At 70.1% G+C, this 230,686-nt stretch carries 206 protein-coding genes and 1 riboswitch (2 of these 207 running past the window's edge); of the genes, 53 read left to right on the plus strand and 153 right to left on the minus strand.

Going from position 1 to position 230,686, the window contains the following annotated elements:
• Window positions 1-304 carry the 3' end of an RNA polymerase sigma factor gene (locus tag BA895_RS09465; RefSeq protein ID WP_083283164.1) on the plus strand. It extends 356 nt beyond the left edge of the window, so the window shows 304 of its 660 coding nt (coding positions 357-660); the start codon falls outside the window, past its left edge; its stop codon occupies window positions 302-304.
• Entirely contained in the window at window positions 301-1,533 is a 1,233-nt protein-coding gene (locus BA895_RS09470) for a Gmad2 immunoglobulin-like domain-containing protein (RefSeq protein ID WP_070191651.1), read from the plus strand. Before BA895_RS09465 ends, BA895_RS09470 begins: the two co-directional genes overlap by 4 nt.
• Window positions 1,534-1,566: 33 nt before the next feature.
• On the opposite strand, the gene BA895_RS09475 is transcribed toward BA895_RS09470, so the two are convergent.
• The 3 genes from BA895_RS09475 to hrcA all read right to left on the minus strand — a co-directional run bounded on the left by BA895_RS09475 (window position 1,567) and on the right by hrcA (window position 4,656).
• The gene (locus tag BA895_RS09475) at window positions 1,567-2,310 is read right to left on the minus strand and encodes a 16S rRNA (uracil(1498)-N(3))-methyltransferase (protein ID WP_070191652.1); all 744 of its coding nucleotides are present in this window, start codon (window positions 2,308-2,310) and stop codon (window positions 1,567-1,569) included.
• 37 nt (window positions 2,311-2,347) lie between these two features.
• Window positions 2,348-3,475, minus strand: coding sequence for a molecular chaperone DnaJ (gene dnaJ / locus BA895_RS09480; RefSeq protein ID WP_070191653.1), 1,128 nt, complete (start codon window positions 3,473-3,475; stop codon window positions 2,348-2,350).
• Between the two features lie 137 nt (window positions 3,476-3,612).
• Window positions 3,613-4,656 carry a heat-inducible transcriptional repressor HrcA gene (gene hrcA / locus BA895_RS09485; protein ID WP_070191654.1) on the minus strand — a complete coding sequence of 348 codons (1,044 nt, stop codon included), beginning with the start codon at window positions 4,654-4,656 and terminating at the stop codon, window positions 3,613-3,615.
• 304 nt (window positions 4,657-4,960) lie between these two features.
• Here hrcA and BA895_RS09490 point away from each other — a divergent pair, with 304 nt between their 5' ends.
• Window positions 4,961-5,860: a DUF3097 domain-containing protein gene (locus BA895_RS09490; RefSeq protein WP_254666404.1), complete on the plus strand. Its 900-nt coding sequence runs from the start codon at window positions 4,961-4,963 to the stop codon at window positions 5,858-5,860.
• Window positions 5,861-5,869: 9 nt separating this feature from the next.
• Here BA895_RS09490 and BA895_RS24800 read toward each other — a convergent pair whose 3' ends face one another.
• The 4 genes from BA895_RS24800 to arsB form a co-directional block, all read right to left on the minus strand.
• Window positions 5,870-7,660: a CHAP domain-containing protein gene (locus tag BA895_RS24800; RefSeq protein WP_070191655.1), complete on the minus strand. Its 1,791-nt coding sequence runs from the start codon at window positions 7,658-7,660 to the stop codon at window positions 5,870-5,872.
• Between the two features lie 162 nt (window positions 7,661-7,822).
• A complete protein-coding gene (locus BA895_RS09500) occupies window positions 7,823-9,280 on the minus strand; it encodes an aldehyde dehydrogenase family protein (protein WP_083283231.1) in 1,458 nt (485 codons plus the stop codon).
• A gap of 13 nt (window positions 9,281-9,293) precedes the next feature.
• Window positions 9,294-10,538, minus strand: coding sequence for a radical SAM family heme chaperone HemW (gene hemW / locus BA895_RS09505; protein ID WP_070191974.1), 1,245 nt, complete (start codon window positions 10,536-10,538; stop codon window positions 9,294-9,296).
• Between the two features lie 30 nt (window positions 10,539-10,568).
• A complete protein-coding gene (gene arsB, locus BA895_RS09510; RefSeq protein WP_070191656.1) occupies window positions 10,569-11,663 on the minus strand; it encodes an ACR3 family arsenite efflux transporter in 1,095 nt (364 codons plus the stop codon).
• Between the two features lie 149 nt (window positions 11,664-11,812).
• Here arsB and BA895_RS09515 point away from each other — a divergent pair, with 149 nt between their 5' ends.
• Entirely contained in the window at window positions 11,813-12,229 is a 417-nt protein-coding gene (locus tag BA895_RS09515; RefSeq protein ID WP_083283165.1) for a helix-turn-helix transcriptional regulator, read from the plus strand.
• A gap of 66 nt (window positions 12,230-12,295) precedes the next feature.
• Entirely contained in the window at window positions 12,296-13,129 is an 834-nt protein-coding gene (locus BA895_RS09520; protein ID WP_070191657.1) for a tyrosine-protein phosphatase, read from the plus strand.
• A 581-nt stretch (window positions 13,130-13,710) separates the two neighbouring features.
• Here BA895_RS09520 and BA895_RS09530 read toward each other — a convergent pair.
• On the minus strand, window positions 13,711-14,514 hold the full coding sequence (locus BA895_RS09530) for an AraC family transcriptional regulator (protein ID WP_070191658.1): 804 nt from the start codon (window positions 14,512-14,514) through the stop codon (window positions 13,711-13,713).
• A gap of 38 nt (window positions 14,515-14,552) precedes the next feature.
• Window positions 14,553-16,406, minus strand: coding sequence for a translation elongation factor 4 (lepA, locus tag BA895_RS09535; protein ID WP_070191976.1), 1,854 nt, complete (start codon window positions 16,404-16,406; stop codon window positions 14,553-14,555).
• Between the two features lie 229 nt (window positions 16,407-16,635).
• On the opposite strand from lepA, the gene BA895_RS09540 reads away from it, so the two are divergent.
• The gene (locus tag BA895_RS09540; RefSeq protein ID WP_083283166.1) at window positions 16,636-17,772 is read left to right on the plus strand and encodes a M48 family metallopeptidase; all 1,137 of its coding nucleotides are present in this window, start codon (window positions 16,636-16,638) and stop codon (window positions 17,770-17,772) included.
• A gap of 219 nt (window positions 17,773-17,991) precedes the next feature.
• On the opposite strand, the gene BA895_RS09545 is transcribed toward BA895_RS09540, so the two are convergent.
• The gene (locus tag BA895_RS09545) at window positions 17,992-19,212 is read right to left on the minus strand and encodes an MFS transporter (RefSeq protein WP_070191659.1); all 1,221 of its coding nucleotides are present in this window, start codon (window positions 19,210-19,212) and stop codon (window positions 17,992-17,994) included.
• Window positions 19,213-19,315: 103 nt separating this feature from the next.
• Between BA895_RS09545 and BA895_RS09550 the strand changes: the two genes are divergently transcribed.
• Window positions 19,316-19,855, plus strand: coding sequence for a type II toxin-antitoxin system PemK/MazF family toxin (locus tag BA895_RS09550; protein WP_070191660.1), 540 nt, complete (start codon window positions 19,316-19,318; stop codon window positions 19,853-19,855).
• A 109-nt stretch (window positions 19,856-19,964) separates the two neighbouring features.
• On the opposite strand, the gene rpsT is transcribed toward BA895_RS09550, so the two are convergent.
• The gene (gene rpsT / locus BA895_RS09555) at window positions 19,965-20,225 is read right to left on the minus strand and encodes a 30S ribosomal protein S20 (RefSeq protein ID WP_070191661.1); all 261 of its coding nucleotides are present in this window, start codon (window positions 20,223-20,225) and stop codon (window positions 19,965-19,967) included.
• 344 nt (window positions 20,226-20,569) lie between these two features.
• Entirely contained in the window at window positions 20,570-21,529 is a 960-nt protein-coding gene (gene holA / locus BA895_RS09560) for a DNA polymerase III subunit delta (protein WP_070191977.1), read from the minus strand.
• A 134-nt stretch (window positions 21,530-21,663) separates the two neighbouring features.
• On the opposite strand from holA, the gene BA895_RS09565 reads away from it, so the two are divergent.
• Window positions 21,664-22,686: a prohibitin family protein gene (locus BA895_RS09565; RefSeq protein WP_070191662.1), complete on the plus strand. Its 1,023-nt coding sequence runs from the start codon at window positions 21,664-21,666 to the stop codon at window positions 22,684-22,686.
• A gap of 183 nt (window positions 22,687-22,869) precedes the next feature.
• On the opposite strand, the gene BA895_RS09570 is transcribed toward BA895_RS09565, so the two are convergent.
• On the minus strand, window positions 22,870-25,134 hold the full coding sequence (locus BA895_RS09570; RefSeq protein ID WP_070191663.1) for an ATP-dependent DNA helicase: 2,265 nt from the start codon (window positions 25,132-25,134) through the stop codon (window positions 22,870-22,872).
• A gap of 125 nt (window positions 25,135-25,259) precedes the next feature.
• On the opposite strand from BA895_RS09570, the gene BA895_RS09575 reads away from it, so the two are divergent.
• Window positions 25,260-26,963, plus strand: a complete 1,704-nt coding sequence (locus BA895_RS09575; protein WP_070191664.1) for a formate--tetrahydrofolate ligase — start codon at window positions 25,260-25,262, stop codon at window positions 26,961-26,963.
• Window positions 26,964-26,972: 9 nt separating this feature from the next.
• Here the strand turns inward: BA895_RS09575 and BA895_RS23075 are convergent, their stop codons facing one another.
• From BA895_RS23075 to hflX, 3 genes are all read right to left on the minus strand, one after another.
• Window positions 26,973-28,094 (minus strand): GNAT family N-acetyltransferase, encoded by a 1,122-nt coding sequence (locus BA895_RS23075; protein ID WP_083283167.1) that lies wholly within the window; start codon window positions 28,092-28,094, stop codon window positions 26,973-26,975.
• Window positions 28,087-30,798: a glucosidase gene (locus tag BA895_RS09585; RefSeq protein WP_070191665.1), complete on the minus strand. Its 2,712-nt coding sequence runs from the start codon at window positions 30,796-30,798 to the stop codon at window positions 28,087-28,089. The genes BA895_RS23075 and BA895_RS09585 overlap by 8 nt, the downstream gene beginning before the upstream one ends.
• Before the next feature lie 101 nt (window positions 30,799-30,899).
• Window positions 30,900-32,393: a GTPase HflX gene (hflX, locus tag BA895_RS09590; RefSeq protein ID WP_070191666.1), complete on the minus strand. Its 1,494-nt coding sequence runs from the start codon at window positions 32,391-32,393 to the stop codon at window positions 30,900-30,902.
• A gap of 230 nt (window positions 32,394-32,623) precedes the next feature.
• Between hflX and BA895_RS09595 the strand changes: the two genes are divergently transcribed.
• Window positions 32,624-33,232, plus strand: a complete 609-nt coding sequence (locus tag BA895_RS09595) for a class I SAM-dependent methyltransferase (RefSeq protein WP_070191667.1) — start codon at window positions 32,624-32,626, stop codon at window positions 33,230-33,232.
• Between the two features lie 268 nt (window positions 33,233-33,500).
• Here the strand turns inward: BA895_RS09595 and dapF are convergent, their stop codons facing one another.
• The 6 genes from dapF to miaB form a co-directional block, all read right to left on the minus strand.
• On the minus strand, window positions 33,501-34,352 hold the full coding sequence (dapF, locus tag BA895_RS09600) for a diaminopimelate epimerase (protein ID WP_070191668.1): 852 nt from the start codon (window positions 34,350-34,352) through the stop codon (window positions 33,501-33,503).
• 16 nt (window positions 34,353-34,368) lie between these two features.
• A complete protein-coding gene (locus BA895_RS09605) occupies window positions 34,369-36,195 on the minus strand; it encodes a SulP family inorganic anion transporter (protein ID WP_070191669.1) in 1,827 nt (608 codons plus the stop codon).
• On the minus strand, window positions 36,192-36,527 hold the full coding sequence (locus BA895_RS09610; RefSeq protein ID WP_070191670.1) for a helix-turn-helix transcriptional regulator: 336 nt from the start codon (window positions 36,525-36,527) through the stop codon (window positions 36,192-36,194). The genes BA895_RS09605 and BA895_RS09610 overlap by 4 nt, the downstream gene beginning before the upstream one ends.
• Window positions 36,528-36,645: 118 nt before the next feature.
• Window positions 36,646-37,578 carry a tRNA (adenosine(37)-N6)-dimethylallyltransferase MiaA gene (gene miaA, locus BA895_RS09615; protein ID WP_070191671.1) on the minus strand — a complete coding sequence of 311 codons (933 nt, stop codon included), beginning with the start codon at window positions 37,576-37,578 and terminating at the stop codon, window positions 36,646-36,648.
• On the minus strand, window positions 37,575-38,210 hold the full coding sequence (gene def / locus BA895_RS09620; RefSeq protein WP_070191672.1) for a peptide deformylase: 636 nt from the start codon (window positions 38,208-38,210) through the stop codon (window positions 37,575-37,577). Before def ends, miaA begins: the two co-directional genes overlap by 4 nt.
• Window positions 38,211-38,338: 128 nt before the next feature.
• Window positions 38,339-39,901 carry a tRNA (N6-isopentenyl adenosine(37)-C2)-methylthiotransferase MiaB gene (miaB, locus tag BA895_RS09625; RefSeq protein ID WP_083283168.1) on the minus strand — a complete coding sequence of 521 codons (1,563 nt, stop codon included), beginning with the start codon at window positions 39,899-39,901 and terminating at the stop codon, window positions 38,339-38,341.
• Between the two features lie 152 nt (window positions 39,902-40,053).
• Here miaB and BA895_RS09630 point away from each other — a divergent pair, with 152 nt between their 5' ends.
• The gene (locus BA895_RS09630; protein ID WP_070191673.1) at window positions 40,054-40,656 is read left to right on the plus strand and encodes a YceI family protein; all 603 of its coding nucleotides are present in this window, start codon (window positions 40,054-40,056) and stop codon (window positions 40,654-40,656) included.
• Window positions 40,657-40,749: 93 nt separating this feature from the next.
• Here BA895_RS09630 and BA895_RS24435 read toward each other — a convergent pair whose 3' ends face one another.
• From BA895_RS24435 to BA895_RS09650, 4 genes are all read right to left on the minus strand, one after another.
• Complete coding sequence (locus BA895_RS24435) at window positions 40,750-41,478, minus strand: regulatory protein RecX (RefSeq protein ID WP_254666405.1); 729 nt, start codon at window positions 41,476-41,478, stop codon at window positions 40,750-40,752.
• A 2-nt stretch (window positions 41,479-41,480) separates the two neighbouring features.
• The gene (gene recA, locus BA895_RS09640; RefSeq protein WP_070191981.1) at window positions 41,481-42,521 is read right to left on the minus strand and encodes a recombinase RecA; all 1,041 of its coding nucleotides are present in this window, start codon (window positions 42,519-42,521) and stop codon (window positions 41,481-41,483) included.
• A 203-nt stretch (window positions 42,522-42,724) separates the two neighbouring features.
• Window positions 42,725-43,285 carry an O-acetyl-ADP-ribose deacetylase gene (locus BA895_RS09645; RefSeq protein ID WP_070191674.1) on the minus strand — a complete coding sequence of 187 codons (561 nt, stop codon included), beginning with the start codon at window positions 43,283-43,285 and terminating at the stop codon, window positions 42,725-42,727.
• Window positions 43,286-43,291: 6 nt separating this feature from the next.
• Complete coding sequence (locus BA895_RS09650; RefSeq protein ID WP_083283169.1) at window positions 43,292-43,591, minus strand: DUF3046 domain-containing protein; 300 nt, start codon at window positions 43,589-43,591, stop codon at window positions 43,292-43,294.
• 162 nt (window positions 43,592-43,753) lie between these two features.
• On the opposite strand from BA895_RS09650, the gene BA895_RS09655 reads away from it, so the two are divergent.
• Window positions 43,754-45,460 (plus strand): DUF3352 domain-containing protein, encoded by a 1,707-nt coding sequence (locus BA895_RS09655; RefSeq protein ID WP_070191675.1) that lies wholly within the window; start codon window positions 43,754-43,756, stop codon window positions 45,458-45,460.
• A 113-nt stretch (window positions 45,461-45,573) separates the two neighbouring features.
• Here BA895_RS09655 and BA895_RS09660 read toward each other — a convergent pair whose 3' ends face one another.
• Genes BA895_RS09660 through rimO form a run of 6 tightly spaced genes read right to left on the minus strand, consistent with a single transcriptional unit; the run spans window position 45,574 to window position 50,732 of the window.
• On the minus strand, window positions 45,574-46,689 hold the full coding sequence (locus BA895_RS09660) for a mandelate racemase/muconate lactonizing enzyme family protein (RefSeq protein ID WP_070191676.1): 1,116 nt from the start codon (window positions 46,687-46,689) through the stop codon (window positions 45,574-45,576).
• Window positions 46,686-47,606: a serine hydrolase gene (locus BA895_RS09665; RefSeq protein WP_070191677.1), complete on the minus strand. Its 921-nt coding sequence runs from the start codon at window positions 47,604-47,606 to the stop codon at window positions 46,686-46,688. The genes BA895_RS09660 and BA895_RS09665 overlap by 4 nt, the downstream gene beginning before the upstream one ends.
• A 10-nt stretch (window positions 47,607-47,616) precedes the next feature.
• The gene (locus BA895_RS09670) at window positions 47,617-47,910 is read right to left on the minus strand and encodes a helix-turn-helix domain-containing protein (RefSeq protein WP_070191678.1); all 294 of its coding nucleotides are present in this window, start codon (window positions 47,908-47,910) and stop codon (window positions 47,617-47,619) included.
• Window positions 47,888-48,526, minus strand: a complete 639-nt coding sequence (locus BA895_RS09675; RefSeq protein WP_070191679.1) for a CinA family protein — start codon at window positions 48,524-48,526, stop codon at window positions 47,888-47,890. Before BA895_RS09675 ends, BA895_RS09670 begins: the two co-directional genes overlap by 23 nt.
• 14 nt (window positions 48,527-48,540) lie before the next feature.
• A complete protein-coding gene (gene pgsA / locus BA895_RS09680; protein ID WP_070191680.1) occupies window positions 48,541-49,185 on the minus strand; it encodes a CDP-diacylglycerol--glycerol-3-phosphate 3-phosphatidyltransferase in 645 nt (214 codons plus the stop codon).
• Window positions 49,182-50,732, minus strand: coding sequence for a 30S ribosomal protein S12 methylthiotransferase RimO (gene rimO, locus BA895_RS09685; protein ID WP_070191681.1), 1,551 nt, complete (start codon window positions 50,730-50,732; stop codon window positions 49,182-49,184). Before rimO ends, pgsA begins: the two co-directional genes overlap by 4 nt.
• Before the next feature lie 37 nt (window positions 50,733-50,769).
• Here rimO and BA895_RS09690 point away from each other — a divergent pair, with 37 nt between their 5' ends.
• Window positions 50,770-51,987, plus strand: a complete 1,218-nt coding sequence (locus tag BA895_RS09690; RefSeq protein ID WP_070191983.1) for a dipeptidase — start codon at window positions 50,770-50,772, stop codon at window positions 51,985-51,987.
• A 29-nt stretch (window positions 51,988-52,016) separates the two neighbouring features.
• On the opposite strand, the gene BA895_RS09695 is transcribed toward BA895_RS09690, so the two are convergent.
• Complete coding sequence (locus BA895_RS09695; protein ID WP_083283170.1) at window positions 52,017-52,775, minus strand: ion channel; 759 nt, start codon at window positions 52,773-52,775, stop codon at window positions 52,017-52,019.
• A gap of 101 nt (window positions 52,776-52,876) precedes the next feature.
• Here BA895_RS09695 and kdpF point away from each other — a divergent pair, with 101 nt between their 5' ends.
• From kdpF to BA895_RS09725, 6 genes are read left to right on the plus strand one after another with little or no spacing between them, the layout of a single operon-like run.
• Window positions 52,877-52,963 (plus strand): K(+)-transporting ATPase subunit F, encoded by an 87-nt coding sequence (kdpF, locus tag BA895_RS24900; RefSeq protein WP_070191683.1) that lies wholly within the window; start codon window positions 52,877-52,879, stop codon window positions 52,961-52,963.
• A complete protein-coding gene (gene kdpA / locus BA895_RS09705) occupies window positions 52,963-54,609 on the plus strand; it encodes a potassium-transporting ATPase subunit KdpA (protein WP_070191684.1) in 1,647 nt (548 codons plus the stop codon). Before kdpF ends, kdpA begins: the two co-directional genes overlap by 1 nt.
• Entirely contained in the window at window positions 54,606-56,687 is a 2,082-nt protein-coding gene (kdpB, locus tag BA895_RS09710) for a potassium-transporting ATPase subunit KdpB (RefSeq protein ID WP_083283171.1), read from the plus strand. Before kdpA ends, kdpB begins: the two co-directional genes overlap by 4 nt.
• Window positions 56,687-57,265, plus strand: a complete 579-nt coding sequence (gene kdpC, locus BA895_RS09715) for a potassium-transporting ATPase subunit KdpC (RefSeq protein WP_371327709.1) — start codon at window positions 56,687-56,689, stop codon at window positions 57,263-57,265. Before kdpB ends, kdpC begins: the two co-directional genes overlap by 1 nt.
• A gap of 19 nt (window positions 57,266-57,284) precedes the next feature.
• Entirely contained in the window at window positions 57,285-59,795 is a 2,511-nt protein-coding gene (locus BA895_RS09720) for a DUF4118 domain-containing protein (protein ID WP_070191685.1), read from the plus strand.
• Window positions 59,792-60,469 (plus strand): response regulator, encoded by a 678-nt coding sequence (locus BA895_RS09725; RefSeq protein ID WP_070191686.1) that lies wholly within the window; start codon window positions 59,792-59,794, stop codon window positions 60,467-60,469. The genes BA895_RS09720 and BA895_RS09725 overlap by 4 nt, the downstream gene beginning before the upstream one ends.
• 12 nt (window positions 60,470-60,481) lie before the next feature.
• Here BA895_RS09725 and BA895_RS09730 read toward each other — a convergent pair whose 3' ends face one another.
• Window positions 60,482-66,955, minus strand: a complete 6,474-nt coding sequence (locus BA895_RS09730) for a DUF5979 domain-containing protein (protein WP_139142593.1) — start codon at window positions 66,953-66,955, stop codon at window positions 60,482-60,484.
• A 155-nt stretch (window positions 66,956-67,110) separates the two neighbouring features.
• Complete coding sequence (locus BA895_RS09735) at window positions 67,111-70,161, minus strand: DNA translocase FtsK (RefSeq protein WP_070191688.1); 3,051 nt, start codon at window positions 70,159-70,161, stop codon at window positions 67,111-67,113.
• Between the two features lie 190 nt (window positions 70,162-70,351).
• A riboswitch (SAM riboswitch) is annotated at window positions 70,352-70,475 on the plus strand.
• A 37-nt stretch (window positions 70,476-70,512) separates the two neighbouring features.
• On the opposite strand from BA895_RS09735, the gene BA895_RS09740 reads away from it, so the two are divergent.
• Window positions 70,513-71,919: an aminotransferase class V-fold PLP-dependent enzyme gene (locus BA895_RS09740; RefSeq protein ID WP_083283173.1), complete on the plus strand. Its 1,407-nt coding sequence runs from the start codon at window positions 70,513-70,515 to the stop codon at window positions 71,917-71,919.
• A gap of 19 nt (window positions 71,920-71,938) precedes the next feature.
• On the opposite strand, the gene BA895_RS09745 is transcribed toward BA895_RS09740, so the two are convergent.
• The 11 genes from BA895_RS09745 to paaA form a co-directional block, all read right to left on the minus strand.
• Window positions 71,939-72,916 (minus strand): endonuclease/exonuclease/phosphatase family protein, encoded by a 978-nt coding sequence (locus tag BA895_RS09745; RefSeq protein ID WP_070191689.1) that lies wholly within the window; start codon window positions 72,914-72,916, stop codon window positions 71,939-71,941.
• A 7-nt stretch (window positions 72,917-72,923) separates the two neighbouring features.
• Window positions 72,924-74,609 (minus strand): ribonuclease J, encoded by a 1,686-nt coding sequence (locus tag BA895_RS09750; RefSeq protein WP_070191690.1) that lies wholly within the window; start codon window positions 74,607-74,609, stop codon window positions 72,924-72,926.
• A 99-nt stretch (window positions 74,610-74,708) separates the two neighbouring features.
• Entirely contained in the window at window positions 74,709-75,596 is an 888-nt protein-coding gene (dapA, locus tag BA895_RS09755; RefSeq protein ID WP_070191691.1) for a 4-hydroxy-tetrahydrodipicolinate synthase, read from the minus strand.
• Between the two features lie 261 nt (window positions 75,597-75,857).
• A complete protein-coding gene (locus BA895_RS09760) occupies window positions 75,858-76,331 on the minus strand; it encodes a dihydrofolate reductase (protein WP_070191692.1) in 474 nt (157 codons plus the stop codon).
• 17 nt (window positions 76,332-76,348) lie between these two features.
• Window positions 76,349-77,164: a thymidylate synthase gene (locus tag BA895_RS09765; protein WP_070191693.1), complete on the minus strand. Its 816-nt coding sequence runs from the start codon at window positions 77,162-77,164 to the stop codon at window positions 76,349-76,351.
• 129 nt (window positions 77,165-77,293) lie between these two features.
• Window positions 77,294-78,253, minus strand: a complete 960-nt coding sequence (locus BA895_RS09770; protein WP_070191694.1) for a type IV toxin-antitoxin system AbiEi family antitoxin domain-containing protein — start codon at window positions 78,251-78,253, stop codon at window positions 77,294-77,296.
• A 148-nt stretch (window positions 78,254-78,401) separates the two neighbouring features.
• Window positions 78,402-79,529: a 1,2-phenylacetyl-CoA epoxidase subunit PaaE gene (paaE, locus tag BA895_RS09775; RefSeq protein WP_070191695.1), complete on the minus strand. Its 1,128-nt coding sequence runs from the start codon at window positions 79,527-79,529 to the stop codon at window positions 78,402-78,404.
• Window positions 79,530-79,544: 15 nt separating this feature from the next.
• On the minus strand, window positions 79,545-80,042 hold the full coding sequence (gene paaD / locus BA895_RS09780) for a 1,2-phenylacetyl-CoA epoxidase subunit PaaD (RefSeq protein ID WP_371327704.1): 498 nt from the start codon (window positions 80,040-80,042) through the stop codon (window positions 79,545-79,547).
• A gap of 5 nt (window positions 80,043-80,047) precedes the next feature.
• On the minus strand, window positions 80,048-80,803 hold the full coding sequence (gene paaC, locus BA895_RS09785) for a 1,2-phenylacetyl-CoA epoxidase subunit PaaC (protein ID WP_070191697.1): 756 nt from the start codon (window positions 80,801-80,803) through the stop codon (window positions 80,048-80,050).
• Window positions 80,803-81,120, minus strand: a complete 318-nt coding sequence (paaB, locus tag BA895_RS09790; protein ID WP_070191988.1) for a 1,2-phenylacetyl-CoA epoxidase subunit PaaB — start codon at window positions 81,118-81,120, stop codon at window positions 80,803-80,805. The genes paaC and paaB overlap by 1 nt, the downstream gene beginning before the upstream one ends.
• 17 nt (window positions 81,121-81,137) lie before the next feature.
• Window positions 81,138-82,220: a 1,2-phenylacetyl-CoA epoxidase subunit PaaA gene (gene paaA / locus BA895_RS09795; protein ID WP_083283175.1), complete on the minus strand. Its 1,083-nt coding sequence runs from the start codon at window positions 82,218-82,220 to the stop codon at window positions 81,138-81,140.
• Between the two features lie 96 nt (window positions 82,221-82,316).
• Between paaA and BA895_RS09800 the strand changes: the two genes are divergently transcribed.
• The 3 genes from BA895_RS09800 (at window position 82,317) to BA895_RS09810 (ending at window position 84,009) form a co-directional block, all read left to right on the plus strand.
• Entirely contained in the window at window positions 82,317-82,955 is a 639-nt protein-coding gene (locus tag BA895_RS09800) for a GNAT family N-acetyltransferase (RefSeq protein ID WP_083283176.1), read from the plus strand.
• Window positions 82,956-83,020: 65 nt separating this feature from the next.
• Window positions 83,021-83,698: an AzlC family ABC transporter permease gene (locus tag BA895_RS09805; RefSeq protein WP_254666406.1), complete on the plus strand. Its 678-nt coding sequence runs from the start codon at window positions 83,021-83,023 to the stop codon at window positions 83,696-83,698.
• Window positions 83,695-84,009 (plus strand): AzlD domain-containing protein, encoded by a 315-nt coding sequence (locus tag BA895_RS09810; RefSeq protein WP_070191699.1) that lies wholly within the window; start codon window positions 83,695-83,697, stop codon window positions 84,007-84,009. The genes BA895_RS09805 and BA895_RS09810 overlap by 4 nt, the downstream gene beginning before the upstream one ends.
• Window positions 84,010-84,065: 56 nt before the next feature.
• On the opposite strand, the gene BA895_RS09815 is transcribed toward BA895_RS09810, so the two are convergent.
• From BA895_RS09815 to BA895_RS23905, 7 genes are all read right to left on the minus strand, one after another.
• Window positions 84,066-85,337, minus strand: coding sequence for an ROK family protein (locus tag BA895_RS09815; RefSeq protein ID WP_070191700.1), 1,272 nt, complete (start codon window positions 85,335-85,337; stop codon window positions 84,066-84,068).
• A 100-nt stretch (window positions 85,338-85,437) separates the two neighbouring features.
• Complete coding sequence (locus tag BA895_RS09820; protein ID WP_070191701.1) at window positions 85,438-86,706, minus strand: sugar ABC transporter permease; 1,269 nt, start codon at window positions 86,704-86,706, stop codon at window positions 85,438-85,440.
• Window positions 86,703-87,545, minus strand: coding sequence for an ATP-binding cassette domain-containing protein (locus BA895_RS09825; protein WP_070191702.1), 843 nt, complete (start codon window positions 87,543-87,545; stop codon window positions 86,703-86,705). Before BA895_RS09825 ends, BA895_RS09820 begins: the two co-directional genes overlap by 4 nt.
• A 122-nt stretch (window positions 87,546-87,667) precedes the next feature.
• Complete coding sequence (locus BA895_RS09830; protein ID WP_217493872.1) at window positions 87,668-88,780, minus strand: sugar ABC transporter substrate-binding protein; 1,113 nt, start codon at window positions 88,778-88,780, stop codon at window positions 87,668-87,670.
• 436 nt (window positions 88,781-89,216) lie between these two features.
• Window positions 89,217-89,357 carry a hypothetical protein gene (locus BA895_RS23900; RefSeq protein ID WP_175442288.1) on the minus strand — a complete coding sequence of 47 codons (141 nt, stop codon included), beginning with the start codon at window positions 89,355-89,357 and terminating at the stop codon, window positions 89,217-89,219.
• Between the two features lie 77 nt (window positions 89,358-89,434).
• Window positions 89,435-90,241, minus strand: coding sequence for a 4-hydroxy-tetrahydrodipicolinate reductase (gene dapB, locus BA895_RS09835; RefSeq protein WP_083283177.1), 807 nt, complete (start codon window positions 90,239-90,241; stop codon window positions 89,435-89,437).
• Between the two features lie 13 nt (window positions 90,242-90,254).
• Window positions 90,255-90,569 carry a hypothetical protein gene (locus BA895_RS23905; RefSeq protein ID WP_175442289.1) on the minus strand — a complete coding sequence of 105 codons (315 nt, stop codon included), beginning with the start codon at window positions 90,567-90,569 and terminating at the stop codon, window positions 90,255-90,257.
• Between the two features lie 81 nt (window positions 90,570-90,650).
• On the opposite strand from BA895_RS23905, the gene BA895_RS09845 reads away from it, so the two are divergent.
• Window positions 90,651-91,625: a cytochrome c oxidase assembly protein gene (locus tag BA895_RS09845; protein WP_175442290.1), complete on the plus strand. Its 975-nt coding sequence runs from the start codon at window positions 90,651-90,653 to the stop codon at window positions 91,623-91,625.
• A gap of 141 nt (window positions 91,626-91,766) precedes the next feature.
• Complete coding sequence (locus BA895_RS09850; protein ID WP_070191992.1) at window positions 91,767-92,108, plus strand: HPF/RaiA family ribosome-associated protein; 342 nt, start codon at window positions 91,767-91,769, stop codon at window positions 92,106-92,108.
• Between the two features lie 148 nt (window positions 92,109-92,256).
• Here the strand turns inward: BA895_RS09850 and BA895_RS09855 are convergent, their stop codons facing one another.
• A complete protein-coding gene (locus BA895_RS09855; RefSeq protein WP_070191705.1) occupies window positions 92,257-94,497 on the minus strand; it encodes a polyribonucleotide nucleotidyltransferase in 2,241 nt (746 codons plus the stop codon).
• Between the two features lie 172 nt (window positions 94,498-94,669).
• Entirely contained in the window at window positions 94,670-94,939 is a 270-nt protein-coding gene (gene rpsO / locus BA895_RS09860) for a 30S ribosomal protein S15 (protein ID WP_070191706.1), read from the minus strand.
• 267 nt (window positions 94,940-95,206) lie between these two features.
• Between rpsO and BA895_RS23910 the strand changes: the two genes are divergently transcribed.
• Complete coding sequence (locus BA895_RS23910) at window positions 95,207-95,362, plus strand: DUF6131 family protein (RefSeq protein WP_175442291.1); 156 nt, start codon at window positions 95,207-95,209, stop codon at window positions 95,360-95,362.
• Window positions 95,363-95,491: 129 nt separating this feature from the next.
• Here the strand turns inward: BA895_RS23910 and BA895_RS09865 are convergent, their stop codons facing one another.
• From BA895_RS09865 to lpdA, 4 genes are all read right to left on the minus strand, one after another.
• Window positions 95,492-96,313, minus strand: a complete 822-nt coding sequence (locus BA895_RS09865; RefSeq protein WP_070191707.1) for a hypothetical protein — start codon at window positions 96,311-96,313, stop codon at window positions 95,492-95,494.
• A 13-nt stretch (window positions 96,314-96,326) separates the two neighbouring features.
• Window positions 96,327-96,785: an MOSC domain-containing protein gene (locus BA895_RS09870; RefSeq protein ID WP_254666407.1), complete on the minus strand. Its 459-nt coding sequence runs from the start codon at window positions 96,783-96,785 to the stop codon at window positions 96,327-96,329.
• A complete protein-coding gene (locus BA895_RS09875; protein WP_070191708.1) occupies window positions 96,782-97,405 on the minus strand; it encodes a hypothetical protein in 624 nt (207 codons plus the stop codon). The genes BA895_RS09870 and BA895_RS09875 overlap by 4 nt, the downstream gene beginning before the upstream one ends.
• 285 nt (window positions 97,406-97,690) lie before the next feature.
• Window positions 97,691-99,088 (minus strand): dihydrolipoyl dehydrogenase, encoded by a 1,398-nt coding sequence (gene lpdA / locus BA895_RS09880; protein WP_070191709.1) that lies wholly within the window; start codon window positions 99,086-99,088, stop codon window positions 97,691-97,693.
• 237 nt (window positions 99,089-99,325) lie between these two features.
• On the opposite strand from lpdA, the gene BA895_RS09885 reads away from it, so the two are divergent.
• Both BA895_RS09885 and mctP read left to right on the plus strand, forming a co-directional pair.
• Window positions 99,326-99,652 carry a DUF3311 domain-containing protein gene (locus BA895_RS09885; RefSeq protein WP_070191710.1) on the plus strand — a complete coding sequence of 109 codons (327 nt, stop codon included), beginning with the start codon at window positions 99,326-99,328 and terminating at the stop codon, window positions 99,650-99,652.
• Window positions 99,649-101,322 carry a monocarboxylate uptake permease MctP gene (gene mctP / locus BA895_RS09890; protein ID WP_070191711.1) on the plus strand — a complete coding sequence of 558 codons (1,674 nt, stop codon included), beginning with the start codon at window positions 99,649-99,651 and terminating at the stop codon, window positions 101,320-101,322. The genes BA895_RS09885 and mctP overlap by 4 nt, the downstream gene beginning before the upstream one ends.
• A gap of 64 nt (window positions 101,323-101,386) precedes the next feature.
• Here the strand turns inward: mctP and BA895_RS09895 are convergent, their stop codons facing one another.
• The 7 genes from BA895_RS09895 to BA895_RS09925 all read right to left on the minus strand — a co-directional run bounded on the left by BA895_RS09895 (window position 101,387) and on the right by BA895_RS09925 (window position 109,188).
• Window positions 101,387-102,520 carry an aromatic acid exporter family protein gene (locus BA895_RS09895; protein ID WP_070191712.1) on the minus strand — a complete coding sequence of 378 codons (1,134 nt, stop codon included), beginning with the start codon at window positions 102,518-102,520 and terminating at the stop codon, window positions 101,387-101,389.
• Between the two features lie 89 nt (window positions 102,521-102,609).
• Complete coding sequence (gene mrdA / locus BA895_RS09900) at window positions 102,610-104,577, minus strand: penicillin-binding protein 2 (RefSeq protein WP_070191713.1); 1,968 nt, start codon at window positions 104,575-104,577, stop codon at window positions 102,610-102,612.
• 112 nt (window positions 104,578-104,689) lie between these two features.
• Window positions 104,690-105,190 (minus strand): rod shape-determining protein MreD, encoded by a 501-nt coding sequence (gene mreD / locus BA895_RS09905; protein ID WP_070191714.1) that lies wholly within the window; start codon window positions 105,188-105,190, stop codon window positions 104,690-104,692.
• The gene (mreC, locus tag BA895_RS09910) at window positions 105,187-106,056 is read right to left on the minus strand and encodes a rod shape-determining protein MreC (RefSeq protein ID WP_175442292.1); all 870 of its coding nucleotides are present in this window, start codon (window positions 106,054-106,056) and stop codon (window positions 105,187-105,189) included. The genes mreD and mreC overlap by 4 nt, the downstream gene beginning before the upstream one ends.
• A gap of 7 nt (window positions 106,057-106,063) precedes the next feature.
• On the minus strand, window positions 106,064-107,089 hold the full coding sequence (locus BA895_RS09915; RefSeq protein WP_070191716.1) for a rod shape-determining protein: 1,026 nt from the start codon (window positions 107,087-107,089) through the stop codon (window positions 106,064-106,066).
• Window positions 107,090-107,254: 165 nt separating this feature from the next.
• Window positions 107,255-107,893 carry a response regulator transcription factor gene (locus BA895_RS09920; protein ID WP_254666408.1) on the minus strand — a complete coding sequence of 213 codons (639 nt, stop codon included), beginning with the start codon at window positions 107,891-107,893 and terminating at the stop codon, window positions 107,255-107,257.
• A gap of 11 nt (window positions 107,894-107,904) precedes the next feature.
• Entirely contained in the window at window positions 107,905-109,188 is a 1,284-nt protein-coding gene (locus BA895_RS09925; protein WP_139142594.1) for a sensor histidine kinase, read from the minus strand.
• Between the two features lie 163 nt (window positions 109,189-109,351).
• Here BA895_RS09925 and BA895_RS09930 point away from each other — a divergent pair, with 163 nt between their 5' ends.
• Window positions 109,352-110,269: a CPBP family intramembrane glutamic endopeptidase gene (locus BA895_RS09930; RefSeq protein WP_175442293.1), complete on the plus strand. Its 918-nt coding sequence runs from the start codon at window positions 109,352-109,354 to the stop codon at window positions 110,267-110,269.
• 53 nt (window positions 110,270-110,322) lie between these two features.
• On the opposite strand, the gene BA895_RS09935 is transcribed toward BA895_RS09930, so the two are convergent.
• From BA895_RS09935 to ileS, 9 genes are all read right to left on the minus strand, one after another.
• The gene (locus tag BA895_RS09935; RefSeq protein WP_070191720.1) at window positions 110,323-110,547 is read right to left on the minus strand and encodes a hypothetical protein; all 225 of its coding nucleotides are present in this window, start codon (window positions 110,545-110,547) and stop codon (window positions 110,323-110,325) included.
• A 122-nt stretch (window positions 110,548-110,669) separates the two neighbouring features.
• On the minus strand, window positions 110,670-111,017 hold the full coding sequence (locus BA895_RS24905; RefSeq protein WP_371327710.1) for a nucleotidyltransferase domain-containing protein: 348 nt from the start codon (window positions 111,015-111,017) through the stop codon (window positions 110,670-110,672).
• A gap of 1,282 nt (window positions 111,018-112,299) precedes the next feature.
• Window positions 112,300-113,844 carry a kelch repeat-containing protein gene (locus tag BA895_RS09950; RefSeq protein ID WP_083283182.1) on the minus strand — a complete coding sequence of 515 codons (1,545 nt, stop codon included), beginning with the start codon at window positions 113,842-113,844 and terminating at the stop codon, window positions 112,300-112,302.
• A gap of 187 nt (window positions 113,845-114,031) precedes the next feature.
• Window positions 114,032-114,460 (minus strand): nucleoside-diphosphate kinase, encoded by a 429-nt coding sequence (gene ndk, locus BA895_RS09955; protein ID WP_070191724.1) that lies wholly within the window; start codon window positions 114,458-114,460, stop codon window positions 114,032-114,034.
• A gap of 4 nt (window positions 114,461-114,464) precedes the next feature.
• Entirely contained in the window at window positions 114,465-114,911 is a 447-nt protein-coding gene (locus BA895_RS09960; RefSeq protein ID WP_070191725.1) for a DUF4233 domain-containing protein, read from the minus strand.
• A 12-nt stretch (window positions 114,912-114,923) separates the two neighbouring features.
• Window positions 114,924-115,370 carry a hypothetical protein gene (locus BA895_RS09965; protein WP_070191726.1) on the minus strand — a complete coding sequence of 149 codons (447 nt, stop codon included), beginning with the start codon at window positions 115,368-115,370 and terminating at the stop codon, window positions 114,924-114,926.
• Window positions 115,371-115,385: 15 nt separating this feature from the next.
• Window positions 115,386-116,774: a folylpolyglutamate synthase/dihydrofolate synthase family protein gene (locus BA895_RS09970; protein ID WP_070191727.1), complete on the minus strand. Its 1,389-nt coding sequence runs from the start codon at window positions 116,772-116,774 to the stop codon at window positions 115,386-115,388.
• Window positions 116,771-117,301 (minus strand): GNAT family N-acetyltransferase, encoded by a 531-nt coding sequence (locus BA895_RS09975; protein ID WP_070191728.1) that lies wholly within the window; start codon window positions 117,299-117,301, stop codon window positions 116,771-116,773. The genes BA895_RS09970 and BA895_RS09975 overlap by 4 nt, the downstream gene beginning before the upstream one ends.
• The gene (gene ileS / locus BA895_RS09980) at window positions 117,298-120,627 is read right to left on the minus strand and encodes an isoleucine--tRNA ligase (protein ID WP_070191729.1); all 3,330 of its coding nucleotides are present in this window, start codon (window positions 120,625-120,627) and stop codon (window positions 117,298-117,300) included. Before ileS ends, BA895_RS09975 begins: the two co-directional genes overlap by 4 nt.
• 248 nt (window positions 120,628-120,875) lie before the next feature.
• Here ileS and BA895_RS09985 point away from each other — a divergent pair, with 248 nt between their 5' ends.
• Window positions 120,876-122,264: an FAD-binding oxidoreductase gene (locus tag BA895_RS09985; RefSeq protein ID WP_070191730.1), complete on the plus strand. Its 1,389-nt coding sequence runs from the start codon at window positions 120,876-120,878 to the stop codon at window positions 122,262-122,264.
• A 2-nt stretch (window positions 122,265-122,266) separates the two neighbouring features.
• On the opposite strand, the gene BA895_RS09990 is transcribed toward BA895_RS09985, so the two are convergent.
• The 3 genes from BA895_RS09990 to BA895_RS10000 are packed head-to-tail and all read right to left on the minus strand — an operon-like array spanning window position 122,267 to window position 123,485.
• A complete protein-coding gene (locus BA895_RS09990) occupies window positions 122,267-122,707 on the minus strand; it encodes a PRC-barrel domain-containing protein (RefSeq protein ID WP_070191731.1) in 441 nt (146 codons plus the stop codon).
• Window positions 122,707-123,297: a PRC-barrel domain-containing protein gene (locus BA895_RS09995; RefSeq protein ID WP_070191732.1), complete on the minus strand. Its 591-nt coding sequence runs from the start codon at window positions 123,295-123,297 to the stop codon at window positions 122,707-122,709. The genes BA895_RS09990 and BA895_RS09995 overlap by 1 nt, the downstream gene beginning before the upstream one ends.
• A complete protein-coding gene (locus tag BA895_RS10000; protein WP_070191733.1) occupies window positions 123,294-123,485 on the minus strand; it encodes a hypothetical protein in 192 nt (63 codons plus the stop codon). The genes BA895_RS09995 and BA895_RS10000 overlap by 4 nt, the downstream gene beginning before the upstream one ends.
• A 126-nt stretch (window positions 123,486-123,611) precedes the next feature.
• On the opposite strand from BA895_RS10000, the gene BA895_RS10005 reads away from it, so the two are divergent.
• Window positions 123,612-124,145, plus strand: coding sequence for an NUDIX hydrolase family protein (locus tag BA895_RS10005; RefSeq protein WP_070191734.1), 534 nt, complete (start codon window positions 123,612-123,614; stop codon window positions 124,143-124,145).
• 136 nt (window positions 124,146-124,281) lie between these two features.
• Here the strand turns inward: BA895_RS10005 and BA895_RS10010 are convergent, their stop codons facing one another.
• Complete coding sequence (locus BA895_RS10010; protein WP_070191735.1) at window positions 124,282-126,270, minus strand: TIGR03960 family B12-binding radical SAM protein; 1,989 nt, start codon at window positions 126,268-126,270, stop codon at window positions 124,282-124,284.
• Between the two features lie 68 nt (window positions 126,271-126,338).
• Between BA895_RS10010 and BA895_RS10015 the strand changes: the two genes are divergently transcribed.
• Together BA895_RS10015 and BA895_RS23915 are read left to right on the plus strand one after the other, a co-directional pair.
• Window positions 126,339-126,500 carry a ribbon-helix-helix domain-containing protein gene (locus BA895_RS10015; RefSeq protein WP_070191736.1) on the plus strand — a complete coding sequence of 54 codons (162 nt, stop codon included), beginning with the start codon at window positions 126,339-126,341 and terminating at the stop codon, window positions 126,498-126,500.
• On the plus strand, window positions 126,497-126,661 hold the full coding sequence (locus tag BA895_RS23915; RefSeq protein ID WP_175442294.1) for a hypothetical protein: 165 nt from the start codon (window positions 126,497-126,499) through the stop codon (window positions 126,659-126,661). The genes BA895_RS10015 and BA895_RS23915 overlap by 4 nt, the downstream gene beginning before the upstream one ends.
• Before the next feature lie 51 nt (window positions 126,662-126,712).
• Here the strand turns inward: BA895_RS23915 and BA895_RS10020 are convergent, their stop codons facing one another.
• From BA895_RS10020 to rimP, 10 genes are all read right to left on the minus strand, one after another.
• A complete protein-coding gene (locus BA895_RS10020; protein ID WP_070191737.1) occupies window positions 126,713-128,572 on the minus strand; it encodes a long-chain fatty acid--CoA ligase in 1,860 nt (619 codons plus the stop codon).
• A gap of 134 nt (window positions 128,573-128,706) precedes the next feature.
• Window positions 128,707-129,957 (minus strand): FtsW/RodA/SpoVE family cell cycle protein, encoded by a 1,251-nt coding sequence (locus BA895_RS10025; protein WP_083283183.1) that lies wholly within the window; start codon window positions 129,955-129,957, stop codon window positions 128,707-128,709.
• Window positions 129,921-130,907 carry a bifunctional riboflavin kinase/FAD synthetase gene (locus tag BA895_RS10030; RefSeq protein ID WP_070191994.1) on the minus strand — a complete coding sequence of 329 codons (987 nt, stop codon included), beginning with the start codon at window positions 130,905-130,907 and terminating at the stop codon, window positions 129,921-129,923. The genes BA895_RS10025 and BA895_RS10030 overlap by 37 nt, the downstream gene beginning before the upstream one ends.
• 43 nt (window positions 130,908-130,950) lie before the next feature.
• Window positions 130,951-131,934, minus strand: a complete 984-nt coding sequence (gene truB, locus BA895_RS10035) for a tRNA pseudouridine(55) synthase TruB (RefSeq protein WP_070191738.1) — start codon at window positions 131,932-131,934, stop codon at window positions 130,951-130,953.
• Entirely contained in the window at window positions 131,931-132,431 is a 501-nt protein-coding gene (gene rbfA / locus BA895_RS10040; protein WP_070191739.1) for a 30S ribosome-binding factor RbfA, read from the minus strand. The genes truB and rbfA overlap by 4 nt, the downstream gene beginning before the upstream one ends.
• 78 nt (window positions 132,432-132,509) lie before the next feature.
• A complete protein-coding gene (locus BA895_RS10045; RefSeq protein ID WP_070191740.1) occupies window positions 132,510-133,775 on the minus strand; it encodes an Nramp family divalent metal transporter in 1,266 nt (421 codons plus the stop codon).
• A gap of 165 nt (window positions 133,776-133,940) precedes the next feature.
• Complete coding sequence (gene infB / locus BA895_RS10050) at window positions 133,941-136,913, minus strand: translation initiation factor IF-2 (RefSeq protein WP_070191741.1); 2,973 nt, start codon at window positions 136,911-136,913, stop codon at window positions 133,941-133,943.
• Window positions 136,914-137,105: 192 nt separating this feature from the next.
• Window positions 137,106-137,432 carry a YlxR family protein gene (locus tag BA895_RS23080; RefSeq protein ID WP_083283184.1) on the minus strand — a complete coding sequence of 109 codons (327 nt, stop codon included), beginning with the start codon at window positions 137,430-137,432 and terminating at the stop codon, window positions 137,106-137,108.
• A 105-nt stretch (window positions 137,433-137,537) separates the two neighbouring features.
• Window positions 137,538-138,560 carry a transcription termination factor NusA gene (nusA, locus tag BA895_RS10055; RefSeq protein ID WP_070191742.1) on the minus strand — a complete coding sequence of 341 codons (1,023 nt, stop codon included), beginning with the start codon at window positions 138,558-138,560 and terminating at the stop codon, window positions 137,538-137,540.
• The gene (rimP, locus tag BA895_RS10060; protein ID WP_070191743.1) at window positions 138,560-139,129 is read right to left on the minus strand and encodes a ribosome maturation factor RimP; all 570 of its coding nucleotides are present in this window, start codon (window positions 139,127-139,129) and stop codon (window positions 138,560-138,562) included. Before rimP ends, nusA begins: the two co-directional genes overlap by 1 nt.
• Before the next feature lie 162 nt (window positions 139,130-139,291).
• Here rimP and BA895_RS10065 point away from each other — a divergent pair, with 162 nt between their 5' ends.
• Genes BA895_RS10065 through BA895_RS10075 form a run of 3 tightly spaced genes read left to right on the plus strand, consistent with a single transcriptional unit; the run spans window position 139,292 to window position 143,294 of the window.
• A complete protein-coding gene (locus tag BA895_RS10065; RefSeq protein WP_139142596.1) occupies window positions 139,292-140,302 on the plus strand; it encodes a DUF4439 domain-containing protein in 1,011 nt (336 codons plus the stop codon).
• Window positions 140,303-140,309: 7 nt separating this feature from the next.
• A complete protein-coding gene (locus BA895_RS10070) occupies window positions 140,310-141,266 on the plus strand; it encodes an aminoglycoside phosphotransferase family protein (RefSeq protein WP_070191745.1) in 957 nt (318 codons plus the stop codon).
• A gap of 48 nt (window positions 141,267-141,314) precedes the next feature.
• Window positions 141,315-143,294 (plus strand): thioredoxin domain-containing protein, encoded by a 1,980-nt coding sequence (locus BA895_RS10075; protein ID WP_070191746.1) that lies wholly within the window; start codon window positions 141,315-141,317, stop codon window positions 143,292-143,294.
• 54 nt (window positions 143,295-143,348) lie between these two features.
• Here BA895_RS10075 and BA895_RS10080 read toward each other — a convergent pair whose 3' ends face one another.
• The 4 genes from BA895_RS10080 to BA895_RS10095 are packed head-to-tail and all read right to left on the minus strand — an operon-like array spanning window position 143,349 to window position 146,908.
• Window positions 143,349-144,179: a class I SAM-dependent methyltransferase gene (locus BA895_RS10080; RefSeq protein WP_070191747.1), complete on the minus strand. Its 831-nt coding sequence runs from the start codon at window positions 144,177-144,179 to the stop codon at window positions 143,349-143,351.
• Window positions 144,180-144,223: 44 nt separating this feature from the next.
• Window positions 144,224-145,021, minus strand: coding sequence for an FAD:protein FMN transferase (locus BA895_RS10085; protein WP_083283185.1), 798 nt, complete (start codon window positions 145,019-145,021; stop codon window positions 144,224-144,226).
• Window positions 145,022-145,030: 9 nt separating this feature from the next.
• Window positions 145,031-145,477, minus strand: a complete 447-nt coding sequence (locus BA895_RS10090; RefSeq protein ID WP_070191749.1) for an FMN-binding protein — start codon at window positions 145,475-145,477, stop codon at window positions 145,031-145,033.
• Window positions 145,478-145,504: 27 nt separating this feature from the next.
• Window positions 145,505-146,908: a ferric reductase-like transmembrane domain-containing protein gene (locus BA895_RS10095; protein ID WP_070191750.1), complete on the minus strand. Its 1,404-nt coding sequence runs from the start codon at window positions 146,906-146,908 to the stop codon at window positions 145,505-145,507.
• Window positions 146,909-146,992: 84 nt separating this feature from the next.
• Here BA895_RS10095 and BA895_RS10100 point away from each other — a divergent pair, with 84 nt between their 5' ends.
• Window positions 146,993-148,276, plus strand: coding sequence for an alpha-amylase family glycosyl hydrolase (locus BA895_RS10100; RefSeq protein WP_070191751.1), 1,284 nt, complete (start codon window positions 146,993-146,995; stop codon window positions 148,274-148,276).
• A gap of 33 nt (window positions 148,277-148,309) precedes the next feature.
• Here BA895_RS10100 and BA895_RS10105 read toward each other — a convergent pair whose 3' ends face one another.
• From BA895_RS10105 to BA895_RS10120, 4 genes are read right to left on the minus strand one after another with little or no spacing between them, the layout of a single operon-like run.
• Window positions 148,310-149,092: a TSUP family transporter gene (locus BA895_RS10105; RefSeq protein WP_070191752.1), complete on the minus strand. Its 783-nt coding sequence runs from the start codon at window positions 149,090-149,092 to the stop codon at window positions 148,310-148,312.
• Window positions 149,089-149,847 (minus strand): HAD family hydrolase, encoded by a 759-nt coding sequence (locus BA895_RS10110; protein ID WP_070191753.1) that lies wholly within the window; start codon window positions 149,845-149,847, stop codon window positions 149,089-149,091. Before BA895_RS10110 ends, BA895_RS10105 begins: the two co-directional genes overlap by 4 nt.
• Window positions 149,847-151,613, minus strand: a complete 1,767-nt coding sequence (locus BA895_RS10115; RefSeq protein ID WP_070191754.1) for a proline--tRNA ligase — start codon at window positions 151,611-151,613, stop codon at window positions 149,847-149,849. The genes BA895_RS10110 and BA895_RS10115 overlap by 1 nt, the downstream gene beginning before the upstream one ends.
• 22 nt (window positions 151,614-151,635) lie before the next feature.
• Window positions 151,636-152,400: a DUF4184 family protein gene (locus tag BA895_RS10120; RefSeq protein WP_070191755.1), complete on the minus strand. Its 765-nt coding sequence runs from the start codon at window positions 152,398-152,400 to the stop codon at window positions 151,636-151,638.
• A gap of 67 nt (window positions 152,401-152,467) precedes the next feature.
• Between BA895_RS10120 and BA895_RS10125 the strand changes: the two genes are divergently transcribed.
• A complete protein-coding gene (locus BA895_RS10125; protein ID WP_070191756.1) occupies window positions 152,468-153,343 on the plus strand; it encodes a GNAT family N-acetyltransferase in 876 nt (291 codons plus the stop codon).
• A gap of 3 nt (window positions 153,344-153,346) precedes the next feature.
• On the opposite strand, the gene BA895_RS10130 is transcribed toward BA895_RS10125, so the two are convergent.
• Both BA895_RS10130 and BA895_RS10135 read right to left on the minus strand, forming a co-directional pair.
• Complete coding sequence (locus BA895_RS10130; RefSeq protein ID WP_083283186.1) at window positions 153,347-153,766, minus strand: MauE/DoxX family redox-associated membrane protein; 420 nt, start codon at window positions 153,764-153,766, stop codon at window positions 153,347-153,349.
• Window positions 153,767-153,790: 24 nt separating this feature from the next.
• A complete protein-coding gene (locus BA895_RS10135; RefSeq protein ID WP_070191757.1) occupies window positions 153,791-154,636 on the minus strand; it encodes a GNAT family N-acetyltransferase in 846 nt (281 codons plus the stop codon).
• 29 nt (window positions 154,637-154,665) lie between these two features.
• Here BA895_RS10135 and BA895_RS10140 point away from each other — a divergent pair, with 29 nt between their 5' ends.
• On the plus strand, window positions 154,666-155,358 hold the full coding sequence (locus tag BA895_RS10140) for a 4'-phosphopantetheinyl transferase superfamily protein (protein WP_175442295.1): 693 nt from the start codon (window positions 154,666-154,668) through the stop codon (window positions 155,356-155,358).
• A 3-nt stretch (window positions 155,359-155,361) separates the two neighbouring features.
• Here the strand turns inward: BA895_RS10140 and BA895_RS10145 are convergent, their stop codons facing one another.
• Window positions 155,362-156,672 carry a M1 family metallopeptidase gene (locus BA895_RS10145; RefSeq protein ID WP_070191759.1) on the minus strand — a complete coding sequence of 437 codons (1,311 nt, stop codon included), beginning with the start codon at window positions 156,670-156,672 and terminating at the stop codon, window positions 155,362-155,364.
• Between the two features lie 23 nt (window positions 156,673-156,695).
• Complete coding sequence (locus tag BA895_RS10150; protein ID WP_083283189.1) at window positions 156,696-160,625, minus strand: Pls/PosA family non-ribosomal peptide synthetase; 3,930 nt, start codon at window positions 160,623-160,625, stop codon at window positions 156,696-156,698.
• 175 nt (window positions 160,626-160,800) lie between these two features.
• Between BA895_RS10150 and BA895_RS10155 the strand changes: the two genes are divergently transcribed.
• Window positions 160,801-161,094, plus strand: coding sequence for a putative quinol monooxygenase (locus tag BA895_RS10155; protein ID WP_070191760.1), 294 nt, complete (start codon window positions 160,801-160,803; stop codon window positions 161,092-161,094).
• On the opposite strand, the gene BA895_RS10160 is transcribed toward BA895_RS10155, so the two are convergent.
• The 6 genes from BA895_RS10160 to BA895_RS10185 form a co-directional block, all read right to left on the minus strand.
• The gene (locus BA895_RS10160) at window positions 161,078-161,761 is read right to left on the minus strand and encodes a uridine kinase (protein WP_070191761.1); all 684 of its coding nucleotides are present in this window, start codon (window positions 161,759-161,761) and stop codon (window positions 161,078-161,080) included. The two genes, BA895_RS10155 and BA895_RS10160, sit on opposite strands and share 17 nt — an antisense overlap.
• 1 nt (window position 161,762) lies before the next feature.
• On the minus strand, window positions 161,763-162,923 hold the full coding sequence (ispG, locus tag BA895_RS10165; RefSeq protein ID WP_070191762.1) for a flavodoxin-dependent (E)-4-hydroxy-3-methylbut-2-enyl-diphosphate synthase: 1,161 nt from the start codon (window positions 162,921-162,923) through the stop codon (window positions 161,763-161,765).
• 78 nt (window positions 162,924-163,001) lie between these two features.
• On the minus strand, window positions 163,002-164,348 hold the full coding sequence (locus BA895_RS10170) for an RIP metalloprotease (RefSeq protein ID WP_070191763.1): 1,347 nt from the start codon (window positions 164,346-164,348) through the stop codon (window positions 163,002-163,004).
• A gap of 63 nt (window positions 164,349-164,411) precedes the next feature.
• Complete coding sequence (dxr, locus tag BA895_RS10175; protein WP_371327705.1) at window positions 164,412-165,635, minus strand: 1-deoxy-D-xylulose-5-phosphate reductoisomerase; 1,224 nt, start codon at window positions 165,633-165,635, stop codon at window positions 164,412-164,414.
• 35 nt (window positions 165,636-165,670) lie between these two features.
• Window positions 165,671-167,485, minus strand: a complete 1,815-nt coding sequence (locus tag BA895_RS24440; protein WP_139142597.1) for an HNH endonuclease — start codon at window positions 167,483-167,485, stop codon at window positions 165,671-165,673.
• 133 nt (window positions 167,486-167,618) lie between these two features.
• Window positions 167,619-168,140, minus strand: a complete 522-nt coding sequence (locus BA895_RS10185) for a pyridoxamine 5'-phosphate oxidase family protein (RefSeq protein ID WP_070191766.1) — start codon at window positions 168,138-168,140, stop codon at window positions 167,619-167,621.
• 35 nt (window positions 168,141-168,175) lie between these two features.
• Here BA895_RS10185 and BA895_RS10190 point away from each other — a divergent pair, with 35 nt between their 5' ends.
• The gene (locus tag BA895_RS10190) at window positions 168,176-168,649 is read left to right on the plus strand and encodes a ribonuclease domain-containing protein (protein ID WP_070191767.1); all 474 of its coding nucleotides are present in this window, start codon (window positions 168,176-168,178) and stop codon (window positions 168,647-168,649) included.
• Window positions 168,646-168,993, plus strand: coding sequence for a barstar family protein (locus BA895_RS10195; RefSeq protein WP_070191768.1), 348 nt, complete (start codon window positions 168,646-168,648; stop codon window positions 168,991-168,993). Before BA895_RS10190 ends, BA895_RS10195 begins: the two co-directional genes overlap by 4 nt.
• A gap of 55 nt (window positions 168,994-169,048) precedes the next feature.
• Here BA895_RS10195 and BA895_RS10200 read toward each other — a convergent pair whose 3' ends face one another.
• Genes BA895_RS10200 through BA895_RS10225 form a run of 6 tightly spaced genes read right to left on the minus strand, consistent with a single transcriptional unit; the run spans window position 169,049 to window position 176,165 of the window.
• On the minus strand, window positions 169,049-170,512 hold the full coding sequence (locus BA895_RS10200) for an NAD-dependent succinate-semialdehyde dehydrogenase (RefSeq protein WP_070191769.1): 1,464 nt from the start codon (window positions 170,510-170,512) through the stop codon (window positions 169,049-169,051).
• A gap of 28 nt (window positions 170,513-170,540) precedes the next feature.
• A complete protein-coding gene (locus BA895_RS10205) occupies window positions 170,541-171,335 on the minus strand; it encodes an ABC transporter permease (RefSeq protein WP_070191770.1) in 795 nt (264 codons plus the stop codon).
• 1 nt (window position 171,336) lies between these two features.
• Complete coding sequence (locus BA895_RS10210; RefSeq protein ID WP_070191771.1) at window positions 171,337-172,296, minus strand: ABC transporter permease; 960 nt, start codon at window positions 172,294-172,296, stop codon at window positions 171,337-171,339.
• A 1-nt stretch (window position 172,297) separates the two neighbouring features.
• A complete protein-coding gene (locus BA895_RS10215) occupies window positions 172,298-173,428 on the minus strand; it encodes an ABC transporter ATP-binding protein (protein ID WP_070191772.1) in 1,131 nt (376 codons plus the stop codon).
• Window positions 173,428-174,681 (minus strand): spermidine/putrescine ABC transporter substrate-binding protein, encoded by a 1,254-nt coding sequence (locus BA895_RS10220; RefSeq protein WP_070191773.1) that lies wholly within the window; start codon window positions 174,679-174,681, stop codon window positions 173,428-173,430. The genes BA895_RS10215 and BA895_RS10220 overlap by 1 nt, the downstream gene beginning before the upstream one ends.
• 35 nt (window positions 174,682-174,716) lie before the next feature.
• Window positions 174,717-176,165, minus strand: a complete 1,449-nt coding sequence (locus BA895_RS10225; protein WP_070191774.1) for a gamma-aminobutyraldehyde dehydrogenase — start codon at window positions 176,163-176,165, stop codon at window positions 174,717-174,719.
• A 120-nt stretch (window positions 176,166-176,285) separates the two neighbouring features.
• On the opposite strand from BA895_RS10225, the gene BA895_RS10230 reads away from it, so the two are divergent.
• The 3 genes from BA895_RS10230 (at window position 176,286) to BA895_RS10240 (ending at window position 179,483) form a co-directional block, all read left to right on the plus strand.
• Window positions 176,286-176,783 (plus strand): Lrp/AsnC family transcriptional regulator, encoded by a 498-nt coding sequence (locus tag BA895_RS10230; RefSeq protein WP_254666434.1) that lies wholly within the window; start codon window positions 176,286-176,288, stop codon window positions 176,781-176,783.
• Window positions 176,780-178,222 (plus strand): aspartate aminotransferase family protein, encoded by a 1,443-nt coding sequence (locus BA895_RS10235; RefSeq protein WP_070191775.1) that lies wholly within the window; start codon window positions 176,780-176,782, stop codon window positions 178,220-178,222. The genes BA895_RS10230 and BA895_RS10235 overlap by 4 nt, the downstream gene beginning before the upstream one ends.
• Window positions 178,223-178,367: 145 nt before the next feature.
• Window positions 178,368-179,483, plus strand: coding sequence for an LOG family protein (locus BA895_RS10240; protein ID WP_070191776.1), 1,116 nt, complete (start codon window positions 178,368-178,370; stop codon window positions 179,481-179,483).
• On the opposite strand, the gene BA895_RS10245 is transcribed toward BA895_RS10240, so the two are convergent.
• The 7 genes from BA895_RS10245 to BA895_RS10275 form a co-directional block, all read right to left on the minus strand.
• Window positions 179,464-181,377 carry an AMP-binding protein gene (locus tag BA895_RS10245; RefSeq protein WP_070191777.1) on the minus strand — a complete coding sequence of 638 codons (1,914 nt, stop codon included), beginning with the start codon at window positions 181,375-181,377 and terminating at the stop codon, window positions 179,464-179,466. The two genes, BA895_RS10240 and BA895_RS10245, sit on opposite strands and share 20 nt — an antisense overlap.
• A 45-nt stretch (window positions 181,378-181,422) precedes the next feature.
• Window positions 181,423-182,703 (minus strand): 23S rRNA (adenine(2503)-C(2))-methyltransferase RlmN, encoded by a 1,281-nt coding sequence (rlmN, locus tag BA895_RS10250; protein ID WP_083283191.1) that lies wholly within the window; start codon window positions 182,701-182,703, stop codon window positions 181,423-181,425.
• Between the two features lie 57 nt (window positions 182,704-182,760).
• Window positions 182,761-183,768, minus strand: a complete 1,008-nt coding sequence (locus tag BA895_RS10255) for a phosphatidate cytidylyltransferase (protein ID WP_083283192.1) — start codon at window positions 183,766-183,768, stop codon at window positions 182,761-182,763.
• Between the two features lie 22 nt (window positions 183,769-183,790).
• Window positions 183,791-184,348 carry a ribosome recycling factor gene (gene frr, locus BA895_RS10260; protein WP_070191779.1) on the minus strand — a complete coding sequence of 186 codons (558 nt, stop codon included), beginning with the start codon at window positions 184,346-184,348 and terminating at the stop codon, window positions 183,791-183,793.
• 85 nt (window positions 184,349-184,433) lie between these two features.
• Window positions 184,434-185,162: a UMP kinase gene (pyrH, locus tag BA895_RS10265; protein WP_070191780.1), complete on the minus strand. Its 729-nt coding sequence runs from the start codon at window positions 185,160-185,162 to the stop codon at window positions 184,434-184,436.
• Between the two features lie 132 nt (window positions 185,163-185,294).
• A complete protein-coding gene (locus BA895_RS10270) occupies window positions 185,295-187,922 on the minus strand; it encodes a DUF4153 domain-containing protein (protein WP_254666410.1) in 2,628 nt (875 codons plus the stop codon).
• Window positions 187,919-188,656, minus strand: a complete 738-nt coding sequence (locus BA895_RS10275; RefSeq protein WP_070191782.1) for a response regulator transcription factor — start codon at window positions 188,654-188,656, stop codon at window positions 187,919-187,921. The genes BA895_RS10270 and BA895_RS10275 overlap by 4 nt, the downstream gene beginning before the upstream one ends.
• A 118-nt stretch (window positions 188,657-188,774) precedes the next feature.
• Between BA895_RS10275 and BA895_RS10280 the strand changes: the two genes are divergently transcribed.
• Complete coding sequence (locus tag BA895_RS10280; RefSeq protein WP_070191783.1) at window positions 188,775-189,281, plus strand: DUF1648 domain-containing protein; 507 nt, start codon at window positions 188,775-188,777, stop codon at window positions 189,279-189,281.
• A gap of 132 nt (window positions 189,282-189,413) precedes the next feature.
• Here the strand turns inward: BA895_RS10280 and tsf are convergent, their stop codons facing one another.
• Together tsf and rpsB are read right to left on the minus strand one after the other, a co-directional pair.
• The gene (gene tsf / locus BA895_RS10285) at window positions 189,414-190,241 is read right to left on the minus strand and encodes a translation elongation factor Ts (protein ID WP_070191784.1); all 828 of its coding nucleotides are present in this window, start codon (window positions 190,239-190,241) and stop codon (window positions 189,414-189,416) included.
• A gap of 40 nt (window positions 190,242-190,281) precedes the next feature.
• Window positions 190,282-191,298, minus strand: a complete 1,017-nt coding sequence (rpsB, locus tag BA895_RS10290) for a 30S ribosomal protein S2 (protein ID WP_070191785.1) — start codon at window positions 191,296-191,298, stop codon at window positions 190,282-190,284.
• Between the two features lie 279 nt (window positions 191,299-191,577).
• On the opposite strand from rpsB, the gene BA895_RS10295 reads away from it, so the two are divergent.
• Together BA895_RS10295 and BA895_RS10300 are read left to right on the plus strand one after the other, a co-directional pair.
• The gene (locus BA895_RS10295; RefSeq protein ID WP_070191999.1) at window positions 191,578-193,521 is read left to right on the plus strand and encodes a DUF6541 family protein; all 1,944 of its coding nucleotides are present in this window, start codon (window positions 191,578-191,580) and stop codon (window positions 193,519-193,521) included.
• A 34-nt stretch (window positions 193,522-193,555) separates the two neighbouring features.
• A complete protein-coding gene (locus BA895_RS10300; protein ID WP_070191786.1) occupies window positions 193,556-194,725 on the plus strand; it encodes a pyridoxal phosphate-dependent aminotransferase in 1,170 nt (389 codons plus the stop codon).
• A gap of 56 nt (window positions 194,726-194,781) precedes the next feature.
• Here the strand turns inward: BA895_RS10300 and BA895_RS10305 are convergent, their stop codons facing one another.
• The 11 genes from BA895_RS10305 to rplS form a co-directional block, all read right to left on the minus strand.
• Window positions 194,782-195,312 (minus strand): M23 family metallopeptidase, encoded by a 531-nt coding sequence (locus BA895_RS10305; protein ID WP_070191787.1) that lies wholly within the window; start codon window positions 195,310-195,312, stop codon window positions 194,782-194,784.
• A 124-nt stretch (window positions 195,313-195,436) separates the two neighbouring features.
• Entirely contained in the window at window positions 195,437-196,399 is a 963-nt protein-coding gene (locus BA895_RS10310) for a tyrosine recombinase XerC (RefSeq protein ID WP_083283193.1), read from the minus strand.
• 99 nt (window positions 196,400-196,498) lie between these two features.
• Window positions 196,499-197,593, minus strand: coding sequence for a DNA-processing protein DprA (dprA, locus tag BA895_RS10315; RefSeq protein ID WP_070191788.1), 1,095 nt, complete (start codon window positions 197,591-197,593; stop codon window positions 196,499-196,501).
• On the minus strand, window positions 197,590-199,143 hold the full coding sequence (locus tag BA895_RS10320; RefSeq protein ID WP_070191789.1) for a YifB family Mg chelatase-like AAA ATPase: 1,554 nt from the start codon (window positions 199,141-199,143) through the stop codon (window positions 197,590-197,592). The genes dprA and BA895_RS10320 overlap by 4 nt, the downstream gene beginning before the upstream one ends.
• On the minus strand, window positions 199,140-199,529 hold the full coding sequence (locus BA895_RS10325) for a YraN family protein (protein WP_070192001.1): 390 nt from the start codon (window positions 199,527-199,529) through the stop codon (window positions 199,140-199,142). Before BA895_RS10325 ends, BA895_RS10320 begins: the two co-directional genes overlap by 4 nt.
• Window positions 199,530-199,631: 102 nt before the next feature.
• Window positions 199,632-200,624 (minus strand): endonuclease/exonuclease/phosphatase family protein, encoded by a 993-nt coding sequence (locus BA895_RS10330; RefSeq protein ID WP_083283195.1) that lies wholly within the window; start codon window positions 200,622-200,624, stop codon window positions 199,632-199,634.
• A 61-nt stretch (window positions 200,625-200,685) separates the two neighbouring features.
• Complete coding sequence (locus tag BA895_RS10335) at window positions 200,686-201,006, minus strand: DUF2469 domain-containing protein (RefSeq protein ID WP_070191790.1); 321 nt, start codon at window positions 201,004-201,006, stop codon at window positions 200,686-200,688.
• Window positions 201,003-201,812 carry a ribonuclease HII gene (locus BA895_RS10340; protein WP_070191791.1) on the minus strand — a complete coding sequence of 270 codons (810 nt, stop codon included), beginning with the start codon at window positions 201,810-201,812 and terminating at the stop codon, window positions 201,003-201,005. Before BA895_RS10340 ends, BA895_RS10335 begins: the two co-directional genes overlap by 4 nt.
• A 31-nt stretch (window positions 201,813-201,843) precedes the next feature.
• Window positions 201,844-202,815: a signal peptidase I gene (lepB, locus tag BA895_RS10345; protein WP_083283196.1), complete on the minus strand. Its 972-nt coding sequence runs from the start codon at window positions 202,813-202,815 to the stop codon at window positions 201,844-201,846.
• Window positions 202,816-202,857: 42 nt separating this feature from the next.
• Complete coding sequence (gene lepB / locus BA895_RS10350; protein ID WP_070191792.1) at window positions 202,858-203,556, minus strand: signal peptidase I; 699 nt, start codon at window positions 203,554-203,556, stop codon at window positions 202,858-202,860.
• Window positions 203,557-203,624: 68 nt separating this feature from the next.
• Window positions 203,625-204,002, minus strand: a complete 378-nt coding sequence (gene rplS, locus BA895_RS10355; protein WP_070191793.1) for a 50S ribosomal protein L19 — start codon at window positions 204,000-204,002, stop codon at window positions 203,625-203,627.
• Between the two features lie 243 nt (window positions 204,003-204,245).
• On the opposite strand from rplS, the gene BA895_RS10360 reads away from it, so the two are divergent.
• Entirely contained in the window at window positions 204,246-205,004 is a 759-nt protein-coding gene (locus tag BA895_RS10360) for an ABC transporter permease (RefSeq protein WP_070191794.1), read from the plus strand.
• 30 nt (window positions 205,005-205,034) lie between these two features.
• On the opposite strand, the gene BA895_RS10365 is transcribed toward BA895_RS10360, so the two are convergent.
• The 17 genes from BA895_RS10365 to BA895_RS10445 all read right to left on the minus strand — a co-directional run bounded on the left by BA895_RS10365 (window position 205,035) and on the right by BA895_RS10445 (window position 223,364).
• On the minus strand, window positions 205,035-205,220 hold the full coding sequence (locus BA895_RS10365) for a DUF1660 family phage protein (RefSeq protein ID WP_070191795.1): 186 nt from the start codon (window positions 205,218-205,220) through the stop codon (window positions 205,035-205,037).
• A gap of 112 nt (window positions 205,221-205,332) precedes the next feature.
• The gene (gene trmD / locus BA895_RS10370; protein ID WP_070191796.1) at window positions 205,333-206,502 is read right to left on the minus strand and encodes a tRNA (guanosine(37)-N1)-methyltransferase TrmD; all 1,170 of its coding nucleotides are present in this window, start codon (window positions 206,500-206,502) and stop codon (window positions 205,333-205,335) included.
• Entirely contained in the window at window positions 206,499-207,044 is a 546-nt protein-coding gene (gene rimM / locus BA895_RS10375; protein WP_070191797.1) for a ribosome maturation factor RimM, read from the minus strand. Before rimM ends, trmD begins: the two co-directional genes overlap by 4 nt.
• 136 nt (window positions 207,045-207,180) lie before the next feature.
• Window positions 207,181-207,423: an RNA-binding protein gene (locus tag BA895_RS10380; protein ID WP_070191798.1), complete on the minus strand. Its 243-nt coding sequence runs from the start codon at window positions 207,421-207,423 to the stop codon at window positions 207,181-207,183.
• A 2-nt stretch (window positions 207,424-207,425) separates the two neighbouring features.
• Window positions 207,426-207,875, minus strand: a complete 450-nt coding sequence (gene rpsP, locus BA895_RS10385; RefSeq protein ID WP_070191799.1) for a 30S ribosomal protein S16 — start codon at window positions 207,873-207,875, stop codon at window positions 207,426-207,428.
• Between the two features lie 178 nt (window positions 207,876-208,053).
• Window positions 208,054-208,965 carry a GNAT family N-acetyltransferase gene (locus BA895_RS10390; RefSeq protein ID WP_070191800.1) on the minus strand — a complete coding sequence of 304 codons (912 nt, stop codon included), beginning with the start codon at window positions 208,963-208,965 and terminating at the stop codon, window positions 208,054-208,056.
• A 31-nt stretch (window positions 208,966-208,996) separates the two neighbouring features.
• On the minus strand, window positions 208,997-210,088 hold the full coding sequence (locus tag BA895_RS10395) for an amidohydrolase family protein (protein ID WP_070191801.1): 1,092 nt from the start codon (window positions 210,086-210,088) through the stop codon (window positions 208,997-208,999).
• A 79-nt stretch (window positions 210,089-210,167) separates the two neighbouring features.
• Window positions 210,168-210,962: a hypothetical protein gene (locus BA895_RS10400; RefSeq protein ID WP_139142598.1), complete on the minus strand. Its 795-nt coding sequence runs from the start codon at window positions 210,960-210,962 to the stop codon at window positions 210,168-210,170.
• Window positions 210,963-211,153: 191 nt separating this feature from the next.
• Window positions 211,154-212,800, minus strand: coding sequence for a signal recognition particle protein (ffh, locus tag BA895_RS10405; RefSeq protein ID WP_070191803.1), 1,647 nt, complete (start codon window positions 212,798-212,800; stop codon window positions 211,154-211,156).
• 127 nt (window positions 212,801-212,927) lie between these two features.
• Window positions 212,928-215,297 carry a [protein-PII] uridylyltransferase gene (locus BA895_RS10410; protein WP_070191804.1) on the minus strand — a complete coding sequence of 790 codons (2,370 nt, stop codon included), beginning with the start codon at window positions 215,295-215,297 and terminating at the stop codon, window positions 212,928-212,930.
• A gap of 1 nt (window position 215,298) precedes the next feature.
• The gene (locus BA895_RS10415; protein WP_070191805.1) at window positions 215,299-215,637 is read right to left on the minus strand and encodes a P-II family nitrogen regulator; all 339 of its coding nucleotides are present in this window, start codon (window positions 215,635-215,637) and stop codon (window positions 215,299-215,301) included.
• Window positions 215,634-217,118 (minus strand): ammonium transporter, encoded by a 1,485-nt coding sequence (locus BA895_RS10420; RefSeq protein ID WP_083283197.1) that lies wholly within the window; start codon window positions 217,116-217,118, stop codon window positions 215,634-215,636. The genes BA895_RS10415 and BA895_RS10420 overlap by 4 nt, the downstream gene beginning before the upstream one ends.
• Window positions 217,119-217,367: 249 nt before the next feature.
• Window positions 217,368-218,576 carry a signal recognition particle-docking protein FtsY gene (gene ftsY / locus BA895_RS10425; RefSeq protein WP_254666411.1) on the minus strand — a complete coding sequence of 403 codons (1,209 nt, stop codon included), beginning with the start codon at window positions 218,574-218,576 and terminating at the stop codon, window positions 217,368-217,370.
• 66 nt (window positions 218,577-218,642) lie between these two features.
• The gene (locus BA895_RS10430; RefSeq protein ID WP_070191808.1) at window positions 218,643-218,828 is read right to left on the minus strand and encodes a hypothetical protein; all 186 of its coding nucleotides are present in this window, start codon (window positions 218,826-218,828) and stop codon (window positions 218,643-218,645) included.
• 133 nt (window positions 218,829-218,961) lie between these two features.
• Window positions 218,962-222,543, minus strand: coding sequence for a chromosome segregation protein SMC (gene smc / locus BA895_RS10435; protein WP_070191809.1), 3,582 nt, complete (start codon window positions 222,541-222,543; stop codon window positions 218,962-218,964).
• Window positions 222,544-222,668: 125 nt separating this feature from the next.
• Window positions 222,669-222,995, minus strand: coding sequence for a chorismate mutase (locus BA895_RS10440; RefSeq protein WP_070191810.1), 327 nt, complete (start codon window positions 222,993-222,995; stop codon window positions 222,669-222,671).
• Window positions 222,996-223,013: 18 nt separating this feature from the next.
• Entirely contained in the window at window positions 223,014-223,364 is a 351-nt protein-coding gene (locus BA895_RS10445) for an acylphosphatase (protein WP_083283198.1), read from the minus strand.
• A gap of 161 nt (window positions 223,365-223,525) precedes the next feature.
• Here BA895_RS10445 and BA895_RS10450 point away from each other — a divergent pair, with 161 nt between their 5' ends.
• Together BA895_RS10450 and BA895_RS10455 are read left to right on the plus strand one after the other, a co-directional pair.
• Complete coding sequence (locus tag BA895_RS10450) at window positions 223,526-225,601, plus strand: acyltransferase family protein (RefSeq protein WP_070192004.1); 2,076 nt, start codon at window positions 223,526-223,528, stop codon at window positions 225,599-225,601.
• A complete protein-coding gene (locus BA895_RS10455) occupies window positions 225,598-226,491 on the plus strand; it encodes an NAD(P)-dependent oxidoreductase (RefSeq protein WP_217493873.1) in 894 nt (297 codons plus the stop codon). The genes BA895_RS10450 and BA895_RS10455 overlap by 4 nt, the downstream gene beginning before the upstream one ends.
• 3 nt (window positions 226,492-226,494) lie before the next feature.
• Here BA895_RS10455 and BA895_RS10460 read toward each other — a convergent pair whose 3' ends face one another.
• Both BA895_RS10460 and BA895_RS10465 read right to left on the minus strand, forming a co-directional pair.
• Complete coding sequence (locus BA895_RS10460; RefSeq protein ID WP_070191811.1) at window positions 226,495-227,319, minus strand: MOSC domain-containing protein; 825 nt, start codon at window positions 227,317-227,319, stop codon at window positions 226,495-226,497.
• A gap of 5 nt (window positions 227,320-227,324) precedes the next feature.
• The gene (locus BA895_RS10465; RefSeq protein WP_254666412.1) at window positions 227,325-229,277 is read right to left on the minus strand and encodes a M3 family metallopeptidase; all 1,953 of its coding nucleotides are present in this window, start codon (window positions 229,275-229,277) and stop codon (window positions 227,325-227,327) included.
• A gap of 228 nt (window positions 229,278-229,505) precedes the next feature.
• On the opposite strand from BA895_RS10465, the gene BA895_RS23920 reads away from it, so the two are divergent.
• Window positions 229,506-229,763 (plus strand): hypothetical protein, encoded by a 258-nt coding sequence (locus tag BA895_RS23920; protein WP_175442285.1) that lies wholly within the window; start codon window positions 229,506-229,508, stop codon window positions 229,761-229,763.
• Between the two features lie 86 nt (window positions 229,764-229,849).
• Entirely contained in the window at window positions 229,850-230,668 is an 819-nt protein-coding gene (gene yidC, locus BA895_RS10475) for a membrane protein insertase YidC (RefSeq protein WP_070191813.1), read from the plus strand.
• Window positions 230,669-230,674: 6 nt separating this feature from the next.
• On the opposite strand, the gene BA895_RS10480 is transcribed toward yidC, so the two are convergent.
• A protein-coding gene (locus BA895_RS10480) for a sulfite exporter TauE/SafE family protein (RefSeq protein WP_070191814.1) crosses the window boundary here: on the minus strand, window positions 230,675-230,686 show its 3' portion. 819 nt of this gene lie beyond the right edge of the window; only the last 12 of its 831 coding nucleotides appear in the window; the start codon falls outside the window, past its right edge — the gene reads right to left on this strand; the stop codon is at window positions 230,675-230,677.

Here is a 230,686-nt window from a genome sequence, read left to right on the forward strand (position 1 = left end):
CGCGGCCGATGCGCCCGGCCGGGCCAGCCTCGACAGCGCCGAGGCCAAGGTCATGGATGCCGTCGAGCGCGAGGCCATGATCGATGCCCTGGGCACCCTCCCGACCCGCCAGCGCGAGGTGCTCGTGCTGCGCTACTACGCCGACCTCAGCGAGGCCCAGATCGCCGCCGCCCTCGACATCTCAGCAGGCACCGTCAAGGCGCACGCCCATCGTGGGCTCAGCACGCTCCGACGCTCGATGACCGACCACACCCCTCACGCCCAGCCTTCTGAGCGCTCGAACGACCCCACGGAGCAGTCATGAACCCCGACGAGCAGGTCCCCCACGAGCGCGCCGGGAGGGCGCCCCGCCACCCGGCATCCGTTGACCCGGTCATGATCGGCTCAGAGCTGCGCGACGTCGAGATCGGTCTGCGCACCGCTCTGCACGACGAGGCCGAGCGCATCACCCCAAGCAACCGCCTCGACGCCATTCTTGCCGCCGGTCGGGTGGAGGCGAGCACCGCCCGCGGCCACCGCCGCTGGCTGCTGCCCGTCGCAGCTGCCGCCGCCGCCGTCGTCGTCGTCGGGGGCGCCCTGGTGGTGGGCAGCCGGCAGACCTCCCCACCTCCGGTGGTCGGCGGGCCGACGGGCTCGGTCAGCACCTCGTCGTCCGGGCCGGTCACGCCCTCCACACAACCCACTGCCACCGGCCCCTCGACCGTGCCCACCCAGACGGCCTCCCAGCCGGTCGTGGTCCCACCCGTCTCACCGCCTCCGGCCACCACCTCGCCCACGACGTCCGTGCCCCCGGCGGTGGTACCCACCTCGGTGCCCGTCTACTACGTCGGCACGCGCCTGGGCAACGACGTGCTGTTCCGGGAGTTCGTCGTGGCCGCTGTGGCGAAGCCGGTCTCGCCGACCACCAAGGTCGAGGCCGCCGTACGCACCGCCATGGGCGGGGTACCTGACGGCTCCGGCTACCAGCCCCGGTGGCAGGGCGTCGACCTGGTCGGCTCCGAGGTGAAGGCTGACGGCATCCGTCTCACGCTCTCGCGCGGCCTCAGCGGGTTGTCGAGCACCCGTGCCTCGGTCGTCGTGCAGCAGCTCGTCTGGACCGCTCAGGCGGCCGCGGCCCAAGGGCTGCTACCGGTCACGTTCGCCTTGGCCGACGGTGGCGACACCGTGGCACCGGGTCAGCCGGTGGGTCGCACGTACAACCGCCCCACCGACCCGGCAGCCGTGTACTCACTTCTCTCACCGCTGTGGATCGACAGCCCGGCCCGCGGTCAGGTCATCAAGGCGGGCACCGCGGTCAAGGTGACCGGCGTCGCGAGCACGAACGAGGCGAGCGTGACGTGGCAGCTGCTTCAGGGCACGAAGGTCGTCGCCAAGGGCGCGGTCCAGGCTGACAAGACGGCCCCGGCGCGGGGCGGTTTCTCGGTCCCGCTGGGCAGGATCGACGCCGGCGAATACAGCATCAGGGTCTACGAGGAGAGCGCGAAGGACGGGTCGGTCAGCGCCCAGCAGCAGCTGCCCTTCACCGTCAAGTAGGGCAAGGCCGGTTGACGGGTGGGCCGTGCGGGTTCACCGCCAGCGGTGCCGGGCGCTGAGCACGGCCAAGGCGGCCGGGCCGGCCGACGACGCCCGCAGGATGGTGCGACCCAGTCGCACCGGCCTCGCCCCGGCGGCCACGAGGGCCTCGAGCTCACGCTCGCTGATGCCACCTTCGGGGCCCACCACGACGAGCACCTCGCCCGCGTCGGGCAGCGGAACGCTCGACAGCGCAGGAGCGGCATCCTCGTGCAGCACCAGCGTGAGGCTGCTGCGGGTGACCCGCTCGACGAGGCCGGCCAGGTCGACGGGGGCGGCTGTGAGCGGCATCCGGGATCGGCGCGACTGCTTGGTCGCTCGAGTCACCACCGCCTCCCACCGCGCCAGCGACCGCGCCACCCGGTCGGGGCGCCACACGACGACGCTGCGCTCCGCCTGCCAGGGCACCACCTCGTCGACGCCCAGCTCGGTGGCCGCCTCGACGGCCTGCTCGTCACGGTCACCTTTGGCCAGGGCCTGCACGAGCACGAAAGCCGGCGATGCCGCAGGTTCGTCGCTCACCTCGACCACGACGCCATTGACGACCGAACGCTCGACGGATGCCGCCTCCACGAGCACCCGACGGCCGTGACCGTCAGAGACGTAGAACTGTTGACCCGCGCGCACCCGGACCACCGTCGCCGCGTGGCGGCCCTCGGCGCCGTCCAGAACGATCGGCTCCCCCACCACGGCAGCCCGCACCACCGCCGGATCCCCCAGGAAGAGCAGGTGGGTCACGGGTGTCGGCTTCGGCGGGTCAGGCGGGTCAGCGGCCTCACTTGTCCTTGAGCGCGTCGCGGATCTTGCCGAACAGCCCCTTGTTCGGCTGCAGCCGACCCTCAGGGCGTTCTTCTCCCCGAAGGGTCGCGAACTGCCTCAGCAGCTCGGCCTGCTCGTCAGTGACCTTGGTGGGCGTGAGCACGTTGGCGTGCACATGCAGGTCGCCGCGGCCGCCATGACGCAGGTGGGTCACGCCCAGACCGCGCAGGGTCATCACCTCGCCGGTCTGGGTGCCGGCACGAATCTCGAGGTCCTGCATACCGTCGAAGGTCGTCAGCTTCATCGACGTGCCGAGGGCCGCCGCCGCCATCGGCAGCGGCACGGTTGCGTGCAGGTCGTCGCCGCGCCGGGTGTAGGTGTCGTGGTTCGCCACCTTGATCTCGACGTAGACGTCACCGGCCGGACCGTTGCCCGGGCCCACCTCACCCTCGCCGGTGAGCTGGATGCGGGTGCCGGTGTCGACGCCCGCCGGCACCTTGAGCTTCAGGGTGCGACGCATCCGCACCCGGCCGTCGCCCGAGCACTCGTGGCAGGGGTCGGTGAGGGTGGAGCCGAACCCCTGGCAGTTGACGCACGGACGGGAGGTCATGACCTGCCCGAGGAAGCTGCGCTGCACCTGCTGCACCTCGCCGCGTCCCTGACAGATCGGGCACGTCTGGCGGCCGGTGCCCGGCTGAGCACCGTCGCCACCACAGGTGGAGCACCCGGTCGCCGTGTCGATGACCAGCTCCTCCTCGGAGCCGAACACCGCCTTCGACAGGTCGAGGTCGAGGCGCACGAGGGCGTCCTGTCCTCGCTGGACGCGGGCGCGCGGGCCGCGCCCGCCCGCGGTGGCGCCGGCGCCGAAGAACGCGTCCATCACGTCGCTGAACGAGAAGCCCTGGCCGGCGCCGCCTGCACCTGCGCCGGTGGCGAACGGGTCGGCGCCCATGTCGAACGACTGGCGCTTCTCGGGGTCGGAGAGCACCTCGTAGGCCTGCGACACGCCCTTGAACTCCTCCTCCGCGTCAGCGCCGGGGTTGACGTCGGGGTGCAGCTTTCGGGCCTGGCGGCGGTAGGCCTTCTTGATCTCCTCCTGGCTGGCGTTGCGGGAGACACCGAGCACGGCGTAGTAGTCGTTCAAGCGGGTAGTCCTGTCAGTGCGGTTGGTGCGGTCGGTTCGGCTGGTTCGGGTCAGATCATGGGGACGAGGAGGTGTGGGGACTCAGGTCTGGGCGTGGTGGCCGGGCGCGGTGGGCGCCGGGTCGGTCACAAGGGGCCTCACGTCGACGAGTTCTGGTCGAGGATCTCGGAGACATAGCGGGCCACCGCTCGCACCGAGGCCATCGTGGTCGGGTAGTCCATGCGGGTCGGCCCGAGCACGCCGAGGCTGGCCACCCGCTCGACGCCCGAGCCGTAGCCCATGGAGACGAGCGAGGTCGACTGCAACCCGCTGACGGGGTTCTCGGCGCCGATGCGCACGGAGACGAGGTCTGGTTCGTCGGTCAGCTGCCCGAGCAGGCGCAGCAGTACGACGTGCTCCTCGAGGGCCTCGAGGATCGGGCCGATCGAGCGGGGGAAGTCGGAGCCGGCGCGCGCGAGGTTGGACTGGCCGGCCAGCACGACGCGCTCCTCCCGCTCCTCGACCAGGGCGTCGGCGAGCGCCGAGACGACGGTGCGCAGAACGGGGCGGTCGGCTTCGTCGGCGGTGTCGACCAGCGCTCGGAGGCGGGTGGCCGCCGCCATGAACGGAACTCCGGAGGCGACCTCGTTGATCGAGGAGCGCAGCCTCGAGACGACCGCGTCGCCCTCGGCGACCGACAGCGCCGGTTCGATCTCGATGACGCGCTGTTCGACGCGTCCGGTGTTGACGATGAGCACGACCATGAGGTGGCGAGGACCCAGTGGCACGAGCTCGATGTGGCGAACGGTCGAGCGGGTCAGCGACGGATACTGCACCACGGCCACCTGACGGGTGAGGCTCGCGAGCAGCCGCACCGTGCGGTCGACGACGTCGTCGAGGTCGACGGCGCCCTCGAGGAACTGGCTGATCGCACGCTTCTCGCCCTGGCTGAGCGGTTTGATGGCGCTCAGCCGGTCGACGAACACCCGGTAACCGGCGTCGGTGGGAACCCGCCCGGCCGAGGTGTGCGGCGCGTGGATGAGGCCCTCCTCCTCGAGCAGGGCCATATCGTTGCGTACGGTCGCGGCGCTCACCCCGAGGTGGTGACGTTCGACGAGGGCCCTGCTGCCCACCGGCTCGGAGGTGTGGACGTAGTCCTGCACGATCGCGCGCAGCACCATCAGTCTGCGTTCGTCGCTCATCTCACCCTCCTCCCGTTCTGGCACTCTCTCGATTCGAGTGCCAAGTCTACGACGCTGCGGCGTCAGTTCCGATTTCACCACGGTATGCCGCCCTCCCGTCGATCTGAGTGCAGCATTCGTTCTCGACAACCGCGCTGGAACACCGAGTTCGAGAACGAACGCCGCGTTCAGATGCCGGGTGGGGTGGGAGGCGGCGTGGGGTGGGGCGGCGCGGGTAGGGCGGCGCGGGTAGGGCGGCGTGGTTGGGGCGGGTGTCCGCGTGGCGCAGACACCTGGGCGTGACGACGGCCTACGCTCACTGATCGTGTCGCTGCCACCACCCCGTCCGACCGATCGCTACGGCGCCAACGTGCTCTCCGGTGACTGGAAGGCGCCCAAACAGGGCCGGTCGACCCCGGTGGCCGCCGAGCGCGACCTCGTCGTCGAGGATGTCGAGACCGGCTGGGTCGGCGCTGTCGTGCGGGTCGAGAAGGCCGGTGGGCTGCATGTCGTGCACCTCGAGGACCGCCGCGGGCGCACCAAGGGCTTCCCGCTCGGTCCGGGTTTTCTCATCGACGGGCGACCTGTCACGCTCACGGCGCCGAGAGCGGCATCCACGGCGGCGCTGGATGCCGCTCGGCAGGAGCAGGCCCGTACGGCCAGTGGGTCGGTGGCCGTGCACGGAGCCCGGGCCCGGGTCGCGAGCGGCTCGCGCCTCTACGTCGAGGGCCGCCACGACGCCGAGCTCGTCGAGAAGGTCTGGGGCGACGACCTGCGCGTCGAGGGAGTCGTCGTCGAGCTGATGGACGGCGTCGACGACCTCGCCGGCATCATCTCCGAGTTCGGACCCGGACGAGGGCGACGGATGGGGGTGCTCGTCGACCACCTCGTGCCCGGCACCAAGGAGGCGCGCATCGTGCAACAGGCCCGTGCGCTGCCGGGAATCGCGAACGACGTGCTCGTGCTCGGCCACCCCTACGTCGACGTGTGGCAGTCAGTTCGACCCGAGCGACTCGGCTGGGAGCGCTGGCCGGTCATTCCCAGGGGAACCTCGTGGAAGCACGGCATCTGCGCCGCCCTGGGCTGGCCGCACGACACCCAAGCCGACATCGCCCGGGCCTGGAAACGCATTCTCGGCACCGTGCGCACCTACTCCGACCTCGAGCCCACCCTGCTCGCCAGCGTGGAGGAGCTCATCGACTTCGTCACCGCGCCGAGCACGTGACCGGCCCGGTCACTGCTTGACGTAGCCCTGCACGTCGGCGATCAGGTGCGACCCCTTCGAGGTGAAGAGCCGGACCGTCCCGTCGGAGCCGACCTTGGCCAGCACCGAGTTCGCCACTGCGCGCCCGGTCGTGTAGTTGAGGTTGGAGGCCACCGGCCGGGTGGCACCGGACGGGTAGGCCGTCTCGTACCCTTCGCCCTGAGGGGAGTCGACCGTCAGCGTCAGCATGACCGCCTTGACGCCGGTGGAGGGCACCCCACCCACCCCGGTCACCTTCAGGCTCACCGTCCCCCCTGCCGACACCGCGCCGGCCCGAGAGGTTCCGGCGCCCGTGCGGGTGTCGAGAACGCGCGCGGGCGTTCCGGCCACGACGTCGGACGTACTGGGGACCCAGCCGAGCACGTCGGCGAGCAGGTGTGACCCGGCCGACGTGCCGACGCTCACCTTGCCCCCTGCCCCCACCTTCGCGACGACCAGCCCGGCCACCACGTCGCCGGCGGAGTAGTTGAGGTTCGAGGTCGAAGGCTGGCTGGTACCGGCCGGCCAGACCGTGGCGTAGCCCGCCTTCGACGGTGTGACGGCTGTGACGTTGAGCACCACCGCTGCCGCGTTGCTGGGCACCCCGCCGCGACCGGCCACGGTGAGGTCGACCCGGGAGCCCGCCGCCACCGGCCCGGTGCCTGCGCCCAGGCCCAGTCTCGTGTCGAGCAGTCGTGTCGGGCTGAGCGTCGACATCATCTGGGTCGAGGCGTAGTAGCCGGCCACGTCGACCACGACATCGGAGTCGGCTGAGCTGTAGACGCGCACCTTGCCGTCGTAGCCGACCTTGGCGATGACCTGGTTGGCGATGGTGCGACCCTTGGTGTAGTTGAGGTTCGACGAGGTGGGTCGTGAGCCGCTGTCGGGCCGGACGGTCAGGTAGCCGGCCCACTGGGGGGCGACGGCCGTCACGTTGAGCACCACCGACTGCACGCCTGCGCTCGGCAGCCCGGCTCGACCTGCCACCTGCACGGCGATCTCGGTGCGGCCGGTCACCTGGCCCCGGCTCGCCCCCAGGCCCACCCGGGTGTCGACGAGCCGCGCCGGCGTGATCGCCTGGTAGGGCGCCGGCCCAGGGGCAGGAGGCGCGACGTCCTTGAGGTGGATGAAGCCCTGCGGCCACCGTCCGCCGGTGCGGGTGATCTTGCGCCACCGGAAGTCGCCACCCCAGTTGTCCTCGGAGACGTAGATCTCCGAGGAGGACACGACCCGCTCGACGTAGGCCACGTGGCCCGACGACGAGAACGAGCTGTCCCACCAGGCTACGGAGCCGACCGTCGGCGAGTCGTTCGTCTGGCTGGCGAGGGCCACCCCCCAGTTGAGGGCGTTGCCACGAATTGCGGCAGGCCTGGTGCTCGACATGCCGTTGCGGATCATCCGGTAGGCCACGTAGTTGGTGCAGTTGTGGCCGCTGTACTGCGACCAGTAGCTCGTCTGGTAGACGGCGTCGTACCCGTCGTTGCCGTAGCCGGCGGCCTTGCACGGCGAGAAGCTGGTGCAGAGCACGATCCACTCCGACGAGGTCGCGTTCTGCACCGGGTCGACCATCGGAGCGGGCTCGGGGCCCTGAACCGACTGCGGGCTCTCCTGTTCACTCGTCACGGAGTGGTCGCCCGCCCCGACGTGGTCGTCGGCGACGGCCGAGGTGGCCGGGCCGACCCCCGCCACGAGGGCCAGAACGGTGCTGACGACGAGCAGGCCGACGCTGCTGCGCCGCCTTCTCGGTCGGCGCGGGGCGGGGCGTACGTCAAGATCAGTCACGACATCTCCAGAAGTTGGGTGCTCCCGGGACAAGGTAGTCAAGTCAACACGCCGTGTGTGTCTTGAGTCGCAACAATCTTTCTGTGAATCCTGAGTCGTAGCGTGACGGATGTGGTAGCCCCTCAAAGACCGGCGTACCGGACATGACGGACCTTGCCGACGTCAGCGCTTCCGACGGGGTGCCATCAGCGTCTCGACCAGGCGTCGTTTCAGCCCCGCGAACGGGGGATAGATCAGGGCTGTCGTGTCGACTCGGGTGGGATGGGTCAGCACCCCCTTGGCGTGCGTGAACGTCTCGATCGAGGCCCTGCCGTGATACGCCCCCATGCCACTTGGCCCCACGCCACCGAACGGCAGATCGGGCACCATCAGATGGGCAAGTGGGATGTTGACCCCCAGAGCACCGGAGGAGGTCTCACGCTCGAAGCGCCGCCGGGTGGACGAGTCCGCCGTGAACAGATAGAGGGCCAGGGGCCGGTCCCGGTCGTTGATGAAGTCGATGGCCCCGTCGATGCCGGCCACCTCCACCAGTGGCAGCACCGGGCCGAAGATCTCCTCCTGCATCACGCCGTGCTCACGCGTGACGCCATCGAGCACCGTCGGCTCGATGTAGCGGTGACGGGCGTCGGTGCCGCCTCCCGAGACGACGAGCGACGGCTCGATGAGGCCGCACAACCGGTCGAAGTGACGCCCGTCGATGATGCGGCCGTAGTCGGGCGAGGATGCCGGGTCGTCACCGAAGAAGTCACCGATCGCCTTCGACAACAGCGGCTTCAGACGATCGAGCACCTCGCGGGTGGCGAGCACGTAGTCGGGCGCCACACAGGTCTGGCCGGCGTTGGTGAACTTGCCCAGCACGATCCGGCGGGCCGCCACCTCGAGGTCGGCGCTGTCGTCGACGTAAGTCGGTGATTTGCCGCCCAGCTCGAGGGTCACCGGGGTCAGGTGCTTCGCCGCGGCCTCGAGGACGATGCGCCCGACCGTGCCGTTGCCGGTGTAGAAGATGTGGTCGAAGCGTTCGGCGAGCAGCGCCGTGGTCTCGGGCACCCCACCCTCGACCACCTGCACGGCGTTCGGGTCGAGATGCTCTCGGAGCAGCCGGGCCAGCGCGTGCGAGGTCGCGGCGGCCACCTCGCTGGGCTTGACGACGACGGCGTTGCCCCCTGCGATGGCGCCGGCCAGCGGCGCGAGCGCAAGCTGCACGGGGTAGTTCCACGGGGCGATGACCAGCACGACCCCCAACGGCTCTCGAACGACGCGGGCCCTGGCGAAGGGCAACGTGACCGGAACGGACACGCGCTCGGGCCGCAACCACGACCGCAGGTGCTTCAGGAGGTGGTCGATCTCGTTCACGGTGAACCCGATCTCGGTGATCATCGCCTCGGTGCGGCTCTTGCCGAGGTCAGCCGCCAAGGCGTCGCAGAGCACGTCGGCGCCATCGACCAGCAGCCTCCGCAGCGAGCGCAGCTGACGTTCGCGCCACTCGAGCGGTTTGGTGGCGCCGCCGACGTAGGCGTTGCGGGCGCGGGCGACGGCGGCGGCGGCGGCGGCGGCGGCGGCAGCATCCATTCCCCTCAGGTCGGGCGAGGTGCGGTCGGTCTCGAGCGTGGTGTCGGTCATCAGGTCCTTCTCGTCACGGAGCCAGCAGTCGGTGGACAACGGTGTCGGCGAGCAGGCGCCCCCGTCGGGTGAGCACCACCCGACCGCTGGAGAGCGCCGACGTGCCGTCGACGAGCCCGTCGGCGATGAGGCCGGCCACGGCCGTGCGACCAGGGCCCCGCACCTCCTCCAGCGGCAGACCCGAGACCAGCCTCGACCCGAGCAGCATGCGCTCGTCGTGACGTTGCTCGGCGGTCAGCGTCTCGCGGGCGTGAGCGGGCGATACCGCGTCGGCCAGTCGCGCGGCGTAGGCACTGGGATGTTTGACGTTCCACCAGCGCACCCCGCCCACGTGACTGTGTGCGCCGGGCCCGATGCCCCACCAGTTGGTGCCCGACCAGTAGGCGATGTTGTGCCGGCACCGGGTGGCCGGTGACCGCGCCCAGTTGCTGACCTCGTACCAGCCCAGGCCGGCGGCGGTGAGCAGCTCGTCGGCCAGCTCGTACTTGTCGGCCTCGTCGTCGTCGTCGGGCATCGCGACCTCCCCACGGCGCACCTGGGCGGCCATCTTGGTGCCGGCCTCGACGACGAGGGCGTAGGCCGAGACGTGGTCGGGCGCCAGCGCCACGACGGCGTCGAGGCTGCGCCGCCAGTCGCTCAGCGACTCCCCCGGCGTTCCGTAGATGAGGTCGAGACTCACTTGTAGCCCCGCGTCGCGGGCGGCCGACACGGCCCGAGCCACGTTGTCGGGGTCGTGGGTGCGTTCGAGGGTGGCCAGCACGTGCGGCACGGCCGACTGCATCCCGATCGAGACCCGGGTGAACCCTCCCTCCGAGAGCTCTCGAAGCGAGTCGGGGGTGACCGAGTCGGGGTTGGCCTCGGTGGTGACCTCGACGTCGGACGCGAGGCCGAAGCGCTGCCGGATGCCGTCGAGCACCCTGACAAGGTCAGCCGAGGGCAGCATGGTCGGCGTTCCTCCACCAACGAAAACCGTTGACACGGTTGGTGACTGGTCACCCAGCACCGTGCGCGCGAGGTCGACTTCTCGGAGAGCGACGTCGGCGTACGTGTCGACCCCCACCGCCGCACCGTGCGGCCCTCGACCGCCGAGCTCGGTCACCGTGTAGGTGTTGAAGTCGCAGTAGCCACAGCGCACCGTGCAGAACGGCACGTGCACGTAGATACCGAGGTCGATGTCGGCCAGCCCCTCGAGCGCGCTTGCCGGGAGACGTCCCGACGCGGGCGCAGGATCACCGTCGGGCAGGGCTGAAGGCGACATGGTCACCATTGTCTCAGGACCATCGACCGGTCAGAGCCGCTCGGTCGCCTGGCCCCCGTCACTGAGCCCTCGGGTGCCGAGGGCGCGCCGAAGGGCGAGGCTGACGTAGACGAGCCCGACGAGAGCAGGCACCTCGATCAGCGGCCCGACGACCCCTGCGAGGGCCTGGCCGGAGGTGGCGCCGTAGGTGGCGATCGCGACGGCGATGGCCAGCTCGAAGTTGTTGCCCGCGGCGGTGAACGCCAGTGTCGTGGTGCGGGCGTAGCCGAGGCGCAGGCCGGCGCCGAGGGCGAACCCGCCCCCCCACATCAGCGCGAAGTAGACCAGCAGCGGTAGCGCGATCCGCGCCACGTCGGAGGGCCGGGAGGCGATGGCCTCCCCTTGGAGCGCGAAGAGAGTCACGACGGTGAACAGCAGCCCGTAGAGGGCCCACGGGCCGATCCGGGGCAGGAATGTTGCTTCGTACCAGTCGCGCCCGCGGGCTCGTTCGCCGAGCCGTCGGGTCAGGTAACCGGCCGCCAGGGGCACGCCGAGGAACACCAGCACCGACCGGGCGATGGCCCACGTGGAGGTGTCGAGCCCGGCCTGCTGGAGGCCGAGCCAGCCCGGCAGGACCGAGAGGTAGAACCAGCCGAGGGCCGCGAACGCGACGACCTGGAAGAGCGAGTTCAGCGCGACCAGCACCGCGGCCGCTTCCCGGTCGCCGCAGGCCAGGTCGTTCCAGATGATGACCATCGCGATGCAGCGGGCCAGTCCCACGATGATCAGGCCGGTGCGGTAGGCCGGCAGGTCGGGCAGGAAGACCCAGGCCAGGGCGAACATCAGCGCGGGCCCGATCACCCAGTTGAGCAGGAGCGAGGAGACCAGCAGGCGCTGGTCACCCGTCACCGACCCGAGCCGGTCGTAGCGAACCTTGGCCAGCACCGGGTACATCATCGCCAGCAACCCGAGCGCGATCGGCAGCGACACCCCGTCGACCTGCACCGCAGCCAGCGCCTCACCCAGGCCGGGCACCCCTCGGCCGAGCAACAGCCCCCCTGCCATCGCCAGCGCGATCCAGACCGGCAGCAGCCGGTCCAGGGGGGACAGCCGCGCCAGCACGGGCGCTTCGGCTGTGTCAGTCATGCCGTGAACCGGTGGGCCGGCTGCACGACCACACCGGCCGCCGGTGGTTCTTGGGGCCGCCATAAGCCCTCCTGACATTGACGTTCGTCGATGTATCGACCGTCACTGATGCATCGACGTTTGTCAATGCTCGTGCGAGGATCACCCGTATGACCTCGACCGCCACCGCAGCCACCGCGACCCCGCCCCGCACCTCGCCTCCGGCCCGAGGTCGTCGAGAGTCTGGCGTCCGCCCTGAGGGTTGCTGCCCGACGGTCACCGGCGGCGGGCTGGCGGAGGTCGAGGCCGAACGTCTGGCCAGGTCGTTCAAGGCCCTCGGGGACCCCACCAGGGTGCGGCTGTTGTCGCTGATCGCCGCTAGCCAGAGTGGCGAGGCCTGTGTCTGCGACATGACCGACGTCGTCGGTCTGTCGCAGCCGACCGTGTCGCATCACATGCGCCAGCTCGTCGACGTCGGGCTCGTCACCCGTGAGCAGAGGGGTAGGTGGGCCTACTACGCCATCGTCGGCGACGCCCTCGCCGGCCTGCGCCTCGACCTCGGTGTCGTGCTGAGCACCGGTTCGTAGAGCCGCCAGCGCGGCCGCGACCCCCGGGTGGTCACGGCTCTGGTGCGGCTCGCCTATCGTCGAAGGATGAGGTCACCGAACTGGATCGAGCTCGCGGGCGTCGTCAACATGCGCGACCTCGGCGGGCTGCCCACCGAGGAGGGCGACGTCGTGCAACCCCGCCGGCTGCTGCGTTCGGACAACCTGCAAGACCTTCCGGTCGAGTCCGTGCGCTCGCTCGTCGACGGCTACGGCCTCACCGACGTCGTCGACCTGCGCACCGACGTGGAGGTGGTCAGAGAGGGTGACGGACCGCTGCGAGCCCTGGCCAGGGTGCGCCACCACCACTTCACGCTCTACCGCGACTCCTCGCCTGAGAGCGGCATCCCCGCGGCCGAGCGTCCCCTGCCCTGGGAGGTTGACGAGCAGGCCGAGCGCTCCGAACGCGCCGCGACCCCTGCGGCTCATCGGCCCGCCGCCCCCAGTCACGACGAGTTCTGGTCGAAGCACTACCTCTCCTATCTCGAGCAGCGGCCCGACTCGGTCATTGCCGCTCTGCACGCGATCGCCGACAGCCGCGGCGCCGCGGTCGTGCACTGCGCGGCCGGCAAGGACCGCACCGGCACCATCGTCGGGCTGGCCCTGAAGACGGTCGGCGTGCTCGACGACGAGATCATCGCCGACTTCGCGGCCTCGGCCGAGCGGGTGCCGCTCATCCTCGAGCGGCTGCGCAGCCGGCCCGCTTACGCCGCGAACCTGCGCGACAAGACGGTGGCGCAGCAGTCGCCCACCACCGACACGATGCGGCTGCTCCTGGGCACGCTCGAGCAGCAGTACGGCGGGGCCGAGAACTGGCTCGCCGACCACGACTGGACCTCTCGAGACACCGATCGCCTGCGCCGCAAGCTGCTCGCTCCCTGAAGGCCCAGCCGTCAGCGGTCTGGTCGCCCGCCGCAGACCGGTCAACCAGCGTAGGTGCCGAAGCTCCACGAGTTGCCTTCGACGTCTGCAATGGAGAAGCCGCGGGAGCCGTAGTCGGTGTCCTCCATCGGGCGCACCACCCGTGGCCCCCAGTCGCTCCGCCCGCGTGAACACCGTGTCGGGGTCGTCGCAGACGACGTAGACCGTGGCCGCACCCGCACCGGAGACGAAGGTGTCGTCACGCTTGGCGCGGCTGCTCACCATCACCCGGCCTCCTTCGGGCCAGAGCATCTCGCTGTGCTGCACGTGCCCGTCGGAGTCCTCGACGAGGTCACCTTCGGTGAAACCGAGCCCGAGCAGCCAGGTGCGCGCCGCATGAGGGTCGTCGTAGCTGAGGCCGACCCAGACGTTGTGGTCGGTGCGGGTGGATGCCGGCGTGTTCTGGGTCTCCATGCCGCCCAGTCTGGGCGACGTCACGCCGGCCGTCTTGGACGAATGCGCAGTCGCCGGCCCTCCCCTACCGCATTCGAGGTAGTCAGCGACCACCAGTGGTCGCTGATTACCTCGAACCGAACGTTTGATCAGGGGTTGGCGAGCGTGTCGTCAACGCGCCACTGCGTCGGTGACGTGCCGGCGAGGTCACGCCAGTCGCGGTTCATGTGGGCGTGGTCGGACCAGCCGCACCGGAGGGCGACCTGGGTGAGCGGCATCCGACCCGACGACACCAGGGGAACGGACCGCTCGAAGCGGCGCACTCGGGCCGCTGCCTTGGGCGTCACCCCGAGCTCGGCCCGGAACTGCTGCTGGAGGTGGCGCATCGACCAGCCGACGACCTGCGCCACCTCCCTGATCGGCGCAGCCCCCCGCGACACGCCGATCAGCCGCCACGCCTCGGCCAGCTCGGGCGCAGGCGGGCGGGGCTCGCTCAGCCTGTCGAGCAGCGAACGCTCTACGAGGTAGAACCGCCTTTGCCACGAGTCGGTCTCGTGCAGCCGGTCCCGCAGCTCAGCGGCCTCGGCGCCCATGACGTCCTGCAGCTCGAACGAGCCCTCGGCGAGCTCTGCCGCCCGCACCCCGAAGAGGGCTCTCAGCGCCCCCGGACGCATCGCCAGCTGGATGCCGTGCTGGTTGCCGTCATGATGGATGTGGGTCGGGCCGGTCGCGAGGCCGGCGAGCACCGAGTCGAAACGCCTCGGCACCGGGCTGCCCGGGTCGGAGAGCGTCAGCGCGTCATCGAACGGGATGACCAGCGTGACGGTGCTCGACGGCATCCCGATGTGCACCCCAGCCGGGAACCCCGCGAGGCGGTAGCCCACCACGCGGTCGGCGAACGGCGCGAACCGTGCGCTCGGAACGTGCTCGTGGTGCTCGGCCGTGAGGGTCACAGCTCACCGTACGACGCACGACGCCGCCGCCGGGGAACCTACTTCTTGCCCTTGTCGCCGTCGCTCGACAGGGCTGCCACGAACGCCTCTTGGGGCACCTCGACGCGGCCGACCATCTTCATCCGCTTCTTGCCCTCCTTCTGCTTCTCGAGCAGCTTGCGCTTGCGGCTGATGTCGCCGCCGTAGCACTTGGCGAGCACGTCCTTGCGAATGGCCCGGATGTTCTCGCGGGCGATGATCCGCGAGCCGATGGCCGCCTGGATCGGCACCTCGAACTGCTGGCGCGGGATGAGCTCCTTGAGCTTGCCGGCCATCATGACGCCGTAGTTGTAGGCCTTGTCCTTGTGCACGATCGCCGAGAAGGCGTCGACGGTCTCGCCCTGCAACAGAATCTCGACCTTCACGAGGTCGCTCACCTGGTCGCCGTCGAGCTCGTAGTCGAGGGAGGCGTAGCCGCGGGTGCGCGACTTCAGCTGGTCGAAGAAGTCGAAGACGATCTCGGCGAGCGGCAGCGTGTAGCGCATCTCGACGCGGTCTTCCGAGAGGTAGTCCATGCCGCGCAGACTGCCCCGCTTCTGCTGGCAGAGCTCCATGATCGCGCCGACGAACTCGCTCGGAGCCAGGATCGTGGCCCGCACGACCGGCTCGGTCACCTCGCGGATCTTGCCGTCGGGGTACTCGCTCGGGTTGGTGACGTGCACGGCCTTGCCGTCGTCGAGCACCACGTCGTAGACCACGTTGGGCTGCGTCGAGATGAGGTCGAGGCCGAACTCACGCTCGAGCCGCTCGCGGACGATCTCGAGGTGCAGCAGACCAAGGAAGCCCACGCGGAAGCCGAAGCCGAGCGCGGCCGAGGTCTCGGGCTCGTAGACGAGGGCCGCGTCGTTGAGCTTGAGCTTGTCGAGGGCGTCGCGCAGGGCGGGGTAGTCGGAGCCGTCGATCGGGAACAGGCCGGAGAAGACCATCGGCTTCGGGTCGCGATAGCCGCCGAGGTCGTGCTTGGCCGGTTTACCCGCGTTGGTGACGGTGTCACCGACGCGCGACTGGCGCACGTCCTTCACGCCGGTGATGAGGTAGCCGACCTCGCCGACCCCGAGGCCGTTGCCAGGCACCGGCTCCGGGCTGATGACGCCGATCTCGAGCAGCTCGTGGGTCGCCCGCGTCGACATCATGACGATCTTCTCGCGCGGGCTGAGGTTGCCGTCGACGACGCGGACGTAGGTCACGACGCCGCGGTAGGTGTCGTAGACGGAGTCGAAGATCATGGCCCGGGCGGGGGCGTCGGCGTCGCCGGTGGGGGCGGGCAGCAGCTTGACGATCTGGTCGAGCAGCGGCTCGACGCCCTCCCCCGTCTTGCCCGAGACCCGCAGGCAGTCGTCGGGGTCGCCGCCGATGAGCCTGGCCAGCTCTTCGGCGTACTTCTCCGGCTGGGCGGCGGGCAGGTCGATCTTGTTCAGCACCGGGATGATGGTGAGGTCGTTCTCCATGGCCAGGTAGAGGTTGGCCAGCGTCTGCGCCTCGATGCCCTGGGCCGCGTCGACGAGCAGCACGGCGCCCTCGCAGGCCGCGAGCGACCGGCTCACCTCGTAGGTGAAGTCGACGTGACCGGGAGTGTCGATCATGTTGAGGCAGTACGTCGTGAGAGCGCCGGTCTCATCGGCCGCCGCCCACGGCATCCGCACTGCCTGGCTCTTGATGGTGATGCCGCGCTCGCGCTCGATGTCCATGCGGTCGAGGTACTGCGCGCGCATCGCACGTGCGTCGACGACACCGGTCAACTGCAGCATGCGGTCAGCCAGGGTCGACTTGCCGTGGTCGATGTGCGCGATGATGCAGAAGTTGCGGATCAGGTCCGGCGGCGTGGCGTTGGGTGCCAACGCGGAGCGGGCCATGGGCGACACGGTGGGGCGAACCTCGCAGGAGTTGGTGGGAGTCGACGGCGGGAGGCCGGGCGGCTCGAGCGTCGCACGACCGGCTAAGTCTCCCACGCTTTTCCCGGATGCCGTCCACCCCGCTTGGCGTGAGCCTTGAGCGCTCGGGGCACCACCGACGCCGTGCCCGGCCCTCGGAAAATGGCAGCCTCGGCTCGGCAGCGGACGCTATGGCGCAGAATGGGATGTCATGCGCCCCCCACCGATGGAACTCCTGCCCGCCACGCCGGGCACCCAGCTCCCGATGCGCCGCGCCGTGCGCCACCCCCGCGAGATCGTGACCCTGGTCTTGACGATCCTGGGCTCGCTGCTGCTCCTCGTGCTGGCGCTGGCCGAGGTGGGCCTTGCCGCCGACGAGGGCCGCACGCCCGACGCCTACGCCCTCATCCTGCTCTTCGCCCCGGTACTGCTGTGGTTCGCTCGTGGCCAGCTGTGGGCCCAGCAGCGGCTCAACGGGATCAAGCTCACCCGCCAGCAGTTCCCCGAGGCTCACGCGATGCTCGTCGACGCCGCGGTCCGCTCCGGGCTGCCCTACGTTCCGGACGCCTGGGTCGTCGGCGGCAACGGGATGATCAACGCAGCGGCCTCCGGACACGGCTTCCGGAGGTTCGTCATCGTCTACAGCGACCTGCTGGAGGTCGGCGGGGCCGCGCGTGACCCCGACGCCCTGCGGTTCGTGATCGCCCACGAGGTCGGCCACATCGCCGCGGGTCACACCAGCTACTGGCGAATGCTCGGCACCTTTGCGTCGCAGTGGATCCCCCTGCTCGGCTCCACCCTGAGCCGGGCGCAGGAGTACACGGCCGACAACTACGGGCATGCCCTGGTTCCGCAGGGGGCCCGCGGCGCCATGGCCACCCTCGCCGGGGGAAAGTACCTGAACCGCTCGATCGACGTCGATGCGATGGCCGACCGGGCGATCGTCGAGCCGGGCTTCTTCGTGTGGGTCGCCAACGCCACGGCGTCCCATCCGGTGCTGGTCTGGCGCATGCACGCCCTGCGCGACCGTCGCGCCCCCGGCCGGCTCCTCTGGCGCCCGAAGGCCCCGTGGCTGTGGTCGCAGCCCATCGACCCTCGGGCGTGGTCGCTGCCGTCGATGATCGGCTTCGTGCCCACGCCTGCTACACGACCCGAGCTGCCTCAGAACGCCCGCCCCGGCGCCGAGCGAACCGGGCAGAGCCAGGCGCAGCAGTACTCGCCGAACCAGCAGCTCTCGGCGCAGCCGGGCTACTGGGCCAACCAGCAGCCCGGCGCGGCACCGACGGCCGACGCCCTGCCGCACGCACCGGCACCGGCACCTGACCGCTTCGCCCCTCCCGAGGGCTGAACGGTGCGCCTGGGCGCGCCTCACACCTCCCGAAGGCTGAACGGGGCCGACCCTCAGCGCCTCTTCAACGGTTGGCCCTGGCCGAGCCAGGTCACACCCGGACCCGGCTCCCCACCACGACACCACCTGCGCGACGCGCCGCGCGACGCGCCAAAAGTGTCGGATTCACAACACCACCTGCGCGACGCGCCGCGCGACGCGCAGATGGGGTGGGCGGGCTCAGGCGCTCAGGGGCGTTACGGCATCCACCGGGTGGGGGCTCGGTCGGATCCCGCCGTCGCGTCGGTCGAGGCGAGCCGACAGCACGGCGATGGCCACGCCGAGCACGGCGAGCCCTGCACCGACAAGACTCGGGGCGCCGTAACCCCACCCTGCGGCCAGCACCACCGACCCCAGCCAGGCCCCGAGGGCGTTGGCGGTGTTGAGCGTCGAGTGGTTCAAGGTGGCGGCGAGGGACTGGCCCTCGTGGGCGACGTCCATGAGCCGGGTCTGAAGCAGCGGCACCACGATGGAGGGCAGCAGACCGAGCAGGAACACCATCACGACGGCCAGCCAGAGGATGTGCGCAGCCGGGCCGAACAGGGCGAGTAGGACGGCGATCGCGGCGAGGGAAGCGATGATTCCGGCCATCACTCCCCACCTCGCCACCCGGCCGGCCAGCACCATCCCGGTGACCATGCCGATGCCGTAGGCCATCAGCACCCACGCGATGAGGGCCTCGTCGAGCCCGGCGAGCTCGGTCATGGTCGGGGTGATGTAGCTGTACATGGCGAACATCCCCCCGAAACCGACGGTGCCGATGAGCAGGGCGAGCCACACCTGCGGCCGCCGCAGCGCCCGGAGCTCGCCACGCATGGTGGCCTGGCGGGCGACGGGCAGCTTCGGCAGCCAGACGCCGATCGCGCCGATCGTGACCAGGCCGATCACGCCGACGACCACATACGGCGCATGCCAGCCGTAGCGTTGACCGATCAGGGTCGCGAGGGGCACGCCGACCACGTTCGCCACACCGAGACCGCCGAGAATGGCGGCGATGGCCGCGGTGCGACGTTCGTGCGAGACCAGCGAGGCGGCCACCAGCGCACCGATCCCGAAGAAGGCACCATGCGGGATGCCGCCGAGGAAGCGCACCAGCATGACCTGTCCGTAGGTGTCAGCCAGCACGACCAGCAGGTGCGCGGCCGCGAAGAAACCCATCAAGGCCATGAGCAGCCCCTTGCGGGCGACCTTCGCCGCGAGCACCGCGATCAGGGGCGCGCCGACCACCACCCCGAGCGCGTAGGCCGAGACGTAGTGACCCGCCGTCGCGATGTCGACCCCGGTGCCCTCCGCGATCTGCGGCAGCAGCCCCATCGTGACGAACTCGGTGGTGCCGATGGCGAATCCGCCCAAGGCGAGGGCCAGGATGGCCAAGGCAGTTCGGCGCTGGTGTGGGCTCACAGGCAGGGGCTTTCGAGGGTCGGGGACTTTGGTGGATGGCAATACAGGTCCCCGTCGACCAGTTGAGCGAAATGGTAGTTGGGCACGCGATAGCGTGAAACGCATGTCCACCACCTTCGGCAGGCTGACCCGCTTGGTTCGCGATCTCGTCGGGCCGTCGAACCGGTCGCGAGCCGCAGAGCCGAAGCGGCCGTTGCCCGTCGCCAGCCAAGCGGGCCCGGCATCCCCGGTGGAACGGGGCGTCTACCCAGGCGACGCGACGCAGCTGCCCGACACCCGCTATGCACCGCAGCCCGACGGCCGGCCCGACCCGGGCGAGATCGTGTGGACCTGGGTTCCCTACGAGGAGGACCCCACACAGGGCAAGGACCGCCCGGTGCTGGTGATCGGCCGCGAAGCCGACTGGTTGGTCGTTCTCGCGCTGACCAGCAAGGACCACGACCGCGACGAGCAGCAGGAGCGCCGGTCGGGTCGTCTGTGGGTCGACATCGGTACGGGAGCCTGGGACCGCAAGGGCCGCCCGAGCGAGGTTCGGGTCAACCGGTTGATCCGGGTCGACCCCGAGGCGGTGCGACGCGAGGGCGCGGTGCTCCCCCGTGATCGCTACGACCTCGTGGTGGCCGCCGCTCGCGACGGTGTGTGAGACGGCGCCGAGAGGCTGGAGTGACGCGCTCACCAGCCGCGCGAACACTGGAACAGCCAAACGGGCCCGTCACCGTGAGGTGAGAGCCCGTCTCAGGAGGACGAACGCCTCAGAGCGACGCGGCCTTCTTGGCCATCGCCGACTTCTTGTTGGCGGCCTGGTTCTGGTGGATGACGCCCTTGGACACGGCCTTGTCGAGCTTCTTCGAGGCGGTCTTGAGGGCATCGGCGGCAGCGTCCTTGTCGCCGGTGGCCGCCGCTTCGCGGAACTTGCGGTTCCAGGTGCGAAGCTCGCTCTTGACCGCACGGTTGCGGTCGGTGCGCTTGGCGTTGGTCTTGATGCGCTTGATCTGCGACTTGATGTTTGCCACGTAAGGATCTTTCGTTTGGTCTGATGGGTGCCGTAAGAGGGCGGCTGCCTGCTCGGGACCGGGCGATGGGCGCCCTTGAGTGAGCAGTTGAGACGTGTTGCTGCAATGCGCGCACGACCCAGCGCGCTCGCGAAAGCCAAATCTAGCAGCGCCGGGTTGGCCTTTCCAAACCGAAGGATGCCGTTCGCACCGCCCCTGCCGCGCGTCGCGCGGCGCGTCGCGCAAACGGTGTCGTGCAGACCACCCCTGCCGCGCGTCGCGCGGCGCGTCGCGCAAACAGTGTCGTGCAGACCACCCCTGCCGCGCGTCGCGCGGCGCGTCGCGCAGAAAGGGCGTCGGCGCTGCTAGCGGATGCCCCGGGCCCGGGTCACGGTGAGAATCGCCCGCTCGACGGCGTAGACCGGGTCGCGGCCGCCGCCCTTGACCTCGAAGTCGGCAGCAGCCACCGCCTGCAGGGCCACCCCGAGGCCGTCACCGCTCCAGTGGCCCACCGAGCGGCGGGCCTTGTCGACCTGCCACGGCGCCATCCCGAGAGTCTTGGCCAGCTGAGCCGACCCACCCCGCCCCGCCGAGCCGACCTTGATGAGCTGCCGCAGCTGAGAGGCGAGCACCGCCACGATGGGCACCGGGTCGACCCCGGAGGCGATGGCGTGGCGCAGCAGGCGAAGCGCCTCGCCCGTCTGGCCGGCGATGGTGGCGTCGGCGACGCGGAAGCCGGTCGCCTCGACCTTGCCGCCGTGGTAGGTGTCGACCACGGCGTCGTCGATCGTTCCCTCCGTGTCGGCGACCAGTGCGGCGCAGGCGGAGGCGAGCTCGCGCAGGTCTTTGCCGACCGCCTCGATGAGGGCGCGCACCCCTTCGCCGGTGATCCGGCGGTGAGCGGCGGCGAACTCGTGCTGCACGAAGTCGGTCTTGTCGCGGTCGGACTTGACGGCCGGACAGTCGATGACCCGGGCCCCCGCCTTCTTCATGGCGTCGATGATCTTGCGCCCTCTCGGGCCACCGCCGTGCACGACGACCAGCGACACGTCGGGCGCGGGCGACGCCACCAGGGCGAGCACGTCGAGCTGCAGGTCGTCGCTCGCCTCGTGCACGTCGCGCACCACCAGGCACCGGTCACCGCCGAAGAGCGACGGGCTGGCGTGCACCGAGATCGAGCCGGCCTCGTACGTCGCGGCCTCGAGCGTGATCACCTCGACGTCGGCTACCTTGGCCCCCGAGAGCACCGTGGCGAGGGCTCGTTCGGCCAGCACATCCTCCGGCCCACTGATGAGCACCAGCGGTGGAACGGAGGCGGTCGACATGACGTCCACCTTGCCACGGGCGACCGACAGCAGCAGACACCCGTGGACATCTGACGGCATCGGCCGGTGCCGGCAGAAACGGCGCGTCACCCGCATCACCCCCGACATCTCGAAAGTGCAGGTCAGAGCCCCCCATGGTCTCGATCGTCTTCGCCCTCTTGCTCATCGCCGTCGGCGTCGTGCTCCTGCGCCTGAGGAACCACAAGTGGAAGCTGCACCGCTACGCCGCGATCCCCTTTGCGCTCGCTGTGATCATCGTCGGCAGCGCCTGCTTCTACCGCCTGGATGCCGGTGAGGCCGCCGTGACCAAGACGTTCGGCACGGTGGGGGACGACGCGATCAGCGCGACCGGCATCCACCTCAAGGCCCCGTGGCAGGACCTCATCGTCTTCGACATCCGCAACCAGACGATCTCACTCGCGGAGGGCGAGTCCTCCGGGCGTGTGTCGACGGTCACGAGTGACAACGCGACCGTGGTCTACGACGTGACGATCCGCTACTCGCTCAACCCGACGATGCTGCCCGAGATCATCCGGCAGTACCCCGACCAGGAGACCTTCATCAGCCGCGCCGTGCTGCCGGGCGTCTCCTCCGTCACCCGTGACGCGCCCACCACCCTGACCGCGGCCACCGTGCGACAGTCGCGCACCGACCTCGCCAAGCGCATCACCACCGGCCTCGAGACCCGTCTCGGCGACGTGGGGGTCACCGTCGAGCAGGTCGACCCGAAGGCGATCACGCTCGACCAGACCGTGCAGGCCAACTACGACAAGGTGCAGAGCTCGCTCGCGAACGCCGAGGCGGCCAAGGCTGATCTCCAGACGGCCCTGGCCGACGCCGAGATCACCAAGACCGAAGCGCAGGCCACCTCTGACGCCGACCAGATCATCCGCTGCGGCGCGACCTCGACGTCGAAGGAGGAGCTGATCAACGGCAAGAAGGTGACGGCCGTCAAGGTCGTGCCCGTGCCGTCGGAGAAGTGCCAGAACCGCCTCAACGAGCAGGTGCTGATGAGCAAGTACATCGACATGCTCAAGGAGCACACCGGCTCGCTCATCGTCGTGCCGCAGGGCACTCAGAACCTGCTGCAGCTGCCGTCGACCGCTGGTTCGCCGGCCGGAGCCACGCCGACGCCCTCCCCCACCGCCAAGCCGTAGCCCCACCGGCCGCCGGTCGTCAGCTGCCGCCCGCGCCGGCGTTCGGCCAACGCACCGAGTAGTCCTCAACTCACCGGGCAGTTTCCCGGTGAGTTGAGGACTACTCGGTGCGTTGCGGGTGGGAGCGCGGATGCTCGCGCGAGCCCAGCCGCCCTGGCCCGGTGCTCGGGCCGACGGAGCCGGTCAGTCGAACAGCTGGCCGCTGGCCAGCTCGAGGCCGAGCTGGTCGAGGCGGGCCGAGATGGTCTCCTCGGGCAGCTCGAAGTGCTCGAGCAGCTCATCGAGCGCCATGCCGGCCTCGGCCGCGTCTCGCAGCTCGTCGTCCTGTTCGTCAGTCCAGGCGTGACCCGAGGTGACGGCCGTGCGGCTCGAGTCAGCGACCGGTGGGCTGGGGGCCACCGGCCGCGGGTGCTCGGTGCCGTCGGCCCCTCGGGCAGCCCCGGCCGCACCGGCCGCACCGGCCCCGGTCAGCGAACGCATCGCCGGCTCGGCCACGGGCAGTGGCTCGGATGCCGTCTCGTCGAGCCTCGTCAGGGCCGCGAGCACCATGGTCTTGTCGGTCGTGGGCCAGAAGGGCGGCAGCGAGCGCTGGAGGAACTCGGCATAGCGGGCGGTCATCATCCGCGAGTCGAGGAAGGCCACGACGCCGCGGTCGTCACCCCGGCGCACTAGCCGGCCGGCTCCCTGGGCCAGGCGCAGGGCCGCGTGCGTCGCCGAGACCGCCATGAAGCCGTTGCCGCCCATGCGACCGATCGCCTGAGCGCGCGCCGAGGCCAACGGGTCGTCGGGCCGTGGAAAGGGGATGCGGTCGATGATGACCAGCTGGCACGACGAACCGGGCACGTCGACGCCCTGCCACAGCGTGAGGGTGCCGAACAGACAGGTGCGCGGCTCTCGGGCGAACTGTCGCACGAGGGTGGAGATCTGGTCTTCCCCCTGGCACAGCACGGGGATGTCGTCACCGAACCGGGCCCGCATGATCTCGGCGGCGTTCTGAGCCGCCCGCATCGACGAGAACAGGCCCAGGGTGCGACCTCCGGCGGCACGCACCAGCTGCTCGATCTCGTCGAGGCTCTCGTCACTGGCACCGTCTCGGCCCGGGGGCGGCAGCCGCGCGGCCACGTAGGCGATGGCCTGTCGCGGGTAGTCGAAGGGACTGCCGACATCGAGACCGTTCCAGCTCGGCGCGCCCTCACCGCGCAGCCCCATCGTTCCCGCGACGGAGTCGAAGCTGCCCCCGAGCTCGAGCGTCGCGGAGGTGAGCACCACGGTGCGCTCCTCGAAGATCTTCTCGCGCACCAGCATCGCGACGCTCATCGGGGCGACCCGCAGCACCGGCCCGCGGCGTGGGTCGCGGCTGCACCACACGACGTCGAGCTCACGTGTCTCGAGGATTCGAGCGGCGTTCTCGTAGGCCTCGTCGACCGATGACCGGGCGACCTGGCGGGCGCCGTCGGGTTGTTCACCCGGTGGTGGTTTGAGGTCGCTCTGCACGACGCGCGCCGTGTCGCGAATACGGGCCAGAGCCAGCCCCACGGCATCCGGAATGCCGAGCAGACGGCCCTCCTCGACGTTCTCGAGGGCAGCCGCGAGCAGCTCTCCCGCTTCGTCGAGAGCGGCAGTGTTCTCAGAGAGCCGGCCGGCGCGCTTGGCGGCCGCCATCACCATCGAGCCGGTCAGCTCGTCGGTGATCGTCGCGGTGACCCGGTCGACGAGCTCGTGGGCCTCGTCGACGACGAGCAGGTCGTGCTCAGGCAGCATCTGGCGACCCTCGAAGGAGTCGATCGCCATGAAGGAGTGGTTCGTGACGACGACATCGACGTCACGAGCCGCCTCTCGGGCCCGCTCGACGAAGCACTCGGTGACCATCGGACACTTGCTGCCCAGGCACTCATGCGCCGAGACCGACACCTGGCGCCAGGCCCGCTCAGACACCCCGGGCACCAGCTCGTCACGGTCACCCGACTCGGTCTGGTCGGCCCACTCGCGCACGCGCACCACCTCGGCGCCGAGCCGCCCGGCACCGGCGTCGACCTGACCGACGCCGAAGAGCCCCTCCTCGTCGTCGGGAAAGCCGCCTTCCACCTTGTTCAAACACACGTAGTTGCGCCGCCCCTTGACGAGCGCGTAGGTGGGCCGGCGACCGAGCAGGCCAGTCAGCGCGTCGGCCACCCGGGGCATGTCCCGGTCGACGATCTGCGCCTGCAGGGCGAGGGTGGCCGTGGCCACGACCGCAGGCTTTCCCGAGTCGTAGGCGTGGGCGACCGCGGGCACGAGGTAGGCGAGCGACTTGCCGGTGCCAGTACCGGCCTGCACGAGCAGGTGCTGCCCGTTCTCGACGGCCGCCGCGACGGCCTGGGCCATCTCGACCTGGCCGGGCCGCTCGGTGCCACCCACCCCCGACACCGCGGCATGGAGCAGGGCGTCGAGCGCAGGACGGTTGGCCATTGGCTCAGGGTATGCCGCTGCGTCGCCGCCACCACGGCGCCATCCACGGCGTTCGGCGCGTCGAGAACCGTGTGGCCTCCCCCGCATCATTGCCCTCAGGCCCCGTACAGCGGTTTGATTCGGTCATGAGCGCACCCCTCCCGTCAGACCTCGACATAGCCAACGCCGCCACCCTGCGCCCGATGAGCGAGGTCGCCGCCCAGCTCGGCCTGACCGACGAGCACCTCGAACCCTGGGGCCGTGACGTCGCCAAGATCGACCTCGGGGTGCTCGACGAACCGGCCCAGCGGCATCCGGGCAAGTACGTCGTCGTCACCGCCATCACGCCCACGCCACTCGGCGAGGGGAAGACGACGGTCGCGGTCGGCCTGGCGCAGGGACTCGCGCGCCTGGGGCACCGCGCGGTCGTGACGCTGCGTCAGCCGTCGATGGGGCCGACGTTCGGCATCAAGGGTGGCGCAGCCGGCGGGGGCTACAGCCAGGTCGTGCCGATGGACCGGCTCAACCTGCACCTCACCGGCGACTTCCACGCCATCACGGCAGCGCACAACCTGCTGGCCGCCATGATCGACAACCACCTGCACCACGGCAACCGGCTCGGCCTCGACGTGCGCAACATCAGCTGGCGCCGGGTGCTCGACGTCAACGACCGGTCACTGCGCAACATCGTCGTGGGTCTCGGCGCGCGGCAGGACGGTGTGGTGCGCGAGAGCGGGTTCGACATCACGGCGGCCAGCGAGGTGATGGTGCTGCTGACGCTGGCGACCTCCATGGTCGACCTGCGCGAACGGCTGGGGCGCATCGTCGTCGGCTACACCACCGCGGGCGAGAGCGTGACGGCCGACGACCTGCACGCCGGTGGCGCGATGGCTGCTCTGCTCATCGACGCCCTGAAGCCGAACCTGCTCCAGACTCTCGAGGGCGGGCCGGCCATCGTGCACTGTGGCCCGTTCGGCAACATCGCGACCGGCACGTCGTCGATCACGGCCGACCTCATCGGCCTGGCGCACAGCGACTACGTCGTCACGGAGGCCGGCTTCGGCTCCGACATGGGCGCCGAGCGGTTCTTCGACGTCAAGTGCCGGGTCGGGGGCCTGCGCCCGGATGCCGTCGTGCTGGTCGCCACGGTGCGCTCGCTCAAGGCCCACTCGGGGCGGTACGTCATCCGGGCCGGCAAGCCGCTGCCCGACGACCTGCTGGCCGAGAACCCGGCCGATGTCGAGGCGGGCCTGCCCAACCTGCGCGCCCACATCGGCATCGTCCGGCGGTTCGGGGTCGAGCCCATCGTCGCCATCAACGCCTTCGCCGAGGACCGCCCGTCGGAACACGCCGTCATCGAGGCGCTCTGCACCGAGCTCGGGGTGCGCTGCGCGGTCACCCGCCACGTCGCCGAGGGTGGCGCGGGGGCGGAGCTGCTGGCCGAGGCGGTCGTCGAGGCGGCAGGGCACGACAACGACTTCGACTACCTCTACCCCCTCGACCTCTCGCTCGCCAGCAAGATCGAGACGATCGCCACCGAGGTCTACGGCGCCGACGGCATCGACCTCAGCCCGGCCGCCGCCCGCGGTCTGCGCGACTACGAGCGCCTCGGTTTCGGTGGGCTGCCGGTCGTCATCGCCAAGACCCATCTGTCGATCAGCTCAGACCCGTCGCTGCGCGGTGCCCCGACCGGTTGGCGGATGCCGGTGCGGGAGGTACGCGCGGCCGTCGGGGCCGGCTACGTCTACGCGATCTGCGGCGACGTGCGCACCATGCCCGGGCTGCCGAGCTCACCCAACGCCGAGCGCGTCGACGTGGGCCCCGACGGCGCGGTGACCGGCCTGTCGTGACCCGAGCGGTCAGCGTGCACCGTCGGGGGTGAGCGGGGCCCCGTCGACCCGGCGAGCCATCAGCACGTCGTCGCGAAACTCGTCGCCGCCGAGGCTGATGCCCTGGGCGAGGCGACCGATCTCAGACCACCCCGCGGCCTCGTAGAACACGCCGAGACCCAGTCCAGACCGGTAGTCGAGGCGCAGCAGCCGGATGCCGGGCAGCTCGCGGCGCACGACCCCCACCATGCCGGCCAGCAGGAGGCGGCCGAGGTTACGACCCTGCGCCGAGGGCTCCACCATGAGTCGCATCAGCTCGGCCAGGTGCTCCAGACCCCGTGCTCGAGGCGCCAGCCAGAAGCCGAACCCGAGCAGGGCACCGGCCGGCTCCCGCATCACGACGAGCAGGGCGCGGCCCGCCCGCACCTCCCCGAGGTGTGACTCGAGCGCCTGCGCCACCTCGCGTCGGGGGGCCGCGGGCAGAAACCCCACGGCTCCACCGGCGTCGTTGACCCGCACCCAGAGGTCGAGAAGCTCGTTCACGGGCGCCTCGGCGGCAGGAACCGCGCGCACCGAGGGCGACTCGAACGCCAGCATCGGGTCGGCGTCCGGTGGGTGTCTCGGATGCCGAAAGAGCCCGGTACTGACCAGGCCGGCGCTCAGGGCCGTTGCGGTCGACGCGGTGTTTCCCTGGTCGACACCGGCAGACACGGGCGGTTCCGGGAGCCACTCGACGGCCCACGCCACCAGCACGCGGGCGACCTCCCGGCCGTAGCCGCGCCCGATGCGGTCGTGAGCCAGGCGGTAGTAGAGGTTGACCAGGTGGCCACCGCCGTCTTCGCGCTGCTCCCGGCGCAGACCCGCCCAGCCCACCACCGCGCCGCCGTGACGTTCGACCACGGCCGCATAGCCGAACCCGTCGTCGCGCCAGCACCTGAGGTCGGCCTCGAGCCGCTCGGTGCACACCTGGGCCGTGGGCGGCCCGAGGGGCGAGTGCGTATAGGTGCGGGGGTCGGTGTGCAGCCGCGTGTAGTCGCCGAGGTCGGTCGGGCTCGGGCGTCGCAGCACGAGGCGAGCAGTGGTGAGCCAGACGGGGTCTGCGTCGTTGACGACGCCTGCTGAACGGTGAGGGGTTTCGGGCAGGTCAGGCATCGTTCTCCTCACGGTCGGAGGTCGTACCCGTGGTGCACACGAGGTGCGCAACGAGGGCGGTCCACCCCGTCTGGTGGCTGGCCCCGAGCCCGGCGCCCGTGTCGCCGTGGAAGTATTCGCTGAAGGTCGGGTGGTCAGACCACCGAGCACCGGTGCCGACATGACGCGGGTCGCTGGGGCGGCGGCCGTCAGGCCCGGGTCGGAAGAGCGACACCAGCCGCTCCTCGATCTCCCCGGCTGCCGCGTGCAGTCCGACCCGCGTGCCTCCGCCGGTCGGGAGCTCTACGGTCACCTGGGCACCGGCGCCGGCGGCATACGTGTGCAGGGCGTCGACGAGCAGCACGTTGACCGGGAACCAGACCGGGCCACGCCAGTTTGAGTTGCCGCCGAACAGCCCGGAGTCAGACTCTCCGGGTGTGTACCGCAGCGACATCGACTCGCCGGCCACGTCGAAAGCCACGCCGTCGCGGTGGGCGGCCGACAGCGAGCGGATGCCGTGGGGGCTGAGAAACTCGTCCTCGTCGAGCAGCCGGCGCAGCAACAGCGCCAGCCGCTCAGGGTCGACGACCGCGAAGGTGAGCGAGTCGGCATCGTTGGGGTGGCTGTGCAGCAGGCTCGCCACCTCGTCGGGGCGGTGCCGGGCGAGCCAGCGCAGCGATGCGTCGAAGTCGGGCAGCTCCTCTCGCACCCAGGCCGGGGCGTTGGCCACGGCGAGCAGGGGCAGCAGCCCCACCATCGACCGAACACGCATCGGCTCGGTCTGCCCCAGCGGGCCGACGAGCACGTCGTAGAAGAAGCCGTCCTGGCTGTCCCAGAGTGAGACCCCTCCGCTGCCGAACGAGCCCATGGCCCGACAGATGGCGAGGAAGCGCTCGAGAAAGGTGGTGGCGAGATCGTCGTAGGCGTGGTCGTCACGGGCCACCTCTTGGGCGATCCGCATGAGCGAGAGGCACAGGAACGCCATCCACGCGGTCGCGTCGGACTGCTCCAGCCGCCAACCTGGGGGCACCTGGCGGCTGCGGTCGAACGCCCCGATGTTGTCCATCCCGAGAAAGCCGCCTTCGAAGAGGTCGGAGCCGTCGGGGTCCTTGCGGCCCACCCACCACGACACGTTGAGCAAGAGCTTGGCCAGGATCCGCTTGAGGAAGTCGTGGTCCCACGACCCGTCGCGCAGGTAGACCTGCCACGCGGCCCAGGCGTGCACGGGCGGGTTCACGTCGGAGAAGGCCCATTCGTAGGCGGGCAGCTGACCGTTGGGATGTTGGGCCCACTCACGGCAGAGCAGCAGCAGCTGGCTCTTGGCGAAGGCCGGGTCGACGTGGGCCAGTGCCACGGCGTGGAAGGCGAGGTCCCAGGTGGCGAACCACGGGTACTCCCACTCGTCGGGCATCGAGATCACGTCGGCCAGGGCCAGGTGACGCCACGCCGTGTTCCGGCCACCGGGTTCGGGGGCTCGCCGAGACGTGGGTGGCACCGGGCCGGCGGGGTCGCCAGCGAGCCACCGGTCGACGTCGTAGCGATACAGCTGCCTGCCCCAGAGCAGCCCGGCGAAGGCGCGGCGAGCCGTGTGCCGGTCAACGTCGTCGACCGCATCCGGGATCACGACGTCGTAGAAGCGCTCGGCCTCCTCGGCGCGATCGGCCACGATCTGGTCGACCGCCAGGAACGGCCGGTCGACGACCGGCTCAGCCGTCAGGCGCAGGCGCACGGAGACGGAGCCACCCGGGGGCACTGCTTCGAAGGTGTAGTGCAGCCCGGCCTTGGTGCCGGTCTCGTCAGCGTTCACCGCAGAACGGTCACCGCGCACGACCGCACGGTCGACGGCTTCCTTCGGGTGGGCGGAACGGCCGGGCACCCCCCACAGTCCGTCGCTGTCGGTCTCGTTGTCGCACACCAGCAGGTCGGGCTCGCCCTCGGCGAAGAGCACGTACCGGCCCAGATGCTCGTGGTCGGCCTCGAGGGCCACCATCGACGCGTCGTCGACCTCGGGGGTGTGCAGCCGGCGCAATGAGGGCACCCGGTCGTCGTCGCCCCAGGCCCAGGTGTTGCGGAACCAGAGCTGAGGCACGATGTGCAGCGGAGCGGCATCCGGCCCCTGGTTGGTCGCGGTGACCGTGACGACGACGTCGGTCGGGCCGGCCTTGGCGTGCGTGACCACAACGTCGAAGAACCGGTCGTCGGCCAGGATGCCGGTGTCGCTCAGCTCGAACTCGTCGTCGGTGCGGCCTCGCGCGGCGTTGACCTCGCGCAGCGTCTCGTACGGGTAGGCCGCCTGGGGGTAGCGGTAGAGGGTCTGGGCGTAGGAGTGGGTGGGGGTGGCGTCGAGGTGCCACCAGTACTCCTTGACGTCCTCGCCATGGTTGCCCTGTGGGTTGGTCAGGCCGAAGAAGCGCTCCTTGAGCCGGTCGTCGTGCCCGTTCCAGAGGGCGATGCTCAGGTTGAGAAAGCCGAACCGGTCGCAGAGGCCGGCGATGCCGTCCTCACCCCAGCGGTAGGCCCGTCGGTGCGCCTGCTCGAACGGGAACGCCTCCCAGGCGTCACCGGCCGCGGAGTAGTCCTCGCGCACCGTTCCCCACTGTCGGGCCGCCAGATACGGGCCCCAGAGCCGCCACGGGTCGGAGGCGTCGGGCGACTCCGCGAGCCGGGCGTGCTCGACCGACGGGGCCGGTCGTCTCGAGGGGGTCGGCGCCCGACGCGAGGTCATCTGCCCACTCTGCCCGCCGCGCCGCTTCGCTGCGAGTCGGACGCCAGGGTCGGACGGCCGGGTGAGGTGGCGATGTCAGCTGTTGCTGTCAGCTGGCGATGTCAGCTGGCGATGACCGTGTAGGCAGAGAGCTCGGCCTCCATGGCGGAGCTCACCTTGGCGCGCACGTGGGTGCCCTCGGCGCCGTGCCTGCTCTCGAGGATCTCGGCCTCGTCATGGAGGCGCGAGACGAGGTCGCCCCGGTCGTACGGTACGAGCACCTCGACCTCGATCTCGGGCTGGGGCAGCTCGGTGGCGATCAGCTCGCGCAACGCGTCGAGCCCCTCGCCCGTGCGGGCCGAGACGGTGATGGCGTGCTTCTCGTGACGACGCAGACGATCCAGCACCTCGGGGTCGGCGATGTCGGCCTTGTTGATCACGATGACCTCCTTGATGCGGTCACCACCCACCTGCGCGAGCACCTCGCGCACGGCCGTGATCTGCCCTTCGGGGTCGGGGTGCGACCCGTCGACCACGTGCAGCAGCAGATCGGCGTCGCCCACCTCCTCCAGCGTCGAACGGAACGCCTCGACGAGCTGGTGCGGCAGGGAGCGCACGAAGCCGACCGTGTCGGCGAGGGTGAAGATGCGACCGTCATCGGTCTGGGACCGCCGCACGGTCGGGTCGAGCGTGGCGAAGAGCTGGTTCTCGACCAGCACCCCGGCCCCGGTGAGCCGGTTGAGCAACGAGCTCTTGCCCGCGTTGGTGTAGCCCGCGATGGCCACGCTCGGCACCCCACCCGCTTGCCGCGAGTGGCGGCGAGTGTCGCGGCTGGTCTTCATGTCCTTGATCTCGCGTTTGAGCTTGGCGACGCGCGTGTTGATGCGGCGCCGGTCGAGCTCGATCTTGGTCTCACCCGGGCCACGCGAGCCCATGCCTTGACCACCCGCGGCCTGACCACCGGCCTGGCGCGACATGGACTCACCCCAACCACGAAGGCGGGGCAGCAGGTACTGCAACTGGGCCAGCTCGACCTGGGCCTTGCCCTCACGGCTCTTGGCGTGCTGGGCGAAGATGTCGAGGATCAGGGCGGTGCGGTCGATGACCTTGACCTTGACGACGTCCTCCAACGACCGGCGCTGGCTCGGAGCAAGCTCGTCGTCGCAGATGACGGTGTCGGCGCCCTCGGCGATCACGATGTCACGCAGCTCGATGGCCTTGCCCTTGCCCAGATAGGTCGCGGCATCGGGCTTCTGACGGCGTTGCATGACGCCCTCGAGCACGGTCGACCCGGCGGTCTCGGCCAGGGCGGCCAGCTCGCGGAGCGAGTTCTCGGCGTCGGCGGTGGTGCCGTCGCTCCAGACGCTGGCCAGCACGACCCGCTCGAGGCGCAGCTGGCGGTACTCGACCTCGGTGACGTCCTCGAGCTCGGTCGACAGGCCACTGACGCGGCGCAGGGCAGCACGCTCGTCGCGTTCCAGCTGGTCCCCGTCGTAGAGGGGGCGGGGTGCCCCGTCGCGATCAAGGTCACCGTCGAACGTGTCGTCGGACAGTGCGTCGGCGCGGGTGGTGAAGAGGTTGGTCTGGCCGGGTCGGCTGGTGCGGTTCGTCGTCATGTTCTCCCTAGGGTCGCACCAAGTGAACGCTGTGAGCCACTCGTTTGTGCCCTGAGCCCCTCCCGACCGCTCTGTCGTGCATCCCCCCGCGGCCATCCCCGTCCCCCCTCTCAGCCCCCCACTTTCCCCGCGAACGACTCGTTCGAGGTCGAACACGGTGGTACACCGTCGCGTTCGACCTCGAACGAGTCGTTCGCGCAGCAGGAGCGCGGTCGCTAGCGTTGCGGGCAATGAGCGAGCAGACCGACCACTACTTCTCGGCGGAGCCGGCCACCGAGGCCGAGCTGCGCCGCATCCGGGTGCGGCTCGAGGGTCGCGACCTCGAGTTGACGACCGCCCGTGGCGTCTACTCCCCCGACCGCCTCGACCCCGGTACTGCAGTGCTGCTCGCCGGTGCGCCCGATCCGAGCCCGACCGGCGACCTGCTCGACATCGGATGCGGCTGGGGCCCCATCGCGATCACGCTCGCTCTGCGCTCGCCTGAGGCGCGGGTGTGGGGTGTCGAGGTCAACCGCCGGTCGATCGAGCTGGCCCGATCGAATGCCTCCGCGCTCGCGCTCGACAACGTGACGTTCGGCGAGCCTGACGACATCGCCGACGGCCTGCGCTTCAGCACGATCTGGAGCAACCCACCGATCCACGTCGGCAAGCCGGCCCTGCACGGCATCCTCGAACGGTGGCTGCCCAGGCTCACCGACGATGGGGTGGCTCACCTGGTGGTGCAGAAGCACCTTGGCTCCGACTCCCTGCAGAAGTGGCTCAACCAGCAGCCGTGGGGCCTGCACTGCACCCGCTTCGCCTCGGCCAAGGCGTTCCGCATCCTGGAGGTGCGCCGCTGAACGAGGGCCCAGCCGCCGGCACCTCCTGCCCCTCCTGGACCACCGCCGCCACCTGGACCCCCACCGTCAACAACACCTGCTGCGCGACGCGCGGCGCGACGCGCCAAAAGTGTTGGATCCACGACACCAACTGCGCGACGCGCCGCGCGACGCGCCAAAAGTGTTGGATCCACGACACCGACTGCGCGACGCGCGGCGCGACGCGCAAAAAGTGCGGAGCGGCGGAGTTGACGACACCGGCTGCACGACGCGCAACACGGGTGAGGTGTCAGAGCAAGAACTCACCGTCGGCCACGAGCTCGGCCGGGCCGGCCAGCTCGACCCGTTGGCCAGCGAGCGGCGTCACGACCAGACGACCCCCGGGAACGTCGACGACCCACGGGCTCTCGTTCTCGACCCCCGACCAGAACCGGGTGGCGAGGGCGGCCGCAGCGGCCCCGGTGCCGCACGAGCGCGTCTCGCCCACTCCGCGCTCGTGAACCCGCATCGCGATGTGACCGGGACCGACGGCGTGCACGAACTCGACGTTGGCGCCGTCGCGCGGCTCGGGGTGCACCTCGGGCGGCTCGGTCAGGTCGAGCTGTTCGAGGGTGATCCCCTCGGGCAGCATGACCACGGCATGCGGGTTGCCCAGGTCGAGTGACAACGCCGGGATCGGCTTGCCGAACCGAGCCCGCACCATCACGTCGAAGCCGTCACGCCTGGCCCCCGCCTCGTCGGTGAGACGCCACGGTCCGAGGTCGACCGCGTACCCATCGTCGGTCACGCGAACCACCTTCGCGCCGCCTCGGGTGGCGATCGCGAACTCACGGTCTGAGACCAAGCCCTCGCGGCGCAGGTAGGCGGCGAAGACGCGGGTGCCGTTGCCGCACATCTCGGCGAGCGATCCGTCGGCGTTGCGGTAGTCCATGAACCATTCAGCGCCGGGTGCGAGCGCCCGAACGGTGGCGTCGTCGGCGTTCTCGGTGCGAACGACTCGGATGACCCCGTCGGCCCCGATGCCGGCGTGCCGGTTCGTCACGCGCTGCACCTGAGCGGAAGTCAACTCGAGCGAACCGTCGGGGTCGGGCAGCAGAATGAAGTCGTTCTCGGTGCCGTGGCCCTTCGTGAAGCGCGTCATGGTCAGTCATTCTGCGTCACGACGCCGAGCGGGGCTCGTCGGGTCCACTGCCTGTGGCGCCCACAGGCGCGTCAGGCGCGTCAGGCGCGTCAGGCACGACGGGCCCGACAGCGGGGCCAGGTGTCGCGGGCTCGTGCCCTTCCGTGGCGCGTCCTGGCTGGTGTGGCACGCGAGAGGCGTGCAGCCGCGCGTGGCCGATCGCGTCCGGCGTTGTCGCGAAGAGGTGGTTCTCGTGGGCGAGTCGGTCGTAGGCGCCGAGCTCGCGAAGGACCCGCTCGTGCTGGGGCCGCACGCCAGAAAGGAGCACTGAGATGCCGCGGGCCTCGAGTCGCGCGATGGTGTCAGCCAGCACCGTGGCCCCCGTGGCGTCGATGACGGTCACCCTCGCCATGCGCAGCACGACGACACGCACATCGCTCACCTGGGTGAGCTCGAGCAGAAAGTCGTGGGCAGCACCGAAGAAGATCGGCCCGTCGATGCGGTAGGCGATGATGTGCTCGTCGAGCAGGGCCAGCTCCTCGTCGGCGTGATCGGTGTCGTCGAGGGGCACCTCCTCGAGCTGGGCGGATGCCGCGGCCTGCCGCAGCACGAAGAAGCCGGCCAGCACGAGGCCGAGCAGCACCGCCATGACGAGGTCGAGCAGCACCGTGGCACCTGCGGTGCCGACGAGCACGATGGCGTCACCCCGGGTCGAGCGCAGCAGCGCCCCGAGGCTCGAGACGCGCACCATCTGCACCGCCGTGGCGATGAGGACGCCGGCGAGAGCCGCCATGGGGATCAGGGCGACCCATCTCGAGGCGACGAGAATGATGACGAGCAACGCGGCAGAGTGCGTGACGGCCGCCGCTCGCGACACCGCTCCCGAGCGAACGTTGACCGCCGTCCGCGCTATCGCCGCCGTGGCGGGGATGCCGCCGAAGAGCGGAGCAGCGAGGTTGGCCAGCCCCTGCCCGACGAGCTCGCGGTCGGAGTCGTGTCGCTGGCCGACGGTCATAGCGTCGGACACCGTGGCCGACAGCAGGCTCTCCAGTGCGGCGAGGGCGGCCACGGCGGCGGCGGGCAGGAGCAGCGAGCCGAGGTCGGACACGACGATCTCGGGCAGAGACGGCGCGGGTAGACCGGCGGGGATCGTGCCGATCGTGGCCAGGCCGAGACCGAACAGCCCGTTGGCGGCGGTCGCCAGCACGACGACGGCCAGGGTCCAGGGAACACCGGGGCGCAGACGCGCGAGCAGAAGTACGCCAGCCACGACCGCCGCGGCCACGAGCGTCGGGGCCCAGTGCGGTTCGCCGGCCCACCGACCCACCGCACCGACTGCCTGACCGAGCACCTTCTCCCCCTCCGCGCGGACGCCGAGGGCGGCTGGCAGCTGCTGAAGCAGGATGATCGCAGCGATTCCCAGGGTGAAGCCCTCAACGACCGGGACCGGCACGTACCGGATGAACCGCCCGGCTCCGGCGTAGCCGAGACCGATGAGGAACAGGCCCGCCAGCAGCCCGACGACGAGCACACCGTTGGGGCCATGGGTGGCGATGATAGGCACGAGGACGACGGTCATGGCGCCCGTCGGCCCGCTCACCTGAACCCGACTGCCACCGAAGGTCGCCGCGACCACGCCCGCGACGACGGCCGTCACCAGCCCAGCCGTCGCGCCCATCCCGGAGCTCACCCCGAAGCCGAGCGCCAGCGGCAGTGCCACCAGGCCCACCATGAGGCCGGCCGGCAGGTCGCGACCCCAGCGCACCGACGTCCAGTCGGACCGGCGGGGCGCCAGGCTCCGCACGCGTGTCCACGCCTCACGGGCCACGACCCGCGGCCCCGACGTGTCGGGCCGGCCCGTCACGAGGTGGCCGTCGGGCTCAGCTCGGAACCGAGCTCCCCCTGTGCGGCGATGATGCCGGAGAGGATGCCGCGGGCGGCGAGGAGCAGGTCGCGCACCTCTGGGACGCTGACCGAGTAGATGACCTCGCCCCCCACCCGCGCGGAGGTCACGAGCGACGTGCGCCGCAGCACAGCCAGCTGCTGAGAGAGGCTGCTCGGCTCGATGTCGATGAGGTCCAGCAGCTCGTGCACCGCGTGGTCACGCTCGGAGAGCAGCTCGAGAATCCTGATGCGGGCCGGGTGACCGAGCGTCTTGAACAGCTCTGCCTTGGCCTGATAGAGCGGGACACTCACGAAACAACCTCTCGCTGATGACTTGAATAGTTGCAAACATTATCAAGTCTTGCAGCGCGCCTCTGCATCGCCCCCCGTCAGCGGGGCCGACATCGTCAGGCGGCCCAGTCTCGGGCCCTCAGACGCCTTCGACGCCTCCGCTGGCCCGGAGCACTCGGAGGGCGTCGTCGAGCACTCGGGCCATGTCGCCGTCCGTCGCCTCGATCCAGACGATGCGGGGGTCGGGCCGGAACCACGACTCCTGCCGTCGGGCGTAGCGGCAGGTCACGGCAACCGTGTCGGCGCGGGCCTCGTCTTCGCCGAGGACGCCGTCGACCACCGCGACGGCCTGGCGGTAGCCGATGGCCCGGGCGGCGGTGACCCCGTCTCGGAGGCCGCGGCCGAGCAGCATCTCAGTCTCCTGCTTCAACCCTGCCTCCCACATGTGAGCCACCCGCCTGACGATGCGCTCGTCAAGCACGCTGCGATCCGCTCGTAGGCCCAGCAGCACTGCAGGAGAGACAAACTCCCGCCGGGGCAGGGAAGCGCTGAAGGGCCGGCCGGTCAGCTCGATCACCTCGAGGGCTCGCACGACGCGACGCAGGTTGGTCGCCAGGATCCGGCCGGCCGCCTGGGGGTCGGCGGCCACCAGCCGGGCGTGCATCGCCGGCGCCCCCACGGCATCCGCCTCACGTTCGATGGAGCGTCGCACCTCCGGGTCGGTGGGCGGGATCTCCAGACGGTCGAGCACGGCTCGCACGTAGAGGCCCGAGCCTCCGACGAGCACCGGCACGTGGCCGCGGTCGCGGATGGCAGCGACGTCGTCGCGCGCGGCCACCTGGTAAGCGGCCACACTCGCCTCCTGCGTCACGTCAAGCACGTCGAGCTGGTGGTGGGCGACCCCACGACGCTCGGTCTCGGTCAGCTTGGCCGTGCCGATGTCCATCCCGCGGTAGAGCTGCATGGCGTCGGCGTTGACCACCTCGCCGCCCAAGTGCTCGGCGAGCAGCAGGCCGAGCTCGGACTTGCCCGTCGCCGTCGGGCCGACCACGGCAACGACGGGATGGGTCACCCGGCGAGCTCGCCCGTGTGCCCGTCGGCGTGCGCGTGATGCTCATCGTCGTGAGCCTCGTCGTGGCCGAACGGGTCGACATCGACGCCCGGGTGCCAGGCGTGGCCGGGCTTGCCCCAGCCGTTGCGCTTGACCGCACGCCGGGCCTTCTTGGCCTGTCGGTCAGCGAGCCGATCGACGTACAGGGTGCCGTTGAGGTGGTCGTACTCGTGTTGCATGCACCGGGCGAACCAGCCCGTTGCATCGAACTCGACAAGGTTCTCGTCGAGGTCGTAGCCCACGACATGGGCACTCAGCGGGCGCTTGAGGGCGAACGACTCACCGGGCACTGACAGGCAACCCTCGCTGTCCTCGTTCGGATCCGGCCGGTCGGTCGGGGCTCGCGAGGTCGTCACCGTCGGGTTGATGAGGTGACCGCTCTCGGGAACACCGTCGTCGTTGGTCATCTTCCAGACGAACACCCGCAGCCCCACACCGATCTGCGGGGCGGCCAGGCCCACGCCGTTGGCGGCGACGTTGGTCTCGTGCATGTCGCTGACCAGCGTCCGCAGCTCGTCGTCGAACGTCGTGACGAGGGCGGCGCCGCGATGCAGCACGGGTTCACCGATGATGACGATGGGTCGCACGGTCATGGGCCAAGTCAAGCATGAGCCCACCCGCGGGCCCGAATCCCCGCCGCAGTTACCCCGAACGACGGGTCAGTGGTCGAACGGGCCGGCATACCACCGCGTTCGACCTCGAACGAGTCGTTCGCGGAGTGTCAGCTGTTGGAGCACGAGGGGGCGGATGCCGGAGCGGCCGCTGGGAGACCGACGGCCGGCATCCCGAGGCTCACCGCAGGCTTCCGGGCGCGGTCGGGAGCGTCCTGCAGAGCGGCCCACGCGTCTCCCCCGGCGGTGCGGCGCACGGCATACGCCCCGCCGTGCAGCGCCGAGTCGGCCACCAGGTGGTGCGGCGCCCCGTACGTGACGCCCACGGTCGCGGCGTCACCAGGCCGAGGCACCTCGCCGCCGTCGGGCACCGAGAAGTGCACCAGCCGATTGTCGCGCGCGCGGCCGGAGAGCCGCTTGGTCGCGGCGTCCTTCCGTCCCTCCGACGGGGCGACCAGCACCTCGACGTTCTGGCCCTCGAGGGTGCGGTTCTGCTGCCAGCTCAGCTCGTCCTGCAGGGCCACGAGCCGCTCGAACCGCTCCTGCACGACAGGCTTGGGCACTTGGTGGTCCATCGTGGCGGCCGGCGTGCCGGCCCGGATCGAGTACTGGAAGGTGAAGGCGCTGGAGAACCGGGCCGCCCGCACGACGTCGAGCGTGCCCTGGAAGTCGGACTCTGTCTCACCGGGAAAGCCGACGATGATGTCGGTCGTGATGGCGGCATCCGGGATGTGCTCGCGCACGGAGTCGATGATGCGCAGGAACTTGGCACTGCGGTAGGAGCGCCGCATGTCGCGCAGCACCTTGTCGGAGCCCGACTGCAAGGGCATGTGCAGGCTGGGCATCACGTTCGGGGTCTGCGCCATGGCCAGGATGACGTCGTCGGTGAAGGCGGCCGGATGCGGGCTGGTGAAGCGCACTCGTTCGAGACCGTCGATCTCGCCGCAGGCCCGCAGCAGCTTGCCGAAGGCCAACCGGTCGCCGAACTGCACCCCGTAGGTGTTGACGTTCTGGCCCAGCAGGGTGATCTCGACGACGCCCTGAGCCACCAGAGCCTCGATCTCGGCGAGGATCTCGCCCGGGCGGCGGTCGGCCTCCTTGCCCCTCAGGCTCGGGACGATGCAGAAGGTGCAGGTGTTGTTGCAGCCGACGGAGATGGACACCCAGGCGCTGTAGGCCGAGTCACGCCGGGTCGGCAGGGTCGACGGGAAGACCTCCAGGCTCTCGAGGATCTCGAGCTCGGCTCGCTTGTTGTGAGCGGCCCGGTCGAGCAGCGCCGGCAGAGACCCGATGTTGTGGGTTCCGAAGACGACATCGACCCACGGCGCCCTCTCGAGGATGACTCCGCGGTCCTTCTGAGCCAGGCACCCGCCCACGGCGATCTGCAGGTCGGGGTTCTTCAGCTTGGCCGCCCGCAGCATCCCCAGGTTGCCGTAGAGCTTGTTGTCGGCGTTCTCGCGCACCGCACAGGTGTTGAAGACGACGACATCGGCAGTCTCGGCCCGCTCCCCTGAGGGCAGGCTGGAGAGGTCGATGTACCCCGCGGTCTCGAGCAGCCCGGCGAGGCGTTCGCTGTCATGGACGTTCATCTGACAACCGTGGGTACGCACGTCGTAGGTCTTGGGCGCTGGCGGCATCGAGTCGAGGCTCGGCTGGGTGGTCTGACTTGTCATGGCACCGACAAGGGTACGTGCTGGCGCACGCGGGGCCGGCCCGCGGAATATTTTGACCATGGTCCCCGTTTGCAGATACGATTGATATTTCAACGGTAGCTTACCCAGAAGTACCGCTTCTCCACCCCTCACCCGCAAAGACAAGGATCAACATGGGACTCTTCAGCCGCAGCAAGGAAGACAACGTCGCCGAGGCCTCCTCGGCCGTCTCCGACATCAAGGGCGACTACGACATCGACGCGAGCCACACCACTTTGGGCTTCACCGCCCGCCACGCCATGGTCACCAAGGTGCGCGGTCACTTCGGCGAGTTCGAGGGCACAGCGCACGTCGACACCGAGACGCCCTCCAACAGCTCGGTCACCATCACGATCCAGACGGCCAGCGTCACCACCGGCAACGAGCAGCGTGACGGCCACCTCAAGACCCCTGACTTCTTCGACATCGAGAACTACCCCGAGGCCACCTTCGTGTCGACCTCCGTCGAGCGCGATGGCATCGAGTGGGCCATCACCGGTGACCTCACCATCAACGGCGTCACCAAGTCGGTCACGATCCCCTTCGAGGAGACCGGTTCGGCCAAGGACCCGTTCGGCAACACCCGGGTCGGCTTCGAGGGCGCCGTCAGCATCGACCGCACCGAGTGGAACCTCAAGTTCAACGCAGCGCTCGAGACCGGCGGCGTGCTGGTCAGCGAGAAGGTCAACCTCGAGTTCGACATCTCGGCCATCGCCACCGTGGCAGCCCAGGCCTGACCCAGCAGCATCAAGAGTCCGTGTGACTGCTCCACGGACCCGTGAGGGGCGACGACCGGCTGGTCGTTGCTCCTCACGCACGTCGAGGACCGCTCAGTCGCGTTGGTGCTCGGGCGCACCGGCGATGGCGTCGCGCACCACCGGCCAGGCGATGTCACCGGGATAGCCCTTGCGTGCCAGTAGCGCCGCGAGCCGCCGGGCCTGCACGTCGGGCGCGAGGCCACCCATCGTGCGCATCTTCTTCGCCGCCAGCTGCTCGGCGCGCAGTCGCTCGTCACCTGCCCCCACCTGCTGGAGTGCCTCGTCAGCGAGCTCGGGGTCGATCCCCTGCTGACGCAGCTGATGGGCCAGGGCCCCGCGGGCCAGTCCCTTGCTGGCGTGTTTCTCGCGCACCAACATGCCGGCGTAGGCCTCGTCGTCGATCAGTCCCAGCTCGGTCATGCGATCGAGCACCGTGGCCGCCACGGAGTCGTCACAGCCCCGCTGACGCAGCTTTCTCTCGAGCTGTACCCGGCTTCGCGCCGCCATGCTCAGCTGGCGCAGCACGATCGCCCGAGCCACTGACTCGGCGTCGGCGTCTGGTTTCTCTGCGTCACCCCTCGGGTGGGCGCCCGCCTCGCCGCCGCCGCCCGCATCGTCGCCCGCCTCGCTGCCCGCTTTGTTGGGCCCGGCCGACCGGGACGGCTCGGCGGCGGGTGGCCGCTGCCGCCCCGCTTCCGCTTCGGCGCAGGCCAGCACGGCGGCCGCTCGAGACAGTCGGTCTGCGAGCGACCCGCCACCGCCAGAGCAGCCTGCACCCTCAGCGACCTGCTGCGGAACCACGGTCAGAAGTCGACGGGGACGTCCGAGACCTCAGCGGGCTGGTCGACCCGCGGCCCGACCCCGAGCTTCTCCTTGACCTTCTTCTCGATCTCATCGGCCAGGTCGGGGTTGTCCTTGAGGAAGTTGCGGGCGTTCTCCTTGCCCTGCCCGAGCTGGTCGCCCTCGTAGGTGTACCAAGCACCGGCCTTGCGCACGAAGCCGTGCTCGACGCCCATGTCGATCAGCCCACCCTCACGGGAGATGCCGTGGCCGTAGAGGATGTCGAACTCCGCCTGCTTAAAGGGCGGGCTCACCTTGTTCTTGACGACCTTGACCCGGGTGCGGTTACCCACGGCCTCGGTGCCGTCCTTGAGCGTCTCGATGCGGCGGACGTCGAGGCGCACGGAGGCGTAGAACTTCAGGGCCTTGCCACCGGTGGTGGTCTCGGGCGAGCCGAACATGACGCCGATCTTCTCGCGGAGCTGGTTGATGAAGATCGCCGTGGTGCCGGTGTTGTTGATCGCCCCGGTGAGCTTGCGCAGGGCCTGGCTCATCAGGCGGGCCTGCAGCCCGACGTGGCTGTCACCCATCTCGCCCTCAATCTCGGCCCGCGGCACGAGCGCAGCCACGGAGTCGATGACGATGATGTCGATCGCACCGGAGCGGATCAGCATGTCGGTGATCTCGAGAGCCTGCTCACCGGTGTCGGGCTGGCTCACGAGCAGGGCGTCGGTGTCGACGCCCAACTTCTTGGCGTAGTCGGGGTCGAGCGCGTGCTCGGCGTCGATGAAGGCTGCGATACCGCCCGCCTTCTGCGCATTGGCGATCGCGTGCAGGGCGACCGTCGTCTTTCCCGACGACTCCGGGCCGTAGATCTCGACGACCCGGCCGCGAGGCAGACCCCCGATCCCGAGTGCCACATCGAGGGCGATCGACCCGGTCGGGATGACCGCGATCGGCGGCCGGATGTCGTCGCCCAGACGCATCACGGCGCCCTTGCCGTAGCTCTTCTCGATCTGACCCATCACCGAGGAGAGGGCCTTGTCCTTGTCCATCGTTGCCATGTCGGTCACCTGTCTGCCGTCTTCTCTGCGGTCGTCCAGCTGCGACCCTGGTGGCACCTCGAGAGGTGCCTTCGGGTCAGACGTTAGGCGGCACCACCGACATCGGGTTGTTCCACGAGACGGCCTGTGGACGATGGGTGCAGGGCGGACCACCTGTGGAGAACACTACCGAACAGATGTTCGAGACCATCGCGACACGCCGGTCAGCCGATCGGTCGGTGCAGGGCCCGTTCGAACGCGGAGTACGCCGCGTCCCCGAAGAGCCAGAACCGCACCTCACGCACCCTGGGGTGCGCCGCGAGCGCAGCCTGCACGGCAGCGGTCGCCACGGCGGCGGCCTCCTCGAGCGGGTAGCCGTAGACACCGCAGGAGATCGCCGGAAAGGCGACGACGGCGCAACCAGCGGTGTCGGCCACCTCGATGCTGCACCGGTAGCACGACGCCAGCAGGGCCGCCTCCCCAGCGCCACCGCCGCGCCAGACCGGTCCGACGGTATGGATCACGCGGTCGACGGGCAGCCGTCCCGCGCCGGTGACCTTGGCGTCGCCGGCGATACAGCCACCGAGCTGTCGGCACTCGGCGAGCAGCGCCGGCCCGGCCGCCCGGTGGATCGCGCCGTCGACTCCCCCACCGCCGAGCAGAGTCGAGTTCGCGGCATTGACGATCGCGTCAGCAGCGGCGTCCGTGGTGATGTCACCCCGGTGCAGGGTCACCCGGCCGGATGCCGGCGGGTGCGGTGTGCGGTCGTCGACGGTGCTGTTCATCGACGCCTACGTCGGGGCTTGCGTCGAGGCTTGCGTCGAGGCTTGCGTCGAGGCTCGCGTCGCTGCCGCCGCCCCTGCTGACGCTCCCGGGGCCGCTCGGTCGTCGGCGCCGAGGCGTCTGGCGGGCGGCACGTCCATGTCGTCACACAGGGCGATCCAGACGTCGCGCGGTCGGTCGCCGTCGTCGAGAGCCTGCGCGGCGCTGCGGTTTCCCAGGGCCCCGAGCACATGGTCGCGGGCCAGCGAGCCGGCGTAGGCAGAACCGAACTCGTCGTTCATGAGCATCCAGAAGTGGCTGAGTCGCACCAGAACAGTGTGCCACCGCGGGAACCGCCGGGCCCCGGGTCGCCGTCGAACGGCTGCCCGGAACGCCAGAGAACATCGTTGTGGGCAGGTACCATCTCAGTTCGGCAGACCCTGCGAAACACCAGGGCCCGCCCGCATTCGTCACTGCCAGGGGGAACACCGATGACCGACTCGACCGACTCAACCACGCCACCCACACCGGATCACACGCCGGATCACACACCGGGCCATCCGACCGACAGCAGCACGACCCGGTCGATCCCGACCCACCAGACCCAGGCCATGCCGAGCGGCTACCAGTACCCGCAGACGCCACCGCCCGCCACCGGCACCCCCGAGGCGATCGTTGCCTCCTCCGCTGTCGGGGTCGCGCTCGCCGACGAGGCGCCCGCGAAGGTCTCGGGCCGCAGGGGCGGCAAGCGCGCCGGGCTGCTCGTCGGTGGCCTCGCCGTCGCGCTCGTGCTGGGCGGGGGCGCGGTCTTCGCAGCGCAGAAGCTAAGTGGTGGCGGCGCCCAGCCCGCCGACGTGCTCCCCGGCGACGCCTACCTGTACTTCCGCCTCGACGTCGACCCGTCGGCCGGCCAGAAGATCTCTGCGGTGCGTTTTCTCGACAAGCTTCCGCAGGTCAAGGACAACCTCGGCTCGGGCGACCCGCGACAGAAGCTGTGGGACCTCGTCGTCAAGGACGACACGAAGAACTGCATCTCCAAGCTCACCTACGACCGTGACATCGCTCCTTGGCTCGGCGACCGGGTCGGGGTGGCGCTCCGGCCGGGTGGCACATCCGATGACCCCAACCTCGCGCTGGCTGTGCAGGTCAAGGACGAGGGCAAGGCCCAGGACGTGCTGGGCCGGATGTTCGCGTGCAGCGGCTCCGACCAGACCGACGTACGCATGAAGGACGGCTACGCCATCATCACCCCCAAGGGCAAGGGTGACGCGACCATCAACGCCGTCAACGCGGGCACCCTGGCCGCCAACGCCAACTTCTCGGGAGACATGAGCGCTCTCGGCGAACAGGGCGTCATGTCGATGTGGTTCGACGCCGGCGCCGGCATCCCCGAGGTGCAGAAACTGAGCAAGCAGGCCGCCGGCCTCTCGACCGCGGGCGCCGACGTGAAGGGTCGGGTGGCGGCCGCGGTGCGGTTCGACCCAGGCTACGTCGAGCTCGCCGGGGTCAGCCGGGGCTTCAAGCAGGCGGCGGGAATCAGTGCGATTAAGGGCGACGGCACCCAGCTGGCCAACCTTCCCGACGACACCGTGGCTGCCCTGCACCTGGCCGGTACCGACCAGGTCGTCGACCAGGCCTGGCCTGCGCTGAAGAAGCAGATCGACTCGGCCGCGTCGGGTTCCGGGCAGGGCGACGTGATCGGCCAGCTCGAGAGCCAGCTCGACGTCAAGCTGCCCGACGACCTCAAGGTGCTCCTCGGCAAGTCGATGACCATCGCGCTTCCCGACCAGCAGTTCGGTCAGGATGAGCCCGTCGTCGGCGCCAAGATCGTCTCGAGTGACGCCGCGCGGGCCGACCAGCTCGTCGGCAAGGTTGAGGATGCCGTGGACGCGTCCGGCTTCCTGACCCGCAAGGTCGACGGCGACCGGCTCGTGCTGGCCACGACGCCCGACTACCTGTCGAAGCTGGAGAGCGGCGGCAAGCTCGGTGACTCGGATGCCTTCAAGGCTGCGGTCAGCGACCCGAGCAGCTCGGTCTTCTCGATGTACGTCAACCTCGACAAGCTCGAGAAGCAGTACATCGCCGACGTTCCGGCCGACGCCAGGCCGGCAGTCGAGGCACTGCGCGCCGTGGGCCTCAGCACCTCGGTGACCGGAGCGGGCGAGGGCTCCTTCTCCTTCCGGGTGGTCGGCAACTGAGACCGCGCGCACTGGCTGCCAGGTCTGTGGGCGCCGCTCGGGGCGTCTGACGAGCAGGGCCCCGCTTCGGCGGGGCTCTGTTCGTCATTCGTGGTCGCGGGAGGCCGGCCGTCTCAGTCTCGACGCCAGCCGGAGATGCCCAGGCCGGGCCCGGCCGGTAGTCGAATCTCGTTACCCGAGTAGGCGATCCCACCGACGACAGGCGATCTCGTCGACCACCAGGCGGCATCGAGGTCGCTCACCTCGCTGGTCGGTTCGGCCGCCACCAGCGAGGCAGCGGCCCCCAACCCGATGTGGCTCTCCATCATCGAGCCGACGATCGTGCCCAGGCCCACCTCGCGGGCTCGGCGCAACATGGCCCGGCCGACCGTGAGCGATCCGCACTTGGCCAGCTTGACGTTCACGAGGTCGGCGGCCTGGAGGCGGATGATCCGCTCGAGGTCGAACGGTCCGTAGCACGACTCGTCAGCCATGATCGGCAGCCGTACCCGTGAACGCACCCAGGCGAGGCCCTCGACGTCTTCAGCCACGAGCGGCTGCTCGACGAACGCCACGGCCAGGTCGGCCTCGTCAAGGGCCCGGATGACCGCGACGGCCTCGTCGCGGCTCCAGCCCTGGTTGGCGTCGAGGCGGATGCCGACGCGGTCACCGACCGCCGCCCGCACCGCGGCCACTCGCGCCACGTCGGTCGCCGCGTCGGTGCCGACCTTCATCTTCACCGTCGTGAACCCCTCGGCGACCCGCGTGCGGGCCGTCTCGGCGAGCTGTTCGGCGGCGCCCGCCGAGAGGGTGACGTCGGTGGTCAGCCCCGACGGGAGGCCGACCGCGGCACCGGCTGCCGAGCCACTCAACAGGGCGGCCAAGGTGATGCCCTCCGCCTGCGCGAGCAGATCGTGCAGGGCGGCGTCGACCGCTGCCTTGGCACCGAAGTTGCGAGCCACCGACCGCTGGGCCAGCCCGGCGGCCACCGCCAGAGCCTCCCGGTCACCGAGGTCGTGGCCGACGAGCACCGGCGCGAGCATCGTCTCGATGCAGGCGGTCGCACCGGCCAGCGACTCGCCCGTGACCTGCCACACCTGAGGAGCCTCACCCCATCCGGTGCGCCCGTCGGTGTCGGTGATCGTCACGACAACGGTGTCGGTGGTCTGGGTGCGTCGCAGCGCGGTGACGAACGGGGTGTGCAGGGCCACCGAGGTCGACGTGGCCGACACCGACGCGATGCGTGTCATCGGCCCTGCGTCGGACGCCCCGGGGCCAGGCCAGCGGTAGCAGCGGTAGCAGCGGTTTCGGCGGCGTCGGCGTGGTCGGCCGCCCACACGTCTGACGCGATCGACGCCACGAGGGGAGCCGCCTCTGTCTCGTCGCGGTCGACGGTCGTGCAGATGACCAGGACGAACGCGGGCAGGCCGGGCGGCCAGGCCAGCGCGGCGTCGTGCGAGACCCCGGGAACCCAACCCGACTTGCTCGCCGTCGGGATGCCGGCTGGCAGCCCGGCGGGGATCTGGTCGAGGTGCAGCTGGCGACGAAGCATCGCCTCGACCGGGCCGCACACGGCCTCGCCCCCGAGGGCCGGCTCTCGTCGACCGACAGCGGCCATGAGCAGCCCGAGGTCGGCGGCCGTCACGGTGTTGCTGATGCCCCGCTCACGCGCCACGGCATCCTCGATGCCGCGGCCCACGACCGTGGTCGCTGAGCAGCCGGCATCGGCGAGCACCTGGGCGACGGCCTCGCGCCCGACCAGGTCGAGCAGCAGGTTGGTGGCCAGGTTGCCCGAGTGCGTGATGGCGTGTTCGGCCAGCTGCGCCGCAGCCACCGACCCACCGATGACTGCCCACGTGTCGGGGTCCTGGTCGTCGGTCGGGTCGAGGGAGAACACTGAACCGTCGGCGGCCGAGTGGAACGTGTTGTGCACGGCCACTGGCTGCTCGGGGTGGAGCCGCCCGCTCACGACCAGGCGTTGGAAGGCCAGCACGAGCGGTAGCTTCATCGTCGAGGCCGCGTAGTGACCGGTGTGGGCGTGGCTCGTGTACCGAGCGGTCCCCGACAGGTCGCCGAGCCACACCGAGACGACGGTGTCGTTGCTCTCGGCGCTCACGGCCTCGATGCGCTGCTCGAGCGCGGCGAAGGCCGGCGGTGCCTGGGTCATGAGGGGCGGCTCAGGCGGCTGAGGCGACCGCAGGTGCCACGGGCAGCGGCACCGGCTGCACGAGGCCCTCGGACTCTGCCATTCGCGCCGACACGTCGATCAGCACCGTCGAGAGCGGCAGCTCGAGCGCGCCGCAGATGGAGGACAGCAGCTCGGACGAGGCCTCCTTCTCGCCTCGCTCGACCTCGCTGAGATAGCCCAGCGACACCGAGGCAGTGGCTGACACCTCGCGCAGGGTGCGGCCCTGGGAGCGGCGGCGCTCGCGAAGGACATCGCCGATCTCACGTCGTAGCAGCGTGGTCATGGCTTCCTCCCTCGGTTCGTTCATCGCCTGCTGGTTCTGCGGGCGGCCCAAGATCGTCGGGCCGCACATCGAACAGGTCCACCGTACCCCCACGCTCACCTGACGGCGCAGCGGATTGCTCAGGCACACCCAGCCGTTGGGCCGCCAGGCGCAGCACCGCGTTCACGGTTTCGCGTCGCACGTCGGCCCGTGAACCGTTCAACCACAGTTCGCGCACCGCTGTTCCCGACGGGCCCGCGACGGCCACGTACACCGTGCCGGCCGGCTTTCCCTCGGCCGGCCCGGGCCCTGCGACACCGGTCGTGCTCAGGCCCCACGTGGCCCCGAGACGTGTGCGGGCACCGTCGGCCAGGGTGAGCGCCACGTCGGGGTGCACGGTGCCGACCCGCTCGATGAGCGCGGCGGGCACCCCCAGCAGACTGACCTTGAGGTCGGCAGCGTAGGCCACCACGCCGCCGCGCAGCACGGCCGACGCACCGGGCACGTCAGCGAGGGCAGACGCCACGAGACCGCCGGTCAGGGACTCGGCGACGGCCACCGTCTCACCCACGTCGGTGAGGTGGCGCACGAGGTCGGATGCCGTGGCGCTGGCGTCCCTGCCCTTACCGCAGCTCACGCGTCACACGCATTTCACTCGCGCTTCGCCGCAGCCCGCCGGGCCCGACGAGCCCGGGTGCGCGCGCTCGTCTCACGCAGGGTGACGGCCTTGAAGACGTAGTCGACCCCGCTGACGACCGTGACCACCAGAGCCACTGCGAGGATGCCGTAGGCCCCCCACCTCCACACCTCGGCCAGCGGAAGAACGCTGAGGGGAAAGGTCAGCAACCCCAGCGAGAAGGTCTGGAGCATCGTCTTCAGCTTGCCGCCGCGGCCGGCGGGCATGACCCCGTGCCGGATGACGATGAAGCGCATCAGCGTGATGCCGAACTCGCGCAGGAGGATCACGACGGTCACCCACCACCAGATGTCGCCCAGCAGCGACAACCCGATGAAGGCCATGCCGGTCAGCGCCTTGTCGGCGATCGGGTCGGCCACCTTGCCGAAGTTCGTGACCTGACCGCGGCTTCGGGCCAGCTTGCCGTCGAGGCCGTCGGTGAGGGCGGCGACGGCGAACACGGCCCAGGCCCAGAACCGCCACCAGGGCTGGGCGCCGCTGTCGTGCAGCAGCAGCACCCCGTAGACGGGCACGAGGAGGATGCGCAGCACGGTGAGCGCGTTGGGAACGTTCCAGTCGGTGGGCCGGGGCGCGGGGCCTTCCCCAACGTGCGGGCTCAAGTCGGCTCCGCCACGAGCGCAGCACCACCAGCGGCAGGGACCAGCTCGGCCACGAGGTCGATTCCCTCGCTGTCGACGACCACTGCGCGGAGCAGGTCGCCCACCTCAGGAACCGGAGCGCCGTCGGGGAGCACGACGGCGGTGGTGCCGTCGACGTCGGGCCCCTGGAAGGCCGCACGGCCCGTGACCCGACCGGTCAGCTCGTACTCGTCGACCTCTTCGACGAGCACCTCGACGTGTTCACCGACGCGCTCTTCGGCGCGTTGGGCCATCAGCTCCTCGACGAGGCGCGTGATGCGGTCGAGACGGTCGGCGATGACCTCCGGCGCCAGCTTGGCCGCCAAGGACTCGGCCTCGGTGCCGTCCTCGTCGGAGTAGCCGAACACGCCGACGACATCGAGCCTGGCGTCGACGAGGAAGGCCTCGAGCTCGTCGACATCCGCCTCCGTCTCGCCGGGAAAGCCGACGATGACGTTGCAGCGGATGCCGGCCGTCGGGGCATCCGCGCGCACCTTGGCGAGCAGCTCGAGGAAGGCCTCACGAGAACCGAACCGGCGCATCGAGCGAAGCAGGGGCTCGGACGCGTGCTGGAAGGAGATGTCGTAGTAGGGCACCACGCCCGGGGTGTCGGCCATCGCGCGAAGCAGCCCGGGCCGGATCTCGGCAGGCTGCAGGTAGGAGACCCGCACCCGCTCGATGCCCTCGATGGCGGTCAGCTCGGGCAGCAGCTTCTCGAGCAGGCCGAGGTCGCCGAGATCCTTGCCGTAGGAGGTCGAGTTCTCGGACACGAGGAAGAGCTCTTTCACGCCGCGCTCCGCGAGCCAGCGGCCCTCGGTGATGACGTCGGCCGGGCGCCGCGACACGAAGGCGCCGCGGAACATGGGGATGGCGCAGAACGAGCAGCGTCGGTCGCAGCCGGAGGCGATCTTGAGCGGCGCCCACGGCCGGCCGTCGAGGCGGGCCCGGATGACGCGAGGCCCGGTGGCCGGCACCGACAGGCCACCGTCGACGGCATCCGCGAGCCCCGGCGCATCGGCCGCATCGGCCGCATCGGCCGCATCGGCAGGGTCACCATGACCCGGAGTGGCGACGTGCGCCGCCTGCTCGGGGCGGGCCGCCGGGGTGAGCGGGAGCAGTCGGCGACGGTCGCCCGGGGTGTGACTGGCGATGTGGCCGCCGTCGAGGATGGTCTGCAGGTGGTTGCTCATGTCGCGGTAGGAGTCGAAGCCGAGCACGGCGTCGGCCTCGGGCAGCTGGTCGGCGAGCTGCTCGCCGTAGCGCTCGGCCAGGCAGCCGACGGCCACCACCTTCTGGGTGCGCCCACCCTCACGCTTGAGATCGGAGGCCTCGAGCAGGGCGTCGATGGAGTCCTTCTTGGCCTGCTCGACGAAGCCGCAGGTGTTGACGACCGCGACATCGGCCTCGGAGGCGTCGTCGACCAGACGCCACCCCCCGGCCAGGAGTCGACCGGCGAGCTCCTCCGAATCGACCTCGTTACGGGTACATCCGAGCGTCACGAGCGCGACGCTCTTGTCCGGCGGGGTCATGCGCCCACTCTAGATGGCGCGGTGTTCAATGGCCGACATGGCCGAAGCGATACAACCCGCAGTCAGCGACCCCGTCGACCGCTCCCTCGAGCAGGCTCGCGCACTGCTCGTCGAGCATCCCCTCATCGACGGCCACAACGACCTGGCCTGGGAGCTGCGTCAGCAGGTCGGCTACGACTTCGACCGGCTCGACATCGCGACCGTGCTGGGCACGACGAACCCCGCCCTGCCCCGCCTGCGCTGCGGCGGGGGCGGGGGCCAGTTCTGGTCGGTGTTCGTACCGAGCACGCTGCAGGGTGACGCGGCCGTCGTGGCCACCCTCGAGCAGGTGGATGCCGTGCACCAGATGGTCGAGCGCTACCCCGGCGACCTGGTGCTGACGCGCACGGCCGACGAGGTCGAGGCGGCCACGGCATCCGGGCGGATCGCCTCGCTGCTCGGCGCCGAGGGAGGGCACTCGATCGGGTGCTCGCTCGGGGCGCTGCGGATGCTGCACGCCCTGGGGGTGCGCTACCTGACCCTGACCCACAACGACAACACGCCCTGGGCCGACTCGGCCACCGACCGACCGGCTGCAGGCGGTCTGACCGCGTTCGGCCGCGAGGTGGTGCGCGAGATGAACCGCCTCGGGATGATGGTCGACCTCAGCCATGTCGCGCCGACGACGATGCGGGCGGCCCTCGACGCCGCCGAGGCCCCGGTGATCTTCAGCCACTCCTCCGCCCTCGCCGTCTGCGACACACCGCGCAACGTGCCTGACGACGTGCTCGCCGGCCTGCCCGCCAACGGCGGCACCTGCATGGTGACGTTGGTTCCCGAGTTCGTCTCCCCCGCCACGGCGGCCTGGCGGGTCGAGGCGGCGGCGGCCGCGGCGCAGGTCGGTGTCGACGCTTCCGACTTCGTCGCCTTCCAGCGCTTCAGCGCGTCCTGGTCGGCGCAGCATCCGAAGCCGGACGCCACGATCGAGCAGGTCGTGGCCCATCTCGAGCACGTGCGCGAGGTCGCCGGCATCGACCACATCGGGATCGGTGGCGACTACGACGGCACCGACACCTTTCCGGTGGGGCTCGAAGACGTCAGCGGCTACCCGCGTCTCGTCGCTGCCCTCATCGACCGCCGCTGGTCGCGCGACGACCTGGGCAAGCTCGCACGGGCGAACACGCTGCGCGTGATGCGCGACGTCGAGGCCGTGTCCCGCGACCTGCGGGCGAGTCGCGCGCCCAGCCTGCGCACCATCGCCGAGCTCGACAGCTGATCGACCGACCAGCGGGAAGTAGCCGGCGGCTAGCCGTTGTTGCGGAAGCGGGCGATGGTGAGGCCGACCAGGCGGGCCACGACGAGAGCGACGTAGAGCATGCCGAAGATCTGCTGGAGCAGCATGAACGAGCGCGCGTGGGGCGTGATCGCGTAGACGTCGGACAGCCCGGTGCCCGTCATGTTGGCGATCGAGAGGTAGAGCAGCTCGAACCAGCTGCGGTCGCCGAGAGCACTGACGCCCTTGACCGTGGTGATGATGAACGAGTCGGGGAACAGATGCTGCACGGCCAGGTAGAGATAGGCGAACCCCCAGGCCACCACCGTGAAGGTCGCTCCGGTGGCGTAGAGCTCGTCTCGGGTGACCCAGTTGTCGGCGAACATGTATCGGATCAGCCCGTAGGCGGTGTAGAAGTAGAACAGCGCGTGCAGCACCGATGAGACGAAGATGAGCGTGGGATCGGGGTAGAAGGCCTCCAGCACCGTGAGCACGACGACGGGCAGGCCCAACCCGATGGCCACCCAGGTCAGAGCCGGGGTCGCGCGCGCCGCACGGACCGCGAGAAAGAGCACGAGCAGCCCGAAGATGCCGAACAGGGCCCGCGCGTAGGGGCGGTACTCGCCGGGTGTCGAGGTGTCGAAGTACGGGTAGACGAGGATGCCGAGCAGCTGAACGAAGAGCAGCATCGCGCTGGGCGTCTCGGCGATGCCACGGCGGACGCGGTCGAAACGGCTGGGTGGGCCCGACCTTCGTGGTGACGACGGCCACAGCTCGAGGGAAGCACTCACCTGCGCGACTCTACCGACCGGCGCGTCAAGATCGCGTCAAGAGCCGTCAGCGCGGTGTCAACGGTCCAGGCAGCCGGCGGGGCGCACCGTAGACCTGTCCCATGACCGAAAACATCGTGCTGGCCGTAGCCGGCCTGGCCCTCATCGGCTATCTGGTGTACGTGCTGCTGCACGCGGACCGCTTCTGATGAGCGACACCCTCAGCGGGCTGCTCACGATCGGCGTGCTTGTCGTGGCCCTGGTCGTCGTGCACGTGCCCCTTGGCAACTGGATGGCGAAAGTCTTCACGGACGAACGGCACTGGCGGCCGGAGCGGGTCTTCTACCGGCTCTCGCGCGTCGACGCCTCGTCGGAACAGGGCTGGCGCTCCTACTCGGTGGCCGTGCTCGCCTTCTCGGCCGTCAGCATCGTCGTGCTCTTCCTGCTCATCGCCCTGCAGGGGGTGCTACCACTCGCTCGAGGTGCCGCGATGCACCTCGATACCGCGCTCAACACCGCCGTCTCGTTCGTGACCAACACCAACTGGCAGTCGTACGCCGGTGAGTCGGGCGTCTCTCCCGTGGTGCAGACCCTCGGTCTGACCGTGCAGAACTTCGTGTCGGCAGCCGTCGGTCTGTCGGTGGCCGTGGCACTGGTGCGCGGGCTGGCCCGCTCGGGCGGCGCCACCATCGGCAACTTCTGGGTCGACCTCGTGCGGAGCGTCGTTCGCGTGCTGCTGCCCATCGCTGTCGTCGGTGCGGTGCTGCTGCTGCTGGGCGGCGTCATCTCGAACCTCGCCGAGCCCACGACCATCACCACGGTCTCGGGTGGCCAGCAGGTGATCCAGGGCGGGCTGGTGGCCTCGCAGGAAGCGATCAAGGAGCTCGGCACCAACGGTGGCGGGTACTTCAACGCCAACTCGGCCCATCCGTTCGAGAACCCGAACGCCCTCACCAACCTGCTCGAGATCTTCCTCATCCTCGTCATCCCCTTCTCACTGCCACGCACCTACGGCGTGCTCGTGGGCGACCGCCGCCAGGGCTTCGCCGTGGCCGGCCTGATGGCCGCCCTCTGGGGCATCATGCTCACCGTCATCACATGGTCTGAGGTGCACTCGGCCGCCGGCCCACTGGGTTCCCTGGAGGGCAAGGAGGTGCGCTTCGGCCCGTGGGCCTCCAGCCTGTTCGCCGCGAGCACCACCGGCACCTCGACCGGCGCCGTCAACTCGTTGCACGAGAGCTACAGCGCACTCGGCGGCGGCGGGGCGCTGTTCTCGATGCTGCTCGGCGAGATCTCTCCCGGTGGGGTGGGCACCGGCCTCTACGGCGCGCTGCTGATCGCGATCCTCACCGTGTTCATCTCCGGGCTCATGGTCGGGCGCACCCCCGAGATCCTCGGCAAGTCGATCGGCCGGCGGGAGATCACCCTCACGGCCCTGGCCCTGCTGGTGATGCCGGCGCTCGTGCTCGTCTTCACCGGCATCGGGCTCGTTCTTCCGAACGTGAGGGCGCAGATGCTCGCGTCTGGCCCCCATGGTCTCACCGAGGTGATGTACGCCTACGCCTCGGCCTCGAACAACAACGGCAGCGCCTTCGCCGGTTTCTCGGCCGACGCCCCCTACACCAACCTCACCCTCGCGCTGTGCATGCTGCTCGGCCGGTTCGTGACCATCGCGCTCGTGCTGGCCCTGGCCGGCTCGCTCGTGGCGCAACGTCGCCGCCCGGCCACCTCCGGCACCCTGCCCACCCACTCACCCACCTTCGTGGGCCTGCTCGTCGGGATCTCACTCGTCGTCTCCGGACTGACGTTCTTCCCCGCGCTGGCCCTCGGTCCCCTCGCGGAGGCACTCGCATGACCCAGACGACCGACCGGCCGGCCGCCCCGACACCTGGCTCGAGCACCGCGACCCTGCTCCGGCAGATGCTCGCCACCCTCCCCCAGGCCTTCGTCAAGCTCGACCCTCGCCACGTCTGGCGCAGCCCCGTCGTCTTCGTCGTCTGGGTCGGCTCGCTGCTCACCACCGTGTTCGCCGTGGTCAGCCCTTCGTGGTTCGCCTGGCTGATCACCATCTGGCTGTGGGCGACGGTCGTGTTCGCCAACCTGGCCGAGGCGGTGGCCGAAGGTCGCGGCAAAGCCCAGGCCGCCACCCTGCGGGCCACCCGCACCGACACGATCGCCCACCGTCGGGGCGCCGGCGGCGTGGTGGAGGAGGTGTCAGCCGCCGACCTCACCATCGGTGACCTCGTGGTCGTCCACCCCGGCGAGGTCATCCCCGGCGACGGCGACGTCGTCGAGGGCATGGCCACGGTCGACGAGTCGGCCATCACCGGGGAGTCGGCGCCCGTCATCCGCGAGTCGGGGGGCGACCGGTGCGCCGTCACCGGCGGCACCACCGTGCTGTCCGACGGCATCGTGGTCAAGGTGACGACGCGACCCGGTGAGAGCTTCATCGACCGCATGATCGCTCTCGTCGAGGGCGCGGCCCGCCAGAAGACCCCGAACGAGATCGCTCTGACGATCCTGCTCACGACTCTGACGATCATCTTCCTGCTGGCCGTGATGGCGCTGCAGCCGTTGGCGATCTACTCCGGCTCGGCCCAGACGCCGATCGTGCTCATCGCCCTGCTCGTGTGTCTCATCCCGACCACCATCGGCGCTCTGCTCTCGGCCATCGGCATCGCCGGCATGGACCGGCTCGTGCAGCGCAACGTGCTGGCCATGTCGGGTCGAGCCGTCGAGGCTGCCGGCGACGTGTCGACCCTGCTGCTCGACAAGACCGGCACCATCACCTTCGGCAACCGTCGGGCCACGCAGCTGCTCGCCGCTCCCGACCTGGGCACCGAAGAGATCACCCGGGTGGCCTACCTCAGCTCGCTCGCCGACGAGACTCCAGAGGGCCGTTCGATCGTGGAGCTCGCGGCCCTTACCCTCACGGACGGCGAGCGCGCCGAGCTCGACGAGAAGACCGAGCAGGGCTGCGAGTTCGTCGCCTTCACGGCCCAGACCCGCATGTCGGGTGTCGACCTGGCGTCGGGGCTGGCCGTGCGCAAGGGTGCGTCCGACTCGGTGCTGCGCTGGGTGCGGGACAACGGCGGTCAGGTACCGCAGGGGGTGCTCACCGATGTCGACGCCATCGCCACCTCGGGCGGTACGCCGCTCGTCGTCGCGAGCCATGAGCCCGGCCGCACTGCCCGAGCCCTCGGCGTCGTGCACCTCAAGGACGTCGTCAAGCCGGGCATGAAGGAGCGCTTCGCGCAGCTGCGCGCCATGGGGATCAAGACCGTCATGATCACGGGCGACAACCCGCTGACGGCCAGGTCGATCGCCGCGGAAGCGGGGGTCGACGACTATCTCGCCGAGGCGACCCCGGAAGACAAGATGGCCCTGATCAAAAAAGAGCAGGAGGGCGGACGCCTCGTGGCGATGACCGGGGACGGCACCAACGACGCTCCCGCTCTCGCCCAGTCAGACGTGGGTGTCGCCATGAACACCGGCACGTCGGCCGCGAAGGAGGCGGCCAACATGGTCGACCTCGACAGCGACCCGACGAAGCTCATCGACATCGTCTCCATCGGCAAGCAGCTGCTCATCACCCGCGGCGCCCTCACGACGTTCTCGATCGCCAACGACATCGCGAAGTACTTCGCGATCATCCCTGCGATGTTCGTCGTGCTCTTTCCCGGTCTCGACGCCCTCAACATCATGGGTCTGTCGACGCCCACATCGGCCATACTCTCGGCCGTCATCTTCAACGCGCTCATCATCATCGCGTTGATTCCCTTGTCGCTTCGGGGAGTTCGGTACCGACCCTCTAGCAGCACCGCCCTGCTGCGCCGCAACATCCTGCTCTACGGCGTGGGCGGAATCATCGCGCCGTTCATCGGCATCAAGCTGATCGACCTGCTCGTCAGCCACCTTCCCGGAATGATGTGATCATCGTGACCTCCTTCATCAGACAGTCCGTCGCCGGGCTTCGCGCCCTGCTCGTGTTGACCGTCGTGCTCGGCCTGCTCTACCCCGCACTGGTGTGGGGCGTCGGCCAGGCGGTCGGGCGCAGCCAGGCCGCCGGCTCTCTTGTGACCGTCGACGGTGCCGTCGTCGGCTCGAGCCTCATCGGGCAGGAGTGGAAGGGCGAGAAGTGGTTCCACTCCCGTCCCTCAGCCGGCGACTACACCGGCGATGTCAGCGGGGGGTCGAACCTGGGCCACGGCCCCGACCTCGACGCGGCCGTGGCCGAGCGCGCCAAGCAGGCCGGCATCCCGGTGCAGGGCTCGCCCGCCGACGCGCTCACCGCGTCGGCAAGTGGCCTCGACCCGCACGTCACTCCCGAGAACGCAGCCCAGCAGGTGGCTCGGGTGTCGGCGGCCCGCGGCCTGCCGGCATCCGACGTGCAGCGCCTCGTCGACGAGCACACCCAGGGCCGAACCCTCGGCTTTCTGGGTGAACCGCGGGTCAACGTGCTGCAGCTCAACCTCGCTCTCCAGGGTCTGACGACCGCGGCGACCGGCTGAGACTGGCAGGATCGGCGTCATGGCACGTGGGCAGCTGCGCATCTACCTCGGGGCCGCTCCCGGGGTGGGCAAGACGGTCGCCATGCTCGACGAGGCGCACCGCCGCGTCGAGCGAGGCACCGATCTGGTGGTGGGGTACATCGAGACGCACGACCGGCCGTACACCCACGCCCTGGTCGAGGGTCTCGAGGTGCTGCCGCGCCGGGTCTTCGAGCACCGTGGCTCGCAGCTGCTCGAGCTCGACACCGAGGCTCTGATCGCCCGCCGCCCGCAGGTCGCCCTCGTCGACGAGCTGGCTCACACGAACGCCCCCGGGTCGAAGCACGACAAGCGCTGGCAGGACGTCGAAGACCTGCTGGAGGCCGGCATCGACGTGCTCTCGACCGTCAACATCCAGCACCTCGAGTCGCTCAACGACGTGGCCAGGGCCATCACGGGGGTGCGTCAACGCGAGACCGTGCCCGACCAGGTGGTGCGCCGGGCCGAACAGATCGAGCTGGTCGACATGACCCCGGAAGCGTTGCGCCGCAGGATGGCTCACGGAAACGTCTACCGGGCCGAGAAGGTCGACGCGGCGCTGGCGAACTACTTTCGGGTCGGTAACCTCGCGGCCCTGCGTGAGATCGCCCTGCTGTGGTTGGCCGACCGCGTCGACGAGGCGATGGAGCGCTACCGGGCCGCACAGGGCATCGACCGGCAGTGGCCGACCCGCGAACGGGTCGTCGTGGCGCTGACCGGTGGCGGAGAGAGCGAGACCCTGCTGCGCCGCGGGGCGAGGATCGCGACCCGCTCTGCGGGAGGCGACCTCATCGCGTGTCACGTCCGTTCGGCGGACGGGCTGGCGGTCGACGACCCTGCCGCCATCGAGCGCCTGCGGCGGCTCACCACCGACCTCGGCGGCGAGTTCCACGACGTCTCGGGGCATGACGTCGCCTCGGCGATCCTCGACCATGCCCGCGGCGCGAACGCCACCCAGATCGTGGTGGGCGTCAGCCGACGCAGCCGGTGGCAGGCGGTGCTGCGCCCCAGCATCGCCTCGGAGGTCGCCGACCGGTCTGGCGACATCGACGTGCACCTCGTCTCACACGAGAACTCCCGGGTCGGGCGCAGGAGCCGGCGCGTCGGAGCCCTGCCGCGATCACGAGTGCTGGCCGGCTGGGGTCTCGCGACGCTCGGTCTGGGTCTGCTGACCGCCCTGCTCATCGGGAGCAACGAACCCGAGGCCCTCTCACTCGACCTGCTGCTCTATCTGGCCCTGACCGTGGCGTGTGCGCTCGTGGGCGGCATCTGGCCGGCCCTGTTCTGCGCCGTCGCCGGTTCGGTCGCCGTCAACTGGTTCTTCACCGACCCGGTGGGCACCCTTTCGATCAGTGACCCTCCGAACGCGCTGGCCCTGCTGGTCTTCGTGCTCGTCGCGATGGGCGTGTCGTCGGTGGTGAACGTCGCTGCTCGTCGCGCCGAGCAGGCGCAGGCCGCGCAGCGCGAGTCCAGTGCACTGGCTTCGCTGAGCCGCGACCTGCTGGCACAGCCCAAGCCGCTGCCGGTGCTGCTCGACAAGGCCACGGCCGCCCTCGGCATGCGCAGCGCCGTGATCGCCACGCCCTCCCCCGGCGGACTCACCATCGTGGCCAGCAACCAGCCCGGAACCGAGGTCGGTGACCTCCTGCCCGCCGGTCAGGACTGGGCCGTCGACACCGCCCTCGACGACGGCGCCCACCTGCTGCTGGACGGCCCACCCGTCGCCGCCGAGAACCAACGCCTCGTCGGAGCCTATGCCGCTCACGCCCTCATCCTGCTCGCCCGCGAAGAGCAGTCGCGCGCCGCCAAGGAGGCGGCCGGCCTGGCCCGCGACAACGCGGCCCGCACCACGTTGCTCGCGGCCGTGTCGCACGACCTGCGCACCCCGTTGTCGAGCATCAAGGCAGGGGTCTCGATGCTGCGACAGACAAGCGTCTCGTTGCCGGAGAGCGACCGGGCCGAGCTGCTCGAGTCGGTCGAGGACTCGGCCGACCGGCTCGATGCCCTCATCGGCAACCTGCTCGACCTCTCCCGTCTCGAGACCGGCATGGTCAAACCGCACGCCCACGAGATCGACCTGCTCGACGCGGTGCACGCCACCGTGCGCACCACCACGGCGCCGGCGCGGGTCGACGTCGCCCTCGACCACGACCTGCCGGCGGTCGTCGCCGATCTCGGGCTGCTCGACCGGGTGGTCGCCAACGTTGTCGAGAACGCCCTTCGACACAGTGCGGGCGCCGACGTGCGCATCACGGCCAGCCGCATCATCGACACGGTCCAGCTTCGTGTGAGCGACCAGGGCCCCGGTGTCGACGACGCCGACAAGGAGCGGATCTTCGCCGCCTTTCAGCGTGCCGGTGATGCACCCCAGGGTGACGGGCTGGGTCTCGGGCTCGCGGTGGCCCGTGGTCTCATGACCGTGATGGGCGGCACCCTGGTGCCGGAGGACACTCCTGGAGGGGGGCTGACCATGGTGATGGAGCTGCCAGTGGCCGACGCGAGCCTGCGGTGAGCACGGTTCTCGTCGTCGACGACGACCCACGGCTGCAGCGCACCCTGTCGATCGCGCTGCGCGCCCACTCGCACCACGTGTTGACGGCCAATGACGGTCGAACCGCACTCGCCGTGGTCGCCGAGGAGTCGCCCGACGTCGTGATCCTCGACCTCGGGTTGCCCGACCTCGACGGTACCGAGGTGCTGCGCCGCATCCGGCAGACCTCGCTGGTGCCCGTCATCGTGTTGTCGGCCCGACACGAGTCCGACGACAAGGTCGAGGCCCTCGACCTCGGCGCCGACGACTACGTGACCAAGCCGTTCGGCGTCGAGGAGCTGCTGGCCAGGGTGCGGGCCGCGGGTCGGCGGGCCGGCGACATCGGTCGGCAGCTCGGCGTCATCGAGACCTCCCACTTCACCCTCGACTTCGCCGAGCGCAGAGCCGTGGTCGCCGGTCGGGACATCCGCCTCACCCCGACGGAGTGGCGGGTGCTCGAAGCACTGTGCCGAGAGCCCGGCCACCTCGTGACGCAGCAAGACCTGCTGCGTTCGGTCTGGGGACCGTCCTACGGGCGCGAGTCCAACTACCTCCGTGTCTACGCCAACCAGCTGCGTCGCAAGCTCGAGCCCGACCCTGCCGTTCCCCGCCACCTGATCACCGAGCCGGGTCTCGGCTACCGCTTCGTGCTCTGAACCGGGCCTCGCCTACGGCTGGTACTGACGGCGACGACGACGATCGACTACGAGCAGGCCTCCGCCGACCAACAGCAGCGCGGCCGCCGAACCGAGCAGGATGCCGACCGAGGAACCGGTGATCGGCAGCGACGGGCCGGCCGGCGGCGCCGTCGGCGGCACGGTTGGTGGCGGAGTCGGCTTCGGCGGCGTCGTGTGCTCGGTGGAGCACACCGAGACACCCGAGGCGGCAGGTGCTGCTGTCGAGCGGCCCCCGGGGATCGTGGGCGACACCAGCGGCGCCGTTCCGGCACAGGTGGTCGGCGGCACGTCACCGGTACTCGTGACGCTGTTGCGCAGGGTCTGGCTGTAAGCGTCGTCGTTGACCCGCACGGCGTACTTCAGAGTCAGCTGCGCTCCCTTCGTCAGCGTGCCGACGGTCCACACCAGCTTCCCGGTGGCGACGTCGAACGCGACGCTCGTGCCGGCCGGCGGCGTGATCGCCGCCAGGGTCGCGCTCGTCAGCACCGCCGTGAGGTCGTCGACGACGACGACCTCGTGCACCGGCACGGTGCCGGTCGAGTCGAGGGTCACCGAGTAGGTGATGTTCGACCCCGGGGCCACCTGGGTGCCCGAGGCGGGGTCGCTGCTCTTGCTGACCGAGTACGCCCCGTCGGTGCGGGTCACGGTGTTCGTCGCCACGAGGTCGACATTGGGCACCGGGGTGTCCTCCTGCGGGCGCGGGATGACGAACGTCACCGACCGGGCATCCGGCGCGTCCAGCGGCTCCGCGGGCACCGGAGCGATGGTGAACTCGGGGTCGCTCCACGCCCAGGCGGCATCCTGGAGCGCGGGCAGGGCCTCGGCGGGCTCGGTCACCGTGCAGGTGCTGTCGACCGGGATCTCCGGGTCTTGACCCACGAAGGCGGTGCCGTCGCGCGCCACGCTGAAGTCTCCCGTGATCGCGTCACCGACGCCGGGTTGGCACGTCCACGACATCGGGAACGTCGCCGCCGGGTCGAGAATCCCCTCGGTGTCGCCTACGACCTCCTTGGCCATCGAGAAGGTGCCGAACTGCCGCTCGATCGGGTTGAGAACGCGCAGCGGCGGAGTGGGAGTGGCGGGCGGGGTGACCGTCACGGGGTCGATGACGACGGGGTCGCCCCAGACGTAGGAGTCGTCGTTGTCGACCGGCTGACCGGTGGAACCGGGTAGGTTCTCGGTCGCGTTGCAGACCGAGCCGACCAGGATGCCGGAGGCCAGCCAGGGCGCGCCGGGCCTGGCCTGCCACGTGGTCACGACCGGGTCGTCGTCACCGTAGCGGCAGCTCAGAGTGCCGGTGTAGTCGCGGGTGTCGGCGCCCAGATCTGCGCCGGGCCCGGTCACCGCCTTCTGGACCTGGACGTCGGAGTAGACCCGAATGACCGTGTTGGCGATGGCAAGGGATGCCGTCTCGCCCGTGATCAGGGTGACTGTGTCGGGGGTGTAGACCGCGGGCCCCCAGTCGAACGAGCCGTCGACCAGCACGTCGGGGTTCAGGGTGTCCTCCTGCACGGAGCACACGGACGTGGCCGGCACGCGGGCGTCTTCAGGCGTGAACAACACCGTGGAGGTGCCCGCCGTGACGCTGAACCGGTCGGAGTAGGTGTCGGTGCCCTGGGCGCAGGTCCACACCCCGGCGAACTTCGTACCGGGCTTGACCCCGCCAGCGGGGTCGGTGAGAGTCTTGCTCAGCTGGAGGCCCGCGTAGAGCCGCTGCACGCTGTTGGTGACCTGGACGGTCGTGGTGCCACCGGCCTCGACGGTGGCCGGCGGCCCGACCACTGCTGGAGCCCAGCTGTACGAGGAGTCCGGCAGACCTGTGCCGGCCGGCGTGTTCTCGGTGACCGTGCACTTCGAGCCGAGCAGCAGCCCGTCGACGGTCTGCTTCGCGTTGGCGCCCGGGGTGATGCTCCAGGTGCCGGTGACCGGGTCGTCGGTGCCGTACTGGCAAGAGTAGGTGCCGGTGAACGTCGCGTTGGGGTCGACGACGCCGAACGAGTCGCGCACCGCCTTCTCGATCGTGAGCGAGCTGCGTACCCGCACGATCGGGTTCTGAGCGAGGAAGACCTGTTCGGGCTTGGCCCGGGTCAGCACGAACGAACCCGCCGGGTCGTAGACCGGTGCACCCCACGCGTAGGAGGTGTCTTTGAGCAGCGCCTGGCTGGGGGTGTCCTCGTAGCCCGAGCAGGTCCAGCCGATGCTGGCCACGATCGGCTTCTCACCGCCGTCGGCGATGGTGCCGTCGGCGAACCGGGTCGGCACCCCGGGCTGCCCGGGCACGTAGCACTCACCGTGCAGGGTGAAGTTCTCGTCGGTGCCACCGGTGTAGCCCTCAGTGGCCCCGGTGATCTGCTTGCGTACCAGCACCGTGCCGCTGTCGCGGGTGAGGGTGTTGGTCACGCCGACCGTGTTGGGGCCGGGGCTCGCGACCGTGGTGCCGGTGATGGTCGGGTCGAGCCAGCGGAAGGCGGGGTCACCCGACGGGGTGCCGAGGTCGCCCTCGGTGGCGATGCAGGTCGAGGTGACCGGGATGTCGTCGGCGAGCACGGTGCCGTCGGGCCCCGCCTTGACGCTCACCGAACCACTGCCGACGGTCGAGCCGCGGTAGGTGCAGCTCCAGTTGATGTCGTAGAGCCGGTCGGGGTCGATGATGCCCTGTGTTCCGACGAACCTCTTGACGAGGTTGACCGGCGCCGTCACGCGCAAGATGGGGTTGCTGATGCCGATCGACGGGGTGGTGTTCTCCACCACCTCGACGGTGGCGTCGGCCGGGCTGTAGTCGGGGGTTTCCCAGGCGTACGAGGCGTCGAGCAGGCCGCCGGTGAGCGTCGACTCTGTGGCGACGCACGTGCTACCGACGGGGATGCCGTCTTGGGTCGTCTCACCGGGGATCGGCACGTCGAGCTCGTACACGCGACCGGGGCCACAGTTGAGGGAGACCATTGCGGTGTTTCCGGCCAGGAGCCCGGCCGTCTCGCCGGTGACCGCCTTGGTGACCCGCACCGAGCCGAGCCGAGGGGTGATCGGGTTGATCGCCGTCACCTGGAAGGCCGAGCCGTCGGCCGGCGTGGTGAAGGTCACCGAGTCACCGGTGCCCTGCGGGCTGGAGTCGACGACGAACTGCACCTGGTCCCAACCGTAGGCCGGCGGCACTGTGGGCTTGGAGGTCTCGGTGAGCGTGCACGTCGTCGACGCCGGCACGGTCGGCTGTTCCTGGCTCTCGCCGTCGGTGAGCACGAAGTTCTTGTCGGACTGGCCGGCGCAGGTCAGCCGGAAGCCGAACGTGCTGCCGGGCGTGTAGCCGCCCTCCTTGCCGGCTCCGACCACTGACTTGGTCACGTTGAGAGACCCGGTGATGCGCTTGACCGCGTTCGTCGCGGTCACCGTGGCCGGCGCAGTCGCCGACGTTACCGCTACCTGCTCGCTCGGGGTGTAGGCGACGGGAAGCCAGACGTAGGAGGGGTCGGTGGCGCTCGGCGGGTCGGTCAGGGTGTCGGGGTCCTCGGTCACCGTGCACTGTGAACCCACCAGTACGGCATCCGAGGTGCCGGTGGCCCCGGGGGCCAGGTTGAAGGTGCCGGTCACGGCCGGCTGGGCACCATAGGTACAGCTGTAGCCCAGGGCGAACCTACGGCCGGCGTCGACCACGCCGTCGGGGTCGGTCAGCGCCTTGGTGACCTCGAGCGTGCCCAGCACCCGCACGACGGTGTTCTCGACGGGCACGTTGATGACCTGGTTGGCGGTCGTCAGGGTGACGTTCTGGGCACCCGGCGTCGGACCCCAGGCGTAGGAGGCGTCGAGCAGGCCGTCGCTGGGCGGCGTCTCGGTGACCGTGCACGACGTACCGACGGGTAGGTCGGGCGTGGAGGCGGTCTCGCCGACCCCCACCTTGAACACGTAGGGGGTGGCGCGGCTGTCACAGTCGGCTGTGACGGTGAACTGGGCCCCCGAGACGACGCCCTGCGTCTCGCCGGTGACGGTCTTGGTCGCTCGCACCTGCCCGAAGACGGGCACCGTGGGGTTGGTCACGGTGAGCGTGGTGCTGCCGTTCGCCACGATGGTCGCGAGTAGGGACGGCGACCAGGTGGGCGTGCCCCACCGGTAGGCCGGGCTCAGCAGGCCGGCGTCGGGGGTGACCTCCTGCACCGAGCAGGTCACGCGGGCCGGGAGGCCGGTGATAGTCGTCGTGCCGCCGTCGGCCACGGTGACCTGACCCGCAAACCCGGGGGCGCAGGTGTAGTTGACCTTGAAGTTCTTTGCCGTTCCGCCGCTGTAGCCGGAGCCGTCGACCACCTTGGCGACCACGAGCGACCCGAACTCTCGGGTGTAGCTGTTGCCGACCGTAACCGAGGCCGTGGCGTTCGCGCCGATGACGACGCTGCTCGGGGTGATCGTGGGTGGCGTGTTCCACACGTAGCTCGGTCCGCCGAAGTCACCGTCCTGCGGCTGCAGGTTCTCAGAGAACGCGCACTGCGACCCGGCGGGGATGCCGTCTGGCGGCGAGACCGCCTGGCTCGTGGTCACGTCGAGGGTGCCGCTCGTGGTGGGGCCGTCGGTGAGCGTGCACGTGTAGCCGACCGGGAAGACACGGTCGGTGCCGCCGACGAAGCCGCCGGGGCCGGTCACCGTCTTGGTCACCGAGAACGTGCCGAAGCGCTGCACCACCGGGTTGGTGATGGTGACAGACGCGGTTCCCCCGTCGGTGATCGTCACCGGCTGGGTGCTGAAGGTGGCCGGGCCCCACCCGTAGGAGGCGTTGAGCAGCCCTCCGATGGGCGTGTTCTCGGTGACGGTGCACGACCGACCCGCCGGAAGGTCGGCGATGGTGACGGGGGTGCCGGTGGTGAGGGTGCTGAACGTTCCGGTGAGGCCGCTACCGCAGTCGTAGGCCCCGGAGAAGGTCTTGGACGCGCCACCGGTGTACGCCCCGGTCGGGGCGTCGACGACCTTGGAGATGCGAAGTGAACCGGTGACGAACCGGTTGGTCGCGGTGCAGGTGACGTTGGCCGATGACGTCGCGGCGGCACTGTCGGGCAGGGCCACGCTCGCGCCGACCACAGGCACGGCTGTGCCTCCGGTGGTGCGACACGACCAGTCGCCGAACTGCGTGTAGCCCGTCGAGGCAGCCCCGGTGCCCGTCTCGCTGAGCGCATAGGTACCGGCGGGCAGTCGCTGGGTGGTCACGGCCGGCGAGCCCGACGGGCCCGACACGATGGTGCCCGACGGAGGCGGTGCCACCGACCCGGTGGCGGTCAGCGTCCAGAGGCTCGGGGCGGCCGTGCCACTCGCCACCTGTTTGACCAGTGTCAGGGTCGCTTTCGGCGTGTAGGTGTTGGTGTAGGTGCAGGTGATACCCGGTTGGGTCACGTCAGGAGGTCGCGGCACGTCGGCGAGGGTCACCTGGCGCCCTGCGAGGTTGAGGGTCACACCCGGTACGGCCTCGGGTCGGCCGTTCGCTCCAACCTGCGTGCAGGAGAGGCCCGTGAGCGACCAGCGGTCGTCGTTGGGGTCGTTCTCGGTCACCGTGACCGAGTCCCCCGTGGTCAGATCGCGCGTTGTGCTCCCGCCGGAGCTGAGACTGAACGACCCGTTCGACCACGGCGAGCCGGCGAGTGCCGAGGTGGAGCCGAAACCGAAGCTGGTCGGTGCGGGCGAGGTGCCCGCGACCTGCTTGACGATGGTCAGGCTGCGCGCCGTGTCGAGCGAGGCGTACAGGCAGGCGTGGGTCTGCTTGGTCTCGACCGTCGAGAAGCGGTTGACCGGTTGGCCCACCGGCTTCGTCGGGCACGTCGTGGCGTTGGCGACCGGCACGAACCCGGTGATGACGAGCCGGAACTTCGTGCCGCCCTGGGTCACCACGGTCGAGATCTGGTTGCTGAAGGCGATGACGTCGTTGTTGGAAGGGCTGGTCGGTGGCTCGGCATCGTTGGTGGTCTCGTCGAGGGTCCACGGGAAGCTGAGCGTGTTGGGGGTGCTGAAGCCGCCGAGCACCGTAGTGAGGGTGCCGGTGTAGTACTCGTCGTCGGCGTAGACCGAGTTGTTGTAGTGGATCATCCGGCCGATGAGGAACTGGCTGCCGTCGCTGACGGTCGTAACGGTCGAGGGCCGGAAGCCCACTGTGCTCTGGGTGGTCGTGCTGAGCTTCCTGGGGCAGGTGCCGTCTGTGTCCGACCCATGAGCGGTCTGGGCCTCGTTGGTGCTTGAGCCCGTGTTGCCCACCAGGGCTGAGCTGGTGGCCGTTCCTGGAGGCGCATACGTGATGCAGTTGTTTCTGCCGGTGCCGTAGTCGACTCCCCTGTGGTCGGCCATCTGGGCCTTGACCGGACCCGCCGTGACGTTGGCCGCCTGAGCGGCCGTGGCCGGCAGCACGAGCGAGGCCGCCAGCGCCAGGGCCCCGACGAGGAGCAGCACCATCAGGGAGGCCGTCGACCGCGCGGCAGGCCGCCCCATCCGAGCTGTCGACATCGTCACCCCTGGTTCGGCGGCTGAGGCACGTCCATAACGGCGACACACCATGAAGGCCTCAGTAGCACTGGGGCCAGTCCGGGGAGTCTATGGGTGAACCAGAGTCGGCGATAGGCCTACTTGTCCGACATGGCAGGCAACCGCGTCACCAACCGTCACCAACCGTCGCGACCGCCGCGATCGGTGAGGTTCCAGGCGTCCTCCGACTCCTCGTCGTCCGCACCCTCGATGACGGTCGGCGTGAGGTCGCCCGGTGACCATCGGCCGGAGGGCACCGCGGTGGTGCGATCGGAGTCCCTGCGGGCGCTGTCGACCCCGTCGGGCCCGTCAGCCGCCTCGTCAGGGGCCTCGTCGCGATGACGGCGCTCTCCCCGTTCGGCCACGATGGACGCAGTGCGCTGGGGCGCCAGGCCCTCGCCCATCGAGGTCTCGTCGTCGAGGTCATCGAGGTCATCGGCGTCAGCCGCTGTCGCGTCGCGTTCACCGGGCACCTCGCGCGCAATCACGGAGTCGGCGGCGTACGGCCCCTCATCGGTGATCTCGACGTCGTCGACCACGACGGCCGGCACGTCATCGCCACGCAGCAGGGCGAGGGTCTGGGCCAGGTCGTCGGTTCGCACGAGCACGTCCCGGGCCTTGCTGCCCTCACTCGGTCCGACGATGCCGCGCGACTCAAGGAGGTCCATCAGCCGGCCGGCCTTGGCGAAGCCGACGCGCAGCTTGCGCTGGAGCATCGAGGTCGATCCGAACTGGGTCGTGACGACGAGCTCGGTGGCTTGCAGCAGCACGTCGAGGTCGTCGCCGATGTCGTCGTCGATCTGCTTCTTCGGGGCCACCACGGTGACGTCTTCGACGTAGTTCGGCGCGAGCTGGGTGGTGACGAACTTGACGACCTCGTGGATCTCCGACTCGTTGACCCACGCCCCCTGCACCCGCATCGGTTTGCTGGCGCCCATCGGGAGGAAGAGGGCGTCACCCTGACCGATGAGCTTCTCGGCGCCCGGCTGGTCGAGCACGACCCGCGAGTCGGCGAGCGAGCTCGTGGCGAACGCCATCCGTGACGGGATGTTGGCCTTGATGAGGCCGGTGACGACGTCGACCGACGGACGCTGGGTGGCCAGCACGAGGTGGATACCGGCGGCCCGGGCCAGCTGGGTGATGCGCACGATCGACTCCTCGACGTCGCGCGGGGCCACCATCATCAGGTCGGCCAGCTCGTCGACGACGACGAGCAGGTAGGGGTAGGTCGTCAGCTGGCGCTCAGACCCCGGGAGCGGCTTGACCTTGCCGGCCCGCACCGCCTTGTTGAAGTCGTCGAGGTGCTTGAAGCCGAACGCAGCGAGGTCGTCGTAGCGCTGGTCCATCTCTTTGACGACCCAGGAGAGCGCCTCGGCGGCCTTCTTCGGGTTGGTGATGATCGGGGTGATCAGGTGCGGGATGCCTTCGTAGGCCGTCAGCTCGACCCGCTTGGGGTCGACGAGGATCATCCGCACCTCCTCGGGCGTCGAGCGCATGAGGATCGAGGTGATCATCGAGTTGACGAAGCTGCTCTTTCCCGAGCCCGTGGCGCCCGCCACGAGCAGGTGCGGCATCTTGGCAAGGTTGGCGATGACGTAGGCGCCCTCGACGTCCTTGCCCACGCCCATGACCATCGGGTGCTCGTTGCTGCGGGCTGTGTGGCTGCGCAGCACGTCACCCAGGGCGACGTTCTCGCGGTCGAGGTTGGGGATCTCGATGCCGATGGCCGACTTGCCGGGGATCGGGCTAAGGATGCGCACGTCGGCGGAGGCGACGGCGTAGGCGATGTTCTTCGACAGGGCGGTGACCCGCTCGACCTTGGTGCCGGCGCCGAGCTCGACCTCGTAGCGGGTGACGGTCGGGCCGCGGGTGAAGCCGGTCACGGCGGCGTCGATGTCGAACTGGTCGAAGACGTGGGTCAGCGACTCGACCACGCGGTCGTTCGTCTCGCTCCGGGTCTTGTGCGGGGCACCCGGCGTGAGCATGGCGTGGTCGGGCAGGCGGTAGGTGATGTCGCCGCCGAGGGAGAGCTGTTCCACCCGAGCCGGCAGGGGTGCACCCGCCGGGGGCGGAACGAGCTCGGCTCGGGGGCCGATGCTCGCGGGGCCGACACTGCCGGCCGCTCGGGCCGGCTTGGCTCCGGCTGCGCCGCTCGGCTGACCGCTGCTCTGACCAGCGGGGCGGGGCGCCAGCACCCCGGGGGCTGTCTCACGCTTCTGGCCCGGCCGCGGCCCGTCGGCGGCTGCCTCGTCGTCGGCGACGACCTCGGCCGCCTTGCGGAAGGCCTCGTCGCCGTCGCGCTCCTCGAGCTCTACTGCCTTGCGACGTCGTGCGCGAGCGCGGCCACCCGCAGAGCTCCCGCCCTGCTCGGACTCGTGATCGGCGCCGTCATCGCTGTCAGTGCTGTCATCGCCGCCATCGCTGCGGATGACGAGGTCGCGCAGCTGGCGGAGCCGGTGCGGGATGAGGCTCACCGGCGTGGCCGTGACGACGAGCAGCCCGAAGACACCGAGCAGCACCAACAGGGCGACCGCTCCGTAGCTGGAGATCGCAGCCGCGACCGGGCTCGAGGCGAGGAAGCCGATGATGCCTCCGGCGGCTCGCATGCCCTCAGCGCCGTCGGGCGGGTTCGGGATGTTGTCGGCCAGATGGGCCAGGCCGCACGCGGAGATGGTCAGGGCCAGCAGCCCGAAGGTGATTCGACTGGTGGCGGCCTCGTCGCCCGGGGTTCGCAGCAGCCGAAGTCCCAGCAACAGCAGCACGAGGGGAACGGCGTAGGCCACCCGCCCGAAGGTGCCGGCGAACACGGCGTGCACGACGTCACCGAACAGCCCCGGCACGCCCCACCACTCGCGGGCCGCGACGATGATCGACAGAGCGATGAGCGCGAAACCAAGACCGTCTCGACGGTGCTCGGGCTCGAGGTCCATGGCGGTGTGGCTCACCCGTCGCACCGCGCCGCCGGCGAGGTGCGAGACCCCCATCCAGGTGTCGCGCACCGCCCGCAACGGCAGGGGCAGGGCCCCACCCTTGGCCTTGCCCGCCGTCTTGGCCGGGGACGGCTTGCGCGCTGCCGGGCGGCTCGACCGGGCGGCGGGCGGACGCGAGGTGCTGCCCTTGGCGGGCGGCTTGGCGCGGGCCGCCGCCGCCGGGCGGGGGCGCGAGGGGTTGGTCGGACGAGTTGCCATGGGTCGCACGGTACGGGAATGCCCCTCTGATCTCACGCGTCACACGCGCAACAGCCACGACCGGTGCGGGAAGCGGAGCCGTTGCGACGTGACCGCCGTCAAGCGCCTCGGGCCCCGCCCGTCTCAGATTCCGACACGACCGTGTCGGTCGGTGGACAGCTCCCGGCGTGGGCCCCTATCTTCATGGGCAGGTCATGAGTGCCAGTGACAAGCCCCGGCTCGCTGGTCGGCAACCCTCCTCCGCGGTGGGGTGCTCCGGGTGACGACCCGGTCGACCCTTCGCCCGCGGTGGCGGTGGTCGGCAAGCGCGGACCTGCACCCGGTGGGTCCCCCATACCCAGGAGCAGCGTCATGTCGGTACTCCCCCGTCCCTCGTCCTTCGATGACGTGAACGGTCGGCCCGTGCCACCGGTGCCCGTCATTCGCAGCCGGGCGCTGCACGTGGTCGCCCCCCCGAGCGGGCTGCCACCGGTTGTCGGCGCCGACCTCAACGCGCCGACCCTCACCGGCCCGGTGCGCTACGCGAACCTCGACCACGCCGCCTCCACGCCGGCCCTGGAGAGCGTCAAGGCGGCCGTCGACCAGGCCCTGCTCAGCTACGCCTCGGTGCACCGCGGCGCCGGCTACGCCTCGAGGCTCACCAGCGCCTGGTACGAGCAGGCGCGGGCCGAGGTGGCCACCTTCGTCGGCGCGCGGGGCGATGACACCGTGCTGTTCACCCGCACGACGACCGACTCATGGGCGCTACTGGCCAAGGCGCTCCCGTCTCGCACGACCGTCTTCGTCTTCGAGACCGAGCACCACTCGACGCTGCTGCCATGGGGCCGGTCCCGCACCGTTCGTCTGCCGGTGCCCAAGAGCGTCGAGGATGCCGTCCGGCTGCTCGATGATGCTCTGGCCACCCACGCCTCCCGTCACCGCCTGGTCGTCATCGCGGGAGCCTCGAACGTGACCGGTGAGACCTGGCCGGTAGAGCGGTTCGCCGAGCTGTCGCACCGCCACGGCGCCCGCATCGCCGTCGACGCGGCCCAGCTGTCGGCGCACCGCCTCATCGACCTGCAGGCGTGGGACGCCGACTACGTGGCCTTCTCGGGCCACAAGACGTACGCGCCGTTCGGAGCCGGGGTGCTGGCCGGCCGCAGCGACTGGCTCGACGCCGGCACCCCGTACCTCTTCGGCGGAGGGGCCACGGCGTCGGTCACCGACGACGGCACACGCTGGGCCACCGGGCCGGCGCGGCACGAGGGTGGCAGCCCCAACGTCATCGGGGCCATCGCCATCGCGGCGGCCTGTGCCACGATCGCCGCGAACCGCGAGGCCATCGAGGCCCACGAGTCGACGCTGCTGGCCAGGCTGCGCGAGGGGCTCGAGGTCATCGACGGAGTCGAGCTGCTCTCCATCTTCGACGACGACCACGACCGGGTCGGCGTCGTGGCGTTCACCGTCGACGGCTGGGACAGCTCGCTCATCTCGCAGGTGCTGGCCGTCGAGCACGGCATCGGCGTGCGCGACGGCAAGTTCTGCGCGCACCTGCTCGTCGACGAGCTGCTCGATGACCCCTGGCGGGAGCGGTCGACCACCGCGGTACGCGTGAGCCTGGGCCTCGGCTCGACGAGCGAGGCCGTCGACCGCCTCGTGAACGGCATCCGCCGGCTGGTCGAGCACGGCACCACGGCGGCCTGGACCCGTGGTGACCGCGGCTGGGAGCTGCTGGACCAGGACGACCCGCGTGACGCGCCGGTCGCTCGCCCCTGGTGACTCCCCTGCCCATGCGAGCTCAGCGCCAGGCGTAGCTCGCCCAGACCATCGCGTGGTCGGTTCCGTTGATGGGCACCCGGCCCGCGTCGATGACGGTCAGGTCGCGGCTCAACAGGTGGTCGAGCTGCACGTAGGGCGGCAGCCGGCTGCCGACGATGGGCCAGGTGCGCACCCAGCCGTCTCCTGCGGCGGCTTGGGCGTCGTCGAGACCGTCAGCCAGCCTGCGGAAGGCCGGGTGCCCGAACGAGGCGTTGAAGTCGCCCGCGATGATGACTGGGTCGGCGCCGGGAGCCGCCTGCTTCCAGGCGGTCAGAGCATCGAGCCCTGCCCGCCACAGGTCGGTGCGACCCTCGATCGGTGCCGCCGGGTGCACCGCCTTGAGCCGCAACGTGTGCCCGGGAGCCTTCACCAGCACCTCCGGCTGCAGGCTGTCGGTGTTCTCGAGGTCGCGGTCGCCCGTGGCACTGACCGTGGTCAGCGGGTAACGCGAGAAGATGAGCGTGCCGGTGAACGAGCCCGGACGGGCCTCCCCCACCTGATGGCTCAGCTCGGTCGTGAGGCCGTCGGCGGTCAGCCGGGCAACCGCGTCGGGAGTGGCCTCGACCAGCACCAGCACGTCGACGGCGCGGAAGCGCACGGCATCCATCACCTGCAGCGCGTTGGCCTCGCCGTAGCGCAGGTTCGACGACATGACGGTGAGGGCCCTGGTCGCCTCGGGCGAGGTGTGGGCGAAGAACGGCGGCACGGCGAAGGTGGCGGCGACCGCTGTGACGGCCACGACCGGCACGAGCAGCCACCAGCGCCGTAACAGCAGGGTCGCCACCAGCAGCAGCCCGAGCCCCATGGCGACGAACGGCCCGGCCGTCTGGGCCACGACGACCGGGTACCACGCAACGTCGAGCCACCGCAGGGCACCGACCACCGCGAGCGCCACGAGCGCGACCGCGATGAGCACGTCGACCGTGTGCCGAACCCAGGGTGAGGTCGGTGACGACATCGAGCCGTCAGGCCTGCACGACGATCGGGATGATCATCGGGCGGCGGCGGATCTTGCCCCCGACCCAGGATCCGACGGTACGGCGGATGATCTGCTGAAGCTGCTGGTCGTCGCGCACCCCCTTCGCCACGGCCTCCTCGATGGCCCGGCTCACCTTGGGGATGACCTGGGCGAAGATGGCCTCGTCCTCGACGAAGCCGCGTGCGGTGATGTCGGGGCCCGACGCGATCTTGCCGGTGGCGGCGTCGAGCACGACGATGCAGGTGATGAACCCCTCGTCACGCAGGATGCGGCGGTCCTTCAGCAGCGCCTCGTCGGTGCCGCCGATGTTGCTGCCGTCGACGTAGGTGTAGCCGGCCTCGATGACCCCGACGATCGAGGCCTGACCGCCGATGAGGTCGACGACGACGCCGTCCTCGGCCAGCACGACGTTCTGCTTCGGCACGCCGGACAGCTTGGCCAGCTCGGCGTTGGCGTAGAGGTGGCGCCACTCGCCATGCACCGGCAGCACGTTGCGCGGCTTGACGATGTTGTAGCAGTAGAGCAGCTCACCGGCGCTGGCGTGCCCGGAGACGTGCACCTTGGCGTTGCCCTTGTGCACGACATTGGCCCCGAGACGCATCAGCCCGTTGATGATGCGGTAGACCGCGTTCTCGTTGCCGGGGATGAGGCTGCTCGCGAGCAGCACCGTGTCGCCGGGGCCGACGTCGATGCGGTGCTCCCGGTTGGCCATCCGCGACAGGGCGGCCATCGGCTCGCCCTGCGAACCGGTGCAGATGAGCACGACCTGGTGGTCGCGCAGGCTGTCGAGCTTCTTGATGTCGATGAGGATGCCGTCGGGGACGTGCAGGTAGCCCAGCTCGGCCGCGATGCCCATGTTGCGCACCATCGAGCGGCCCACCATGGCCACCTTGCGACCGGCCTTCTCGGCGGCGTACAGCACCTGTTGCACCCGGTGCACGTGGCTGCTGAAGCAGGCCACGATGACCCGGCGCTCGGCGTGCCGCATGACCTTGTCGATGGCGGGAGCGATCTCGAGCTCGGGAGTGGTGAAGCCGGGCACGTCGGCGTTGGTCGAGTCGGTGAGGAACAGGTCGACCCCCTCCTCGCCGAGCCGGGCGAAGGCCCGCAGGTCGGTCAGACGCCCGTCAAGGGGCAGCTGGTCCATCTTGAAGTCACCGGTGTGCAGCAGCGTGCCGGCGTCGGTGCGCACGAAGACCGCGAGCGCGTCGGGGATGGAGTGGTTGACCGCCACGAACTCGAGGTCGAACACGCCGAGCCGTTCACGCTGCCCCTCCTTGACCGCCATGGTGAACGGGCGGATGCGGTGCTCCTTGAGCTTGGCCTCGATGAGGGCCAGCGTCAGGGTGGAGCCGATGAGCGGGATGTCGCCCTTGAGCCTCAGCAGGTAGGGAACGGCGCCGATGTGGTCTTCGTGGCCGTGCGTGAGCACGATCGCCTCGATGTCGTCGAGACGGTCGGCGATGTAGGAGAAGTCGGGCAGGATCAGGTCGACGCCCGGATGGTGGTCTTCGGGGAAGAGCACGCCGCAGTCGATGACCAGCAGGCGTCCCTTCGTCTCGAGCACGGTCATGTTGCGCCCGATCTCGCCCAGCCCGCCGAGGGCGACGACCCGAAGGCCGTCGTCGGTGAGGGTGGGTGGCGCGGTCAGCTCGGGGTGGGGATGGCTCACGTGAGTCCTGTCGGTCGGTGGCGCGGCCCGGATGCCGGGCAGCGAGGTTGTTCGGGTGGTGCAGGTGGTTCGGGGTCAGGAGAGGTGTCAGGAGAGGTGTCAGGTGGGAATCGTGGCGAGGGCAGCCTGTAACCGCGCCGTCTCGCTCTCGTCGGCGGGCAGCAGCGGCAACCGAACGGTCGCCGTGCCGAGGTGGCCCTGCAGCATCAGGGCGGCCTTGGCCATGATGGCCCCCTGGGTCACGTTCATGACGGCGTCGACGATGCCGACGAGGCCGTCGTTCACCGCGAGCGCATCGCCCCAACGACCTGACCTCACGGCATCCGCCAGCCTGCGATAGGCCGCGGGAGCCACCTGGGAGGTGACCCCGACGAAGCCGACCGCCCCGTTGGCGAAGTGCGCCATGTCGAGGGCGTCGTCACCGGAGTACCAGTCGAGGCCGGTCGACTGCATGATCTCCCGGGCGAAGGGGAGGTCTCCCCGGGCGTCCTTCACGGCGGTGATGCGCGCGTGCTCGGCGACGCGCAGGTAGGTGTCGCGCGCGATCGAGACGACCGACCGGCCGGGAATATCGTAGATCATCACGGGCAGGTCGCTGGCGTCGGCGATCGCCGTGAAGTGGGCGACCAGACCTGACTGAGGGGGTTTGCTGTAGTAGGGCGTCACCGCAAGTGCGGCCTGCGCCCCGGCCTTCTGGGCCAGCTGGGCCGACTCGATGCTCTTGGCCGTGTCGTTGCTGCCCACGCCGGCGATGACCACGGCACGATCGCCCACCGCCTCGACGACGGCCCGCAGCAGCTGGTCCTTCTCGGCCGCCGACGTCGTGGGCGACTCGCCGGTCGTGCCCGAGACGACGAGCCCGTCGTGGCCGGCGTCGACGAGAAAGGTCGCCAAGCGCTGGGCTTCGTCGAGGTCGATCGCTCCGTCGGCACGCATCGGCGTGACCATGGCCGAGAGAACGACTCCGAGCGCGGGTGCGGCTGCCATGGGCCAAGGTTAGCGCCCGTGGTGGACCCCGTTCGGTTGCCCCGCGGTCGGTGAGCGCAGACCCGGAACGACGTTCTGCACCGCGCGCGGTTCAACGGGTGGGCCGTTCAGGCGGTTGGCCGGGAGCCAAAGGTGACGAGGCACCACTCGCTCGGGGGTCCGAGTAGTGCCCCGCCTCCCCTACTATCGCGTAACTTCGGCGGTTGTTGCAGCCAGATCGAAGAAACTCGGGGTTCTTTTCGACGGCGGGCGGCTCGGGCCTCAGGTCTTGCGTTCATAGGTCACCCAGGCGAAACCTTCGCCGGGTTCTCGAGCGGTCTCCAGCCAGGTGCACGGGTCGATCTCGGGAAAGGACACCGACCCCTCCGGCGCGAGGTCGACCTCGGTGACCAGCAGACGGTCGGCAGCCGGCATCGCCTCGCGGTAGATCTCGCCGCCACCGACCACGAACACCTCAGCTGCGTCTGCGGTGAGGGCCCAGGCCTCCGCAAGTGAGTGTGCCACCTCGACGTTGTCGTGCTGCCACTGCCACTGCGGCTGCCGGGTCACGACGATGCTGCGACGCCCGGGCAGCACCCCCATCGACTCGAACGTGCGACGACCCATCACCATCGGGTGACCCATCGTCGTTCGCTTGAAGTAGCGCAGGTCGGCGGGCAGGTGCCACGGCATCGCCAGACCGTCGCCGATCACCCCGTTGCGCCCGACGGCGACGATCATGGTGACGTAGGTCATGTCGGTTGCCGCAGCGCTCAGACCGCGATCGCGGCGCGGATGGCGGGGTCGGCCACGTAGTCGACCAGCTCGAAGTCGCCCAGGTCGAAGGCGTCGATGCTCGTGACGCCCGGGGTGATCCGCATCGTCGGCAGGGGGTGGGGGGTGCGGGTCAGCTGCAGCCGGGCCTGCTCGACATGGTTGAGGTAGAGGTGCGCGTCACCGAGGGTGTGCACGAACTCCCCCGGCTCGAGGTCGGTCAGCTGCGCCACCATCTGGGTGAGCAACGCGTAGGAGGCGATGTTGAACGGCACCCCGAGAAAGATGTCGGCGCTGCGCTGGTAGAGCTGGCACGAGAGCCGGCGACGGGCACCTGGCTCCGCGGGCGGCGCAACGTAGAACTGGAACAACGTGTGGCACGGGGGCAGGGCCATGTCATCGACGTCGGCCACGTTCCAGGCCGACACCACGAGACGACGGCTGTCGGGGTTGCTGCGGATCTGGTCGAGCAGCCTGGCGATCTGGTCGATGCTGCGCCCGTCAGGGGTGGGCCACGAGCGCCACTGGTGGCCGTAGACCGGGCCGAGGTCGCCGTTCGCGTCGGCCCACTCGTCCCAGATCGAGATGCCGCGCTCGTGCAGCCAGCCGATGTTCGTGTCGCCGCGCAGAAACCAGAGCAGCTCGCCGATGATCGAGCGCAGGTGCAGCTTCTTGGTGGTCAGGGCCGGGAAGCCGTCGGCGAGGTCGAAGCGCATCTGGTGCCCGAAGACACTGAGGGTTCCGGTGCCGGTTCGGTCGGACTTCTCCTGACCGTTGGTCAGAACATGGTCGAGCAGCTCGAGGTACTGGCGCACGCTCGGAGCCTAGCGCCGTCGCCCGACACCACCTTCGAGGTGGCGTGCCGGCGGCGGTCGAGTCGAGCCGAAGCCTCGTGCCCCGTGTGCGTTTTCCCGGGCCAGGACACGGGCAGCTGCACACACGGGTCAGGCCGCCTGCGCTCCTGCCACCGCGCACCCGGACCGTCGGCACGGTCGCAATGTCTCCACCCACCCGCGCGTCCGGAAGATGCCACCCAGGTCCAGCGCGAAGGAGCACGGAGTGACCGCGACATCGGCCCAGTAGCCACGCACCGTGAGTCGTCCACCCTTCGCTGCCTCACGGTCGCGGAGGCCGTCGCGCTGCTGGGCGCTCCAGCCGGCATGGGCGAGACGTCCGTCGATCTCGACAACGACCTGGACCGTGTCGTATTCGTTGTCGCGCCGCCGCAGGCCTCCGGCCCGAGCCTGGCGACGCCCCTCCGGCAGACCGTGGGCGCGCTCGACGTCGTTGATATAGCGACGCTCGGCAGCACTCTCGGCGCCCGCTGCCACGTCGGTGAGGGCCTCAGTCACCAGGACGCGATGGCTCTGGTTCGGCCGACCCGACAACGCGTCCACCAAGGTCTGCTCGCTCGCCAGGCCACGCTGGAGAGCACGAGCCGCGAGCGAAACGAACCGGTCGACACCGGCGCCCATCGAGAGGTCGAGCACCGTGTGTTCGACGGTCGTGCGATGAGGCCACGCGGAGGGATGCATTCGCTCCGATGCCTTGCGGCTGCGCACGACGGTCAGGCCCACCTTCGAGGTGCCACGACGCTGTGCTGGAACCACGACCTCGAGCAGTGCAGGGGGGCTCGGAACCAGGCCCCAGGCGAAGGCTGCGCTCGCCCCGCGTAGCCCTGACGGCGCGCCGACATAGAGCAGGCCGGCCACGGCTCGCATCTCCCAGTCGTCGCGACCCGGCGTCGTCAGGTAGACCCCTGGGTGCACCGTCACCCATCGGCCGGTCTTCACGCGCCAGGCGATCGTGTCGTCGGTGATCCCAGCACCGAGGGCCTGGGGCCGGGAGAAGAGTCCGGCCTGCCCGGCAATCCGGGCCCGTAGGAGACGGTCGAATGGGGCCATAGGCCCATCATGAAACTCCGAGGGCCTGGCAGTTCGGCGCCATCCACAGGATCCTGCACCGGTAAGTCCCGCGTGGGCGGTGACCTGGGCCCCGACCCGGACATCCGCACACGGGAGACAGACGGAGGGCGGCATCCGGTCGAACCGGTCAGGCGTCGTAGTCGAGGCTGACCTCGTCGGTGACCGGGTGGCTCTGGCAGGCGAGCACGATGCCGGCCGCGACCTCCTCCGGCTCGAGCGCGTAGTTGCGGTCCATTGTCACCTCGCCCGAGACGAGCCGGGCCCGGCAGGTGCCGCACACCCCGTTGGTGCACGAGAAGGGCGCGTCAGGCCGCATCCGCAGCGTGGCATCGAGAATCGACTCCTGCTTCGAGGGCATCGGGATCACCGTGGTTCGCCCGTCGAGGTTGACCGTGACGGTCGCCTCGGGCGGCGCCAAGTCGTCGATGACCACCGGGCGTCGCGGCGCCGTGCCGTCGTCGACGTGGAAGATCTCGTGGTGGAGGTGGCGCGGGTCGGCGCCTCGCTCGGTGAGCAGGGCCTCGGCGCCCGTGACCATGCCGAACGGCCCACAGAGATACCACTCGTCGACCTGGTCGACCGGCACGAGCGCCGCGAAGATCGCCTCGAGCCGGTCGCGGTCGAGTCGACCGTGGAACAGCTCGACGTCAGGGGCCTCGCGCGACAGCACATTGATGAGCTGGAAGCGGCCCGGGAAACGGTTCTTGAGGTCTTCGAGCTCTTCGAGGAACATGATCGAGCTGGTGCGGCGGTTGCCGAAGAGCAGCGTCGCGCGCGAGCCCGGCTCCTGCTCGAGGGCCGTGGTCAACAACGAGATCACCGGGGTGATGCCCGAGCCTGCGGCGATGGCGACGTGATGACGGATGCTGTCAGGCTGCGTGGGGCAGGTGAAGGAACCGAGCGGCGTCATCACGTCGGCCACATCACCCGGCTGGACGACGTCGTTGAACCAGTTGGACATCCGGCCACCGGGAACCCGTGCGACCGCCACCCGCCGCGTGTTGCTGCGGCCTTTCGCAGCGACCGACTGGCAGATGGAGTACGACTGGCGCACGTCGTCGCCGTCGATGGTGGCCCGCACGGTGAGGTGCTGCCCCGGCTGGAAGGCGAACTCGCCGGTGAGCTCGTTGGGCACCGCGAAGGTGACGGCCACGGACTCGTCGGTCAGCCGTTCGACCTCGACGACGTTCAACTCGTGGAAGCGGGCGCGATGCCTGGCCGGCGAGTCTGTCTGCCCGTCAAGGGTGTCGGTCATTGGGGCGTCACCATCTCAGATCGCCTTGAACTCGTCGAAGGGCTCGCGGCACGACTCGCACCGGCGCAGGGCCTTGCACGCGGTCGACCCGAAGTGCGCGATCTCGGTGGTGTCGTCGGAGCCGCAGCTCGGGCAGGTGACGACCCGCTTCTGCAGCGACACGGCGACCGGGCCGGTGTGCCCGTGCGTCACGGGACCGGGCGGCGCGATACCGAACCGGCGCAGTGCCTCCTTGCCCTCGTCGCTCATCCAGTCGGTCGTCCACGCCGGCGACAGCCGCGTCAGCACGTCGGCGGCGTATCCCCGGCGGTCGGCCTCGAACACGATGCGCGAGGTGATGGCCTCCATGGCCGGGCAACCCGAGTACGTCGGGGTGATCGTGACGACCACCCGGTGGTCTGCCTCGTCGACCTCTATCGACCGCAGGATGCCGAGGTCGGCGATCGAGATCACCGGCACCTCCGGGTCAGGAATACGCGAGATGGCTTCTACCACAGACAGATCGGTGATCACGGCACTCACCAGGTGGCGCCGGGGTGCGATCGGGCGATGTGCTGCAGCTCAGCCAGCAGGTAGCCCATCGGGCGCGAGTGGATGCCGTCACGCCCACCCCGCGAGCGCCACGCCGGCGGGTCGGGCATGGTCAGGGTGGCCTGCGACACCGTCAGCTCGACGACGTGCTGGACCGCGGGGCGCAATGAGGCCGGCGAGTGCACGCCGACGCTGCCTTCACGGACGGCGGCCACCGAGACCGGGTCGTCGTCGAACAGCTCGTCGACGTAGGGCGCCACCCAGTCGAGCGCCGCCTGCATCCGACGGTGCGACTCGTCGGTGCCGTCGCCGAGACGCACGACCCACTGCTGGGCATGGTCGAGGTGGTATCGCACCTCCTTGACCGCCTTCTGCCCCACGCCCCGCACCACCTCGTCGGTGGCGCCGCTGAGCGAGCGGTGCAGCTCGACCTGGTAGGCCGAGAACCAGAGCAGCCGGGCCATCTCCTGGGCGAAGTCGCCGCGCTCCTGCTCCACCAGATGGACGTTGCGAAACTCCCGCTCGTAGCGAAGCATGGCGAAGTCGTCCTCACCCCGGCCCGTGCCGTCGAGCTCTCCGACGTGAGGGTAGAGGGCTCGAGCCTGCCCCAGCAGGTCGAGCGCGATGTTGCCGAGGGCCATGTCCTCCTCGATCTGGGGGGCGTTGGTCATCCACTCCCCCAACCGTTGGGCGTAGATCAGCGCGTCGTCAGCCAGTCCGAGCAGGTACGTGGCAGAAGCCATTACAGGTACTCCACGTCGTCGGGCACGTCATAGAAGGTGGGATGCCGGTAGATCTTGTCGGCTGCCGGGTCGAAGAAGGAGTCCTTCTCGTCGGGGCTGCTCGCGGTGATGTCGTCGGCGCGCACCACCCAGAGCGACACGCCCTCCTGCCGCCGCGTGTAGACGTCCCGTCCGTTACGCAGGGCCATCTCGGCGTCGGGGGCGTGCAGCGAGCCGACGTGCACGTGCGACAGCCCCCGCTTGCCGCGCACGAACACCTCCCAGAGCGGCCAGCTCCTCTCCGCGGGGGTCGTCGGCGTCGGCGAACCGTCGGAGATGCGGGTCGAGCCTTCGCTCACGCAGCACTCTCCCGCGCCCGGGTCTGCGCCTTGGCGGCGTGGGCGTTCGCTGCCTCGCGCACCCACGCACCGTCGTCGTGGGCCCTACGCCGGTGGGCGATGCGCTCGGCGTTGCACGGACCGTCGCCGCGCAGCACCCGCCAGAACTCGTCCCAGTCGACCTGGCCGAAGTCCCAGTGACCGCGCTCCTCGTTCCAGCGCAGGTCGGGGTCGGGCAGGGTCAGGCCGAGCTTCTGAGCCTGCGGCACCGTCATGTCGACGAACTTCTGACGCAGCTCGTCGTTGGCGAACCGCTTGATGCCCCAGGCCATCGACTGTTCGGTGTGGCTGCCCGATGTCGGTCCGGCGGCCGCGTCACCGGTGTCGGGTGGGCCGAACATGGCCAGTGCGGGCCACCACCAGCGGTTCGCCGCATCCTGGGCCATGGCCTGCTGGCTCTCGGTGCCACGCATCAGGGTCCAGAGGATCTCGAAGCCCTGTCGCTGGTGGAAGCTCTCCTCCTTGCAGACCCGGATCATGGCCCGGGCGTACGGCCCGTAGGAGCACCGACAGAGGGGCACCTGGTTCATGATGGCGGCCCCGTCGACGAGCCAGCCGATGGCGCCGTTGTCGGCCCAGGTCAGGGTGGGGTAGTTGAAGATCGAGGAGTATCGCTGCTTGCCGTCGTGGAGCCGCTCGAGCAGCTCCTGACGGTCGATGCCGAGAGTCTCGGCGGCCGAATAGAGGTAGAGGCCGTGGCCGGCTTCGTCCTGCACCTTGGCGATCAGGATCGCCTTGCGGCGCAACGACGGCGCCCGGGTGATCCAGTTCCCCTCGGGCTGCATGCCGATGATCTCGGAGTGCGCGTGCTGGGCGATCTGACGGATCAGCGTCTGGCGGTACTTCTCGGGCATCGCGTCGCGCGGCTCGATGCGCTGGTCGGCGGCGATGAGCGCGTCGAAGGCGGCGAGGTCGGTCGCCGCCTGCTCACGTCGGCCGGCCGGCGACAGGCTCGCAACCCCGTCGTCGGTGCCCTCGGCCGCCGCCTGTTCGGCGGCGTTGAGGGGCTCGTTCGGGTCGATGACGTCGTTGCCATACATACGTCCAGTATGCGAGATGACCCCGCTTCCGGGCAAAGTGCGGGGCACCACCCCCGGCACGGTGGCTGCCTGACGCGCGCCTGAGAGGATGCCGGGGTGGATACCTCGGCCAGCGCACCCGACCATCAGCACGCCCACGACCACTCGCATGCCCACGACCACCAGCACGCGACGTCTCAGGGCGAGGCAGCCCCCCCGGTGGCCGACGCGAGTGTGCGCATCGCCCGCGTGAGCGACGCACCGGCGGTAGGCCTCGTGCAGGCGGTGGTGTGGCGTGAGGCGTATGCCGCTCACCTCCCCGCCGAGGTCGTCGACCAGTTCGAGCCCCGCGGGTTCACCAACGCGTGGCGCAGCTCGCTGCAGAGCCCGCCCTCGCGCGACCACATCCTGCTCGTGGCCTGCGCCGGAGAGCAGGTCGTCGGCTTCGCCGCAGTGGCGCCCTCGGTCGACCCCGACCTGGCCGACGACGGGGCCGAGCTGCTCGTGCTCGGCGTGCACCCCGAGGCGCGGCGTCAGGGTCATGGGTCTCGCCTGCTCAACGCCGTCGTCGACACGGCGCGCGGCCGCGGGCGCGTATCGCTGGCCGTCTGGATCCTGGCGGACGCCGAAGAGGTGCGTGCCTTCCTTCACTCGGCCGGCCTCGAGAGCGACGGCGCCCAGCGCGAGCGGGTGGTGTCGAACGAGGGTGCCACCGTGTGGGAGGTGCGCCTCGGTGCCTCGGTGACGCAGGAGTGAGTGCAACTCCCGCGGGCTCGAGCCACCGCGGGCCGGCTCGTCTCGATCCGGCCACGCGCCGTCGCGTGCTTCGACAGGGACTGTCGGTCGGCGTCGCCACCGGGGCCTACGGCATCAGCTTCGGCGCCCTCGCCGTGGCTGCGGGCCTCGACGTCTGGCAGGCCTGCGCCCTGTCACTGCTCATGTTCACCGGCGGCTCCCAGTTCGCGTTCGTCGGCATCATCGCCGCCGGCGGCCTCGCCTCCGCCGCCTCGGCCATCGCGGCCGCCTCCATGCTGGGCCTGCGCAATGCTCTCTACGCCCTCGAGCTCACCCCGCTGCTGGGCGTGCGTGGCCCGCGGCGCGTCGCAGCGGCCCATCTGACCATCGACGAGTCGATGGCCGTCGCCGTGACCCAGGACGACGTGCCGGCCTCGCGGTTGGGCTTCTGGGTGACCGGTATCAGCGTCTTCGTGCTCTGGAACCTCACGACGTTCGTCGGCGCGCTGGTCGGCAATGCGATCGGCGACCCTCGCACCTACGGGCTGGACGCTGCTGCGTGCGCCGCCTTCATCGCGTTGCTGTGGCCGCGGCTCCGCAGTCGTGACAGCGTCGCGATCGCTGTCGTAGGCGGTGTCGTGGCCACCCTGCTGACGCCCACCCTGCCTCCCGGCATCCCGGTCGTGGTGGCTGCGGCCGCTGCCCTGCTGGCGTGGCGTGAGCCGCGGGTGAACGGTGACGAGCCGATCGGTGCGAGGTCATGAACCTCTGGGGCGCCATCATCGTCGCGGCCGTCATCGCCTTTGCCACCAAGCTCGCCGGGCATCTCATCCCGGCACACCTGCTCTCGGGACGGAGCACCAGGCGCGTCATGGGCGCCATGCCGGTGGCCCTGCTGGCGGCCCTCGTCGCGACCCAGACGTTCACCGGCCCCTCCGGCACCCTCGTGGTCGATGCTCGGCTGGCGGCGGTGGGCGTGGCGGTACTCGCCCTGCTGCTCCGAGCCCCCTTCATCGTCGTCGTCGTGGCCGGCGCGGCGACAGCCGCCGGGTTGCGCTGGCTCGGGTGGGGGTGAGAATGCGGTGAGCCCACAGGGCTTCTCCGCATCTCGCCGCAGGCACCGGGCCCGACTCAGCTCGTGGCGCGTATCGCCTTGATGTTCGATTCGGCGGCGTTCGGCGTCGCGACGGCCAGCAGAGCCTCGATGGTGCGGACCGGGTGGTCGAGAACGTCGGCGAAGGCGACCTCCGCGGCTCCGATCAGCTGGGCGTCCGAACCGAGCTCGGAACGCACCAGGGTCGCCTGCTCGCGGATCGGGCCGAGGGCCCGCGCAACAGCAGCGTGCAGGGTCGGCTCCATGGTGGGAAAGAGAGACCCGAACGACCCCCCCAGCACGACCGTGTCGGGGTTGAAGATGTTCATCAGCGTCGCGAGCCCCAGCCCGACGATCTCCCCGGTCTTTCGCACGCCCGAGAGCGCCCGACGGCTACCGGTGGCGACGTCGGCGATGACGTCCTCGATGTCAGAGTCGTGGGGGTTGCGGCCGAACGCGCGAATGATGGCCGAGTCACCCGTCTCGGCCTCCCAGCACCCCCTGGCACCACACGCACAGTGGCGACCTTCGGGGCGCACGACGATATGGCCGAGCTCGCCGGCGTAGCCACCTGCGCCCTTGAGCAGCTCACCATCGACGATGACTCCTCCCCCGATGCCGTCCTGACCACGGATGTAGAGCACGTCGCGAGAACCTCGAGCCGCCCCGCGCAGGTACTCGGCGACGGCCCCCAGGTCACCGTCGTTGCCCGCGGCGACGGGGAGCTCATGGCCCAGGGCGGCAGCGAGCATGACAACCAGTGGTGCCTCGTACCATCCGAGCGACGGAGACCGTCGTACCAGACCGTCGGGTTGCCGCACGCTCGCCGGGACCGACACCACGACGCCGAGGCAGAGCGAGCCGGGGGCGGCTTTCGCCCGCATCTCGCGGACGAGCATCGCGAGGTGGTCGACGACCCCAGCCACGTCCTGGACCGGCCCCTGATGCAGCCGACGACGCACCTGAAGCAGGTAGCCGCCGAGACCGACGCGAGCAGCAGCCACCTCGCCCGCTGTGATGTCGAAGGCGAGCACGTACACCGACTGGCTCACCGGCTCGACGACGTTGGAGGGTCGGCCTTTGCCGACGACCTCACCGCGACGTTCGCGGATCAGCCCGAGACGCACCAGCTCGGCCGTGAGGGCACCCACGGTGCTCCGGTTGAGCCCCGTGGCCGCCACGATCTCCGATCGGGTCTTGGCCCCACCGAAGTGCACCAGCCGCAGCACCGTCGAGACGTTGGCCCGACGAACCTCGTCCTGACCGGACGTCTCGGCTCGGCGTTTCGCGTCGTCTGTTCCGAGTCGCATCTCATCCCACCGTCCCGACCACCGAGCTTCCCCTGCCGGTCACCCCCGTCACCACGCGCCCGGGGGGCGCCGACGCGGCATCCGAGTCAACCTACAGCGGTTACCTCGCGCCGCGCAGACGGCCACGAGAGAGCGCGTCCACACCGGCGGCGAGCACCAGTACGGCTCCGGTGACGACATACTTCACGCCGGCCGAGTAGCCGAGCAGGCCCATCCCGTTGTCGATGACGGCGATGACAGCGGCCCCGATGAGGGCGTCGACGACACGACCCTTGCCGCCGAACAGGGAGGTTCCCCCGATGACGGCGGCGCCGACGGCGTAGAGCAGCACGTTGGAGCCGCCGGCGTTCGGGTCGACCGAGGTGGCCCTCGAGGCACCGAAGATCCCTGCGAACGCGGCCAGCGTCGAGCAGATGACGAAGCAGGTGACCCGCACCCGGGCCACGTTGATGCCGGCTCGTCGAGTCGCCTCCGCGTTGCCGCCGACCGCGTAGACGTGGCGACCGAACGCCGTTCCGTCGAGCAGGAACGTCAGACCGAGAGCCAGCACGACGATGATGGGGATGACGATGGGGATCCCGGAGATCGACGTGCGGCTCGGGTTGAGGCTGCGCTCCTGGTTGAGCACGAAGGTCAGTGCGAGCACGAGCAGAACGACAGCACCGAGCCGGATGGCGAGGGAGGCCAGGGGCAGCACGAGCAGCCCGTTGCTGCGTCGCATGCGCCAGCGGCGCAGGCTCAGCCCGACGTAGACCGCCAGCGCGGCGACCGCGATGACCCATCCGAGCCACGGCACGATGTTCTGGTTCTCGATGGCCAGTACGGCCTTGTTGGTGATGGAGATGTTGCCGCCGTTGCCGATGATGAGCAGCACGACGCCCTGGAACGCCAGGAAGGCGGCCAGGGTCGCGATGAAGGAGGGAATGCCGACCTTGGCGACGAGCAGCCCGAGGATCAGCCCGATGCCCACGCCGGTGAGCAGCGCGGCCGGTAGGGCCGCGACCAGCGGCCACTGCTTGTTGGTGAGCGTCACCGCCAGCACGGCTCCGCACACTCCCGACGCGAACCCCGCGGACAGGTCGATCTCACCGAGGAGCAGCACGAACACCAGCCCCATGCCGATCGTCGCGACGACAGCACCTTGCTGGAAGAGGTTGGCAATGTTGAGGAAGGAGGTGAACGTTCCGGGCTTGAGCACCACGAACACGGCCGAGAGGATGAGGAAAGCGAGGATAGCCGGCAGGGTTCCCATGTCGCCGCCGCGAATCTTGCTGAGGTAGCCCTGAACGTTCTCGCCGAACGTGGGTTGTTCGACCGCCCCGGCCAGCGGTGAGGGGCTCGAGGCGGGGGGAAGCGTGGAGGTGCTCATTCGGGCCTGCTCCCGTTCGTGGTGGTCGACGTGGCGGGTCGGTCACGCCGGGGTTGGACGGCTTCGCCGGTGGAGGGGGCCCCGCTCGTGATGAGCTCAATGACCTCGGCCCGGGTGCTGTCAGACGTGCGCACCTGAGCTGCGGTCTGCCCGAGGTAGAGGACGTTGATCGAGTCTGCGACCTCGAAGACGTCGTTCATGTTGTGCGAGATGAGCAGAACCGCGAGGCCGGCGTCGGCCAGGCGGCGCACCAGCTGCAGCACCTGCTCGGTCTGGGCCACCCCGAGCGCCGCGGTCGGCTCGTCGAGGATGACGATCTTCGAGTTCCACAGCACCGCACGCGCGATGGCGACGGTCTGTCGCTGGCCACCCGAGAGGCTCGCCACCTGTTGCCGGATGGAGCGCACGGTTCGCACCGACAGGCTGGCCAGCACATCGGCCGCCTTGGTCTCCATCGCCGTCTCGTTGAGCCGCAGACCCTTCTTCATCTCGCGCCCGAGGAACATGTTGTGCACGATGTCGAGGTTGTCGCAGAGGGCGAGATCCTGGTAGACGACCTCGATCCCGGCCGCACTGGCCTGGCCGGGGCCATGGATGCTGGCGGGGGCCCCGTTGACGAGCACCTTGCCCGAGTCGAACGGGAAGATCCCGGCAATGCACTTGATCATCGTCGACTTGCCGGCACCGTTGTCGCCGACCAGTGCGGTCACCTCACCGGCCCGGACGGTGATGTCGACCCCGCGCAGGGCGTGGACGGCGCCGAAGCTCTTGCGGCCCTCTCGCACCTCGAGCGCGGGAGCCGTCGTTGGTGTGGGTCTCTCGTCCACGGTCTGCGTCATGGTCCACCTCGTTGTCTGGGATCCCGGGATAGGGGGAGGTCGAGACGGGTGGGCCGACGGGTTGAAGCTCGTCGGCCCACCCGGTGGCCTGCGCGCCGAGCGGGGCGCTCAGGCCGGATGCGTCACTTGATGTCGGCCTTGGCACACGCGTCGGCCAGTGCGGCCGTGCAGACCTTTTCCTTGGTCGTGTAGCCGTCGGCGATGACGTCCTTGACGTTGTCGAAGTAGATGGCCTGGGGGTCGAGAAGAACCGAGGGCACCTCCTTCTTCGTCACGGTGTCCATCGAGCTGCCGGTGGCCATGCTCTTGGTGTCCTCCCCCTTGGCCAGCGCGATGGCGAGGGCGGAGGCGGCGTCGGCCTCCTTCTTCACGGCCTTGTACACCGTCATGCACTGGTCGCCGGCGAGAACGTTCTGCAGACCCTGGTCGGTCGCGTCCTGTCCGGTCACCGGAACGGTGCCGTTGGCCTTGTTCTTCTTCAGAATGGCGATCGCCGCGTTGCCGAGGCCGTCGTTCGCCGCGAGCACGCCGTCGATCTTGCCGCCGTTGTCGGTGTACATCTGCTCGAAGATGGTGCCGGCCTGCTGGTTGTCCCAGTCGGGCACGGCCTGGTCGGCGACGACCTTGTAGTCGCCGGAGTCGGTCTTGGCCTTGAGGGCCTTGACCGCCCCCTCCTTGAAGAGGGTGGCGTTGTTGTCGGTCGGCGAGCCGTTGAGGAAGGCGATGTTGGCCTTCGCCTTGTTCTTGTCGGTGAGGCACTTCTGCAGGCCCTCACCCTGCAGCTCGCCGACCTTGACGTTGTCGAACGACACGTAGAAGTCGGCGCCGCCGCCGAGCGTGAGGCGGTCGTAGTCGATGGTCGCGATGCCCTGCGCCTTGGCCTTGTCGAGCACTGCCTTGCCGGAGCCGGAGTCGAGGTTGACGATCACGAGAACGTTCACCCCGCTCGTGATCATCTGGTCGGCGATCGTCTGGAACTGGGTCTTGTCGCCCTGGGCGTTCTGGATGTCGGCGTCGACCCCGGCGGCCTTGAACGCGTCGGTCAGGTACTTCAGGTCGGCCGTCGCCCACCGCGCCGACGACTTCGTGTCAGGGAGGATGACCCCGACCTTCGGGGTGGCGCCTTTGCCGGTCCCCACTGCCGTGACGTTGTTGCCCGGCGTACCGCTATCCGAGGATGAGCAGCCGGCCAAGGCCAGGCCGGAGGCCATGACGGCCGCCGTCACCAAGAACATGCTTCGTCGCATCTGTATCCCTCTCTGACGACGCCCCTCGCGTGAACCCGGAACTGAGCACGGAGTCGGACGATGATTTGCTTATGTTGCGGGCCACAACATATGAACCCCTGGCCGACAGCACAACGGATAGCCGTCTCGATCGGCCCTATCGTGACTCAATCGTGATGGCTGACATGGTTGAAGACCCCCCATGCCGGATCTTCCGGGCGGAGCGCCGTCTGCAGGATCAGTTCTCATCGGGGAGCATGTTGCTCCCGCCAACAAACTCGTCCGCGGCGTGGTCGCGGGTGAAGAGCAGTGGCGGCCAGCCGTCTGTGGACATGGGTCAGCGGGCCGAGCGGCACGAGCAACATCGAGCTCGAAAGGCCGGCCGGCCCGCTGACGAGGTGGTGGTGGTAGGTGGAAGCGGAGGTGCAAGTGGTGCAAGCGGCTCTCAGGCGGCGTGGGCGCAGTTCTCGCAGGTGCAGTCCTCACAGGCGCACGAGTTGCACGTGCACCTCTCGGGGCAGTTGTCGCACGTGCACGACGTCTCGGCGTCTCCCCCGGCGGGCATGATCGGCATGGCAGCACTCATGGCATCTCCTTTGATGATCCTCGGCCGCGAGCTGGTGTCGCGGCAGTACCGATGTACCTACCCAGCCGCGCTGCTTCTCAGGCGATCCCGAGGTAGTGCTCGAGCCCGACGGTCACACCGGGATGATCGGCCACGGCCCGGACCGCGGCGATGACCCCGGGCATGAACGAGGCCCGCTCGAACGAGTCGTGTCGAATTGTGAGCAGCTCTCCGGTGTTGCCGAGCAGCACCTGCTGGTGGGCCGTCAGCCCTCGCAGCCGCACGGAGTGCACCGGGATGCCGCTCACCCGGGCGCCGCGGGCACCCCCGGGATCGTCGGTCGTCGCGTCGGGCGACGGCGCGGCGCCGGCCGCAGACCGGGACCCGGCGATCATCGCCGCGGTACGAGCCGCAGTGCCCGACGGCGCGTCGACCTTGGCCGGGTGGTGCATCTCGATGATCTCGACGGACTCGAAGAACGGGGCGGCCCGCGCCGCGAACGACATCATGAGCAGTGCCCCGATGGCGAAGTTGGGGGCCACCAGCACCCCGACGCCGGCCCCGCTCGTGGCCGGCGGGGCGCCGGCCACCTGTTCACGCAGGGCGTCAAGTCGCACGTCGTCCCACCCGGTCGTGCCCACCACGACGTGAACGCCGCGTTGGACGCAGTGAGCGACGTTGCCGGGCGAGGCGGCGGGAACCGTCAGCTCGACAGCGACGTCGGCGCCGCCCAGCTCGCCGAGGTCATCCTCGGAGCCGTAGGCGCCCACGAGACGCAGACCAGCAGCGGCCTCGACCGCTTTGACCGCCTCGAGACCCATCCGGCCGTCGCGGCCGATCACCGCAACCTTGATCACGTTGGTAGGGCTGCTCGTCGGCCGGGTCGTCGCGTCGCTCTGGCTCACGGCGCCAGCGTAGTCAGGCGCGACCCTGCGTCTGCAGAGACCACGCCGCGTCGAGGGCGCCACGGACCGCGGCCGAAGACGCACTCCCCAGCTCGACCACCACCATCATGTGGGCCTCGAACCGGGGCGCCACCGTGAACGTCTCGGGGTGTTCGGCGATCAGGGCCTCCCGCTCGGTGAAGCCGCTGCGGATGACCAGAGCGTCGTCATCGAGCTGCCGGGCCACCAGGCGACCCCTCACGGTCCATCGCAACAGCCCACCCTGCTCACGCTGGTGAACACCCTCGAGAGCCGACAGGTGCTCGGTGACCTGATCGAGCTTCATCATGGCCAGCACCCTAGCGATCCCGCAGTCCTCCCCGCAGCCCGCTCCCACCGGACTGTCAGGCTGGTCGCAGACGATGCTGTGGTGCGTGACTTCACCCCGCTATCACTCCTGACGGCCTGGACGGCGTCGCCCAGCGGCATCCTCGCCGTCGCCGTGGTGACCGGGGTCTACGCCCGCTGGGTGCTGCTCGCGCGGGCCGGCGGCATCCGGTGGTCGGGCTGGCGGGTGGGCCTCTACGCCGGCCTCGGCGTGGGCACCCTCGCCTACTCACTGTGCGGCCCATTGGCGGTCTACCGCGACCACATCTTCTGGGTCGGCGCCCTTCAGGTCGGGATGCTCGCCTCGCTGACCCCGGTTGGTCTCGCTCTGGGCGACCCCGTGAGACTGCTGCGTCGGCTGCACCCCGACGGCCGGCACTGGGTGCTTCGTCTGCTGGCGGGGTCGGTGCCGCGGGTGCTGATGTTCCCGGCCGTCGGTACCGCCCTCGCCGTCGGCATCATCATCGCGGTCTTCTTCACCCCGTGGTTCCAGGCCAGCACGCAGTCGAGCCCGGCGCGCTGGCTGCTCGACGTCGTGCTGCTCACCTCGGGACTGCTCTTCGTGCTGCCCCTCATGGTCGATGAGCTGCTGCCCGCGTGGGCCACGCCGGGCGTGCGCACCCTGTTGGCTTTCATCGACGGGCTGGCCGACGCCATTCCCGGCATCCTCGTGATGACGTCGTCGGCTCTGCTGACGCCCCACTTCCCCGGCTGGACCGGCATCTCGGTGAGCGGGCTGGACCCGGCCTTCGACCAGCGTCTCGGCGGTGGGGCACTGCTCGTGGTCGCCGAGTCGGTCGGGTTGCCGGTGATCGGGGCAGTCTTCATGGAGTGGGTTCGCAGTGATGCGCTGGAGGCTGAAGCGTTCGACGCAGCCCAGGACGCCGCCAGCGTCGCTGCGATCGCACCCGCTGACGAAGCGTCAGAACCGTCTGGCGCCTCTGCCGCTCCGGCGGAGCCGGGGCTGTGGTGGACCTCCGACCCACGCTTCGCCCGCCGTCAACCCGGCGGCGACTGACGTCTCAGGTCGCGACTGTTGTGACCTTGGCCCCTACCGGTGAGGGCGGGATGGCGAGATGGTGGGAGGGCTGACGCTCGCGACGTTCGCGAGAGCACCGGCAGCACCGGCAGCACCGACTGCACCGCGAAGGAGCCCACCATGCAGATCGACGTCCACACCGACGAGACGCTAGCCCGCCGCGAGGCGCTGAGCTCGCGGGTTGAGAAGCGCTTCGCCGCCGCGTTGGCGCCCTACGCCCAGCGTCTGGGCGAGGTGGAGGTCCATCTGGCCGATGAGTGTGCCGACCGAGCGACCGGCAACGACATGTCCTGCCTCGTTCAGGTCTCCCTCGACGGACAGCCCCCGGTGTCCGCCGCCGGCCACGCGAGCACCATCGAGGAAGCGGTGGGCGGCGCCGCCCACCAGCTCGACCGGTTGCTCGCGAGCCGTATCGGGCGGGGCCCGCGGGGATCGATCCGGCGGCGAGCCCTGACCAGCTGACCAGCTGACCAGCTGACCAGCTGACCAGGGGACCAGGTGACCAGCTGACCGGTTCGGCCGCCTCGCCCGGTGAGCCACCCAGACGGTGACCACGAACGGCCCGCCACCTCGATGAGGTGACGGGCCGTTCGGTTCGATCCGGAACGGATCAGGCGTTGGCCGGCTCCGGGGCGGAGGAGTCCTCCGACTCGCCGCCCTCGACCACCGCACCGAGGCTGAGCTTGCCGCGGGGGTCGATCTCCTTGAGCTCGACCTGGATCTTCTGGCCGATCTTGACGACGTCGTCGACGTTCTCGACCCGCTTGCCACCCGAGAGCTTGCGCAGCTCGGAGATGTGCAGCAGGCCGTCCTTGCCCGGAAGCAGGGAGATGAACGCACCGAAGGTCGTCGTCTTCACGACGGTGCCGAGGAAGCGCTCGCCGACCTCGGGCATCTGCGGGTTGGCGATCGCGTTGACCGCAGCCCGAGCCGCTTCGGCCGAGGGGCCGTCGACGGCACCGATGTAGACCGTGCCGTCGTCCTCGATGGAGATGTCGGCGCCCGTGTCGTCCTGGATCTGGTTGATCATCTTGCCCTTCGGGCCGATGACCTCACCGATCTTGTCGACGGGGACCTTCACCGTGATGATCCGCGGCGCGAACTCGCTCATCTCGTCGGGCACGTCGATGGCCTCGGCCATGACGTCGAGGATGTGCAGCCGCGCGTCGCGGGCCTGGGTCAGCGCGCCGGCGAGCACCGACGCGGGGATGCCGTCGAGCTTGGTGTCGAGCTGGATGGCCGTGACGAACTCGCGGGTACCGGCGACCTTGAAGTCCATGTCGCCGAAGGCGTCCTCGGCCCCGAGGATGTCGGTGAGCGCCGCGTACTGCATCTCACCGTCGACCGTGTCGGACACCAGGCCCATGGCGATACCCGCAACCGGGGCGCGCAGCGGCACACCGGCGTTGAGCAGGCTGAGCGTCGAGGCGCAGACCGAGCCCATCGACGTGGAGCCGTTCGAGCTGAGCGCCTCCGACACCTGACGGATCGCGTACGGGAACTCCTCACGCGTCGGCAGCACCGGCATCAGGGCCCGCTCGGCGAGCGCACCGTGACCGATCTCGCGGCGCTTCGGCGAGCCCACGCGGCCGGTCTCACCGGTGCTGTAGGGCGGGAAGTTGTAGTTGTGCATGTAGCGCTTGCGCGTCACCGGCGACAACGTGTCGAGCTGCTGCTCCATCTTGAGCATGTTCAGCGTGGTGACGCCCATGATCTGGGTCTCGCCACGCTCGAAGATCGCCGAACCGTGAACGCGGGCCAGCACCTCGACCTCAGCGCCCAGGGCGCGGATGTCGGCCAGACCGCGACCGTCGATGCGCACCTTGTCGCGCAGGATGCGCTGACGGATGAGCTTCTTCTGCACGGCGCGGAACGCGGCGGAGATCTCCTTGTCGCGGCCCTCGAACGAACCGGCGAGCGACTCCTTGACGGAAGCCTTGATCTCGTCGAGCTTGTTCTCACGCTCGGTCTTGCCGGCGATCGTCAGGGCGGCGGCCGTCTGGTCAGACACGGCGCCCTCGACAGCGGCGTAGGCGTCGTCCTCGTAGTCGAGGAAGATCGGGAAGTCCTGCACCGGCTTGGCGGCCTTGGCCGCCAGCTCGGACTGGGCGTCGCAGAGCACCTTGATGAATTTCTTGGAGGCCTCGAGGCCCTGCGCCACGACCTCTTCGGTCGGCGCCTGCTTGCCGAGGGTGGTGACGAGGTCCCACGTGGCGTCGGTCGACTCGGCTTCGACCATCATGATGGCGACGTCTTCAGAGCCGTCGCTGTTCTTCACGACCCGGCCGGCGACGACCATGTCGAAGACCGACTTCTCGATATCGGAGAAGTTGGGGAAGGCGACCCACTGGCCGTCGATGAGCGAGACGCGCACCGCGCCGATCGGGCCCGAGAACGGCAGGCCGGAGATCTGGGTCGAGACGCTCGCCGCGTTGATCGCGAGCACGTCGTACTGGTGGTCGGGGTTCAGCGAGAACACCGAGATGACGACCTGTACCTCGTTGCGCAGACCCTTCTTGAAGGTCGGTCGCAGCGGCCGGTCGATGAGACGGCAGGTGAGGATGGCATCGGTGCTGGGCCGGCCCTCGCGGCGGAAGAAGCTGCCGGGGATCTTGCCGATGGCGTACATGCGCTCTTCGACGTCGACCGTCAGCGGGAAGAAGTCGAAGTGGTCCTTCGGCGACTTGCCGGCAGACGTGGTGGACAACAACATCGTGTCGTCGTCGAGGTAAGCCGCGACAGCGCCGCCGGCCTGCTTGGCCAGGCGGCCGGTCTCGAACCGAACCGTGCGGGTGCCGAAGGAGCCATTGTCGATGACGGCTTCGGCGAACGTGATGTCTGGACCCTCCATGTGGGCCCTCGCTTTCTTTTTCTCAAGTTCCCGCGCACATCGTCGTTGTGTGCGTGGTGTCTTCTGCGGAGCCATCAGGCCCCGCGGCGCGGCCACCGGGTCTACCGGAAGGGCACGCACCTACGACGAAAGGCGGTCTCCGCAGGTGCGGTGACCGCCTTTCGTCACGAGTTCATCGACGCAGACCGAGGCGCTTGATCAGCGAGCGGTAGCGCTCGATGTCGGTGGCCTCGAGGTAGCGCAGCATGCGCTTACGTCGACCGACCAGCAGCAGCAGCCCACGGCGGCTGTGGTGGTCGTGCTTGTGGGCACGAGAGTGCTCGGTGAGGTCTTTGATGCGCTGCGTGAGCATCGCGATCTGGACCTCGGGGGAACCGGTGTCGCCCTCGGTGGTGGCGTACTCGGTCATGATCTGCTGCTTCACGTCAGCTTCCAAAGGCATGGAGGCACCGACTCCTTCTTCATCTCGTTGCGCGGTGCGCCAGGGCATGTTCACCTGGGCTCTGTTGGTCCGCGGCCGGTATAACGGCAGTCGCAAGACTAACAGCGGCGCACTCCCCCGCCCTAATCGGTTGCGTCAACCTGCTCGTCGTGCTGCTTCTGCGCTGAGAACGGGTACAGACCTTTCGACTCGAGGTCATCTCGAGCGGTGCTCTGGGGGCATCCAGCGAGCACCGTCACCAACCCAACCTAGGAGCTCACCGATCTCATGATCACTCTGGGAATCATCCTGCTTATCGTCGGCCTTCTCGTGAAGATCCCCGTCATCACCACCATCGCCGTCATTCTCGTCGTCGCGGGGGCGGTGCTGTTCCTCCTGGGCGCCACCGGGCGGGCCATCGGCGGCCGGAAGCACTGGTACTGACCGGGCCCGTCGCAGCAGACTCTGAGCCGACGCCCCCCGCACTCCGGTGTGGGGGGCGTCGTTCGGTGCGGAGCCCATCGGGGCGCTACTGAACTACGGGTGTCACTCGCTCTGGCCGGCTGTGGACGTTCATGAGGAACGCAGGCGCGACACAGCGGCATCCACCGCCTGTCGGTCGCTGGTAGGCGACCACGCCCCACCGTCGAGCACGACCCAGATCGCGAGGTCGCCCGAGACGACGAAGAGCGAACGGGCCCGCCCTGACGGCGAGTCCGGGCTCGACACGCTGCCGACCAGCCCGCTCGTCTCGCCGAGCCGGCCCGGTCTCCCTCCGGCGCACGTGGCCACGGCCGAGCGCAGCCAGGCCAGGGCGGCCTTCCCCGCCCTTCCGGGCTGGCGCCGCATCGAGTGGTAGCTGACGATCCGTTGTGCGCTCGTGGCTCCTGCCGGCGAGGCGGCCACCGTCACCCGGGCCTCCCCCGTGACGAGGCGGTCGAGCCCGAAAGCGAGCACTTCCTCGTCGGGCCCCTGCGCGGTGAAGGGGTAGCTCACCGTGCAGTCGGGTTCAGCAGGGCGCTTCGCCGCGCAGCCGGCCCGGTGCCGCGACACGGTCCGGCTCGCGTTGAAGGAGGTGGCACCGAGCCCCGGCCAGATCGCGTCGGGCCGGATCGGAACCGCATCCGCTGTGAGCTCCACCGTGCTCACGCAGAACGAGCTCTCCGGAACCGGCGTCATCGCAGGATCGGCTGTGGGCGCGCTCTGCCCCTCCCCACCGACCACGGTGAAGCGACCATTGGGCGAGGGCGAGGGCGAGGGCGAGGGCAGCACGGTGGCTGCACTCGGTGACGCGGGCGGTGCTGGGCTCGGGGTGCAAGCCGACCCCAGGATGCCGGTCAGCGCGACGACGAGCGCGACGGTCGGCCAGCGCCGCGACCCGGCGAAGACGGTCATCAGGTCGGCGGGCTCAGCCGCGAGCCGGTGGGTCGCCCGCGGCGAGGTCGACCTCGTCGCCGACGCTGATCGTGCCCGAGGACAGCAGGCGGAACACCGTGCCACCGCGGTTGTGCAGTGCGCGCGCTGCACCCGGCCCGATGCCGTCGTCGAGCAGCCGGCAGGGCGCAGCGATGCGCACCACCTCCAGCTCGACGCCTCCGATGGTCATCCGGGTGCCCGGCCGGGTGGGTATGTCCCCGCCCGAGATGGTGATGTTGCGGCGGGTCAGCCCCGGCTCGACGGGTCGGCCGAGGTCGACGGACGCGGCCTGGAGCCCTTCGCTCGACTGCACCGTCACGTGCCGGTGGCGGCTGCCGTGGTAGCGGTCACCAACCAGCCCCGCGCCCGCCTCCGCCTCGACGCTGTCCACCGACTTCATCGGGAGCCGTCTGCCCGGGGCGATGTGGATCGAGACCACCGTGGGTTTCACTGCGCTGGCTCCTTCGTGATGGCAGCGATGGCACTGCGGGCGGCACGTTCCCGGGTCGCGGCGCTCCACCCTGCGCCGTCGACGACCAGCCAGATCAGGTCGCGGCCGGCCTGGGCGAAGACGAAGTTGGCGTCTTGGAAGGCCCGCACCGCCATGACGCTCTCGCGCTGGCCCACCAGACCGTCGATGCCCAAGTGGCCCGGCCGCCCGCCCGCACAGGTGGTGACGGCAGTGGCCAGGCGCGCCCGCGCCGACTCGAGATCAGCCGCCGACTCTCCTGACGGTGGGAAGTGCAGCACGGTGTAGAGCACGGCGGCCTGCGATGGGATCGCGCCCGAGGGCGGGGTGACTTCGGCGTGCGCCTCGCCCGTCGTCAGACGGTCGGCGCCGAGGCCGAGCAGGATGTCGTCGTCGGAGGCGGCAATGTACGGGAAGCTGGCGTAGCAGGTGGTCTCCAACGGTCGGCGCTCTACGCACGACGGGTCGACACGACGCACGGTCTCGGTGCCGCTCCGCCCTCGGTGCACGGAGTCGGGCCAGATCACGTCTGGCTGCAACGGCGCCGCCGACGTGAGGGTGTGGGTGACCGAGCACAGGCTGGCCTCCGGAACCGCTGTCATGCCGGGGGCCAAGGCCGGTTGCGACTCGGCTGCCCGGCTTCCCGGTGTCGGGGAGCCCGGCGGCAGAGGAACCCCGGCATCAGAACCGGTGCCAGAACCGATACGCGCGACCGGCCCCGCCTGGGTGTTGCCCGTGCCCCGAGTCGGCGATGGGGGCCCCGCCGGGCCGTCGGTTCCCGTCGGGGCGACAGGGGTGCCGGAGGTGCAGGCCCCCGTCAGCAGTACCGCGAGAACGACCCCGGCCGCTCTGCGCCCCGCGCCGGGCAACATCCGGATGACGGCCGGTCAGAAGTTGATCATGTGCCCGGCGATGCCGTGCACGGCCTCCTTGACGGCCTCGCCGAGGGTGGGGTGCGCGAAGATGGTGCGCGACACCTCGTCGGCGGTGAGGTCCCAGGTCTGGGCGAGGTTGAGCACCGGGAGCAGCTCGGTGACGTCGGGCCCGATCATCGCCGCCCCGAGGATCTCGTTGTGCTCGGCATCGGCGATCACCTTGACGAACCCGACCGGCTCGCCGAGGCCCATCGCCTTGCCGTTGGCCGAGAAGGGGAAGGTGGCCGTCTTGACGTCGTGACCGGCATCCTTGGCCTGCTGCTCGGACAGGCCCATCGAGCCGATCTGCGGCTGGCAGTAGGTCGCCCGCGGGATGAAGGCGTAGTCGATGGCCATCGTCTCGGCGCCGGCGATGGTCTCGGCGGCGACGATGCCCATGGCCTCGGCGACGTGGGCGAGCATCAGCTTGGCCGTGACGTCACCGATGGCGTAGACGTTGGGCACGTTGGTGCGGCAGAACTCGTCGATAGCGATCGCGCCGCGGTCGGTGAGGTCGACGCCGATGGCGTCGAGGCCGTAACCGTCGGTGCGCGGGGCGAAGCCGATGGCCGACAGCAGCCGGTCGGCCTCGAGCACCTGCTGGTCTCCGCCGGCGGCCGGGCTGACCGTGACCTTCACGCCCGAGCCGGTGTCTTCGACCGCCTCGACCTTGGTGCTGAGCATGACCTTCACGCCGAGCTTCTTGTAGTGCTTGGCCAGTTCCTTGGACACGTCGGCGTCCTCGGTCGGCACCATGCGGTCGAGGAACTCGACGATGGTGACGTCGACACCGAAGTTCTTCATCACGTAGGCGAACTCGACGCCGATGGCGCCCGAGCCGGCGATGATGATGGAGCCGGGAAGGTTCTCGTCGAGGATCTGCTCCTCGTAGGTCACGACGTTCTCGCTGACCTTGACGCCGGGGATCATCCGGGTCACAGAGCCGGTCGAGATGATCAGGTTGTCGAAGGTGACGGCCCGCTTCTCACCGTCGTTCAGGGCGATGTCCATCGAGGTCGGGCTGGTCAGCGTGCCCCAGCCGTCGATCTCCTCGATCTTGTTCTTCTTCATCAGGAAGTGGACGCCTTTGACGATGCCTGCCGAGACCTGGCGGCTGCGCTTGAAGGTCGGCCCGAACGACATGGTGGCATCTCCCTCGATGCCGTACTTCGCCTTGTCGTGGGTGAGGGTGTGCGCCAGCTCAGCGTTCTTCAGCAGCGCCTTGCTCGGGATGCAGCCGACGTTGAGGCACACCCCGCCCCAATACTGCTTCTCGACGACGGCGACCTTCTTGCCGAGCTGCGAGGCGCGAATTGCCGCCACATAGCCGCCGGGACCAGCACCAAGAACCACCACATCGTAATCAGCCATGGCTGACACCCTATCCGGGCCGGAAGGCCCATTCGCATCCGTGCCGCGCCACTTCCGAGACGGCCCGAGTCGCCCTTCGTTCGTGGGCCCCGAGCCCTCGCGGTAGGGGCTGCCACGCCGATGTCACGGCGTCGATGAGAAAAACATCGTGGCCAGGCCGCACATTCCCCCGGCGCGGGGGTAGGTTCCCCCCGCACGGTCGGACATCTTTCGGCCCTCACCAACGGAGGTCACCGCGTGAGCACCCCCCCGCAGCACCGTGACGCACCACCCGCGAACAAGGGCCTGCTGGCCATCGCCGTCGTCTGCCTCTCGCTACCGATCATCGCCCTCATGCTCGTGGGCACCTACGCCAAGGACGGCCCCCGATTTCTCGACTTCCCGTTCTTCATCTGGTACCAGTTCCTCTGGGTGGCGCTCTGTTCGATCCTGACGTACACCGCCTACCGACTGGTGCTCAAGGCGCGACCGCACCGACCGATGAACCCCGAGGGCACCGAGTTCCTCACTGACGCGGCAGACGAGCCGAACGGTGCTGCCAACGACGGGGAGGCCGGCCGATGAGCACCCTCAAGCTCGCCCAGGCCACCGGTGGCGTCAACGTCGTCGCCCTCACCGTGCTCATCGTCTTCTTCCTCGCCGTCGCGATCGCCGGTTTCTGGGCGGCCCGCTGGCGCCGGCCGGCCAGCATGGACAGTCTCGAGGAGTGGGGCCTCGGGGGCCGTTCGTTCGGCACCTGGGTCACCTGGTTCCTGCTCGGCGGCGATCTCTACACCGCCTACACGTTCGTCGCCGTCCCCGCGGCCATGTTCTCGCTGGGCGCCGTGAGCGGTTTCTTCGCTGTGCCCTACACCATCGTGCTCTACCCGATCATCTTCGTGTTCATGTCGCGCCTGTGGTCGGTCTCGCACCGGCACGGCTACGTCACCCCGGCCGACTTCGTGCAGGGCCGGTCGGGTTCTCGCGCCCTGACCCTGGCCGTGGCGGTCACGGGCTTCCTCGCGACGATGCCCTACATCGCACTCCAGCTGGTCGGCATCCAGGCGGTGCTCGAGGTGGCCGGCGTTGGCGGCGGCGGCAACTGGGTGGCCAAGGACGCCCCCATCTTCATCGCCTTCGTGGTGCTGGCCCTCTACACCTACACCTCGGGGTTGAGGGCGCCGGCGATCATCGCCTTCGTCAAGGACATCCTCATCTACATCGTCATCATCGTGGCCGTCATCTATCTGCCGTCGAAGGTCGGCGGCTGGGGCAACATCTTCAACGCCGCCCAGCAGAAGATGGAGTCGACCAACGCGGTGACCGGGAAGGCGACCGGGGCGTTCATCCCCGGCGCCGGGCAGTACTGGGCCTACGCCACCCTGGCCCTCGGGTCGGCCATGGCCCTGTTCATGTACCCCCACTCGGTCACGGCCACCCTGTCGGCCAAGAGCCGCAACACCATTCGCAAGAACGCGGCGATCCTGCCGGCCTACTCGTTCCTGCTCGGGCTGCTCGCCCTCCTGGGCTGGGTGGCCATCGCCGCCGGCACGAAGCCGATCGGGCTCGACGGCAAGCCCAACCCGCAGCTCGTCGTGCCGCAGCTCTTCGAGGACTTCTTTCCCTCGTGGTTCGCGGGCGTGGCGTTCGCGGCCATCGCGATCGGAGCGCTCGTGCCGGCCGCGATCATGTCGATCGCCGCCTCGAACACCTTCACCCGCAACATCTACAAGGCGTGGATCAAGCCCGACGCGACGCCCAAGCAGGAGGCGAAGGTCAGCAAGCTCACCTCGCTCGTGGTCAAGGCGTTCGCCCTGGTCTTCGTGCTGGGTCTCGACAAGACCAACGCCCTGAACTTCCAGCTGCTCGGCGGCATCTGGATCATGCAGACCTTCCCGTCGATCGTGTTCTACCTCTACACCAGGTGGTTCCACCGGCGCGCCCTGCTGCTGGGCTGGGCCGTCGGCATGGTCTACGGCACCGTCTCCGCCTACAACGTCGTCAACCCGGCGACCAAGGCGCACTTCGGAGGCTCGGTGGCCGAGATTCCCGGGCTCGGCGAGATGGGCTACATCGCGCTCACCGCGTTCGTCCTCAACCTCATCGCGGCCGTGGTCTTCACCCTGGTCTTCCGGGCTTTCAAGGCCGACGAGGGCAAGGACGAGACGATCCCGGCCGACTTCTTCGCCGATGCGGGTGACCCTCGCGTCGAGAAGCTCGACACCTCCGGCCCGGTGACGCCTTCGTCGCACTGACCAGTTTCTTCAGACGGATGCCGCTGGGCCGGGTCGCGCGTACGTGCGACCCGGCCCAGCGCTGTCAGTCGTGGGCTCTTTCCCGGGGTAGCGCCGCAATGGCCTCGTCGACGTCGAGACCGGTCACCTGCAGCAGGTCGACCACGACCGAACGGGTCTGGGCCAGGATCGTCTCGGTGGCGAGGCTCGCGGTGCGAGGAACCTCGCCGCTCAGGACGGCGACCCGCTCGAGACCCGACCGGCCAATGGTGGGCGACGCATTCTCCGAGAGCGCCCGAGCGACGACGTCGGTGGCATCGGCCAGCGCCCTGATCAGCTCGACGTAGGCGGCCGGCATCGCCTCACCGTTGCCGACCGCGACCGTGATGCGCCGCACCAGCACCCGGGTGCTGCCGAGGGCTCGATCGAGCGGTTCGACCAGCTCGGCCATGGCGCGCACGCCGACCCGTTGCCGGTGCGGGAACGGCGAGCTGGTGAGCACCGACAGCCCCTCGTCGGCCGCCGTGCGCAGCTCGCGCAACAGCGACTCGGTGCCGCGAGCCGAGGCCAGCACGGCGGCCACGCCATCGACGTCGCCGTCGACGGCGCTGGCGACCGTGCGACGCAGCAGCTCGCTGATCTTGCGCACCACCTCGGCGGCCGCCACCCGAGGTCGCCGAAGGGGCGCCTGCGGCACGACCGTCGCGGCGACGAGCGCCACCCCTCCACCGATGAGCGCGTCAGCCCAGCGGGTGAAGGCCTGCCCGGGGCTCGCGACCAACACGGTCACCACGATCCCCTGCACCCCTGACTGGATCACCAGCAGGGGGCCGCCGTCGAGCAGCAGCGCGAACGACATCGAGACCAGCACCACGGCCGTGACCTGCCACGGTCCGGTGCCCGCGAAGTGCACGAACACGTCGGCGGTGAAGACGCCGACGGCCACGCCCACGGCCACCTCGAACACCCGGCGCTGGCGCTGCCCGTACGACATGCCGAGACAGACGACCGCCACGATCGGAGCGAAGAACGGCGAGCGGTGCCCGAAGACGCTCGTGGCGAGCCACCAGGCGACCCCGGCCGCGATCGAGCACTGCGCCAACAGGAAGGCCTTCGACCGCAGTCGCTCGAGGCGGGTCGTCAGCGACAGCCGGCTGCGCGCATACGCTCGGTCGAGCCTCTCGATCACCGGAGAGTCGCTCTTCAGGTAGTCGTCCACGCCCCATCCTCCCAGCCTCACGCGCTACCCAGCCCACCCGACCACCGGAACCGGACCACGACGCAATCCCCCGTCCGCCACTGGTGGAGTCAGAGACCGAGGCTCACGATGGCGTCGAAGATCTGCCGGACCGCCGGAGCGGCCACCTTCGAGCCGGAACCACCCTGGCTCACCACCACCACGACGGCATACTTCGGTGTGGTCGTCGGGCCGTACCCGGCGAACCAGGCCGTGGCCTGCTTGCCGAAGACCTCGCCCGTGCCGGTCTTGCCCGCGACCGGGTAGCGACCCTGCGGGAAACCGACGAAGGCGCTGCCGGCCGAACCGCCCGGCCTCGTGACGTCGGCCAGGGCCGAGCGCAGGTACGCCCCGACGTCGGGGCGTAGTGCCGCCGTGGCCACCTTCTTCGGCGCGATGCCGGTGACCGTGCCGTCGGTCGAGCGGTAGCCGGCGGCGACCTGCGGCTGCCAGAGGGTTCCGCCGTTGGCGACCGCGGAGTACACCTCGGCCATCTGCAGAGGCGTGACTGCGAGGTCACCCTGCCCGATCGAGAAGTTGATGGCGTCACCGGCCCGGTACTCGTAGCCCGACCGGCAGTTCTCGGTCGCGAGGGAGCGCAGGTAGGCCGCCCGCGTCGGGTCGGTCTTCGCCACCTCCGGGTAGCCGGTGGTCGCCCGCTTGCAGGTGACGTCCTTGGTAGCGAGCCAGTTGGCCTCCTTCCAGGCGCGGTCGGGCAGGCGGCCGGCCGACTCCCCCGGCAGGTCGATACCGGTGCGGCGACCGATGCCGAAGCTTCTGGCCATGGCGACGAACGGGTCGTCGACGGTGGGCGCTGCGGCTAGGCCGCCGAGTCGTTGCCAGGCCGCGTAGGCGAACCGGTAGAAGACCGTGTCGCACGAGACGACGATCGTCTGGTGCAGGTCGATCAGGCCGTAGCCGCGGGACTCGTAGTTGTTGAAGACCCGGCCCCCGACAGTGAGGTTAGGCGAGCAGTCGTACCGGCCGTCGAGGCTGGCCCCGTCGTCGACGGCGGCCGGCACCGAGATCACCTTGAAGGTCGAGGCGGGTGGAAAGGTCTCGGAGGTGATGCGCGACCGCAACGGGGCGCCGGATGCCGGGCTGCTCAGCCGCGCGAGCGTGGCGGCGCTGATGCCCCCGGCGAAGACGTTCGGGTCGTAGGTCGGGTAGCTGGCGGCGGCCACGAGCGCGCCGTTGGTCACGTCGACGACGACGGCCGCGCCGGAGTCGGCCCGCTGCTTCGCGGCTCTGGCGCCCGCCACGGCCGAGGCCAGGGCCGCCTCGGTGCGGGCCTGGAGCCGGGCGTCGAGGTGCGTGACGACATCCTGGCCGTTGACGGGTGCGGTCTGGGTCAGGGTGCCGGTGACGATGCCCCGGGGGTCGATCGACACCACGGAGGCTCCGTTCGTGCCCCGCAAGACCGTGTCGTACTGCGCCTCGAGCCCGCTACGCCCGACGACATCGTCGGGGTCGACCCGCCCGTCGCTCCCCGAGACGTCATCAGCACTGGCGCGGGCGACGTGACCGAGCAGATGCGCACCGTTGGCCCGGTCGGGGGCCGGATAGTCACGCACCGGCTCGGCGACCACCCCGACACCGGGATACTTCTCGGGCTGCTCCACCAGGGTCAGGGCCCGTCGCGCGTCGACCCCGGTGGCGATCGGGATCGGCACGTACGGCGAGCCGTTGAAGCAGGCCGGCGCGGTCGGGGCCCCCTTCGTGCCGCACAGCTTGGTCTTGTTCCACAGCTGCTCGAACGGCAGGCCGAGGGCCTGCGCCACGTCGGCGACCAGCTGTGCGCCCTCGTCGTCTGCGTCGAGCAGCACCCCGCGCTCGACCGTGACGGCTGTCGTGAACGTGTTGGTGGCCAGGGGCTTTCCGGTGCGGTCGAGGATCCGCCCGCGCAACGCGTGCTCGGTGACCGTGCGGGTGTTGACCGCCTTCGCGGCCGTGACGGCCGCTGGGCCCTGCACGAGCTGCACCTGCCCGAGCCGGCCCACGAGCAGGGCGAAGAGTGAGGCCATCAGGGCGATGACCACCCAGCCGGCACCACCCCCGCGCCGGCGCGATGGCCGGCGGGTCGGCAGGGAGAGCCCGGAGCGTCGGCCTCCTCGGCTTCGTCGACTTCGGCGGCTTCGTAGACGGGCCATGTCAGCCGAGCCTGCGGCGCACCAGCGCCCGGTCGGCCGAGAGAAGCGCCGGCAGCGCGACCAGGCCGACGACCACCGTCGTCACGAGGACGCCGAGCCGCTCGGTCGGCGCCACGCTGCCCTCCGCGAGCGCAGCCGAGCCCAGTCGTCCGGCCTCGACCACGACGGTGGCGGCCAGCAGGGCAGCAGACGGCCGCAGTGCAGCACGTGACGAGGGGCTCCGGAACGTGCCGGCGACCGCTCCCGCCAGCATGGTCACGAGCGCCGTGAGGCCGAGCGGGCTACCGACCGGCGGAACGAGCTCGACGAGCCAGCCCGCCGTGAGGCCCACGATCGCCCCGTGCTGCGGCCCCCGCAGAACAGCGGTCGAGACCACCCCGATGAGCACCAGGTCGGGCATCCAGTCGCCCGGGACCCCGAGTCGCGGCAGCAGCGTGGCCGTCAGCAGAGCCGCGACGACCAGGTAGGCCGCCCGCGCGAGACCCAGCGTCGTGGGCCTCACGGCTTGGCCTGGGGAGGGGCGGCACGGGTGGGCGCGGGCGACCGCGGCACCGAACGCGCCCGGGCCACGAGCACGCCCACGACGTCGAGCGTGTCGGGGTCGACAGCCGGTCGCACGGTGCCGGCTCTCGTCAGCCGCCCGGGTGACCGGGTCGGGGTGAGGCTCGGGTCGGGATCGACGGCGATGACGGTTCCCACGAGCAGCCCAGCGGCATAGGGGGTGTCGTCGACGCTGCCGAGGGTGCGCACGAGATCACCCACTGCCGGGGTGCCCGGCTGCACGAACGACAGGCTGAGCGTGCCCCGGCGACGGACCACCCGGTCGGATGCCGTGGGCGGCCCGACCGTGGCCAGCTGTCCTGCCGCCCCGACCCGCACCCCGACGACGGCGCCCGCGGAGCCCAGCACCTGCACATCGCAGGTGAAGGGAGCCACCGTGACGACCCGACCGACGAGGCCACCGGCCGCCACGACCGTGGAGTCGACCTTGATGCCGTCACGTGAGCCCGCGTCGAGGGTGACGCTGCGCCCTCCGACAGCGCTCAGCCCGGCGGCGACGACTCGCGCAGCGACCAGCGTGTGGCCGGCGGCCGGGTCGGAGTCGAGCAGCGCCCGCAGCCGGCTCAGCTCGGCCCGGTCTTCGGCCCGAGCCGCCGCAGCGCCACGCAGGCGCAGGTTCTCGGCCTCGAGGCGTGCGACCTCGTCGGCGGGCGCTGCTGACAGCGCACGCTGCACAGGCCCCATGACCATGGCGGCCCCGCCGCGCACGGCGGCGGCCACAGGTGACCCGGCAAGGTCGGCCGCGAGCAGGGCGAGGGTCACAGCGAGAAGCCCCCCGAGGAGCCGCCGGCCCGACTGCTGCTGCATGAGGAACCTACCGGCGCTGGTCGCCGACGAGCACGCGTTCAAGACTGCTGAACTCGTCGACGCATCGACCGGCACCCCGCACCACGGATCGCAGCGGGTCATCGGCCACGTGGACCGGCACCCCCAGCTCGTGCCGCATGCGCTCGTCGAGGCCGCGCAGCAGCGCCCCACCCCCGGTGAGGGTGATGCCGCGGTCGATGATGTCGCCGGAGAGCTCGGGCGGGCAGACGTCGAGCGTGGCCCGCACCATCTCGATGATCTGCAGCACCGGAATCTCGATGGCCCGGCGCACCTCGGCCGAGCCCACCTCGACGGTCTTCGGCAGCCCGGTGGTGAGGTCGCGGCCGCGCAGCCTGGTGGTCAGCTCCTGACGCAGGGGGAAGACCGAGCCGACCGCGACCTTGATGTCTTCGGCGCTGCGTTCGCCGAGGAGCAGGGCGTACTCGCTCTTCACGTGGTTGATCAGGGCTTCGTCGATCTCGTCGCCGGCGATGCGCACCGAGGTGGAGGTCACGATGCCGCCCAGGCTGATCACCGCGACGTCGGTGGTACCCCCGCCGATGTCAACCACCATGTTGGCGGCGGTCTCGTAGACGGGCAGGCCGGCGCCGATGGCAGCCGCCATCGGCTCCTCGATCATGTACACCCGTCGCGCGCCGCAACGGGTAGCGGCATCCTCGAGGGCCCGACGCTCCACGCCCGTCACCTCGCTCGGCACGCACAGCACCATGCGAGGACGGATCAGCCGGGTACGGCGCACCTGGTCGATGAACCAGCGCAGCATCCGCTCGGTCTCGTCGGCGTCGGAGACGACACCGTCGCGCAGGGGTCGGATCGCCCGGATCGTGCCGGGTGCCCGCCCGAGCATCTCCTTGGCTCGAGACCCGGCCGCGATGAGGCGGCCGGTACCGACCTCGACGGCGACCACCGAAGGTTCCTCGAGCACCACGCCTCGACCTCGCACGTGGATGGCGGTGTTCGCCGTGCCGAGGTCGATCGCGAGGTCGCGCCCCAGGGTCGGCCAAGTGGTCATGGCCGGATTGTGTCCTGCCCGGCAGGCCTGCCCGAGCGCATCCGGTGAGTGTCGCCCAAACTGTGACGGATGGTGCGCCTGTGACAGTGCACAGCATCCGGATCGACCAGGATCGGGGAGATGACCTTCGCTACGTCGACCCCTCTACCGGTCAAGTGACGTGGCTCAGGGCTTGGCCAGCCCTGACTGGTAGGCAAGCATCACCAGCTGCGCCCGGTCACGGGCGCCCAGCTTGGCCAACAGGTGGCTGACGTGCGTCTTCACCGTGGAGTGGCTCACGAACAGCTCTTCGGCGATCTCCAGGTTCGACAGTCCACGGGCCACCGCCACGAGCACGTCGACCTCACGCTCGGTCAGGGCCGGCAGCGACAACCGCCTTTGGCGACTGGCGTCCGCGACGACGAACTGCTCGATCAGCCTGCGGGTGACCGTCGGAGCCAACAGTGCCTCCCCTGCAGCTATGACCTTCACGGCGGCCACCAGGTCTGCCGGCTCGGTGTCCTTGAGCAGAAAGCCGCTGGCTCCCGCCCGCAGTGCGCCGTAGACGTACTCCTCGTCCTCGAAGGTGGTCAACACCAGCACCCGGACGTCGCCGGTCTGCTGGCTCGACACGAGATGCCGGGTCGCCTCGATGCCGTCCATTCGCGGCATCTGCACGTCCATGAGCGCGACGTCGGGCTTCAGCTGCCGGGCCAGCGCCAACGCCTCCACGCCGTCCGCAGCCTGGCCCACCACCTCGATCCCCGGATCGGCGCCCAGGATGAGCGCGAACCCACCGCGGACCAACGCCTGGTCGTCAACCACCAGTAACCGGATCACGTCATACCGCCGGTCTCGTTCGCAGCCAACGGGATCCGCGCCGTCACGAGGTAACCGCCGTCGTTCGACGGACCCGCCTGAAGGTCACCCCCGTAAACCGACACCCGCTCGCGCATCCCACTCAGGCCGAGACCGCTGGCGGCGGCCCAGTCCGCCGGGACCACCGAGCCGTCCGGTCCGAGCCGCCGCGTCTGCAAGGAGGCGCCGACGCCGTCGTCACGAACCCTGATGGACAGCCAGTCGGTGTCAGCCGCGACGGTGACCTCGACCGAAGATGCCGACGCATGCTTCAGGCAGTTCGTCAGGGCTTCCTGAACGACCCGGTAGGCAGCCAGCTCCACCCCCGGATGAGAACCCGTGCTGAGTGCGCTCGATGCCCCGATGGCCAGGTGCAACCGGATCGGGAGGCCGGCCGCCTCAACTCGGGCCACCAACGCCGGGAGGTCGTCCAGCCCGGGCGAGGGCTCTATCCGCGCGGGGGTCTCCTCATCCTCCCGCAGCCGCCCGAGAACCCTGCGGATGTCGGCCAGCGACGACCTACCGGTGCTGGCGATCTGTTGTAGGGCTACCCGAGCGGCGGCAGGGTCGTGGTCGAGCATCTGCTCTGCGGCACCGGACTGCACCACCATCACACTGACAGCGTGGCCGAGCACGTCGTGCAGCTCACGGGTGATTCGCAGTCGTTCCTCGGCGGTGGCGCGGGAGGCCCGCTCACGCTCCATCTCGGCTTGGCGCCGCGCGGCCTCGACCTCGTACCGGGCCTCGGTCGCGCGGACGGCGTGCAGCTCGCGGCGTTCGCGAACCCCCCAGCCGATAACCCAGCCGCCGACGAGCAGCGCCACCTGCACCAAGGCACCTTCGAGGCTCAGATCAATCGGCCCGAGCGCTGCCGCCGAGACGATCCCCACCGCGAGCACCGCAACGGAGGCCTTGGCCGCGCGCCTCGAGCCCCAGGCGGTACAGGTGTAGAAGGCGACGACCACTCCAAGCGAGGTCGCGCCGACCGAGTAGCGAAAAGTGATCAGCAGCAGTAGCCCCAGGAGACAGGCCAGCAGCACGGCCAGCGGCCACACCCGGCGCAGGGCAAGAGGGGCGACGGCTGCGACCGTCAACAACACGCCCAGAGCATCGGGGCTGCGGTTCGCCGGGATGGCATCGAGACCGGTGACCTGGAACGCGACGGCGACGGCGACGACGGCCGTGGCCAGCACCACATCGCCGGCGGTGGGCCGTGAGAACAGTCGCGGGCGTTCGTCTGGATCGGCTGCTGCGGTGCTCACGGTTTCTCCCGGCTGTCGGTCACCGATCACTGTAGGCCGGGCGCAGGCTCAGCAGCCTCCGTCTGCAGAATGAGATCGCACGATACCGACCTCGTTCTGCCGGCCATCGGCTGTGGCCGGTGGGCTGACGCCATCAGACCCGGAAACGAAGATCGTGATGGTCATGAGAAAACTTGCGAGACGCCATCCCCTCACCCTCTTCTTCGTGCTGGCCGCCGCCCTCTCCTGGTGGCCGTGGCCCTTCTATGCAGCCGGCCTGTCGTCGGTGCCCATCGCGGGCTTCGGCCCGTTCCTGGCGGCCGCCACCGTGCTCGGCCTGACTCGTGGCCGCGCCGGGATCGGGAGTCTGCTGGGCAGCATGGTCCGTTGGCGGGTTCCCCTCCGTGCCTACCTGCTGGCTCTGGGAACACCATTGCTGCTCAGCGGCGCCGCCGTCGCGCTGAACCTGTGGCTCGGGGCCTCGCGGCCGTCGGCAGCTCTCCTGGGCGCCTGGGTCGAGATCCCCATGACCATGATGGTCATCCTGCTCGTGCCCGGGCTCGGCGGTGCGTGGGAGGAGCCCGGCTTCCGAGGCTTCGCCCTCGGTCGCCTTGAGCGGCGATGGGGCCGGATGACTGCCCCGCTGGTGCTGGGCGTGCTCTGGGTGATCTGGCACCTCCCGCTGTTTGTGGCCGGTCAGATTCTGCCGACCGACGTGCTCACGGTGATCGCCGCCAGCATCGTCATCGCGGCCGTGTTTCATGTCGGTGGCGAGAGCGTGCTGATCGCGATGCTGCTGCACGCCACTAACAACGCCGTCGGCGGCGGCTTCGCCAGCCAGCTGTTCGCGGGTGCCGACCTGGAGCGGCTCGGCTGGCTGACCGCAGCCGCGTGGTGTGCAGCCGCAGGAGTCGTGCTCGCCGTGCAGGCCGGCAACACGTTGCGTCGTCGTCGTGAAGAGACACGATCAGGTCGACCGGATGCTGCAGAAGTCGCCGAGCACATCGGTATTGCGGTGGGTCAGGCATCCAGCCAGGAGCCGACCGGCAGCGTGACTTCAGTCAGGAGCTCCAGCACGGCCACTGCGGAGCGGCATTGGTAGGTGTCGCGTCGGTGTGCCCTGACCGAGCTGGCCTGTGGTGCAGAGCCGGAGGATCACCGTGGCTGCCGCGGGCCCTGGGCCATGCTCCGGCGCCCGATGACCAGTCCGACTGCCACCACTGCCAAACCGGCGACAATGAGGAAGAGGTAGCTGCCCCCCTGAAAGATTCGGACCAGGGCCACGATCTCAATCACCGCTCCCGCCAGTACCAAGAGCAGAGACACGAGGCCGAGGTCGTTGATACGACGCAGGCGCCCCAGAAGATTTTCCTTCACCATGTTCGTACGCTAGCCCGGAAGCCACCATGAGACCCCCGTCGGCCTGTCGTCCCTCCTTAGCTCGGCGCGCGCGTCGTGTCGCTGGGGGGGTGGTCGGGTCGAGGTCGAAGGTGCGGCCGTAGTCAAGATGCGCCGCGATCCACTGGGTCCCCCCTCCCCCAAAGATATGTACTCGGGGCTTTCGGCCACGAGTTCACCTCATGCTGCAACCGGTGCGAGATACAGGGCACACGCGTGGCGGCGATGCTCCCCACGACCAGGTCGGCTGCCGGGTAAGCGAACGTGGCACCGTCGAGGCCCTGCTGGATGCCGTCCCCCGCGTTGTCGAACCGCACCGGGTGAAGGTCAACCCATCTGCCGGGGCCACCGGCCATCTCCAGGCGCACGGGGAGCCAGTCGGTCTGGGCGGTGAAACCCATCTCCTCGAGCTTCGTGCGAGCGGTCTCAAACGTATCGGCGTCGATCGCCAGGTCAAGGTCGCGGTGCTCGCGGGTCGCTTCACCGTGGAGCGCGTCGACTCCCTAACCCCCGGTGAGCCGGTAGCGGACACCCGCATGCTCGAGGGCATCGAGGACGAGGACCACCTCATTGGTTCGCATGAGGCGTGAGCATGCCAGGTCTGCGGTGGCGTCCGCCCTCGAAATGGCGGCCTGCGCGACGGAATCTGGGGAGGGATGTAAGGGATGGTTGGCGACCGGACTCTCTTGTCAAACAGGAGATCCCGTGGAGTTCTGCGTCCGGGCTCGAGTGGTCGTCGGGGCACCCGGGCGTCACCTCGGCGCCCAGTCGGGGTGCGCGTAGACCAATCTGGGCTTTCGCCGAGGCCGCAGCTCCTCGATCAGAAGCACCGGTCCGCGCAGCAACCGCCACGGAAACACCCCGGTTCGGTCAGAGCGCTCGAAGATGCACGTTGGTACCCCGTCCTCTACGTAGACGAACCCCTGCAACACACTGCCGTCGATAGAGGACGGCGGTCCGACGACGATTCGCAGACGCACCTCGCCACCAAGGAACGGCGTCAGGGCGTCTCGAGCCTCGGGTTGCCAGTCTTCGGGCCAAGCTATGTGCTCCACGCGCACAGTGTGCCCGGCGGAGAGGGTGGATCTCTGCACATCGGCAGGACTTGTCACTGACAGGTCCTCGGTGAGCCGCCCTTCCGAGGCTGTCGGCCACGCGTCGGCAGGGCCGCATCTGACGCTTGACCTGACCAGCCCCCGGAGCACTTGCTTACCGGGCCGGTTGTCGAAGTAGGCAATGTCGGGTTGCCCGAAGCGGGCCCCGGCTGCCGGCTTCGATGGGACTTGCACCAACTGCACAGTGCACTCAACCACCGGCGGCGCGAGCGGGAGCTCACCTGGGTAGTGACGAACCTGCGCACCGCCCGGATGACGGACACGGACCTCGTCATGCGCGTCACACAACGGCTCCAGCGGCCGGCGGCCGACCTCATGCATCCCGCGAGACGGTGAACAGTGACTGCGACCATCGGCTGGGCACGCCGCGAGTGACCTCGACCTTGAAGTCCCAGCCCGCGCACACCAGGCCCTGCTCTGCGCTGAGGGTGATGAGGTCAGGCCGACATGGGCGCGTCTCGAACGGCGTCGCTCGCCCGAATGAGGCATGCCGAGATTCCTCTGAGGAGATCTCCCCAGGTTGTGCACCCAGGGAGATCTCCTTCGTCGACGATGAAACGAGTCGGCGGTCAGTGCCGGTCAATGCCGGTCAGTGCCGGTCAGTGCCGGTCAGTGCCGGTCAAGTGCGCTTCACGGTGATGGTGGTTCCGTTGCTGTCACCATCGGGGTCGCTGTTGGCGATCGACGCGTACGTTGACGAGGCCTTGGCGACGTTGGTCACCCTGAGCACCGTCGACAGGGTGGACCGGCCGAGGGAGAAGCCGCCCAGCGTGCAGGTGCCGTTCGTCGCCGTGACGCAGGTCAAGGTGCCCTTGTGGCTGGTGAAGGTGGCGCTGACGGTTGCCCCTGAGACGGCTCTCCCGGTTGCGTCCAGCACCGTGGCGGTCACCCTCGGTTGCCACTTTCTCAACGACGAAGCGGCGGTGGCATTGTCCAGGTCTCCGATGTGGTGGGTCGCCGGTGGCGGGGTGGACGTGGGCGTCGGAGTGAAGATGGCGGCCTGGTTCTGGAGCACGACGTAAGACGAGTCGTAGTTCCTGTCGCTGTACCCGCCCGCGGCCAGGACCGTTCCGTTGGCCAGGGGGGTCAACGTGGCGTGGTCAGAGTTCCGACCGGGCACATCGGCCCAGGTGCGGGCCGTCGGACTGTAGACGTGGTCGACGTCAGCGGTGCTGCTGCCGCCGGTGGCCAGGATCGAACCGTTCGGGAGTGAAACGAGCACGTCACCGCTGTACAGGGTGCCGGCGTCAATGGTCCAGCTGCCTGTGGTCGGGTCGACCTCCATGACCGTACCGGCACTTTGGGGGAACCAGAGGTAGTTCAAGACGCCGCCGCCGAGCATGACGTTGCCGTTGGGCAGGGCCGCGACGGTCACGTTGCGGTCGCCGGGATTCACCGGTGGCACGGGCAGGGTCGTCCAGGTGTCGGTGGCCCAGTGGTAAACCGATGGCCCCGTCATCGGCGCGCCTGGCATGCAGCAGGAGTACTCCATGGCCCGAAGGGTCACGACGTCACCGCTGGCCAGCATGGTCGTGTCGTTGTTCGACGGTCTGGTCATGGCAGGCGCCGCGCCCAGGGCCCGCCAGGTGCGGTTGGCCGGGTTGTACTCGGCAGCTATGTCGCCCAGCACGAAGATGTGACCGTTGGGCAGCGTCGCGGCGAAGGTGGTGCTGTAGGTGGGCTCCGGCATAGGCGGGCCGACGGTCCAGACGTTGGTGGCCGGGTTGTACAGCTCGGTGGCAGTGCCCGCGCCCCCCGCGACGAGGACCGTGCCATCGGGCAGGGTCACGGCGGCGGCGTCGGCCACGGCAACGGGCAGGTCGGCAGCGGCCTGCCAGGTCCCGGTGCCGGGGTCGTACACCTCGCTGCTGGACAGCACGGCTTTGCTGGATACCCCGCCGGCGACCAGCACCCGCCCGTCGGCGAGGCGGGTGGCCGTGTGGCGCGCGCGAGCAGTGCTCAGAGGAGCGGTCGCGGCCCAACCGCTGATCGTCGCGGTGGGCGCTGCAACACTCGCTCCTGCGGGCGAGGCGACCACGAAGGCCGTCGCAACCATGGCGCCGGTGGCGACGAGCACGCCGGCAAAGCGGGTGAGGACGCGATCGCGGCGGCGTCGGTGCCCGGTCACCGGGCTTCCTCGTTCGATGGTGGATTGACTGGACATGGTGCGCCCTTCGGTCTGGTCAGTGGCGAACCGGTCCGTGACGGCCCCGTCGTCTCTAACGTCAATAGATGTGTCTCTTAGATTGACGTTCTACCAGGGTTCTGTCAATACACCTTGTTTATAGAGATTCGGTCGTCGACCATCGGCCCCAGGGCGTGCCCGTCACCGAGCAGGCAGAGCGCAGCGATCAGGAGCCGAGGTGGGGGAACCAGATCGCGATCTCGCGGGCCGCCGACTTGGGCGAGTCAGACCCGTGCACGATGTTCTCCTGGACCTTCAGGCCCCAGTCGCGGCCAAGGTCGCCCCGGATGCTGCCGGGCGCCGCCTCGGTGGGGTTGGTAGCCCCCGCCAGGCTGCGGAAGCCCTTGATGGAGTCGTGGCCCTCGATCACCACGGCGGTGACCGGGCCCGAGCTCATGAACTCGACGAGCGGCTCGTAGAACGGCTTACCCTCGTGTTCGGCGTAGTGCGCGGCGAGGGCCTCACGCGTCGGGGTGAGCACGTCGAGGGCGACGAGCGTGTAGCCCTTGGCCTCGATGCGGCTCAGCACCTCACCGGTGAGACCACGGCGGAAGCCGTCGGGCTTGACGAGGACGAGGGAGCGTTCGGTGGTCACCCGGTCACCCTATCGGCCGTCCGGAGCCGTCTGGCTCGGCGGCCCGGCTAGGCTCGTCCCCTCCGGCCGCCGCTGCTGCCCGTCGGGCGTCGAGTCGGTCGACCTTGTCGCCCTGCACCAGGCAGCCCACCCAGAGGGCCAGAAAGATCAGCCACACGAAGAACATCATGGGCACGACGAGAGCGCTGAGCAGGGTCAGCCCCTGGATCACCCACCCGAACGTGACCCCCCAGGGCCGGCGCATCGAGCCCGCCGCCAGCACACAGAGCACCGCCAGACCGCAGCCAACCACCAGGTAGGTGGTGCCGCGTCCCTCACCACCGCCGGATGCCGTCACCGCCCTCGCCACCAGGGCTCCGAGGAACAGGCAGACCGACTGGCCGGCCAGCACCGTGGCCAGCATCCGATAGGTGAACTTGCCCGTGATGCCGTGGAAGACCAGGCCCCGCATACGATCCCCCGCTCAGTAGTTCTGGGTCGTGTCCCAGGACCGGATGATGGCCTGCGCCTCGCTCGAGCTGGCCCCGGTCGCCTCGGCGTACAGCCGCATCGCGTCATCGCGGCGGTCACCTGCAACCAGCTCGCTGATGCGCATTCTGGCCTCACCGGTGAGGCGCCCCTCGGTCCACGACGAGGCCGCGTCGCGCACTCCCGGGCCGACACCCGGCACGAACCAGGTGTCGATGGTCTTCTTCGCGTCGGCCAGGGGCACCCCCGTGGCGTCGCGATAGAGCTTGATGGCGTTGATCTTGTGCCCCGCCGAGATCTCACGGCTCACCTCGGCGCGCACGGCCTCCGTCAGGCCGCTGCGTGTGCGCTCGCTGTCGCGGCGGCCGACGATGCGCCCGTAGAGCACCACGCCGGCGGCGACGAGGGCGAGAATCAGAACGAGCTTGACGATGGGAGGCACGCTCTCAGCCTACGGCTACACCTCGGTGCGGCCGAGCAGCATCCGCACCTCACCGGCCGTGATGACCGAGCCCGTCGCCACGACCCCTCCCCCCATGCCGTTCTCCTCGGCCAGGGTGACAGCCTGTTCGAGGGCGTCGGGCAGGTCGCGCACGACCGTGACGCGTGACTCGCCGAACAGCTCGACGGCCAGCTCGCCCAGGCGATCAGGAGCCATGGCCCGTGGCGAGCTGCTGCGTGTGACGACGATGTGGTCGAAGGCAGGCTCGAGCACCTCGAGGATGCCGGCGGCATCCTTGTCGGCGACGATCCCCACCAGCCCGACGGTCGTGGTGAAGGCGAACGACTCCTCCAGAGCCGCCACGAGAGAGTGGGCGCCGTGCGGGTTGTGGGCGGCGTCGACGAGCACGGTGGGGCTGCGGCGAACGATCTCCAGGCGTCCCGGCGAGCTCATGGCCTCACACGCCGTGCGCAGCACGTCGATCTCGAGCGCTTGGGCCCCGCCACCGAGGAAGGCCTCGGCCGCGGCCACGGCAGTCGCCAGGTTGTGGGCCTGGTGAGCCCCGAACAGAGGCAGGAACAGATCGGGGTACTCGGCGGCCAGGCCGCGCAGCGACACCAGCTGACCGCCGATACCGGGCTCGCGCGCGAGCACGCCGAAGTCCTGCTCCTCGAACACGATTCGGGCCCCGACCTCGTCGGCCCGCTCGCGCAGCACGCCGACGACGTCCTGCGCCTGCTCGGCCGAGACGGTGATGGAGTCGGCTTTGATGATGCCGCTCTTCTCGCGCGCGATGTCGACGACGTCGTCACCCAGCAGGTGCGTGTGGTCGAGGTCGACCGGCGTGATGACGGCGACCTGGCCGTCAGCCACGTTCGTCGCATCCCACGAGCCGCCGAGCCCGACCTCGATGACGGCGACATCGACCGGGGCGTCCGCGAAGGCGGCGAAGGCCACCGCGACGAGCACCTCGAAGAAGTTCATCCGGCGACCGCCGGTCGCGAGTGAGCGCGCGTCGACGATCTCGACCAGGGGCGCGATGTCGTCATAGGCGGCGATGAACTTCTCACGCGGGATCGGCTTGCCCATCAACGTGATCCGCTCGCGGATGTCGTGCAGGTGCGGCGACGTGAACCGACCGGTCGAGAGGCCGGCCTCACGCAGGATGCTGTCGATCATCCGGCTCGTCGAGGTCTTGCCGTTGGTACCCGTCAGGTGGATGACGGGGTAGGACTTCTGCGGATCACCGGCGAGCTCCATGACGGCTTCGATGCGCTCGAGAGACGGGCCCACATCGTTCTCGGGGGCGCGAGCGATGATCGCCTCCTCGATCTGACGCATGCGCTTCATCTGCTCGAGGTTCGCGGCCGCCGCGCGGGCCGCCTCGTCGGGACGCCCGTTCATGTGGCGTCCGCTCCGTTACCGAGATCCTTGGACATCCAGACGCTGTCGGGCATGCCGGAACCGCCTTTCTCAACCTGGGTCGTCACGAAGCCGTGCTTGACGTAGAACCGGGCCGCCTGCTCGTTGCCGGCGATGTGCGACAGCACGAGGGTGCGGTGGCCTGCCGCAACGGCCCGCTGCTCGACCTCTCGCAGCAGGGCCGAACCGATGCCCTTGCCGTGTTGGCCCGGCAGCACGTACAGCTTCCAGAGCACCACGTGATCGTCCTGCACCCCGTGGGTGGCGACTCCGATCACCTCGTCGCCGAGCACCGCCACGAGCGTGCGACCGGCGCGGATCGAGGCCGTCACGGCGTCTCGGGTCCACCACTTGGCCAGACCCATCGCGACGTACTCGGGCCCGGCGATCGGTTCGTAGGTGGCCAGCCAGGTGCGGTGCCCGACCGAGATCGCCCCCGAGAGGTCGTCGCCGCGCGCCGTGCGGATCTGCACGGATGCCGGGCTCTTCGCGCTGTCGGTCGTGCTCACGCCTTCACCACCAGGATCGTGGCAGCGTGGTTGTCGCCGACGACGACCGGTGTGCCGGCACCGGCGGGAAGCGGGCGCTCCGGCCCCCCCGACGCGAAGGCCGCCGCCAGAGTCTCCTCGACGATGAGGTCTCGGTGGGTCACCGTGGCCTCGAACACCTCAGGCTCGCCCGAGATGGTCAGGCGGATGCGGTCGCTGACGTGCAGGCCGGCATCGCGGCGGGCCTGCTGCACGGCCCGCACCAGGTCGCGCGCGACGCCCTCGGTGGCCAGCGCCGGCGTGACCACGGTGTCGAGTGCGACGAACCCACCACCGGGCAGCATGGCCGTCGCCCGCTCGGACGGTTCGGCGTTCGCGGCAGTACCCGCAACACCGTTGGCGACCACGGTCTCGAGCGAGTACTCCCCCGCGACCAGCTCGAGCCCTCCCGCAGTGACGACACCGTCGGCGACCGACCAGTCGCCCGACTTGCTGCCCTTGATGGCGAGCTGCACGTTGCGGCCCAACCGCGGGCCGGCAGCACGGGCGTTGACGGTCAGACGCTGGCTCACCCCGAAGTCGGCCTCACTGGCGGCGGCGAGGTCGACCAGCTCGAGCGCCTTGACGTTCACCTCGTCACAGACGAGGCCGCGGAACGGCTCAAGGGCCGAGGGGTCGTGGGTCACGACGGTCAGGCGCGCGAGGGGCAGCCGGGCGCGGAGCGACCGTGCCTTGCGCAGGCTCGAGGCCACCGAGCACACCTCTCGCGCATGGTCCATGGCGGAGACCAGCGCCGCGTCGGCCGGGAGGTCACCAGCCTGCGGGTAGTCGGTGAGGTGCACCGATCGGCCACCGGTGAGCCCGCGCCAGATCTCCTCGGTGACGAGCGGCAGCAGGGGCGCCACGGTGCGGGTCACCGTCTCGAGCGCGGTGTACAGGGTGTCGAAGGCTGCGTACGACTCGGCGGTCTCACCGCCCCAGAACCGGTCACGCGAGCGCCGGATGTACCAGTTGGTCAGCACGTCGAGAAAGCCTCGCATCGTGTCGCACGCCGCGGCGATCTCGTAGGCGTCGAGATGCTGCTGCATGTCGCTGACAAAGTCGTGCAGCTTGGCCAGCAGATAGCGGTCGAGCACGTCGGTCGACGCGGTCGACCACTTGGCCTCGTAGCCGTCACCACCGTTCGCCGTGTTGGCGTAGAGCGCGAAGAACGACCAGGCGTTCCAGAGTGGGATCATGACCTGGCGTACACCGTCACGGATGCCCTGCTCGGTGACCACGAGGTTGCCCCCGCGCAGGATCGGGCTGCTCATCAGGAACCACCGCATGGCGTCGGCGCCGTCGCGGTCGAAGACCTCGCGCACGTCGGGGTAGTTGCGCAGCGACTTGCTCATCTTCTGCCCGTCGGAGCCGAGCACGATGCCGTGGCTGACGCAGGTCTTGAACGCCGGCCGGTCGAACAGGGCCGTGGCGAGCACGTGCATCAGATAGAACCAGCCGCGGGTCTGCCCGATGTACTCGACGATGAAGTCGCCCGGGTAATGGTGCTCGAACCACTCCGTGTTCTCGAACGGATAGTGCACCTGGGCGTAGGGCATCGAGCCGGAGTCGAACCATACGTCGAAGACGTCCTCGATGCGGCGCATGGTCGACTGCCCCTGCTCGGGCGTGCGCGGGTCGTCAGGGTTGGGCCGGGTCAGCTCGTCGATGTACGGCCGGTGCAGGTCGGTCACCGGGCGCCCGAAGTCGGCCTCCAGCTCGGCGAAGGAGCCGTAGACGTCGACGCGCGGATACCGCGGGTCATCAGACTTCCACACCGGGATCGGGCTGCCCCAGAAGCGGTTTCGCGAGATCGACCAGTCACGGGCGTTGGCCAGCCACTTGCCGAACTGACCGTCACGGATGTGCGACGGGGTCCACTCGATCTGCTGGTTGAGCTCGAGCATGCGGTCCTTGAACTTCGTCACCTCGACGAACCAGCTCGAGACGGCCATGTAGATGAGCGGCTCGCGGCAGCGCCAGCAGTGCGGGTAGCTGTGGTCGTACGTCTCACGGCGCAGCAGCACCGTGCCGGGCGTGACCGAACCCGTGTCGCCCTCGCTTCGGGTCGCGGCCTTGAGGTGGTCGATGATGTGCAGGTTCGCGTCGAAGACCTGCATGCCCTCGTAGTCGCTGACCGGGAAGGTGAACCGGCCGTCAGGGCCGACGGGCATCACGGGAACGATGCCTGCGGCATCCGTGACGATCTTGTCCTCCTCACCGAAAGCGCCGGCGGTGTGCACGAGCCCGGTGCCGTCCTCGGTGGTGACGAAGTCGGCGGCGAACACGCGGTGCGCGCGTTCGTGGCCAAGGTAGTAGCTCATCGGCGGCGTGAAGGAGCGACCCAACAGGTCGGCGCCCGTGAGCCGCTCGACCACCCGGTCGTCGAGGGTGGCCAGGTCGACGTCGGGGCCGAAGAGGTCCTTGGCGTAGGCGGCGAGGCGCGCGGCACCGATGACGTAGCGCTCCGTGGTGCCGGTCGGAAAGTCAGCCTCCACGACGACGTAGTCGATGTCGGGGCCGACCATGATGCCGAGGTTGGCCGGCAGGGTCCACGGGGTCGTGGTCCAGACCAGGGCCAGCTCGCCCGTCTCGAGGCGCAGCCCGATGGTGACCGCTGGGTCCTGCCGCATCTTGTAGACGTCGTCGTCCATGCGCAGCTCGTGGTTGCTCAGCGGCGTCTGGTCGTTCCAGCAGTAGGGCAGCACCCGGAAGCCCTCGTAGACCAGACCCTTGTCGTGCAGGGTCTTGAAGGCCCAGATGACCGACTCCATGTAGCCGGGGTCGAGAGTCTTGTAGTCGTGGTCGAAGTCGACCCAGCGCGCCTGCCGCGTGACGTACTCCTGCCACTCCCCGGTGTACTTCAGCACCGAGCTGCGGCACGCCTCGTTGAACCGGTCGATCCCGAGATCGAGGATGTCCTGCTTGGTCTTCAGGCCGAGCTGGCGCTGCGCCTCGAGCTCGGCCGGCAGCCCGTGGGTGTCCCACCCGAACCGGCGCTCGACGCGCTTGCCGCGCATCGTCTGGTAGCGCGGCACGATGTCCTTGACGTAGCCGGTGAGCAGGTGGCCGTAGTGCGGCAGCCCGTTCGCGAAGGGCGGGCCGTCGTAGAAGACGAACTCGTTGTCGCCGTCGGTGCCCGCATCGCGGTTCTCGACCGACGCGACGAACGTGCCGTCGGCGTCCCAGTACCTCAGCACCCGTTCCTCGATCTCGGGGAACCGCGGGTTCGAGGGGACAGTGGTGGCACGGCCGGTCACTGCGTCGGCAGACGGCTCGTCGGTGGTGGTGACCTTGGGGTAGGTCATGCTCGGCTCTCCTGGCGTTCGTGTGGTCATGCTCCAACACGAGGACGACGTCTCCGCCGCGGTGCCACCCCGCTTGCCGGATGCCGTGTGCTCACTCCCGTGAGCGGCATCCGACCGCTCTTGCCGAAGGCTGTGACGAAGCCCATCCGTCCGGTTCTAGTGAGGCTCGCTGACGCGGTCCTGTTCTTCCGGAGGCTCGCCGCTGATGACGGCTCGAACGCCTGTGCCCAGAAGTCTAGCCTGAGAGGGTGAGCACCCCCACCTCGAAACTGCCCGACCGACTTCTCGGCAAGGTGGTGGCCGACCCCGACGTGGCCGCGTCCCATGCCGTCGACGCCTCGTCAACGGCGTCGGAGCCGTCGCTGCCGGGCGACTTCACCGTGGTGCGGGCGCGCGACCTCGGTGATGTGGTCGCCGTGCTCGAGCACGCCCAGGCCACGCGCACCCCGGTCGTGCCGCAGGGGGCACGTACGTCTCGGGTCGGCGGCGCCATGGCGACCGAGGGAGCCATCGTGCTCAACGTGGAGGCCTTGGCGGGCGAGCCGCAGATCGACGCCGTCGAGGGGTACGCCGTGGTGGGGCCCGGCGTCGTCAACGCCGACCTCAAGCGGGCGGCCGAGGCGAACGGGCTCTTCTACGGCCCCGACCCGGCCTCGTGGGAGACCTGCACCATCGGGGGCAACGTGGCGACCAACGCGGGCGGTCTGTGCTGCGTGAAGTACGGCGTCACGGCTGACTGGGTCAAGGCGCTGCAGGTGGTGCTCCCCGGCGGAGAGGTGATGACCACCGGCCATCGCACCGCCAAGGGGGTCACCGGCTACGACCTGACGGGGCTGTTCGTCGGCTCGGAGGGAACTCTCGGCGTCGTCACCGAGGTCGTCGTACGCCTGCAGCCGGCACCCGACCCGGCCCTGACGGCGCTGGCGGTGTTCACCTCGCTCGACGATGCGGTGGCCGGCATTCTGGCCCTGCGACGCGACCGGCACCGGCCGTGCCTGCTCGAGATCATGGACCGCTCCAGCATCCGCGCCGTGCAGGCCTTCGGCGACTACGGCTTCCCTGACGACGCCGAAGCCGTGCTGCTCGTGCAGGCCGACCGCCCCGACCACGTCGCCGACGACGTGACCCGCTACGCCGAGCTGCTCACTGCCGCAGGCGCTTCCGAGGTGGCGGTGGCGGACGACCCCGGCGAGTCGGAGGTGCTGCTCGAAGGGCGCCGGGTCATGAGCACGGCGTTCGAGGCCCTGGGCGCCCGCATCGCAGAGGACATCTGCGTGCCCGTCGGGCGGCTCGCTGAGTTCATGCGCGGCGCCCTCGAGGTCGCCGACCGGCGCCGGGTCACCATCCCGGTGAGCGGTCATGCCGGCGACGGTAACCTCCACCCTTCGATCGTCTACGACCGTGACGACCCCGACAGCCAGGCTCGGGCGTGGCAGGCCTTCGACGACCTCGTGCGGCTCGGGCTCGACCTCGACGGCACCATCAGCGGCGAGCACGGGATCGGCTCCCTCAAGGCGCCCTGGCTGGGCCTCGAGCTGGGCACGGCCGAGCTCGACCGGCAGCGACGACTCAAGGGCGTCTTCGACCCGCTGGGGATCATGAACCCGGGCGTCGTGTTTCCCGGGTCTTCGGCCTGAGCTCAGGGGGTGGGTTCCGCCTCCAGCACCACGGCATACGAGCCGACCCCGAGCAGCCGGTCGGCCGGAACCGGCTCACCGTCGACGAGCACCGACTGGATGGCCCCGGTGTCGCCGTCGAAGGCGACGTCGGTGACGGTGCCGATGTGGTCGCCGAACGAGGAGATGGCCTGCTTCTTCAGCATCGTGTTCGACTTGCCCGAGAGGGCCGCGATCGGCTCGTCGGCCGGGCCGATCGCCGCCTCGTCGGCCACGGTGACGGCATCCGGCCCGAAGCCGGAGATGCGCGTCCAGGGCAGGGTGTCGCCCTGCTTGCTCTTGCGAACCATCAGGGCAACGACGTGCCGGGTGGCCGGGTCGACGACAAAGCCCTTGACCCGGGCCACCGTCTCGGCCGTGCCGGTGCTCACGACCTTGTGCTTACGGGACTTGGAGAAGAGCATCAGCTTCCCCCTCCTTCGAGCTGCTTGCGAAACTCCGCCACCGCGGCGCCGAAGCCCGCGAGGTCCTTGCGCACGAAGTTGCGGGCCGAAGCCGGCACGATGAGGTGCTCTCCGGATGCGGCCACCGTGTCGGGCAGCGGGATGAGCACCTTCGTGCCGGCGTTCTCCAGAGCCTCCGACGACTCGATCTCGTAGCCGACGACGTCGCACTGGTCATGACCACCGGCCACCTCGACGATGGCGTCGACCACCCGGCCCAGGTCGGTGCCGGTGTCGGTCAGCACCTGCGACCCGAGGATGTTGCCACCCTTGCCGATCGACCGGGCCGAACCGGCCTCCAGCGCGGCGGGGTCGGTCAGGGCGTGCTCGTCGCGAATCATCACGGCGTCACTGCCGAGCGCGGCCACCTTCGACCACGGCAGCACCGTCGAGAGAGGACCCGAGAAGAGCCCACGACCGGCGAGGGTGAAACCGCGAACGGAGCCGCCGTCGGCGGCGTACACGATGTCCTTGATCTGGGCGATGTCGTCACCGGCCAGGGTCACGACAGGCCGCTGGGTGATCTCGCTGGTGCGCATGAGGCGGCTCATGCGCCACCCCCTCCAGACCCGCCGGTCGAACCACCCGAACCACCCGAACCGTGGGGGCCGCTCGGCCCCTTGCCGCTGCGGTCGATGATGACACCACCCCGTCGGCGACGGCTCTGCACGAGCAGCACCGCCAACGCGAGCACTGCCGCCACCACGACGACCACGATCAGCCAGCCCCACCACTCCATGGCACACCGTTCTCTCAGCAGAGGTTTCGGGCGCGACGTGACCCGCCATGCTCCGCCTCTCACCCTAGGCCAGCACACCGCGGTGCGGCGATCGGCACCACCGGCAACGTTTGACAGGATGAGGTCATGACCGACGTGGAGACGACCGGAGCCTGGCTCAGCCGTGAAGAGCTCGACAATGCGCGAGATCGGCTGCCGATCCTCTACGTCAGCGCGATCCCGGTGCGCGTCGACGACCGAGGAAGCGTGACCCACATCGGGCTGCTGATGCGGGCCGACACCGACGGCGGCATCGGCCAGGAGGTCGTGGGCGGGCGAGTGCTCTACCACGAGAAGATCCGCGACGCGCTCATGCGGCATCTCGAGAACGACCTCGGGCCGATGGCCCTGCCACGAATTCCCCTGTCTCCACAGCCGTTCACGGTGGCCGAGTTCTTCCCCACCCCGGGGGTCACCCCGTTCCACGACCCTCGGCAGCACGCAGTGTCGCTGGCGTTCGTCGTCGCGGTGACCGGCGACTGCCGGCCCCAACAGGATGCCCTCGACCTCTCGTGGGTGACGCCAGAAGAGGCCGCCTCGATCGCGATCCGCGGTGAGATGTCGGGGTCGCACGGCGTGCTGGTACGCCAGGCCCTGGCCCATGTGGGCTACCCGATCTGATCCCCCCGCCAACCCACCAGTCGAGTGGCCACTTTCGTACCGTACGAAAGTGGCCACTCGACCTGGGGTGCGGTAGGTCGACGTACGAAAGTGGCCACTCGACCTGACTTGGTCGAGTGGCCACTTTCGTACGGACTCAGTGCTGTTCGGCGAGGGCCTGCCGGCCGGAGCCCATCACGGTGAGGGGCAGCAGGGTCTTGCCGGTGGGGCCGACCTCGATCTCGGTGCCCATCTGGGGGCAGACTCCGCAGTCGAAGCACGGGGTCCAGCGGCAGTCGTCGACCTCGGTCTCGTCGAGCGCGTCCTGCCAGTCCTCCCAGAGCCAGTCCTTGTCGAGACCGGAGTCGAGGTGGTCCCAGGGCAGCACCTCGTGCTGGTCTCGCTCCCGCGTGGTGTACCAGGCCAGGTCGACCGGCAGCTCGGCGAACGCGGACTCGGCGGCCGCCATCCACCGCTCGTACGAGAAGTGCTCGCTCCAGCCGTCGAACCGCTGCCCCGCTCGCCACACCGTCTCGATGACGCGCCCGACCCGTCGGTCGCCGCGCGACAGCAGGCCCTCGACGATGCCGGGCTTGCCGTCGTGGTAGCGGAACCCGATCGAGCTGGCGTACCGCTTGTCGGCCCGGATCGCGTCGCGCAGCTTGGCCAGCCGGGCATCGGTCTCCTCCGGGCCGAGCTGGGCCGTCCACTGGAAGGGGGTGTGCGGCTTCGGCACGAACCCGCCGATCGACACGGTGCAGCGGATGTCGCGTCGCCCTGAGGTCTGTCGACCGGTCTCGATCACCCGCTTGGCCAGCTCAGCGATCTGCAGCACGTCTTCGTCGGTCTCGGTCGGCAGCCCGCACATGAAGTAGAGCTTCACCTGCCGCCAGCCGGCGCCGTAGGCGGCCGCGACGGTCTTGATGAGGTCTTCCTCGGTGACCATCTTGTTGATCACCTTGCGGATGCGCTCCGACCCGCCCTCGGGCGCGAAGGTGAGGCCCGAGCGCCGCCCGTTGCGGGTGAGCTCGTTGGCCAGGTCGATGTTGAAGGCGTCGACCCGGGTCGACGGCAGCGAGAGGCCGGTCTGGGTGCCCTCGTAACGGTCAGCCAGCCCCTTGGTCATCGCAGCGATCTCGGAGTGGTCGGCCGAGCTCAGCGAGAGCAGGCCCACCTCCTCGAACCCCGTCGCCGCCAGGCCGCGTTCGACCATCTCACCCACGCCGGTGATCGACCGCTCGCGCACGGGTCGGGTGATCATGCCGGCCTGGCAGAAGCGGCATCCTCGGGTGCAGCCGCGGAAGATCTCGACCGACATGCGCTCGTGCACCGACTCGGCCAGCGGCACGAGGGGCTGCTTCGGGTAGGGCCACGCGTCGAGGTCCATGACGGTGTGTTTCGAAACCCGCCACGGCACGCCGGTCGCGTCGGGCGCCGGGGCGACCCGCTGGATGCGGCCGTCGGCCAGGTAGCTGACGTCGTAGAACGCCGGCACGTAGACCCCGCCGGTGCGGGCCAGACGCAGCAGCACCTCTCGGCGGCCGCCGGGCCGTCCGGCAGCCTTCCACTCCCCCACGATGTCGGTGACGGTCAGCACCGCCTGCTCACCGTCGCCGACGATGGCGCAGTCGATGAAGTCGGCGACCGGCTCGGGGTTGAAGGCCGCGTGGCCACCGGCGATGACGATCGGGTCGTCTATGCCGCGGTCGGCGGAGTGCAGCGGGATGCCGGCCAGGTCAAGGGCGGTGAGCATGTTGGTGTAGCCGAGCTCGGTCGAGAAGCTGAGGCCGAACAGGTCGAAGTCGCGCACCGACCGGTGGGCGTCGACGGTGAACTGCGGCAGGGCCGCCTCGCGCAGCAGCGCCTCGAGGTCTGGCCACACGGAGTAGGTGCGCTCGGCGATGACGTCGGCCCGCTCGTTGAGCACCTCGTAGAGGATCATGACGCCCTGGTTGGGCACCCCGACCTCGTAGGCGTCGGGGTACATCAGGGCCCAGCGGATGGTCAGGTCGGCACCGTCGGGGCCGAAGCCCCCGACGTTCCACTCCTTGACGGTCGAGTTCAGCTCACCGCCGACGTACTGGATGGGTTTGTTCACCCGCTCGAGCAGCGGCTCGAGGTCACCCCATACCGAGTCTCCGATCATCGGGCCATGGTACGTGCCGTCGACGGTTGCATCTGTCCAAGCATTTGCTATTTTGCTAGCATGCGTGCATGGTAACCGATCCCCGCCCCGGTAAGGCCCAGTTCAACGTCTACCTGCCACACACCCTCGTCACCCGCGTCAAACACCTCGCCATCGACGAGGGCACCAGCCTGTCGGCCCTCGTCGAGGCAGCGCTGACCGAATACGCAGACCGCAAGGAGAAGCCATGAACGACCACCGGATGCCGTCGGGCACGACGGTGCTGACGGGTGAGACGCGCGACGTGGCCGAGGTCGCCGGCATCCTCGAGCACCGTGGCCTGGCGACCACCCCTCGAGCCGCTGCAACAACGGCTGTCGGGCACGTCGAGACCCACCACCGGTCGAGGTGATGCGCGACCGTCGGCGGTCGCGCATCACCTCGAACCAGCGCTGGTCGCGCGTCAGGCGTCGGTGTAGAGCTTGTCGATCTCGTCGCGGTACTTGTCGGTGACGATCCGGCGCCGCAGCTTCATGCTCGGCGTCAGCTCACCACCCTCGACGCTCAGGTCGTGGTCAAGGATGGCGAAGCTCTTGATCGTCTCCCACCGGTTCAGGCCGGCGTTGAGGTCATCGACGTACTTCTGCACGAGCGCCCGGGCCTGGGGTGAGGTGGCGATCTCGGCGTAGGACTTACCGGCCAGGCCCTGTGTTGCCGCCCACCCGGTGATCGCGTCGGGGTCGAGGGTGACGAGCGCCGTGGCGTAGTTGTGGCCGGCGCCGTGCACGAGGAACTGGCTGACGAAGGGGCACTTCCCCTTGAAGGTGGCCTCGATCGCGGCGGGAGCGATGTACTTGCCGCCGGAGGTCTTGAAGAGGTCCTTCTTGCGGTCGGTGACGTAGACGAACCCGCGCTCGTCGATGTGCCCGATGTCGCCGCTGCTGAACCAGCCGTCGTCAGTGAGCACCTCGGCGGTCGCCTCGGGGTTGTTGTGGTAGCCACGCATGACCCCCGGCCCCTTGATCAGGATCTCGCCGTCGTCGGCGATGCGCACCGAGGTGCCGGGCATCGGCCAGCCGACCGAGCCGAAGGCGTACTCCCCCGGCGTCGGGGTGTTGACGGTCGTGCCCGACGAGGTCTCGGTGAGGCCGTAGCCCTCCCCGACGAGCAGACCGACCGCCGCGAACCACTTGGCGACATCGGCGTTCAGCGGGGCCGAGCCACTGATCATGAACCGCACCCGGCCGCCGAAGCGCTCCTGCACCTTGCGCAGCACCAGCTTCGTGGCGACCTTGTGGCGAAGCGAGAGGGCGGTCGAAGGAGACTCTCCGCGTTCGTGCACGTCGCGCATCTCGCCGCCGACGCCGAGCGCCCAGTCGATCAGAGACTTCTTGACGCCGGTCTCCTGCGCGAACATGAGTGACACCCGGCCGTACGCCTTCTCGAAGATGCGCGGGGGGCCGGCCATGAAGGTCGGCTTGATGATCGCCATGTTCTCGACGATCTTCTCGACCCGCCCGTCGACAGCGGTCGGGAAACCGATCTGCAGGCCGGTGGCCAGCAGCATCTTGCCGAAGACGTGCGAGAGCGGCAGCCAGAGGAACTGCAGGTCGTCGATGGTGAGCGAGCCGACGGCGTCGATCACCGCCCCCTCGTAGACGACGCTGTCGTGCACCAGACGCACCCCCTTGGGCCGGCCCGTGGTGCCCGAGGTGTAGATGAGCACCGCGAGGTTCTCGGGGCCGAGGGCGTCGATGCGGTCGTCGACGGCCGTGGGCTGCTCGACGAGCAGGGCCCGCCCTCGCTCGGCGAGGTCGTCGGTGCTGATCACCCAGCCGTCGTCGCTGCCGCTGCCGGTGAGGGCGATGACGTGCCGAACGTCGCCGATCTCGGCACGACGTTCGGTGAGCTTGGCGACCTGGGCGTCGTCCTCGGCGAAGACGATGCACGATCCCGAGTCGTTGAGGATGAAGGCGACGTCCCCTCCGATCGTCGTCGGGTAGACGGTCGTGGTGGCGGCCCCGCAACAGATGATCGCGAGGTCGGCCAGCACCCACTCGACGCGCGTCGTCGAGGCCACCGCGACCCGGTCCTCGACCTCGACCCCGAGGCTGATCAGGCCCGCGGCCCACTCCCGCACGATCGTGTCGGTCTCGCGCCACGTCATGGTGAGCAGCCGGCTGCCACCGTTCTCGAAGTACAGGTAGGCCGCTGCATCCGGCGTGGCCCGAACCCGGTTCCGGAACAGGGCACCGACGCTCGGCGCTCGGCCGTCAAGGATGGCCTGGTCGACGACCTGGTCAGTGCGGGCGTGCAGAGGCATTCGGACTCCTTCGTCGCTGCGGTCAGCCGTCGCGTCGTGTCGCTGGCGCTGCCGTTGGGCAGATCGTGTCAAGAAACGCCGGTTCCGTCACCTCTTCGGTCGTGAAGGAGACCGCACCGTGACCCCCCGGTAACTTACGGCCCCCCGCTGCCGAGCAGGCGACGCGTCGAGGAGACCTTTCCGACGAGCCCGACCGCGATCCAGGCGGCGACCATCGACGACCCGCCGTACGACACGAACGGCAGCGGCAGCCCCGTGACCGGGGTGATGCCGAGGTTCATCCCGATGTTCTCGAACGCCTGCACCCCGAACCACACCGCGATGCCGGTCACCACGAGGCGGCCGAAGGCGTCGACGCGGCCGGCGACCAACACCGCGCGCACGACGATGAAGCCGATCAGCACGATCATCCCCACCGCTCCGACGAAGCCCAGCTCCTCCCCCACGACGGAGAAGATGAAGTCGGTCTCCTGGAACGGGATGAAGCCACCCTGGGTCTGGCGCCCCTCGAAGAGGCCCTGCCCGCCGAGCCCGCCGGACCCGATCGCGATGCGCACCTGCCGGGTCTGGTAGCCGATGCCCTGGGGGTCGAGGGAGGGGTCGAGGAAGGCGCGCAGGCGGTTGCGCTGGTACCCGCTCAGAATCGGCGTCAGGAACGCGGCCAGCACCAAGCCGATGCCGGTCAGCGACACCCCGACGGTCCAGACCGGCGGCGCACCCGCTGTGGCGATGATGACCAGCGCCATCGCCACCAGCACGATGGCCGAGCCCAGGTCCGGCTGGGCCAGTACGAGCACGATGGGGATGCCGGCCACCACCCAGGCGAGCGCCACGTCGCGATGGCGTTGGCGCCCGCCGGCCCGACCGCGACCAGACGCGCCGGATGGTTCAGATGGACCGAACCGGTCGGACCGCTCGGCAAGCAGCATGGCGAGACCGATCGCGAGCGCCACCTTCATCAGCTCGGAGGGCTGCAGCGTGAAACCGCCGGGAAGCCGGATCCAGGAGCGTGACCCGTTCACGGTCGTGCCCAGAGGTGAGACGACGGCCGCCAGCCCGAGCACCGCCAGCAGGTAGACGACCGGGGCCAGCGCCCGAACGACCCGCATGTCCAACCGGGTCACGAGGACCGCAGCAACTATGCCGATCACGACGCTGAGGGCCTGCCTGAGGGCCAACGACGACCCGTGCGTCACGTGGGTGGCCGACCACACGAGCAGAACCCCGATCGCCGAGAGGCCCGCAGCACCGATGAACAGGCCGAGGTCGACCCGCAGCAACGACTGCCCGAGCCGCCCGCGCTGACCGACCCGTCGACCCCCGCCACCCAGGGTGTGGTCGTTGCGGGTCAGGAGGGCACGATCGAGGCGAGGATCTCGCGACACCGCGAGACGTCCAGCTTCATCTGCTCGACGAGCGCGTCGACGGAGTCGAACTTCAGGGTCGGCCGCAGGTTGGCGACGAACAGCATGGAGACGCGTTCGCCGTAGAGGTCGAGATCGGTGCGATCGAGCACATAGGCCTCGACTCGCCTCTGCTGACCGTCGAAGGTGGGGTTGGTGCCCACGGAGATGGCGGCCGGAAGGGTGCGATCGGGATCGTTGGAGGCCAACCCCAGCCGGATCAGCCAGCCCGCGTACACCCCGTCGCTGGGCACCAGCCCCTCGTGGTCGGGACTGAGGTTGGCCGTGGGGTAGCCCAGCTCACGGCCCCGGTGGTCGCCGTGCACCACGGTGCCGGCCACCGCGTGCGGCCGACCGAGGATCTCGGTGGCGTGCTCGACGTTGCCACCGAGCAGCTCGGCACGCAGCTGGGTCGAGCTCCAGCGGGTGGCCTCGGTGGTGGTCACCTCGGCTGGGCCCCCACCGACGTCGTCGAGCGTGATCACCTCGAAGCCGTGCACCGCACCGAGGTCGCGCAGCGTCTGCACGTCGCCGGAGTTGCGCACCCCGAAGCGGGTGTCCTTGCCGACGACCACCACGGCAGCGCCCAAGGCGTCGACGAACGTCGAACGCACGAACTCCTCCGGGGTCTGCTGGGCGAACTTACGGGTGAACTCGATGACCAGCACGGCGGCCAGCCCGACCGACTCGAGAGCGTCGAGCCGTTGCTCGACCGACATCACGGCTGCCGGTGCCCGGTCGGGGTAGAGCACAGCCACCGGGTGGGGTTCGAAGGTCACGGCGACCGGCATGGCCCCGCGCAGGCCGGCCTCGCGCACGACCCGGGTCAGCACCTCACGGTGCCCGCGGTGGACACCGTCGAAGTTGCCGAGCGTGACGACCGTTGGGCTCAGGCCCGTCGGGACGTCGCCCATTCCATACCACCGCTGCACGGCGACCACTGTAGTGGCCGCGTCGGAGCCGTCGTACACGCGATCAGCCGGATGCCGGGTGGGGCGCCTGCGACGCGCCTGTCGACGCCGCCGTCGCGGGCTCGAAGACCACCCGGGCCCGGGCCATCGTCGCGGTCTCGTCGAGCACCGCGACGAGCCGGCCAGCGGGGTCGATGGCGGCCACCGCATCGCCGCACCCCGGCCTGCTCGCGATGCGCTGGCCGTGCCCGAGCCTGACGGCCTCCGCGCCGCTGATCTCGTGCACCTCCAGCTGAGCCCGGGCGGCGTCGACCAGAGAGATGAGGGTCAGGCTGCCCACGCCCGCCTGCTCGACCCGCCCGCTCAGGTCGTCGAGGGGGCTCGCCGTGGCCAGGTCGAAGCGGCCGACGCGAGTGCGGCGCAGGGCAGTCAGATGACCGCCGACGCCGAGGCGCTCGCCGAGATCACGGGCCAGGGCCCGAACGTAGGTGCCGGACGAGACCGCCACCACGATGTCGAGGTCGAGGACGTCGACGGCTGCCCCATCGGGCATCTCGGCTACCGCCGGTCGTCGGGCCAGCACGTCGAACCGGCTGACGGTGACGGGTCGGGCCGGGAGGTCGACCACGCCGCCCTTGCGCACCGTGGCGTAGCTGCGCTCACCGTTCACTTTGATGGCGCTGACCGAGCTCGGCACCTGCTGGATGTCACCCGTCAAGGCGCTTACGGCATCCGTCAGCGCGGCCGAGGTCACCGCCGCGTCAGGGGCACCGCACGCGCTGGTGACCTCCCCCTCGGCGTCGTCGGTCACGGTGGCCTGGCCGAGCCGGATGGTGGCGGTGTACTCCTTGTCGAGCCCCACCAGGAACGTGAGCAGCTTGGTGGCGCGGCCCACCCCGAGCACGAGCACTCCGGTCGCCATCGGGTCGAGGGTTCCGGCGTGACCCACGCGCCGGGTTCCGCACAGTCGCCGGGCCCGGGCGACGACATCGTGGCTGGTCCAGCCGGCGGGCTTGTCGACCACGAGCAGCCCTGAGGCGTCGCTCACCTGACCCCAGCGTCGGAGCCGGCGTCCTGGGCGTCCTCGGTGTCGTCGGTGTCGTCGGTGTCGTCGGTGTCGTCACGGTCGACGGGCTTCTTGTACGGGTCCGCGTCACCGGCGTGGCGCGCTCCGGCGGCCGCTCGCGCGAGCTCTTCGTCGCGAGCGCGGGTCTGGGTCACGAGGTCCTCGAGGTGGGCAGCACCCTCGGGCAGGGCGTCGGCGATGAACTCGATCGACGGCGTCAGGCGGATCCCGACTCCCTTGCCGACGGCCGACCTGATCCGACCGCGGTTGGCGTAGAGCACGGCGGCCGAGGCGGCGCGCTCCTCGTCAGACCCGAACACGGTGTAGAAGATCGAGGCGTGCTGGAGGTCGCCGGTGACGCGGGTGTCGGTGATCGTGACGAAGCCGAGCTGCTCGTCCTTGATCTGGTACTCGAGGTACTCCGCGACGATGACCTTGATGCGGTCTGCGACCTTGCGGGCGCGGGCTGGGTCTGCCATGGCTGGCTCCTTCTCTCCTCGTGACGGGCGGGTGTCTCCGCCGCCCTGACGGGCACGCACCACCCTAACGAGGAAGGGTCAGAGCTTCACGATCGCCTTCTGCAGCTCGGTGGCCGCCAGGGTGATGAACGCTGCCGCGCAGAGCACCAGCACGACGTTCGACCACGCGCGGTTTCGCCATTCGCGGGGGATGCGATCGGTGTTGAGCAGCCAGAGCAGGGTGATCGACAGGAACGGCATGAAGAACGCGCCGAGCACCCCGTAGGCCAGGATCAGGTAGATCGGCTGCCCGAGGAACATCATCACCATCGGTGGGAACGTGAGCCACAGGATGTAGGCCCGGTACCAACGTCCTCCGGCTCGGCGCTCTGGGTCATCCAGCGCCAGGCCCCGCACGTGACCGGCAAAGTCGGCGAACATCAGTGACACCCCGTTCCATACGCCGACGAGCGAGCTCATCGCCGCCGACCAGAAGCCGATGAGGAAGACCTTGCCGGCCCACACGCCGTACCGGTCGGTGAGCACGTTGCCGAGGTCGAGCAGGCCCTGGTCACCGGTCTTGACGGCGATGCCGGCGGAGTAGAGCAGCTCGGCCCCGACGATGAGCGTGGCGACGACGAAGATGCCGGTGACGACGTAGGCGATGCGGTTGTCGATGCGCATCAGGCGCATGTGCCGGGTGGTGGTCCAGCCCTTCTCGCGGATCCAGTAGCCGTAGGCCGCCAGGGTGATCGTGCCCCCGACCCCACCGGCGACCGACAGCACGTTGACGAGCGAGCCGGTGGGGATGGTGGGCACCAGCCCCTTCACCAGCTCGGGCAGGTTGGGGGCGGTGAGCGCGGCCGCACCGACCATGCTGACGAACATCAGACCGACGAGCGCAGCGCAGACCTTCTCGAACACCTCGTAGCGGCCCCACCAGACCAGGGCGAGACCGATCAGCCCGGAGAGGATGCCCCAAACCGGCACCGACAGGACCGGGAAGAGCGTGTGCAGGGGGAGCCCCGTGCCGGCCATCGCCGCGGCGCCGTAGACGAACCCCCAGATGACGATGTAGGGCCCGAAATAGTAGGTGGTCCACCGGCCCAGGCTCGACCAGCCCTCGAAGATCGTGCGTCCCGTGGCGAGCGTGTAGCGGCCCACCCCCTCGACCAGCACCACCTTCATGACACAGCCCAGCACCACGCACCACAGGAGGGCGTAGCCGTACTTCTGGCCGGCGATCAGGGTGGCGACGAGGTCAGCCGCGCCTACCCCTGTGGCGGCCACGATCAGGCCGGGCCCGACGAGCCGCCACTTCTCGGTGCGTTCGCCGGTGTTCGGTGCAGCGGTCTCCGTGGCCATGGCGCCTCCTCGTCGTGGTGCGGCCCACCGTAACGTCTGGACACGCCCCGGCAGGGTGGGAGCACCAGCCGATCGGGATGCCGCCCAGCCCGCCGTCACCGGGTCGGACATGGCAGCGGCGCCCCTCCCGAAGGAGGAGCGCCGCCGTGTCACACAGAGCGAGGGTCAGGCGCGCGGCTTCTCGCGCATCTCGAACGTCTCGATGACGTCGTCGACCTCGATGTTGTTGAAGTTGCCCAGGTTGATACCGCACTCGAAGCCCTCGCGAACCTCGACGACGTCGTCCTTGAACCGACGCAGCCCGGTGATCTCGATGCCCTCGGCGATGAGGTTGCCGTCGCGGACGATGCGGGCCCTGGTGCCGCGGCGGATCTCTCCGGAGCGGACCAGCGAACCGGCCACGTTGCCGAACTTGCTCGACTTGAAGACCTCGCGGACCTCGGCCGTGCCCAGCTGCACCTCTTCGTACTCGGGCTTGAGCATGCCCTTGAGGGCCGCCTCGACGTCGTCGATGGCCTGGTAGATCACCGAGTAGAAGCGCATGTCGACGCCCTCCCGGTCGGCCATCTCGGCCACGCGTTCCGCGGGGCGGACGTTGAAGCCGATGATCACCGCGTGGTCGACGGTCGCGAGGTTGACGTCGTTCTGCGTGATCGCACCGACACCGCGGTGAATGATGCGCAGGTCGACGTCGTCGCTGACCTCGATCTTGAGCAGGGCGTCCTCGAGCGCCTCGACCGAACCCGACACGTCACCCTTGAGGATGAGGTTGAGGGTGTCGACCTTGCCCGCTGCGATGGCCTCGTTGAGGTCTTCGAACGAGATGCGCTTGCGACGCTTCGACAGGTTCGCCGCTCGCGTTGCCGCTTCACGCCGCTCGGCGATCTGACGCGCGGTGCGGTCGTCGGGCGCCACCAGGAAGGTGTCGCCGGCGCCGGGCACCGAGGTGAGCCCGAGCACCATGACCGGACGGGAGGGACCGGCCTCGTCGAGGTTGTTGCCGTGCTCGTCGAGCATCGCGCGAACCCGGCCGTAACCGTTGCCGGCCACGATGGAGTCACCGACGTGCAGGGTTCCCGACTGGACCAGCACGGTCGCGACGGGGCCGCGACCCTTGTCGAGGTGCGCCTCGATGGCGACACCACGCGCGTCCTTGTCGGGGTTGGCCCGGAGGTCGAGTGCCGCGTCGGCCGTCAACAGCACGGCCTCGAGGAGCCCGTCGATGTTGGTGCCCTGCTTCGCCGAGACGTCGACGAACATCGTGTCGCCGCCGTACTCCTCCGCGACCAGGTTGTACTCGGTCAGCTGCTGGCGGATCTTCGCCGGGTTGGCGTCGGGCTTGTCGACCTTGTTGACCGCCACCACGATCGGCACGTTGGCCGCCTGGGCGTGGTTGAGCGCCTCGATGGTCTGCGGCATGACGCCGTCGTCGGCCGCCACCACGAGGATCGCGATGTCGGTCACCCGAGCACCACGGGCACGCATGGCCGTGAAGGCCTCGTGACCCGGGGTGTCGATGAAGGTGATGGCTCGCTTCTCACCCTCGTGCGTCGTGGCGACCTGGTAGGCACCGATGTGCTGGGTGATGCCACCGGCCTCGCCCTCGGCAACCTCTTCGCTGCGGATCGCGTCGAGCAGCTTGGTCTTACCGTGGTCGACGTGGCCCATGACGGTCACGACCGGCGGACGAGCGAACAGCTCGTCGTCGTCCTCGCCCTCCAGCTCGGCGTCGAGGTCGATGTTGAACGACCCGAGCAGCTCGCGCTCCTCGTCTTCCGGCGAGACGACCTCGATGACGTAGCCGAGCTCGGCTCCGAGCACCTTGAAGGTCTCCTCGTCGAGCGACTGGGTCGCCGTGGCCATCTCACCGAGGTGGAACAGCACAGTGACCAGCGATGCCGGGTTGGCGTTGATCTGGTCGGCGAAGTCGGTCAGCGACGAGCCGCGTCGAACGCGGACGGTCGTCTTGCCGTCGCCACGGGGAACGCTGACGCCGCCCAGGCTCGGGGCCTGCATCTGCTCGAACTCCTGGCGCTTGGCGCGCTTGGACTTGCGCCCGCGAACCGGACGTCCGCCACCGCGACCGAAGGCACCAGCCGTCGAACCACGACCGCCGCCGCCACGGGGGCCACCGAAGCCGCCGCGGCCGGGGCCACCGGGAGCGCCGCCACCGGGGCCACCTCCGAAGCCGCCACGACCACCGGGACCGCCGGGACCGCCGCCAGGACCGCCCCGGCCGGGGGCCGGGCGCTGGCCCGGTCGGGCGACCGTGCTGCGTTCGGGCATCATGCCCGGGCTCGGGCGGGAACCGCCAGGACGCGGGGGTCCACCGGCAGGGCCGCCGGGACGGCCGGCGCCGGGGGCGCCTCCCGCCGGACGAGGGCCGCCGGCCGGACGCTGCTGCGGGCGCGGCATCCCCTGGCTCGGGCTGAACGGGTTGTTGCCGGGGCGGGGTGCGGCGTCGCCGCTGGGACGCGGAGGACGCGCCTTGCCCATTCCCTGGCTGGGGGCGAACGGGTTGTTGCCCGGACGCGGCTGGTTCGGTCGCGGCGCGGGCCGAGGTGACGCGGGGACGCCCGGACCCTGTTGGCCACCATCGCGCGAGGACTGTACTGCTGCCGGAGCCGACGGGGTGCTCGGCGCTGCCGGTGCCGGGGCACCCGGTCGCGCGGGAGCGGTCTGCGCGGCGGCGGCGGGCGCGACCTGCGGGGCAGGAGCGGCCGGACGAGTGGCCGCAGGGGCGGGAGCCGGAGCAGCCGGCGGTGCGCTGGCGGCCGGAGCGGCCGGCGCTGTGCGGGCCGGGCCAGGTTGGGCCGGGCCGGCCGGCTGGGACGGCGCAGACGGCGAAGCAGCGGATGAGCCCGTCCCGCTGGGGGCGGGCGCCACCGGACGCTGCGGCGCCGACGGCGACGCGCTCGTGCTGCCGGGTGCGCTCGGTGCGGGCTTGGCCGGCGTGGCGGTGCCACCACCGGAACGCAGTTCCGCGGGGAACTGCTCCTTGATCTTGCGCACCACGGGAGGCTCGATGGTCGAGCTTGCCGAACGGACGAACTCTCCCTGGCTCTTCAAGTGTGCGAGGAGAGCCTTGCTCTCCAGTCCGAGCTCTTTCGCGAGCTCGTAAACGCGGACCTTGGCCACATCTCTCCTGTCTTGGTCCGGCCTGACAGGAGTGGCCGAACCGTCGTTAGTACTGGGGCTTGCTCATCGCTGAGGACTCATCGGGTGCTCATAGCGTTTCAACCCGCCTTGTGGTTCGTTCTGATGATTGGTGCGCTGACCATGATGACCGTGCTGATCGGGTCAGCGGCAAAGCCGACCCGGGTAGTGCTGCTACGACGTGCTCTTCGCACTGCTGGGCGTGAGACCGAGGTGCTCGGCCACTGCGCTCAGATCAACTGCTGACCGGAGACGAAGTGCGCGCCCGAACGCCTTACGGCGAACCGCCTGCTCGAAGCACTCGGGCACCGTGTGCACCCAGGCGCCGCGACCCGGCATCCGGTGTCTCGGGTCGGGAACCAGAACGACCACACCCGCAGGGTGAGGCGGTACCGACTCCGTCGCCGCGACCACTCGCAGCAGGGCCGACCAGCTATCCGATCCTCGGCATCCCACACACGTGCGAGATGGCTCAGCTCGGAGTCCAGTCCGGTCGGCCACGAACCAGTCTACCGCGTTGCGGCCGCGACCATAGCCACGGGTTCAGCGGCAGCGGTTCGGCTCCTGTTCGGCCCCTGTTCGGCCAAACACCGCACCCGCATTCACTCAGGTGGTTTCGGGTGCTGGCGCCTCGATGTCGGGCCGGATGTCGATACGCCACCCGGTCAGCTTGGCGGCGAGGCGCGCGTTCTGCCCCTCCTTGCCGATGGCGAGGCTGAGCTGGTAGTCGGGCACGGTGACCCGGGCGGCCCGCGCCTTGGCGTCGACGATCTCGACCTTCTGAACGCGAGCCGGGGAGAGCGCCGCGGCAACGAACGACGCGGGGTCGTCGGAGTAGTCGACGATGTCGATCTTCTCGCCCTTCAGCTCGCTCATGACGGCGCGCACCCGTGAGCCCATGGGCCCGATGCACGCCCCCTTGGCGTTGACCCCCGGGACCCGCGAGTGCACGGCGATCTTCGTGCGGTGACCCGCCTCGCGGGCCAGCGCGGCGATCTCGACCGTTCCGTCGGCGATCTCGGGCACCTCGAACTTGAAGAGGGTGCGAACGAGGTTGGGGTGGGTGCGCGAGAGGCCGACCTGCGGCCCCTTGGCGCCGCGCTTCACGCTGACGACGAAGCAGCGCAGTCGCTCACCGTGGACGTAGCGCTCCCCCGGGATCTGCTCGGCCAGCGGCAGGATGCCCTCGACGCTGCCGAAGTCGACGAGCACGTTGCGGGGGTCTTGACTCTGCTGGATGATCCCCGAGATGACATCGCCCTCGCGGCCCTTGAAGTCGCCGAGCACGGCCTCGTCCTCGATGTCGCGCAGGCGCTGCACGATCACCTGACGGGCGGTGGATGCCGCGATGCGACCGAACCCCACGGGGGTGTCGTCGAACTCGGGGCCGGGTTCTTCACGCTGCGGACGTTCGTCGTCTTCGCTGGGAGGCAGCAGCTCGCCCTCCTCACGGGCCCAGACGACCACGTGGCCGGTCTTGCGGTCGAGCTCGACCCGGGCGAGGCGCTGGCTGCCGTCGGTGCGGTGGTACGCCACGAGCAGAGCCTGCTCGATCGCCGGAATCAACACCTCCAGGCTGATGTCACGCTCACGCTCCAACGAGCGTAGTGCGGCCAGATCGATGTCCATCAGTTCTCCTCCTCGGGCTCGGACGAGGACTCGTCCGGCGCCAGGTCTGCGTTCTCCGTCGTCGGGGGCCGCGTGAACTCGACCTGCACGGTGCCGCGCTCGATCCGGTCGAGAGCGAGCTGCACGGTGCGCCCGGGGGTCTTCTTGGTCGGTGCCACCTCGATGGCGATGGTGTCGGCCCGCACGTCGACGAGGCGTCCGGTGTCATTGCCGTCGGCATGGACCACCTCGACGAGGCGGCCCACCTGCCGCCGGAAGTGGTCGTGAGTGGTGAGCGGGCGCCCGACACCGGGCGATGACACCTCCAGCACGTAGGGCGCCTCCCCCATCACGTCAGACGCGTCGAGGCCGTCGCCCACGGCACGCGTGGCATCGGCGACGGCGTCGAGGGAGAGCCCACCGACGGGACTGGTCGTGTCGGTCGTGTCGAGGCCACTGATGTCGGGGTCGACCAGCACGCGCACGACACTGCGCTTGCCAGCCTGCGAGACAGTGACGTCTTCGACGACGAGCCCGAGAGGACCCAGAACCGGCTCGACGGCCAGCCTGATGTCATGAGGTGTGCTCATCGCCCCTCCTGTCTTCTCGAATGTTGAGCGCTGCCCGCCTCGGGGCCCTGCCTGCGTCGAGGTGCATCCTGGCGAACGACCCGACGCGGCGCGCTGCGTTGGACCACTCTAACGGGCGTCGTCGGCACGCGCGCACGGCTCGAGCCGTGCGAGGATCGCGCCATGAGTGCGCCACACCCACCCGCACTCGGCGACGACCACGAGCAAGAGCAAGAGCAAGAGCAAGACCACACTGCCCCGTCGGTCGACGGGGTGCCCCGACGGTCGCTGCTCCGGCTCGCCACTCGCGGCGTGGTCGCTGCGGGCCTGGCCGTCTCGGTGGCCGGTTCGCTCTCCGGGTGCGGGCTGCGTCTCGACCTGCCGCAGCCGGCGCCCCCGGCGCCGACGAGGAGGCCCGCTCCCGACGAGGCGCTGCTGGTGTCGGTGATCACTGACCTGTCCCAGATCGTGACGGCCGAGAAGGCGGTCGCGGCCGGCCTCTCCAGGGGCCCGACCGCCACCACCGTCTCGACCCTGCTGCGCCTGCACCGTGAACAGGTGACCGTACTGACCGGTCGGCTGACCAACGACGGTGTACCGACGAGGCTGATCACCCCCTCGTCCTCCTCCAGACCGGCTCCACGATCGGCCGGCCAGCTGGCGGCCCGGCTCGACTCGCTCGGCGACGCGGACTGGGCTGCGCTGGCCGGGGCGACCCCGTCCACCCGTGAGCTGCTGGCCTCCGCGTACAGCCTGCGGCTCTGTGGCGCGGCTCTGCTCGGTCGGGCGGTCGCGGCCCCGACTCCACCGAGCCCGGTGCGCGAGGCCCTGCTCGCTCGCACCCGACCGCTGGTCTACGCGTTCGAGGTCGTGGCCGCCCAGTCGGCGAAGAGCCAGCGAAGTCGAGCGGTGGCCACGTTGAGCGGGTTGAAGAACCTCGAGCACGAAGTGGCGGCGGACAGTGTCACCGCACCGACGGGATGGTCCCTGCCCTTCCCGGTCACCACCGCGCGCGCAGCGAGCCGGTTGGCCACGCACGTGATGTCGGCCGCGGTTGCCTCGCTCGTCGACGTGGCCGGCCCCAGCCCGACGGCGGCCTCGCTCCGCGACAGCGCCACGTGGAGCGCCCGGGTGCAGTCGCTCGCCGTCGACTGGTCGGTGCCCCTGACCCCCTTTCCCGGAACCGACGAGTGAGTAGCCAATGAGTACCGACCGCTTCGACCTCGTTCCCGCGCACTTCGCCCACGAGGTCAGTGGCTACCCCGCAGCGACGGCCGACGGCGTGACCGGCGAGCAGTGGGTGCTCGATCTGCCCGACCTGCTCACCGACCTGCTGACGGAGTGGCAGCTCGAGCCGATCGGTCGCAGCCTGAACGGCAGCTGCTCGGTCGTCGTGCCGGTGCGTCTGCTCGGCTCCGGCCGTGAGGCAGTCGGCGTGAGTGGTGAAGCCGTGCTCAAGGTGACCTGGCCTCACCCCGAGGCGGCGACCGAGCATCTCGCCCTGGCGGCCTGGAACGGCCACGGGGCGGCCCGGCTGGTGCGAGCCGACCCGAGCCGTTGCGCGCTGCTGCTCGAACGGCTGCACGACCGTGACCTGATGCGGCTGCCCATCGACGACGCATGTGCCGTGATCGGTGACCTGCTCTCGACGTTGCGCCGCCCTGCCCACCCGCGGATGCCGCTGCTCGACGACTACGCGAACCGTCAGGCCGTCGAGCTGCGGGCGGCGCCTCCGGTCATCCCTCGCCGCTATCTCGACCAGGCAGCCGCCCTGGCGCAGGAGCTGGTGGCCCGGCCGCCCACCGAGGCACGGCTGCTGCACACCGACCTGCACTACACGAACGTGCTGGGCGCGTACCGGGCGCCGTGGCTGGCCATCGACCCCAAGCCGATGGCGGGAGACGTGGCCTTCGAGGTGGCCCCCGCGTTGTGGAACCGCGCCGACGAGCTGGGCACGGGTTCGCAGATCCGGTGGTCGCTTCGTCGACGCCTGGAGATCATCTGCGAACGAGCCGGCATCGACGAGGGCCGGGCGCGGGCCTGGACCATCGTGCGCGAGGCCGACAACGCTGTCGACGTCGCCGATGACCGCGACGCCGGGTGGGCCCGCGACCGCATCAGTCTCGCGGTGATGATCATCAAGGCGATGAACGAGTAGACGCCTCACCGCGTCGTCGGATGCCGGCCGTCACCTAGCGTGAGGGGCATGACCAACCGTCTGGCCCAGGCCACCAGCCCCTACCTGCTTCAGCACCGCGACAACCCGGTGGACTGGCAGGAGTGGGGCGACGAGGCCTTTCGCGAGGCACGGGAGCGCAACGTGCCGGTGCTGCTGTCGGTGGGCTACGCCGCCTGCCACTGGTGCCACGTGATGGCGCACGAGTCGTTCGAGGACGAGGGCGTCGCGGCTGCGCTCAACGGCCGTTTCGTCGCCGTCAAGGTCGACCGGGAGGAGCGCCCCGACATCGACGCGGTCTACATGTCGGCGGTCGCGGCGACGACAGGGCATGGCGGCTGGCCGATGACGGTCTTCCTCACCCCCGAGGGCGAGCCCTTCTTCTGCGGCACCTACTTTCCCCGCGACCACTTCCTCCGCGTGCTCGCCGCCCTCGGCGAGGCGTGGCGCACTCGCGAGCACGAGGTGCGGGCCTCCGGTACGCACATCGCGACGGCGCTGGCCGACTCCCTCCAGGCGCCGAACCCGTATGCCGCTGAGCCCCCCGATCTCGACCAGGCCGTAGGCGTTCTCGGAGGTCAGTTCAGCTCCACCACCGGGGGTTTCGGAACCGCCCCCAAGTTCCCGCCCTCGATGCTGCTCGAGTTCCTCCTTCGGCACCAGGCGCGCACGAACGACGACCTGTCAGCACGCATGGCCGACCGCACGCTTGAGGCCATGGCCCGGAGTGGGATGTACGACCAGCTCGGCGGTGGCTTCGCCCGCTACTCCGTCGACGCCGGCTGGGTCGTGCCCCACTTCGAGAAGATGCTCTACGACAACGCCCAGCTGCTGCGGGTCTACGCACACTGGGGGCGCGCGACGCGAAGCCAGCTGGCCGAGAAGGTGGTTCGCGAGACGGTTGCCTTCCTGTTCGACGAGCTGCTCACCGAGGAAGGCGGGTTCGCCTCGTCACTCGATGCCGACACCGACGGCGTCGAGGGCCTGACCTACGCCTGGACCCTCGACGAGCTGCAGGCGGTGCTGGGCGAGGTGGACGGGGCACGGGCGGCTGCGCTGTTCACGGTGACCGACGCCGGCACCTTCGAGCACGGCAGCTCGACGTTGCAGCTGCTCGTCGATCCCGATGATCCTGAGTGGTTCCGGTTGACCCGAGCACGGCTGGCCTCCGCGCGGTCCGAGCGGCCGCAACCGGGTCGCGACGACAAGGTCGTGACCTCGTGGAACGGCCTGACGATCGCTGCCCTGGCTGACGCCGGAGCCCTGTTCGACGAACCCACCTGGGTCGAGGCGGCGCGTCGATGTGCTGCCTTCCTGCTCGAGACCCACCTCGTCGGCGGTCGGCTGCGTCGAGCCTCCCGTGATGGCCGGGTCGGATCGGCCGTGGGAGTGGCCGACGACTACGGCAACCTCGCCGAGGGCCTGCTCGCCCTGCACCAGGCCACCGCAGAGCCGCGTTGGCTCGAGGCAGCCGAAGAGCTGCTGGCGACGGCTCGTCGACACTTCGGCTCCGACGACGGCGGCTTCCACGACACCGCCGACGACGCCGAGAGCCTCTACCTGCGCCCCCGCAGCGGTGCTGACAACGCTGAGCCCTCGGGGCAGTCAGCCCTCGCCGGCGCGCTGGTCACCTTGGGCGCCCTGACGGGGTCCACCGACCTCGTCGAGGCGGGTCGTCGAGCCACCGAGGCGGGTCTGGCCCTGGCGATACGTGAGCCACGCTTCGGGGGGTGGACCCTGGCCGTCGCCGAGGCCTTGCTGGCCGGTCCCCGCCAGGTGGCCATCGTCGGGGACGGGCCCGATGCAGAGGCACTGGCGGCGGTGGCGCGGGCGTCGACGAGCCCGGGCCTCGTGGTCGTTCACGGGATGTCGGACGCCCCCGGCGTTCCACTGCTGCAAGGCCGCTCCCTCGTCGAGGGTCGTGCGGCCGCCTACGTGTGCCGGGGCTTCGTCTGTGACCTGCCGGTCACATCGACCGACGCCCTGGCCGAGACCCTGCGCGACGCCTGACTCCCGACCGGTGCACGTCGCCCTCGTTCCTGACCGACGATCGAACCCCGAGCGTCACGACGCGGGCGACGCCAGGATCTCGCCGTGGGGCACGGTGAACCAGCCGTCGTCGCTACGCGACCACTCGACCCAGGCCCGCGAGATTGCCTGCAGCTCATCGGGTTCGGCCAAGCCCTTGGCGAGTGCGGTGCTGGCCAGGTCAGACTCCAGCACCCGCGCGGCCCAGCTCTGGCCCCACCACCGCCGGTCGGGCTCCGAGGCGTAGCACCAGATCGACGCCGACGGGCGGATGTCGCCCAGGCCGGCGTCGCGGGCCCAGGCCAGCAGGCGCCGACCGGCGTCCGGCTCTCCCCCGTTGGCGCGGGCGACGCGCTCGTACAGCTGGAGCCAGTCGTCGAGGCGCGGCAGCAGCGGGTACCACGCGAACGAGGCGTAGTCGGCGTCGCGAGCGGCCACGACGCCCTCCGGGCGGCACACCCGGGCCATCTCGCGCAGGGCACCGACGGGGTCGGGCACGTGCTGCAGCACCTGGTGTGCGTGCACGACGTCGAAGCTGTCGTCGGCCTGACCGAGGGCGAGCACGTCACCGACCGCGAAGTCGACGTTCGAGACGCCGCGGCGTTCGGCCTCGGCGCGGGCGAGGTCGAGCCCGGCCTCGGTCGGCTCGAGAGCCAGCACCCTTCCGGGAGAAACGATCTCGGCGAGGTCGACAGTGATGGTGCCGGGGCCGCATCCCACATCGAGCACGCTCAGGCCGGGGTGCAGCATCGGCAACAGGTAGGCCGCTGAGTTGTTCGCAGTGCGCCAGCGATGAGACCGGAGCACCGACTCGTGGTGACCGTGGGTGTAGGCGGGACCAGCCGAGGGGTGATACTGCTGGTTCACGATGTGGACGTTACGCGGAGTGGCTGCTCCTCACAAGACCACCTTCACAAGGTGAACGCGGAGTAGCCGACGGCGTCGGCCTCGAACGCCTCCCGCGCGGGTAGACCACCCACGAACAGCGCCGTGGCCCAGATGTCCGCCCAGAGCAGGGTGGGCCCGGTCACGGTGACCGAGCCTGCTCTGTCGACCATCCACTCGCTGGCCGGGTCGTAGAGGTGCCTGCCCCGCGCGGCGGTGCCCGAGGTGGCCACGGCTCCCTCGGTCAGCGCGATGGCCCTGGCGACCCGGGTGCGGTCACCGGGGTCCTCCACCCCGACCTGCCAGATGACCGACCCCGGTCCGTGCCGGGGTAGGTCAGGGTGGGCCCCGACCCTCAGGTCGCCCCCGGCGTTGATGCACCACGACACCCCCGGCAGATCGGAGAGCTGATCGGAGGCCAGGTCGACGGTCCACCCCTTGACCAGTCCGGTGGGGTCGAAGGCGAGATCACCGTCACCGGTCGGCAGCAGCGTCGTGAACGCGCCACCGGTGACACGTCGGGCGCGCTGACCGATGACCAATGCCTCCTCGACACGCGGACTGCAGGCCTCGAGGCCGACCTCCTCGCGTCGAAGACGCATCAGCTGCGACTGCGGGCGGTAGGTGGAGAAGACCTCGTCCAGCTCGCGGAAGGTGTCGAAGGCCGCTTGTACTGCCCGGGCCGCACTCGGCAGCAGCGCTCCGTCGCCGCGCAGATGGATGCTGACCGGCGTGCCCATGTGTGGCTCCACCCAGGCACGGTGGGCGGATGCCGCTCCGTTCGATGGGATCGGAGCGGTGGCTGGTGCTGCTGACAGGGTCATCAGGGCTCCTCAGAGGTGGGCTTGGTCGAGGGCGGACTGGAGCGACTGCGTGTAGCCCTCCCAGGTGACCGTGGCGCCGGAGACGACGTCGATCTGGGATGACTGCACATCGACAACCTCCCCGTTGTAGACGGGAACGGCCTGGGAGTTGATCTGCTGGTCGTGACGGTCCTCCATCGGCACCTGCAGGGCCTGCGCCGCCGTGACCTTGCCGCCCGCTACGGTGACCTGCACCTGTACGGGCCCGTACCGGGTATCCACGGCGTCACCGGTGAAGGTCTGCGCCGAGGTGGCGGTGCCGGCGGCGGCTGGCTTCTCGGTCGGGGGGGTGGCGATCTGGGCGGTGGCGGCCGCCGGCGGCGCCCCGACGACGGTGGAGCTGGTCGAGGTGCGGTAGCTGAAGAGCAGCACGAGCACCGTCAGGGTGCTCATGGCCCAGAGGACGATGCGTCGCATGATGTCTCTTTCGTCGGACGTGCGTGGTCAGTAGCCGAAGCGTTCGTGGTGGATCGACTCCTGGGCGACGCCGGCGCGGCGTGCAGCGGCGATCACGGCGTCCATCCAGGCCAGTGCCCCGCAGACGTAGACGTCGCGTTCGGCGATGTCGGGCACGATCCGGGTCAGCGCCTCGGCGTCGTCGACGTGGCTCGCCTCGACCGGCAGCCAGCTGTCGCGAGCGCTCTGGCGGTGACCGACGACCGCGGTCACCCTGGCGCCCTTCGTGGCGGCCAGGGACACGAGCTCCTCGCTCAGCACGAGGTCGTCCCGCCTGCCGATCCGGTAGATGACCACGGTGGCGTCGGGGCCGGGGGGAAGCTCCTCCAGCAGCGAGCGCAACGGGGTGATCCCGATCCCGGCCCCGATCAGCACCGACTTCTCCCGGGTGCGTACCCCGGCGTGCAGCCGCCCGTACGGGCCCTCGACCAGCACGCGGGTGCCGGGCCGTAGCCCGGCCAGTCGTCCACTCGAGCCACCGACGTTCTCGACGGTCAGGCGCAGCGAGCGGCCGTCGGGGGCCGCCGACAGCGAGTACGGGTTGGCCCGGGTCCAGCCCGGCCCGTCGAGGAAGCGCCACTGGAAGAACTGCCCGGCGCGAACCGGCATCCGGTGCAGGTTCCGGCCGGTCAGCACCACGGAGGTGACCGTCGGCGACTCGGCCACGACGTGGTCAACGACGAGGCGGTGCCGCAGCGAGCGCGCGAGCGGCACGACCACGCGGAAGGTGAGCACCGAGACGAGCGGGGCGACGTAGAGGCCCCACCAGAACACGGTGGATGCCGTGCTGGCGCGGAAGTCCTGACCGCTCCACAGCTGGTGCGGCAGCGCCAGCCCGGCCCCGAGGTAGGCGTAGAGGTGCAGCAGGTGCCACGACTCGTAGCGCAGCCGCCGCCGGGCCCTTTTGATCGAGGTCACCACGACCATGACCAACGCGAGGGCACCCGCGAGAGCGAGCAGCATCCCGGGCGAGTGCGCCACCTCGTCGAGGAACGTGCCGACCACCCCGGCACCGGTGCCGACGCTGTAGCCCACGATGACCAAGCCGATGTGGGCGAGCATCAGGGTGAAGGAGGTGAACCCGACCAGACGGTGCACCCGGGCGAGCTCGTCCTGACCCCAGGCCTGCTCGACGATCGGGATACGCGCCATCAGCAGCAACTGCAGCAGCATGAGCGCCGAGGCGAGCAACCCGGCCAGCCGCCCGACGTTCGTCAGGCCGTCACCCGCCGACCCGAACGCGCTCAGGCCACCACCGGCGACCCACAGCGCCACCACGAACAGCACCACGGCCCAGGCGAAAGCAGCCGTGACATCACGCCACCAGCGCGACGACGACGCCACCGCGACCGAGGACACCGTGCGGGGCTCCGCCACGGTGACTGCACTCATGGGAAGAAGACTCCCGCCCGCTCCTGTGGGTCTGCTGTCACGGGGCGAGCCTGAGCATGTGACGGCTCCCCTACGCTGGTCGGCATGGCTGACTGGGCGGAACACGTCATCTGGTGGCACGTCTACCCGCTGGGGGCCCTCGGGGCCGACACCACCGGAGGTGACCGGTCGCCCGAGCCACGGCTGCGACGTCTCGTGCCGTGGCTAGACCACCTCATCGAGCTCGGGGCCAACGGCCTCGCACTCGGGCCCGTGTTCACGTCGAGCACGCACGGCTACGACACGATCGACTACCTCGCCGTCGACCCGCGGCTCGGCACCACCGACGACCTCGTGCACCTCGTCGACGAAGCCCACCGCAGGGGCATCAAGGTGATGCTCGACGGCGTCTTCAACCACGTGGGCCCGCAGTTCCCCGCCCTGGTCGCGGCGCAGCGCAGCCCTGACCTGCCCGAAGCCGCGCTCTTCCGACACGACGCCGACGGCTCGTTGGCCACCTTCGAGGGCCACGGCGGTTTGATCGCCCTCGACCACGACAGTCCCCTGACGGTCGACCTGGTCGCCGAGGTGATGACCCACTGGCTCGACCTGGGCATCGACGCCTGGCGCCTCGACGCCGCGTACTCGGTGCCCACGCCGTTCTGGGCGAGCGTGCTGCCTCGGGTTCGTGAGCGGCATCGCGACGTCTACGTGGTCGGTGAGGTGCTGCACGGCGACTACACCGCCATCGTGGCGGAGGGCACCCTCGACAGCGTGACCCAGTACGAGCTGTGGCAGGCGATCTGGCACGGCCTCCAGTCGGTGAACTTCCACGAGCTCGCTTGGGCCCTGACGCGCCACAACACCTTTCTCGAGTCGTTCGTGCCCTACACGTTCGTCGGAAACCACGACGTGACCCGCATCGCCAGCCAGGTCGACGACGAGCGACACCACGCTCACGCGACCGTGCTGCTCCTGCTGCTCGGCGGCACCCCGGCGGTCTACTACGGCGACGAGGTGGGCCTGACGGGTGTCAAGGAGGAAAGGTTCGGCGGCGACGACGCCATCCGGCCGGCCCTGCCCGACGACCCCGCAGAGCTGACCCGCGCGAACCCCGCCGTGTTCGCCCTGCACCAGCAGCTCATCGGCCTGCGGCGTCGACTGCCGTGGCTGCACCGGGCCACGAGCACCACGACGACGATCGACAACCGCCATCTCGTGCTCGAGGTGAGCAGCGGCGACGACCGGGTGGTCATCGCCCTCAACATCGGCGACGAGACGCTGGTCGTCGACGGTGAGTGGGAGGTGCTCGAGGCGGCGGATGCCGGCCCCGACGACCACGCGGTGCGCGTCGGCCCGCACGGCTGGGCGGTGCTGGCGAGGGCGTGACGGGCTCAGGCCCTGACGTTCAGGCCCTGACGATCAGGCCCAGAGGCCGAGCAAGCTGCCGCCGATCTTGATGATGAACGCGCTGACGATGACCACGAAGACGACCCGCACGAAGCCGCTGCCCCGGGCCACTGCCGTGCGGGCCCCGACGTAGCCCCCGACGAGGTTCGCGGCCGCGACCACCAGCCCGACCTTGACGATCACCAGCCCCATCGGCGCGAACACCGTGAGCGCACCGAGGTTGGTGGCGAAGTTGGCGATCTTGGCCTGGGCGCTGGCCTGGAGGAAGTTGTAGCCCAGCAGGCCCACGAGGGTGAAGACGAGAAAGCTGCCGGTGCCCGGGCCGAGAGCACCGTCGTAGGCCCCGATGACGAAGCCGGTCGCCATGGCCAGCACCGTGTGCCGGGCCCCGTGGAAGCGCCGGATCGACTCCTTGCCCAGGTCGGGCTTGAAGAGCGTGTAGGCGCCGACGAGCACGAGCAGCACGAGGATGATCGGGTTGAAGGCCGCCTTGGGGATGTGCAGACCGATGAGCGCGCCGCCGATCGCGCCGACGTAGGCCACCGCCGCCATCGGCAGGGCGGTGCGCAGGTCGGGCCGCACCCGTCGGTAGAAGGTGATCGAGCTGGTCGCGGTGCCGAAGATCCCGCCGAACTTGTTCGTGGCGAGCAGCTGCGCCGGACTCGCCCCGGGCAGGCCGACGAGCAGGGCGGGCAGCAGCACCAGCCCACCACCGCCCACCACTGCGTCGATCCAACCGGCGGCGAAGGCGGCCAGGGTCAGGAACACGACCGTGCTGAGCGTCGGGTCGCTCACTCCGTCTCACTGTTCCAGCGGCGGACGATGTCGGCGACATCGAGCAGCTGGTGCGCCACCGCGTCGGGGGTCACCTCGACGGCGACGCGCTGGTTCGCGGGAATGTCGGAGTGCGGCACGAGGATCGCCCGAAGGCCGGCCTGCTGGGGGCCGTAGACGTCCTCGAAGAGGCGGTCGCCGACGTAGACGCAGCGCTCGGGAGCGACGCCGACCGCCTCGCAGGCCAGCAGGAAGGCCTCACGGTGTGGCTTCACGACGTGGATCTCGGAGGAGTAAACGTCGCCGTCGAGCAGGTCGAGCACACCGTCACGCTCGAACACCTCCCGGTGGTAGGCCCGGGTCCAGATCGTGTTCGACAGCACTCCGACCCGAACCCCGTTCTCGTGCAACGCCTCCCACAGCGGACGCACCTGCGGATCGGTGTGCGTGTGGGGCTCCCAGAAGCGCTGGTACGCCGCTAGGGCCAGGTGGTGGCGATCGTGGGCGGGGTCGATGCCGGCCTCGTCGAGGATGGCCGCCAGCGATGCGCTCTGGTGCCCTTGACGCCCACGGCTCCAGGCGTGTTCCTCGACCTGGGCCAGCCGCAACGCCAGTGAGTCGGCCTCGGCCAGGTCGGCCAGCGGCATCCGTGGGTCGTCGAGGGGAAGACCGTGCACCTCGCGGGCGAAGACCCGCCACTGCTGCGGCAGGTCGACCTCGTGCCAGGGCGTCAGCGTGCCACCCCAGTCGAAGATGACCGCCTCGACCGAGCCCATCAGCCGCCCCGTACCTCGCGCACCACTTCCGCCACAACCTCCTCGAGGGCGACCTCGCGGCGCTCGTTGCTGCGTCGGTCCTTGATCTCGACCTTGCCCTCGGCCAGGCCCCGGCCGACGACGACGATGGTGGGCACCCCGACCAGCTCGGAGTCCTTGAACTTCACCCCGGGGCTGACGCCCTTGCGGTCATCGACGAGCACGCGCAGGCCCTGCGCCTCGAGGTCGCGGGAGATCTCCTCGGCCGCGACGAACACCTGGTCGTCCTTGCCGGCCGCCACGATGTGCACGTCAACCGGGCTGAGCTCGCGCGGCCAGATGATGCCCGACGCGTCGTGGTTGCCTTCGACAACAGCGGCGACGGCCCGGCTCACCCCGACGCCGTAGGAGCCCATGACGACCGTGACGAGCTTGCCGTTCTGGTCGAGCACCTTCAGACCGAGAGCCTCGGCGTACTTGGTGCCGAGCTGGAAGACGTGGCCCATCTCGATTCCGCGAGCCGTCTCGAGCGCGTGCTGACAGTCGGGGCACGCGTCGCCGACCCGCACCTCGGCCGCCTCGATGGTGCCGTCGGCGGTGAAGTCCCGGCCGGCCACGAGGTCGATCACGTGCCGGCCGGCCACGTTCGCCCCAGTCACCCAGCGGGTGCCGTCGGCCACCCGCGGGTCGAGCAGGTAGCGGATGCCGCTCGTGCCCTCGGTGCCCAGCGCACCGGGCCCGATGTAACCCTTGACCAGAGCGGTGTTCTGGCTGAAGGCGAGCTCGTCGAAGGCCACGACCTCGGCCGGCTCCACCTGAGCGCCCAGCCGCTTCTCGTCGACCTCGCGGTCACCGGGTACGCCGATCGCGAGCGGCTCTCGGGTGCCGTCGGGGTGCTCGAGCATGACGACGACGTTCTTGAGGGTGTCGCCGGCCGCCCAGGGGCGGTCGTCGCGCGGAAAGCGCTCGTTGAGGTGGTCGACGAGGGTGCCGATGGTCGGCGTGGCCGGGGTGTCCTCGACGTGCGCGGCGGGCAGACCGTCGTAGGGCACGGCATCCGGCACCGGCACCCGCACGGCCTCGACGTTGGCCGCGTACCCACAGCTCGTGCACCGCACGTAGGTGTCCTCGCCGACCTCAGCGGTGGCCAGGAACTCCTCGCTCTTGCTACCCCCCATGGCCCCGGCCATGGCCTGGACGATGACGTAGTGGAAGCCGAGGCGGTCGAAGATGCGCACGTAGGCCTCACGGTGGCGCTGGTAGCTCTGGTCGAGCCCGGCCTCGTCGATGTCGAAGGAGTAGCTGTCCTTCATCACGAACTCGCGCCCGCGCAGCACACCTGCCCGGGGCCTGGCCTCGTCGCGGTACTTGATCTGAATCTGGTACAGCGCCAGCGGGAGGTCCTTGTAGCTGCTGTACATGTCCTTGACCGTGAGGGTGAACAGCTCCTCGTGGGTGGGGCCGAGCAGGTGCCCGGCGCCCTTGCGGTCGGTCAGCCGGAAGATGTTGTCGCCGTACTCCGCGTAGCGGCCGCTCGCCTCGAAGGGCTCCTTCGGCAGCAGGGCCGGGAAGAGCAGCTCCTGCGCGCCGATCGCGTCCATCTCCTCGCGCACGATCCGCTCGACGTTGCGCAGCACCCGCAAGCCCAGGGGCAGCCAGGTGTAGACGCCCGGGCTGACCCGGCGCACGTACCCGGCCCGCACCAGCAGGCGATGGCTCGGCACCTCCGCGTCGACCGGGTCCTCGCGCAGGGTTCGCAGGAACAGGGACGACATGTGCAGGGCCACAGGGGCACTCCTTCGCGGACGGTCAGACGGTGGTGCGGGAACCCCGGAAGGATATCGGGCGCAGGTGCCACCAGGCGACGCCTGCCACCAGACCGACCGACCCACCGAGTACCGCTCCTCGCAGCAGCACTCGTAGCGCCGTCACCCACCACACGTGCGCCCGAAGGTGCAGCAGCACCACGGCGACCACCACACCGGCCACCGCCGTGCCGACCAGCACCAGCCACCGGACGGCGCGCTGACCCGTCGAGCCGGGGGGGCGAGGCACCGGCGAAGCCCGCCGCCAGGCCGACCACCACCACACGAGAATCGTGGCCAGACCGATGACACCCGAGCCCACCTGCAGCCATTGGTAGCCGGGCCAGGGGCCCCAGTCGCGCTCGAGGGTCGGCAACCAGGCTGCCGTGCGCCCCTCCTCGTGCGTGAAGGAGTCCCAGAGCACGTGGGTGGCGCCGCCGAGCAGCAGCGCCACGACGACCCGAGCCCGGACCCACCGGCCGCGGCCGCCCTCTCCGCTGCGTAACGGGACGCGCTCCCGCAGAACGCGCGGCAGCAGGTCGATGGCGGGCTCTCGGAGCCAACGCCACCAGGCGAGCAGGGCCACCAGCCCGACGGCGAGGTCGACGGTGACCACCCCGCGGGCCGAGTGGGTCAGGTCGTAGGAGAAGACCCGCGGAAGAAAGACCGCCACATCGGGCACCATCGAGCCGATAGCCAGCGCACCGACGGGCAGGCCGAGGCGGCGAAGCGGGATCGCCACGACGGCATGGGCGGGGGTGATCGGCACCGTTCGATCGTAGGTGGGCGACCATAATCGAGGTGTCGGAAACAGACCGTTGGGGCAGCATGGCGAGATGCCGCAGCGCCCACTCGTCTTCACCGCCACCTCTGACCCCCGCGAGGCCAAGGCCTGGTTCACCCCGCTGATCGAGCGGGAGCCACTGGCCCTGAGTGTCATCGCCAGCGTGTCCGACTCTCTCGTGGCCGACCCCGGGCGGTTCGCCGACCCCCGGTGGTGGGCGGGTCGGGAGGGCGGCGCACCGGGCGCTGATGGCGCGGTGGTGGCCGCCTTCATGCACACTCCCCCGAATGCGCTGCACGTCGGCTGGGCCACCCCGGAGCAGGCCCGGCAGCTCGCTGGGCAGCTGGCACAGGAAACGTACGAGGCAGGCGGCGTGGGCGGCGACAAGCACACCGCGGCCGCCTTCGCGCAGGAGTGGGTCGCCACCCGCGGAGGTCAGGCGGTGACCCGGATGGAGCTCGGCGTCTTCGATCTTCCCGCAGCGGCGGAGATCCGCTTCGAGGTGCCCGGCCACGCCAGACCCGCGCAGGCCGGCGACCTCGACCTGGTCGACGGCTGGATGCGGTCGTTCCGGGACGAGGTCGAGCCCGACGGCGCGGGGCCCACGACCCGTCGTGGCCCGAGCCTCGCGCCTGCGGTTGATGACGGGCGCGTGCTGCTCTGGCAGACGAACGGTTGCGCGGTCTCGATGGCCTACGCGTCACCACCCAACGGCGGCGTGGTGCGCATCCAGGGGGTCTGGACCCCCCTGGAGCACCGCAGACACGGCTATGCCAGCGCCGTCGTGGCCTCTCTCAGCCAGTCGCAGGCGGCGGCCGGCCACCGGTGCCTGCTCTACACCGACCTGGCGAACCCGACCTCCAACGCGATCTACCAGGCGATCGGGTACCGCCGCATCGGCGACCACGTCACCATCGACTTCACGTGACCGTCAGCGCCAGACCCCGGACGCCCGCAGCGCCGTGCGGATCATCGGCCACTGCAACGGCAGGCGCACGACGGTGGCCGCGAGGTAGCCCCGCTTGAGGGTGTTGCGCGGGTCGCGAGCGAACCGAGCTCTGGCCTGGCCGGCCATGGTCACGTTGGCCGGGAAGACCCCCACGAGCAGGACCGCCGAAGCAAGCCCGGCGACCCGGCGCGTCGCAGAGCTGAGCAGCCCCAGCCCGCAGACGATCTCGGCGGCACCCGAGACGTAGACCAGTAGCCGCCGCGCGGGGAGGGAGCGCGGAACCATGGCCTGGAACGGTTCCGGCCGCACGAAGTGCATGACCCCTGACGTCAGGAACACGACAGCCAGTGCCATCCCGTCCTTGCCGAGCCCCTCGGATGCCGTTCGCTTCGACTGCCTCATGTCGAGCAGCCTAGGCGGCCGGCTTCAGAGCAGCACGGTGGTGAACGTGCCCACCTCGGCGAACCCGCAACGGTCGTAGGTGGCCCGTGCGGCGATGTTGAAGTCGTTGACGTAGAGCGAGACCTCGTCAGCCAGCCCGTTGAGCACGAGCTCGAGAACGGCAGCCATCGCGGGCACCGACCGACCCTGCCCACGCAGACGGGGGTGCAGCCAGACCCCCTGGATCTGCGCGCATCCGAGCGCGAGCGAGCCCACGTCGGCCTTGAACACGACCTCGCCGTGCTCGACCTTGACGAAGGTGTGACCCTGACGGATCAGCGACATGATGCCAGCCCGGTAACCGCGGTCTGACCCGAAGTAGGGCGGGTAGCCGATCTCCTCGGTGAACATATGGGTGGCCGCGGGCAGCACGATCTCGATCTCGTCAGGACGCGCCGGCCGCACCTCGGGGTCGAGGTCGATACCGAGACAAGACGGCCTGGTGGCGGTCGCCACGAGCGGCTGGCGGGTGCGGAGGGTGCGCGCCGGCCCCCATGAAGGGCCGAGCCGGTCCCAGAGCCCGTTGACCTGCTCACTGGGCCCGAAGATCGAGGCGCACTGGCGGCGCAACCGGGAGATCTTCCCCGCGATGGCCGTGAGACCTTCCTCGTCGAGCTCGACCGGAACGACGTTGGCACTCACCCACGCCAGACCGGTGAGGTCGCCGTCGCGGTAGTGGCCGAGCACCGACCCCGGGCTGCTGCGCAGGGCACCCTCCTCGATGCGGGCGGCGGCGAACACGTTCGACACCCGATCGCGAGCACAGATGGCCAGCGCGGCGTCGCGGTCGGAGACTGACAGCGGCCGCACCGGGGAGCGGGTGCGCAGCATGGTCTCAGCCTAGGGCCATGCTGGGGTCTATGAGGCGGGTGGACGTCTGGGTCGCAGCGGCGGACGAACCTGTCGGGCAGCCGGCCGGGCCGGGAGTGCTCGACGTGATCGAGAGGGCTCGCTTCGACGCGCTCACCCACGCGCCCACCGCGAGGGCCTACCTCGCTCTGCACACCCTCGCGCGGCAGGTGGTCGGGAGCATCATCGGCGCCCCCGCCCACGCCGTGCGGTTCGACCGTACCTGCCCCGTGTGTAGGGGTCCGCACGGTCGGCCGACGGTCATCGACCATCCCGGACTGCACCTGTCCCTGACCCGCACCAGCGCCCTGGTCGGGCTGGCGGTCACCACCGTCGGTGCTGTCGGGATCGACGTCGAGCAGGTAAGCGCCGCGACCTTCGTCGGCTTCGACGAGGTCGCCCTCCACCCGGGCGAGCGTGAGCCGGGCGGTCTCCCGACCGGGCGGGGTGGCCGGGCGAACGCGACGATGTGGGTGCGCAAGGAGGCGGCCCTGAAGGCTCTCGGGACCGGGCTGCGCACCGACCCGGCCACGGTTCGCACGCCACCCACCGGCATCCCGACCGTGGTCGTGCCGGGCACGGAACCGCTGACGGTGACCGACCTGGTGCTCCCCGGTGCGGCGGCCCGTACCCATGTTGCGGCGGTGGCCGTTGCGGGGGCCTCTGCGGAGGTCGTGATGAACGGTGCGAGACCGCCGCGCTGACGATCAGGAGAGCGTGGCCGCAGGCAGCCGGGGCAACGGCATCCGCCACAGCCAGTCATCGAGCAGCTCGTGCACCACCGGGCGGTCGTCGTGAGCGAGCACGAGGTCGACGAAGCCGGCCGTCGACACCGAGCCGTGTTCGCCGGCCGCGACCCAGGCCCGCACGAGCGCAAAGAACGCCTGGTCGCCGAGGTGTCGGCGCAGGGCGTGCAGCAGCAGGGCTCCCCGCTTGTAGACGCGGTCGTCGAACATCAGGCGGGGGCCCGGATCGGCCAGCACGAGGTTCTGCGGCAGCGCCGCGAGCTGTGAGTGGTGCGCTGTGGCGAGGTCGTCGGCAGTCGCCGCACCAGACTGCTCCGACCACAGCCACTCGGCGTAGCAGGCGAAGCCCTCGTTGAGCCAGATGTCGCTCCAGCCCGTGATGGTCAGGCTGTTGCCGAACCACTGGTGCGCGAGCTCGTGCGCGACGAGCCGCTCCTGCGCTCCGCGGCCCCGTAGCCAGTTCGGCCCGAACGTCGCCATCCCCTGGGCCTCGAGCGGGATCTCGAGATCATCGGCCGTCACCACGACGGTGTAGTCGTCGAACGGGTAGCGGCCGAACACCTCGGTGAAGAAGGTCATCATCTGCGGCTGGCGTTCGAGGTCGGCCAGCACCGGCGCCTTGACGGCAGCGGGCAGCGCCACCGTCTGGGGCACCGGCCCGTCGGCGATGGTCACATGTTCGTAGTGCCCAGCGTGCACTGCCGCCAGGTAGGTCGCCATGGGCCGGCGCTGCTCGAAGACGCGTCGGGTGCGGCTACCCCGGACCCGCTTCGCGGTGAGGGCCCCGGTGGCGACCACCTCGTAGGGCGAGTCGCACTCGATGGCAATGCGGTAGGTGGCCTTGCTGCGGGGGTGGTCGTTGCACGGGAACCACGTGGGCGCCCCGGTCGGCTGGCTCGCGACGAGCACTCCGTCGTCGAGCTCCTCCCAGCCGACCTCGCCCCACGGTGAGCGAACGGGGGCGGGAGTGCCGGCGTACGTGATGGTGACCGTCACCCGGTCGTCGACAACGAGCCGGTGCGGCACGGTGACGGTGAGCCGTTGGTCGCGGTGGGTCCACTTGGCCGAGGTGCCGTCGACCCCCACCTTGGCGACGCGCAGGCCAGCAAGGTCGAGGTGCAGCTTGGCGAGCGGGGCCAGCGCGACGACCTCGAGCACGGCCTTGCCGCTGAGGCGGTTGCTCGACATCTTGTAGTCGAGGTCGAGGTCGTAGTGGGTGACCGCGAAGGCGGCGTCACCACGACCGGGAACGTAGGGATCACCAGACGGCACGCGTCGAGAGTATGCCGCACCTGTCACGGGCGTGCAGGCGCGGTGTCGGATGCCGTCCTTGCCTGGCCCGCCCTAGCCTCGGTCCCGACCGTCCAGGGGGCGATCGGGTTGCCGGTCCACCGGCTGCCGCTCGGCACCGACTCACCCCGCAGCACCAGCGAACCGGGCCCCACCGTGGCGCCCTGCTCGATCGAGGCCGCCGGCAGGATCACACCGTTGGGCCCGAGCGTGGCGCCGGCGCCGAGGGTGACCGTGTCCATCGACATGATCCGGTCGTGGAACAGGTGGGTCTGCAGCACGCACCCCCGGCCCACGGTGGCTCCCTCGCCGAGGGTGACGAGGTCGGCCTCCGGCAGCCAGTAGGTCTCGCACCAGACGCCGTGGCCGATGCGCGCGCCGAGGGTGCGCAACCAGATGTTGATCGCCGGGGTGCCGGTGGCGGTCCAGGCGAACCACGGGCCCGCCACCATCTCGACGAAGGTGTCGACGACCTCGTTACGCCAGACGAACGAGCTCCACAGCGGATGTTCGACGGCCCGGATCCGGCCGACGATGGCCCACTTCGCCGCGGTGGTGACTGCGGCGGCGACCGCTCCGACGACGGCCAGCACAAGACCCGAGAGGGCGGCGGCCGGGCCCACGCCGAACCGGTCGACGATGGCGGAGAGCGTCACGAGCACGGTGATGCCGAGGGCGACCGTCACCATCACGGGCACGATGCGGCAGAGCTCGACGATCCCCCGAACCACCTTCAGCCGCAACGGTGGCGTGAAGGTGCGCTCGGTGTCGACATCGCTCGAGGCGCGCCTCAGCCGCACCGGTGGGCTGCCCAGCCAGCTCGAACCCGCCTTCGACTTCTCGGGTGCGGCCGACAGCACGGCAACCAGCCCGTTCTTCGGCACCCGGCGCCCTGGGGCCGTCATGCCGGAGTTGCCGAGGAAGGCTCGTTTGCCGACCTTGGCCGGGGCGATGCGCAGCCAGCCACCACGAAGCTCGTAGCCGGCCACCATCGTGTCGTCGGCCAGAAAGGCGCCGTCGGCCACAGTGGTCATCTTCGGAAGCAGCAGCACGGTAGAGGCCTCGACACCGGATCCGATGCGGGCGCCGAGGGAGCGCAGCCACCACGGGGTGATGAGGCTGGAGTAGATCGGGAAGAGCAGGGTGCGGGCCTGGTCGAGCAGCCGCTCGGTCATCCACACCTGCCAACCGACTCGGCTGCGCACCGGGTGGAAGCCCTCGGTGAGACCGACCCCGAGCAGCCGCACGATGGCGATGGTCAACAGCGCGAGACCGAGCATGGCCAGCACGGTCGCGGCAGGCACGGCCAGGTAGGCGGCTCGAGCGGCCGCCCCGTAGGAGGTGACATCACGGAGCATCACAGCCAGCACGAACAGCCCCGGGAGCAGGGCGAGCAGAGGCACGATGGCCAGCCCGATCGACGACACCCCGTACACCGGAACCCATCCCGATGCCCGGGGCGGGCGGGCCGGCGGCCACGTCGTCGATGAGCGCGCAGCCACGACGAGGGCCGGCGAACCGGCGACCGTCGTGGCCCGGTCGACGTGACCCAGCACCGTCGATCCGGCCTCGACCACGGCGTTTCGACCGATGTGCACGTCGGGACCGATGGTGCTGCGCGCTCCGATCGTGGCCTCGGCGGCGATGTGGATCTCACCGACGTGGATGACGTCGCCGTCCATCCAGTAGCCCGAGAGGTCGACCTCCGGCTCGACACTGGCCCCGTCGCCGATCGTCAGCATTCCCGTGACCGGAGGGACGGAGTGCAGGTCGACGCCGGTGCCGACCTTGGCCCCGAGAGCCCGCGCGTAGACGAGGATCCACGGGGCGCCGGCGAGCGAGATCGCCCCCATCGCCTCGGTGAAGCGCTCGGCCGCCCAGAGCCGTAGCTGCACGTGACCGCCGCGAGGGTAGGTTCCGGGGCGCACTCCGTGCAGCAGCAGGCGCGCGCCGAGGGCCGACAGGCTCATCCGGCCGACCGGGGTGACGAACGCCAGCCAACCCACGGCCAGCACCCACCACGACACCGGCCTGGCCCACGGCGCCAATCCGAGCGCCCGCAGCAGCTCGGTGGCCGTCACGAGGGCGACCACCCACTGCATCCCCTTGACGGTGAGCAGCACCAGGGAGATGACGGTCTGGAGCAGCTGGATGGGGCGCGGGATGCGGCTGACCTGCCGCGTGGGCGCCTGCGGGCCGGCCGGTGCGAGCGACTCGAGCAGGGTGGCCTGAGCCCCGAGGCGGGGATGGGCGTAGAGATCGGCGACCGTGACGGTGGGGGTGCGCTCTCGCAGCAGTGAGACCAGCCGAGCGGCCGGAAGGCTGCCGCCACCGTGGGCGAAGAAGTCGGCGTCGAGGGAGCGGATCGGGGCACCGAGCACCGTGGTCCACTGCTCGGCGAGCCAGCGCGGCGTCCCGGTCAGCTCATTGGCGCCCGCACCGAGCGCCTCGCCTGGCAAGGGCCAGGGCAGGGCCGCCCGGTCGACCTTGCCGGACGTTCGGGTCGGCAGGTCGTCGACGACGACGACGAGCGGCACGAGGGCCGCAGGCAGCTCGGCCCGCAACCGGTAGACAGCAGCGTCGTGGTCGAACGTCGCGGGGTCGGCCGGCACGACATAGCCCACCAGCACCTCGCTGCCGGCCGGGGTCGACTTCACCGCGGCCGCCGCGCCGGTCACCCCGACGAGCCCCTGCAGCGCGGCATCGACCTCGCCGAGCTCGATGCGCCGGCCCCCGAGCTTGACCTGGTCGTCGGCCCGCCCCACGAAGACCAGGCCTGCGGGGTCGTTGACGACGAGGTCGCCTGACCGGTACGCCCGCGCCCAGCCCAGCGTGGGCATCGGGGCGAACTTCTCGGCATCCTTCTCGGGGTCGAGATAGCGGGCCAGGCCCACCCCGCCGATGATCAGCTGACCCGTCTCTCCAGGGGCGACGCGGGTCTCGGCGCTGTCGACGACGGCGAGGTCCCAGCCGTCGAGGGGCAGGCCGATGCGCACCGGGCCGATGCCGTCGAGGAGCGCTCCACACGCCACGACCGTCGCCTCCGTGGGGCCGTAGGTGTTCCACACCTCCCGCTCCGGGGAGACGAGACGCGCCACGAGGTCTGGAGGGCAAGCCTCGCCGCCGAAGATGAGCAGGCGCACCGGCTCGAGTGCCTCCGCGGGCCAGAGCGCGGCCAGGGTCGGCACCGTCGACACGATGGTGATGCCCTGGGCCACCAGCCACGGGCCGAGATCGATGCCCGTGCGCACGAGCGACCGAGGCGCCGGCACGAGGCATGCCCCGTGCCGCCAGGCCAGCCACATCTCCTCGCACGAGGCGTCGAAGGCGACGGACAACCCCGCCAGCACCCGGTCGCCTGGCCCGATCGGCTGATCCTGCAAGAACATCCGCGCCTCGGCGTCGACGAAGGCGGCCGCTGAACGATGGGTGACGGCCACCCCCTTGGGGCGCCCGGTGGAGCCAGAGGTGAAGATCACCCAGGCGTCGTGGTCGACCGTCACGACCGGCCCTGGCACGGGCCCGTCGCTGTTCGGCCCGTCTTTCGTGACCCAGGTGGTCTCGATGCGACGGTCGGCCCCGACGACGGCCGCGACGTCGGCCTCGGAGAACACGAGGTCGGCGCGTTCCTGCGGGTCGTCGACGTCGACCGGCACGTAGGCTGCTCCAGCTCGCAGGATGCCGAGGATCGCGACGTAGAGGTCATGGGTGCCCGATGGCGCCCGCACTCCGACCCGGTCGCCCGGTCGGACCCCCGCTGCTGCGAGGTGTGCCGCCATCTCGCTGACCTCGCCGCTCAGCTCGCGGTAGGTCAGCACCGACCGGGTGTCGTCGATGGCCGGGGCGTCGGGGTGGCGGGCCACGGTGGCCGACAGCACGTCGAGCAACGTGCGAGGGGCACTGGTTCGGTCACCGGCCAGCAGCGGGTCGGACAAGGTGCCCCTCCTCGGGCCGCGAGCGCACTCGCTCTGGGCGATATCGGAAGTGTAGTGAGGGCAGGTGAACGGCCGGTGTCCTCGAACCCGGCGCGCCGCCGGTATCGCGCACTACGGTGGGGGGAGTCTCTCGCGCGGCTGACCAGCGCGCCGTCCCCAGCCCGAAAGGCCCACCATGACCGAGTTGCGCGTCGTTGCCGAGATCGTCGCCAAAGCGGGTTCGGAGGACGGCATCCGCGCTGCCCTGTCGACCCTGGCCGTGGCCACCCGCGACGAGGACGGTTGCGTCGCCTACGAGGTGTTCGAGTCGGATGCCGCGGCCGGCACCTTCTTCACCATCGAGACGTGGCGCTCACCGGAGGACATGGCGGCGCACCTGCAGAGCGAGCACCTGGCCGCCGCGTTCGCCGCAGCCGACGGGCACGTCAGTGCCCCGCCGGCGATCCACCCGCTCAACCCGGTGGGCTGAGACGCCCTGAGGTGAGCAGCGGGCGGGCGAGGTCGGTGTTGTCGAAGACCCAGCTCGCCTGCTCGCGTGGCCTCGCCTCCGCGAGGTAGAGCCGCTGACCCTCGACGTAGCGACGGTTCACGGCTGCCTCCGGGTCGGGGTCGTGTTCGCCCTCGAAGCGGGCGTTGCCGCGCGGCACGGAGACGGCGAACGGCACGTCCACCCAGACGGTCGCGTCCCACGCATCGGTGAGCTCGGGGCGCTGCAGGAAGATGCCGTCGACGAGCAGCACGGTGCCCGGGCCGACGACGATCCGATCGGGGTGGATCGGCCGGTCGGCGACCACGTCGTTGATCGCCGGCGTGACGGGCGCGCCGCGACGGAACGGCTCGATGACCGCGCGGCGGAAAGCGTCGTAGTCGTAGGAGTCCTCGTAGAACGACTCCGGCCCGCGACCTCGCGCTCGCCGCTGAGCTTGTGGTCGATGGAACCCGTCGATTGAGACACGGAGAACGGGTCGGTCTGCCATCAACATCTGGGCGACCTCGTCGGCGAGCACCGTCTTTCCGGCGCCGTCGAACCCGTCGACCGCCACCGTGACGCGCTCGCCCGGCTGCAGCGCGACGACCCGGTCGGCGAGATCGCGGACAGCGGCATCCCGCTCTGCCGTGCGGACCGGAGCCGGCACCTCAGCTGACGGTCACCGAGGGGGCGCCAGCGTCGGCCTCGTCGACCGGCTCGCCCATCTCTTCGGCCAGGCGCATGGCCTCCTCGATGAGCGTCTCGACGATCTGGCTCTCGGGAACGGTCTTGATGACCTCGCCCTTGACGAAGATCTGGCCCTTGCCGTTGCCGGAGGCCACGCCGAGGTCAGCCTCACGGGCCTCGCCGGGACCGTTGACGACGCAGCCCATGACGGCCACGCGGAGCGGCACGGTCATGCCCTCGAGCCCGGCCGTGACCGCGTCGGCGAGGGTGTAGACATCGACCTGGGCCCGACCGCACGACGGACACGAGACGATCTCGAGCTTGCGCGGCTTGAGGTTCAGGCTCTGCAGAATCTGGTTGCCGACCTTGACCTCCTCGACCGGAGGCGCCGACAGCGAGACCCGGATCGTGTCGCCGATGCCCTGTGAGAGCAGCGCGCCGAAGGCGGTCGCCGACTTGATCGTGCCCTGGAAGGCGGGCCCGGCCTCGGTGACCCCGAGGTGGAGGGGCCAGTCGCCGGCCTGCGCGAGCAGCTCGTAGGCGCGCACCATGATGACCGGGTCGTTGTGCTTGACCGAGATCTTGAAGTCGTGGAAGTCGTGCTCCTCGAACAGACCGGCCTCCCAGACGGCCGACTCGACGAGCGCCTCGGGGGTCGCCTTGCCGTACTTCTCCATGATCCGCTGGTCGAGGCTGCCGGCGTTGACGCCGATGCGGATGGACACGCCCGCGTCCTTGGCCGCCTTGGCGATCGCCTTGACCTGGTCGTCGAACTTGCGGATGTTGCCTGGGTTGACGCGAACGGCAGCGCACCCGGCGTCGATCGCGGCGAAGACGTACTTCGGCTGGAAGTGGATGTCGGCGATGACCGGGATCTGGCTCTTTCGGGCGATGGCCGGCAGGGCGTCTGCGTCGTCCTGGCTCGGGCACGCGACCCGCACGATGTCGCAGCCGGTCGCCGTGAGCTCGGCGATCTGCTGGAGGGTGCCGTTGATGTCGGTGGTCGGCGTCGTGGTCATCGACTGCACCGAGATCGTCGAGTCGCTGCCCACCCCCACCTTCCCGACCTTGATCTGGCGGGTCTTGCGCCGTGGGGCGAGAACGGGAGGGGGCGCCGACGGCATGCCGAGCGAGATCGTCATGCTCCCATTATGTCCCGCGCAGGAGGTCGGGGTTCACGCGCGGGCGCGGTGACCACGTCAGGGGGTGCTGCACCGCCGTCAGCCGAAGAGGCGGATGGGCTTGACGATGTCGGCGTAGATGAGCAGGACGGACATGGTGATCAGCACGAGCGACATGCCGTAGGCGATGGGCAAGCCCTTGGCGACGTCGACGTAGCCCGGATCCGGGCGATCGCGCAGGCGCGCGACCGTTCGCTTGACCCACTCCCAGATGGCGCCGGCCACGTGCCCGCCGTCGAGCGGCAGCAGCGGCACCAGGTTGAACACGAACAGCGCCAGGTTGAGCGAGGCGACGAGCAGCACGAGCTGGATGAGCTTGAGCCAGTTGCCGCCCTCGTCGGCCGGGATGTCGGCAGCGGCCACCTCACCGCCGATGCGGCCCACCCCGACGACCGAGATGGGGCCGTTGGGGTCTCGTTCGCCCGAGCCGAAGGCGGCCTGCACGACGCCGGCCATCTTCTGCGGGATCTTCACGATGATGGATGCCGTTTGGACGGCCTGCTTCCAGACGAACTGCGGAGCATCCCAGATCGGGGTCTTGACAAGGTCCTGACCGGGCGTGACGCCCAGGAAGCCCGTCTTAGCCAGCACGAGCTGCCCGTCCTTGGTGACGGGGTTGCCCTCCGCGTCGTAGGTGGCGCGCTCGAGGCTCGCGGGGGTGACGGTGATCGGCACCTGCTGGTCGCCCCGCTGCACGACCATCTGCAACGACTGACCGGCGTGGTCGCGGATGGCGGCGGTCACCTGGTCCCAGGTGGTGATCGGTGCGGAGTCGACCGAGAGGATGCGGTCGTTCTGCTGCAGCCCGCCGGCCACGCTCGGTGCCTGCGGGTCACCCGGGGCGCACGTGGGCTGGGGCAGCGCCAGGGTCGGCGCCGCGGTCGGCACGCACGCTGACAGGAGCCCGACCTTGGGTACGACCTGGGGCAGCCCGTAGAGGGTGATCACCCCGGTCAGCAGCACGGCGGCGATGACGAGGTTCACCATCGGCCCGCCGAGCATGATGATGATCTTCTTGGCCGGGTGCAGCTTGTAGAAGACCCGGTCTTCGTCGCCGGGCGCCACCTCCTCGAGGGCGTCGGCCCGCGCCTGGTCGACCATCTGGCTGAACCGGCCGGTCGAGAGGGTACGCAGCTCGCCAGGCTTGTCACCGGGTCGCGGCGGCAGCATGCCGATCATGCGCACGTAGCCGCCCAGCGGTATCGCCTTGATGCCGTACTCGGTCTCTCCGCGCTTGCGCGACCAGACCGTCGGGCCGAAACCGACCATGTACTGGGTGACCTTCACCCCGAACTTCTTGGCGGGCAGGAGGTGGCCGATCTCGTGCAGCGCGATGCTCAGCGCCACGCCGACGACGATGACCAGAACCCCAAGGATGAACAGCACACTCCATTGTCACATCCGCCCCCTGTGAAACCGACCTGACGGCGGAAGGGCCCTTGTGCCGAATCAGGGCGCGACGAGCGAGGATGCCGCGCTGCGGGCCCAGCCGTCGGCGGCGAGCACCTGTTCGAGAGTGAGCTCGCCCACCGGTTCGGCTGGGTCGGCGGCATACCGCTCGACGACCTTGGCCACGGTGTCGACGATGTCGACGAAACGCAGGGCGCCGTCGAAGAACGCCTGAACGCACACCTCGTTGGCGGCGTTGTAGACGGCCGGCCAGGTGCCGCCTGCCTCCCCCACCCTTTTGGCGAGCGCGACAGCGGGAAAGGCCTCGTGGTCGAGCGGTTCGAAGCTCCACGAGGCGGCGCGGGTCCAGTCGATCGACGGTCCGGCGTCGGGCACCCGGTCGGGCCAGGCCATGCCCAGGGCTATCGGCACCAGCATCGACGGGGGGCCGGCCTGCGCCATCGTGGAGCCGTCGGTGAACTCGACCATCGAGTGGATGAGCTGCTGCGGGTGCACCACCACCTCGATGCGGTCGAACGGCACGTCGAAGAGCAGGTGGGCCTCGATCACCTCGAGCCCCTTGTTGACCAGCGTCGCCGAGTTCGTGCTGATCACGGGGCCCATCGAGAAGTTCGGGTGAGCCAGCGCCTGTTCGACCGTGACCGACTCTAGCTCGGCCCGACTGCGGCCCCGAAAAGGCCCGCCACTGGCGGTGATCACGAGCTTGCGCACCTCGTCGGGAGTGCCGCCGCGCAGGCACTGGGCGATCGCCGAGTGCTCGCTGTCGACGGGCACGAGCTGGCCGGGCCGGGCCGCGCGTTTGACGAGAGGGCCGCCGATGATGAGCGACTCCTTGTTGGCCAGGGCCAAGGTGGTGCCGGCGCGCAGAGTGGCGAGCGTCGGCGCCAGGCCGATGGCTCCGGTGATGCCGTTGACGACGACGTCAGCCTCTTGCGCGGCCAGGGTGGTGCTGGCCTCCGGACCGGTGAGCAGCTCGGGCTCGTAACCGGTGACCGATGAGCCGTCTACCGCGTGGTCAACGGCGTGAGCGATCGCGGCGGAGAGGTCGTCGGTTGTGCCGGCTGCCGCAGCCACCATGGGGACCCGCAGCGCGACGGCCTGCCTCGCCAGCAGCTCAAGGTTGGTGCCCGCCGAGAGGCCGATGATCTCGAACCGGTCAGGGTTGCGTTGGGCGATGTCGAGGGCCTGGGTGCCGATCGACCCGGTTGAGCCGAGCAGGATGACACGGCGACGGCGGAGCTGTTGGTGGGCGGGTGTGCTCATGCTCTGCATCCTCTCTCACTGGGGCGCCGACCTGCTCAGCCGGCGATCCGTTCGGCGAGATGGCGCTCGAAGGCACTGAGCGGCGCAGCGGCCTCGACTGCCAGCGCTGCGGATGTTCGAGCGGTTGGAACCAGGGGTGGTGGGTGGGAGCTGTAGGTGTGCCCGGTCGGGGTGGTGGTCAGGACGGTGGTCAGGACGGTGGTCAGGGTGGTGTGCTGAGTGCTGTCCTGGGCGGTGAGGGCGCGGGCCTGCCAGTCGGGAAGGTTCTTGGTGTGGTTGCAGCGTGCGCAGAGGCCTTGCCCGTTCGCTGCGCTCGTGGGCCCGCCGTCGGCAAAGTCTCGGATGTGGTCGAGGTGGCGGATGGGAGCACCGCACCAGGGCGTGCGGCAGGTGGCGGCGTCGCGCGCGATGAGGAACCGGCGTAGGTTGCCGTCGAAGGCGCGGCGGGTTGAGTCCATCGCGACGAGCTGCCCGGTCTTCGGGTGGGCGTACAACCGACGCAGCCAGACCTGAGCGCGTTCTGTGATCCTCTCGTTCCGCCAGGCTGCGTGGCCAGCGCCTGCGTGGCCAGCACCTGCGTCGCCAGCATCATCGTCGCCAGCACCATCGCGGGATCCCCTGGTCGGTGCGGTGCGACCGGTGGGAGGTGGCCCGGGGAACGGCCGTGGCCGTGGCCAGGTGTCATTGCCGCTGTTCGGAAAGCCGCCGAACTCGTCCTCGCCCGTGGCCGGCCCGCCGTAGGCATCGACCATCTCGGCGTCCGCGTCGCCGGGCGGGTCACTGCTGTGGCTCCCCGGGCGCGCACTCGCGGTGGCGACCGGCTGGTCGTGGTGGGGGTCGTGGTGGGGGTCGGTGTCGTGGGTGAGGAAGTCTCGAGCCCAGGCGGCGGGCACGGTGCCGTAGCCGGGGACCTGAGCCGGGGTGTCTCCGACGTCGAACAACGAATCGGGGGTGATCACCAGCTGCACCTCGACCGGTACCACGTCGGCGCGCTCCTGCCCGGTGACGCGTTCTACGAGAGTGTCGGCCATCACCTGCCCTTTGCGCCGGGGGTCACCACCCGCGCGGGCGGTGTCAGCGGACGCAGTCAGCGCCGCGTGCGCGGCCAGGGCCTGGGCCAGCGGCAGGTGCGCGGTCAAGCGACACATCGCGTCGGCGGCGTGGCGCAGCTCGACCCGACGCTCCAGGGCCGCTTTCGCGCACCGCTCCGCCGCTGCCGCGGGGTCGGCCCGGTAGGCCAGCGCCCGTACGCGCCGGGTCAGCTCCCGGTCACCGAGCGATCCCAGCCCATCACCAGCGGCTGGTTCGTCTGTGTCGCTGGCATCGGGTCGGGTGATCACGACCAGCTCGGCGTCCAGGGCTCTGCGCTGCTCGCCGCTCAGATGCGCACATTCGCGGACGATGATCTCGGCCCGGGCCTCACTCAGGCGCCCCGACGTCAATGCCGCGAACGTGTTCGGCATCTCGTGCACCAACGCGAGCGCGAGCTTCACGTGCTGGGACCCTCTGGCGGGCGACTCCCGCCGCGCCAGGGCGACCTGCCCCCCGATCCCCCGACCCAGATGCCCCCGCCGCGTCATCGACGCCCCGGGCCCCGCAGCGACATCCGAGCGTTCCGCGTCGTCTTCTGAACCCCGGCCGCGTCGATGCTCGGCCTGCACCTGTTCCTGCGAGGCCACGAACGCGGCGGTGACCGCGGCCTGCGCGGCCGCGCACGCCCCCTTGACCCGCTCCAACGCCGCAAGCTGATCGACCCGCTCGGCATCTGACAAGAAAGGGTCGACCCGCGCGAGAGTTTCGACCAGGGCCAGCAGACCCTGACTCGACACGCTCCTTGTGGATTCGATCATGTGTTCGATTGTACTCGTACCGAGGACGCAGGTCTACCCCCCCTCGACATGACCTTCCGGCGGCGCAGCTCCCTCACCGACATCCTGCATGGAACGGAGTCTGTTCGTGACTCACGACCTCAGGTCGGCCCGCTCAGGTGGTCACGTGCCTTGAGGCCAGCAGTCGATCGCGGTGGGCGGCGTAGGCGATGACCCAGCTCATCTTCAGGCGGTACATGCGGATGTCATCGCCCCACGACCAGGGACTGCTGCCGTAGTGCGCGCTCCAATGGGCATCAACCTCGTCGCGCTCCGACCCGGGCGGCACCAGCACGGCCGTGCCGTGGCTGAACAGGGCCAGCTCCTCGCCGTCGATGTGAGCCACGCTCACGGCCGGCCGGCTCTCGAGGTGGCGGGCCTTGGCCGAGTCACCGGCGGTGCTGAAGGTCCAGGTGCCGTGCAGGAAGTGCCCGTCGAGGGCGGTGATGCGCGGCTCGCCCTTTGCGGTCACCGTGGCACACGACAACACCTTCATGCCCGTCATGAGCGCGACGACCTGAGCCGCAGTGAGGGTTCTGTCGTCGTCGATGATGCTACGCAGATGGCCGGTGGCGCGCTCGTGCGAGGCGTCGAGCAGCGACTGCAGGCTCTCGATCTCGGCCGTGGTCTCCAGCATCGGTCAACGGTAGCGCCAGCAGGCATGATGACGGGGTGAAGAACCTCCGGTCGACGTCGAACCGATCGGTGCTGCTGGCCCTCCTCGCGGTTGCGGTCATCGTGCTGGCCTGGGTGGTCGTGCGGGTCGGCACCACCGGCTCGGATGCCGCGCTGCCCGGTTCCCGCCCCAACGCGACCACCCCGGTCGCGAGCTCCACCGAGACGACCGACCCGGCATCCGGGCTGGCGTGGATCTCCGAGTCAGCGCTGCCCAGCCAGGCCCGCGACACCCTCCGGCTCATCCGGGCCGGCGGCCCCTATCCCTACCCGCGCAACGACGACAAGACCTTTCGCAACAGCGAGGGCCTGCTACCGCGCCAACCGAACGGCTACTACCGGGAGTACACCGTGAAGACACCGGGATCGAGCGACCGGGGGGCTCGACGCATCATCACGGGGGCGCCCGACGAGAAGTTCTGGACCGCTGACCACTACGACTCGTTCAGCCGCATCCGGGAGGGGTCGTGACCACCTTTCTGGGTCTCGACAGCGGGCCGGACGACCACATCGACGCGCTGGCGGCTCGGGGCTACGACGTGCGGGTCGTGACCGCCGGCACCGACAAGGCCAGCGTGCTGCGCGAGTTCGCGATCGCCCTCGCCCTCCCCCGCTGGTTCGGCCACAACTGGGACGCGCTGCTCGACTCCCTGAGAGAGCTCGAGGGCAGCGACGGCCGGCCGTTGGCCCTGGTGTGGGACCACGTGCGTGGCCTGCGTGACTCCGACCGGCACACCTACGCCGACGTCATCGACATCCTCGAGCAGGTGCAGGGCGAGCGTGACGACCTGCGCGTGACGGTCATCGCGCGCTGACCGTCAGCGTCGGCCCGGCCTACAGTGCGATCCCGACCTACAGTGCGATCCCGACCTAGAGTGCGATGCCGATGTACTTCGTCTCGAGGTACTCCTCGATGCCCTCGAAGCCGCCCTCGCGCCCGACTCCCGAGCTCTTGACCCCACCGAACGGCGCCGCCGGGTTGCTGACGATGCCCTGGTTGACGCCGACCATGCCGTAGTCGAGGGCCTCGGCCACGAGCAGCGCCCGGGAGAGGTCGCGGGTGAACAGGTAGGCCACCAAGCCGTATTCCGTGTCGTTCGCGAGCCGGATCGCCTCGTCGTCGTCGGTGAAGGTCGACACCGGGGCCACCGGGCCGAAGATCTCTTCGGTCGCCATGTCGGCGTCGTGCGGCACGTCGGTGAGCACCGTGGGCGGGTAGAACCAGCCGGCGCCCTTCGGCACCTCGCCGCCGACGAGAACTTTCGCGCCCTTGCTCACGGCGTCGTCGACGAGGGCGACCACCTTGTCGCGTGACTTCTCGTCGACGAGCGGGCCGACGTCGACGCCCTTCTTGGTGCCGCGACCGACAACGAGGGCGCTCATCCGCGCTGAGAGCTTGGTGGTGAACTCCTCGGCGACCGCCTCGTGCACGTAGAAGCGGTTCGCCGCCGTGCAGGCCTCGCCCATGTTGCGCATCTTGGCGAGCATGGCTCCCTCGACGGCCTTGTCGACGTCGGCGTCGGCGAACACGAGGAACGGCGCGTTGCCGCCGAGCTCCATCGACACCCGGAGCACGCCCTGCGCGGCCTGTTCGATGAGGGTGCGCCCCACGGGCGTGGAGCCGGTGAACGTCAGCTTGCGCAGACGCGGGTCGCGGATGAGCGGCTCCATGACGTCACCGGTGTGGCTGGTCGTCACGACGTTGAGCACGCCGTCGGGCAGCCCGCACTCGCGCAGCAGCTCGGCCAGCGCCAGCATCGTCAGCGGGGTCTGGCTGGCCGGCTTGACGACCATCGTGCAGCCGGCTGCGATGGCCGGGCCGATCTTGCGGGTGCCCATCGCGAGTGGGAAGTTCCACGGGGTGATCATCAGGGTGGGGCCCACGGGCTGTTTCGTCGTGAGCAGCCGGGTGGCGCCGTTGGGGGCGATGGCGTACCGGCCGCCGATGCGCACCGCCTCCTCGGAGAACCAGCGGAAGAACTCGGCACCGTAGGTCACCTCGCCGCGGCTCTCGGCCAGCGTCTTGCCCATCTCGAGGGTCATCAGCATCGCGAACTCGTCGGCGCGGGCCGTGAGCTTCTCGAAGGCTTCGCGCAGCAGCTCTCCACGGTCGCGGGGCGCCACCTTGGCCCAGTCGGACTGGGCCGCCACAGCGGCATCCAGCGCCGCTCGCCCGTCGAGCACGCTCGCGTCGGCCACCCTGGCGAGCACCCGGCCGTTTGACGGGTCGTGCACGGCGAGGGTCTTCCCGCCGGATGCCGGCTGCCACCGTCCGCCGATGAACAACCCTGTGGGAACCGCCTCGAGCACTGTCTTCTGCGTCACCGTTGCCATGACTGCGACCCTAATGCTCGCCGGGCCCTCACACCGCCTGCCGCGAGCGACGGCTGCTCAGCACCTGTCCGACCACGACGATGGCCAGGGCCCCGAGGAACATGATCGTGCCGATCACGTTGATCTGCACCGGGGTCCCCCGTTGGGCCGCCCCCCACACGTACATGGGGAACGTGACCGAGGAGGGGCTGGCGTTGAAGTTGGTGATGATGAAGTCGTCGAACGACAGCGAGAACGCCAAGAGCGTGCCGGCCGCGATACCCGGCGCCACCAGCGGGAAGGTCACCTTCAGGAAGGCCTGCACCTCGTTGGCGTAGAGGTCGGCCGCTGCCTGTTCGAGCCGCGGGTCGAGCGAGGCCACCCGGGCCTTGACCGTCACGATGACGAACGAGAGGCAGAACATGATGTGGGCGATCAGGATCGTGGTGCGCCCGGTGGGAATGCCCATCGCGATGAACAGCGTCAACAGGCTCGAGCCCATGACGACCTCGGGGGTGGCCATCGGCAGGAAGATCAGCAGGTTGGTACCCGCTCTGGCGCGGAACCGGTAGCGGCCCAGGGCGAAAGCCACCATCGTGCCGAGCACTGCGGCCGTCAGCGACGCGATGATACCGATCTCGAGACTGAGGCCGAGCGAGTCGCACATCCCCGGGACCCCGCACACGTTGGTCCACGCATCGAACGAGAACTGGTTCCACTGGTAGTTGAAGCGCCCGGCCGGGTTGTTGAACGAGAAGGCGATCACGACGAAGTTGGGCGCCAGGATGTAGAGCATCACCAGCAGCCCGACGATGATGACGAGGTGACGACGGAGCCAGGCCATCTCAGACCAGCTCCTCGGTGCCGGCGCGACGCACGTACGTCACGACGAAGGCCACGATGAGCAGCAGCAGGATGAAGCTGAGGGCCGCCGCCGTCGGGTAGTCGAGCACACGCAGGAACTGGGCATCGATGACCTGGCCGATCATGGTGGTCTGGGTGCTGCCCAGCAGCACCGAGTTGATGTAGTCGCCCGTGGCCGGGATGAAGGTCAGCAGCGTTCCTGCTACGACCCCCGGCAGCGAGAGCGGCCAGATCACGCGCCGGAACGCCTGCACCGGAGACGCGTACAGGTCACCGGCCGCCTCCACGAGGCGCTGGTCGAGTCGTTCGAGGTTGGCGTAGAGCGGCAACACCATGAACGGCAGGAAGTTGTAGGTCAGCCCACAGATCACGGCAAAGGGCGAGAAGAGCAGCTGGTCGTTGGAGATCAGCCCGACGGCGTGCAGCACCGACTTGAAGCCGGAGAGCAGGAAGTCGGTGTGGGTGAACGCGGTGAACTGCGCGAGCAGGCCGGAGTCGCCGAGGATGGTCTGCCAGGCGAGCGTGCGAATCAGGAAGGAGGTGAAGAACGGCGCGATGACGAGCACCAGTAGGAAGTTCTTGTACCGACCCGACCGGTGGGCGATGAACCAGGCCAGCGGAAAGCCGAGGGCAAGGGTCGCGACCGTTGCGGTACCCGCGTAGATGAGCGAGCGCAGCAGCTGCGGCCAGTAGGTGCCCAGGGCGTCGGAGTAGGTCGCGAAGTTGAAGGTGAGCGTGTAGCCGTTGTCGACGTCGCCGGTCTGCAGCGACTGCGACGCGAGCGAGAGCATCGGCACCAGGAAGAACACGACGAGCCAGAGCATGCCCGGCAGCAGGAGCAGGTACGGCACGTAGGCACCGCGCCGGCGGGGACGCTTGCCCTCCCCCGGCTGAGCGGGCTGCGGTGCCAGCGGTGCTCCGGCGAGGGTGTTGACGGCCACGTCAGGCGTCCTCGCCGATATCGGCCCCCGCGTCGGCGTCCTGTGAGGCGTCGAGCGCGAAGCAGTTGGCCGGCAACCAGGCCAGCCTGACGTTCGAGCCGAGGACCGCTCGGGGCGCCCCGTCGTTCTGCTGGACGACCGTCAGCTCGCGGCCCCACGACGTGGCCACGAGGTACTGCGTGGCCACGCCGAGGAACGACACATCGGTCACCTTGCCCGACAGGGTGTTCAGGCTCTCACTCTCGCTACCGGCGACGCCGCCGATGATGCGCACCTTCTCGGGCCGGATGCCGAGCCAGATCTCGGTAGCACCCTCGGGCAGCAGGTCGGCCGGCACCGTCATCTCCGTGCCGTGCACGTTCAGCTGGGCGATGTCGTCGACGACACCCTTGACGGTGGCCGCCAGCAGGTTCGACTGGCCAAGGAAATTGGCCGCGAACGTCGACTCCGGCTTCTCGTACAGGGTGCCCGGGTCGCCGACCTGCTGCAGGCGCCCGCCGTTCATGACCGCGATGGTGTCGGCCATCGTCATGGCCTCCTCCTGGTCGTGGGTGACGTGCACGAAGGTCAGGCCCACCTCCTGCTGGATGCGCTTGAGCTCGATCTGCATCTGGCGGCGCAGCTTGAGGTCGAGGGCGCCGAGCGGCTCGTCGAGCAGCAGCACGTCGGGGCGGTTGACGACCGCCCGGGCGAGGGCGACCCGCTGCTGCATCCCGCCCGAGAGCTGGGTCGGCTTCTTGCGGGCCACCTGGGTCAGCTCGACGAGCTCGAGCGCCTCCATGGCCTTGGCCTTCCAGTCCTTGACCTTGCGCTGTCGCAGCCCGAAGGCGACGTTGTCGAGGATGTCGAGGTGCGGGAAGAGCGCGTAGTTCTGGAAGACGGTGTTGACGTTGCGCTGGTACGCCTTGGTGGAGGTGATGTCGCGCTCGCCGATGGAGATCGTGCCGGCCGTCGGCTGCTCGAGCCCGGCCACCATGCGCAGCGTGGTCGTCTTGCCGCAGCCCGAGGGCCCGAGCAGCGCGAAGAACGACCCACGGGGGATGACGAGGTCGATGTTGTCGACCGCGGTGAACGTCTCGTAGCTCTTGGTGATCTGGCGCAGGATCAGGTCGCCGGCAGACTGGTCGGCCATCAGCCGGTCACCAGCGCCTGGAACGCCTTGTTGTACTTCGTCTCCTCCGCGTTGGTCAGACCCCGGAAGACCTGGGCCCGCGCGAGCGTCTCGTCGGAGGGGAAGATCAGCTGGTTCTGGGCGACGGCGGGGTCCTGCTTCTGCAGGATCGCCTGAGCACCCTTGACCGGCGAGATGTAGTTGACGTAGGCCACGACCTGCGCCATCACCTTCGGGTCGTAGTAGTAGTTGATGAGCTCCTCGGCGTTCTTCTTGTGCTTCGCCAGAGCGGGGATCACGAAGTTGTCCGACCAGAGGGTGCACCCGGTCTGCGGAAGCGCGTAGCCGAGGTTCGGGTTGTCGGCGCGCAGCTGCACCACGTCGCCGGTCCACGCGAAGCAGGCGGCGGTGTCGCCCGAGGCCAACGGCTTCGTGTAGTCGTTGCCGGTGAAGCCCTTGATCTGGCCCGAGTCCTTGGCCTTGCTCAGCTCGGCGATGGCTGCGTCGAAGTCGGCGTCGGTGAAGCTGTCGAGCTTCTTGCCCATGGCCATCAGCACGAGCCCGACCGTGTCGCGCATCTCGGTCAGCAGCGTGATCTTGCCCTTGAGCGAAGGGTCGGTGAGCAGCTGGTCGACGGTCTCGACCTTCTTGCCACCAGTGGCCTTGGGGTTCCAGGCGATGCCCGCGAACCCGCTCTGCCACGGCAGTGAGTAGAGGCGGCCCGGGTCGAACGTGACGTCACGCAGCGAGTCCACGAGGTTCACGTTGTTCGGGATGTTGGCGAGGTCGAGCTTCTGCACGTAGCCGTTGCGGACCAGCCGCGCGACCATCCAGTCGGTAGAGCACCACACGTCGCGCCCGGTGTCGCTGCCGGCTTCGAGCAGCGGCCTCACCTTCGCGTAGAACTCGTCGTTGTCGTTGTAGTCCTCGGTGTAGTTGACCTTGATCCCGGTCTGTTTCGTGAACGCGGCCAGCGTCGGACGTGCCTGCGTCTTGTCGTTGACGTCGATGTAGGCGGGCCAGTTCGACCAGTTGACGACCTTCTCGCTGGCCGACAGGTCCTGAGCGGCCGCGGCTGTCTTGGCGCCGGCACCGGTCGCCCCCGGCGAAGAGGGGTTCTTGCCCGCGGAGCCGCAGGCCGCCAGGAAGGCCACTGCGCCCAACCCGGCCGCCCCCGCCAGCGCCGAACGCCGTGAGATGGCCGCCCGGGCGAAGGAGGCCCGCAGGGCCAGCTCTCCGGGGTCGACGTTGCGCTGGTCGGGATGTTCGTTCATTCGAATCTCCAGTGTTCTGTGAGGTCTTCGGAAAATCAGGACTCGATGTTCGCCATGACGTGTTTGATGCGGGTGTAGTCCTCGAAGCCGTACATCGAGAGGTCCTTGCCATAACCGCTGTGCTTGAAACCACCGTGCGGCATCTCGGCGACGAGCGGAATATGGGTGTTGATCCACACGCAGCCGAAGTCGAGCTTCTTGCTCATGCGCATCGCGCGGCCGAAGTCCCTGGTCCAGACGCTGGAGGCGAGGCCGTACTGCACACCGTTGGCCCAGGCGAGCGCCTCGGCCTCGTCGGTGAAGCGTTGCACCGTGATCACAGGCCCGAAGATCTCACTCTGGATCTGCTCATCGCTCTGGCGCAGACCGGCGAGCACCGTTGGCTCGAAATAGAACCCGTCGCCGAGAGACCCGACTCGGGAGCCACCGGTGACGATGCGCGCGTGGTCAGGCAGTCGGTCGATCATGCCCGACACGTGGGCGACCTGGTGACGGTTGTTGACCGGCCCGAACAGCGCGTCGTCGTCGTCGGGCCGCCCCACCTTGGCCTGCGAGGAGGCGTACTCAGCCAGGGCAGCGACGAAGTCGTCATGGATGCCGGGCCCGGCCAGTACGCGTGTGGCGGCGGTGCAGTCCTGTCCGGCGTTGAAGTAGCCGGCGATTGCGATGCCTTCGACGGCGGCCTCGATGTCGGCGTCGTCGAACACGATGACGGGCGCCTTGCCGCCGAGCTCGAGGTGCACGCGCTTGACGTCACGGGACGCCGACTCGGCCACCTGCATCCCCGCCCGCACCGAGCCGGTGATGGCGACCATCGCGGGAGTCGGGTGCTCGACGAGCAGGCGACCCGTCTCGCGGTCGCCGGTCACGACGTTGAAAGTGCCCTCCGGGAGGAACTCCGACGCGATCTCGGCGAGCAGCAGGGTCGTCTCGGGGGTGGTATCGGCGGGTTTCAGCACGACGGAGTTGCCGGCCGCGAGAGCCGGTCCGATCTTCCAGACGGCCATCATCATCGGGTAGTTCCAGGGGGTCACCTGACCGATGACACCGATCGGCTCACGACGGATCCAGGAGGTGTGCCCGGCCAGATACTCTCCCGAGGCGCGGCCCTCCAGCACGCGCGCTGCACCTGCGAAGAAGCGCAGCTGGTCGACCATCGGCGGAATCTCCTCGCTCGCCGTGAGGGCGTGCGGCTTTCCGGTGTTCTCTGCCTCGAGCGTGACGAACTCGGCGGCGCGCTTCTCGATGGCGTCGGCGAACTTCAGCAGCGCCTGCTGGCGCTCACTGGGGGTGGTCTCACCCCAGGTCTCGAAGCCGCGGCTGGCGGCGGCATAGGCGGCGTCGACATCCGCGGACGAGCTGACCGGCGCCTTGGCCACGACCCCGGCGGTGGCCGGGTTGACGATGTCGCTCATCGCATCGGTCTCCGGATCGACATAACGTCCACCGATGAAGTTGCGCAGCTGGCGAGCCTCGGAGGTCATGCCCGAATGCTAGACACCCAACAGTCGGATCCGGAAGGCTTTCGGGATAACTACTTCGGAATCAGTGGCTGCTGGGGTTGCCAAGTACCGGTTCCACAGGACACGATACGGAATGTGTCGATCAACCGGGCAACGGCGGTGCCACAGCGGGCGGCTACCAAGCGACCCTCGGTCACCCTCGACGACACCTCGAAGCGCATCATCGAGCTGCTGCAGCAGGACGGTCGAAAGTCGTACGCGTCCATGGCGATCGAGGTCGGCCTCTCGGAGGCGGCGGTTCGCCAGCGCGTGCAACGGCTGCTCGACGCCGACGTGATGCAGATCGTGGCGGTGACCGACCCGCTTCAGGTCGGCTTCCAACGTCAGGCCATGGTCGGTCTTCGGGTGGGCGGCGACGTCACGCCTGTGGCTGCGGCCTTGACCGCCATGACCGAGGTGTCCTACGCCGTCACCACCGCCGGCAGCTTCGACCTGCTGGTCGAGGTGGTGTGCGAAGACGACGACCACCTGCTCGAGCTCGTCACACAGCGCATCCGCTCGATCGAGAACGTCACGGCCACCGAGACGTTCGTCTACCTGAAACTCAACAAACAGCTCTACAACTGGGGAACACGATGACAACCACGACCCAAGCGGTCTCGCAGAACACCACCGAACCGACCCGCACGCCCACCGGCGCACTGCACACCGACGCGGCCCGAGACCACCTGTGGATGCACTTCACGCGTCACTCGGTGTACGAGAGCAAGGATGCCGGAGGGCTTGGTCAGTCGGTGCCGATCATCACCCGCGGCAAGGGCTGGAAGATCTGGGACGACAAGGGCAACGAGTACATCGACGGGCTCAGCGGACTGTTCGTGGTGCAGGTCGGCCACGGCCGCGAGGAGCTGGCCGAGGCAGCCGCCAAGCAGGCCAAGGAGCTCGCCTTCTTCCCGCTCTGGAGCTACGCCCACCCGAAGGCGATCGAGCTCGCCGAGCGACTGGCCGCTCACGCGCCCGGCGACCTCAACCGGGTCTTCTTCACGACCGGTGGAGGTGAGGCGGTCGAGTCCGCGTGGAAGCTGGCGAAGCAGTACTTCAAGCTGACCGGCAAGCCCACCAAGCACAAGGTCATCTCTCGTGCCGTCGCGTATCACGGCACCCCGCAGGGCGCCCTGTCGATCACCGGCATCCCTGAGGCCAAGGCCATGTTCGAGCCCCTCGTGCCCGGCGCGCACAAGGTGCCGAACACGAACATGTACCGCGCGCCCGACCACCTGCGTGACGACGAGAAGGCCTTCGGCCGCTGGGCCGCCGACCGCATCGCGGAGGCCATCGAGTTCGAGGGCGCCGACACCGTGGCCGCAGTCTTCCTCGAGCCGGTGCAGAACTCGGGCGGTTGCTTCCCGCCGCCGGCCGGCTACTTCGACCGGGTGCGCGAGATCTGCGACGAGTACGACGTGCTGCTCGTCGCCGACGAGACGATCACCTCGTTCGGACGCATCGGCTCGATGTTCGCGTGCGAGGACTTCGGTTTCGTACCCGACATGATCACCTGTGCCAAGGGCATGACGAGTGGCTACTCCCCCATCGGCGCGATGATCGCCAGCGACCGCCTCTTCGAGCCCTTCAAGAAGGGCACGACCTCGTTCCTGCACGGCTACACCTTCGGGGGCCATCCCGTGTCGGCTGCCGTGGCGATGGCCAACCTCGACATCTTCGAGCGCGAGGGGCTCAACCAGCGCGTCAAGGAGAACGCTCCCGCGTTCCGGGCCACACTGGAGCGGCTGCTCGACCTGCCGCTCGTGGGTGACGTGCGCGGCGCCGGCTACTTCTACGGCATCGAGCTGGTCAAGGACAAGGAGACCCGCGAGACCTTCAACGAGGCCGAGTCCGAGCGGCTCCTGCGGGGCTTCTTGTCCAAGGCCCTGTTCGAGGCCGGCATCTACTGCCGCGCCGACGACCGCGGCGACCCGGTGGTGCAGCTCGCTCCCCCCCTGACCATGGGCCAGGAGCAGTTCGACGACATCGAGTCACGGCTGCGCTCGGTGCTCATTGAGGCCGAGAACCACCTCTAGGGAACGCCCCGCCCAGCCAGCTGAACGCAGCGTTCGTTCTTGAGCTCACTGTCACAACACGGTGTTCGAGAACGAACGCTGCGTTCGTTCCGGTGGGTCGGGCTGGTCACGACTCCAAACGAGGCGTGACCGGCAGGATGGTGCCATGGAGATCGAGTCGCTCGAGGCGCTGTCTGACCATCTCGACCGCCGGGCGCCGCTGCGGGGGCTGCGGCTCCAGCGCCTCGACCTGACGGGGTGGGCCGGTCGCTTCGCTGAGTGCGACGACGTGACCGGGCTCGTCGTGCTCGGCGGGGTGGTGCCCCCCGACGTGAGCCGTGTGCTGCAGGGGCGCGGAGCGGTCGTCTTCCCCGGCCTGGCCGATGCCCCGGTGGACCCGTGGCGGGGCCTCTACGGTCCCGAAGACCTCTACGCCGGGCTCGAGCACGGGTATGCCGCCACGCCCGATGCCCGGGCCTACGCGTGGTTCCTCGACTCCACCTCGCGCACCGACGCGTACGCCACCCTGGTGCGGGCGATCCACGACGACTCGGTCACCGATGAGCTCGACGAGTTCGTGGAGGGGCGCAACGTCGTCGGGGTGATGGGCGGACACGCGTTGCATCGGGGCTCGGCTGCGTACGCCGGTGCTGCTCGACTGGGGCACGCCCTTGCCGAGGCGGGCCATCTCGTGGCTACCGGTGGGGGCCCGGGAGCCATGGAGGCCGCCAACCTCGGCGCGCTCTGCACCGATGCGGCCACACTGGCCGCCGCGCTGGGCCGGCTGGCTCCGGGACCGTCGTTCCGCGACGACCTCACGGGCTGGGCCCGCCTGGCGCTGGAGGTGAGGCGCGATCTGCTGCATCTTTCGACGGGGCGCCGGAGCGACGAGCTCGCCGCCACCGCGAGGTCACTCGGCATCCCCACGTGGTTCTACGGCCACGAGCCGCCCAACGTCTTCTGCGACGTCATCGCCAAGTACTTCTCCAACGCGATCCGTGAAGACGGGCTGCTCGCCCGCTCCACCGGTGGCATCGTGGTGCTGCCCGGAGCGGCCGGAACGGTACAGGAGGTCTTCCAGGCCGCCACCCCCCTCTACTACGCGACGGGCGACGCGCCGCTGGCCCCTCTCGTGCTGGTCGACGAGCAGCACTGGACCGACGTCGTGCCCGTCTGGCCGGCGCTCCAGGCCCTGGCCGCCGGACGACCGATGGAGGGGGCGCTCCACCTCGTCGAGGGGGTCGACGAGGTGGCGCCGCTCATCACCGGTCTGGCGACCTGAGCACCGGGGCCAGGGCCTCGAGCACGGCGACATCCTCGATGGTGGCGGGCACGACCGGCGCCACCCCGTCGGCGATCTCACGCATCGTCTTGCGCAGGATCTTGCCCGACCGCGTCTTCGGCAGGCCGGCGACGATGTCGACCTGTTGCAGGGCGGCGACCGGCCCGACCTCCGCCCGAACCCGCGCCACCAGCTCTCGACGGATGCGCTCGCCGTCGAGGTCGGCGTCGACGCCCGACTTGAGCACCACCAGCGCGCGTGGCACCTGACCCTTGAGGTCGTCGTGCACCCCGATCACCGCGCACTCGGCCACGGCCTCGTGACCCGCGAGAGCCGCCTCGAGCGAGCCGGTCGAGAGGCGGTGCCCGGCCACGTTGAGCACATCGTCGGTGCGGCCCATGACGAACAGGTAGCCGTCGGCGTCGATGTAGCCGCCGTCGCCGGTGAGGTAGTAGCCGGGGTAGGCCGCCAGGTAGCTCGAGACGTAGCGGTCGTCGTCGTTCCACAGCGTCGGCAGCGTGCCCGGAGGCATCGGCAGGCGCAGACAGATCGCCCCCTCGACACCGGGCTCGACCTGCTCGCCCATGCCGTCGAGCACCCGAACGTCGTAGCCCGCCACCGCCACCGCTGCCGAGCCCGGCTTGATCGGCAGCAGCCCGACTCCACTGGGGTTCATGGCGATCGGCCAGCCGGTCTCGGTCTGCCACCAGTTGTCGACCACCGGCACGCCCAGCGCGGCCGTGGCCCACTCGTAGGTGTCAGGGTCGAGCCGCTCCCCCGCCAGGAACAGGGTGCGCAGGCTGGAGATGTCGTGCTCGCCGAGCAGCTTCGCCTCCGGGTCGATCTTCTTGATCGCCCGGAAGGCGGTGGGCGCGGTGAACAGCGCCACCGCGTCGTAGTCGTCGACGACGCGCCAGAAGGCACCGGCATCCGGTGTGCCGACCGGTTTGCCCTCGTAGAGCACCGTGGTGGCCCCCGTCAGCAACGGGCCGTAGACGATGTAGGAGTGGCCGACCACCCAGCCCACGTCGCTCGCCGTGAACATGGTCTCGCCCGGCCGCACGTCGTAGAGGTGCTCCATCGACCAGCGCAACGCCACCGCGTAGCCCCCGCAGTCACGGTAGATGCCCTTGGGCCGGCCCGTCGTGCCTGAGGTGTAGAGGATGTAGAGCGGGTCGGTGGCCGCGACCGCGACCGGATCGGCGCCCTCGAGCGCCGCCGGGCTCGACTCGAAGTCAGCCCAGTCGAGATCGCGTTCGCCCATCTCGGCGGCGAGCTGGGCGCGCTGCAGGATGACGCAGTGCTGGGGTGGGTGCTCGGAACGGCGGATCGCCTCGTCGAGGAACGGCTTGTAGGGCACGACCCGCGAGGGCTCGACGCCACACGAGGCCGACAGCACGACCTTCGGCTGCGCGTCGTCGATGCGGGCGGCCAGCTCGGCGGGAGCGAAGCCTCCGAAGACGACCGAGTGGATGGCGCCGATCCGCGCGCAGGCGAGCATCCCGACGACGGCCTCGGGCACCATCGGCAGGTAGATGACCACCCGGTCACCCTTCGTCACGCCGAGGCCCCGCAGCCCGCCGGCCACCGCGGTCACCCGGGCCAGCAGGTCGGCGTACGTGATGGTCTCGCGAACGCCCGTCACCGGGGAGTCGTAGTGGATGGCGGCCTGGTCGCCTCGCCCGGCGGCCACGTGCCGGTCGACCGCGTTGGCGCAGACGTTCAGCTCGCCGCCGGTGAACCACCGATAGAAGGGCGGGCGGTCGTTGTCGAGCACTCGCCCGGGCGGGGTGATCCAGTCGATCGCCGTCGCCGCCTGCCCCCAGAACGCCTCGGGGTCGTGCAGGCTCAGCTCGTAGGCCGATCGGTTAGCTGCCCGGGCGTCATCGCTCATGGCCCCTACTCTGCACCACCCCTGCCACGACAGGGCAGGACAGGGTCAGGCGGTGGCGGCGGCCAGCTGGCCGCAGGCGCCGTCGATGTCCTGTCCCCGCGTGTCACGCACGGTCGTCGGGATGCCGTGGGCCCGCAGGCGCTCGACGAAGTTCTGCTCGACACCGGGACGCGAGGCGGTCCACTTCGAGCCGGGGGTCGGGTTGAGCGGGATCGGGTTGACGTGCACCCAGCCCTGGCCGCGGGCGTTGAGCTTCTCGCCCAGCAGGTCGGCCCGCCAGCCCTGGTCGTTGATGTCGCGGATGAGGGCGTACTCGATCGACACCCGCCGGCCCGTCGCCTCGAAGTAGCGGTGGGCGGCGTCGATGGCCTCGTCGACCGACCACCGGGTGTTGATCGGCACCAGCTCGTTGCGCAGCTCGTCGTCAGGCGCGTGCAACGACAGCGCCAGCGTCACCGGGATGCCCTCGGCCGTCAGCTTGTCCATGCCGGGCACCAACCCGACCGTCGACATGGTGATGCCGCGAGCCGAGAGTCCGAGCCCGTCGGGCGCCGGATCGGTGAGCCGCCGGATGGCCCCGATCGCCGCCTTGTAGTTGGCCAGAGCTTCGCCCATGCCCATGAACACGACGTTGCTCACGCGCAGCGGCGCCTCGCGATCGGCCGCGTCGGAGTCTGCGTCGCCCCCCGCGAGGTCACCACGGCGAAGGGCCCGGGCCGCCCAGACGACCTGCTCGACGATCTCGCCGGCTGACATGTTGCGCGTGAGCCCCGCCTGCCCGGTGGCGCAGAACGGGCAGTTCATGCCGCAGCCGGCCTGGCTGGAGATGCAGATCGTCACCCGCTTGGGATAGCGCATCAGCACCGACTCGACGATGGCGCCGTCGTGCAGGCGCCACGCGTACTTCATCGTCTGACCGTCGTCGGCGACGCGCTGCACGATCGGCGTCAACAACGTGGGGAGCAGGTCGGCCACCAGCTCGGAGCGCACGGCCTTGGGCAGGTCGGTCATCTCGTCGGGGTCATCCACCAGGCGCTCGAAGTAGTGCGCCGACAGCTGCTTGGCCCGAAACCCCTTGTGACCGAGCGACTCGACCGCCTGTTTGCGCTCGACCGGGCTGAGGTCGGCCAGATGGCGTGGGGGCTTGCCCCGCCGCGGAGCCAGGAAGGTCAGCTGGCCGGGCCGGGGGGCGGCCACCGTGGGCTCGGGCAGCGGCACGGGGCCGGGCGCCGTGCCGGCGGCAGGGCCGGCAGGCTCATCAAGAACAGCAGGCTCATCAAGAACAGCAGTGTCAGCAGGGTCAGCGGGGGCGGGAATCTCAGTCATGGCGCCTCCATTGTCGCAGGAGTCGAGACGCAGACCGGCATCGCGGCGACAACGGCCTCAGCCGGAGGTGGGGGCCAGCAGGGTCAGCACGGCCCAGACGATCGGCGCCACGACGATCATCGAGTCGAGCCGGTCCATGATGCCGCCGTGCCCGGGAAGGATGTTCGACATGTCCTTGATGCCGAGGTCGCGCTTGATCAACGACTCCATCAGGTCGCCGACCGTGGCGGCGGCGGCCACCCCCACCCCGAGCGCCGCACCGATCCACCAGGCGTCCTCGAGGAAGAAGTGCACACAGAGGGCGCCGCCGACGACGCACAGCAGTACCGACCCGCCGAAGCCCTCCCACGACTTCTTGGGGCTGATCGACGGCGCCATCGGGTGCTTGCCGAGCAGCACCCCAGCGGCGTAGCCACCGACGTCGCTGCAGACCGTGATGATCAAGAAGGTGAAGACGCGGGCCACGCCGTCGTCAGGCGTCATCAACATCACGGCGAAGCCGGCCAGCAAGGGCGGGTAGGTCGAGATGAACACGCCGCCGAGCACGTCACGGCCGGCGCCCTCGAGGCCCCCGACGCTGCGCCACAGGAGACTGGCCGCGCAGGTCAGGCCCCACGCCACCGTGAGCGCCGCCGGGCCGTGTACGAACGCCGCCCAGAGCATGACGACCGAGCCGACGACGGGCGGCACGAGCGGCGCCTCAACCCCCTGGTGCCGCAGGGCGGCCCGGATCTCCCAGATGCCGATGGCGATCGCCGCCATGATCACGACGACGAAGAGCTCCTTGCGGATCAACAGCGTCGAGATGATCAGCAGGCCCAGGCCGAACCCGACCGCCAGCGCAGCCTTGAGGTCGCGGCCGGCCCGCGAGGGCTTGGCCGCCAGCACCTGCTCGGGCGGGATGCCCGCCACGTCGTCGAGCGCGGGGTCGTAGTCGACGGGCTCAGCGGCATCCAGGATGCCGTGGTGCTCACTCGAGGCGGGGTCAGGCGCGGGCGCTTGCGGTGACGACGACGAGCCGACCGTTGGGTCAGCGTCGGGAGAACCGCTGGAGGGGGCCGTCATCGTGGGTCGAGCAGCGCGGAGGTCACACCTCGAGCAGCTCGGTCTCCTTCGCCTTGACGAGGGAGTCGATGAGGTCGGTGTGCTTCTTCGTCAGGCCGTCGAGCTCCTTCTCGGCCCGGTTGCCGTCGTCCTCGCCGACGTCGCCGTCCTTGACGAGCTTGTCGATGTCGGTCTTGGCCTTACGACGGATGTTGCGGACGGCAACCCGGCCCTCCTCCGCCTTCTGGCTGGCGAGCTTGGTGTACTCGCGGCGGCGCTCCTCGGTGAGCTCGGGCAGCACGCAGCGGATCTGGTGGCCGTCGCTGCTGGGGTTGACGCCGAGGTCGGAGTCACGGATCGACTTCTCGATCTCTCTCATCGCCGACTTGTCGAAGGGGATGACCAGGATGGTGCGCGGCTCAGGGTTCTGGAACGACGCGAGCTGCTGCAAGGGCGTCGGGGCCCCGTAGTACTCGACGGTCAGCTTGTTGAACAGGCCCGGGTTGGCTCGACCGGTGCGGATGCCCGCGAAGTCCTCCTTGAGCACCTCGACGGCCTTGTCCATCTTCTCCTCGGCCTCGAACATGGTCTCGTCGATCATCGCTACGGCTTCCTTCGTCCTGTCGGTGGTGCGTTGCTGGTCTGCAGTTTCGGTGCAGTGTCGGTGCGGTGTGAGTGCGGGTCGGTCAGGCGCTGGTGACCAGCGTGCCGATCTTCTCACCGAGCAGGGCCCGAGTGATGTTTCCCGCGCCCTCCATGCCGAAGACGATCATCGGCAGCTTGTTCTCCATGCAGAGGCTGAACGCAGCCGCGTCGACGACCCGAAGACCGGCGGCGAGGGCATCGGCGAACGTCACCGTCTCGAGCTTCTTCGCGTCGGGGTTGACCTTCGGGTCGGAGTCGTAGACGCCGTCGACGCCGTTCTTGGCGATCAGCACGGCATCGCACTTGATCTCGAGGGCCCGTTGGGCCGAGACCGTGTCGGTGGAGAAGTAGGGCATACCGGCCCCGGCACCGAAGATGACGACGCGGTTCTTCTCGAGGTGACGGATCGCCCGACGCGGGATGTAGGGCTCGGCGACCTGCTGCATCGCGATCGCCGACTGCACCCGCGTCTCGATGCCCTCCTTCTCGAGGAAGTCCTGCAGCGCGAGGCAGTTCATCACCGTTCCCAGCATGCCCATGTAGTCGGCCCGGGTGCGGTCCATACCGCGCTGCTGCAGCTCGGCTCCACGGAAGAAGTTGCCGCCACCGATGACCACGGCCACCTGAACCCCGCCGCGAACGGCATCCGCGATCTGCTGGGCGATGCCCGAGACGACGGCCGGGTCGAGCCCGATCTTGCCCCCGCCGAACACCTCACCCGACAGCTTGAGGAGAACTCGGTCGAAGCCGTTGGAATGGGCGTCAGTCATGACGGGGTGCCTCCTGGTGGGCTGCAGCCTGAGCGGTCGCCCGATCCTGCCACATCCGCTTCCGGGTCGCCGCATCGATCCCGGCGCTCGGGCACCTTCGGCAGCCGATCCGGAAGTAGGTAAGCAAGCAGGTCAGCGCACGGCCGCGCCAGCCGGGATGCCGTCGAGCACGACGGCGCACGCCGACGGCTCCAGCGTGCCCCCGGAGACCGACCGCACGGCCTCGAGCGCCCTCGCCCGACCGAGGTTGAACCCGAGCCAGTCGTCGGCCGGCTGCGAGCTGTCCCCATCTCGAAGGCAGCGTGCCAGGTCGGGCGGCAGCCCGGCGACGATCGCCGGGGTGGCATCATCGCTCAGGCTGCGCAGGTAGGTCGTGTCGAGCTGCCCACTGGCGTGGTAGCGGTCGATGTTGTGCTGGGCGACCCAGGCCTCGGGGCTGACCAGGCCGCCGACGAGCACGAACACGGCTCCTGCGAGCAGCACGGCCCGCGGCAGCCACGACCATGACAGCCGCGCGGTGGCGACGAGCACGAGCACGACGAGCAGGCCCAGCCACAGCTCGACGGCATCGACGAGCACACGCAGCACGGTGAACCCGTAGGCCTGCTGGTAGAGGTCCATCCGGTGCAGGGCCGACGCGACGACGACGAGGGTGAGCCCGCCCAGCACTCCGATCGCGCAGCGCAGCAGCGTGCGGTCGTGCGCTGTCTGCTGGGGGGCCTTGCGCACCGCCAGGGCCACGGCCGCCAGGGTGAGCACCGTGGCGAAGGTCAGCTGCCCGAACCCCTGGTGGACGTAGTCGGCGTAGCCGAGCCCGGTGCTGCGCTGCACGAAGTCGTGGCCTCCGAAGAGTGCGGCCGCCTGCGCGACGACGAAACCGACGAAGAGGGCGATGACGAGCGCCATCGGCACCAGCCACTCATAGACGGAGCCGACCGAGCGTGCGACCGGAAGGGTGATGCGGTCGACCTTCGGCGGGTTGACGGCGAGGTAGCACACCGCCAGCAAAGACCCACCGATGACGAAACCGACGAAGGTGCGGAAGACGAGACCGTCGAAGTCGACGGCAGGAACCAGTGACTGGGCCCACGAGCCGAAGATCGCGTCACCGGACGCGAAAAGGCCACCGAACACGACGACGGCGACGAGCGAGACCGCCACGGTGCGCAGCACCGGCCAGAGAACCGTCGCCTTGCTGGTCTCCGAGAGGGTGCGGCCGAGCATTGGGAGCCCTCGCACGGCCGAGAGAGGCCAGGCCGCCAGCCCACTCACGAGGCCCAGGCAGCTGCGAGCACCCGTCAGGGCGGTCGTCGTGAGCACGATCCCGACAGCGATGGCGAGCACGCTGACCCACTGGGCCGCCCTCACGACCGTCAACGACGCGAGGGCCACGCACAGCACAGCGCTGACACCCGTCCACAGGCTGCGACGGCGCACCGAGCTGCGCAGCACCACTGCGCCGCCGACGAGCAGCACGGTGAACAGCGCCAGCCCGACGTCACGGCCGGGCAGCACGACGGCGGCCAGCGCCCCGACCCCGGTGCAGGTCATCACCAGGCGGGTCTTCGTGGCGAGACCGGCCTCCGGCCACAGGTCGCCGAAGAGCGCGTCGACGAAAGACCGGGGCGGTGCGACCGGCTGAGCCGCTGGCGAGGTCGGGGTGACGGAGGCGATGGGCACGAAGTTCTCCAGGTTCGGACGGTGGGTCTGGGCGTGGGTCTGGGCGTGGGTCTGGGCTCCGACCGGGTCTCGCGGCAGCACCGCTCGAAGCCGGGCGCCGGTCTCGCCCGGTCGGGGTGGCTCGGCGCTGATCGAGCCGCCGTGCAGCTCACACACCCAGCTGGCGATGGCCAGGCCGATGCCGGTGCCGCCACCGGCGTCGTCTCCGGAGCCGAACCGGTGGAAGATCCGTTCCGCGTGCCGCCGTGGGATGCCGGGCCCGTCGTCGGTCACCTCGAGGCTCCAGCGGTCGGGGCCCTCCCCCGCAGCGGTCACGTGCACGGCGCTCCCCGGCGGGCAGTGCCGTGCCGCGTTGTCGAGCAGGTTGGCGAGCACCTGGTCGAGCCGAGCGGCATCCGCCACGACCCGGAGGTCGGGAGGCGAGACCGACACGACGTGGGTGACCGCCCGAGAGCCCAGGGCCGCCTCCGCCACGGCGCGCTCGATGAGCCCGAGCACGTTGAGGGGGGCGAGGTCGAGGCGGATCTGGCCGCCGTCGAGACGGCTGAGGTCGAGCAGGTCACCCACGAGGGCGCCGAGGCGTTCGGCCTGGGCCAGTGCCGAACGGAGCACGGCGTCGTCAGGGCTCACGACACCGTCGACGAGGTTCTCGAGCAGCGCCTGCTGTGCGGCGAGCGGGGTGCGCAGCTCGTGCGACACGGTAGCCACGAGCTCGCGACGTTGCCGGTCGGCATCGGCCAGGTCGGCGGCCATGGTGTTGAAGGCCGCCGCCAGCTGTCCGACCTCGTCGGCGGAGGTGGCCGTGACTCTGCGGGAGTAGTCTCCCGTCGCCATCCGGCTGGCCGCGTCGGTCATCTCTCGCAGCGGTGAGGTCAGTCCGCGAGCCAGCCACTGGGCGACACCCAGTGCGGCCGAGACGGTGACCGGAACGGTCAGCCAGATCGGCACCGACGCGGCCGCGCCGATCTGCACGACGACCGCGGCAACCATGATGCTGGTGCCTACGAGGAGCGCCAGCTTCGCCTTGATCGAGCGGATGCCGTCGAGGGGCCGGTCGAGGTGCTCGACCCCGGCCATCATCGGCCGCCGGCCTCGAGGGCGTAGCCCACCCCGTGCACCGTGCGCACCCGGTGTGCGCCGATCTTGGAACGGAGCGCCTTCACGTGGCTGTCGAGGGTGCGGGTGCCACCGGCGTCGGCCCAGCCCCAGACCTCACGCATCAGCTGGTCGCGGCCCTGCACTTTTCCCGGCTTGTCGGCGAGGGCCAGCAGCAGGTCGAACTCGAGCGGCGTGAGGTGAACGGGGTCACCGGCGACGACCACCCGGTGCGCGCCGCGGTCGATCTCGATCTCACCCACCGAGAGCGGCGCCGGCAGTGGCCCCGGCAGGGCGGTCGCCAGCTCGCGGGCCCGATCAACGCGACGCAGCAGGGCCCGCACCCTGGCCACGACCTCCCGCATCCGGAACGGCTTGGTCAGGTAGTCGTCGGCTCCGACCCCGAGGCCGACCAGCACGTCGGTCTCGTCGTCGCGGGCCGTCAGCATGAGCACCGGTACGGGACGCTCGGCGTGGATGCGCCGACAGACCTCGAGCCCGTCGAAACCCGGGAGCATCACGTCGAGCACGACGAGGTCGATGTACCGCTCACCGTGGGCTTCGACCGCGCCCGGGCCGTCGAAGGCCTGCACCACCGTAAAGCCTTCTGATACCAGGCGATCGGTGACGGCCTGGTTGATGGTCGGATCGTCCTCGACGACGAGCACCGTGGCCCGGTCAGGGCCCCGACCGCTGGTCTCGTTGTGCTCCTGGCTCATGACCCGAGCCTAGAAGCGGGGAGCAGGAGACCGTGCGCGCGACGTCTGGAGATCGTGTGAAGACTCTGGTGACCGGGCCGGCGATCGTTGCCGGCCTCGCCCTGCCTATCGTGAAGGGATGCGCAACTGGCTGACGAAGCTCTTCTGGGTGCTGGTGGCCGTCTACTTCGCCCTCGTGGTTTGGTCGGCGTTCGCACTGCCCGATCGGGTGCCGATGCACTGGAGCGGAGCCGCCGGACCTGACGAGTGGGGCAGCCGCACGGCGGCCGTCATCATGCTCACCGGACTCGGGCTCATCATGGTCGCGATCTTCGGCACCCTGCTGGTCGCCATCCCCCGCAGCCGGTCGCTGACCTGGGTCAACCTTCCCCACAAGGCCTACTGGCAGCGCCCCGAGAACCTGCCTCGAGCGGTAGACCGGGTGGCCACCGACCTGGCCGTCATCGGCGCCCTGACGATGGCCATGATCTGCGCGGTACCGGTCGCCATTGTCGCGGCGACGAGTCGGCCGGACGCGTCACTGCCCGGCTGGGCACTGGCCGTCATCATCGGCTGGCTGGTGCTGCTGACCGGCTACCTCGTCTGGATGGTCGCGGTGCGCTGGCGGGTGCCACGCGACGCGTGAGACCCCGCTCCGACCGGGTCACCGTCGTGGTCCTGCTCCGAAGATGACGGATGCCGCCCACCCCAGTGGGGTGAGCGGCATCCGTTCTGGTGCATGGTGGTGCGGCGGTGCTGGTGAGCCTGGTTCAGCGCCTCACTGGCCGACGCGGAAGCGCGCGAAGGCGGTGGCCTTCGTTCCCGCCTCCTCGAGTACCTTGCCGACGCTCTTCTTGGCGTCCTTGGCGAACGGCTGCTCGAGCAGCACGTTCTCCTTGAAGAAGCCGTTGACCCGACCCTCGATGATCCTCGGAAGGGCGGCCTCGGGCTTGCCCTCCTCCTTGGCGGTGGCCTCGGCGATGCGGCGCTCGCTCGCGACCGTCTCGGCGTCGACCTCCTCGCGGGTCAGCACCGTGGGCGTGAACGCGGCGATGTGCATCGCCACGTCGCGGCCCACGGCCTCGTCACCGTGCACGGCGACGAGCACACCGATCTGCGCAGGCAGGTCGGGGCTGGTCTTGTGCAGGTACGACACGACCTTCTCGCCCTCGAGGCGAGCCACCCGGCGCACCTCGATCTTCTCGCCGATGGTGGCGTTGGCCTCGTCGAGCAGCTCCTTGACGGTCTTGCCGTCTTCGAGCGTGCTCGCGAGCAGCTCGTCGACGCTCGCGGCACCGACCGCGACCGCCTGCGTGAGCACCTGGTCAGCCAGGGCGATGAACTTCTCGCCCTTGGCCACGAAGTCGGTCTCGCAGTTGATCTCCACGAGGGTGCCGACGCCGTCGGTGGCCGAGGCCGCGACGAGCCCGTTGGAGGCCGAGCGGTCGCCGCGCTTGGCCACGCCCTTCTGGCCCTTGATGCGCAGGATCTCGATGGCCTTGACTCGGTCGCCGTCGGCCTCGTCGAGGGCCTTCTTGACGTCCATCATGCCGGCGCCGGTGTCTGCGCGCAGTGCCTTGATGTCAGCGGCGGTGTAGTTCGCCATACTCTCTATCGCTCTTTTCGTTCGATGTGAGTGGTGGGGCTCAGGCCTGTTCGGTGACCGCAGCAGGAGCCTCGGTGGCCTCCGGGGCCGCCTCGGGAGCCTCGGTGACCGCAGCAGGAGCCTCGGTGGACTCGGGAGCCTCGGTGGTCTCGGCCGGCTGGTCGATCGCGATCTCGGCGGCGACCTCGGGGGTCGGCGTCTCGACGGGAGCCTCGGCGGCAGCGGCGTCCGCCTCGGCCGGGGCCTCGGCGGCAGGCGCCTCGGCGGTCTCGACCGTGGCCGCGGGGGCGTCCGCGTCGGCGTAGAGCTCACGCTCCCACTCGGCGAGGGGCTCCTCAGCGGTTGCCTCGGCACCCGACTTGCCCGACGAGCGCTGCATGATGCCCTCAGCGACGGCGTCGGCGACCACGCGGGTCAGCAGGGCGACCGAACGGATCGCGTCGTCGTTGCCCGGGATCTTGTAGTCGACCTCGTCGGGGTCGCAGTTGGTGTCGAGGATCGCGATGACCGGCAGTCCGAGCTTGCGCGCCTCGTCGACCGCGAGGTGCTCCTTCTTGGTGTCGACGATCCAGACGGCCGAGGGGACCTTGGCCATCGTGCGGATGCCGCCGAGGGTCTTCTGGAGCTTGATCATCTCGCGCTTGAAGATGAGCATCTCCTTCTTCGTGAAGCCGGAGCCGGCCACATCGTCGAAGTCGAGCTCTTCGAGCTCCTTCAGGCGCGTCAGGCGCTTGGAGATCGTCTGGAAGTTGGTGAGCATGCCACCGAGCCAACGGTGGTTGACGTACGGCATGCCGACGCGGGTCGCCTGCTCGGCGATCGGCTCCTGGGCCTGCTTCTTGGTGCCGACGAAAAGGATGGTGCCGCCGTGGGCGACGGTCTCCTTGACGAACTCGTAGGCGTTGTTGATGTAGGTCAACGACTGCTGCAGGTCGATGATGTAGATGCCGTTGCGCTCGGTCATGATGAAGCGCTTCATCTTGGGGTTCCAGCGACGGGTCTGGTGCCCGAAGTGGACGCCGCTCTCGAGGAGCTGGCGCATGGTGACTACGGCCATGCCGTGTTCTCCCTTGGGTAGGTTGTTGTCAGTTGTCAGCGCGGCAGTGGCCCCGCTCCTGGCGCCTGACGCACCCCGCCCGGGCCTCGCGCGACGCGAGGACCAGGACTGCCGTGGTGCGTCCCGACCGGTGCCAGGTGAGACCGGAGTCAGACCTGGCGTTGATCAGCAGAAGACGCGCGAATTTGGTCTCGAGCGACAAGCACTCGTGACCGCCTCTCATCGTACGGCCAGACCCGGGTTACGGAGAAATCGTCAGGACCGGCCACAATGACCACCATGCCGACCGAGTCGACCACGTGGGTGGGGATGCTGCCCGCTTTCGTCGTGCTGACGGTGGTGGCCTTCCTGCCCGGCTGGCTCGTGGTGCGGGCCCTCGGCTCGCGCGGCCTCGAGGCCCTGGCGGTCTCCCCCGCCGTCTCGGCGGGGCTCATCGCCACCGCCGCGACGGTGGTGCAACGGTTCGGGGTGCGTTGGGGGTGGCTACCGCTGCTGTTGTCGACGGCCCTTGTGGCGGGGGCCGCGTACGTGCTCTCGATCGGCATCAGTCGGCTCGTGGAACGGCGCACCGGTCGCGCCCGCGCCCGCCTCGAGCACTCCCGGCGCCTGTTCGGCCGGCCGCGGCCCGACGCGGTCGTCGCCATCGCCATCGGTGTCGTCATCGCCCTGGTGACGATCGTGCCCACCCTCGGGAGCCCTGAAGAGCTGGTCGACTCGCCGGATGCGGTCTACCACCTCGACCGCATCCGTCTCTTTCTCGACACCGGCAACTTCTCGATCGCCAACAACACCTTCTATCCCAACGGGTTCCACGCCTGGGTCGCCACCGGCCTGCAGTCCGGGCTCGCCGACGTGCTGCCCGGCACCAACGTCGCGACGATCGTTCTGGCCGCCGTCGTCTGGCCGGTCGGCTGTGTCGCGCTGGTGCGGCACGCCCTCGGCACCTCCCGACTGGTGACCTACGCCGCGGGGTTCTCCTCCGCAGCCCTGGTCGCGTTCCCGACCCTGCTGCTCGGCTGGGGGGTGCTGTGGCCGAACCTCATGGGCACGGCACTGACTCCGGGCGTGCTCGCGCTCATGCTGCAGGCGGCGCGCTCCAGGCAGGTGGGTCAGTGGTTGGGCTTCGCCGCGAGCCTGCCCGGACTCGCGCTGGTGCAACCGAACGCGTTCGTCGCGATCGGGGTGTTCGCCCTCGCCTGGCTCGGGGCGGCGAGGCTGCGAGCGGGGGTACTGCGGCACGCCAGCTGGCGCCGGGTCGGGCTCGACCTCAGCCTCGTGACGGTGGTGCTGGCGGTGGGTCTCTACGTCGCCCCGGCCATCTCGGCCCGCCTCGCCTCGACGCAGTCGTACGTGTGGAAGGACCGGGTCAGCGTGTGGACGGCGCTCGTCGAGGTCATCGGCGGGCAGCTGCTGACCGGCAGCGTGCTGTGGGGGCCGGTCATCCTGCTGCCGGTCGGCATCTTCTGGATCGTGCGGCGGGCCCGGGCCGCGATCCCCGTTCTGGCCATGTGGCTGGCCGCCGTCGTGCTCTACCTCATCGCCGCGTCGTCCACGGCGTCGTGGACCTCGCTCATCACGGGCTACTGGTACAACGACAAGGTGCGGCTGGCCTCGCTGGCGGCCGTTCCCGGCGTCGTCATCGTGGCCGCGGCCGCGCCGGCGATCCGTTCGGCCATCGGCCCCGTGCTGCGCCGGCTCCCTCCGCCGGGTCGGAAGCCGCCGGCGGCGGGGGTGGTGGCCTTGCTCGTCATCCCGCTGCTCACCATCGGGTGGGGCTACGGCGTACGCCACGACACGCTGGTCGGCTTCTACCGCCCTGCCGACCCCACGCACGTGATCCTCAGCGAGCAGGGGCAGCGTGACCTGGCCGCCTTGGCCGCGCTCATTCCGCCCGGTGAGGGCGTGGTCGGCCGGCCCGAGAACGGCTCACCCCTGATGTTCGCGCTGTTCGGCACCGACACCCTCTACCGGTCGATCCCGATCCCGACCACGGGCGACGAGATTCTCATCGGCACCGGCTTCGACCGGCTGAGCACCCGCCCCGACGTGTGCGCGGCCCTGGCGCGTCACCACATCACGTGGGCCATCGACTCCACCCACGTCTACTGGCTCGACCGGCCCGAGCGGTCGTCAGGGTTGTTCGACCTCGCGAACGTCGACGGGGTCAAGGCGGTCAAGACCGTCGGCGCCTACACGCTGTTCAGGATCACCGGCTGCCCCTGACCCGTGGCTGCGCCGGCTGGCTAGTCTCGATGCCATGAGCTCGCCGCTGATCACCCGCATGCAGCCGTTCGGCACGACGATCTTCGCGGAGATGTCGGCGCTCGCCGGTCGCACCGGCGCGATCAACCTCGGGCAGGGTTTTCCCGACACCGACGGCCCGCAGGAGATGCTGGATGCCGCCAAGGCCGCGATCGACGGCGGTCGCAACCAGTACCCGCCCGGCGCCGGCGTTCCCGAGCTGCTCGAGGCCATCGCGGCGCACCAGGAGCGCTTCTACGGCATCCGGCTCGACCCGGCATCCCAGGTGCTCGTGACCTGCGGCGCCACGGAGGCGATCGCCTCCGTGGTGCTCGCCCTCTGCGAACCCGGCGACCAGGTGGTCACCTTCGAGCCCTACTACGACTCGTACGCGGCCACCATCGCCCTCGCCGGAGCGACCCGACGCACCTCGGTGCTTCGCTTTCCCGACTTCGCGGTCGACGAGGCCTCTCTCCGGGCCGCCTTCTCGGCTCGCACCCGGCTCGTGCTGCTCAACACCCCACACAACCCGACCGGCAAGGTCTTCACTCGCGACGAGCTCGAGCTGGTGGCCTCGCTGGCCCGCGAGCACGACGCTTGGGTCGTCACCGACGAGGTCTACGAACACCTGCTCTTCGACGGCGCACGACACATTCCCGTCGCCACCCTGCCCGACATGGCGGGTCGCACCATCACGATCAGCTCGGCCGGCAAGACGTTCTCGGCCACGGGGTGGAAGGTCGGCTGGCTGACGGGCCCGCAGGAGGCGGTCGCCGCGGCCCGCACCGTCAAGCAGTTCCTCACCTTCGTGGCCTCGGGGCCTTTCCAACCCGCTGCGGCCGTCGCGCTGGGCCTCGATGACGCGTTCTACGAGGGGCTGCAGAGCTCGATGCAGCGAAAGCGCGACCTGCTCTGCACCGCGCTCCAGGGCCTCGGTCTGCAGGTCTCGCGCCCGCAGGGCACCTACTTCGTCGTCGCGGATGCCGCCCCGCTCGGCGCCGTCGACGGGCTCGAGTTCGCCCGCCGCCTGCCCGAGATCGCCGGGGTGGTGGGGGTGCCGGTGTCGGTCTTCCACGACGACGCCGACGCGGCGCGCACCCTCATCCGGTTCGCCTTCTGCAAGAAGGACGAGGTGCTGCAGGAGGCGAGCCGCCGCCTCGCAGCGGCGGGGACGCACGCCGGCTGAACAGGTCGAGCTCAGCTCAGCTCAGTTCCGTTCAGTTCAGTTCAGTTCAGTTCAGTTCAGTTCAAGGGCAGCAGCACCACCGGCCGGTGGGCGAGCAACGACAGCGGGTCGAGGTAGGTGCGCACTCGCAGCACCCCCCAGTGCAGACAGCGGGCCGGTGCGCAGTGGCCGGCCCCGCTCGACACCCGCGCCACCGGCTGGCCCGGCACCACGCGCTGCCCCACCGCGAGGCCGGCCTCGACGGGTTCGAAGGTCGACCGCAACCCGTTCGGATGGGTCACCACGACCACCCCACGACCCGCCAGCGGCCCCGAGAACGTGACCTGGCCCGACGTCGGGGCGAGCACCGGCTGACCAGCCGTCGCCTGCAGGTCGACGCCCCGATGCCCTGGAAGCCAAGGCCGGTCGGGAGGGTCGAAGCCACGCTCGACCTCGGGCTGTGGGGCGAGCGGCCACTGCCATTCCGCAGACGGGGACCCTTGGCGCGCCAGCCCGGGTGTCGGCGCCGCCGAGATGCCGGCGCTGCCTGCAAGGACCGACAGCACCGTGCCGAGCACCGCGGCCGCAACTGACTCTCCGATCGCCATGCCTCCATCGTGGGCAGCCCCCTGAGGTACAGCCAGAGGCCCGTCTGCTGTTGTGGACAGACCGCGGACCCGCCGGGGGCTGTGGACGAGCGTCGCAGATGCGGTCAGATGCGGTCAGATGCGGTCAGGCGCGGGGGTGCGCCTGCTCGTAGCTGGCGCGCAGCCGGTCGACCGAGACGTGGGTGTAGATCTGGGTCGTGGCCAGGCTCGCGTGGCCGAGCAGCTCCTGCACCATGCGCAGGTCGGCGCCACCGTCGAGCAGGTGGGTCGCGGCGCTGTGGCGCAGCCCGTGCGGGCCCAGATCGGGCGCGTCGGGCAGATGGGAGAGCAGCTCGTGCACCACCACACGCACCTGTCGGGCGTCGACCCGGCGACCTCGTCGACCGAGGAAGAGGGCGTGGCCGGAGCCGGAGATGACCAGTCTGGGCCGCACGTCGAGCCAGTCCTGCAGAGCCACTGATGCCGGAATCCCGAACGGCACGATCCGTTCCTTCGAGCCCTTGCCCATCACCCGAACGAGGCGTTCGCTCAGATCGAGGTCGTCGATGTCGAGCCCCACCAGCTCACCGACCCGGATGCCGCTGGCGTAGAGCAGCTCGAGCACCGCTCGGTCGCGTACGTGCACCGGGTCGTCGTCGTCGGCGCGCACGGCGGCGACGTCGAGCAGACGGCTCGCCTCGTCGTGCCTCAGCACACCGGGCAGGCTGCTCCCCCGTTTGGGGGCCACCAGCCGGACCGCGGGGTTCTGCCGAATCCGATCGGTGTGCTCGGCCCAGCCGAGAAAGGTTCGGGCCGCGGCTGCGCGGCGGGCGATGGTCGCCCGGGACGCCTGGGCGTCAGCCTGCTCGCCCAACCAGGCGCGCAGGTCGGAAAGGCCCAGCTGGTCGAGGTCGGCCACCCCTCGACGTGCGGCGTACGACAGCAGATGGCGGACGTCACCGAGGTAGGCGCGCTGGGTGTGCTCAGAGCGCCCCCGTTCGGCGCCGAGGTAGCGCGCGAAGGCTTCGAGGATGTCGCTCTCACCGGCCAGGCCCGCACGACCACTCGCGCCGGCGCTCGGGGGACTCGCATTCTCGGGCCGTGCCATGACTCCACTGTGACCCACGGGCGTCGACGACGAGGCCACGACCCGCCGCCTGCGGGTTCTCGACCCCCGCGGTTTCTCGACCTCCGCGGTTTACCGACCTCAGCGGCGCGAGGGCCGTCCCCGCCGCCAGGTGCCCGAGTCGGCCTCGACCAGACCGCTCGACTCGAGGCGGGCCAGGCACCCCCTGACCACCAGGGGCCCCAGGGTGGTGACGCGGGCGATGGTGTCGAGGTCGACCGGTCGGCGGAAGGGGATGGCGTCGAACACGGCCAGGTCGTTGATCGGCAGCGTGTCGGTGACCAGTGACATTCCCCGGAGGGGCTCGCAGGCATCGACGCCGAGGTCACCGACCAGGTCGACCACCTCCTCGGCGCTCGTGACGAGCACGGCTCGGCCACTGCGGATCTCCTCGTGACAACCGGCCGACAGCATCGAGGTGACCGGGCCGGGCACGGCCCCGACGGGCCGCATGAGGTCGCTGGCGTGGCCGACCGTGTTGCGGGAGCCGGAGCGCAGGTCGGCCTCGACCACGACCGTGCCCCTGGTCATGGCGGCGATGAGCCGGTTGCGGTGCAGGAAGCGGGACTTCATCGGGGCGCTGCCCGGTGCCACCTCGGAGGCGATCGCCCCGCTCGCCGCTATCCGGGCCAGCAGGGGGCCGTTGGCCGCCGGGTAGACGCGGTCGACACCGCCGGCGAGCACGGCCACGGTCGAGCCGTCGACGGCCAGCGCCCCACGGTGGGCGGCCGCGTCGATACCGAAGGCCGCCCCGGACACGACGGTCCATCCGCGTGAGACCAGGCTAGCCGAGAGCTCGGAGGCCAGCTGTTCACCGTAGGCCGTGGCCGTGCGCGAGCCCACCACGGCCACCGAACGGCGCGCGGCTGCCCCCAACGAGAGGGGCCCCCTCACCCACAGGCACCACGGCGGTATGGCGAGGTCGTCGAGACCGACCGGCCATTCGTCGTCACCGGCGATCACGAGACGAGCCCCCACCCGTGCCGCGATCTCGAGGTCGCGGTCGGTGTTCAGGGTGCGCACCCGCGCGGCGAACCGAGCCAGGCTGCCGTGGCCGGCGCAGAGTCGAGACACCGTCTCGGCCGCCCCCACCTGCCCGAGCAGCTGGTGCACCACCAGGTCGCGGGGTTCGGCCAGACGGGAGAGGGCGGCCCGGGCTCGCCGTTCGTCGCTCACGCTGCTGCCCCGGAGTGGTGGCGAAGCGACAGGGCGAGATCGACCTCGTCGCGCCCTGGACGTTGTCGGCCTGCGAGGTCGGCGATGGTCCAGGCGACCCGCAGGCTGCGGTCATAGCCGCGCAGGCTGATTCCGCCACGTTCGAGTGACCGGTCGAGCGTGGCCGTCTCTGACGCCGGTAGACGAAAGCGAGTCGATCGCAGCAACGAGCCGGAGGCATCGCAGTTGGCTGGTCGCCCGGCCGCGACGACCGGGCGCCAGCGTTCGTGCTGGACCCCTCGGGCGGAGGCCACCCGGGCGGCCACGACATCGCTGGTCTCACCGGGAGGTTGACCGGCCATCGAGAGCCCGGGCGGCTGCACGTGCACCTGGAGGTCGACGCGGTCGAGCAACGGGCCCGACAGCTTGCCGAAGTAGGTGCGGCGCATGAGCGGCGAACACGTGCAGTCGAGCCCCCTACCCCAGCCGTTGCCGCACGGGCAGGGGTTCGCCGCGAGCACCAGCTGGAACCGGGCCGGGAAGGTGACGGTCTCGTTGGCTCTCGCGATCGACACCGTGCCCCGTTCGAGGGGGGTACGCAGGGCCTGCAGCACCCCCTTGTCGAACTCGGGAGTCTCATCGAGGAAAAGCACGCCGCGGTGGGCCGAGGTGATGGCTCCGGGCCGGATGTGGCTGCTTCCCCCACCGATGACCGCGGCCATCGACGCCCCGTGGTGCGGGGCCACGAACGGTGGGCGAACGATGAGGCGCACGTCGTCACCGAGGGCGCCGAGCACCGAGTGGATGGCGGTGACCTCCATCGACTCGGCCTCACCCAACGCGGGCAACAGGCCGGGCAGCCGCTCGGCGAGCATCGTCTTGCCCGCCCCGGGCGGGCCGGCAAGCAGCAGGTGGTGACCACCCGCCGCGGCGATCTCGAGCGCCAGCTTGGCCTCTGACTGGCCGAGCACCTCCGAGAGGCATGACCACGCCCGCGCGGGCTCGGGTGCGACCGGCGGCACGTCCACCGGATCGACCTCCTGGTGCCGCGCCAACCGCCGGTACCGCGCCACGAGCTCGCCGACGTGACCCACCGGATGCACCCGGATGCCGGAGACGAGGTGCGCCTCGGCAGCGTTGCCGACCGGCACGACGGCATGACGGGCACCGGCCTGCGCGGCGGCGTGAACGGCAGGGAGCACCCCCGGCACCGCCCGCACCGAGCCGTCGAGCCCCAGCTCCCCCAGGTGCACGACGTCGCGCACCACCTGCTGCGGCACCTTGCCCATCGCCACCGCGACCGCGACGAACATCGCGAGGTCGAACCCGGCCCCCACCTTTCGCACCCCGGCGGGCGAGAGGTTGACCGTCACCCGACGCTGACCCACCGGCATCTCGTCGATGACGTTGGCGGCCGCGCGGATGCGCCCCGGTGACTGCGCCACCGCTGAGTCGCCGAGACCGCCGATGACGAACCCCGGCAGCCCGGAGGCCACGTGCGCCTCCGCCTCGACGACGAAGCCGGTCACCCCGCGCAACCCCACCGACAGCGTGCGCCCGAGCCCGCTCATTCGACACCCCGCAGGTGAGCCACGGTGACCGGGCTCGCAGCCCCGCGCAGGATCGACACGACGTCGATGCGCAGGTCACCGATCGACCGTGGCTGCCCGGGCCAGCGCACTCTGCCCGCCCGCTCGTCGACCCAGAGCCCGGCCAGCATTCTCAGCCGGCGCAGCTTCTGGCGCCCGACCGCTTCGAACGGCATCCCGAAGGTGTCGCTCGAGCGGGTCTTCACCTCGCACACCACCAGGGCCCGGCCCTCGACCGCGACGATGTCGATCTCACCGCGAACGCAGCGCCAGTTGCGGTCGACGACCACGAAGCCGTGGTCGGTCAGGTAGCGGGTCGCCAGGCGTTCTCCGTAGGCCCCGAGCTCGCGGGTCGTCGTGATCTGCATGGAAGCCACCATGGTCGCCGTCGGGGACCGACGACAGGCCGGTCCAGACACCTGTGGACGAGCGTGCGACGCGCGTGGAGGTGTGGACGACGGGTCGGTCTGCTAGAGGTTGAGCCGAGCCACCGTGGCCAGATGGTCGCTGCGACCGGCGATGATCGAGCGGCGTTCGGTGAACGTCACCCCTCGGCCGAGCACATGGTCGAGCGCCAGCAGGGGCAGGGTCGTCGGCCACGTGACCGCGGGCCCGCCAGAGCTCAGGTTCGGCTCGTGCAGCAGGCTGGCCAGGTCGGTGAACGCGCGGTCGGTCGGCACGGTGTTGAGGTCACCGATCACCAGCACGCGTGACGCATCGTCGGTCTGCACCTCGCTGGTCAAAGCGGACAGCATGCGGTCGCGGTTGTCATGGGCCCCCAGCCGGGCGGAGTCGGCGTGCACGACGTAGACCGCCACCGGGCCCGAGGGCGTGTCGACGACCGCCCGCAGCGCCCGGCTCCAACCCAGCCCGAGGTCGAGCGCGGTCGCCTTCTCGATGGGGTACTGGCTGAACAGGCCCACGGTTCCGGCCGTGAAGCGGTGCGGGTGGCTCGCGGCCAGTGCCGCGCCGGCCTCCTCGCGAGAGGTCCCGTCGAGCTCCTGCAGCCCGATGACCTGCGCCCCGGTCGCGGCGAGGGTGGCCGCGGACTCCCCGGCCGTGCCCGTCCCCGCCGCCACGTTCTGGCTCGCCACCGTCAGCGAGCCGGTGCCCGCGGCGGCATCCGGTGCGCTCCAGTCGAGCGGCACCCAGGTCGGCCCGACGACCAGGGCCCACGCGACCAGCGGCACCAGGGCTGCGGCTGCGCCGCCGTGGCTGCGTCGTCGCAGGGCCCACAGCAGCAGCAGGGGAACGCCGAGCCCGGCGAAGACGAGCGTCGTCTCGACGAGAAAGCCGAGCTCGCCCGGCAGGCGTCGATGGCCCAGCAGCACGCCGGTCAAGAGCAGGGCGCCGGCTGCCACGGGGAGGGCAGACCGGCGACGACGTCCGGCTTGGTGGTCGGCTCCGTGGTCGTCCACCGTCGCGTCACCACCCGGAGGCTGAGAACCCGTCGCGGTCGTCATGAGTGCGAACGGGTCGGATCTGGTGCAGTGACAACGCGTGGCGGGCGCGGACCGTTCACCCTCAGGCGAAGTCGCCACCGTCGGGAAGCTTGATGTCGGGCTTGGGCAGCTCTTCGACGTTGACGTCCTTGAAGGTCACCACGCGCACGTTCTTGACGAACCGGGCCGGCCGGTAGATGTCCCACACCCAGGCGTCGGCCATCGTCACATCGAAGAACACCTCGCCACCGTCGCTGCGCACCTTCATCTCGACCGAGTTGGCCAGGTAGAAGCGCCGCTCCGTCTCGACCACGTGGCTGAAGAGCCCGACGACGTCGCGGTACTCCTTGTAGAGCTGCAGCTCCATCTCGGTCTCGTACTTCTCGAGATCTTCCGAACTCACGTGATCGCCGTTCCTGTCTGCTCCGAGGCGGTGGGCCCGAACGCCTGCACCATCTCATCATCTCCCGCGCGGTGCGTCACGCCGGCGGCGCCGTCGGTGGTCTCCAGCGCACCTCGGATGCCGGTCTGCCCGGGCAGCCGCCACGACCTCCGGTGCAGCTCGCAGGGCCCCAGGCGCGCGATCGCGTCCATGTGCTCCGGTGCGGCGTAGCCCTTGTTGAACCCCCAGCCGTAGTCGGGGTGCTGGGCGCCGAGCAGCACCATCAGGTCGTCGCGCTCGACCTTGGCCAGCACGCTCGCGGCCGCCACCGACGAGCATTTGAGGTCGGCTTTGACCATCGTTGTCACGGGGGGTACCCGTCGCGGGGCGGTCGCTTTTGCGGTGAACGCGAACAACCCGACCTCGGTCGGGGGCGTCAGCCAGTCGTGGTTGCCGTCGAGGATGACGAGATCGGGCACGACATCGAGTGAGTCCAGGGCTCGCGTTCCCGCCAGGCGCAGGGCGATCATGATGCCGAACTCGTCGATCTCGTCAGGGCTTGCGTGCCCGACCGCATGGGCGAGCGCCCAGTGGCGCAGGCGCGGTACGAGCGCGGTACGGGCCCGTTCGGTGAGCAGCTTGGAGTCCTTGACCCCCGCCGGCGCCGAACGCACCGACTCGTCGATGACGACGACGCCGACGCTGACGGGGCCGGCGAGCGCACCACGCCCAACCTCGTCCATTCCGGCAAGCAGGCGGTGGCCGTCGCGCTGGAGGGCACGTTCCACCCGCAGCGACGGCTTGTTCGAGGGCCGCCGTCGCGTCATGGCCGTTGTGGGGCGGGCCACGACGCGGGGGTCAGCCGGCCTTGGCCGGGGTCGTCGCCTTGACCGGAGCGGTGTTGGTGGCCTTCTTGGGGCCGGGCGTCGCCGGGGACTCGGTGCCGGCGGGGCTCGGCGTCGGGACCTGCTCGAACGTGCGCTCCGGCACCCCCAACCAGGTGACGTGGTCGATCGGCCAGACGATGAACAGGGCACGGCCGACGATCTTGTCGATCGGCACCGAACCGTCGACTCCGCCGGTGTCACCGTCGTGGAAGCGGCTGTCGGCGGAGTCGGAGCGGTGGTCTCCCATCACCCAGACCTTGCCCGTCGGCACCACGATGTTGAAGGGCTTGCCCTCGCTCGGAGCGTCGCCGGGCTTGATGTAGGGCTCGGTGATCTCGACCCCGTTCACCTTGATCTTGCCGGTGGTGCCGTCGGCCTGCACGCGGTCGCCCGGCAGTCCGATGACGCGCTTGATCAGGTGGTTCTCGGAGTCCTCGGGCAGCAGTCCGACGAACACGAGCGCGTCGTGGAACGGCCCACCCACGGTGGAGGGCGTGTCGCTCAGCCCCGCCAGCCAGGGGGTGGGCGTGCCGGGGTCCTCGAAGACGACGACGTCGCCGCGGCGCAGGTCGAACGGTCCGGGCGTCAGCTTGCTGACGATGACCCGGTCGTCGCGCACGAGCGTGTTCTCCATCGATCCCGACGGTATGTAGAAGGCCTGGAACAGCCAGGTCTTGACGACGAACGAGAGGGCCATGGCGAGCACGATGACGATGACGAGCTCGCGGACGCCGGCCAGCAGGCTGCCGAAGAAGCCGCGGCGGCGCTCCTCGACCTCTTCGCCGCCCAGGGGGTCGCCGCCAGAAGGTGGCGCCGCCTGGCGCGCCCGCTCGGTGGCCTGCTGCTCCCGTCGCTCCTGCTCCTCCCGAGAGTCGCGTCGCACGGCCTCCTGCCGGGCCCGCCACGCAGTGGCGTCTTCAGGAGCCCCGGTGTTCTGCGACATTCACTCACCGTTCCGTGTGGTTCGTCAGGGTTTTCGAGCTGGTCAGCGGGCTGGGACCGCAGCGGGGCTCTGGTCTGGCGAACCGAGCCGATCGAGCGGCCAGTATCGCACCCAAACCTTGCCGATGACGTCGTCTCCGGGCAGCGTGCCGCCCCCCGGGTCACCGAGATGTGAACGGGAGTCAGCCGAGTCACCACGGTTGTCACCCATCACCCAGAACCGGTCAGGGGCGAGGGTGACGTCGAAGCGCGTCAGGCTGGGTTCTTGACCTGGCTTGAGGTAGGGCTCGTCAAGGGGGGTTCCGTTGACCTCGAGACGCCCATCGGCCGCGCAGCACCGCACACGGTCTCCGGGCAGGCCGATCAGGCGCTTGACGTAGTCGGTCTCCTGGCCTTGACCGACGAGGCTCTCGACGGCTCCCACCAGCGACCCGAGCACGCCCCGGTCGACCGTCTTCAGGTGAAAGGCCCGAGTGGCGTCGAACACGATGATGTCGCCGCGCTGCAGATCCGCCGGGTCGGTGGTGCGGGTGACGAGGATGCGGTCACCCACGAGCAGGGTGTTCTCCATCGACCCACTGGGGATCGCGAAGGGGGTCACCACGAAGCCGCGCACCACGATGACGAGCAGCAGCAGCACCGCGGGGCCGACGAGCCATCGCAGTCGATGGCCGCGCCCCTGTGCGGCGGGGCCGCGCGCGCCCGTCCGCTCGTCAGGCTGCACGGCATCCGGCCCGGTCATGGCATCGGGCCCACCCGACGGCACACGGCCGTCGGGCAGGCCCGGCGAAGATGGTGGCGACGCGGACGTCAGCGGGGCTTGCTCGCGGTCTTGACCGGAACGTTGTCGCGCTTCTCGCGGATCTTGGCCGCCTTGCCGCGCAGACCACGCAGGTAGTAGAGCTTCGCGCGACGCACGTCGCCCCGAGAGACCAGCTCGATGTGGTCGATGATCGGGGTGTGGAGCGGGAAGGTGCGCTCGACGCCGACCCCGAAGGAGATCTTGCGAACGGTGAAGGTCTCACCGACCCCGCCGCCGTGGCGACGGATGACGACGCCCTGGAAGACCTGGACGCGGGAGCGGGTGCCCTCGACGACCTTGACGTGCACCTTGACGGTGTCGCCGGCGCGGAAGTCGGGAATGTCGGAACGCAGCGACGCCGCGTTCAGCTCGTCAAAGGTATGCATGGCTGCTTCACTTTCCTGGGCACCACAGGTCACCCGTAGGGTCATGTCCGTCAGGGACGCGTCCGCCCCGGCCGCGTGGACCACCCGACGGATGCCGCCCTGAGGCGCTCCCGTGCAGTGGCCCGACTCCCCCTGTGGCAGGGGCCGTCGATGACCGGACGCAAGGGGTCAGTCTGCCAGAGCCGCGGGGATACCAGAAATCGACCCGGCCCCGAACCCTGAAGGGCCCTAACGTGGGATCTCGTGGACATCACCCCCGGGCTGCCCGTCGCCATCTGCCTCGTCATCCTGATCGGCGTCACCGTGACCGCAAACCGGGTGGCCGGGATCGGGCTCGGGCGAGCCGCCGCCGTGGCCGGCCTCCGGGCCATTCTGCAGCTGGGCCTCGCAGGGCTCGTCATCACGGCGGTCGTGGGCTCCATCTGGTGGTCGCTGCTCGCGGTGACCGCCATGTTCGCGGTGGCGGTGCTCACGACGGCCCGGCGCGTCGAGGCCCCTCGGTCGTGGCCGTGGGCGGCCCTGGCCATGGCGTGCGGGGTGCTGCCCGTCATGGGCATCGTGCTCGCGACGCGCACCATCCCCTTCACCGGGATCGCCCTGATCCCCGTGGCCGGAATCGTGCTGGGCAACACCATGACGGCACACACGTTGGTGGGCCGACGGGTCTTCGCCGCCCTGCGCGAAGAGCGCGGCCAGTACGAGGCGGGCCTCTCCATCGGTCTGACCGCCGACCAGTCCATCGACGAGGTGATCGCCCGGCGGGTGCCAGAAGGGCTCATCCCCAACATCGACCAGGTGCGCACCGCGGGGGTCGTCACCCTGCCCGGCGCCTTCATCGGCGTCATGCTGGGTGGCGGCACCGCCGTGCAGGCGGCGACCGCCCAGGTGCTGGTGCTCTTCGCGATCATGGCCACGCAGTCGGTCACCGCCGGTGTACAGGCCAGGCTGATCCGGGCTCGGAGACTGCTGCCTGACGACCTGAGGGTCACCCTCGTTTCGTGATCATCACCGGGCGGAGGTCACTGCCGGTCGTCACTGCTGGTAGCCCCTGCCACCCAACCCGCCGTCACCAGAGGGGCCGTAGCGGTTTCGCTCACGCTGCTGTTCCAGGGTGGTGACGAGGTCACACCGTCGACAGACGATGACGTCCTCGCGCTCCCGGCGCTCCTTGGCCCACCGGTGGCCGTTCAGCTCGCAGATCAGCCGCTTGAGGTTCATGGCCTCCTCCGTCCGGGTGGGCACAGAACCGAACCGCTGCCTGCGCGGGCGGGCACCCAACCCCTGCCGCCAGTCTCCTCCCGACCGGTCGTGAGCACCAGAGACCGTACGGTCAGCGGCGACGCTTGACGAGGTCGGCCACGCCCGGGACAGCTGGTTCACCGGCCGCCGGGCGGTACCCGGCCCGCTTGTACATCCGCAGGTTGCGCCCCGACTTCGCTCCGGTGTTGAGGGTGAACCGGCGGATGCCGTCGGGTGCCGTCGACTCGGCGAAGGCGAGCAGGTGGCGGCCGAGGCCGCGACCCTGCTGGTCGGGAGCCACGCAGAGCCGACCGATGTAGAAGCTGTCTCCGCGCTGCTCGGTGCGCACCGACCCGATGAGCCGGCCGGCGCGTCGGGCCACCCAGGTCGTGGTGGTCTCGAGACTGGCCCGGAGCACGTCGATCGACTCGTGCAGGGCCGGGATCTCGAGCGTGTCGCCCTCGATGGCCTCCTGCACCCAGCAGGCTCGCACCAGCGTGAGCAGCTCGGGCACGTCACCGGGGGTGGCCGCCCGCAGCTCGACGTCGGCATCACCCAGCGAGGGGTGGAGCAGGTCGGGCCGGCGGGCGGCGGTGCGGGCGAGACGCTGCTCGTGCCGCCAGGTCGCGATGGCGGCGTGGTTGCCCGAGAGCAGCACCTCGGGCACCGCACGGCCGTTCCACGGGTCGGGCTTGGTGTAGAGGGGGTACTCGAGCAGGCCGTCCTCGTGCGACTCCTCCACGAGCGACGCAGCGTTGCCGATGACGCCGGGCACGAGGCGGGCGATGGCCTCGACCATCGCGAGCACCGCCACCTCTCCCCCGTTCAGCACGTAGTCACCGAGACTGACGACCGACACCTCGAGGCCGAGCTCGTCGCGGGCGTGCTCGTACACCCGTTCGTCGATGCCCTCGTACCGGCCGCAGGCGAAGGCCAGCCACGGCTGCACCGCTAGCCGGCGGGCCATGGCCTGGGTGAACGGCATCCCGCCCGGGCCCGGCACGACAAGGTGGGGCTTGCTCCCCGAGTCGCCCTGCGCCAGAACGGCATCCAGCGCCTCTGCCCACGGCTGGGCCTTCATCACCATGCCGGCACCGCCGCCGTACGGGGTGTCGTCGACCGTGCGGTGACGGTCGTGGGTGAAGTCGCGCAGGTCGTGCACCGCGAGGTCGAGCAGGCCGTCGGCCCGCGCCTTGCCAATGAGCGAGAGGTCGAGCGGACGCAGGTAGTCGGGAAAGATCGAGACGACGTCGACCCTCATTCGAGACCCTCGCGGTAGAGGTCGTAGAGGCCGGCGGGCGGGTCGACGACGACGTGGTCGCCGGTGACCGTCGGCACGAACTGGCGCACGAAGGGCACGTACGCGGTCACTCCGTCGGTGAGCGTGAGCACGAGCCGGTCCTGGGCGCCACCGATGTCGAGGCCAGAGACGGTACCGACCACGACGCCACCCGGGTCTCGGGCCTCAAGGCCGATCAGGTCGTCCTCGTAGAAGGCGTCCTCGTCAACCTCGTCCGGCTCGGTGGCGAGCGCCGACGCGAGCAGTCGAGTGCCGCGCAGCCCCTCGGCGCCGGTGCGGTCGGGCACCTCCTCGAAGGCCAGCAGCCAGACGCCGTTGTGCACCCGGGTCGACCGTACGGTCAGCTGACGTGGCACGCCTGACCCCGGAGCCGCCTCGGTGTCGATGACCTGCCCGTCGGGAAAACGACGTTCCGGCTCGTCGGTGTGCAGCTGCACGGTCACCTCGCCGTACAGCCCGTGCGGTTTGCCGATGCGGGCGATCATCAGCTGCTTGGCGCTCATGAGCGCGATTCTTGCAGGCACCCCGTCACCGCGAGAGGGTGGGCGCGCCGGGCCTGGTGAAGGTCCGGGTCGCCCACCCTCTGGTGGTGCGGTGTTCATGGTGCGGTGCTCGTGGTGCGGTGTTCGTGATCGGCGTTCAGTGGGCCCGGTCGGTGTCGACGATGTCGACCCTGACGTTGTTGTTGCCCGCGAGGGCGCCGACGACCGTGCGCAGCGCGCCGGCCGTACGGCCCGACCGGCCGATGACCCGCCCGAGGTCGTCGGGGTGCACCCGCACCTCGAGCAGCTCGCCGCGGCGCAGCTCCTTGCGGCGCACCACGACGTCCTCATCGTGATCGACGATGCCCTTGACGAGGTGCTCGAGAGCCTCCTCGAGCATGCTCAGGCCTCGGTCTTCTCAGCGTCTGCGGCGGCCTCGGCCGGAGCGTCGGTCTCGGCCTTCTTCTCGGCCCTCTTGCGCGGAGCACCGCCCGACTTGTCGTCGGCCTTGCCAGCGGCAGCGAGGGCAGCCTCGTAGAGGTCCTTCTTGGGGGTCTTGGCAGACTTGACCCGCAAGGTGCCCTCGGCGCCGTCGAGGCCCTTGGCCTGCTGCCAGTCACCGGTCACCTTGAGCAGCGCCGCGACGGACTCGGTGGGCTGGGCGCCCATGCTGAGCCAGTAGCGAGCGCGCTCGCCGTCGATCTCGATGAGCGAGGGCTCCTCGGTGGGGTGGTACTTGCCGATCTCCTCGATCGCCCGGCCGTCGCGCTTGGTGCGCGAGTCCATGACGACCACTCGGTAGTACGGTGCACGGATCTTGCCCATGCGCTTCAGACGAATCTTGACAGCCACGTGTGTGGTTCCTCTTCTTCTGTGGTGGGCGCGGCAAGACCACGCAGGATCGCGCGGGGGGCCGGCAGCCCGGTGTAGGCGTCCGGGTCAGGCGCAAGCAGTCATGGCCCGACGGGTACAGCGCCCCATTCTGCCAGACCGGATGCCGTTCCCTGACCACGCCCTCGGCGGCGGGGGCTCAGGTCGTGGCGGCGAAGGCGGCGATGGCCTCGAGGGCGGCGCGCGTCACGGCAGACCGGGTGACGTCCTCCACCGGGTCGAGCACCGGCACGACCGCTGGGTCGAAGCGCGCCCGGGCCAGCCCGATGCGCAGCTCGGCACCACTGGTTCGGCACTCGACCACTCCTCCCACCGGTGAGACACGCAAGAGCTCGAACAGCACGGGCAGCGTCAGCTCGGGGCCGGCGGTGTAGAGCGGAACGCCGAGCTCGGCCGCGAGCAGGGGGGCCAGACCGGCGGGGTCCCACACGGGCGAGGCGCGCACGACGACGGCCAACCGGCGACCGGACTGTTGCCGGTAGGGCATGGCCGGCCAGTCGGTGGCCAGCATCGCGTAGCGGTCGTGGTCGCGCCAGTCACGGCGCCCGTCGACACCGGGAAGGTGCAGGAACCCCCGCGAGAAGCCCTCGTGCACGAACCCGAGCGAGCGGACGAGACCGGCCGACCGGGTGTTCGTGGGCTGGATGTTGGCCTCGACGCGGTGCAGCCCCATGCCGAGGGGGGCGTCGGCGAAGGCGAGCTCGAGGGCCAGGGCGAGCCCCTCGGAGAAGAGCCCGCGACCGGCGTACGGGTCGTAGGCGTCATAGCCGATGGTGGCGCTGCCAAAGGCGCCCCGCACCACGTTGGAGACGTTGACCCTGCCGACCAGCCCAGCCCGGTTCTGGTCACCCCCCGGGTCGCGAGCCCAGATCATGAACGTGCGGTAGGTCGGCGACTGGGCCGCCACGACCGCCGGAAGGTTCTCGGGGTCGGGCATGGCAAACCGCGACAGCCGCTTGCTCGATCGGGTGACGGCCTCGCGGTAGGCCGTCGTGTCGGCCTCGGTGGGTGGGCGAACGTCCACCTGGTCGCCCGTGGCGGTGAACGGCATCCGATCGGGTTCGCTTGTGGCGCTTGCCTCTTCAGGCGACAACGCGGCCTCGGAGGATGACTCCCCTCGGGTCGGCCACCACGCCGATGTCGGCCCGAGGGTCATGGTCGAACACGACGAGGTCGGCGTCGGCCCCTTCGACGAGGCCGGGCTGTCCGAGCCATTCGCGCGCCCCCCACGTGGCGGCCGAGAGCACCTCGGGGTGGCTCATTCCCGCCTTGACGAGCTCGGCCATCTCCTGGGCCACGAGGCCGTGCGGCAGGCTGCCCCCGGCGTCGGTGCCGACGTAGATCGCGACTCCGGCCTCGTGCGCCGCTGCCACGGTCGCGAACCGGCGTTCGTGCAGGTCGAGCATGTGGCGGTGGTAGTCGGGAAACTTCGCCTTGGCGGGCTCGGCGAGGGCGGGGAAGGTCGCGATGTTGACCAGCGTCGGCACGATGGCGATGCCCTGGGCCGCGAAGGTGTCGATGGAGTCCTCCTGCAGGCCGGTCGCGTGCTCGATGCAGTCGATGCCGGCGGCGGCCAGGTCGCGCAGCGACTCCTCGCCGAAGCAGTGTGCCGTGACGCGCACCCCCTCCTCGTGGGCGGCGGCGATGGCGTCGGCGACGGCCTGACGGCTCCAGCTGGGGGCGAGGTCGCCGACGTCGCGGTCGATCCAGTCGCCGACGAGCTTGACCCACCCATCGCCGCGGTGGGCCTCAAGGCGCACGTGCTTGACGAGCTCGTCCTCCTCGATCTCGTGGGCGTAGTTGCGGATGTAGCGGCGACTGCGAGCGATGTGGCGGCCCGCGCGAATGATCTTGGGCAGGTCGTCGCGATCGTCGATCCAGCGGGTGTCGCCGGGCTGGCCGGCGTCGCGCACGAGCAGGGTGCCGTGGTCGCGGTCGGTGATCGCCTGCTGCTCGGTCTCGTCGCGGCTCACCTCGCCGTGCGGGCCGAGGCCGATGTGGCAGTGGGCGTCGACCAGGCCGGGCAGTGCGTAACCCTCGACGGTCTGCACCTCGGTGCCCGGCGTGGTGGGCCGGGTGAAGGTGACCCGCCCCCCGACGACCCACAGCTCGTCGGCCACCTCGTCGGGCCCCACGAGCACCTGCCCACGAACATGAAGCACCGGTGCACTCATAGCCACGACCCTACCCAGCCTCATCCGGCCCGTGTTGGGACCGTGGTGGGACACGCCTGGCCGCTCCTCCGGTGCACCGTCAACCAGTCCGATCGAGACCCGTCGCCGGGCGGGCCAGCACTGCAGGTCGCGGACGCGCCCTCGCTCGTCGGTAGCCGGCCTCGGCCCGGGCGAGCACCGCGGCCGCATGGTGTTCGATACCGAACGGGGTGACGGCGACGACCTCGACTCCCTCGTCGCGCAGGTCGTTGTGGGCCTCGATGGTGGCGTCCCACTCGAGCACTCCTCCCTGGAACTGCCGTGAGTGCACCATCACCGCCATCGCCACGTCGTCCAACCAGAGGTCGGGCGTCGTGAGCCGTCTGCCCAGGTGGTCCTCGATCGTCGGGTTCGCCATCAGGGTCGTGAAGGTGGCGGACCGTCGCAAAAACTTGGCCAGATCGGCCTCGGGCACCGACCAGGCTGTGGCCGCTGCCTCCCTGGCCGCGGCCTTGAGCCGAATCGTGCCGTTGCGGCGACGCACCCCGATCCAGTGCTCGACGTCGGCCAGGCGCACCACTCGCTCCTGTATGGCGGCGACGAGCAGACCACGAGCAGAGCGGTCGTCGACGGCAGCCGGGAGCATGGCGGGCGTTCGCCGACGCTCCAGCCAACCACGACTGCGGGCCTGCGTAGAGCAACGCCGCCAGCAGCCGCTGGTCGGGTGTCGGGAGGCCGGTGTTGAGCATGGACACCCCGGCAGGAGCGACCTCCAGCGGTCGGCCGAGTGCCAACGGGTCAGCCCCGCCGGCACTCCTGCGGCATTCAGCTGTCGACGGGTCACGAGGCCGAGCTGGGCTTCGGCGAGCTGCCGGATCTCATCGGGAAGCTGCATGGCCTGAGCATCAGGCCATGACCGCCATGGCGGATCGGCCCATCGGCGTCCTGTGGAGGGACTCGTGAGCTTCGCACGGGGTGTGGACAGCCGGATGACCCATCAAGCGGCGGATCAGTCTGCGGATGGTGCAGTCAGAACAGCACCATCCGCAGACTGATCCGCAGACTGATGGCGGCAGGCGCCCGCGGTCAGCGGCCGCCGAGAAATTTCTCGAAGCCCTTGGGCAGGTTGGCCGGGTCGAAGTCGGCCATCGGGTCGGCGCCTGGGGCGCCTGGGGCGTCTGCACCGCCAGCACCGCCGCCGACGCCGCCGAACGCCCCACCAGCCGCCGACGAGGGCCCGGCCGCGGCCTTGGCGGCGGCAGCGCGCTCGTCTGCGGCCCGCTTCGCGGGGTTGCCACTCTTGCTCTTCTTGCGCTGCGGCTGCTGCGAGCGGCCCCGCTTGCCCGAACCGGGCAGACCCGGCATGCCGGGCAGTCCGCCACCGCCACCACGAGCCATCGACTTCATCATCTTCTGGGCCTCGCCGAAGCGCACCAGCAGCTGGTTCACCTCGGTCACGGTCACACCAGAACCCTTGGCGATGCGGGCGCGGCGCGAGCCGTTGATCTGCTTCGGGTGGGTGCGCTCGAACTTGGTCATCGACTGCACCATCGCCTCGACGCGGTCAAACTCCCGGTCGTCGAAGGCGTCGAGCTGCTCGCGCATCCCCTGCATGCCCGGCATCATCTTGAGCATCGCCTTGAGCGAGCCCATCTTCTTGATGGCGTTCATCTGCTGGAGGAAGTCCTCGAAGGTGAAGTCCTCCTCGGCGAGGAACTTGCGGGCCATCTCGTCGGCCTCGTGCTTGTCGAAGGCCTTCTCGGCCTGCTCGATGAGCGTGAGCACGTCGCCCATGTCGAGGATGCGGCTGGCCATCCGGTCGGGGTGGAACACCTCGATGTCGGTGACCTTCTCACCGGTCGAGGCGAACATGATCGGCTCGCCGGTCAGCTCGGCCACCGACAGCGCCGCGCCACCGCGAGCATCGCCGTCGAGCTTCGACAGCACGACACCGGTGAAGGCAACGCCCTCGTGGAAGGCCTGTGCCGTCTCGACCGCGGCCTGACCGATCATCGCGTCGAGCACGAAGAGCACCTCGTGCGGGTTGATCGCCGCGCGGATGTCGGCCGCCTGCTGCATGAGGTTCGTGTCGACGGCGAGGCGCCCGGCGGTGTCGACGATGACGACGTCGTGCTGGCGCGCCTTGGCGTGCTCGATGCCGAGGCGCGATACGGCAACCGGGTCGCCGAAGCTCTGGGTGCCCTCGCCCGTGCCGAGCACCGCGTCGTGGCCGCCCATGTTGCCGCGTTCCGGGGCGAAGACGGGAATGCCGGCCCGCTCACCCACGACCTCGAGCTGGGTGACCGCGTTCGGGCGCTGCAGGTCGGCCGCCACGAGGATCGGGGTGTGGCCCTTGTCCTTCAGCCACCGCCCGAGCTTGCCGGCGAAGGTCGTCTTGCCCGACCCCTGCAGGCCCGCCAGCATGATGACGGTGGGCGGTACCTTGGCCAGCTCGAGCTGCCGGGTCTGCCCGCCGAGGATAGCGACCAGCTCTTCCTGCACGATCTTGACGACCTGCTGCGCGGGGTTGAGCGCCTGGCTCACCTCGGCCCCGAGGGCACGCTCGCGCACCTTGCCGGTGAACCGCTTGACGACGGGCAGGGCCACGTCGGCGTCGAGCAGCGCCATGCGGATGTCACGGATCGTCGCGTTGACGTCGGACTCCGTCAGGCGGCCCTTGCCGCGCAGGTTCTTGAAGGTGGCGGTCAGCCGGTCAGACAGGGATGCGAACACCCGCGCAACTTTATCCGGTGCGGGCCCGCACGCCGATTCGGCGACCACCGTCGGGCGAGCCGAACCTCGGGTGGATGCCGTTCAGCCGCCTCCCGAGGCCACGCCTCACCCCGGTGGCGGCCGGGCGTCAGGCGTCGCAGGTGTCGATGATCATGGCGACGGCCTGGGCCGCCCGGGCCGGAGCGAGGCGACCCCCTCCGAACTCCGTCACGTAGAAGGTGTCGAGGGTCTGACCGGCGTAGGTGGCGATGTGCGCCGATCGCACCGACAGCGCCGCACGCGCCAGGGTGATGCCGATGTCCTGCAGCAGGCCGGGCCGGTCGGAGGCTCGCACCTCGATGACGGTGGCGGTGTCGGAGGCGCTGGTGACCACCAGGGCGCGGGCGCCGCTGGGCGAGCCGACCGAGCGGCTGGTCGAGGTCGTGGCACCCGTGCCTCTGCGGCGCGAGGCCCTGCCGAGCGGAGCCCGGTCACCGGAGGCGACGCGAACGAGGTCACGGGCGATGAGCGGCGACAGCGGCGTCTCGCCACCGGGCGACTCCACCCACCACTCGTCGACGGCCAGCCCGTCAGTAGTGCGCAGGGTGGCCGAGCGCACCACGAACCCCTGGGCGGCAAGCAGACCCGCGGTGTCGGCGAAGAGGCCGGCGCGGTCACGGTCGATGATGTCGACACGGTGTGCACCCCCCAGCGAGGTGACGGTGACCCATGGCTCGCCGACGGCCACCCGCCCGACCGCCTCCTCGGAGAGCCGCAGCGTGTCCAGGGGCTCGACCGCGCGGGGAGCCTCGCCACGGTCGCCGGCCTCCAGAGCCGCCCGGCCCGCGGCGTACAGGCGCGCCACGAGACCGGCCCGCCAGTCGGTCCATGCCTTCGGACCGGCAGCGGACGCATCCGCCTCGGTGAGGGCCCGCAGCAGCTCGAGGGTGGTGAGAGACCCACCGACGGCGTCGGTGAGGATCGCGATGGTGGCGGGCTCCTCGGGGTCGCGCCGGGTGGCCAGGTCGACCAGGGTGAGGTGCTCGCGCACGAGGCGCACGACGACCGACCGGTCGGCATCCGTCACACCGATGCGTTGCAGCACGGTATCGGCGATCTGGGCGCCGGTCACCGAGTGGTCGGTCGTGCCGGGCACCTTGCCGATGTCGTGCAGCAGTGCGGCCAGCATGAGCAGGTCGGGTCGGGCCACGTCGCGCACCATCCCGCTCGCCGCGACGACCGCCTCGATCAGGTGACGGTCGACCGTGTGCCGGTGCACCGCGTTGCGCTGGGGGCGGCTGCGCACCGCGACCCACTCGGGGATCCACCTTTCGATGACGCCGGCCAGGTCGAGGCCCTCCCACACGTTGACCAGGCCAGGGCCCGACGCGAGCAGGTCGGCGAAGAGGTTGCGGGCCACCTCTGGCCACGGGTCGGGCAGCGCTGGTGAGTGTTCGGCGAGGTTGCGCAGCGTGGTTGGCGAGAGCGGGATGCCGCCGCGCGCGGCCACGAGGGCGGCCCGCAGGGGGATGACCGGGTCGCTCGAGAGGTCGGCAGATGGGCCCAGCACCGCCTCACCGTCGTGGCGGTACAGGCCGTAGCCGAGGGGGGAGAGCTGCGGCCGGCGAGGCCCGACGCGCAGGGTACGGGCCCGTTGCGACTGCAGCGCCCTTCGCAGCGTGCCGTCGACGGCGTAGGCGATGGTGCGGGCCGAGGTCGACACGTCGGTCAGCAGGTCGTCGGAGTCGGTGTAGCCGAGCAGCGCTGCACAGGCGTCGTGGTCGTCACGGGTGAGGCGGTCGCGCCCCCGTCCGGTGACGACGTGGATCGCATCGCGCACATCGAGGATGCGCTCGTGAGCCAGGTCGACCTCACCATGGGGCCGGTCGGTGAGCCACGCGGAGGTCAGGGCCCGGAGCACCGACATGTCGCGCAGACCGCCGTGGGCCTCCTTGAGGTCGGGCTCGATGAGATGGGCCAGGTCGCCCTGCCTGGCGTGGCGAGCGATCACCGACTCCTGCATCTCCGGCAGCCGGGTGCGGGCGTTGGCGCGCCAGTCGTGCGCGACGGTCGAACGGGCCGCGTTGACGACGTCGGCGTCACCGGCCACGTGAGTCAGGTCGAGCAGACCCACCGCAGCCGAGAGGTCGTCGGTGGCGACGGCCCGGCACTCGGCCACCGTGCGCACGCTGTGGTCGAGCCGCACACCGGCATCCCAGATGGGGTACCAGAGCTTGTCGGCGAAAGCGGCGACCTCCTTGCCCGCAAGGCCGCGAGGGTGGTGCACGAGCACGAGGTCGTAGTCGCTGAGCGGCCCGCCGTCGCCGCGGGCGAGCGAGCCGACGGCGGCCAGGGCGACCCCTTCGTGACGCCGGCCCGCGCAGGCCTCCCGCCAGAGCTGCTGGAGCCAGCCGAAACCGAACTCCGCCAGCGCCCGGCGGCGGATGGGACCCGCGCCGGGCGCTGCGAAGCTTCGAGTTGCGGCCAGGTCGAGCCGTCGTGCGGTCACGTCGGTCATGTCAGAGTGCGTCCACGCCTCGTTCACCGGTGCGCACCCGCACGACCTCCTCGACCGGCATCGACCAGATCTTGCCGTCGCCGATCCGCCCGGTCTGGGCGGCCTTGAGGATCACCTCGAGAACGTCTGAGCCGTCGACGTCGTCGACCAGCACCTCGAGACGCACCTTCGGCACGAAGTCGACCGTGTACTCGGCCCCGCGGTAGACCTCGCTGTGTCCGCGCTGGCGGCCGTAGCCGCTGGCTTCGCTGATCGTCATGCCGGCCACACCGAAGGCCTCCAGGGCCTCCTTGACCTCGTCGAGCTGGTGGGGCTTGATGATGGCGGTGATGAGCTTCATCGGGTCGCCTCTTCCTTGGTGGTCGGTTCGGCGGGCACGTCGGCGGTGACAGGCTGTGTGCGGGAGGCCACGAAGCCTCCTCCCCCGCCACCGCCGGCGCGTGAGCCGCCGAAGGAGGCCAGGTCGTAGGCGGTCTCGGCGTGCTCGACCAGGTCGATGCCGCTGACCTCGTCCTCCTTGGCGACGGTGAAGCCCATTGTCTTGTGCAGCACCCAGCCGATGGCGAACGTGATCACGAACGAGTAGAACAGCACCGCGAAGGCGCCGATCGCCTGGGCTCCGAGCTGACCGAGGCCACCTCCGAAGAAGAGCCCGTCGTTCATCTCGACACCCGCCGCGCCCGTGGGGCTGTTGGTGGCGTCGGCGAAGAAGCCGATGAGCAGGGTGCCGATCAAGCCACCGACGAGGTGCACGCCGACGACGTCGAGGCTGTCGTCGAAGCCGAACCGGAACTTCAGACCGACCGCGAGGGCGCAGCCGACGCCGGCGAGCAGACCCACCACGAGCGCCCCCCAGGGCGAGACCGTGGCACAGGCCGGCGTGATCGCGACGAGCCCGGCGACGACGCCCGAGGCCGCGCCGAGGGAGGTGGCGTGACCGTCACGGATCTTCTCGGTGAGCAGCCAGCCGAGCATGGCCGTGCAGGTGGCGCCGAGGGTGTTGACCCAGACCCCCGCGGCCAGCGTGCCGGCCCCCAGCGCCGAACCGGCGTTGAAGCCGAACCAGCCGAACCAGAGGATGCCGGCGCCGATCATGACGAGCGTCAGGTTGTGCGGGCGCATCGCCTCCTTCGGCCAACCGACCCGGTTACGCAGCAGGATCGCCAGGGCCAGTCCGGCGACCCCCGCGTTGATGTGGATGGCCGTTCCACCGGCGAAGTCGTAGGCACCGACACCGCCGAGGAAGAGCCCCTCAGCCTGGTTGGCGATCCATCCGCCGGTCTCGGCGGCGAAGCCGTTGAAGGCGAACACCCAGTGGGCGGCCGGGAAGTAGACCAGGGTCGCCCAGACGACGGTGAAGACCGTCCAGGTGGTGAACTTGGCCCGGTCGGCGACCGCGCCGGAGACGAGGGCCACCGCGATGATGGCGAAGACCACCTGGAAAGCGACGAACGCCCCACCCGGGATGCCGCCGGATGCCGCCGTGCCGGCAGCCGCGTCGGCCGGCACGTACCCGTAGATGGCGTCGAGAACGCCCGAGAGGCCGAAGTGCTCGAACGGGTTGCCGATCAGGCCGCCTCCGACATCATTGCCGAACGTCTCGCTGTAGCCCCAGAGGATCCACACCGTGCCGACGGTGCCCATGGTGATGAACGACATCATCATCATGTTGAGCACGCTCTTGGTGCGAACCATGCCGCCGTAGAAGAGGGCGAGGCCCGGGGTCATGAACAGCACGAGGGCGGCGGCGGCCAGGACCCAGGCGGTGTTGCCGCTGTCGGTGAACGGCGTATCGGCCGTCACGAAAGTGTTTGCGCTCATGGGTGATGACGATGTCGGTGCGTGGTTTCGGTTCGTCGCGGCGACTGTTACGGCCGTGTAAGCAATCGGGGCGACGTGTTAGCAGCGTGTTTCGGGCCCGCTAGGCCTTCACGCGCGTACGAAAGTGACCACTCGACTGGAGAGGCCGGCTCGATCCTCGGGCCCGGCGTCAGTCGATCCCCCCGCGACTGACACGACGAGCCCTGCGGTCCTCACTCGCTGGCGCTCACTCGATCCTCAGGCCCGGCGTCAGTCGATGATGGCGCTGACGAAGGCCTCCGCGTCGAACGGGGCCAGGTCATCGGGGCCCTCGCCGAGCCCGACGAGCTTGACCGGCACGCCCAGCTGGCGCTGCACGGCCACGACGATGCCACCCTTGGCGGTTCCGTCGAGCTTGGACAGCACGATGCCGGTGACGTTCACGGCCTCGGAAAAGACCTTCGCCTGCTGCAACCCGTTCTGGCCGGTGGTGGCGTCGAGCACGAGCAGCACCTCGTCGATCTCACTCTGCTTCTCGATGACGCGCTTGATCTTGCCGAGCTCGTCCATCAGCCCGACCTTGTTGTGCAGGCGGCCGGCCGTGTCGATGATGACGACGTCGACCTCCCCTTCGATACCGGCCTTGACCGCGTCGAAGGCGACCGCGGCAGGGTCGGCGCCCTCCTTGTCGGAGCGCACGGTCGGCACACCGACGCGGTCACCCCAGGTGCTGAGCTGGTCGGCCGCGGCGGCCCGGAAGGTATCAGCCGCACCCAGCAGCACGTCGCGGTCTTCCGCCACGAGCACCCGCGCGAGCTTGCCGACCGTGGTGGTCTTGCCGGTGCCGTTGACGCCGACGACGAGGATGACGGCCGGCCGGTCTCCGACCCGTGACGACGCGATGCGGCGGTCGAGATCGGGCTGCACGAGGGCGAGCAGATCCTCCCTCAGCCAGCCGCGCACCGTCGCCTCGTCGGTGGTGCCGTCGACGGTGACGCGCCGACGCAGCGAGTCGACGAGCTCGGTCGTCGCCTCCACCCCGAGGTCGGAGGCGATGAGGGTGTCCTCGACCTCCTCCCACGCCTCCTCGTCGAGTCCGCCTCGCGACAGCAGCGCGAGCAGGCCCTTGCCGAGGGCCGAGTTCGACCGGGCCAGCCGGGCCCGCAGTCGCTGCAGGCGTCCTCGGGCCGACTCGGGTCGCTCGAACGTGGGAACCGGCTCGGGCTGCGCCACGGGCGCCTCAGGCGCCGGTTCTGCCTCGGGCGCCGCCGAGACCGACGCCGACTGCGGGGGTGCTACGGCTCGGGCATCGTCAGCAGCTCCCCGCGGTGGTTGGCCCGTCGGGGGGGCGACCGGTGCCGGTGGCGCGTCACGCTCCAGGGTCTTGGAGTCTCGCCCTCGAAGGAGGGAGACCCCGTAGCTGACGGCGCCCACCACGATGGCCGCGGCGATGATGACATAGATCCAGACGGTGTCCACGCAGTCATCCAACCACGGCCCGGAGGCACTCCCCGCGGCTGCGCCGGGGAGCGAAACGCCCCCGTGTCAGTGGGTCCGCGAAAGCGGCTTGTGCGTCACCGAGGACACCCGACGGCGCGCCGAGCGTGCCACGGTCTCGCCCTTGCGGGTGAGCAGGTCTCGTCCGTCGCGATGGGCGGGAACGGCGACCACGCCGACGATGGTGACACCGAGCACGACGACGACGAGCATCGCGATGATGAGGAGGGCCATGGGGTCAGAGTGACGCACGTGACAAATGTGGTGCAAACACGCTCGCGTGACAGAGTCCGATTTGTAGCCGTTCTGTCACATTCTCGTGATCTATCAGGGTGACCCGGACCCGGAGCCCACCGCCGCCTCCCGTTCAGGCGGGTTGGTCGGCCACGTCGCGCAGCCGCTGAGACACGACCGTTGTCACACCGTCGCCACGCATGCTGACGCCGTAGAGGGCGTCGGCGATCTCCATCGTCTTCTTCTGGTGCGTGATGACGATGAGCTGCGAGCTGTCGCGCAGCTCCTCGAACAGCGTGATCAACCGCCCGAGGTTGGCGTCGTCGAGTGCCGCCTCAACCTCGTCCATGATGTAGAACGGCGAGGGCCTGGCCTTGAAGATCGCGACCAGCAACGCCACCGCCACCAGCGACCGCTCACCGCCGGAGAGCAGCGAGAGCCGCTTGATCTTCTTGCCCGGAGGACGGGCCTCGACCTCGAGGCCGGTCGTCAGCATGTTCGACGGGTCGGTCAGCAGCAACCTTCCCTCGCCCCCGGGGAAGAGTCGCTGGAAGACTCGTTCGAACTGGACGGCCGTGTCGGCGAAGGCCTCGGCGAACACCTTCTCGACGCGGTCATCGACCTCCTTGATGATGTCGAGCAGGTCGCGTTTTGAGCTCCGGAGGTCTTCGAGCTGCTCGGTGAGGAACTTGTGCCGTTCCTCGAGCGCCGAGAACTCCTCGAGGGCCAGCGGGTTGATGCGCCCGAGCGCCCCCAACCGGCGTTCGGCGGCGCGCAGCCGCTTCTCCTGGACCGTGCGCACGAACGCCACCGGTTCACGCGGCACCGAACCGGGCTCCGCGTCAGGGTCGGGCACGAAGGGCACCAGCTGGTGCGGGCCGAACTCGTCGACGAGCGCCTCAGGCGAGATGCCCAGCTCGTCGACGGCCCTGGTGTGCAACGCCTCGATGCGCAACCGCTGCTGGGTACGCGCGACCTCGTCACGATGCACCGAGTCGGTCAGCTCGCGCAGCTCGTTCTGCAAGGTCGCTGCGTCTCGGCGCACGACCGCCAGCTCGGCGTCGCGGGCCGTGCGGTCGGCCTCCCCCTCGGCGCGCACCCGAGCCGCCTCGTCGGCTGACACCGCGAGCAGCTCGTACGCGTAGCGCGCGGCCACCCCGACCGCCTCGGCGACCTCGGCCTCGCGCCGCCGACGCTCGAGACGGGCAGCCATCCGGGCCCGCGTCTCCTCTTCGTGGCGCGCGCCACGTTCGAGCGCATCGGCGCGCTCCCTGAGGGCGCGGGCCCGCTCCTCGCGGGTGCGCAGTGCCAGGCGCAGCTCGGTCTCGGCCGTTCGGGCGGACCGAGCCGCCTCGTCGAGACGGTCGCGCTGCTCGGTCGAGGGCTCGGCCTCGTCGACGCCCTCGGCGCTGGCCGCCTCGAGCCGTTCGGCGAGGGCGGCGTGCTGGGCCTGGTCGGCTTCAAGCGCGGCCTCTGCCACAGCCAGCGCCTGCTCGGTGCGTTCCGTCTCGGCCCGGGCGCTGCGCAGCGCCTGACCCAGCGAGCCGAGCTGCTCGGCGATGGCTGACATGCGGGCGTCGCTCTCATGCAGACGCTCGAGGGTGGCCTCGACCGTCTCGTTCAGCTCGTCGCGTCGGGACCGGGCGGCCGCGCCGGCGAACCGCGCCCGCTCGCCCTCGCTCGTGGCGGTCGCCACTCGCGCACGGGCGTCGTCGAGGGCGGCCTGCAGCTCGATGAGGCTGGGCGCCGACGTGCTGCCACCCCAGGCGGTTCCCGGTGCGTAGACGTCACCGTCGGGGGTCACCGCCGTGACACCGGGGTGCTCGAGCACGAGCCGCCGAGCAGACTCCGGGTCGTCGACGAGGGCCACTCGGTCGAGCACGCGGTCGACCGCGGGCCTGACGGCATCCGGACACTGCACCGCGTCGCGCACCCAGCGGGCACTCACGCCGAGGTCCGGCCAGCCAGACGGGTCGGGAGAGTCGGCCGACTCGCTCACCAGCAGCATCACGCGGCCGTCATCGCCGGCCCGCAGGGCGTCCAACGCCATGCCGGCAGCTTCGAGGGACTGCACGGCGAGGGCCTCCGCGGCCCGCCCGAGTGCCGCCGCGACCGCGGTCTCGAGGCCGGGCTCGACGGTGACCAGCGCAGCCACCGAACCGAGGATGCCGTGCCGTTCGTCAGCGGCCGCCAGCAGGGCCGCAGCGCCATCCTTGCGGCTCAGGCTCAGCTCGAGCGCCTCCACCCGGGCCCCCGCGGTGGTGCGGGCCCGGTCGGCGGCGGCCTCGGCCTCGGTGTGCTGAGCCACCTCGGCTTCGGCCTCCTCGAGCAGGGCCGCGGCCGACTCGTAGGCCGCATCGAGCCCCTGCTCACCCTCCTCGTCGTGGGCGACTCCTGCCTCCAGACGGCTCCACTCGCGCTCGGCCTCCGTGGCCCGGGCCTGCGAGGCGCCGATGCTGGTGCGCAGACGGCCGATCTCGGCCTGGCGGGCCTCGATCCGCGACGCGGCCGCACCGACCTGGCCGGCGAGCTTGGCCAGCCCCTCGCGGCGGTCGGCCGCCGCACGAGAGGCCCGGGCCAGTCGGGTCGTCTCCTCGGCCTGCTCCTGCTCGGCTGCCGCTCTGGCGGCCACAGCGACCTCGAGGTCAGTGGCCGCTCCCGCGATCTCGGCGAGCAGCGACTGCTCCTGGCCGCGCACCTGAGCCGCCTGGCTGCGCAGCTGCTCGGGGTCGCGGGCGCCGCCGCCGGCTTCTGGCGTGCCCTCCTCGTCGCGCAGGAGCCGAACCCGTTCATCGGCGAGCGAGCGGGTGGCCGACAGCCGCTCGACGAGCCGGCCCAGGGCGACGTAGTCGTCCTGGGCCCGGCTGAGCGCCGGCCGGGCCGCCTCGGCCTCAGCCTCGAGGGCGCCGAGGCGGTTCGCGAGCTCGCCCAGAGCCTGTTCGACCTCAGTACGGCGGGTGATGAGCGCAGACTCGTCGGCGACCTCCTGCTCGAGGGTCGAGGTGAGCTGCACCAGGTCGTCGGCCAGCAACCGGAGCCGGGCGTCTCTGGCGTCCGCCTGAACCATGGCCGCCTTGCGCGCGGTCTCGGCCTGACGCCCGAGGGGTCCCAGCTGGCGGCGGATCTCACCCGTGAGGTCGGCGACCCGGGTGAGGTTGGCCTCCATCGTCTCGAGCTTGCGCAGCGCACGTTCCTTGCGCTTGCGGTGCTTGAGAACGCCAGCCGCCTCCTCGATGAACCCGCGGCGCTCCTCGGGGGTGGCCCGCAGCACCGTGTCGAGCTGCCCCTGCCCGACGATGACGTGCATCTCACGGCCGATGCCGCTGTCAGACAGCAGCTCCTGCACGTCGAGGAGGCGGCACGAGGTGCCGTTGATGGAGTAGTCCGACCCGCCGTTGCGGAACATGGTGCGAGCGATCGTGACCTCGCTGTAGTCGATCGGCAGGGCCCCGTCGGTGTTGTCGATGGTCAGGGCCACCTCGGCTCGCCCGAGCGGTGGCCGCCCGGCGGTGCCGGCGAAGATGACGTCCTCCATCTTGCCGCCGCGTAGCGACTTGGCGCCCTGCTCCCCCATCACCCAGGCGAGCGCGTCGACGACGTTGCTCTTGCCCGAGCCGTTCGGGCCCACGATGCACGTGATTCCCGGCTCGAGGCGAAGGTGAGTCGCCGAGGCGAAGGACTTGAAGCCCTTCAGGGTGAGGCTCTTGACGTACACGCGCCCGAGTGTCCTTTGAGTTGCCGGCGAAGATCGGTGTCAGGGTACTCGCCGAAGCGCCCGCACCCGCGGAGGTCAGGTCCCCGTGGGACGGCGAGGCCCCGTGCTGACCCCGGCGACCGGGCCTACTCCTCGCCCGAGGCGATGCGCTCGTGGTGGTGGATGACCTCCGCGATGACGAAGTTCAGGAACTTCTCGGCGAAGACCGGGTCGAGCCCGGCCTCGTCGGCCAGGAGCCTCAGCCGCATGATCTGGCGCTCCTCACGCTCGGGGTCGGCGGGGGGCAGGCTCTTCTCCGCCTTGAGCACCCCGACCTGCTGGGTGGCTTTGAAGCGTTCTGCCAGCAGGTGTACGAGCGCAGCGTCGATGTTGTCGATGCTGCTGCGCAGGCGCAGCAGCTCGGCCGGAACGGTCGTGTCGTCGCTCACCTGATGGCTCACCGGATGGCTCATCGGCCCAGCGTAGGTCGCTCAGCGCGGGGCGAATCCGATGATCCCGTCTTTCGGACCGGCGCGGTGCACCACCACCGACTCCACCAGGCCGGGCCTACCGGTGGTCGTAGGCGTCTCCCCCAGCAGGTCGAGCAGCCGCTCCAGCGCGTCGGGCCGGCCCTGGGCCACCACCTCCACCCTGCCGTCGCCCATGTTGCGCGCATGCCCGACGAGCCCGAGCTCAAGCGCCCGAGACCTGGCCCACCAGCGGAAGCCGACCCCCTGCACGCGGCCGTGCACGAACGCTGTGACCCGGGCCGGCTCGCCTACCGTTCGGTCGGTCCCAGTGGTCTCAGTGGTCCCAGTGGTCTCAGTGGTCTCAGCAGGCATCGGGCCCGCCCGGAGTGTCGGAGTTCGTCACACTCCCACGGTATGCCGCGAGCCTCCCGGGCGTTGTCGCCGGCCGTCCCTATGCTCGCTTTCGACACAGGCTGTCTGCGGTAGTGGTCCACACGGTCGCCGCAGCCGGCGCCGGCGAAGGAGGAGGCGACGTGACGACGTCCGCCACATCTCGGATCAACGACACTCGACAGCCCGGTGCGCCCCTCGGCGAAGGCTCCTCAAGGCGCATCTCGCGCGGGATGGCGCACATCGCCGGCCTCGACGGGCTGCGAGCACTGGCGATCGTCGCCGTTCTGGTGTTCCACCTGAACGCGTCGTGGCTGCCCGGTGGCTTCCTCGGGGTCGATGTCTTCTTCGTCGTCTCCGGCTTTCTCATCACCTCGCTGCTCGTGCACGAGAAGCGTCGCACCGGGCGCATCGCCTTCTCGCAGTTCTGGCTGCGACGCGCTCGGCGGCTGGTGCCGGCCCTGGTGCTCTGCGTGGTCACGAGCGTGCTCATCGCCCGGCTCGTCAGCGGTGACCTGCTCGTCAGCATCGGCCGCCAGATCCTCGGCGCCCTCACCTTCTCCACGAACTGGGTCGAGATCACCGCCGGCTCGAGCTACTTCGACCAGACGGCCCCGCAGCTGTTCATGAACTTCTGGTCGCTCGCGGTCGAGGAGCAGTTCTACCTCGTCTGGCCGTTCGTCACCCTCGGTCTGCTGGCCGTCGCATCGAGCCGCCTACGCGTCGCCTCTGCGCTGGCGATCGGGGCGGGCTCATCGGTGCTGATGGCCCTGCTGTTCGACCCGGCCGGCGACTCGACCCGCGTGTACTACGGCACCGACACCCACCTGATGGGTCTGATGATCGGCGCCGCGATCGCGTTCGCCTGGGCCAGCCCGACAATGTCGCTGCGCATCGCGCCCTCGCAGTGGGGCCTGGCGGGGCGGGCGGCCGTGCCCCTGGCGGCTGTCGTCCTGCTGGCGCTGATGTTCCGCCTCGACGAGAGCAACCCGTTCACCTTCCGCGGCGGCATCCTGCTGGCCTGTCTGGCCACCGGGGTGCTGGTGCTCGGGCTGCTCGACCGGCCGCCGGGCAGGCCCACGGCCTGGCGGTCGTTCGCCTCGAGCCCGGTCGCTGTGTGGATCGGGCAGCGTTCGTACTCGCTCTACCTGTGGCACTGGCCGGTGATCCTCATCATCGCCATCGACCATCCGGCTGCTCCGGGAACCATCGACCACCTGCTGACGCGACTGTGGTGCGTCGTGGTCACCCTGGCTCTGGCCGATCTCACCTACCGGTTCGTCGAGACCCCGTTCCGCCGTGACGGGTTCACGGCGGTCGGCTCTCGGGTGCTCGTCACCGTCGGACGCTGCAGCCGTCGCGTCCGTCAGGTGGTGGCGGCCACCGTGGCCGTCACGGCGATGCTCACAATCGTCGTGCTCGTCACGGCTCCCGACCAGTCGCAGACCGCGCTGCTGCTCGAGCAGAACGAGGCCGGGGCCGCAGCAGGCTCGCTCGGGTCACCGGCCCCTGGGTCGGGCACGGCGCTCGGCACCGTCTCACCCCTGCTGCCCGCCGTCTCGCCGGCGTCGCCGTGGGCGCTGCGTTCGGGCTCCTCCTCGTCGCCTGCTTCCGGCGCGAGCGCCGCTCCCTCCGCGCCGACCGCACCGGCACCCGGCAAGAACGTCGACGCCGCCGACGCCAAGGCGAGCTTCACGATGCCGGCCGGCACCGACATCGACGCCTACGGCGACTCGATCATGGTGGGCAGCCTGGGCGCGCTTCGCTACTACTTCGACGGCATCCGTATCGACGCGAAGTCCAACCGGCGCTGGTCTGACGGCCTGGCCCAGGTGAAGGCGCGAGCCGATGGCAACCGACGTGCCGTGGTGCTCGCCTTCGGCACCAACTGGGGCGTCGACGCCGACCAGACGCGCGCCACGCTCGATGCCCTCGGACCCGACCGCATGGTCGTGCTCGTCAACATCATGGGACCGATGGCCCGTGTCGACAAGGACAACGACACGTTGGCCGCCATTGCCGCCGAGCGCCCGAACGTCGAGGTCGCCGACTGGGCTGCCGCGGTCAGGGCCCACCCCGACCAGCTGCAGAGTGACCGCATCCACCCGTCGCTCACCGGCGCGCACCTGTTCGCCAAGACGGTGCGCCAGGCCTTTGCCGACCTCTCCGAGCAGCACACGGGCCAGAAGGTGACATTGAAGAACCTGCCCATCCCGTGACGGCGCGGCCCGTGGTGGTGGGTGTCGTCTCCCCGGGCGCGATGGGCTCTGCCCTCGGTCGGGCCTGGGCCTCCGGCGGCTCTCGGGTGGTAGCCACCCTGACCGGTCGCAGCCGGCGCACCACCGAGCTAGCCACCGAGCTAGCCACAGAGCAAACCACCGGTCTCGAGCTGGTCGCCGACCTCGAGGCGGTGGTTCGCGCGAGTGACGTCGTGGTGAGCGTGTGCCCTCCCGCCGCCGCCGAAACCGTGCTGACCGCGGTGATCGCTACCGCCGAGGGCCTCGGCGCCCGGCCACTGCTCGTGGACGCGAACGCCGTCTCCCCCGCGCACGTCGAACACCTCGCCCGGCTGGCGGCCGCAGCAGGCCTCGGCTTCGTCGACGGCGCCATCAGCGGTGGGCCACCCGCACCCCACGGCAGCACCCTGCTCTACCTCTCCGGTGAACGAGCCGCCGAGGTCGCCGACCTTCCCGCCGTCGGGCTCGGCCGTCGCATCGTCGGGGAGCGGCCCGGCCAGGCGTCAGCCGTCAAGATGTGCACGGCGTCGGTCTACAAGGGCGGCACGGCCATCTGGGCCCAAGCCATCGAGACCGCCGACCGGCTCGGGGTGCTCGAACCGGTGCTCGACGACCTCGGCCAGGAGTTCGGCGACCAGGTCGCCACCGTCGGGCGCCGCATCGCGGTGGCCGCGAGCAAGAGCCGACGGTTCGTCGACGAGATGGAGTCCATCGCCGCCACCCAGGGCTCTGTCGGCGCGTCGCCAGAGCTCTTCGAGGGGATGGCCGCCGTCTACCGTCGACTGTCAGGCACGTCGTTGTCCGCCCTCACCCCTGAGGAGGCCGCCGGGCTGAGCGACCTGCGCGACGTGCTGGAGCGACTGCGCGCGTGACGCTCAGCTCGATGCTTCGTCGGCCACGACCTCGTCACCGACCGACAAGGCGGCGCCGGGGGCCAACGGCAGCATCGGCGTGAGGCGGATGCCGAACCAGGTGGCCCCCTCCCACCGGCGGTGCCGGGCCAACGTGGCGATCGGCTCCTTGGCCGTGGCCAGCGTCTGTCGGTCGATGGTGGTCATGACGCAGCGGTCACAGGTCATGGTGTAGCGAAAGGCGACCGCCCCGATCCGCACCTCGCGCCAGTCGTCCTCGGCAAAGGGCTCGTGACCGTCGAGCACGACGTTCGGCCGGAACCGGTCATGACCGAGCGGCTCGACGTCGGACTCCGCCAGCCACTCGTTGAGGCGACCGAGCGACGCCTGGGTGGTGACGTGCAGGGGCGCCGCGTCGGCCAACGAGCTGGTGTCTCCGACCAGGCCGCCCATCTCCGGCCGGATCGGGCGGTGAGCCTCGTCGTCCTGCCACACGAGCCGAACCGGCCGACCCATCCGGGCGCTGAGCCAGTCGTCGGCCTCGCGGCCGGCCGGCCGTGCGGCATCCTGCCCCGAGAAGGAGACGGTGACCGGGGGCGCGTCACGCGGTGGGTCGACCGTCGCCACGCCGCCGTCACGACCGACGAGACGGATGCCGCCGTGCTCGGCCGGTTCGGCGCGCAGGCCGAGCATGAGGTGCACCTCGCGGGCGGTCACCTTTGCACCATTTTCGTCGACCACGGCCCAGCGGCGATCGCCGGTCAGCCCACAGGGGTCGACCGCCGAATGCCCGACCGACACCCCACCCAACGACTTGACCGGGTAGAGGTGGAGCGCGATGACGCTCATCGGCCTCACTGCGCGAGCCAGGCGGCGTACGCGTCGAAGGTGTACTCGCGGCCGAGGAAGTCCTCGACGAGGTCGGCCGCATCCTGCCTGCCGCCGGGAACGAGCACCTTGTCACGGTAGGCCCCGGCCACCTCGAGGTCGAGCAGGTTCGCGGGGTCGAAGGCCGAGAACATGTCCTTGGCGATGACGAGGCTCCACATGTACGTGTAGTAGCCCGAGCTGTAGCCGTCGAGGTGCCCGAAGCTGCAGTGCATATGGGTGCCGGCCACGTAGGGGAAGGCGGAGTACCGACCCATCAGCTCACGCAGCCGAACCGTGAGGTCATCGGTCTGGTGAACGTGGAAGTCGTAGGAGAGGGCCGCGTAGAACATCTGGGTGCGGGCGTCGTAGCCCTTGCCGAAGTCGTTGGCCCGACGCATGGCCTGCACGAGGTCGGCCGGAATGGTCTCACCCTCCGCGTTGCGGGCGAAGGTCGCGAGCACGTCGGGGTCCCAGGCCCACTCCTCGAGCATCTGGCTGGGCGCCTCGACGAAGTCCCACTCGGTCGCCACGCCGGAGAACCGCACCCAGTCGCCACGACCGGCGAGCACGTGGTGCACCAGATGCCCGAACTCGTGAAAGAGGGTCACGACCTCGTCGTGTTCCAGCAGGCCCCGGCTGAGGTTGCAGACGAGCACGCCCTCGGCGAGCTGGCTGCCCGCCACTCCCCGCACGAGGTCGAACTGCGCCGCGTGTTTGAACTTGCCGTCACGCGGATGCAGGTCGAGGTGGATGCGGCCGATGCACTCGCCGCCGAAGGCGACGTCGTAGGTGGCGACGTCGTCGTGCCAGGTGGCGGCGTCGTCGACTCGTTGCCAGTCGAGCCCGAAGAGTGCACCGGTCACGTCGAGCAGGCCCTGACGAACCTGCTCGAAAGGAAAGAAGGTGCGCACCAGCTGGGCATCGACGGCGAGGTCCTCCTTGCGGACCAGCTCGGCGTAGTAGGTCACGTCAGGAGAGTCGATGTCGGTCGCGTCAGGGCGGTCTCGGCGCAGACGCTCGACGAGCAGCTGCTTGTCTCGCTCGGCACTGGTGGCGGAGAGCTCGGCGATGCGTTCGACGAAGTCGCCGATGGCCGCACCGGTGCCGATCATCTTGACCTCGGCGTCGTAGTCGGCCCACGTGTCGAACCCGAGCAGGCCGGCGATCTCGCGGCGCACGGCGAAGAGGCCCTGCAGCACGGCGTCGTTGGCCGGCCAGGCGACGGTCTGCGCCTGCGTCACGAGGTCGCGACGAGCCTGCGCGTCATGCGCGAAGGTGCGGAACGGGACGACGTCGGGGTAGTCGGTCGTCACGGTGACGAGCCCGTCCGGCTCCACCGGGTGGGCCTGCACCCAGTCACGGGGCAGCCCGGCCAGCTGCTCGGGACGGACGCGGATGCTGCGGACGTCCTGGCGCACGTTCTTGCTGAACTCCTGGCTGAGCTGGACCGCGCGCTCGTTGAGCTCACGGAGCCGGTTGCGCGTGGCCTCGTCGCGGTCGACGCCAGACCGCCGGAAGTCGCGCAGGGTGCGCTCGAGCACCCGCTGCGCGTCGAGGTCGAGGCCATCCCCTGAGAGCCTTTCGAACACGGCGTAGAGGTCGGGGTCGAGACCGAGGTCGGTGTCGAGCTTCTGCACGTCCTGCACGAGAGCCTCGGCGCGTTCACGCACGGCCTGGTCGGGGTGCACCTCGGAGAAGAGCGCCCCGACGGAGCCCGCGTTCGACAGCGCCGTCTGGGCCTCGTTCCACCGATGCAGCACGGTGAGGGCGTCACGGGGGGCCTCGGCCTTCAGCTGGTCCACGAGCGCTCGGGTGGCGGTCAGCTGCTGGTCGCCACGTGCTGCCACCCAGTCGAGCCAGGGGGTGTCGACAGGCAGGTCGAGGGGGTGGACGAGCGGCAGGGCCGCGATCGGGTCGAGGGGGGCATCCGAGGTCACAGCCGCACTGTATGTCGCCGTCGGCCTCCCCGCAGTCGCTCCCCCACAGCGGCTCGGCCGAGCGGGCTGCCCGACGCGACCTCCCTCGCGCCACCGGGCCCGGTTCGCCTCCGGCGGGCTACCCTTGAGCGAACACAGCGGGTGAGGCGGGAGGTAGCGATGAGGGTGGCCGACTGGCACCGACGGGCCGCGCCAGGCCGTGCTCTCGTCTGGGCCTGCCCTGTCGCCGTGACCCTCATCGTCACCGTGGTCCTGGGTGCAGCAGGGGGCACTCCCGGTGGTGGTCAGCATCTCGTGCTGGCCGTGGCCGTGGCGACCGCGTTGACCACCTTGCTGCTCGCGAGCGGGCGCACCGCGTCTCCGGCGGTGCCCGTGCGAACCGCCACCACGGGGGCGAGTGGGCACATCGAGGCCTCGACCGCCTACTGGTGTGCCGTGGCCGCACATCGCCGACCTCAGCGTCCCAGGGCTCCGGAACAGGGCTGATCCTGTGCGTCGCCGCCGGCGACGCATGGAGCACGTCAGCCCCCCTCACCTACCGGCCCGGTCGGGCCGAGTCTTGGAGCCCTGTGATGTTCGATCTGTTGCTGTCCCCTGTCATCTCTGTCGTGGCTGCTGTGCTCGCAGCCAACCATTCTCTGGCCGGCACGCTCGGCCTGTCCCCTGGTTCGGCCGGGGCCTGGCTGCTCGGAGTCTTCCTGTTGGTCGTGGCGGTGCGAACGGCCATGGTGCCGTTGGTCGTCCACTCCGTGCGAGGCGCCCACGCGCGGGCCCGCGCTCTGCCGCACGTGAGTGCCCTCCGGCGCAGGTACGAGGGAACGCGCGACCTCGACGCCCTCCGGCGGATGCGCGAGGAGCAACGGCGCATCCACCTCGAGCACGGTGTCTCGAGATGGAGCCTGGCACCGGCCCTGCTCCAGCTGCCTCTCGTCTACGCGCTCTACCGGGTCGTGTCCGACCTGACGGCGGGCCATGCCGTCGGGGCGCTCGACGCGGCTCTCGTCGCCTCGGCGTCGGCGGCCTCGGTGGCGGGGCTGCACCTGACGCGCCGCCTCGGCGCGACACTGCAGCAGGGCCCCTCTGCTGTCGTGCTGCTCGTCGGGTTGGCGGTGCTCGCGGCTGCGCTGTCGTTCGCGACCCAGCACTGGTTCACCCTGCCGCTGATGGACCTGTCCACGCAGCCCGCAAGCCTGGGGGCCGTGCAGCATCTGATGCCCTGGCTCGCTGCCGGTGGCGTGCTCGTCGCGGCTGCCTACGTGCCGGTCGGGCTGCTCGTCTACTGGGTGTTCAACAACGCCTGGACCTTCGGGCAGCAGGCCCTGATCTGGCGTTTCGCCCCCACACCGGGCTCCCCCGCCGAGCGCCGCCGTCACGAGCGGGGCCTCAGCTGACTGTGGTCAGATCAGGGC

The sequence above is a fragment of the Humibacillus sp. DSM 29435 genome (genome assembly GCF_001758225.1).
Taxonomy (GTDB): domain Bacteria; phylum Actinomycetota; class Actinomycetes; order Actinomycetales; family Dermatophilaceae; genus DSM-29435.

Coding starts and splice junctions, on each gene's coding strand:
- BA895_RS09470 (WP_070191651.1), top strand. CDS start 301: ATGAACCCCGACGAGCAGGTCCCCCACGAGCGCGCCGGGAGGGCGCCC.
- hrcA (WP_070191654.1), bottom strand. CDS start 4,656: ATGAGCGACGAACGCAGACTGATGGTGCTGCGCGCGATCGTGCAGGAC.
- BA895_RS09500 (WP_083283231.1), bottom strand. CDS start 9,280: ATGACCGACACCACGCTCGAGACCGACCGCACCTCGCCCGACCTGAGG.
- hemW (WP_070191974.1), bottom strand. CDS start 10,538: ATGTCGCCTTCAGCCCTGCCCGACGGTGATCCTGCGCCCGCGTCGGGA.
- arsB (WP_070191656.1), bottom strand. CDS start 11,663: ATGACTGACACAGCCGAAGCGCCCGTGCTGGCGCGGCTGTCCCCCCTG.
- BA895_RS09515 (WP_083283165.1), top strand. CDS start 11,813: ATGACCTCGACCGCCACCGCAGCCACCGCGACCCCGCCCCGCACCTCG.
- BA895_RS09520 (WP_070191657.1), top strand. CDS start 12,296: ATGAGGTCACCGAACTGGATCGAGCTCGCGGGCGTCGTCAACATGCGC.
- lepA (WP_070191976.1), bottom strand. CDS start 16,406: ATGGCCCGCTCCGCGTTGGCACCCAACGCCACGCCGCCGGACCTGATC.
- BA895_RS09540 (WP_083283166.1), top strand. CDS start 16,636: ATGCGCCCCCCACCGATGGAACTCCTGCCCGCCACGCCGGGCACCCAG.
- BA895_RS09550 (WP_070191660.1), top strand. CDS start 19,316: ATGTCCACCACCTTCGGCAGGCTGACCCGCTTGGTTCGCGATCTCGTC.
- holA (WP_070191977.1), bottom strand. CDS start 21,529: ATGTCGACCGCCTCCGTTCCACCGCTGGTGCTCATCAGTGGGCCGGAG.
- BA895_RS09565 (WP_070191662.1), top strand. CDS start 21,664: ATGGTCTCGATCGTCTTCGCCCTCTTGCTCATCGCCGTCGGCGTCGTG.
- BA895_RS09570 (WP_070191663.1), bottom strand. CDS start 25,134: ATGGCCAACCGTCCTGCGCTCGACGCCCTGCTCCATGCCGCGGTGTCG.
- BA895_RS09575 (WP_070191664.1), top strand. CDS start 25,260: ATGAGCGCACCCCTCCCGTCAGACCTCGACATAGCCAACGCCGCCACC.
- BA895_RS23075 (WP_083283167.1), bottom strand. CDS start 28,094: ATGCCTGACCTGCCCGAAACCCCTCACCGTTCAGCAGGCGTCGTCAAC.
- BA895_RS09585 (WP_070191665.1), bottom strand. CDS start 30,798: ATGACCTCGCGTCGGGCGCCGACCCCCTCGAGACGACCGGCCCCGTCG.
- hflX (WP_070191666.1), bottom strand. CDS start 32,393: ATGACGACGAACCGCACCAGCCGACCCGGCCAGACCAACCTCTTCACC.
- BA895_RS09595 (WP_070191667.1), top strand. CDS start 32,624: ATGAGCGAGCAGACCGACCACTACTTCTCGGCGGAGCCGGCCACCGAG.
- dapF (WP_070191668.1), bottom strand. CDS start 34,352: ATGACGCGCTTCACGAAGGGCCACGGCACCGAGAACGACTTCATTCTG.
- def (WP_070191672.1), bottom strand. CDS start 38,210: ATGACCGTGCGACCCATCGTCATCATCGGTGAACCCGTGCTGCATCGC.
- miaB (WP_083283168.1), bottom strand. CDS start 39,901: ATGACAAGTCAGACCACCCAGCCGAGCCTCGACTCGATGCCGCCAGCG.
- BA895_RS09630 (WP_070191673.1), top strand. CDS start 40,054: ATGGGACTCTTCAGCCGCAGCAAGGAAGACAACGTCGCCGAGGCCTCC.
- recA (WP_070191981.1), bottom strand. CDS start 42,521: ATGGCAACGATGGACAAGGACAAGGCCCTCTCCTCGGTGATGGGTCAG.
- BA895_RS09645 (WP_070191674.1), bottom strand. CDS start 43,285: ATGAACAGCACCGTCGACGACCGCACACCGCACCCGCCGGCATCCGGC.
- BA895_RS09655 (WP_070191675.1), top strand. CDS start 43,754: ATGACCGACTCGACCGACTCAACCACGCCACCCACACCGGATCACACG.
- BA895_RS09660 (WP_070191676.1), bottom strand. CDS start 46,689: ATGACACGCATCGCGTCGGTGTCGGCCACGTCGACCTCGGTGGCCCTG.
- BA895_RS09665 (WP_070191677.1), bottom strand. CDS start 47,606: ATGACCCAGGCACCGCCGGCCTTCGCCGCGCTCGAGCAGCGCATCGAG.
- BA895_RS09670 (WP_070191678.1), bottom strand. CDS start 47,910: ATGACCACGCTGCTACGACGTGAGATCGGCGATGTCCTTCGCGAGCGC.
- rimO (WP_070191681.1), bottom strand. CDS start 50,732: ATGACCCCGCCGGACAAGAGCGTCGCGCTCGTGACGCTCGGATGTACC.
- BA895_RS09690 (WP_070191983.1), top strand. CDS start 50,770: ATGGCCGAAGCGATACAACCCGCAGTCAGCGACCCCGTCGACCGCTCC.
- kdpF (WP_070191683.1), top strand. CDS start 52,877: ATGACCGAAAACATCGTGCTGGCCGTAGCCGGCCTGGCCCTCATCGGC.
- kdpA (WP_070191684.1), top strand. CDS start 52,963: ATGAGCGACACCCTCAGCGGGCTGCTCACGATCGGCGTGCTTGTCGTG.
- kdpB (WP_083283171.1), top strand. CDS start 54,606: ATGACCCAGACGACCGACCGGCCGGCCGCCCCGACACCTGGCTCGAGC.
- BA895_RS09720 (WP_070191685.1), top strand. CDS start 57,285: ATGGCACGTGGGCAGCTGCGCATCTACCTCGGGGCCGCTCCCGGGGTG.
- BA895_RS09730 (WP_139142593.1), bottom strand. CDS start 66,955: ATGTCGACAGCTCGGATGGGGCGGCCTGCCGCGCGGTCGACGGCCTCC.
- BA895_RS09735 (WP_070191688.1), bottom strand. CDS start 70,161: ATGGCAACTCGTCCGACCAACCCCTCGCGCCCCCGCCCGGCGGCGGCG.
- BA895_RS09740 (WP_083283173.1), top strand. CDS start 70,513: ATGTCGGTACTCCCCCGTCCCTCGTCCTTCGATGACGTGAACGGTCGG.
- BA895_RS09745 (WP_070191689.1), bottom strand. CDS start 72,916: ATGTCGTCACCGACCTCACCCTGGGTTCGGCACACGGTCGACGTGCTC.
- dapA (WP_070191691.1), bottom strand. CDS start 75,596: ATGGCAGCCGCACCCGCGCTCGGAGTCGTTCTCTCGGCCATGGTCACG.
- BA895_RS09760 (WP_070191692.1), bottom strand. CDS start 76,331: ATGACCTACGTCACCATGATCGTCGCCGTCGGGCGCAACGGGGTGATC.
- BA895_RS09770 (WP_070191694.1), bottom strand. CDS start 78,253: ATGGCCCCATTCGACCGTCTCCTACGGGCCCGGATTGCCGGGCAGGCC.
- paaE (WP_070191695.1), bottom strand. CDS start 79,529: ATGACCGACACCCTTGACGGGCAGACAGACTCGCCGGCCAGGCATCGC.
- paaC (WP_070191697.1), bottom strand. CDS start 80,803: ATGGCTTCTGCCACGTACCTGCTCGGACTGGCTGACGACGCGCTGATC.
- paaA (WP_083283175.1), bottom strand. CDS start 82,220: ATGTATGGCAACGACGTCATCGACCCGAACGAGCCCCTCAACGCCGCC.
- BA895_RS09810 (WP_070191699.1), top strand. CDS start 83,695: ATGAACCTCTGGGGCGCCATCATCGTCGCGGCCGTCATCGCCTTTGCC.
- BA895_RS09815 (WP_070191700.1), bottom strand. CDS start 85,337: ATGCGACTCGGAACAGACGACGCGAAACGCCGAGCCGAGACGTCCGGT.
- BA895_RS09820 (WP_070191701.1), bottom strand. CDS start 86,706: ATGAGCACCTCCACGCTTCCCCCCGCCTCGAGCCCCTCACCGCTGGCC.
- BA895_RS09825 (WP_070191702.1), bottom strand. CDS start 87,545: ATGACGCAGACCGTGGACGAGAGACCCACACCAACGACGGCTCCCGCG.
- BA895_RS09830 (WP_217493872.1), bottom strand. CDS start 88,780: ATGTTCTTGGTGACGGCGGCCGTCATGGCCTCCGGCCTGGCCTTGGCC.
- BA895_RS23900 (WP_175442288.1), bottom strand. CDS start 89,357: ATGAGTGCTGCCATGCCGATCATGCCCGCCGGGGGAGACGCCGAGACG.
- BA895_RS23905 (WP_175442289.1), bottom strand. CDS start 90,569: ATGATGAAGCTCGATCAGGTCACCGAGCACCTGTCGGCTCTCGAGGGT.
- BA895_RS09850 (WP_070191992.1), top strand. CDS start 91,767: ATGCAGATCGACGTCCACACCGACGAGACGCTAGCCCGCCGCGAGGCG.
- BA895_RS09855 (WP_070191705.1), bottom strand. CDS start 94,497: ATGGAGGGTCCAGACATCACGTTCGCCGAAGCCGTCATCGACAATGGC.
- rpsO (WP_070191706.1), bottom strand. CDS start 94,939: ATGCCTTTGGAAGCTGACGTGAAGCAGCAGATCATGACCGAGTACGCC.
- BA895_RS23910 (WP_175442291.1), top strand. CDS start 95,207: ATGATCACTCTGGGAATCATCCTGCTTATCGTCGGCCTTCTCGTGAAG.
- BA895_RS09865 (WP_070191707.1), bottom strand. CDS start 96,313: ATGACCGTCTTCGCCGGGTCGCGGCGCTGGCCGACCGTCGCGCTCGTC.
- BA895_RS09875 (WP_070191708.1), bottom strand. CDS start 97,405: ATGACAGCGGTTCCGGAGGCCAGCCTGTGCTCGGTCACCCACACCCTC.
- lpdA (WP_070191709.1), bottom strand. CDS start 99,088: ATGGCTGATTACGATGTGGTGGTTCTTGGTGCTGGTCCCGGCGGCTAT.
- mctP (WP_070191711.1), top strand. CDS start 99,649: ATGAGCACCCTCAAGCTCGCCCAGGCCACCGGTGGCGTCAACGTCGTC.
- mreC (WP_175442292.1), bottom strand. CDS start 106,056: ATGCAGCAGCAGTCGGGCCGGCGGCTCCTCGGGGGGCTTCTCGCTGTG.
- BA895_RS09915 (WP_070191716.1), bottom strand. CDS start 107,089: ATGACCACTTGGCCGACCCTGGGGCGCGACCTCGCGATCGACCTCGGC.
- BA895_RS09930 (WP_175442293.1), top strand. CDS start 109,352: ATGAGAAAACTTGCGAGACGCCATCCCCTCACCCTCTTCTTCGTGCTG.
- BA895_RS09935 (WP_070191720.1), bottom strand. CDS start 110,547: ATGGTGAAGGAAAATCTTCTGGGGCGCCTGCGTCGTATCAACGACCTC.
- BA895_RS09950 (WP_083283182.1), bottom strand. CDS start 113,844: ATGTCCAGTCAATCCACCATCGAACGAGGAAGCCCGGTGACCGGGCAC.
- BA895_RS09960 (WP_070191725.1), bottom strand. CDS start 114,911: ATGCGGGGCCTGGTCTTCCACGGCATCACGGGCAAGTTCACCTATCGG.
- BA895_RS09970 (WP_070191727.1), bottom strand. CDS start 116,774: ATGAACGGGCGTCCCGACGAGGCGGCCCGCGCGGCGGCCGCGAACCTC.
- ileS (WP_070191729.1), bottom strand. CDS start 120,627: ATGACCTACCCCAAGGTCACCACCACCGACGAGCCGTCTGCCGACGCA.
- BA895_RS09990 (WP_070191731.1), bottom strand. CDS start 122,707: ATGCTCTTCTCCAAGTCCCGTAAGCACAAGGTCGTGAGCACCGGCACG.
- BA895_RS09995 (WP_070191732.1), bottom strand. CDS start 123,297: ATGAGCCGCCTCATGCGCACCAGCGAGATCACCCAGCGGCCTGTCGTG.
- BA895_RS10000 (WP_070191733.1), bottom strand. CDS start 123,485: ATGGAGTGGTGGGGCTGGCTGATCGTGGTCGTCGTGGTGGCGGCAGTG.
- BA895_RS10005 (WP_070191734.1), top strand. CDS start 123,612: ATGACCGACGTGGAGACGACCGGAGCCTGGCTCAGCCGTGAAGAGCTC.
- BA895_RS10010 (WP_070191735.1), bottom strand. CDS start 126,270: ATGATCGGAGACTCGGTATGGGGTGACCTCGAGCCGCTGCTCGAGCGG.
- BA895_RS10015 (WP_070191736.1), top strand. CDS start 126,339: ATGGTAACCGATCCCCGCCCCGGTAAGGCCCAGTTCAACGTCTACCTG.
- BA895_RS23915 (WP_175442294.1), top strand. CDS start 126,497: ATGAACGACCACCGGATGCCGTCGGGCACGACGGTGCTGACGGGTGAG.
- BA895_RS10020 (WP_070191737.1), bottom strand. CDS start 128,572: ATGCCTCTGCACGCCCGCACTGACCAGGTCGTCGACCAGGCCATCCTT.
- rbfA (WP_070191739.1), bottom strand. CDS start 132,431: ATGGCAGACCCAGCCCGCGCCCGCAAGGTCGCAGACCGCATCAAGGTC.
- BA895_RS10045 (WP_070191740.1), bottom strand. CDS start 133,775: ATGGCCACGGAGACCGCTGCACCGAACACCGGCGAACGCACCGAGAAG.
- nusA (WP_070191742.1), bottom strand. CDS start 138,560: ATGGACATCGATCTGGCCGCACTACGCTCGTTGGAGCGTGAGCGTGAC.
- rimP (WP_070191743.1), bottom strand. CDS start 139,129: ATGAGCACACCTCATGACATCAGGCTGGCCGTCGAGCCGGTTCTGGGT.
- BA895_RS10065 (WP_139142596.1), top strand. CDS start 139,292: ATGAGTGCGCCACACCCACCCGCACTCGGCGACGACCACGAGCAAGAG.
- BA895_RS10070 (WP_070191745.1), top strand. CDS start 140,310: ATGAGTACCGACCGCTTCGACCTCGTTCCCGCGCACTTCGCCCACGAG.
- BA895_RS10075 (WP_070191746.1), top strand. CDS start 141,315: ATGACCAACCGTCTGGCCCAGGCCACCAGCCCCTACCTGCTTCAGCAC.
- BA895_RS10085 (WP_083283185.1), bottom strand. CDS start 145,021: ATGACCCTGTCAGCAGCACCAGCCACCGCTCCGATCCCATCGAACGGA.
- BA895_RS10090 (WP_070191749.1), bottom strand. CDS start 145,477: ATGCGACGCATCGTCCTCTGGGCCATGAGCACCCTGACGGTGCTCGTG.
- BA895_RS10095 (WP_070191750.1), bottom strand. CDS start 146,908: ATGAGTGCAGTCACCGTGGCGGAGCCCCGCACGGTGTCCTCGGTCGCG.
- BA895_RS10100 (WP_070191751.1), top strand. CDS start 146,993: ATGGCTGACTGGGCGGAACACGTCATCTGGTGGCACGTCTACCCGCTG.
- BA895_RS10110 (WP_070191753.1), bottom strand. CDS start 149,847: ATGGGCTCGGTCGAGGCGGTCATCTTCGACTGGGGTGGCACGCTGACG.
- BA895_RS10125 (WP_070191756.1), top strand. CDS start 152,468: ATGCCGCAGCGCCCACTCGTCTTCACCGCCACCTCTGACCCCCGCGAG.
- BA895_RS10130 (WP_083283186.1), bottom strand. CDS start 153,766: ATGAGGCAGTCGAAGCGAACGGCATCCGAGGGGCTCGGCAAGGACGGG.
- BA895_RS10135 (WP_070191757.1), bottom strand. CDS start 154,636: ATGCTGCGCACCCGCTCCCCGGTGCGGCCGCTGTCAGTCTCCGACCGC.
- BA895_RS10140 (WP_175442295.1), top strand. CDS start 154,666: ATGAGGCGGGTGGACGTCTGGGTCGCAGCGGCGGACGAACCTGTCGGG.
- BA895_RS10155 (WP_070191760.1), top strand. CDS start 160,801: ATGACCGAGTTGCGCGTCGTTGCCGAGATCGTCGCCAAAGCGGGTTCG.
- ispG (WP_070191762.1), bottom strand. CDS start 162,923: ATGACGATCTCGCTCGGCATGCCGTCGGCGCCCCCTCCCGTTCTCGCC.
- dxr (WP_371327705.1), bottom strand. CDS start 165,635: ATGAGCACACCCGCCCACCAACAGCTCCGCCGTCGCCGTGTCATCCTG.
- BA895_RS24440 (WP_139142597.1), bottom strand. CDS start 167,485: ATGATCGAATCCACAAGGAGCGTGTCGAGTCAGGGTCTGCTGGCCCTG.
- BA895_RS10185 (WP_070191766.1), bottom strand. CDS start 168,140: ATGCTGGAGACCACGGCCGAGATCGAGAGCCTGCAGTCGCTGCTCGAC.
- BA895_RS10200 (WP_070191769.1), bottom strand. CDS start 170,512: ATGGCAACGGTGACGCAGAAGACAGTGCTCGAGGCGGTTCCCACAGGG.
- BA895_RS10205 (WP_070191770.1), bottom strand. CDS start 171,335: ATGGCCTGGCTCCGTCGTCACCTCGTCATCATCGTCGGGCTGCTGGTG.
- BA895_RS10215 (WP_070191772.1), bottom strand. CDS start 173,428: ATGGCCGACCAGTCTGCCGGCGACCTGATCCTGCGCCAGATCACCAAG.
- BA895_RS10220 (WP_070191773.1), bottom strand. CDS start 174,681: ATGAACGAACATCCCGACCAGCGCAACGTCGACCCCGGAGAGCTGGCC.
- BA895_RS10225 (WP_070191774.1), bottom strand. CDS start 176,165: ATGACCTCCGAGGCTCGCCAGCTGCGCAACTTCATCGGTGGACGTTAT.
- BA895_RS10235 (WP_070191775.1), top strand. CDS start 176,780: ATGACAACCACGACCCAAGCGGTCTCGCAGAACACCACCGAACCGACC.
- BA895_RS10240 (WP_070191776.1), top strand. CDS start 178,368: ATGGAGATCGAGTCGCTCGAGGCGCTGTCTGACCATCTCGACCGCCGG.
- BA895_RS10245 (WP_070191777.1), bottom strand. CDS start 181,377: ATGAGCGATGACGCCCGGGCAGCTAACCGATCGGCCTACGAGCTGAGC.
- rlmN (WP_083283191.1), bottom strand. CDS start 182,703: ATGACTGAGATTCCCGCCCCCGCTGACCCTGCTGACACTGCTGTTCTT.
- BA895_RS10255 (WP_083283192.1), bottom strand. CDS start 183,768: ATGACGGCCCCCTCCAGCGGTTCTCCCGACGCTGACCCAACGGTCGGC.
- frr (WP_070191779.1), bottom strand. CDS start 184,348: ATGATCGACGAGACCATGTTCGAGGCCGAGGAGAAGATGGACAAGGCC.
- pyrH (WP_070191780.1), bottom strand. CDS start 185,162: ATGACTGACGCCCATTCCAACGGCTTCGACCGAGTTCTCCTCAAGCTG.
- BA895_RS10270 (WP_254666410.1), bottom strand. CDS start 187,922: ATGATGGCCGGGGTCGAGCACCTCGACCGGCCCCTCGACGGCATCCGC.
- BA895_RS10275 (WP_070191782.1), bottom strand. CDS start 188,656: ATGAGCCAGGAGCACAACGAGACCAGCGGTCGGGGCCCTGACCGGGCC.
- BA895_RS10280 (WP_070191783.1), top strand. CDS start 188,775: ATGCGCAACTGGCTGACGAAGCTCTTCTGGGTGCTGGTGGCCGTCTAC.
- tsf (WP_070191784.1), bottom strand. CDS start 190,241: ATGGCGAACTACACCGCCGCTGACATCAAGGCACTGCGCGCAGACACC.
- rpsB (WP_070191785.1), bottom strand. CDS start 191,298: ATGGCCGTAGTCACCATGCGCCAGCTCCTCGAGAGCGGCGTCCACTTC.
- BA895_RS10295 (WP_070191999.1), top strand. CDS start 191,578: ATGCCGACCGAGTCGACCACGTGGGTGGGGATGCTGCCCGCTTTCGTC.
- BA895_RS10300 (WP_070191786.1), top strand. CDS start 193,556: ATGAGCTCGCCGCTGATCACCCGCATGCAGCCGTTCGGCACGACGATC.
- BA895_RS10305 (WP_070191787.1), bottom strand. CDS start 195,312: ATGGCGATCGGAGAGTCAGTTGCGGCCGCGGTGCTCGGCACGGTGCTG.
- BA895_RS10310 (WP_083283193.1), bottom strand. CDS start 196,399: ATGGCACGGCCCGAGAATGCGAGTCCCCCGAGCGCCGGCGCGAGTGGT.
- BA895_RS10320 (WP_070191789.1), bottom strand. CDS start 199,143: ATGAGCGGGCTCGGGCGCACGCTGTCGGTGGGGTTGCGCGGGGTGACC.
- BA895_RS10325 (WP_070192001.1), bottom strand. CDS start 199,529: ATGCAGATCACGACGACCCGCGAGCTCGGGGCCTACGGAGAACGCCTG.
- BA895_RS10330 (WP_083283195.1), bottom strand. CDS start 200,624: ATGACGACCGCGACGGGTTCTCAGCCTCCGGGTGGTGACGCGACGGTG.
- BA895_RS10340 (WP_070191791.1), bottom strand. CDS start 201,812: ATGACGCGACGGCGGCCCTCGAACAAGCCGTCGCTGCGGGTGGAACGT.
- lepB (WP_083283196.1), bottom strand. CDS start 202,815: ATGTCGCAGAACACCGGGGCTCCTGAAGACGCCACTGCGTGGCGGGCC.
- lepB (WP_070191792.1), bottom strand. CDS start 203,556: ATGACCGGGCCGGATGCCGTGCAGCCTGACGAGCGGACGGGCGCGCGC.
- rplS (WP_070191793.1), bottom strand. CDS start 204,002: ATGCATACCTTTGACGAGCTGAACGCGGCGTCGCTGCGTTCCGACATT.
- BA895_RS10365 (WP_070191795.1), bottom strand. CDS start 205,220: ATGAACCTCAAGCGGCTGATCTGCGAGCTGAACGGCCACCGGTGGGCC.
- trmD (WP_070191796.1), bottom strand. CDS start 206,502: ATGAGGGTCGACGTCGTCTCGATCTTTCCCGACTACCTGCGTCCGCTC.
- rimM (WP_070191797.1), bottom strand. CDS start 207,044: ATGAGCGCCAAGCAGCTGATGATCGCCCGCATCGGCAAACCGCACGGG.
- BA895_RS10380 (WP_070191798.1), bottom strand. CDS start 207,423: ATGCTCGAGGAGGCTCTCGAGCACCTCGTCAAGGGCATCGTCGATCAC.
- BA895_RS10390 (WP_070191800.1), bottom strand. CDS start 208,965: ATGCCGTTCACCGCCACGGGCGACCAGGTGGACGTTCGCCCACCCACC.
- BA895_RS10395 (WP_070191801.1), bottom strand. CDS start 210,088: ATGAGTGCACCGGTGCTTCATGTTCGTGGGCAGGTGCTCGTGGGGCCC.
- BA895_RS10400 (WP_139142598.1), bottom strand. CDS start 210,962: ATGCAGCTTCCCGATGAGATCCGGCAGCTCGCCGAAGCCCAGCTCGGC.
- BA895_RS10410 (WP_070191804.1), bottom strand. CDS start 215,297: ATGACCGACGTGACCGCACGACGGCTCGACCTGGCCGCAACTCGAAGC.
- BA895_RS10415 (WP_070191805.1), bottom strand. CDS start 215,637: ATGAAGCTCATCACCGCCATCATCAAGCCCCACCAGCTCGACGAGGTC.
- BA895_RS10420 (WP_083283197.1), bottom strand. CDS start 217,118: ATGAGCGCAAACACTTTCGTGACGGCCGATACGCCGTTCACCGACAGC.
- BA895_RS10430 (WP_070191808.1), bottom strand. CDS start 218,828: ATGGCCCTCCTCATCATCGCGATGCTCGTCGTCGTCGTGCTCGGTGTC.
- BA895_RS10440 (WP_070191810.1), bottom strand. CDS start 222,995: ATGAGCCATCCGGTGAGCCATCAGGTGAGCGACGACACGACCGTTCCG.
- BA895_RS10445 (WP_083283198.1), bottom strand. CDS start 223,364: ATGCCTGCTGAGACCACTGAGACCACTGGGACCACTGAGACCACTGGG.
- BA895_RS10460 (WP_070191811.1), bottom strand. CDS start 227,319: ATGAGCGTCATCGCGCTCCACCTCTACCCGGTCAAGTCGTTGGGTGGG.
- yidC (WP_070191813.1), top strand. CDS start 229,850: ATGTTCGATCTGTTGCTGTCCCCTGTCATCTCTGTCGTGGCTGCTGTG.